The sequence below is a fragment of the Nereida ignava genome, from assembly GCF_001049735.1.
Lineage (GTDB): Bacteria > Pseudomonadota > Alphaproteobacteria > Rhodobacterales > Rhodobacteraceae > Nereida > Nereida ignava.
Genome location: NZ_CVPC01000002.1, coordinates 228,448 through 415,758, shown reverse-complemented (window position 1 = coordinate 415,758; position 187,311 = coordinate 228,448). Strand labels below are relative to the sequence as shown.

The following is a 187,311-nucleotide window of genomic DNA, read 5'->3' as shown; positions in this document are numbered from 1 at the left end:
AATGACAACATCGTTAATCATAAAACCTGAACAAAAGCGGCTCAACCGGTCTATCCATACGGGGGTCGGTCAGACCAATATCCGGATCAACCTCGCCCCCGAGACCGGAAATCGTGCTCAGTTCGCGCGTCAGATGCCCGAACAACGGCACCATGGGTGCAAGAGGCTTGATAGGAGCGCAGAACAGCGGCAAGGTGGGCGGGAGGACGTTCTACTTGGGGAATGTCAGTTGAAGCAGTCTTATCGGCTGATGGATATAAGGTTTATGTTGTTAACACCTTTGGTATTAACTCTTAATCTTTATCAAGATTAAGAACTGCTAATCTGTTATATTTGATAAGGCTAAGCTGACTGTTATGTAGCCTCAGTAGACCTTGGGGTATATATCGTTAGTCAGCAGCAAAGTGACAGTATTGGTTTCATCGAGTGTACCACTATTATAGCATCAAGTCACTGTTTTGTCAAGTTTTTATGCTGTATTGAGCCCTGGATTAAACGCTTGCGATCGACATGAAAGCCGAAGTTATTGTTAAAATAATTCTTGCTTACAACGACCTGATTTAACATCAACAAAGATCGCTATTTCCACCTCTCAAATGAAACTTCTTAGAAGCCCGTAGGATAAGGACACTAAGTCAAATGCATCTCAACCAATTACTGACCAGATTACTGACCAATATGCGCCTTATTGTAGTGAACTAAGGTATGCTATATCCAATGATTACAGGGTATTAACTGATTGTTGGTGGATGAGATAGGAGCCAAACTCACTGTCTGTCCGCCATGCATAAAAACCTAAAATCGATATTGCCCCTCTGAATTGTCTCTGCATAATGCCAGTATGCTTTGTCGGGAGGGGTAGTTATGAAGTTAATTCATTCTACAAGCACTTTGGTATTTTTCGCCAGCATCGCTGCTGCTCAGTCTGTTCCCAATTTGCCTCAGCCGCTTGATGACGCCTCGTTTTTCGCGGTTAACCAAGCCGAGGCCGAGTTGGGACAGTTGCTCTTTTATGATCCGATCCTATCGGGCAACAAAACAATCGCTTGCGCAACCTGCCATCATCCTGACTTTGGTACGTCCGACGGGCTTGCTTTGTCGTTCGGGGATGGCGGGGTTGGTCTTGGCCCGACGCGACGGTTCGACCCTTCTAACATCCCAGAGGAACGGATACCGCGAAATTCTCCAGCGTTGTTCAACCTTGGTGCGCGCGAGGTTATCCGGCTGTTCCATGATGGCCGCCTTGAGTTTGATCCGGCGCAGCCAAATGGCATCCGCACACCGATGGGCGGCGACATGGCCGACGGGTTCGCGTCCATTTTGTCAGCGCAGACGATGTTTCCGGTTCTAAGCCGCGATGAAATGGCAGGCTCGTTTCGCGAAAATGAGGTAGCACAGCTTGTCCGTCAGGGGCGCATTACAGGGCAGGGCGGCGCGTGGGATGTATTGGCCGAGCGGGTCCGTGACATTCCGGCCTATGTGCAAAAATTCGAAGCGGTATATCCGGACGTCACCGGTCCGGAAGACATTGGGTTTACAAAAATTTCGGATGCAGTTGCCGCGTTCATGGAGTTTGAGTGGCGTTCCGATACCGCGCCATTTGATGCAGTTTTGCGCGGGCAGGCAGACTTTGAAGGGTTAGCTGCGACAGGTGCTGATTTGTTCTATGGCAAGGCTAATTGCGCGCAGTGTCATTCAGGACCTTTGCTGACGGATCAGGGCTTTCACGCGATGGCGGTGCCTCAAATCGGACCTGGGAAATCGGCCACATTTGAAACGCACCACCGCGATGATGGACGCTTTCGGGTGACAGGCAAAGAGGCGGACCGCTATGCGTTTCGCACGCCCTCGTTGCGCAATGTTGCGTTGACAGCCCCTTACGGACACGCCGGTGCACACCGTGATTTGGCTGCGTTCGTCGCCGATCACGCGGATCCTGCTAGGGCTCTTGCTCAGTTTGATCGAACGCAGGTTGTCCTGCCAAGCTATGATGCGCCAGATTTCACGGTTCTTGATGATCCCGAGCAAGTTGCTGCAATTTCCGCCGCGGTGAAGGCCGCACCTGTGTCATTGAGCGACGCGGAGATCACGGCAATTGTGGCGTTCCTGAACACATTGACGGACCCGATCAGTGTGGCCGGCAGATTGGGTATTCCGGATGCGGTGCCCAGTGGTTTGGACGTGCCTCGTCAAGAGGCGCGGTAGCGTATTTAGGGCTGTGTCGGTTTTGAAATGATCACCCGCTGGTTTGCACTGAAAGAATGCGTTGACTGGCTCTGATCGGGCCACGTCACCGTGACGTCTATCTGCTGGGCCTCGGCCAGTCCAAAGTGACGCCCCACAAGTTGCCCGCCTGCATGTCCGCCGCCAATGGTGTGTTGCTGCAGCTGTTTTGAGGTTCCCGTATCAACAGAGATGAGCGCGCCGATGGCATCCACGTTACCACCGGACTGACGTAGGGTGATGTTCATCCAATTACCCGTGCCTGAAGTGACATTGCGGTAAAGTTCAAGGGGCGCGCGTCTGTTTGCAACGATCAAATCAAGTCGACCATCGTTGTCAAAATCAACCAGCGCCGCGCCGCGTGAGCGTTCGGTCGTTGCAACACCTACGATGTGGGCGCGCTCTTCAAATTTGCCGTCATTCAATTGCATGAGCAAGTTATTCGGGTCACGCGTGGCCATGCCCGGCATTTGATCCACGTTGCCTTTAGCAATGAATAGATCCGCTTGCCCGTCGTTATCCACATCTGCAAACTCCGCATGCCAACCGGTTGACGGCCGCCCGTCATCCCCAACATGGGGGCGCTGTGCATAGGTGCCAATGGCGTAGTCCGCCGCTTTATACGTACCATCTGGCTGCGCTATTTGAAGAAGCTGATCCCCCATGGACGTCAACATAACTTCGTCGCGCCCGTCACCGGTCAGGTCACGGCTTGCAATGCCCATTCCCCAAAGGGACACGTTTTGCCATCCGTCTTCGGGTCCCAGAAAGCGCTTCTCCGTGGTGTCCCACATCTGCTCAAATCCGCCGCGCACATAATAATGCCTGTCATTAGACAGTCGCAGTGTGTGGCGACCACGGGCATCTTGAGCGGCCAAAATAGAGAGTGGGCAATACCCGGGCGTTAGGGGTGAGGCCATATATGACCCATCGCGCGGTGTCAGAATTTGGTTGTCGTCACAGGCTTCAAATGGGCCATTGGGGTCTGATCTGTCCACATAATTTCCAACGGCCATTGTGGGCAATTCATCTTCCCACCACGCGGTGAAGGCAGTTGACCAGCTGTCATCGGTCGGCAGGTTGAATGCCGCGCTGGCGTCGACAAACCCGCACTGTCCGTCACCGTTTAGGATCATGTTGGGGCCGACGCGCAGCACAAACAGGTCCAAGTGTCCATCACCGTTGATGTCAATTGGGTAGGCGCCCGTGGTTCCAGTGATCTGTGGTATCGTTTGCGGGCTAAACCGCATCGCGCCGTCGTTGCGCAGTAGCAAGGCAGGCGTCTCACCACCGGCGGCAAAAATATCGGCGAAACCATCATTGTTGCAATCCAGAACGGCAATGCCGCCACCAACGAAGTGGTTCCAATCACCGCTGTAATTATGTGGCGGTAGGTTTTCAGATACGTCTTCGAAAAGGGGATCTGCGGCGCTGGACAGGGGTGTCAACAAAGCCGCTGTAATTAAAGCGCCGTAACTGGCGGTGGTGCGGGGCTGGCTGCTCACGCTGTGGCGCCGGTGTGACCGCTGATCATTGTCTCGGTCAGGAACGAAAGCGCCAACGCGGTGGCCCCGCGCGCCCAGACCCGATCATCCCACGCACGGATGTGAATTTGGCAGGGCTTGCTGCGCGTCGACAGCGTCATGTCTTGGGCGTCTTTGAAAATAGCCTCTGCGTAGGGGTATTCGTGCTGCATCCGGTCGCCGGCGACAATGATCAAGGGCGGATCAAACAGCTGGATAACATTGGCAAGACCAACTGACAGGTATCGTCCTGCGCGTTTGAAAATGGCCAAGGCCGCCCTGTCACCTGCTTTTGCTTTGTTGAGGAGTGTCTCAAGAATATCATCGTTTTTCAAAGCGGTGGCATCGGCAATATCAAGAGCTGTAATGGCCTCGCGAGTTAGCGCATATGCGCCCAGATACGCCTCAAGGCAGCCACGCTGGCCGCATCTGCACAAGGCGCCGTCCATTTGGACTTTGGTGTGACCCAACTCAAGCCCCATCCCGTTCGAGCCGCGGTAAAGCTGCCCGTCAGAGACAAGTCCCATGCCCACCCCGTTCTCGATTGTCACAACGGCAAAGTCGGTCTTGTCGCGGCCCTCACCAAACCATTGCTCCGCCAAGGCCAGCATATTGGTGTCATTATCGATAAAGAGCGGCACGCCGTAGCGGCGCTTGAATTCCGTGGGAAGATCTTGGTCCCCATCGGTCAAGAGGGATGACCATGTGACGGTTGCTTGGTCGTGATCAATGATGCCAGGAAGGCCGAGGCCCACTGCCTTTACCTCAGACATGGGTTTGTCGGCGTCGCTGAGGACAAGCGCGATTAGGGTGTCGATTTCTTGAAACAGGGTCGCGGTGCTGCGCCGCTTTACATCGCTTGGGACGTTAGCAGTTGCCACGATATTGCCCGTGAAGTCCGCAAGGATAGCAGAGTGCTTATTGAACGCCAACTTGATGCCGATGACATATGCTGCTTGTGGTACAATACGAAGTGCGACGCGGGGGCGACCTCGGCTCGTAGCGCGACGGGTGTCTTCGATTTCCTGCAAAACCCCCTCTGCGATCAAATCAGCAGTTAACGTGGTGACAGAGCCTGCACTGATGTCTAGTGCTTGGGTAATTTCGGCACGCGCAGCACTTCCATGTGATCGAACATATTCGAAAATTTGCTGCCGCAAGGGCATATCCCCGCCCTTAATTGGTGTTAACAACGGGCCGCATCCCGTTGGAATTATTTGATTTAAATTATAATTCATCAGTCAAACTTAATATCGCCAATTGTGCGCTTCTGACATGATTCCTAGTGCGTAAATCTTATTCTGGGAAGCAAATTTGTAAAAAATCTTCAAAAAGGGCGATTTTTTATTTTGCAAACTGAAATTAATAGTGGCACCTTAACCAGCGAGTCACAAAGCTTGAGTGCCCATGTGACGGTAAACGGTTCTGGGAGGAACAACATGAAGAAGATGATTATCGGGGCAGCGATTGCAGCTGCTGGTTTTGGAACAGCCGCATTTGCAGAAGGCCATAGCGTTACTGTTGGCGTTAGCTGGTCGAACTTCCAAGAGGAGCGCTGGAAGACTGACGAAGCGGCGATCAAAGCAGCTTTGGAAGCGGCAGGCGCAACATATGTATCCGCAGACGCACAGTCGTCATCTGCAAAGCAGCTGTCAGACGTTGAAAGCCTGCTGGCCCAAGGCGTTGATGCGCTGATCATTCTTGCACAAGACGCAGCCGCTATTGGCCCAGCAGTTGATGCAGCAGACGCAGAAGGCGTGCCAGTCGTGGCATATGACCGCCTGATTGAAGATCCACGTGCGTTCTACCTGACATTTGACAACGTTGAAGTTGGCCGGATGCAGGCGCGCGCTGTTTTGGCGGCACAGCCATCTGGCAACTACGTTATGATCAAAGGCTCACCCACTGACCCGAACGCGGATTTCTTGCGCGGCGGTCAGCAGGAAGTGCTGCAAGCGTCAATTGACAGCGGTGCGATCACAATCGTGGACGAAGCCTACACAGACGGTTGGTTGCCAGCGAATGCACAGCGCAACATGGAGCAAATCCTGACAGCGAACGACAACAATGTTGATGCGGTTGTTGCATCAAACGACGGCACAGCCGGCGGTGTTGTTGCGGCGTTGACTGCGCAAGGCATGGAAGGTTTGGCAGTATCTGGTCAAGACGGTGATCATGCTGCGTTGAACCGTGTCGCACTGGGTACACAGACTGTGTCTGTCTGGAAAGATGCGCGTGACCTTGGTTTCACAGCCGGTCAAGTTGCTGTTGCGATGGCATCAGGCGCACCAATGGCATCAGTTGTCGGATCAGGCTCATGGACGTCACCTGCGGGCACCGACATGATGTCACTTTTCCTCGCACCAGTGCCAGTAACAGCTGCTAATCTGACCACAGTCACCGACGCTGGCTGGATCAGTGTTGAGAGCCTTTGCCAAGGTGTTGTGAACGGTCCAGCACCCTGTAACTAAAGCAGTCTTGCTCTGGCTGGCGCCGCCGGCCAGAGCATCCCAACTTATAAATCCCCCTCTTTTCTCAAAATGATTGTGCGACCCCTCAACTGAGTGGAGCATCAATCGTTTTGTTGCCTGCTACCAGATGGAGACCCTCATGTCTGACGCCTCGAAACCCGCCACACCGCAACGCCGGTCGTTGCTGCAATCGCTGGAGGTCGACACCAGATTGCTCGGCATGATTGGCGCGTTCCTGCTTGTGTGCATTGTATTCAACTTATTGACGGATGGGCGGTTTTTGACGCCGCGCAACCTGTTCAACCTGACCATTCAAACGGTGTCTGTAGCCATTATGGCCACGGGCATGATTTTTGTAATTGTCACGCGTCATATTGATCTGTCTGTTGGCGCGCTCTTGGCGACCTGCACCGCGGTGATGGCGATGACCCAAACATCATGGCTGCCAAACATGCTTGGCCTTGAGTTGGGCCACCCGATGATCCCGTGGATTTCCATCGCAATCGGCCTTGTCACGGGCGCGGTCATTGGTGCGGGGCAGGGCTGGTTGATTGGGTATCAGGGAATTCCCGCGTTCATCGTCACCCTTGGTGGTTTGTTGATTTGGCGCAACGTCGGGTGGTATCTGACGGATGGGGCCACGATCGGCCCGCTTGATAAGACATATATTTTGTTCGGCGGCATTAACGGCACACTGGGCGCGACCCTAAGCTGGATCGTGGGCGGCGTTGCTTTGGTGGCGGCTCTCTATGCGCTGTTTTCGGCGCGACGCACCAAGATCAGCCACGGTTTTTCTGTAAAGCCTGTTTGGGCCGAAGCGCTTGTGATGGGTGTCGTTGGCACGGCGATCATGGGCTTTGTTGCCATCTTGAACGCCTACACAGTCCCGTCACGGGTGATCGCACGTAACCCCTCGCTTTACGGGTGTGAAACAGCCGAAGGCTGCGTAGCGTCTTACGGTATCCCGTATTCCGTGTTGTTGCTGATAGCGGTGGCAATCGTGATGACCGTGATCGCGCGGCGCACACGTCTTGGACGCTATATCTTTGCAACTGGTGGCAATCCTGATGCAGCGGAACTGTCCGGCATCAATACGCGCCTCTTGACTGTTAAGATCTTTGCCATGGTGGGCGTGCTCTGTGCTCTTGCTGGCGTCGTGGCCTCGGCGCGGTTGGGATATCACACGAACGATATCGGTGTGCTCGATGAGCTGCGGGTGATTGCTGCGGCCGTAATCGGCGGGACCGCTTTGGCGGGTGGCGTTGGCACAATCTACGGCGCCATCATCGGTGCGTTGATCATGCAATCACTACAATCCGGCATGGCCATGGTCGGTGTAGATGCACCCTACCAAAACATTGTAGTCGGGGCTGTCCTCGTCTTGGCTGTCTGGATCGACATCCAGTACCGTAAACGCACAGGAGCAAAATGATGAGCGCACCTCTGGTTCAAATGAAAAACGTCTCCATCGCGTTTGGCGGTGTGCGGGCTGTAGATAACGTCAGCATTGATTTGCACGCCGGTGAGGTTGTGGGCTTGTTGGGGCACAACGGGGCGGGGAAATCGACGCTCATCAAGATGTTGTCCGGTGCCTACAAAATGGACAGCGGCGAGATCTGGATTGAGGGCAACAAAGCCACCATCAACTCGCCCCGCGACAGCCGTGATTATAACATCGAGACAATTTACCAAACACTTGCTTTGGCAGACAATCTTGATGCGGCGAGCAACTTGTTTCTGGGCCGTGAGCTGACAACGCCGATGGGCTTTGTGGATGACAGCCGAATGGAGGCCGAGACCCGCAAGATTATGGCGCGTCTCAATCCGAACTTCAAAAAGCTCAAAGAGCCTGTTTCCGCATTGTCGGGCGGACAACGTCAGTCTGTTGCCATTGCGCGCGCTGTCTATTTTAACGCCAAAATCCTGATCATGGATGAGCCCACTGCCGCCCTTGGCGTGCACGAAACGGCCATGGTCGCCGAATTGATTGGTGAGTTGAAAAAGCAAGGGCTGGGCATCTTCTTGATCAGTCACGATACCCGCGAAATGATGGAGCTGTGTGATCGTGTTTCGGTGATGAAAAACGGTCAGATGGTGGGTACTGAGCGCGTAGAAGATGTGACAGAAGACGACATTCTGTCGATGATTATCTTGGGAAAAAACCCAAAGGAAGCGGCGTAATGTATATCGGTCTGGACCTGGGTACGTCGTCTCTGAAAGCAATTTTGGTTGATGATACTCAACAGGTTATGGCCGAGCATTCCGTCCCAATGACTGTGACGCGCCCCCATGATGGCTGGTCGGAACAAGACCCCGAACAATGGGAAGATGCGGTGCACACGGCCATGGGTGCTTTGGGGGCCAAGGCAGATTTATCTGCGGTGCGCGGGATAGGGCTTGCAGGGCATATGCACGGCGCGACACTGATCGACAGTGCGGACAACGTGCTGCGGCCCTGCATGCTCTGGAATGACACCCGAGCCGCCGATCAAGCCGCTGCTTTTGATGGGCAGCCGCAGTTTCGTGATGTGACGGGTAATATTGTCTTTGCTGGCTTCACAGCGCCCAAAGTTGAATGGGTACGTCAGAACGAGCCGCAGGTATTTGAGCGCATCGCAAAGGTTTTACTGCCCAAAGATTACCTGCGTTTGGTTTTGACCGGCGAGCACGTGGCCGAGATGTCCGACGCGGCGGGCACAAGTTGGTTGGATGTTGCTAAGCGGGATTGGTCCGATGATCTGCTTGCGGCCACAGGTTTGACGCGCGCGCAGATGCCGCGTCTGGTCGAGGGCGCAGAGGTTTCCGCAGTTGTGCGTCCATCACTGGCCCAAGCATGGGGCCTTTCCGCAAATGTGGTCGTGGCGGGGGGCGGTGGTGACAATGCCGCAAGTGCAATCGGGGCAGGAGTGGTCCGTAAAGGCGATGCGTTCTTGTCCCTAGGGACGTCTGGAGTGCTTTTTGCCGCCTCTGATGCCTATCAACCTGACGCTGCAAGTGCTGTTCACACGTTTTGCCACGCTGTTCCTGATACGTGGCACCAGATGGGTGTGATTTTGGCGGCCACGGATGCGTTGAACTGGCTGAGCCGCCTGACAGGGCAGTCTGCGGCAGAACTTACAAGCGATCTTGGGGCTGTTCAGGCCCCGTCACGAACCCTGTTTTTACCCTATTTGGGGGGCGAGCGGACGCCCCACAATAATGCTGATATGCGCGGCCAGTTTTTGCACCTTGATCACGCAACTGATGCCAAGGCCGCCGCGCGTGCGGTGCTCGAAGGGGTGGCATATGCGTTTGCGGATAACCTTGCGGCGCTGCGCTCAACGGGTACCCAGATCGATGCGGCTCTAGCCACGGGCGGTGGTGCGAAATCGCACTATTGGCTTGAGGTCATTGCAAGCACCTTGGGGATTTCGCTCAACGTGCCGGCGTCGGGTGATTTCGGGGCTGCTTTAGGCGCGGCCCGCCTTGGTATGATGGCCGCAACCGGTGCAGGTATTGAAATCGCGACCATGCCGAACACTGCCAAAACCATCGATCCAAATTCAACACATGCCGCTGCATTTGCAGACGGCCACGCGTGCTACCGCGCAGCTTACCGCGTTCTCAAGGAGCTTTAGTATGACTGATTTTTTCAAAGGCATTCCTGCCATCAAGTTTGAAGGCGCGCAAAGCGATAACGAATTTGCCTTCCGCCATTACAATCCTGACGAGGTGGTTTTGGGCAAGCCGATGAAAGATCATTTGCGCTTTGCTGCGGCCTATTGGCATTCGTTTGCGTGGCCCGGTGGTGACCCGTTTGGTGGGCAGACATTTCAGCGCCCTTGGTTTGGTGACACAATGGCGGATGCCAAGCTCAAGGCCGATGTAGCCTTTGAGATGTTCCAGATTTTGGGTGTGCCGTATTACTGTTTTCACGACGCGGATATGCGCCCCGAGGGGGCAAATTTCGCTGAAAGCGCGCGCAATCTTGACGAAATGACGGAATATTTGGCCGAAAAGCAGGCTGAAAGTGGTGTTAAGTTGCTTTGGGGGACTGCAAATCTGTTCTCTCACCGTCGGTTTATGTCGGGGGCGGCGACGAACCCTGATCCTGATGTTTTTGCTTACTCCGCTGCGACCATCAAAACCTGTATGGACGCGACCATCCGTTTGGGCGGTGAAAACTACGTCTTGTGGGGCGGGCGTGAGGGTTATGAGACCTTACTGAATACTGACATGGGACGCGAGCGTGCGCAGGCAGGTGCGATGTTGCAGATGGTCGTGGATTATAAACACAAGACCGGCTTCAAAGGCGCGATTTTGATCGAACCCAAGCCCCAAGAACCCACAAAGCACCAGTATGATTACGATGTGGCCACGGTTTATGGCTTTTTGAAGGACTTCGGTCTTGAGGGTGAAGTGCAAGTGAATGTTGAGCAAGGCCACGCGATTTTGGCGGGGCATTCGTTCGAGCATGAATTGGCTTTGGCGCGCGAGTTGGGAATTTTCGGCTCAATCGATATGAACCGTAACGATTATCAATCTGGTTGGGACACGGATCAATTCCCCAACAACGTTCCAGAGATGGCTTTGGCATATTACGAAGTGTTGCGGGCTGGTGGGTTCAAAACCGGGGGGACCAACTTTGACGCGAAACTGCGCCGCCAGTCGCTTGACCCTGAAGACCTAATTCTGGCCCACGTCGGGGGCATGGATGCATGCGCGGCTGGTTTGAAGGCTGCTGCGGCGATGTTGGAAGATGGCAAGTTAGAAGCTGCCCGTAACGAGCGGTATTCTGGCTGGGACACATCTGATTTGCTTGGTCTTGATTTGAGCACGATTGAGACACGTGTCCGCGAGTTGGACATTCAGCCTGAACCGCGCTCGGGCAAGCAAGAGCGTCTTGAAAACCTTGTGAACAAGTACCTTTAAGTCTGATCTGCCTGATTTTGGTTGGATAAACGCCTGGACTGGCAATTACTTGAGGATCTGCGCATAGTGACATGAACTCAATTCATGCGTTAACCTTAGGTGATTGCCGCTTATGTCACGTCGTCAATATAATTTGCCTGCGCTCACAAGCCTTTCGGTTTTTGAAACGGCGGCGCGGCATCTCAGCTTTAAGCACGCGGCCCATGAGCTTGGGGTGACACCGGGTGCGGTTAGTCATCAGATCAAATCACTTGAGGCCGACCTCGGCGCGCCGCTCTTTCGTCGCCAACACCGCGGGGTTGAATTGACCGAAGATGGTTTGGCGCTTTTTGAGGCGTTAGCAGCGTCATTTCTAAGGGTGTCTCGGTGCCTTGAAGACATCCGCCAGCGCGATATCACACGCTATGTCACAGTCGGCTCAACCACTGCTGTGGCGGGGCTGTGGCTGTCGCCCTCGATTATTCGATTTTGGCGTGATTTTCCCGATATTAATGTAAATCAAATCTCGAACGACCGCCCGTTTTCAGTGATGGATGAACTGGATTTTTTCATCAGATACGGCAAAGATAAAGACAGCGGGCTTGAGCACACGGCCCTTTACCGTGATCAATTGGTTCCTGTTGCCTCGCCTGAATTGGCGCAAAGCCTAGGTGGCGTGAGCCTGTCTGATATTGCTGCGATGCGGCTGATCCATTTGAAAAGCGCGGACAGAAGTTGGACGAACTGGGCGGATTGGTTTGCGGCTTTGGGTCATCACGGCAAAGTAGGTGCGGGGCCGCAGGTCACAAGCTATGCGGTTGCACTGCAGCTTGCGCGCAAGGGCGCGGGCGTGGCGCTTGGGTGGAGACGTCTTATTGATCCTGCGCTTAAATCCGGCCGCTTGGTTGTGCTTGGGGATGCGTCCTTGCCTGCACCCAAGAAGTTTTACTTGCTGGGGCGGGCGGATGCCCAACAGACAGCGGATGCGCTTGCATTAAAGACGTGGCTTTTGGATGAGATTAAATCATCCGAGAGTAATAAGTTTCAAGTGAATTAATCTCACCTAAGGGTGAGCATTTCAGATATTGAACGCCGCGTGGTGATTGCCCCAAATGAACCTCAAGTAGTGATCGCTTCGGGGGGATTTGCGATGAACGAACAGACCTCATTGTCTTCGGTGATGACAGACGTGAACAAGGCCAACGGCCTGCCAAATGCCCACTACATTGATCCGGCCGTTTTTGATGAAGAAAAACAAGCGGTGTTGTTTGCCAATTGGTCGGGCATCGGGTTTAGCAAAGACGTGCCAGAAGCAGGTGACGCAAAGCCAATCACGTTCATGGGCATGCCGCTTTTGATGGTCCGTGACCGTGACGGCTCGCTTGGGGTGTTTCAAAATACTTGTCGCCACCGTGGGATGATCTTGGTGGAAGAGGCGCAGAAAATTCGCGGCGCTATTCGCTGTCCCTATCACAGTTGGTGTTACGGCTTGAACGGTGCGCTGCGTGCCACTCCCCATGTTGGCGGACCTGCGCAAAGTACACATGAAGACGTGAATATGGACGAACTTGGGTTGTTCAAGGTGCGCTCATTCGTGTGGCGCGATGTTGTTTTCGTGAATATCGATGGAAATGCCGCGCCTTTTGAAGAGGTCCACCAAGATCTTATGGCGCGCTGGTCCGAATTTGACGGCCCACTTTACCACGGGGGAGAGGCCGCATCGTTTCAGTTGAATGTTAAAACCAACTGGAAGCTAGCCGTTGAGAATTACTGCGAGAGTTATCACCTGCCCTGGGTGCATCCGGGCCTGAACAGTTATTCGCGCCTTGAAGATCATTATAACATCGAAGAACGCGGCAAATATTCTGGCCAAGGGACTTTGGTCTACCGTCAATTGCGTGACGAGGCAGGGCAAACGCTTCCTGATTTTGCGGATCTTAGCTCCAAGTGGGACGAGGGCGCTGAATACATCGCTGTTTATCCGAATGTTTTGCTGGGGGCGCAGCGCGATCATAGTTTTGCCATCGTTTTGGAACCCGTTGATTGCGGCAACACGGTAGAGCATATCGAGCTTTACTACGCCGCTTCCGAGGCTGACACGCCTGAATGTAATGAGCTGCGCACCACCAATGCCAAAATGTGGAAAGAGGTGTTCGAGGAAGACATCTTTGTGGTTGAGGGCATGCAGCGGGGGCGTCACGGACAGATGTTTGATGGCGGGCGTTTCTCACCTGTGATGGACGGGCCGACGCATAATTTTCATCATTGGGTAGCATCACAAATTTCACAGGCGCGCGCGTAAAGATGGGGTATGTGGCTAAGGCTGAGGGGGCGGCCCCTCTGGCGTCCGCATCAGAAATCCTTGTGACCGATGCGTTGCTTTTGGATGCGGCTTTGCTTGAGGCGCACGCCCAAGGCAACACGGCGGAACTGGTGCGTTTATACACGCTTGCAGCTGAGAATGCCTTGGCTACCGGTGATGAACGCGCAGCGGACTTCTATCTGACTCATGCATTTATTTTTGCACTTGAGAAGGGCGGCCCGGAGGCGGGTGTGCTCAATATTCGGCTGGCCGAGCGGGGCCGTATGAAGCTTTTGGACTTCTAAATTCTACCCTAAAGGGCGGCCAATAGTGCTGCGGAAAGACTTCAGATGAGACAGCAAGCACAGGCAGTTGTGATTGGCGGCGGCGTAATTGGATGTTCGATCTTGTATCACCTGACCAAACTTGGCTGGTCTGATGTTGTTTTGCTGGAACGTGATGAGCTGACGTCAGGCTCAACATGGCATGCGGCGGCCAACATTCACGGCTTGCACGACAGCACCAACATCAGCCGCATTCAGCACTACACGATGAATTTGTACAAAGAGCTGGAAGAAGAGACTGGCCAAAGTTGCGGCATTTTTCAGCCCGGCTCGCTCTATCTGGCGCAAACAGAAGAGCGAGAGCACCAGTTAAAACTGCAAGCTGCCAAGGCCAAGCTCTACGGTATGAACTTTTACGAAGTCAGCATCGAAGAGGCGAAAAAGCTGAACCCGATGGTGAATTATGACGGCATCCGCTGTGTGATGTTTGAACCTGATGGCGGCAACGTGGACCCTTCTGGCGTGACCAACGCCTATGCGGTTGGCGCGCGCAAACGTGGCGCTGAAATTCACCGCTTCACGCCAGTAACCGCGACCGAAGCCCAAGAAGACGGCACATGGATCGTCAAAACGCCGAAAGGCGATATTGCAACGCCGTGGGTGATTAACGCGGCGGGCCTGTGGGGGCGTGAAGTGGCGGCTTTGGCGGGAATCGAGTTGCCATTGCAACCTACCGAGCATCAGTATTTCGTAACCGAGACGATGGCCGATGTTGAACAATCTGCTGCGCGCTTGCCGTCGGTCAGTGATCGTGACGGCGAATATTACTTACGCCAAGAGGGCAATGGCCTGCTGGTTGGGGCTTATGAGCGGGATATGAAGTTCTGGGCCGAAGAAGGCACACCACTTGATTTCGCCCATGATCTTTTCCCCGATGATCTTGAGCGTATTGAAGAAAACATGATGAACGCGATTGAGCGCGTGCCAGCGGTTGCTGATGCGGGCATCAAGCGGGTCATCAACGGGCCAATGATCTGGTCGCCAGATAGTAACGTGCTGATGGGGCCGGTTCCCGAAGTGCCGGGATATTTTTGCTGCAACGGCATTATCCCGGGATTTTCACAATCGGGTGGCATGGGGCTTATGGCCGCGCAGTGGGTGATTGAGGGCGAAACAGAGTACGACATGTTTGCATGGGACATGGCGCGCTTTGACACATGGGCCAGCAAAGCCTTCACTAAAGCGCGTGTCCAAGATCAATACGCGCACCGTTTCGCAATCCATTTCCCGAATGAGGAACGAAGCGCCGGACGGCCCGCGCGCACGCGACCGATCTACGATGTCCAAACGAAAATGGGCGCTGTGTTTGGCCTAAATGCGGGGTGGGAACATCCGCTTTGGTTCGCCGCTGAGCCTGGCGCCACGGACACCAACGGATTTACCCGCCAAAATTGGTGGGCGCCTGTGGGAGAGGAATGCAAGGCGCTTCGCGCCGCGGCGGGTATCATTGATATCTCTAACTTTGCCAAATACCGTTGCAAGGGACCGGATGCGGAAAGCTGGCTGAATGCGGTTTTCGCCAACAATATGCCTCGCTCAATTGGGCGATCTTGTTTGACGCCCCTGATCTCAAAACGCGGCGGCATTGCGGGTGATTTCACAGTGACCCGCGTGGCAGAAGACGAGTTTTGGATCGTCGGTTCTGGCATGGCAGAGCGGTATCACAAACGCTTTTTCGCTGATGTGCCGCTGCCTAAAGGTACCGTGTTTGAAAGTAAAACTGTTGAGATGTGCGGCTTCAACGTAGCAGGTCCTAAATCGCGCGAGTTGTTGCAGCGGCTGACCAACACGTCGCTGGCGACTGAGGATTTCCCGTTCATGCGTTCCGCGTGGTTGGATATTGCGGGTGTGCGTGCGTTGGCGCTGCGGGTGTCGTTTACAGGTGATTTGGGCTGGGAGCTGCACTGTGAGACGCAAGATCAGGCCAAGCTTTACGAGGCACTTCTGACCGCTGGCCAAGACCTTGGTGCGCGCCCCGTTGGCAGCCGTGCGTTGATGTCACTGCGGATTGAGAAGGGCTATGGTTCATGGTCACGTGAGTACAGCCCGGAATATTGGCCCCAGGAAGTTGGGCTGGAGCGGCTTTGCAAGTTGGATAAAGATTTCCTGAACAAATCAGCGGCTGTTGCTAACCTTGAAAAACCTGCACGCGAAAAACTGGTTATTTTGCATCTCGAGGACGCTGATGTAACTGCATCCAACGCCGATGCTACGGGCGGCGAGCCTATTTTCAAAGACGGTGTGGGGATTGGTCGGGTTACCTCCGGGGCTTATGGTTATACGGTTGGGATGTCGTTGGCGCTTGGGTTTGTCAAAGGGGCTACCGCAGGTGATGAGGTTGATGTCATGGTGCTTGGCAAGCCACACAAAGCGCGTATTCTTTCAGAGCCGCCTTTTGATGCTGGCGGGAAAATATTGCGCGGCTAAGACTGGCACAAGAAACGCCGAGCGACACACCAGAATGATGCGAGAGAGACATGCGGTATTCAGGATTTAAAGTCATCAAAGAGGCGCTGACCGGCCACAAAGGTTGGCGTCCCGCATGGCGCGATCCCGAGCCGCAGTCCCATTACGATATCGTCATCATCGGGGGCGGTGGTCACGGCCTTGCAACCGCACATTATCTGGCAAAAATCTTTGGTCAAAAGCGGATTGCCGTGCTTGAAAAAGGCTGGATTGGCGGCGGCAACGTAGGCCGCAACACCACCATTATCCGCTCGAACTATCTGCTTGATGGAAATGAGCCATTTTATGAGTTTTCACTGAAGCTTTGGGAAGGGCTGGAACAGGACCTGAATTACAACGCCATGGTATCCCAACGGGGCATCATGAATTTGATCCATTCCGATGCACAACGCGACGCCTACATCAGGCGTGGCAATGCTATGATCCTCAACGGGGCAGACGCGGAGTATATGGATGCAGATCAAATTCGCAAAGAGTATCCGTTTCTCAATTTTGACGATGCGCGTTTTCCGATCAAAGGCGGCTTGGCGCAGCGGCGCGGCGGCACAGTGCGTCACGATGCAGTGGCGTGGGGCTATGCGCGATCAGCAGATAGCCATGGCGTTGATATTTTGCAAAATTGTGAGGTAACGGGTTTCCGGATTGAGAATGGCAAATGCCTTGGTGTTGAGACGTCTCGCGGGTTTATCGGCGCGGGCCGCGTGGGCTGTGCCGTGGCAGGGTCATCAGGTCGGTTGATGTCCAAGGCCGGAATGCGTCTGCCTATCGAAAGCCATGTGTTGCAAGCATTTGTGTCCGAAGGTCTCAAACCCATTTTGCCGGGCGTGATTACGTTTGGGGCAGGGCACTTTTACGTCAGCCAATCGGATAAAGGCGGTTTGGTCTTTGGTGGCGACATCGATGGCTACAATTCATACGCACAGCGGGGCAATTTGCCCGTGGTCGAGGATGTCTGCGAAGGTGGTATGGCATTGATGCCCATGATCGGACGCGCGCGGCTTTTGCGGATGTGGGGGGGGATCATGGACATGTCCATGGACGGCTCGCCCATCATCGACCGCACTCATATTGACGGGCTCTATTTCAACGGTGGCTGGTGTTATGGGGGCTTTAAGGCAACGCCTGCCTCGGGCTATGCGTTTGCCCATTTGCTTGCACGCGACATCCCCCATCCAACGGCCACGGCATACCGGTTTGACCGCTTTGAGACAGGGCACATGATTGATGAAAAAGGGATGGGCAATCAGCCCAATTTGCACTGATGATCATTAACCATCCACTTCTTGGTCCGCGCGATAGTGCTGAATTTACCTACCTTGGTGACGCATCGTTGCTCAACAGGCCCGACCCTGACACGGCAACGCCCAAGGACTGGCATGATTATGCATATCTGCGCGACAACCCTGCTGGCCTTCACCGCGAATTGTGGTTTCACGAGGGCGGTGACAGGTCTTGGCTGGTGGTAACACGCAACACGGTAACCCATGAAATTACCAAAGTTGAATTGGCCCGTGATGTGGCACGCGGCTTGGCAAGCGACGTGGCCGGCATGGGCACCAAACGGAGCGGTGGATAATGGCGGATCACGGGACCAACCACGGCACGCACCACAGAACGCATGGGCAAATCAACCGTCTAAGCGGCGGGCAGATTGATCGCAATAAACCGCTTTCGTTCACATTCGACGGAAAAACATTTCAGGGCTATCACGGTGATACGCTGGCCTCTGCGCTTTTGGCCAATGGGGTGCGCCTTATGGGGCGGTCTTTCAAATATCACCGTCCGCGTGGGCCATTAACTGCGGGATCCGAGGAGCCTAATGCGATTGTTGCGCTCCGCAGCGGCGCCTACCAAGAGCCGAACACACGCGCCACCACAGCCGAGCTTTTTGATGGGCTCGAGGCCACGTCTCAGAACCGCTGGCCCTCACTCGCGTTTGATGCGATGGCGATTAACGATCGGTTTTCGAATTTTCTGACCGCAGGGTTTTATTACAAGACATTCATGTGGCCGGCGGCGTTTTGGGAAAAAATCTACGAGCCCATTATTCGCAAAGCCGCAGGTTTGGGGGCGCTGACAGGTTCTGCCGACCCCGATGTTTATGACAAAGGGTTTCGTCATTGCGATCTATTGGTTGTGGGCGCAGGTCCTTCGGGATTGATGGCTGCACGTACAGCGGCCGAGGCAGGTTTTGAGGTCATCATCGCTGATGAAGATTTCCGCTTCGGCGGTCGGCTGAACAGCGAGCATGAGTTTATTGGCGATCAGGCTGGCGCGGATTGGGCCGCGTCCCAAGTGGCGCATCTTGGCACGTTCTCCAATGTGCGGGTAATGTCACGTACGACTGTGATTGGCACATTTGATCACGGCATTTACGGTGCGGTTGAGCGGGTCACTGATCATTTACGCACAAGTGCCGAAGGTCAGCCACGCCAAATTTTGTGGCGCATTTATGCTAAGCATACTGTGTTGTGCGCGGGCGCTACAGAGCGGCCAATTGCCTTTAACAACAACGACCGCCCAGGTGTTATGCTGGCAGGTGCAATGCGCAGTTACGCCAACAGATGGGGCGTCAGTGCTGCGCGGGACGCAGTAATTTTCACTAGTAATGATGACGGACATCGCACTGCTGCTGATCTGCACCGGCAGGGTGTTGCGATTGCCGCGGTTGTGGATACGCGCGCTGATGCGCCGTCCGCGCATGAATATGCTGTCATCGCCGGTACCACAGTCACGGATACCCGCGGCAGGCTTGGTTTAAACGCGGTGCAAGTTACGGATGCCACTGGGCACTCACGCTGGCTGAAGGCGGGATCGCTTGGCGTGAGCGGCGGCTGGAACCCGAATGTCCATCTGACCAGTCACCAAGGGGCGCGGCCGGTGTGGAATGATGCGCTGAATGCGTTTGTTCCCAGCCCCAGTTTGCCACCACACATGAGCGTCGCTGGTGCTGCGGCAGGTATGCTTTCAACCCACGGGGCTTTGCACTCTGGTGTTGATGCGGCATGCAAAGCGTTGGAAATTGATCCACGCACCTTACCTGCATTGCCCAAGGCTGATGACCGCCCCGTAACGCAATCCGCGTTTTGGTGCGTGCAAGGCAGCGAACGCGCGTGGTTAGATCAGCAAAATGACGTTACCGTTAAGGACGTCAAACTTAGCCACCAAGAGGGGTTCCGCGCCGTTGAGCACCTGAAACGCTATACCACTCTTGGGATGGCAACGGACCAAGGCAAAACGTCAAATATGGGCGGCTTGGCCGTTATGGCCGAACTGACTGGCCAGCCCATTGCGGATGTTGGCACCACAATGTTTCGTCCGCCTTATACGCCAACGGCCATCGGGGTCCTTGCGGGTAGATCACGGGGTAAAGACTTTCATCCGGTGCGTCTGACGCCTTCGCATTACTGGGCCAAAGAGCGTGGTGCGGTGTTTGTTGAAGTTGGCAATTGGCTACGTGCCCAGTGGTTTCCAATTGAGGGCGAGACCCATTGGCGACAAAGCGTTGATCGCGAAGTGCTTGCCACGCGTAGCTCGGTTGGCGTGTGTGATTGCACGACGTTGGGCAAAATTGACGTGCAGGGCACCGATGCGGCTGTGTTTTTGAACAAGGTCTATTGCAATGGCTTTGCGAAACTTGCCGTTGGGCGGACGCGGTACGGCTTGATGCTGCGCGAGGACGGCATTGCGATGGATGACGGTACTGCCGCACGCCTGGCCGAGGACCACTTCGTTGTCACAACCACCACTGCAAATGCGGGCAAAGTCTATCAGCACATGGAATTTGTGCGCCAATGCCTGTGCCCTGATCTGGATGTGCAATTAATCTCGACAACAGAAAGCTGGGCGCAATATGCGATTGCGGGACCAAATGCGCGGGCCTTGTTGCAAAAAGTGGTGGATGCTGAATTTGACATCAGCAACGATGCGTTTCCCTTTATGGCGTGCGGTGCGATCACCGTGTGTGGCGGGCTGCGGGCGCGGCTATTTCGGATTTCGTTCTCGGGTGAGTTGGCGTTTGAGTTGGCCGTACCTGCGCGCTACGGCGATGCAATGATGCGCCGATTGATGGATGAGGGCGAAGAATTCAATGTTACCCCATATGGCACAGAGGCGCTTGGCGTGATGCGGATCGAAAAGGGTCATGCGGCAGGTAATGAGTTGAACGGCACAACAACGGCGCAAAATCTTGGCCTTGGGCGTATGGTCTCAAAGGCGAAAGACAGCATTGGCTCAAAACTGTCCGAGCGGGTGGGGTTGAACACTGAAGATGGTCTGCGTTTGGTGGGTCTAAGACCGCTTAATCCAAAGGATAAAATTACAGCTGGTGGGCATGTTATGAGCGCGGAGGGCCCTGTTAATGCGGCCCATGATCAGGGGTACGTGACGTCCGCTGCCTATTCGCCCACGCTTGGAAACATGATCGGATTGGCGTTTATCAAGTCTGGTAGTGAGCGCATTGGAGACCGCATGCGATTGGTTTCCCCGCTGACCAAAACCAGCGTCGAGGTTGAGGTGGTATCGCCGCATTTCGTCGATCCAGAGGGAGAGCGTCAACGTGCATGATTTAACACCCATCACAGCCTTTGGTTTGGCTGAGCCAACCGTGTTTGTCACACAGTCGTGCCAGCTTGCGGAGCGTCCGCGTATTGCACTTGCCAGCGTTGCGGCGCGACTTGGTGTTGATGAGGCATGTCGTGCGGTTATCACGGATCTCTTGAGAGCCGATGCGCCGGACCCGGCTGCTTGGTTGGCCTCTGATATTTACAGTGCGTTTTGGATGGGGCCTGACCAGTGGATGTTTAGCGCGGATTTCCCTGACGTTGAAGACATTGTAGCCCGACTGAAAACCAGTTTTGGAGAGACGGCATCAATCACGGAACAGACGGACGGCTGGGTCTCTTTTGACCTGACTGGCGAAGTTGAAGCGGTGCTTGAGTTGGTGTGTAGCGTGGATATGCGAACTCGTTCAGCTGGCTATGCGAGCCGCGTTTCCATCCATCATACGGGCTGTTTTTTACTAATTGAGGCAAGCGATCGCGTTCGCGTATATGCGCCGCGCGCCTCTGCGGGATCGGTCTTTCATGGGATCAGTCAGGCAATGACTTCTGCCGCGGCGCGGTAGAAACTATCGTTGGATACAATTGTCATCCTAAGATGATCAGAGCCTCCGAAAACACAGTTCTTCGAGAGCCTTCTCAAGATACTATTAACCTTAATGTTTATTGGGCGAAGCGGTTAGAAAATACCGTCCCGCTCGTGAGTGAAAGGTGAATAGTCCATGTGGGGACGCCAGACAAAAGATGCCAAAAAGCTAGCTTTCTCTGACAACGTTGTTGCGCTTGATTTCGTATCCGGCCTTGAGCGTGGACAGTTAAGCGGGAATGCCTGTCTCGTCGGCTTTGATGAAAACGACATTTTGGCCGTTCGTGACATGGTACGCCAAGCGGGCCTTTCTCCGGTTATGAGTTGCGCGACTGCAAGCTTGATGCGCGACCTGCAGATGATCAGCACAACGTCATCATTTGTGATCGTCAATCTGGATGGATTTTCGGACGTAGATGTTGGGGTCGACGCGCTGATCAAGTTTCGCCGCATGTGCCCTGATCCCAGTGTGCTTATTGTCTCACGGACTGTGCTGAATGATGAGCTGGGCAGTCACCGCCGCGCCATTGCAGATGCAACGCTTCGTGCGCCGCTTAGTGGTGAACGCTTGGCCGCAGGGCTGGCCGCTGCGCATTGTAATCACGCAGAGGCCTCCTGAGACTATTCAGCAGCTTCTCTGTCAGTGGGTTTGAAATGCCGGCGGGCGTAGGTGCAAAACGACCCTAGTAAGCTCTGACATTCGGTCAACAGGGCATCGTTAATCAATGTAGGCTCGTTTTCCGCGGCTAGCAGCGTTTTGTGTAGCGCTGTTGCGCCGATCATCGCAGCACTGCCGGCCATGCTGTGGATGGTGGCTATTGTTTGCTGTTCGGATGCTGTGCCTAAACTGGCTCGTAGGCCCGCCAGTTCTTCTTGGGTGGTTTGCTCGAATTGCGCCAAAATAGACAACGCTTGATCTGCGCCAAGTGTGGAGCGCAACTCGCTTAGGGCGTCCAAATCTGCCTCTTGTCGTGCAGGTTCGGTGGGCAAGGGAGTGTTCGGTCCTTGCTGTCCCGCAAAGACGGTCTTGTCCAAAAGTTGCGACAGATTGTTGAGCCTGATCGGTTTGATCAGATAGTCACTCATGCCCGCATCAAGTACCTGTTGCAGCGTATCCCCGCCGTTATGGGCGGTGATGCAAACTATGGGTCCTTGGGGGACTTGATTGCCTAGAATGACTTGGGCCGCCTCAATGCCGTTCATCCGCGGCATGCTGAGGTCCATCAAGATTAAATCAAATTGCGTGATCGCGCATTTGTCGACAGCTTCTTGCCCATCTTCGGCGAAATCATAGCTGCACTCAAGCCGCTCCAACATTCGCCCGATCAGCGTGTGATTAGTTGCGTTATCATCGACAACCAGCACATGTGGCTTGTTGCGGTTTTGGGGGGCACGATGCTCGCTTATTTCTGGCGTTATCGCTGAACCGGCAGAGGTGAAATAACCGCTTGGAACATGTTTGAATGTGCCGCTAAACGTGAACGCGCTTCCTTTTTGCGGTGCGCTTTTAACCGCGATTTGCCCGCCTAATTTTTCAGTGGCGCGTTTAACGATGCCAAGACCAAGCCCTGTGCCCTCGGAAGTGCGGGTGTAGCCCGCATCGCCCGTTGCAAAGTCATCAAAAATGCTGTCAATTTTTTCAGGCGCAATGCCAATCCCGTTATCTGTTACGGTGATCCGCAGGTCGATGTCATCGCCGTCTGTATGACCGTTAAGGTCGACGCAGATCCGACCGTTTGCGGTAAATTTATTCGCATTGGCCATCAGGTTCTCAAGCACGGATTCCAACAGGCTCTGATTGGCCAAAATATTCAGGTGGTTTGGCCAGTTTGATGTAAAGCTGATGGTGTTTCCTTGCTTCAACAGCAGAGGCTCCAGCAGGTCCACAAGCCGCTGCACAAGGTCTTGCGGGTTTAGCGCATCCGCGTGCGACACATCTTGCGCGCTTTTTTCTGAATCGCTGAGCCGGGCCAATTCAAGGGTGTTGTTGACCTGTTCAAGTGCTTTCATGCCTGAGCGCTTGCCCAAGCCAATCAAGTCACGCAAATCTTGCGTTGCTTCATCGTCAGCCAGAAGGTCAAAAGTTGCCAGCACGCCCTGCAGCGGGGTGCGCATTTCGTGGCTCATAACAGCAAGAAATTGTTCTTTCGCCAAAGCGTCGCGTTTGGCTGCATCCACAGCTTCGTGCAGTTTTTCTTCATTCTCAATGCGCTCAGAAATATCGCGCAGAATGCCGATAAACAAAGAGTTGTCATCGGCATCTTTGCTGGACGCGATTGTGGTTTCTGCTGGAAATTCACGGCCCCGTTTGTCGCGGACTTTGAAGATGTGCCGTCCGTTGTCTACGACTTCGCCTTGGCCACCGTTGGACAGAAATTGCAAGCGCTCGGAGTATTCTGCTTGGTACTGTTCGGGAATGAGCAACTCGTGAACAGGTTGCCCCAAAGCTTCGGCTTCGGTGTAGCCAAAAATACTCTCGGCGGCGGCATTGTACTGTTTGATGTAGCCTGATCCATCCGCAATAACGACAGCATCCTGGCTGGCTTCGACGATGCGATTTAGGTTGTAGGCAATGCGTTCGGTGATCACCGCTTTGCTCTTTAGGCGGCGCTGGAGCGCCCATGATACGGCCAGCATTCCGAGCAGCAGGGCCACGATCAAAATCAGTAAACTGGCGTAGTTTTGAAGCATGCCAAGGTGCTCGTTACGCTCGTCTGCGGCGTCATTCACCAGCACCTGAAGTGCTTGGATAGCGTATTGACGGACATCATTCTGAGACGCGTCTGCCATCGCAAGAAGCTGTTCAAGGTCTGCACGGCTTGGACTGCTCCAGCTGTCTATGATCCCAGCCATTGCCTCTTTGCTTTGGTAGAGCCGTGTGATGATATCGCTGAGTTCTCCGTTCCCACCAGAAAGTGCACCTTCGTAAATGAAACGACTGGCGTCCACGCGGCTATAATAGATGTCAAAAGCGCGTTTGATTGGCGTTGCATCTATACCTGAAAGGTCGGCGACGATGGTGTTGCGTGTGCGCACCGCAGCGTTGCTGCTTTGTGCAAGCTCGCGTGCAATTGCAAGGCGTAGGTTGTGATAGTCCACCTCGACCTGAACGATCGTCCAGGTAACATTGTCAGAGGTGGCGTATCGAAACTTCTCAGCAGATGCCTTTAGGCCGGTGTAGTAGTACCCGACGAGAGCCATGCCCAAGACTGTCAAGCATAATGAGATCGCTAAAGCAGAGCGAACGGCGCGGCCATCCGCCCGCACTGCTTCGATGTTACGTTGGAACATGGGTCTAAATCTGCGTAACAGTCAGTCGCTCCAGTTGCCAAACACTCACCGCATAGATCGGTTCAGTGCGATATTTCGGGTCTTCATCATAGGGAAACACCACCCAAAGAGGACCATTTTCCCGAATACTGAACGCTTCACCATCGATACGGTTTGCGATGATAGGGGCACGTTCCTCGATAAGTGCGCGATCGATATCGACAGAATAGTTGTTCGCCGCCGTCGCTGTGACTTGCGCGGCGTCGCTGCCAACGTGTTTGAGTACATCAAACAGGGCAGGGCCAGAGAACGTGCGCGGCTTGTCGGTCCAGATTGTTGATGTGGTAAACGAAATTTGCGGAAGGGCATCAAGCATTTGCGCGTCAAAGACGGCAGCATCGCCCGCATTTGTCAGCGCGATGTCCCCATCCACGCGCAGCAATGTTGCTTGGGTTGGCTGTGCAAGGCTGGTTTTTGCGCCAAGCTGCGTGGCGGCAAGTATAAACGGTGTAGATAGAAGCAGATTTCGGCGGCTTTGATTGAAACTAGATACCGACTTGTTAGAATTGCGGAGCATTACACGCTCTCCTCGTAATAGCTATTTAACACCGTGTCTGTCTGACACATCGTTTCAAAGAACCTAATACTATCTTAAGATACAAGTAATAATCCTTAGACAATCATAAATTGCCGAAAGGGTGAGCTTGGTGTTATTTCAATCTGCTAGGCATAGAATTAGATAGTAATCACTGCTTTGTGATACTTCAGTGTAGGGGCGCGTTACGGATGTTTGGTTCAGAGAATAGCTCGGTCATTTCGGTGTTGATCGCAGATGATCATCAGCTTGTGCGGGACATGATTGGGGCGTTCATAGAAGCGCAGCCTGATTTCGATATCACACCGGTCCCAAGTTATGATGATGCGCTGGCCGTCCTTGAAAGCGGAAAGTCGTTTGATGTGGTGCTGCTGGACGTCAATATGCCCGGCATGAAGGGCCTTGAGTGTATCGAAACGCTTGTCCAAAAATTTCCAAAAACATCGATTGTGATTTTCTCGGGCAGCGCCTCTGATGCATATGTAAAAGATGCGCTTGATGTGGGTGCCAAAGGCTACATCCCCAAGACTTTACCGTTCAAATCACTGTTGAACACAATCCGTTTGGTGGCCTCGGGTGAAGTCTTTGTACCATCGTCTTTTCTAAGTACAGCGGCGGAAACAGGTGATGAGGTCAACTTCGGCATGTCTGCGAATGAGTTGCGGGTCTTGCGGAAAGTATGCGCAGGGCTGTCCAATAAAGAGATCGCACGTGACATGGAAATGACCGAAGTGACGATCAAAATGCACATGCGCGGAATTTGTAGTAAAATGGGTGCAAAGAACCGCACCCAAGCGGCTGTGATCGCCCTGCGTGAGCAAATCGCCTAGACAGCATCACCCACGGCCGCCGCGTAAGTACGTTTGGTGCGGATAATTGTTCCGCAGCAAGTTTTAAGGTCTGGAAAATCTGATCCCACATCATATTTACTAACCCATATGATTTAGGAGCCTTCATGATTTTCCGCAGCCTTGTCGCGCCGCTTTCCATTGCCGTGACATTCTCACTGACCAACATCAGTTTCGCGCAGCAAAGCTCGGCGAGTGCTTTGTTTGACGTTATGAAGCTTGGCAAAATTATCTCTGTTATGCGTGAAGAAGGGCTGGCCTATGGTGCCTCACTTGGGGACGAGATGATGCCGGGGCGCAGTATTCCCGAATGGCCCAGCGAAGTTGCGCGGGTTTACGATCAAGATAAAATGATCGACGGGATGCGTGACACTTTTGTAGCCACATTAGGTGACCGCGATATGGGCCCGCTTGTGGTGTTTTTCGAATCTGACTTGGGTCAGGACATTGTGGAGCTGGAGTATTCAGCGCGTGTCGCGTTCCTTGATGAGGCGATAGAAGAGGGTGCCATTGCGCAGTATCAAGACAGAGAGGCCGAGGATGATCCGATGCTCGCGGCCGTGAAATCGTTTGTCGCAACAAATGATTATGTGGAGGCCAACGTAGCAGGCGCGCTCAATTCTAACTTTGCATTTTATACAGGCATGATTGATGGCGGTGCGTTATCTTCGCGTATGTCAGAGAGCGATATTTTGGCCGATGTCTGGGCCCAAGAGCCTGAAATCCGCGCCAATACAGAAGAGTGGCTCTATTCTTACTTGTTGATGGCGTATCAACCCCTCGGGGTTGAGGGGCTGAATGCCTATGAGCAGATCATGGCCACTGCTGAAGGTCGCGCAATGAATGCGGCCCTGTTTGAAAGCTTTGATCAAATGTATGTCGCCATAAGCCGTGAGTTGGGCCAAAGCGTTGCCGGCTATATATTGGCAGAAGAGCTTTAACTTTGATCGGCGGGGGCAAGCTGCGCAAAGGCTGTCTTTTCACGCTGCCCTTTAACTCTTGACGTGTAAACCTCACGAAGGCATACAAGACATTCCTGTCGCGGGAGGATTCCGCGAGCGGGTTATTTTAATGACAGTCCCGACATCGGGGCGCGCTGTTTAAGGGTCGCAAATTTTGCGGTGAACGCCCCAAGGGGGACCTGATGACGCGGTTAGACAAGGATGACGCACATGTTTGCGGTTATGAAAACCGGCGGCAAGCAATACAAAGTCACAAGCGGCGATGTGCTGCGTGTGGAAAAGCTGGCTGCTGATGCGGGTGAAACCGTTCAATTCAACGAAATTCTGATGATCGGTGCCAATGTTGGCGCACCTTTGGTCGATGGCGCTGCTGTGCAAGCAGAAGTGATTGACCAAATCAAAGGTGAAAAGACGATCAACTTTGTCAAACGTCGCCGTAAGCACAGCTCAAAACGCACCAAGGGCCACCGTCAGCAACTGACGCTCCTTCGTGTAACCGAGTTGCTGGAAAAAGGCGCGGACAAAACTGGTGTAAAAGCTGCGATCGGTGCGGGTTCCGTGTCTGGTGCGGCTGTTGCGGCAGCAGCACCTGCTGCGAAAAAAGCAGCGCCAAAGAAGGCAGCGGCTCCAAAAGCAGCCAAGGCAGAAGCAAAAGCTGACGCCGCGACTGGCAGCAAGCCAAGCAACCTGCTGACCGAAGCACGCGGTGGCAAAGCTGATGATCTGAAAAAGATCTCTGGTGTAGGTCCGAAATTGGAAGGTCTTCTCCACGAGAACGGCGTATTCCACTTTGACCAGATCCTCGGTTGGGGTGCAGAAGAGATTGCCTATATGGATGACAAACTGTCGTTCAAAGGCCGTATCGAACGTGACGACTGGGTTGCACAAGCAACACAGTTCGCAGCTGAACAGGAGTAATTCCAGATGGCACACAAAAAAGCAGGCGGCTCATCCCGCAACGGTCGCGACTCCGCTGGACGTCGCTTGGGCGTGAAAAAGTTTGGCGGCGAAGCTGTCATTCCAGGTAACATCATCATCCGTCAGCGCGGCACAAAAGTGTGGCCGGGCGAAGGTGTTGGCATGGGCAAAGATCACACAATCTTTGCGACTGTCGAAGGTAACATCCAGTTCCACAAGGGTCTGAAAAAGCGTACTTTCGTATCTGTCACTCCGCTCGCGGAAGCTGCTGAATAAACAGCCGACGTCCTAAGAAATTTAAAGGGATCGGCCATTAGGCCGGTCCCTTTTCTTTTGTCACATTACTTTTGCAATTCTTGCATATTCTCAGTGCTTTATCCGGGCTCATTAAGTGCTCTGCAACTTATCTCCGTGACACTAATTTAGCGCTGCTTGATGCGCGAACAAACGAAAGGTCATCGTCATGAATGTCGATACAAACGCATCCGTCATTTTATGTGATCGTTTCGTTTTGCGCCCCTTGCGGGCCTCTGATCGTGGCTTGATCAAGATGTACACAAGTGACGAGCGTTTGGCCCGCAACACTGAATCCATCCCTCATCCGCTGCCGCCCGGTGCTACCAAGGCGTTTATTGACCGCGGCTTGGCCGAAAATAGTGAGCATGACATTTGGGTCATGGACGGCTCTGATCATGGGCTGGCCGAAGTTTTGGGTGTGATCGCACTTAAGCGTCTGGACGACCGACAATCCGAGATTGGCTACTGGGTTGCTCCTGCGTTTTGGAACACTGGTTTTGCGTCCGAAGCCCTTGGTGCCATTGTGGAGGCAAACCCGCAGGGCGCTGAAACGCTTTTCGGCCAAGTCTTTCAAGATAATCCCGCCAGTGGCAAAGTACTGACCCATTGTGGCTTTCAGTATCTTGGGGATGCTGAGGTCTTTTGCGTGGCCCGCGATGCGGCAGTCCCGACGTGGACATACCTGCGCAAATGTGGCTAAAGACAGATTAACGAGGTGGCTCGCCCCTCACCAAGTTTCGCGGCGCAAAGCTGCACTAAGGACATGATATGAAATTCCTCGATTTGGCCAAAGTTTACATCCGTTCGGGCGCGGGCGGGGGGGGGGCTGTTAGCTTCCACCGTGAAAAATTTGTTGAATATGGTGGTCCGGATGGCGGCGATGGCGGGCGTGGCGGTGATGTCGTTGTGCAATGTGTCGATGGGTTGAACACCTTGATTGACTTCCGCTACCAGCAGCACTTTTTCGCCAAAAACGGCGTTCCGGGTATGGGTAAACAGCGCACTGGTGCAGACGGTGATGACATTGTTTTGCGCGTTCCAGTCGGCACCGAAGTACTGGATGAAGATCAGAAAACTGTCATTGCTGACATGACGGCTGTTGGTCAGCGGGTTATTTTGGCCAAGGGCGGTAATGGTGGTTTCGGCAACCTTCACTTCAAATCATCAACGAACCAAGCGCCGCGTCGCGCCAACCCCGGCCAAGAGGCCGTTGAACGGACCCTTTGGTTGCGCCTGAAACTGATCGCTGATGCGGGGCTTTTGGGGCTGCCGAATGCCGGTAAATCCACGTTCTTGGCTGCAACGTCTAATGCGCGGCCGAAAATTGCGGATTATCCTTTCACTACTCTGCACCCGAACCTTGGTGTAGTCGGCATTGATAATGCTGAATATGTCGTGGCGGATATTCCGGGCTTGATCGAAGGCGCATCCGCAGGGCGCGGCATTGGCGATCGTTTCCTTGGCCACGTTGAGCGATGTGCGGTGCTGTTGCACCTGATCGATGGCACGTCTGACACCGTAGTTGAAGATTACAAGACGATCATCGGTGAGTTGGAAGCTTACGGTGGTGAGCTGGCGGCGAAAGATCGCGTGACTGTTTTAAATAAAATTGATGCTCTCGATGACGAAGAGCGTGCTGACCTGAAAGCTGATCTTGAAAAGGCGGTCGGTGGTCGCGTGATGCTGATGTCAGGCGTGAGCCGTGAGGGTCTTGATGCCGTCCTTCGCAAAGTGCGCGCCGAGATTGAAGCGGACCGTGCCCGCGAACGCGCAGCTGGTGCTGAGGAAGAACCATGGCGTCCTTAACAGCGGCCAATCGCATTGTTCTGAAAATCGGATCGGCCTTGTTGGTTGACCGTGAAAGCGGGACTTTGTGCGCAGAGTGGTTGTTGGCTTTGGCGCAAGACGTCGCCTGGCTTAAAAATTTGGGTAAGGACGTTGTTTTGGTCTCATCGGGCTCGATTGCATTGGGCCGTGAGGTGTTGGGGTTGCCCGCTGGCGAGCTGGCGCTTGAACAGTCTCAGGCCGCGGCATCTGTGGGACAAATTCGACTTGCCCGCGCATATGAGGAGGCATTGGCCCCCCACGGTATCAAAACGGGGCAGGTGCTTGTCACGCTTGAAGACTCTGAGGATCGCCGCAGATATCTTAATTCGCGCGCAACGCTGTCACAATTGTTGAGCCTTGGTGTTGTGCCGATTGTTAACGAAAATGATACGATCGCAACTGACGAAATTCGGTACGGTGATAACGACCGCCTTGCCGCACAAGTGGCCGTAACTGTCGGGGCAGATCAGTTGATTTTGCTCTCGGATGTTGATGGGTTTTATTCCGCTAATCCGCAATCGGACACGTCGGCGCGCCGGTTTGACGTGATTGAAGAAATTACACCCGAAATTGAAGCAATGGCCGGAGATGCCCTGTCGGGGCTATCGAAAGGCGGAATGAAGACCAAACTTATGGCTGCAAAGATGGCAACGGATGCTGGCTGTGCGATGGCGATCACATTAGGAACGCCGCGCAACCCTTTGAAGATGCTTGAAGAAGGCGCAAACTCAACATGGTTTAGTGCAACCGAAAGCCCGCAAAGTGCGCGTACCCGTTGGATTGCGGCGATGATGCCCAAAGGTTCTGTCACGATTGATGCTGGTGCTGCGAAGGCGCTGCGGTCGGGCAACTCACTTTTACCTGCAGGGATCATGGCAGTTAGCGGGACATTTGGCCGTGGCGACCCAGTTGAGATACTTGATACGTCAGGCGCGCATGTGGGGCAGGGATTAACCCGCTATACCAGCACGGAGGCCATAGTTTTGAAGGGCCACAAGACGGCTGAAATTGCAGGGTTGCTCGGGTACGCAGGGCGCGCAGCATTAATCCACCGTGATGATATGGCGCTTTAAGCCAAAAGATTGGACAGACAGATGACCGATACACATAACATTCCCGCATTTATGCAAGACATCGGCCAACGGGCAAAAGCCGCAAGCATTGCCTTGGCGAATGCCAGTGCTGAGCGAAAACACGCGGCGCTGATCTCGGCCTCTGAAGCTTTGTGGAAGACCCGCGATGCGGTGATTGAAGCCAATGCGCTTGATCTTGAATACGGCCGTGCCAAAGGCCTTAGCCCCGCAATGATGGACCGCTTGATGCTGGACGAAGAGCGTATTCGCGGCATCGTAGATAGCCTGCGCGCAGTGGCGGAACAGGCCGATCCTGTCGGAGAAGTCATCGCACAGTGGGACCGGCCCACAGGTCTGAATATTTCACGCGTGCGCACGCCGCTTGGGGTCATCGGGGTGATCTACGAAAGCCGGCCAAATGTCACGGCTGATGCAGGTGCGCTGTGTTTGAAGGCGGGTAACGCCGTTATTTTGCGTGGTGGCTCCGAGAGTTTCCATTCCTCGCGCGCCATCCATGCAGCTCTTCAACAGGGACTTCGTGATGCCAATTTGCCCGAGGATGCAGTGCAATTGGTGCCCACCCGTGACCGTGTGGCAGTTTCAGAAATGCTCAGCATGACGCAGTATATCGATGTGATCGTGCCGCGTGGTGGAAAGGGTTTGGTGGGGCTTGTGCAGCGCGAAGCGCGGGTTCCCGTTTTTGCCCACCTTGAAGGCATTGTGCATATCTACATCGACAAAGCAGCAGACCCGCAAAAGACACTTGATGTGGTGCTTAATGCAAAGACGCGCCGCACGGGGATTTGTGGAGCTGCGGAGTGTTTGCTGATCCATGAAGAGATCAAAGATAGTCTGGGTGCTGATGTGATCCGCGCGCTTTTGCAAGCAGGTGTGACCGTTGATGCAGATATGAACCTGCAGGGCATTGAGGGAACACAGGCGGCCACGGCAGACCATTGGGGCCATGAATTCCTTGATATGGAAATTGCGGCCAAGACGGTTGCGGGACTGGAGGAGGCAATGGCGCACATTCGTCAGTATGGCTCTGATCATACGGATTGTATTCTGACTGAAGATGCCACAACTGCTGAACGTTTTTTGACTGAATTGGATAGCGCAATCCTGATGCACAACGCCTCGACGCAATTTGCAGATGGTGGTGAGTTTGGCATGGGGGCCGAAATTGGTATTGCCACGGGCAAAATGCACGCGCGCGGGCCGGTTGGCGCAGAGCAATTGACTAGTTTCAAATACATCGTACGCGGCGACGGGACGATCCGGTCTTAAGTCCTGCGCCTGCGCACTATGCTTTGCTAGAATGTCATTTTGATTTCGGCGTCGCTTACTTCAATATTTAGCGCGATCTGATGTTCTGCGCGCATTTGTGCAGTCAAAAAGAAATGCACATCCGACGGCCGGACTTTGGTAACTGCGGCCTCAACGCTTTCGGCAATCAGAAGCATTTCGGGTGTTTGTTCCGCACCCGTAAGGGCCATCAACTCAACACCATTGGCAATTGCGCCCAAAGGGCTGATAAGGTCGTGGCAAATACGCGAGCCAACAAGGGCGCTGAGGTCTAGCGGAGTGCTCTGAATTTCTTGGGTCATGTGGCGCCTGTCAAATAAGGACTGATGATGTCTGAGCTAAACACATTACTAGAGCCGGGGCAGTTGGTGAGAAACCCGAACCAGCCTGATTGGGGCATAGGTCAGGTGCAATCCAACGTTGCGGGTAAAGTTACAGTTAATTTCCGCGAGCAGGGAAAAGTCGTGATTGTTGGCTCGCAAATCGAATTAGAGTTGGTTTTCGACCTCTAGCTACGCGTTACCCGTTAATAATGTCTTAATATATGCGCGTTGCCAAGCGCAGGTCAGGCAAATAAGACGTAATGACGGTATTGGACTGCGGGTTTGCTGTGCCTGAAAGGAACCCTTTGATGGGGCATTCACCAAAATTTACGGTTAGGTTGGCGGCGTCTGCGGATGACATCCGTGCGGCACAAGCTTTGCGTTATGAGGTATTCGTCGCGGAACTTGGCGGCAACGGCCCCATGGTTGACCATGATGCGCGGCTTGAGAGAGACCAATACGACCCGTTCTTTGAGCATCTTATGCTCTTTGATGCAGAGGCCTGTGTGGGGGTCTACCGGCTACTATCAAGCGACGCGATGCCCAAAATTGGCCGCTATTATTCCGAGGATGAATTCGATCTTGGGCCTCTGAAAGCCAGCGGTCGCCGGTTGTTAGAGCTTGGCCGCTCGTGCGTGCATAAATCCTATCGTGGTGGTGCTGCATTGATGCATTTATGGCAAGGTCTGTCAGGCTATATAGCAAAGAATGACGTTGATATTCTGTTTGGTGTTGCCAGCTTTCACGGCACTGATGTGGACGCCCTTGCGCACCCGTTGAGCCATTTGCACCACCGGTTTTTGGCACCACCTGAGTTGCGTGTAACCGCGACGGGAGAGGCCGCAGTTGCGATGGATCAGTTGGCTGAGGAACAGACAGATGCGCGCCGTGCGCTTCTTGAAACGCCGCAGCTTATCAAAGCGTATCTGCGTATGGGCGGTATGGTCGGGCAGGGCGCTTGGGTTGATCATGCATTCAACACAGTCGATGTGTGTATGGTTTTGGACATGGCGCGTATCAATCAAAAACAAGCCGCACTTTATCAAAGGGCTCCACGATGACCACTTGGAACGAGGGGGAATACCCCATTGAAGCACCGCTTGGCGTGCAAGGCCTAATCCGTCTGGCTTGGCGCGGCACGGTACTGGCGCTTGTTACGTTTGGCTGTCTGGCCGTTTTGCTTTTGGTACGTCTTGTTGAAAAACCGTTGTTCGGTTTGCGGCGTCCTTGGACGCCATTCATCACGCAATTTGTTTGCCAAACGGCGTTTCGGATTATTGGCATGCGCAGGCGTGTCTTTGGCGCGGTGATGCCGCAGTTCGGTGCCATCGTGGCAAATCATGTAAGTTGGCTCGATATTTTTGCCCTTAACGCCAGCAAGCGCATCTACTTTGTCGCCAAATCTGAAGTCGCGAAATGGCCCGGTATTGGCTGGTTAGCGCGCGCGACTGGCACTGTTTTCATCAACCGTAATCCCCGTGAAGCGGCCCTGCAAAAACAGATATTCCAAGACAGATTGCATGCGGGCCATAAGCTATTGTTCTTTCCCGAAGGCACAAGCACCGACGGCAAGCGTGTTCTATCCTTCAAGCCAACGCTTTTTGCAGCCTTCTTTGAACAACCTCTGCGCGACGAAATGTGGGTGCAGCCGGTTACGCTGATTTATCACGCCCCTGATGGTGCTGAGCCACGGTTTTACGGATGGTGGGGAGACATGGACTTTGCCCCGCATTTGCTGCGCACATTGGCTGGTGTGCGTCAGGGCGGCGTAGATGTGGTTTATCATCCACCGTTGAAGGTGTCAGACTTCGCCAGCCGCAAAGAGCTTGCCCGTGCGGCTGAGGAAATTGTACGCGGTGGCCTAGATGCTGCCGAGATGTCTTAAATCATGGCCCCGTGAAGTTCTTTGAGCGCCTCTGTCGGGTTTTCGGCGTCCCAAACTTCCGCACCAACGGCAAAGAAATCCGAGATCGGTGCCAATGCGCGGATCGTAGCCGCATCAAGGCCACCTTCTGCGACGCAGGGGACTTCGATCATTTCTGACCACCACTGGAACAGATCCGGCTCAGCCAATGTCCCGTCGCCTAGTCCCGTGTCACGGCAGGGGCCGAAGCAAACGTAATCCGCGCCGCCTTCGGCCGCATTCAGCCCGTCATGGCGCGATGCCGCACAATTACTTCCCACAATTGCATCATCGCCAAGCTCTTTGCGGGCATGGCGGATGGTTCGTGCACCATCTGTCAGATGCACCCCGTCAAGGCCAAGCTTATCGACCATCAGCAGATGGTGCTCGATCACGATTGCGACGTCGCGGGCGTGACAGACCTCGCGGCACGCATCCGCGGCGCGTGCGATGGCGTCGTCGTCGCTGCTGGCAAGCGCAAGGCGGAAACAAGCCACGTCGACCTCATCGAGCATTTGACCCAAGAGCGCGGGAAACGTGCTTAGTTCGATCTGCGGTGGCGAGATCAGATAGAGTTGTGGCGCGATGGCGTCAGCGATGTCATCGGTGGATGGTGTATTGGTCATATCTGCCCCAAACCTAGAGTGCGCAATTTTGAGGACCTCTATCAAGGGGTTGCCCTTTCGCCAAGCGGTTCGTAACAGATTGTCATGAGTAAAAACCCCCAAAATACGCCCACACCGCTTGCACCGCCGACCTTTGTGTTGGTGCGCCCCCAGATGGGCGAGAACATCGGCGCGGCCGCCCGTGCGATGCTTAACTTTGGTGTCGACAGGATGCGCCTTGTTGCACCGCGTGATGGATGGCCTAATCCAGCGGCCAAGGCGATGGCATCGGGGGCAGGCCGCGTGCTTGACGGCGCGCAGGTTTACGACACTTTGGCGGATGCTTTGGGTGATTGTGACTACGTCTTTGCGACGACCGCCCGCCACAGAGGTTTGACCAAACCGATCTACAGCCCCGAAGCAGCAATGGAAGTGGCCGCAGAAAAGACCGCGCAGGGCCTTAAGGTTGGCGTGATGTTTGGCCCCGAAGCTGCAGGGCTTGAAAACGACGATATTGCGCGGGCCAATGCCACTATTACTGTGCCTGTGAACCCTGAATTTCCGAGTCTAAATCTTGCGCAATGTGTCTTGCTGACGGGGTATGAGTGGCGTCGCCAGACCACGCGTGTTGAACCGCTGGCCCATGAAATGGTCAAAACCGATTGGGCGCCGCATATTGAAGTTGAGCGGCTTGCGGATCACTTTGAGCAACGGTTGGACACAGCTGGGTTCTTTTTCCCGCAAGCCAAGGCGCAGAGCATGAAAACGAACCTGCGCAATATGTGGTCACGTATGGCGCTTACCCGCGCGGACGTACAAACCCTGCACGGAATGCTGCGACAGCTTGTCTGGTCAAAAGACACCTCGGACCGCTAGCTGTCACGCTCGATTGGGCCTATATTGCTGCCTAAATAATCGCATCAGAAGGATCGCCCGCTATGGCTAAATCTCGCGCCATCTTTGAAGAGGTCTCAAGCAAGGACAAGGGCAGCAATGCGCCTGTCACGGGTGGTATTGACGCGGCGCGGCGCGGTGCGCGCGGTTTTTTGAAAGGCTGGCTGATTGTTCTGTTTGCGCTGGTCGTCATGATGATTGCTGTTGGTGGTCTCACGCGGTTGACCGACAGTGGGCTAAGCATCACTGAATGGCGCCCTGTGACCGGAGCGATCCCACCGATGAATGCCGCCGATTGGGCGTCAGAATTTGAGAAATACCAAGAAATCCCCGAGTATCAGCTTCAGAACAAGGGCATGAGTATGTCCGAATTCAAAGTGATCTATTGGTGGGAATGGGGGCATCGTCAGTTGGGCCGTTTCGTGGGGCTGGTCTGGGCGATAGGCTTCTTCGGCTTGCTTGCAACGCGTCAAATGCCCGTGGGCTGGACCGGCAAAGCTGCTTTGCTCGGCGCGCTTGGGGGAAGCCAAGGGGCGATCGGCTGGTGGATGGTTTCGTCGGGGTTGGACAACGGAATGCTGGATGTGGCCAGCTACAGGTTGGCAACGCATCTGGGGTTGGCGTTTGTCATTCTTGGGGTGATCGCTTGGTATGTTTTGCAGCTTTCGCGCAGTGACGGTGCGCTGATCCAAGCGCGTCGCCTTGGTGAACCTGTACTTGCGAAATTGGCGGTTGTTTTGATTGCTCTGACGGGTCTGCAGATATTGATGGGCGCACTGGTCGCGGGCATCGATGCCGGGCGCAATTATATTGATTGGCCTTTGATGGCTGGTGGCTTTTTGCCCCCCGATTTGTTCACCCTTGAACCACTGTGGAGAAACTTTTTTGAAGACGATGGTTTGGTGCAGTTTATGCACCGTATGACCGGCTACATCCTGTTTGGTTTTGGTATCTTCATTTGGCTACGGGCGCGCCGGTCCCCGAACACGCAAACACGTTTTGCTTTTAACTTGGTGTTGGCGATGATGACTGTGCAAATGGTTTTGGGCATTGTGACCGTGATGAATTCATCGCCTTGGGAACTGGCGATTGTGCATCAGTTTGGTGCGGTAGTGTTGTGGGTATTGGTGCTGCGGGCACGCTTTTTGGCGATTTACCCGCTCGCACAATCTGTCAGAGGGTAGGTGGCGATGTCTTACGCTGAATTGATGGCATTTGTCCGCGAAACCCAAGCGCTTGGGCAAATCGCGGGGCGATTGGGCTGGGACCAGGAGACAGTGATGCCCAAAGGTGCGGGGGCACAGCGGGCGGAAGAGCACGGCGCAATGGCAAAGGTTTTGCATGCGCGTGGCACAGATCCGCGCATCGCAGAGTGGCTTGACGCCGCCACGCCAGAAACGCCGGAGCAGGCCGCGCAATTACGCCATATAAAAAGAAGTTATGCGCGGGCCACGAAAGTACCAGCAGATCTTGCTGCACAGATCGCCAAAGTGACATCGCTGTCCCAAGGTGTATGGGCCGAGGCGCGTGTGGCCGATGATTTTGCAGGCTTCGCGCCGACACTGTCGCAAGTTGTGGCGCTGAAGCGCGAAGAGGGCGCTGCGTTGGCAGATGGCGGAGATGTGTATGACGCCATGCTTGATGATTACGAGCCGGGCATGACGGCGGCAGAGTTGTCAGCGATGTTTGATGCGCTTCGTCCGGGTTTGGTTGCCCTGCGTGATAAGGTGATGGGGCGCGCGCAACCGCCTGGGCTCAGGGGGTCGTTTGATGAGGCGCGCCAGTTGGAGCTGTCTTCGAAATTGGCGCAGGTCTTTGGGTATGATCTATCCCGCGGACGTATCGACAAAGCGGTGCACCCCTTTTCATCTGGTAGCGGTCAGGATGTGCGTATCACCACCCGCACGGCGGCGGATGACCCTTTCAATTGTTTCTACTCGACCATCCACGAGGTTGGCCACGCGTGTTACGAGCAAAACATCGATGATGCATATTTGTTGACGCCCCTTGGTGCGGGTGTGTCGATGGGCGTGCATGAAAGCCAGAGCCGCATCTATGAAAACCAGTTAGGGCGCAGCCGTGCATTCACGGGCTGGCTTTTTGGCCAAATGCGCGATGCGTTCGGTGATTTTGGTGTGGCCGACGAGGACACGTTTTTCCGTGTTGTGAACCGGCTGAACACGGGGTTCATCCGCACTGAGGCCGATGAGGTGCAATACAATCTGCATGTGGCCCTTCGCTTCGATCTTGAGCGTCAGTTGATGTCTGGTGCGCTTGATGTTGCTGATCTGGAGGATGCGTGGAACAGCCGTTTTGAGGCTGATTTCGGCTATGCCCCTGACCGTGCAAGCAATGGGGTTTTGCAAGATGTGCACTGGCCTGTTGGTCTGTTTGGGTATTTCGCGACCTATTCGCTGGGTAATGTTTATGCCGGGTGCCTGCATGAAGCACTGCGCCGAGACGTCACGGGCCTGGATGACATGCTTGCTAACGGGGACACTTCTGCGGCCACCGGTTGGCTGCGACGCAATGTGCAGTGCCACGGTGGGCTTTACCGACCGAAAGAAGTCATTGCAAAGGCTTGCGGCACGTCAGAGGCAGAGATCACAGAAGCGCCTTTGTTAGCCTATCTGAACGAGAAATTCGCGTCTTAGCGGCGGGCTGCAGCCACCCAAATCAGCGCAAGTGCAAGGCTCACGATGCCGTTCCAAGTAGGCATTGATAGCCCAAGAAACACCCATGCGATGTCATCGCACATCACCACTTTGCCGGCGGCGTTGGGATCCAGCAGTGCATTGCCCGACAAGCCCGACAGACCGCCACCAGTGCAACTTGATGGGCCTTCCCACCACTTTTGCTCTACGCCTGAGTGATAAAATCCAATCGCGGAGGTGGTCGCAGCAGCAAGTGCACCGAGCCATGCAATAACGCGTGCGGGGAAAATCAACATCAAGCCGCCCAACACGATTGCGGCAGCATGTGGCCAGCGTTGCCACAGGCACATTTTGCAAGGTGCGAGCCCGCCAAAATGCTGAAAGCCATAGGCCGCAACCATAAGCGCGAGTGAACCACCCGCCGCGATCAAACTAAGACGCTTCATAGAAATTTCACCGCATAAACGCCGCCAATCAAAACCACGACAAAGAGTGTGAACATCAACGGTAGCCGCTTTTCGATGAAGGTTTTGATAGGGGCGCCAAATTTCCACAACAGTGCCGCGACGATGAAAAAGCGCAGTCCGCGTGCGATAATCGATGTGACGATGAATGTGCCCAACGGCATCGCAGTCCAGCCCGACATGATCGTGATGACTTTGTAGGGGAAAGGCGTGATCCCCGCGATGAGAACCGCCCAGAACCCGACGTCATTAAAGCGGCCATTGAAGGCTTCCATGCTATCGGCCTTGCCCAAGGCCTGCAAAATCGGTTGTCCGACGGTGTCAAAGGCCAGTGCCCCGATTGCATACCCTAAGAGGCCGCCCAAAACCGATGAGACAAGTGCAACACCTGCAATCACAAACGCCCGTGACGGGGCAGCAAGGATCATCGGGATCATCAAAATATCGGGGGGAATGGGAAAGATCGAACTTTCCACGAAAGACACAAGTGCGAGTACCCAAAGCGCGTGAGGGTGCTCGGCCATGGACAAAGTCCAATTGTACAACCGTTGGATCATATGGCTCGCCTCACCGCGTTACGAAGAACTTTAGCTAACGGTGATAGCGAGATTGGACGAGGGGTCAACCAGTGGGAAAGGCTACTTGTCTGGATATTTATAAACAAAAGAAGGCCCCCACCGCCGCGCATGAGATTAGCAACGGTGAGGGAAGGCATTTACATGGCCGCGTTGAGGTTTTGGTCGATCTTTTCCAAGAACCCTTCTGTGGTCAGCCAGCTTTGATCCGGACCAACCAGCAGCGCCAAATCTTTGGTCATGAAGCCGGATTCAACCGTGTCCACAATTACTTTTTCGAGCGTCTCAACAAACTTCATAAGTTCCGCGTTATTGTCGAGTTTCGCGCGGTGCTTCAGACCACCTGTCCACGCATAGATAGAAGCGATCGAGTTGGTCGATGTTGCTTCGCCCTTTTGGTGCTGACGGAAGTGGCGCGTGACGGTGCCGTGTGCGGCCTCTGCCTCAACGATTTTGCCGTCCGGCGTCATCAATTGACTGGTCATCAACCCGAGCGAGCCGAAACCCTGAGCGACTGTGTCCGACTGTACATCGCCGTCGTAGTTTTTGCAGGCCCACACGAATTTGCCTGACCATTTCATCGCGGAAGCGACCATGTCGTCGATCAAGCGGTGCTCGTACCAGATGCCAGCCTCTTTGAATTTTTCGGCAAACTCTGCGTCAAAGACTTCTTGGAACAAGTCCTTAAAGCGGCCGTCATAGGCTTTCAGGATTGTATTTTTAGTCGACAGATACACAGGCCATCCGAGGTTCAGCCCGTAGTTGAACGACGCCCGCGCAAAATCAATGATTGATGCATCAAGGTTATACATGCCCATGGCCACACCCGCAGAGGGGCTGTCGTAGACATCTTTTTCGATCACTGTGCCGTCTTCGCCCACGAATTTCATTGTCAGCTTGCCAGGGCCGGGCATCAGGAAGTCTGTAGCCTTGTACTGATCGCCAAACGCATGACGGCCAATCACGATGGGGTCCGTCCATCCTGGCACAAGGCGGGGCACGTTTGAGCAAATGATCGGCGCGCGGAACACAACGCCACCCAGAATATTGCGGATCGTCCCATTGGGTGAGCGCCACATCTTTTTGAGGCCAAACTCTTCGACACGTTGCTCATCTGGGGTGATCGTCGCGCATTTGACGCCGACGCCGTATTTCTTGATGGCTTCTGCTGCATCAATAGTGATTTGGTCATTGGTCTCGTCACGTACTTCCATTCCCAAATCGTAGTATTTCAGATCAAGATCGAGATACGGCAGGATCAGCTGCTTCTTGATGAAGTCCCAGATAATGCGTGTCATTTCATCGCCATCGAGTTCAACGACGGGGTTCTCTACCTTAATTTTGGTCATGATTGGGCCCTTTGCAATTTGGCTGGCTCGTGAATCAACGGGTGTTTCAGGCTTTGGTTAGCGCAAAAACTTTTCCAACGAAAGCATAGTATGCAATTGTATACTAATAAAGAGTGAAGCAACTACGCGCTAAGTATTATTGGCAAACCAGAGATCAATTTCAGGCTTTATTGCATTCCAAAGGGTGGGAAAGCCGCGTTTGATTTTTGCAGCTACACGGGCTTCAAGCTGTTCGCGCGTGACGTGATAGGTTGGCCAAGTTCCACCGTGTTGTGCAAGATTGGCCAAGACGGGCTGTGCGCGGTCAATGGACTTGGCGAAGATCGCGTTGGGGCTTTGGGCGGCTTCAAATTCTTGCCATAGCACAGTCAGCTCAGTGCCTTCCTTGTGAGGCAGAAGGCCAAAAATTCGCGTAGCGGCGGCTTGTTCCTGGCTTTCGATTTCAGCGGCGTCAAAGCTACCGTGAATGGGCGTGTCGCCAACGTCCACTTCAACAATATCATGGATAAGCAACATCTTGATGATTGTCGCGGCCTGCGTATCTGCCAAAAGATCTGTTGCGTGACCTGACAAGATCAGCCCGAACATGGCGAGATGCCAGCTGTGCTCGCCCGAGTTTTCCAGCCGTGGGTCACTCAAAATGGGTGTGGCGCGTAGGACTTGTTTCAGCGCGTCTGTCTGATGGATGAATGCGGTGATGTCGGCCAGTGGCCCTGTTATAGCTTGGTCGTGGTGCAACGCATCCAGTAACTCATACGCAGCTGGCCAAGTTTGCTTGAGGCGCGAGGCGCGGCCCGTCGCAAGGTTATCAACGCCGATTTGGATATGGTCATCACTGGCGCGTGCGCCCGTCATTACCATCAGTTCTGGGTGAAGGTGATCGCAACTTCGTGCAAAAACCGCTGTGTCAGATGTGCCAGTATCAAATTCGCGCCACAATGTATGAAGTGCGGCGCCTTGTGCGGCTGGCAAAAGTCCAAAAAGGCGGGTGGCAGCTGCTTCTTCTTTGGCGGCAATTGCGGCGTTGTCGTGACGCAAATGAATTGGGTGGTCGCCTGCGTCGATCTCAACAATGTCGTGGATCAACAGCATTGCGATCGCGCGGTCAACGTCGACCGGTTTGGGGAAATAGGGGGCGGCGACCAGTGCAAGAAGTGCTACGTGCCAACTGTGCTCGGCGGTATTTTCAGGGCGCGCATTGGTGGTCAAAAGGTTGTTGCGGTTGATCTGCTTCAGCCGGTCGATCTCGCGCAGGAACGTCAATTGCTGATCAAGATCATGGGGCGTGTCCGGCGCAGGAACTGGCCAGTGGGTGGCATCGGTCATGTGTGTGGGTTGGTATCCGTGGAAGCGCGGTGGACGCGCAAAGTTTCAACAAGAAACGCGCGGGCTTTTTCAGCGGCCATTTTCGTGCGCACGTTGGTCAGAAAGGCTTCCTCAAGAGTTTGCGAGGAGGCGCCCAACACAGATGCGACCTGAATGAAAAGCCGTTCGTCGCCAATTTCTTTTTGGACGGCGATACACTCGGCTGCCAACTCAGAAGCCATCTTTTGAAGGTCGTCCATGGGCGGTTCCTTAGGGCGGAAAGATCGTACTGGTAACGGTATAGGAGCAGACGCAGCCGTTGAAAGCTGCGCCTAATTTTTAGCGTGTGTTTTCGGTTAAACGACGTTGGACGTAGCTGGTCGTTGTATCGATCAGTGTGTCCATGTGGTCTTCTTCAAAGAAGTGACCAGCGCCCGGCACCTCATCATGGGTGATGGTGATGCCTTTTTGTTCGTGCAGCTTATTCACGAGGTTCACGGTGTCGGCGGGTGGTGCGACACGGTCGTTTGAACCGTTGATGATCAGGCCAGATGACGGGCAGGGCGCCAAGAACGAGAAGTCGTACATATTGGCGGGCGGTGAGACCGAGATGAACCCCGTGATTTCAGGGCGGCGCATCAACAGCTGCATACCGATCCACGCGCCAAACGAAAAGCCAGCGACCCAGCAGTGTTTGGAGTTGTTGTTCATCGACTGCAGGTAATCCAGTGCAGATGCCGCATCTGACAGCTCGCCGACCCCTTGGTCATATTCACCTTGGCTGCGTCCTACGCCGCGGAAGTTAAACCGCAGGACCGTGAAGCCCATGTTGTAAAACGCGTAGTGCAGGTTGTAGACGACCTTGTTGTTCATCGTGCCGCCGAATTGCGGGTGTGGATGAAGAACGATAGCAATAGGCGCGTCTTTTTCTTTCTGGGGGTGGTAACGACCTTCGAGGCGGCCTTCGGGGCCAGGGAAAATGACTTCGGGCATAGGGGTCCCTTAATGTGGCTGCGCCGCGGGGCTGCGTGCGCTTCGGACGATATCTGTTCGCGGTTCACTCAGTGCGGGGTGCGTATTGACGCCGCCGGTTGAGAACTTTAGAACGGTTCTAAGTTGTGTCTGATCTGGCGTAGGCCAAGCAGGTCTTATCGACCTATGCGCAAACGGTTAGATCGTCAATCAATTGGGAATATTTTGCCATGAAATTAAGCACTAAGGGGCGCTATGCGATGGTTGCTCTGGCGGATTTGGCACTTCAACCGGCGGATCAGCTGACGTCTCTTGGTGAAATTGCCAAGCGGCAGGATATCTCGATGCCATATCTGGAGCAGTTATTTGTGAAGTTGCGGCGCGCAGAACTGGTAAGTTCCGTGCGCGGGCCGGGTGGGGGCTACCGTTTGGGACGCGCGGCGTCTGAAATTCGGGTGGTGGATATTCTTGCGGCGGTAGATGAGACGGTAAACGCGCTACACACAGGTGCGGGGGCTTCTGGTGGGTTGTCTGGCAGTCGCGCGCAGAGCATGACCAATCGGTTGTGGGAAGGGCTGAGCGCGCATGTCTATGTGTTTTTGCACCAAACGCGGCTTAGTGACGTTGTGGGCAACGGGCTTGCGCCGTGTCCGGCGGTGCCAAACCTGTTTGAAGTTGTGGACGACTAAGCTGTGATGGGTCCGCGTACATATCTTGATTACAACGCCACGGCCCCTTTGCGGCCCGAGGCGCGCGCTGCGATGATTGCGGCGATGGATGCGGTTGGTAATCCATCGAGTGTTCATAGTGAGGGACGCGCAGCCAAAGCGATTGTAGAGCGCGCCCGCCAGCAGATCAGTGATGCACTTGGTGCAGCGGGCAGTGATATTGTCTTTACGTCGTCTGCCACAGAAAGCGCCGCACTTGCGCTTGCAGGGCGGGATTTGCACGCAGCACCGATTGAGCATGACGCGGTTGCGGCTTGGGTCACGCCGGATTTACCCCTGAAAGAGGGGCAGGTTCAGGTGTCTAACGCAGGGCAATCATGTGTTCAGATTGCCAATTCTGAAACTGGTGTGATCCAAAAATTGCCATCTGGTCTTGCGGTGAGCGATTTGACCCAAGGGTTCGGGAAGCTGCCGCTTGCCTTTGACTGGACGGGCATCCGAATGGGGTTGGTTTCCGGTCACAAACTTGGTGGTCCCAAAGGCGTCGGCGCAGTGGTGTTTCCGCAAGGAACTGATCTGCAGGCGCAAATTAAGGGCGGCGGCCAAGAAATGGGGCGGCGGTCTGGTACTGAAAATGTAATCGGGATCGCTGGTTTCGGGGCTGCGGCCGAGGCAGCAGCGCGTGATTTAGCTGACGGTGTTTGGGAACGGATCACAGAACTTAGAATTATTCTAGAAAACTCCCTTGCGTCCGGTGCTAACCAGACTATTTGTGTCGGGAAAGGTCTTGAACGGCTGCCGAATACGAGTTGCTTCATCACGTCCGGTTGGAAGGGCGAGACACAGGTCATGGCGATGGATCTCGCTGGGTTTGCGGTTTCTGCCGGTAGTGCGTGCAGCAGCGGCAAAGTCCGCGCCAGCGGTGTGTTGCAGGCGATGGGCTACTCAGAGACCGAGGCGAGCTCAGCGATCCGTGTGTCGCTTGGGCCGGAGACAACAGAAGGTCAGGTGCTGCGGTTTGCGCAGGCCTGGTTGAAAGCAGAACAGAAGTGGCGCGCACGCGCTGCATGAACGACGAAAGCCCCGTGGGGGCGCGCTGAAAAACAGAGTGCCAAACGGGGCCATAGGAAGGGAAATCGAGATGAGCTTGGATGTAGAAGTCAAAGACGGCGTCGATCAGGAAACTGTGGATGCAGTCAAAGAGCTGTCGGGGACGTATAAATACGGCTGGAACACGGATATCGAGATGGAATACGCGCCTAAGGGCGTGAACACCGATATCGTAAAGCTGATCTCTGAAAAGAACGAAGAGCCCGAGTGGATGACCGAATGGCGTCTGCAGGCCTTTGAGCGGTGGGAAAAGATGACCGAGCCAGAGTGGGCGATGGTGAGCTATCCCAAAATCGATTTTCAGGATCAGTACTATTACGCGCGTCCGAAAAGTATGGTGGAAAAGCCCAAGTCACTTGATGAGGTCGATCCCAAGCTGTTGGCGACATATGAAAAGCTGGGAATTCCGCTGAAGGAACAGGCGTTGCTCGCTGGTGTAGAAGCGCCGGAAGAAGAGCGTAAAGTGGCCGTGGATGCGGTGTTTGACAGTGTTTCTGTTGGCACAACATTTAAGGATGAGCTTGCCAAAGCTGGTGTGATATTCTGCTCCATCTCGGAGGCCATTCGTGAGCACCCCGAATTGGTGAAGAAGTACCTCGGTTCTGTCGTACCGGTCAGTGATAACTATTACGCGACGCTCAATTCTGCCGTTTTCTCGGATGGTTCGTTTGTTTACGTGCCGCCGGGTGTGCGTTGCCCGATGGAGCTGAGCACGTATTTCCGGATCAATGCTGAAAACACAGGACAGTTTGAGCGCACACTGATCATCGCCGACAAAGGCTCATACGTGTCTTACTTGGAAGGGTGCACGGCGCCACAACGTGACACAGCACAGTTACACGCTGCCGTTGTTGAGATCGTCATCGAAGAAGACGCGGAAGTAAAATACTCGACCGTTCAGAACTGGTACCCCGGTGACGAAGACGGCAAAGGCGGCATCTACAACTTTGTGACCAAGCGCGCCGATTGTCGTGGCGACCGTGCAAAAGTGATGTGGACGCAAGTGGAGACCGGCTCTGCGGTGACTTGGAAATACCCAAGCTGCATTTTGCGCGGCAACGATACGCAAGGTGAGTTCTACTCAATTGCGATTGCCAACAACATGCAGCAGGCCGACACTGGTACAAAGATGGTGCACTTGGGCAAGAACACCAAGTCACGGATCGTGTCGAAAGGGATCAGCGCGGGCAAAGCGCAGAATACCTATCGTGGTTTGGTTTCGATGCACCCCAAAGCGAAGAATTCGCGCAACTATACCCAGTGTGACAGCCTTCTGATCGGTGATAAATGTGGTGCTCACACGGTGCCGTACATCGAGGTGAAGAACAACTCGAGCCGTGTTGAGCATGAGGCGACCACATCAAAAGTCGATGATGAGCAGCTCTTTTACTGCCGCCAGCGCGGTATGGACGAGGAAGAGGCGGTTGCATTGGTCGTGAATGGTTTCTGTAAGGAAGTGCTTCAGGCGCTGCCCATGGAATTTGCGATGGAAGCACAGGCGCTTGTTGCCATTTCACTTGAAGGGTCGGTTGGATAACCTGCACTTTACTCTGAATTAATTTGGTGGATATCGATCTACTAAAAACATGAATACAAAGGCTTACGGTTCGTAGTTAAAGTAAAAAAATGAGTTTGCTTCAACTGAACCGGTCAGCCGCATACGAAGGACACTACCGATGCTAGAGATCAAGAACCTGCACGTAAAATTGGAAGACGAAGACAAGCAAATCCTAAAAGGCGTTGATCTGTCTTTGGAAGCGGGCAAAGTGCACGCGATTATGGGGCCAAACGGGTCTGGTAAATCGACGCTTTCGTATGTGCTGTCTGGCAAGGATGGCTATGAGGTTACGGAAGGCTCAGCGCATTTGCAGGGCGAAGATGTGCTCGACATGGAACCCGAAGAGCGTGCTGCGGCTGGTCTATTTTTGGCGTTTCAATATCCTGTGGAAATCCCCGGTGTTGGGAACATGACGTTTCTGCGCACAGCGGTGAACGCACAGCGCAAAGCGCGTGGTGAGGAAGAACTTTCTGCAGGTGATTTCTTGAAGGTTGTGCGCGAGAAAGCCAAAACGCTCAAAATTGACGCAGAGATGCTGAAGCGTCCTGTTAATGTGGGCTTTTCCGGTGGTGAGAAAAAGCGCAACGAGATTTTGCAGATGGCAATGCTTGAGCCAAAGATGTGCATCCTTGATGAGACTGACTCTGGCCTTGATGTTGATGCGATGAAACTTGTGTCGGAAGGCGTGAATGCGCTGCGTGACGCAGGGCGCACGTTCTTGGTGATTACGCACTACCAACGTTTGCTCGATCACATCAAACCCGACGTTGTGCATATCATGGCAAACGGTCGAATTGTGAAAACAGGTGGCCCAGAGCTGGCGCTTGAAGTTGAGCAAAATGGCTACGCCGACATCTTGGCTGAAGAGGTGGCCTGAGATGGGATTGCCTGACATCAAAACAAACCTGACTGATGCGCGCCTTGCCGCGCAGCCTGTGCCACAAAGCGGTGCATGGCTTGCCGCGGCGCGTGATGACGCCTTGGCGCGGCTCCGTGCAATGGGTCTGCCGACCAAGCGCGATGAGTATTGGAAATACACTGACCCAAGCACATTGACCGAAGCGGTAGCCCAAAGCGCAGACGTATTTGACGCAGCGGACGAAGCGCCGCTTTATGACGGTATCGACCGGCTGAAGTTAGTGTTCGTCGATGGTGTTTTTGATGTGGATGCCTCTGACGACATGGCGCCTGAGGGTGTTACGATTGAGCGGCTTGCTGATGCGGGTGCCGCGGATATCCACTGGGCGAAAGATCTCTATGGTGTTTTGGAAGCCAAAGGTCAGTCGCCAGTTGAGCGTCCGCTCGCGGCCCTGAACTCTGCCACGGCAACCGACGGCGTTTTGATCCATGTGACTGGCACGCCAAGCAAACCGATTAGCCTGATTTACCGTCATGCCGATGCAACCAGCGACGCGACCCTGCACCACGTGATTAAGGTTGATGCGGGTGCGGAAGTTACTGTGCTTGAAAACGGTCCTGCTGCAGCGCGTTTTAACAAATGCATGGAAGTCGATGTTGCTGACACTGGCGTGTTTCATCACATCCGTGCGCAAGGACGTGATCATGAGCGCCGTGCGGTGACACACATCTTTGGCCGCTTGGGCAAAGAGTCTGTCTTTAAATCCTTCACCATGACCGCCAACGGTGTGCTGACCCGCAACGAAGTTGTGCTTGAGCTGACGGGCGACGATGCACAGGCATCTGTTGCTGGCGCGTGCATGGGCGACGGTGCGTTTCACCACGATGATACGGTTTTCATCACCCACGACGCGGTCAACTGTGAAAGCCGTCAGGTGTTCAAGAAAGTGCTGCGGAACGGTGCGGTCGGCGTTTTCCAAGGTAAAATTCTGGTTCAGCCTGATGCGCAAAAAACAGATGGCTATCAGATTAGCCAATCTCTTTTGCTTGATGATGATAGCCAATTCCTTGCCAAGCCAGAGCTTGAAATTTACGCTGATGACGTTGCTTGCTCGCACGGATCGACATCAGGTGCCATCAACGAAGAAGCCTTGTTTTATCTGCGCTCACGCGGCGTAGAGAAGGGGACAGCTGAAGATCTTTTGGTGCTATCGTTTTTGGCAGAAGCCATCGAAGAGATTGAGAGTGACGACATCTCGGAAGACATCTTGGCCCGCCTCGAAGCGTGGCTGATGCGTCGCCGCGGTTAGGGTGTCTGTCAGCACTGATATTGTGGCGACGTACCGTGGGCCTGGAAAGGTCATGCGACGCTTGCTGACGGCTGGTCAACGTGAGGATCGGGCCCTCGCCATTTTGATGGCGGGGTGTTTGCTGATGTTCGTATCAAGCCTGCCGCGTCTTGCGCGCGAGCAGTTTGAGCAGGGCGGCGACCTTACGCAAATGTTGACCTATGAGTTTGTCAGCTGGATGCTGTTTTGGCCGCTGCTATTCTATATTTTCGCCGGTTTGATCCACGTGGTGACACGCCCATTTACGAAGTTGGGGACATTCTTCACCACACGGCTTGCGGTGTTCTGGAGCTTTTTTGCAGCAACCCCCCTCGCGCTTTTGAATGGCCTTACGGCAGGGTTCGTGGGCGAAGGGCAGGCGCTTGTGGCAGTTGGCGTCCTGTGGCTGGCTATGTTTTTGTGGTTTTTCATTGGCTCGCTGCGCGCAACCTTTCAGGTTCCATCATGAGCGGCTTTCCCGATATTGCCACGCTCTTTCGTGTGACATTGCGTGACCCGAAAGAGGGGGCGTTTGCAGCCCTTTCTTTGCCAATTCCGCGCGACGCTGCCATGCCCATCGTGTTGCTGGTATCGATCCTGTCTACGCTTTTGGCTTTGATCATTCAGTTTGTGGCCCCACAACAGCTGCCAAGCGGGATGGAGGAAATAGCACGCCCCGAACCTTGGTTACTTGCAGTGCGTCAGTTCGGTCAGTTGATGGTGCTGATTTGTGCGATCTACTTTGGCGGGCGTATTTTAGACGGGCGCGGCGGCTTTAAGGACGTTGCGGTCGTGCTGTCATGGCTGCAAATTTACTCAATACCTTTCCAACTGACGGTCGTTTTGTCGGCGGTATTTGCCCCGCAGTTAGGGGCTGTTCTGTTCATGGGGGTGGGTGCCTACCTGATCTATGTCATGGTGGGTTTTATCGATATCGTGCATGAGCTTGGCTCAATGTGGAAAGCCACAAAATTGCTGATCTTAGTACTTGTTGCGCTGGCCCTTGGCTTCAGCCTTCTATTAACCCTATTCGCCACTGGCGCGTAAGCCGCCGGCAAAAGGAGAGACCCCGAGATGTATAATGTAGCTGAAGTGCGCAAAGATTTCCCGATCCTGTTGCGTGAAGTGAATGGCAAACCGTTGGTTTATCTCGACAACGGGGCCTCTGCGCAAAAGCCGCAGGTGGTCATTGATGCTGTGACCAAAGGCTATGCGGAAGAATACGCCAACGTACACCGCGGGCTGCATTATCTGTCGAACCTTGCAACGGATAAATACGAAGCGGTGCGCGGCAAAGTAGCGAAGTTTCTTAACGCGCCATCAGAAGACGAGATTGTGTTCACCAGTGGCACGACTGAAGGCATTAACCTTGTTGCGTATGGCTGGGCGATGCCGCGTATGCAAGCCGGTGACGAAATTGTTCTGAGTGTGATGGAGCACCATGCCAATATTGTTCCGTGGCATTTCTTGCGCGAACGTCAGGGTGTTGTCCTAAAGTGGGTCGATGTTGACGCCAACGGCGCCCTTGATCCCCAAGCGGTGATCGATGCGATTGGCCCAAAAACAAAGCTGGTTGCAATATCTCATCTTTCCAATGTTTTAGGCACCAAAGTTGATGTGAAATCTATCACCGAGGCCGCGCACGCAAAAGGTGCTGCAGTGCTGGTAGATGGTAGTCAAGCGGCTGTGCACGGGCCCGTCGATGTGGCCGATATTGGCTGTGATTTTTACTGTGTCACTGGGCACAAGCTTTATGGTCCGTCAGGGTCTGGTGCGAATTATATCAAGATGGATCGCATGAAAGAGATGCGGCCTTTTATTGGCGGCGGCGACATGATCCGCGAGGTTCACCGCGACAGTGTGACATGGAACGCGCCCCCGATGAAATTTGAAGCGGGCACTCCTGGCATCGTTCAGACGATCGGCTTTGGTGTGGCGCTGGAATATATGATGGACCTCGGTATGGAAAATATCGCGGCCCATGAAGAAAAGCTGCGCGACTATACGTGGGCCAAGCTGAAGGGCCTGAATTGGTTGAATATTCAAGGGCAAACCTCTGATAAGGCTGCTATTTTCAGCTTCACAATTGATGGTGCTGCTCACGCGCACGATATTTCGACTGTGCTTGATAAAAAGGGCGTGGCCGTACGTGCGGGTCATCACTGTGCGCAACCATTGATGGAGCACATGGGCGTTCCGGCGACCTGTCGTGCATCTTTTGGTCTCTACAATACAGAGGCTGAGGTTGATGCGCTTGTTGATGCACTTGAGCTTTGCCACGAGTTATTTGCCTGAGACTGCGTAAAGCCGCAGTTTGATCAATATCGGCGTTGCGAGGAAAGCTGCGCACAGGTATAGAGTTTCAAAAGGTCCTTTAGCTCAGCTGGATAGAGCGCTGCCCTCCGAAGGCAGAGGCCAGAGGTTCGAATCCTCTAAGGACCGCCATTCTTACAAAAAACATTGATTTTATTGGATTATTCGGCGTTTTGTCCAACTTGATTAAGCGAGTTGGAAAAAAATCCGACGTAATGACCCAGATCAAGGCGCCGTTTTTGTGTTGTGAGCGTAGCGAGATGTTGCGAAATCTAGCATTTTTTCCTGAACGGGGTTTTCTATCGCTAATTTGGATTAGCTCATGGGAAGTTAACGATTTTAACGAGTAAAACGAGGAATGATTTCATTATTAAACTGACAATCCTTGCAGTAGTAGCAATTACCGGATTTGTGACCCCAGCGTTTTCCTATCCGAGTATCGGTTTTGGACTTAATTTTTCGTTCGGTGGTAATGGTGTTGTAACCAGCCTCGGCGTACGTGGATTTACTGATAACGAAGAAGACAAAGTGGCTGGTAGCCTAGGTCTGGACTACGTTTTTGGTGAGAACCGCGTGCGGCCAACGGTTGGTGTCGTTTACCTAGGTAGTAACAACTACATCGGCCTTGATGTGGGCTTTGGTAGTGGACAGGTCGAATTCGGTTTAGGTGCTGGTGTGGTTGATACTGCTGATGATGTTATGCCATCGCCGATAATTAGAGAAATTGATTTGCTATAACACTCCTTACGCGCTTGACCTGCAGCGATTGAAGCCGCTGCAGGCATGCCATTACTGCGCAAGTCTAGTTGATGTTTCTCTGACGGCTGATATTGCGCGCGCTGATGAAAATGGCCACGTGGCGTGAAGTATTGGCCTGCCCGCGGGCGCAATAACCAATTAATCATCTAACGCACCAAGCCCACGCGCGGCAAAAGCTTCAAGCCGCATAATCTCCGTCTCACTCAGCAATACGCCGTGTGTTTCGGCTGTTTCGCGTGCAGCGTAGCGTCGCTCTGACGGCAGCCTCGCGCCTTGGTCTGTCATTGCGTTGATCAGCACCTCGCCCTCTGCCACCGGATCGCGCCCACTGCTGTGGGCAAACCTAGCCGGATCAAAAGCAATGATAAGCGCACCGTGGCGGGGCAGCGGGCCGCCTTCAGCAAAATCAAGCGCCTCTTTACTCATGAATTCGCCCAACATCGCCCCTGCCATAAGTTCGATCATCGATGAGATCGCAGAGCCTTTGTGCGCGCCAAATGGCAGCATGGCGCCTGCCAGTCCTTCGGTGGCGTCAGTTGTAGGGCTGCCGTCAGGGGCAATTGCCCACCCTTCCGGAATAGGTTCTCCGGCGATACGGCGCATTTCCATGTCCCCTCTTGCAGCAACGCTTGTTGCGAAATCGAACACGTAAGGGTGGGTGCCTTTGCGGGGGTAGCCAAACGCAAATGGATTGGTTCCAAAGAGCGGCGTGGTCCCCCCAGCGGGTGCCACAAAGGCATAGCTTGGACACATCGAAATGACCGCAAGGCCAGCCCGTGCAAGGTCCTCTACTTCATACCAAAGCGCCGAAAAGTGCAGGGCGTCGCGGATTGCCAAACTGGCCATACCAAGTTCTTTAGCTCGTTCAATTAGTGTGGGGCGGCCCGTATCATAGGCAGGGCAGGAAAAGCCGCCCGCTGCATCCACTTCGATGATTGCTTTGCCTCCGTCTTTCAAAACAGGCACGGCCGTGGGGTTGGCCTTACCCGAAGCAACTGACCGCAAGCACCCCTCAATCCTGTAGATGCCATGAGACTTACAGTTGTCCCGCTCACCGGCCACAATTACGTCCGTCACGCTTTGGGCTGTTTCTGGCCGTACACCGCTTTTGGCGAAAGCCGCGTATACCTGCTCGCGCAGCGTGTCGATCGAAATGTATGTGTCTGTGGTCATAGTTGGGTCTCCGGTATCGGGTGCGGTGCGTCTAAGCGGGCCTATTGGAAATAAAGCTGCGGTTTGGCCTAAAGGGTGAAATGTCGATATTTGGTTGCCGACCTTCGATTAAATCCGCAACAATCCGGCCCGTGATGCCGCCAAGGGTCAAGCCAAGGTGTTGGTGCCCGAACGCGTGAATGATCCGCTCAGATGCAGCACTTTGGCCGATAACGGGCAGGGCGTCTGGCATTGTCGGGCGTAGCCCCATCCATTCACTTTCTGGGGCCGGAAGATCATGGAACATCTCGCCGACGCGGCGGCGTAGATAGGCAGTCCGGTTTGTGCTGGCAGTTCTGTGTTTACCTGTGATTTCGACAGTTCCTGCAATCCGCAGACCTTGGGCCATGGGACTGGCGTAAAAGCCGCCCTCGGCCCAACCGACAGGGCGGCTAACGCGATTGCCTTCAGTCCCGTAGATCAAGTGATAGCCGCGCTCAGTACCCAAAGGCAGGTGTTTGGTGTCAGTCCCTTCAATCTCGTTTGACAGCGCACCTGCGGCCACCACGAGCCTGCCCACTTCTAAGCCGCCATTCTCGAAATCCAACACAACACTTTTTGAGCCAGCGTTGGAGCGGATCAGTTTCTGGGCAACTGTGTGCCCACCGAGCGATGTGAAACGCGCGTGCATCCGGCGGATCAATTCTTGCGGGTCGTGAATGCGCCGCGCCGTTGGGTAGAAAACAGCACGCTTGATGGGCAACGCAAGGTTCGGCTCAAGGCTGCGGGCCTCTGCCTCGGATAGGTCCTCAAGGGTCACACCAAGTGCTTGCCGTTTTGTCAGGGACGCGCTGGCCTCATCCGCGGCTTTGTCCGTGGACCATATCGACAGCTGGCCAGAGTTGACGACAAGATCTTCAGCGCCTGCTTCCGCAATAAGCGGATTAAGCCCTGCGTCTGCATTGGCCAAAAGTTCAGCCAAATGCTGAGCGATTTCACTGGACCGCTTTTCAGTACAATTGGCGAGAAACGACAGCATCCATTTGGGGTTTCTCAGCGCATGGGCGTAAGAAATAGAAAGTGGGCTGTTTGGGCTGAACAAAAGCGCAGGCAGGTTTTTGAAAACCGAAGGGTCATTAACGGGCATGCAGGCGTAGGTCGCAAGGGTACAGGCGTTGCCAAAACTTGCCCCTGAACCGGGTGGATTGGGATCGATCAAAACAGTTTCGTGCCCGCGCAATTGGGACCAAAGTGCGGTGCTGACACCGACAATTCCCGCCCCCACAATTCCAACGTCATAGTCGCTCATCACGCGCGCTCCTGATGTGTCTGAACCAAGTCGTAGCAGCGGGGATTTCGTTGGGCAACTGATCTGAAGCGCTGGTCACGGGCTGCAGGCGGCCCCGAAAAAAGAGGGGTCTTTCGCCCCTCTTTTGATGATATTTAATCCGTGCCTGACCCCTTAGCTAGGGGACAACCCGCGCAAGCGTTCCGAGCGGCGGCGCAGCAATTCCACAGTGGTCAGCAACAAGATCGAGAACGTCACAAGGATCGTTGCTGCGGCCAAGATGGTTGGGCTGATTTGTTCACGAAGACCCGTAAACATTTGCCACGGCAGTGTTTGTTGTTGTGCGGAGCCTACGAAAAGCACCACGACGACCTCGTCGAACGACGTGATAAAGGCGAACAGCCCACCTGAAATGACACCGGGCAAGATAAGGGGCATCTGAACGCGGAAAAAGGTGGTCACGGGGTTTGCGCCCATGTTTGCGGCCGCGCGCGTCAGGGAGTTGTCAAAACCCACAAGCGTGGCAGTCACGGTGATGATGACGAACGGAACACCCAGAACCGAGTGTGCCAAGATGACTTTGACGTAACCTACAAACGATTGATTAAGGCCAAGGTTTGCTTCCAACCAGTTCCCGAGGGGCGCGTAGAAAAAGAACATGCCAGTCGCAGAAATGATCAACGGCACAATCATCGGCGAGATCATGATCGCCATAATCGCTTGACGGAAAGGCACATGTGACTGTGATAAACCGATTGCCGCCAGAGTGCCAAGTGTGACAGAGATCAACGTCGCAATGGGCGCGATGATGAGCGAGTTCTTAAGCGGCACCATCCATTCATCGGTCCCAAGGAAATCGCGGTAGTGTTTGAGCGAATAGCCAGCAGGATCAAACGACAGCATTTCAGGCGTAAACGTGAAAAAGTCCTGCGCATTGAAAGACAGCCAAATCACTGGCAGCAGCGGGGCGATCAGAAAGAAAAACACTAACCCGCAGATGAACAGAAACGTGTTGTACCAAAGCGTTTGCGCAGCGGTGTAGTAAACGGGCACGGCCCGGCGATAGGCACCAGTGTGCAGCCAGTAAAAAAACCAACTGATAACCGCCCCGAGTAACGCGCCCGCAACCGCACCGCCAAGTGCGCCAACGCTAAAGCCAGCGACGGCGACAAACGCGATGGTGGCTGTTCTGCCCATCGTGCGCGGGACAGCAAACTGTCCAAGCAGTGCCGCTAGGATGAACCCAAAGACCGCCCCGATAGCCAGTCCCACCAAGGGGGTGCCAAATGCATTACCGACAACAAACGCAATCGCAGCAGCTAGTGCGGCAGTGCAGGGTGCTGTGAATGTCATCAGTTTCGGGCGCGGTGCCTGTGCAAGAATAGCCATAAATCAGCCCCCCAGTTTCACGTTATCGATGCCTACGATCCGGTCGTAGAGCCAGTAGAGCACCATCACCAGCGCTAGCAAAATTGATCCAAGTGCCGCTGCCAGCCCCCAGTTGAGTGAGCTTGAAATGTGATAGGCAATACGGTTTGAGATCAGCACGCCATCTGTGCCACCCACAATTTCGGGCGTGATGTAATAGCCGATCGCCAAGATGAACACGAGGATTGAGCCCGCACCGATGCCTGGTACAGATTGTGGGAAATACACGCGACGGAATGCAGTAAAGTTCGTCGCGCCAAGGCTTTTGGCCGCGCGCAAATAACTGGGTGGGATGGTCTTCATCACTGAGTAAAGCGGCAAAATCATGAAGGGCATCAGGATGTGTGTCATGGCGATGACTGTGCCGGTGGCGTTGTTCATCAAGATTAAGCGGTTTGCGTCATCAACAAAGCCAAGCCAGACGAGGATTTCGTTGATCACACCTTGCTGTTGCAGCAGCACTTTCCAAGCGGATGTACGTACCAAAAGTGATGTCCAAAAGGGCAGCAGCACCAAGATCATCAACACGTTAGCGGTCCGCATCGGCAGGTTCGCCAACAGCCACGCGACGGGATAGCCAAGGATAATGCAGCTTGCTGTAATGACCAGAGACATCCAAAGTGTGCGTTTGAAAAGCGTGATATAGATCTGTTGGTTCTCGGGACGCATCTCAGCGGTTTCAACACCTTTTTTCATGTCGACCGCGTTCAAGAAATAACCAGAGGTGTAGTTAGGGCTGTAGATTTTGATCGCTTCCCAGACCTCTGGATCAAGCCAATCTTCGTCCATTTCCGCAAAGGCGTCTTTGAACATCGTGTTTGGCATTTGATCCAGATTAGCTGTCAGCAGCTGTAGGTCGGCCGCATGCGGGCCAGTGTAGGCATTGACCGCGCGGACAGTTGCATCGCTGCGCAAATCAAGGCCAAGCCCTGCGTAAACCGCTTCCCATGGATCGCGTTTTGAGATGTCCTTGCCGTCTTCGATGGCCTCATAAATCGCCCAGTCCGCGTAGGCGGCGGTGGTGAGGGGAAGCATCTGGGCAATTTCATCTGAAATAGTGATGCCAACATCGCCTGCAAAAGGCTCTTCGACGAGCGAGGCCCAAAGCGCACGGCGTTCTTCCAATACAGTGTTGGAGCCGGTTCCTGACATCATCGCAAACCATGTCTCGCCGTCTTTTAGGGCGGGTGCGATATCTTCGATTGGATCCTGCCAAAGCTCGCCCACATCATCAAGCTTGCGCCCCGATGTGCGGAAAAGCGACGACGTGCCAGTTTGTTCATAGTTAAGCCGAGTGCCAAGTTTCGTGTGCTCTTTGGCTTCTGCGGCTTTGAAAAGGTCGAAATAAAGGGCTTGGTATACGGCCTCATCGGGGGCGACGCCTGTGGCGCTGTCCCATTGTTGAAGCAGCTCTACGGCTTGGGGCATCGTGCTTGAGACGATCTGGTTTTCAACTGACCGGAACAACATCGTGGCAATCGGTACGATGAAGGTGATCACAACGAACAGCAAAAGCGGTGCAATCAGCGCAAGTGCGCGGAGTTTCTGACGTCGAAGTGCGCGCGCAAGGCTCGTCTTAAGTGGCGTTCCATCCGCCGCGAGCATTTGGCCGGAAGATGTCATATCGCTCATGTGGACCCCGTCGGTACAGTTGTTGGAATTTGGTGTCCGGCATATTTGTCGTGCCGGTTATCATTGGACGGGAAGGGGCCGCAAAGCCCCCTCCCAATGTGTTAAGCGTACTGCTTACTGTGCAAGCCACGCTTGGAATTTCGCGTCGATGTCGTCGCGGTAGTCGGCCCAGAACTCGTAGTTATACAAGAATGTGTTCTGTGCGTTTGCCGGGTCTGTTGGCATGTGCTGTGCCATGTCGATACCCAGTGTTGCGTGCTGACCAACAAGTGGTGCAGATGACAGACGTGCAGGGCCGTACGAGATGTACTTCGCTTGGTCTGCAAGACGCTGTGTGTCTGTTGCAAAGTAGATGAAGTCTTTGGCACGGGCCAAACGCTCATCTGACAGACCTTCTGGAATGATCCAGCCGTCAAGGTCAAACACCTGCGCGTCCCACATCATGCCAATCGGCTGGTCTTGTTCTTCGATCGCTGCGAACAGACGGCCGTTATATGTTGAGCCGATGAACACTTCGCCATCTGCCAACAGTTGCGGTGTGTCTGCACCTGCGGACCACCAGATCACGTTGTCTTTGATTGTGCCGAGCTTGGCCAACGCACGTTCTTGACCTTCTTCAGTTTCCAGAACGTCGTATACGTCTTCTTTTGCAACGCCGTCACACAGCAGGGCCCATTCAACGTTGTTGATCGGACGCTTCTCAAGTGAGCGCAAGCCTGGATATGTGTCGATGTCGAACACGTCACAAATGTCGTTTGGCGGCTCTACACCGGCTGGCACCATATCTGTGCGGTAGCCAAATGTTGTTGAGTAGACGATCTGCGGGATGAAACAATCGCCAACCATCAGGTCACCGAAATCATCTGCTGCAGATGTGCCGTCTGGTGCTGGCGCAAGATCTTCGTCTGCGTCAATTTCAAGTGCGAGGCCTTCGTCGCACAGACGCAACGCGTCAGATGCCACAACGTCCACCACATCCCATGTGATGTTACCTGCTTCGTTCATAGCGCGAAGTTTGGCCACCGCTTCAGCAGAACTTTCGTCCCACGTCACAGAGACGCCTTCGTTCATGGCGACATATGGATCAGCGTAAGCGTTGATTTGGCTTTGCTGATATGCGCCGCCCCAGCTTACAAGGGTCATGTCGTTGGCCATTTCGCCATCTGCGGATGCTGTGCCTGCCATTAGAGCTAGAACAGATACCGCTGAAACAATATTCTTAATTTGCATGGTAACTCCCAGTTTAGTCTCGCGATTTATCTTAAGCGGGTCACGAGTTAGCCCGAACGCCTGCACGGGGACGCAAAACGCACCCCGACAGGAATTTCCTTATGCGTCGAGTGCGCGGCAATCTTCCGGCAACCAACCAATCTCAATTTGTGTGCCTGGCGTCAGACGGGGCTGATCCGGTGCGTTCCGTGTTTTGACGACAAACTCTTCGTTGCCTGCAACGCGCAACCGCGTCCGGAAAATGTCGCCCATGTAAATAAACTCTAGGACTTCGGCCTTCAGGGTGTGCGCCCCTTCTTGAAGCCGGTCCATGCTCATCTCAACGCGCTCTGGTCGGATGGAAACGCGTGTCCGGTCGCCGACTGCTGATACGTTGACGGGCTTGGCCTCAATGATTTCGCCCCCATCAAGTTTTACTGTGCACAAATCGGGGCCCTTCAGTTCGGTCACGATGCCCTCAAGGGTGTTATTCTCGCCGATGAACTGCGCCACAAAGCTATTGTCAGGCTCTTCATAAAGGGTATCTGGGGCGGCCAACTGCTGAATGCGGCCATCTTCGAAAACCGCAACGCGGTCTGACATGGTCAGCGCTTCAGTTTGGTCGTGGGTAACGTAGACTGTTGTGATACCAAGCTCATGGGCAAGTCGCGTGATCTCGAACTGCATGTGTTCGCGCAACTGTTTATCAAGCGCGCCAAGGGGCTCATCCATCAAAACCAGCTCTGGCTCAAACACCAGCGCGCGGGCAAGGGCCACACGTTGTTGCTGCCCACCAGAGAGTTGCGCAGGACGGCGGCCGCCAAAGTCACCCATCTGAACCATATCCAATGCGCGCTTCACTTTTGCTTCACGCTCGGACTTGCCCAATTTGCGAACCTCAAGCGGGAAAGCGAGGTTTTCCGCAACCGTCATATGCGGGAACAGCGCATAGTTTTGAAACACCATGCCAATGCCGCGTTTATGCGGTGGAATATTGTTGATCGGCTTTCCGTCCAACAAAATTTCACCGTGCGTAGCAGTCTCAAATCCCGCGAGCATCATAAGACACGTGGTCTTGCCCGACCCCGATGGCCCCAGCATCGTCAGAAACTCGCCCTGAGGCATCGCGAGGTTCAAATCCTTTACCACGAGGTTTTCGCCGTCATACGACTTTTGAACGCGATCAAACTTCACGAACGACTGGTCATCACCCAAATCGGTCACACGCATCTCCTTGTTGTCTTTGCCGGATCGTTTTCGACCCTGTTGTTGCGGATGATGAAAACATCCATGGTTCTATGCCGCAACCCGATTTCCATTTAGGGGGCCTCAGCAGTAAAATTATGCGATTTTGCATAGGTTTTCAGATGCCACGATAGTGCTGAATTGCTTGAGAAAACGGGCTTTTGTAGCTGATCCCGTATCACAGGGATTGCACTTGCGGTTTTGAGGTTAGTGCAGCTGATGAAAACAGAATCCACGTCAGGGTCTTGTCCCAATCTGATAGCAGATTCGATAATTGAAGCAGGATCAATCCGTGCCACTCTGGACTCTACTGGCTCATTGAAGCTGCCAAAAACATATGTCGAAAGCCCGGCGGTAGCGAATGCGCGCCTAAGTGGCTCATTCACGCTTTCTGTATAGGGTGACAGCAACGCCATTCGTGACACGCTTTGTTCCGCGGCATATGCAATTGCTGCGCGAAGTGGGTTGGTGACATTTGCAACGTCGCAGACGCTTTGCACCATTTCCTCGATTGCGTCAGACCCGATGATTGCGCTGGCTGACGTACATCCATAGCCGATTGCCGCATAGGGCACGGTGCTTGGTAACAGCCGCGCGGAGGCTGTGATGTCGTCTTTCATCGCGCGTAGTGCTTCCGGCGTTACGGATTTTGCGCTGGCGATCCGGCTTACGTAAAGGGCGGCGTTGACCCCTTGAAAGCTGTCGCGGAACTCGTTTTCCAGCGTCTCATCCGCTTGCAAAACGATCACACCAAGCGCGGGCGGAAGTGCCGATACAGGCATAACTGAGTAGGGCATTTCCATCATATGCAAGCGATCTCCGGCGGGGCCTGCGGGCTGATGTAATAGGGCGCGCCTTCGGTGATGACGATATTCTCCTCATGCACTAAAATCTTGTCGCCCAGTGCAATTCCCGGCTCGAGCGTAAGGATCATACCTGCTTCAAGGACGGTATGATCTGTCGGTATAAGGGACGGCCATTCGGTCAAGGACATGCCCAAGCCATGCCCCAAACGGCCTGCATCCGTGATTTCACCACCGCGGCTGAGAACGCCGTTCATCGCATGAAACAAGTCTGCCGCCGTCGCCCCCGGTTTGGCAATTTCAAAGGCTGCGTTGCTTGCTTCGATGAGGGTTTGATGAGCCACCTTAACTGCCTTGCTGGGGTTGCCGATGGACCAATTACGATCGAAATCCGCAAAATAGCCGTCCCACACCAGCCCAGTATCCAACATCAGAACATCCCCCTGTGACAAGGCACGGGTGTGCGCAGGCGAGATCACATCACGGTAGCCATCTTGCTCTGCGGCACCAGCCAAATAGGGCACCCAATCAGCGCCTTCTTCAAGGCACAGGATTTGAAAATCACGGAAGATTTTATCGAGCGGCACGCCGGCACTTGCAATTTCTGGAACGCGTGAGAATGCCCGCCCCGCGATTTCACATGCGTGGGTCACTTTAGCGATTTCGGCGTCTGATTTAACCATCCGAAGCGCACGCAGAATGCCGTGATCTGTCGTAATTTCAACGGCTTCTGCCAAGGTCGCAATGTTGCGATACGGCATCCTCAGGTGCGTTTCATGCCCGTCTGGCACGCCGATCAAGCCATTTGGAGCAAGCTCTTTCAGGGTGTCGATCAAAAGACTGATGCCGTCATCGCTTAGGTCTGGGGAACTCCACGACCGAATATCATCGATCCAAGTCTGGCCCATTAAATCTGCACCAATGGATGGGATGACGGCTACCGGTTTTCCGTGCGCTGGCACGATCAAAAACCATGGACGGGTAGGGCTTTCCCAAAAGCGGGTTAAGTAACCCGTGAAATACCTGACGTCGGGTTCTGTTGTAAGCAACAGTGCCGCAAGTCCGTGGTTTGCTATCATGGCTTGGGCCTTTGCGGTGCGTGCCGCAAATTCAGAGGTCTCAAAGCCCCTCAATCAGCCACTTCCGATAATATGCACAGAATGCGAGCGTCTTTGGTGATGTTCAGGGCGGCTTGCACGTCACCGTTCATTGCAGCAGCCACCCCCGCACCACCGGACGCAGTGGTGGCTAAATCTTGAGTTGCAAGGCGCGACAATACTGGCGTTACTTCATCATCATCCAGTGTCAGAATTACATTAGCATCACGCGCTAACCCATTGAGAGCAATCAAAGAAGGTTCTTTACAATCAAGCCTTCCCATCACGCTGTCAGGGCCATCAGCAAAGACGCATTTCCGCGCCTCTATGCTCTTTTGCAAAGCGGGTGCTGATGTGGGCTCTACGACGATGATCTGCGGTGCTTCGCCCCAAGCTTGGCGCATATACGCAGCCGCTGCCCCCGCCAAACCGCCTACGCCTGCTTGCAAAAAGATATGAGTGGGGGGCTCTGGACATTGGGTGACGGCCTCCGCTGCCATTTGTACGTAGCCTTCCATCAAAGTGTGCGGCAAATCTGTATAGCCGTCCCATGAACTGTCGGACAAAAGTGTCCAGCCGTTGTCTTTTGAGGCCTGCATCGCAGCGGCCATTGAAGCTGCGTAATCGCTTCCCTCGCGCACAACGTCGGCCCCAAGGGCGCGCAGCTTTGCACCAAAGACCTCGGGGACCGTGGCTGAAATATAGACGACTGATTTTGCACCAAAGAGCCGCGCGCCTACGGCGACGCTCATCCCGTGATTGCCCGCGCTGGCAGTGACAAATGTGCGCCCAGTCAAAGTGCTGCTATCTGGGTTTTCCGTAATATCATTTGCCTGTCGCGCGATGACGTAAGCCGCCCCGAGCGCTTTAAACGATCCAAGACCCATACGGCTACGTTCATCTTTAATCCAAAATGCCGATACAGGTGCAAGGCCTTCGGCTGCAACCAGCGGTGTTTGCGCGGCACGGGGGCATTTGTTCAGAAGCTCCGCAACGCGTCCAGCATCCGTTGAAGGGTAGGGCGCATTCGGTGCGAGCTTTGGATGCGCGCGCAATGGATTTTCAAGCAGTTCCATTTGGTCCTGACTGCGGCGCGTGGCAAAAACCGATGCGTCGCGTTGCTCTTTTCATCACTAGCCTATCCCGTGATTTTGGGAGTAAGGGTTCAATTGCGGCACTTGATGCTTTTTTCGCGCTTTTTCGCCTGGGTCCCAGACCTCAATATGAAGAGGGTGGCACTTTGCAGTGTCCGATGAATGCTCGGATGAGCAATCGCCACCGGGACAGGCGGATAGCCCCACAAGCAAATCGATCTCGGCGTAAAATTCCAAGTAATCACCAGGCCGCACCGGGCTTGATTTCATGAAATACTGCCCTGTATCTCTGGTAAAACCAGTGCACATGAATACGTTCAGCACGTCATGGACATAGGCTTCTGCCTCACTGGCGGACAGCTTGGTATGCTCGGCTAAGGCGCGGGTAAGGTTGGAGTGACAGCAGTAATGATAGTCATCACCTGACAGCAACCGCCCCGTGTAGGGGTCGCAGCGCGTGCCGATCACATCATGAACCGAGCCGCCATACATATCGAAACCGTACCAATCGAGTGTGTCATCCACGATTGTTGCCATGGCGCGCATGTGCGGAAAGCTTGACCACATCTGATCGCCCGTCGACAGATGCGTGCCGTGCAGCGCGCGGGTTTTTCCTGAATAGAACTTCTCTGAAAGATCGTTGGCGTTCCAAAGGTTTAAATCGCCTACTTGCGGCCCGTCCACCGACACGATCCGAAAGAACGCGCCGGCAGGTACCTCGATACAGCCTGCGGTTCTTGGCGCGATCTTGATCTGGTTCGAGAGTTTTGCGCCTTTGCGGATATGCTTGAGCGCGCCAACGTCCGGTTGCGGCAAGGTTTCAGGCGGATAGCAAATGACGGGGCGGACCCGTTGCATTTGCTCTGCTGTTTCGGGCGCGCGGTGGTTTGGTTGCTCAAGCTTCATCGTTCAGGCGCCTGCCGGCAAAACGGCGTTCACAGCCTTTACTGTTTTGCCAACAACTTCGTCGACCTCCGCATTAGTTAGACAGAAAGGTGGCGCAAAACCCAAGATGTCGCCTTGGGGCATGGCCCGCGCAATCACGCCTTCACCAAGCAAAGCCGCAGATACTTGTGCGCCGATTTTGTTGGCTGCATCAAAGAATGTGCGTGGGTCGCGGTCTTTGACCAACTCCACCGCGCACAGCATTCCTTCGCCGCGAATTTCGCCAACATTAGGGTGATCTCCGAGGGCTTCATGCATGGTTTTGTTGAGATAAGCACCCACTTTGCCTGCGTTCTCAACCAAGTTGAGGTCATCGATCAGCTTCAGGTTTGCGACACCTGCAGCCGCACCAATTGGGTGGGCGGAGTACGTCCAGCCGTGCCCGATGGGGCCGTTTTCATCCGTGCCGCGTTCCAGCACCGACCACATTTTCTCAGACACGATAGAGCCAGAAAGCGGCGCGTAGGCAGACGTAAGCCCCTTGGCGATGGTGATCATGTCGGCCTCAATGCCGTAGTGATCGCTGCCAAACATGGTACCGAGGCGGCCGAAACCAGTGACCACCTCATCTGCGATCAACAAGATATCGTGTTTTTTCAACACGGCTTGAATAGCTGGCCAATATCCTCGCGGTGGCGGCACGATGCCGCCGGTGCCCAGAACAGGCTCGCCGATAAATGCTGCGATCGTATCAGCACCTTCGCGCGCAATCAGCGCTTCTAATTCTGCAACACAATGTGCAACGAACTGTGCTTCTGTCTGGGATGTATCTGCGCGGCGGTAGTAATAGGGCGCTTCGGTATGAATGACCTGATCGACGGGCAGGTCGAACTTTTTGTGAAAGAGCTCAAGCCCCGTCAACGACCCTGTCACGATGCCCGAGCCGTGGTACCCGCGCCAGCGCGAGATGATCTTCTTCTTTTTGGGACGTCCGAGGATGTTGTTGTAATACCAGATCAGCTTGATGTTCGTCTCATTGGCGTCCGAGCCACCCATGCCAAAATACACTTTGGACATGTTGGAGGGTGCGCGATCAAGGATCATTTTCGACAGTGTTACGGAAGCCTCGGTGCCGTGGCCCACGTATGAGTGGTAGTAGGCCAGCTCTTTTGCCTGCGCGGCAATGGCCTCTGCAATTTGTTGGCGACCGTATCCAACATTTACGCAATAAAGTCCCGCAAAGGCATCTAAAAGTCGTACCCCGTCACGGTCTTCAATGTGACACCCGCTTGCCGTGCGGATGATCCGTGTGGCGGTTTCTCCCCGCGCGTGTTGGGCAAGATGCGTTGAGGGGTGAAAGAAGTTTTCACGGTCCCATTGTGCGAGTTGGTCGTTGTGTAGCAAGGCTCACCTATTCGGTTTGCGGCGCGCGGCCGTGGGTCGAAAAACTGGAGCCTTGTGCGCGACAGGCGGCATAGTGCTCCGCTCGTCCCGACAGCAGCGCGCAATGCCTTTATTGCCGAGATGAGAAAAGCTTAGCGAGAGTCTAATTATATTTCTAGTGTTTTGTGTTCGGAGCTTCATGGCGCGGTAACTCATTGTAATCGTGTGCATTTGTATCTGACCCGCGTATTTTCGAGTATTTTTGCCGACGCGAAGTGACGTGGCTGTACTCTGGTGTGTCGTAATTTGAATTGACCAATTCCAAAGCTAGCCGGCAGTCTTTTAGCCAACAGGCCAGCCTAAAGTGGTGCCATTGGCGCTATTTTAGATTGGTCGGTTTCCTAAAATATTGATCCTACAAAAATAAGAAATGGATGGCCGATGCCGATTGAACATGCGCCGTTTTCTCAGACTGAATATGATCGACGCATCGCGCTGACCCGCACTGCGATGCAAAAAGCCGGGCTTGATGTTTTGTTTGTGACGGACCCGTCAAACCAAGCGTGGCTTACCGGATACGATGGTTGGTCGTTCTATGTTCATCAAGGTGTCATTCTGGGGCTTGAGGGAGAGCCCGTGTGGTGGGGCCGTATGATGGATAAGTTCGGCGGGCAGCGCACTTGCTGGATGGCCGATGACAATGTGATTGGCTACGGGGACCACTTCGTTCAATCAACTACCTATCACCCGATGCAGGACCTTGCAGAGCAGTTGCGTGCGCGTGGTTTTGAACGGGCGCGTATTGGTGTTGAGATGGAGAATTACTATTACTCCGCCAAAGCGCATCAGGTGCTGTCTTCCGAGTTGAAGGATGCAACAATTCACGATGCGACGGCAGTTGTGAATTGGCAGCGGCTTATCAAATCCGATGAGGAAATTGGGTTCATTCGCAAGGCCGCACGTATTTCGGAAAAGGTAATTGAAACCGCTCTTGAAAAAGCGGCGCCTGGCGTTCGCAAAAATGATCTGGTCGCGGACATTATGCACGCGGGCATCACCGGTGTTGGGGATGACTGGGGGGACTATCCGGCAATTGTCCCGCTGACGCCGTCGGGGTTGGATGCAACAGCGGCACATTTGACGTGGGACGGACGGCCCATGCAGGCAGGTGAGGCCACGTTTTTCGAACTTTCTGGCTGTTACCGCCGCTACCACGCGCCGCTCTGCCGTACTGTATTTTTAGGAAAGCCGTCTGATGACATGCGCCGTGCGGAGGCCGCGCAAATTGAGGGGATCGCTGCAGGGCTAGAGGCTGCTCGGGCGGGGAACCGGACGTGCGATATTGCCAATGCTTTCATGGATGTTTTGGCCAAGCATGGCATTTCACGGCAAGGGCGCATGGGCTATCCGATCGGCCTAAGCTACCCGCCTGATTGGGGAGAGCGCACCGCATCCATCCGTACCGAAGATGAAACGGTTCTACAGCCTGGCATGGTGTTCCATTTCATGCCCGCACTTTGGATGGACAGTTGGGGCCTTGAGACCACTGAGACGATTTTGATCACTGAAACTGGGGCGGCTGAAGCTCTTTGCAATATTGAGCGCAAGCTCGTCGTGAAAGACTAAAGTCATGGCCAGCCTGAAAGAAACCACGGAACTGTTGGGAAAGCTCATCTCGTTTCCCAGTGTGTCCAGCGACAGCAACCTTGATCTGATCAACTTCTTGGCGGAATATCTCGAACGGACGGGGGCACGGGTTATCACCCAGCCGTCGGCGGATGGGATCAAGGCCAATTTGTGGGCAACACTCGGGCCAGAGGGGCCGGGTGGTATCGTGTTGTCGGGGCATTCGGATGTTGTGCCTGTGACGGATCAAGATTGGACCAGCGATCCCTTCGAGATGGTTGAGAGGGACGGCAAACTATTCGGCCGTGGGACCTGTGATATGAAGGGGTTTATCGCAGCAGCCGCGGTCAAAGCGGCAGATTACGCTGCCAAACCCCTTAAAAGGCCAGTACATTTTTCGTTTACATATGACGAGGAAACCGCCTGTTTGGGCATTCAAGATCTTGCCAAATGGTTGACCGAGCAGGATTTGCGCCCTGCCTTGGCAATTGTCGGTGAGCCGACGATGATGCAGGTGATTGAAGGGCATAAAGGGTGCAACGAATACACCACCCATTTTCACGGGTGCGCAGGGCATGGATCAATGCCTGACCTTGGGGTGAATGCAGTTGAGTATGCGGTCCGCTATGTCTCGCGTTTGCTGGACATCGGCGAGCAACTGAAAACCCGTGCGCCGGCAGACAGCCGATTTGAACCCCCTTGGACTACGATCAACACAGGGGCGTTGGTAGGCGGCACAGCGCACAACGTGATCCCAGAGACAGCCTCGGTCGATTGGGAATTCCGCCCCGTACAAATGAGCGATTTCCACTTTGTCAAAGAAGAGATCGAAGATTACGCACAATCGGTTTTGTTGCCCGCAATGCGAGCGGTTGATCCAGATGCCAATATCCGCACAGAAATCATTGGGGAGGTAGCGGGCCTTGAGCCTGCAACCGTAAATGAAGCCCGCGATATTTTGTTGGAGTTAACAGGCAGCAACGGCGCGGGCGTCGTGCCGTTTGGGACAGAAGCGGGTATCTTTGGTTCCCTCGGGATGTCTGCGGTGGTTTGCGGTCCGGGTTCAATCGAGCAGGCCCACAAACCCGATGAATTTCTCGCACTTGATCAATTGCAAAAATGCCTGACGATGTTGGATGATTTGGAACGTAAAGTGCACGCATGAACCGACATTGTGAGCAGGGCAAGCACTAGTTGGCTGCGGGCTGAATGGCGCAGAGGATTTCTTACGTAATAGTCTTTGGCCGCTGTTACTGCCTAGAATTGCAGAGAAGCCAGATGTCAAATCTCGAGACCATATTAATCAGCGCACCATGCTGAAATACCCATCCTAATAACCATTTTCGTAAAAATGGCTCCGACGGTAGGGATCGAACCTACGACCAATTGATTAACAGTCAACTGCTCTACCGCTGAGCTACGTCGGAACACTCGAGAGGGCTATAGCAATGGTGTTTGGGCGCGTCCAGAGGCATTTTGGCAAAAATAACAAATTTAAGACGGAATTTTTTCGAGCAGTCTGAATTTGCTTTGAATAGAAAGAATTCCTTCGGGTGAAACGAATTTTTTAGTCATAAGATCAATGAGATGGGCCAGTACGTTTTGCTCGGCTGCGGGCCAAAGATTGGGGTTGATGTCACTGTATATCTGCTGTGTCAGCTCTTTTGGCGTCTTTGGGCCTGCTTCCAACGTTCTGATGATCTGTTTGGTGCGTTCCATGCGGTGACTGATGAGCCATTCAATCCGTTTTTGGGGATCTTCGATGGCTTCTCCGTGCGCAGGTAGCAGTTTACGCGCCGCGCGTGTTCTTGTTTGCTCACAAGAGGTAATGAACTGCGTCAGATCCCCATCGGGCGGCGCCACCAGCGATGTTGCCCATGCCATGATCAAATCACCGCAAAGCTCAACATCCCCCACAGCGAAGCTCATGTGATTGGCGAAATGACCGGGTGTATGATGTGCAGTGATGCGCCAGCCCGCATGTTCGATTACTTGGCCCTCATTTAAGCGGACATCCGGTGCGAATTGCTGATCCACCCCTTCGCCTCTTTTTAGGGCGTCTGTCTGGGCGAGGGCGCTCATGACATCACTCCGGCCTGTGGTGCTGTCTCCTAAGGCGTGTACTTTTGCACCCGTGATTGAGGCAACACGGGCGGCAAGAGGGCTGTGGTCAAGGTGGCTATGGGTCACAAAAATATGCGAGATACGCTGATCTTTTTCGAGAGCATCCATGATGGCCTGACAGTGGGCATCATCAATCGGGCCGGGGTCCACCAGCGCAAGGTCCGATGTGCCGACAAGAAAGCTATTGGTCCCTGCGCCAGTGAGCGGCGAGGGGTTGTTGCATGTGATCCGTTTGATGTTTTGAGCCACCTCAATGGGCTGGCCGTAGGGCAATGACATTTTCGGTGCTTTCCATCTGGGGGGCGCTAGGGGTAGATATAGGGCATGATTTTCCCGTGGCTCAAACGATATATGCCGCGCTCGCTTTATGGCCGGGCCGCGCTGATCCTAATCCTTCCGGTTGCTGTGCTGCAAATCGTGGTGGCCTTGGCGTTTGCTCAGCGTCATTTTGATGGTGTGACAGAACAGATGAGCCGCGTTCTGGCCATTGAGTTGCGGTATCTGACGTCGCAAATCAACAATGCGGCGGGTGCTGAGACTGCTGTGGTTGAAGCAGGTCGCATCGCGCGGGCTTTGGATATGGAGCTAACCGCTGATCCCGTTGATGGGGTCATCAAAGGGTGGAGCGATATCTCGGGCATCACGATCGCGCGGGTTTTGAATGGTGAGGTGCCAAAGCTTTCGGGGATTAACTTGGCACTTGAGCCCTCGCTTGTTGGCGTCACCCTGTCGACGGACCACGGGCTATTTACCGTAACGCTTGATCGCCGCCGTCTGTCACCTAAAAACCCACATCAGCTTTTTGTTTGGATGGTCGCCATCGGTGCAGTGATGTTGGTCATCTCCTATATGTTTTTGCGCAACCAATTGCGGCCGGTTAAGCGGTTGGCGGTTGCGGCGGCCGCGTTTGGGCGAGGGCAGGTGGTGTCTCTGACGCCCACGGGGGCCACGGAAATGCGCGCAGCGGGGACGGCCTTTTTGGATATGCGTGCACGGATTGAACGGCAAGCGCAGCAGCGGCGCCTTATGTTGTCGGGGATCAGTCATGACCTGCGCACGCCACTGACCCGCATGCGGCTTGGGCTGTCTCTGATGGACGAAGACACCAGCGAGCTAGAGGGTGATGTGGACGCCATGCAGCAGATGCTTGATGCGTTTTTGAATTTCGCGCGTGATGAAGGCACGGAAGAAACAGAAATTGCCGATCTGGGTCAGCTGATTACGGATGCAATTCAACAAAGTCAGCGTGCAGGATTTGACGTCAAAGCGGTAGACGCAATTTCTACGGTATCGATGCCTTTGCGCCCTATGGCAATCGGCCGGTTGCTGGATAATCTCATCTCGAATGGTGCAAAATATGGCACCCGTGTTGGGGTATCACTTGCGGTGAGCGAACGAAGCGTGTGCATCACCATTGAAGATGATGGTCCGGGTATTGAGCCTGAGTTTTATGACACCGCATTGCGTCCGTTCACGCGGCTTGAGGGGGGGCGTAACCAGAACAAAGTCGCGGGCGTCGGGCTTGGTTTGGCAATCGCCAATGATATCGTGCGCAGCCACGGCGGGTCTTTGCGCCTTGGTGTCAGCGATGCGCTTGGGGGGTTGCGTGTTGATGTGGTGTTGTCACGTCCCGCACCTGACTAATGAAGCGGCGTGTGTGGTAGGCCCGGCAGGACTTGAACCCGCGACCAAGCCGTTATGAGCGGCCTGCTCTAACCAGCTGAGCTACAGGCCCACGCAACATCGTGCTATCCTTGGCATTCAAAAGGGTCAAGGTGGCATGATTGGTTTTTGTGCTCCAGTTTGGTGCACTCTACAGTTCAGATTTCATGCGTTATCCACCGCGAAGGCGGCTTAAACCCCATCTCCCTTTGACCCCTTCGCGCGGACCTGCTACGTGGCGGCAACATCATTGTCCGGAGCGCGCATATGTCCAATGACACCCCCACATCCCCGCAATCATTGAGCTATGCTGACGCTGGCGTTGATATCGACGCAGGCAACGCTTTGGTCGAACGGATCAAGCCCGCCGCGAAGTCTACCAATCGTGCTGGTGTGATGGCTGGCTTGGGCGGTTTTGGTGGTCTGTTTGACCTTAAGGCGGCGGGTTATAGCGATCCAATCTTGGTTGCGGCGACAGACGGTGTTGGCACGAAACTGCGGATTGCCATTGATACAGGTAACGTTGACGGTGTTGGCATTGATCTGGTGGCGATGTGCGTGAACGATTTGATTTGCCAAGGCGCAGAGCCGCTTTTCTTTTTGGACTACTTCGCAACAGGCAAGCTTGAGCTTGATAGCGCTGCGCGCATCATCGAGGGGATTGCAGCCGGCTGTAAGGCCAGCGGATGTGCCTTGATCGGTGGTGAAACTGCCGAAATGCCTGGCATGTATGAGGGCGGTGATTTTGACCTTGCGGGTTTTGCTGTTGGCGCGATGGAGCGTGGTGTAAGCCTGCCCGCTGATATCCAACCGCGTGATATTTTGCTGGGTCTTGCCAGTGACGGTGTGCATTCAAATGGCTTCTCGCTTGTGCGCAAAATCGTCGAAGTGTCAGGCCTTGGTTGGGACGATGTATGTCCTTGGGACGCAAGCCAGACCCTTGGTGCTGCGCTTTTGACGCCGACGCGGCTCTATGTGCAAAGCACTTTGGCGGCCTTCAAAGCCGGTAAAATTCAAGGTCTTGCCCATATCACTGGCGGCGGACTTACCGAGAACTTGCCCCGCGTGCTGCCAGAAGGCTGTGCCGCGCAAGTTGATCTTGATGCGTGGGACTTGCCACCGGTTTTCAAATGGCTTGCCCAAGAAGGTCAGATGCACGCAGCTGAGCTGTTGAAAACATTTAATTCCGGCATTGGCATGGTGGCCGTTGTGCGCGAGGCCGATGTGGCAGACGCGGTACGTATTCTGGCCGAGCACGGCGAGATTGTAGTGCCCCTTGGTCAAGTTACCGAAGGCGATGGTCAGGTTCACTACTCCGGCGCCATCGCGTGAACACAGCTAAACGGGATGTAGACCGCCTGCGCGTGGCGATTTTGATCTCTGGCGGGGGCTCAAACATGATGACCCTGCTCGATGACATGGGGCGTGACGATCATCTTGCAACACCAGTGATCGTAATCGCCAACCGCCCCGATGCAGGCGGGCTGGCAAAGGCGCGCGCAAACGGTGTTGCAGCACAGTGTATCGATCACAAAGCTTTCGACAGCCGTTCAGAATTTGAAGATGCGCTGCATGGGGTACTGCTTGATGCGGCTCCTGATCTGATTTGTTTGGCGGGCTTTATGCGTATTCTAAGCGCTGAGTTTGTGGCAAAGTGGGAGGGGCGTATTCTTAACGTTCACCCATCGCTTTTGCCAAAATACAAAGGTCTTCATACCCATGCCCGCGCCATTGAGGCGGGTGATGATTTGCACGGATGTACAGTGCATCACGTAACTGCTGCCCTCGATGACGGGCCGATCATTGGCCAAGCGACCGTGCGGATTGCAGCAGATGACACACCAGAAAGCCTTGCGGCCAAAGTGTTGGTGCAAGAGCATCTGCTTTATCCCAAAGCGTTACGGATCGCGTGCGAAAGTATAATACAGAATTAAGACATGAAAATCGGCTTGGAGATGTGGCTGGAAATGGCTACACAAGATGAACTTCGGGACGTCCCCGACAACTAAAGAACGGCCGCACATGCGCACATTGACCACTACCAAAGCTTTATCCGAATTTTGTGCCAGCGCACGCGAGTGTGACTACGTTACAATCGACACCGAGTTTTTGCGCGAACGCACGTATTATTCAAAGCTTTGCCTGATCCAGATGGCCTACCGCGGTGAGAATGGTGCAGACGCTGTGCTGATTGATCCGCTGGTGGATGATTTGTCGCTTGAGCCGCTCTATGATCTGTTCCGGGACACCTCTGTCGTCAAAGTGTTTCACGCCGCCCGACAAGACCTCGAGATTTTCTTTGTGGATGCCAAAGTTTTCCCAGAGCCACTTTTTGATACACAAGTGGCGGCAATGGTGTGCGGTTTTGGTGAGCAGGTGGGCTACGAGACACTTGTCCGCAAAATCGCACGTCAAGCGCTTGATAAGTCGTCACGGTTTACGGATTGGTCACGCCGACCTCTAAGTGATGCACAGAAAACCTATGCGCTCGCTGATGTTACCCATTTGCGCGATATTTATGAGTTTCTTAAAGTTGAGATTGAAAAATCCAGCAGAACCAAGTGGGTAGAGGAAGAACTTGAAGTTCTTACATCGCCTGAAACATATATCATTGAGCCGCAAAACGCATGGGCGCGTATCAAAACGCGCACGCAATCAGGCCGCTTTATGGCGTTGGTTCAAACTCTTGCAGAGTTTCGTGAGGGATATGCGCAAAGCAAAAATGTGCCGCGTAACCGAATTATGAAAGATGACGCGCTGCTTGAGATGGCCTCTTTAAAACCGACCTCGCACAAAGAGCTGAATGGCGCACGTTTGCTGCAACGCGATGCCCGCCGCGGTGAAATTGCTGATGGTATTCTTGCCGCTGTTGCAAAAGGCATCGCAATGCCAGCGGATAAAGCGCCCAAGATTGCCAAGGCGAATTCGAACATCCAAGTGAACCCTGCGTTGGCGGATCTGCTTCGCGTGTTGTTGAAGGCAAAATGCGACACTGCTGGTGTTGCCCAAAAGCTTGTTGCCAACGCAGCTGAGCTTGATGCAATCGCGGCGGGTGAGCGTGATTTGCCATCATTGCGCGGATGGCGCGCCGAGGTGTTTGGCCAAGACGCCCTGCGCTTGAGCGAAGGCAAAGTGGCGCTTGCAACCCAAGGCGACAAAGTTGTCACGATTGAGCTTGACGCTGTTTAAGTGGCTAATTCCTTAGCGACGGGTGCGGCGGAGGTTGTCTTGGCCGCGTACCTCAATTGCAGTGATGCCTTGAAGTGCAATGTCAGACACAAATGTACCCACAGTGATTTCCCGTGATGGCGCGCTGCCAACGGGTGCCCCGGGGCGAGGCGGCACAACTTTAAACTCAAACGCAAGCAGGCCTCGCGTCTCGGTCTCAACCTCGATCAACTCAGCAGTGTGAAAACCTTGGGTCTGGGGCAGGCCTGTCGCGCGCACAATGGCGCCGCCGGGCGCGCGTTCAATCCGCATATCGGCCACTTGTGAAATAAGGGGGCGGATGTCTTTTGCTGTTTCCAACGCACCTTCGGGCGTCAGCCGTTCTTCTTGCCGCTCGTAGTTGAACCAATTCATTGGGTTCACGCGGCTTTCCCGAATGCTTCCACAAGCGGTTAAGCTGACAGCGGCAGTAACGAACACGGCAGATCTAATGATGCGGCGCATGAAAACCCTATACGTTGCGGCGCGAAAATGCGCCTGTATTTGCTATCTGATCAGTTCGGGTTTGAAAACCCTGCGAAAAGCTTGATTGCCCCTAGACGGGGGCGGGGCTGCGACTTACCTGATCCTCAAGAGAAGCAAAGGAACCGGTCATGGCAGCACAAGAATTTGAAGAATTGGCGGAAACGTTTGAATTTCTGGATGATTGGGAAGATCGGTATCGCCACGTCATTGATATGGGGAAAAGTCTGCCGCCTCTGGACCCTGCATTTCAGGTTGACGCGACAAGAGTCGACGGATGCGCAAGCCAGGTATGGTTGCGCCCCATGATCCAAGGCACTGGCCCAGATGCGGCGTTTGAGTTTGAGGGTGACAGCGATGCGATGATCGTCAAAGGCCTGATTGCGGTACTGCATACGCTTTATGCAGGGCGCACGGTTGCGGATGTGGGTAAGGTCGACGCACTGTCTGAGTTGGGGCGTCTTGGCTTGAACGATCACCTGTCTGCACAGCGGTCAAATGGTGTGCGCGCGATGGTCGAACGGATACGGCTGGTGTCTGCAGAGGCGGCTGCGGGCTAAGCCTGCGCCCATGAAGCGATTGCCCGCTGCATATCGCCGTAGCCCGTGAAGCGGCGCTCAAAATCAAGGCCAAGTCGGGCGGCGCAGTCTTTTGCTTTGGCGGTCAACTCTGCGTCATTAGTCTGCGCTTGATAGACCAGCGTTGTGTAGTGCCCAAAATACATATCCCGCAATTCAGGATGACGATCAAGGCCAAGGGGCTGGATGACGAAAGCGTCAAACTGGCGTACCAAAAAGTCTGTAAGGTAAAAACACGTCATCTCGCCGCGCGCTTCAAATACAGCTTTGCCCTCAAAAAAGCTGTAACAATGTGGGCCGGCGATCATCTCGACCCCAAGTGTGTCGCAGGTTTGCTGCAGTAAGCCCCCTGTGCCGCAGTCAGCGTAAACCACATAGATCTTTTCGTAGGTTGTCCGGTGCTGTTCAACAGCCTTGCGGACGGCGTCTGGAATACCGGCTGGCGAGTTGTGTAAAATTGCGGGCAGGCACTTCAGGTCCATGTGCGCCCAACCAGCAGTATTGAGAATATCCAAAATCTCACGAGCAAGGGCACCACAAGCCAGCAATAAAACGCGGGCCTCACCAGTTGGCTCAACGCCGTAATCGCGCAAAGTTGCGTCATCCATTATTACCACTCCCTGAAATAAAAAGCCCCGCCCGAATAATCCGAGCAGGGCTTTTTTTTCGAAATATCCAATTCCTAAAGGCTGGCTTAACTGGCTGCCATTTGGTTGTGTTTACGCGCCATGAATGTTTTCGCGGTCTCAACGGCAACGGCCGCATCACGACAATACGCGTCTGCTCCGATTGCGCGGCCAAATTCTTCGTTAAGCGGCGCACCGCCAACCAGAACTGTGTAATCGTCGCGAATGCCTTTTTCGACCATCGTATCGATAACAACCTTCATGTAAGGCATCGTAGTGGTCAGCAGGGCCGACATCCCAAGGATATCCGGTTGCTCGGTCTCAAGTGCCTCAAGGTAGCTTTCGACTGCGTTGTTGATGCCGATGTCAACCACTTCAAAGCCCGCACCTTCCATCATCATGGATACAAGGTTTTTGCCGATGTCGTGGATATCGCCTTTCACAGTGCCAATGACCATTTTACCCACCCGTGGCGCGCCTGTTTCAGCAAGAAGCGGTTTCAGAATGGCCATGCCGCCCTTCATCGCGTTCGCGGCCAGCAACACTTCGGGTACAAACAAAATGCCATCGCGGAAGTCGTGTCCGACAATTGTCATTCCGCCCACGAGGGCTTCGGTCAGGATGCGGTAGGGCGGCCAATCGCGTGACAACAAAATGTTAACGGCTTCCTCAATCTCTTCTTTGAGGCCGTCGTAAAGATCGTCGAACATTTGTGCGACAAGGTCTTCGTCATTCAAGTCTGACAGGATGATATCGTCTTCTTCGGACATCCGAGTGATCCTTTGTTGAGGCGCAAAACGAAAAAAGCGCAGCGGGGATTTTTCATTAGTATTCCAACAAGCTTTCAAAAACCGTTGGCACAATTACGACATGAGTTGCATCCGGTGCGACCGATTGTCATCTAGGGTCGATTTTGCGCTATGCGGCAGGGCGTCTGCGGCGCTTTGTGCTGCGTGCTTTGGGCGCGTTGCCGTCTGTGCCGTCCGAGGCTGATGAGAACCCGCCCAATGCCGCGGCGATTGCCTCATGGCTGGGCGCATCGGTGCGAGGGCGTTCTTCAAGGGCGGTCCGCATTGCTTTGAGATGCTCAGGCGTTGTGCCGCAACATCCGCCAATGATTTTGGCGCCGCTATCGCGCGCAAGACAGGCGTAATCGGCCATGAGTTCAGGTGTGCCATCATAATGTATATGCCCATCGTGATACTTTGGAATACCTGCGTTGCCTTTGGCGATAAGGGGATGCTGCGGATGTTCTGTCGCCAAACCTTGAACTGTGCGCAACAAATCCGACGCCCCCACGCCGCAGTTGGCCCCGAAGGCAACAGGCGGGTTTTCAAGTTTAAGTGTTTTGCGGACCATGTCTTTGGTTGTGATGCCCATCATTGTACGGCCTGCGGTATCAAAACTCATCGTGCCGCACCACGGCAGATCCGCCAAAGCAAAAGCTTTTGAGGCCGCGGCAAATTCTTCAAATGCGCTAATGGTTTCGACCCACGCGACGTCTGCGCCCCCGGCTTTTAGGCCTTCCGCTTGCTCGTGAAACATCTCCACAGCCAAGTCGAAGGTCAACGTGCCCATAGGGGCCATGATGTCGCCGGTAGGACCGACCGAACCAGCTACGATGACTTTGCGATCCGTTACTTTGTCAGCGACCTCACGACCAAGTTCTGCGCCGAGCTTATTGAGCTCAAACACCCGCGATTGGGCGTTGTGCAATTTGAGCCGGCTGGCATTGCCGCCGAAAGTATTGGTCAAAAATAGATCGCTGCCTGCGTCAACCGCACCGGCATAGAGCGCCCTGATACGGTCGGGGTGATCGACGTTCCATAGTTCTGGCGGATCACCAGCGCTGAGCCCCATGTTGAAAAGGTTCGTTCCCGTTGCGCCATCGGCAAGCAGCCAATCGCGATTTTGAAGAAGGGTTGTTAAGGGATTGCTCATTAGGATGCGCCTCGTGACTGGGTGTATCCTGCAAGTGCCACGTTACCCTATTTTAATGAAGTTCATAATTCTCATGTTGATTATGAGGAGCGGCTTTAGCTGGCAGACCGAATGGCGCGCAAAACTTCGGCCCCACCTATGGCCAGCGCACGTCTGGATGGCGCGCATAGATAAAGCGGTTTCCACGCAGGGCCAAAGCATGATTTGAATTGGCGCAGGCCTTGGTTCTTTAAAGGTCTCAGGACGCGGTGGAGCCATGTTTGCTCGGCCTTGGGAGGGGGCGCAGAGGCAAGTGAAACTGCATAAACACCGCTGTCATGTGCATCGCGTAGCGCTTGGGTGATCATCGCGTGGGCCGTACCGGTTGGTGCGTTTGGATGTGCTCGCAAAAGGTCGAGGGTCCAGTGGCGGCTTTTGCCATTCTGTGGGTCAATATCACCTGCGTGAAAGCTGATGAATCCGACGAGTTTATCGTTTTGATAGGCCAGAAACACGATTTGCTCCGCCATCCATTCGGTGCAAAAGGTCCCCATAGAAAAGCCGTATTCGCGCGCATTTTGAGCGACCCATGCTGCGTTAAGCGCCTCCATTTGCGCGGCAGGCAGGGTGGAATATGCATTGGTAATGACCACGTTTTCCTGGGTGGCGGACTTCAGTTTGCGGCGCAATTGACGGAAATTTGACCCAGCTGTGTTGAGCGGCATACGTGTGTCAACAACTGCATCATCGGACATGTGCAGGACTTGCCAGCCATTGTTGCGTGCCCGCTGCGCGGTCTGCGCGTTACACTTGTAAATTACTGCGTGGTGGCCCGTTTGCAGGGCCGCTTTGCGCAGCGCCTCAAAGTCGATGGGCCGTGCTGGACCTGAGAGGGGATCAAACAGAGCGACCAACGCGGATGTAAGACGGCGCACCAGCCATTTGGGGCGGTGGTTCGCTGCTGTATAGACGGCTTCGCTTTCAGGGTGGCGCATCAAAAGGCTTTCGCTGCGTGCTGCAGCATGGGCCGCGTGCAAGGCATCGTTGTTTGGACGCTCGGCGTAAAAGCTGTTGGCGGGCGCAAAGACCTTCATAATTCCGAATAGTACGGCGGCGATCATGGCTGGGGTTGCGTAATAAACCACGCGGAATGCGATAAGACTGATCATGACTTCTGGCGCATTGGTAGTCGCAAAAGCAGCCAAGATCGCAAGGTCAAACGGCCCCAAACCCGACGGGGTGTTTGACAAAAGTGCAGCGCCAAGTGCGGCCATGTAGATCGGGTAAAGGTGCCAAAGCCCTATCGTAACGCTGTCCGGCAAAAGCACCCACAAAGCGGCCGCGGCCGCGAGGGTGTCAACCGCTGCGCAGATCATCAACCATGCCCAGTCACGGTTTTGGGGCACGGCTAAATCAGACAGCTTATCGGTTAACCGTGCTGGAATAACGTCAAGCCGCCAAAGTGCCCAAGCACCGGCCATAGCGGCAATGGCGCCTAATCCGGCCACCAAAACATATGCGTTGTGCGCAAAAATAGCAGAGGCAAGCGCAGTAAGAATGCCCCACATCATAATGAAGCTAAGTGCGACGCATGCCGTTAGCATGCCCGTTGTGCGCACTGTCATTGGCCCTACAACTTGCCAACGTATAAACGCACCGATGAACGCGCTTGCGCCCAACGCTTGGCCAAGTGCAACAGCCATGAAGCCGCTTCGCCGCGCAAGTTGCCGGCTGATACCCGTGCGCAAAACTCGGTGCCAGACCGCATCATAGCCCGCCACCGCGGACAGGCTTAGGGCAGTGAAACCGTACGCAATGATCCAATTGAGCAGGCCTATTTCTAAAAAGGCACGCGTAAGTTCATCCCACGTGGGAAGGCCCGCAGATTGACTGATCCACCAAATGCAAAGCCCTGTAACCCCGAGCGGCGCAATTCGGCGGGCAATGTCTTGCAGCCGCCAGCGTCGCGGCGCTGGTTGGGTGTTGGGCAAGGTGGTGCTCACATATTTCTCCAAAGTATTTCGGCCACAGGCGCAACCGGTGCCGGCTACATCCGGCCGACCTTAGGGCGTCTTGTCTAAACAACATGATAAAGACTTCAATCGCCCAGAGGATAAAATGCCTCAAATTGTCCCGTTTGCCATTTGGCTATGTTTCGTGGTGCTTGCGAGGACGCAGCAGTTGGCGTATGAGGATCGCAAATATCGGGGTATGGGCGGTGATGTCCCAAAAGACCCGATCGGAACGGAGACCCCGCACGATGGCGCGTCGCAAACTGATCTACGAAGGCAAAGCCAAAATTCTGTATGAAGGCCCCGAGCCGGGCACATTTGTGCAGTACTTCAAAGACGACGCAACTGCGTTCAACGCCGAGAAGAAAGACGTGATTGAAGGGAAGGGTGTGTTGAATAACCGCCTGTCCGAATACTTTATGGTAGGCCTTGCCAGCATCGGTGTGCCAACGCACTTTTTGAAACGCCTGAACATGCGCGAACAGCTTATTCGCCAGTGCGAGATTATCCCGCTGGAAGTGATTGTGCGCAACCGTGCTGCGGGATCAATTTGCAAGCGTCTTGGTCTGGAAGAGGGGGCGACATTGCCGCGCCCGATCATTGAGTTTTGCTACAAAGACGACTCACTTGGTGACCCGCTTGTGGCTGAAGAGCACATCATCGCTTTTGGCTGGGCGAGCCAGCAAGACTTGGACGATATGGTCGCTTTGGCCTTGCGCGTGAACGACTTTATGTCCGGTCTGATGCACGGCGTCGGTATCACGCTTGTGGACTTCAAAATCGAGATTGGCCGCGTTTGGGATAATGAATTCCAACGTCTTGTGGTCGCCGATGAGATTAGTCCTGACAGCTGTCGTTTGTGGGATCAAAAGACGGGTCAAAAGCTCGATAAAGATGTTTTCCGTCGTGACCTTGGTAACTTGGCTGACGCCTATACCGAAGTGGCCCGTCGCCTTGGTGTGTTGCCGGCAAACGTAAGCCCCGCGTCAAAGCCAACATTGGTTAATTGATCTGCTATTCAAGCGGGGCCCTTGGTGGCCCTGTCAAACTCAAGAACCTGATTTACAAGAAAAGAGACCTCGAAAATGAAAGCACGTGTTCATGTTATGTTGAAAAACGGCGTTCTTGACCCACAGGGCGAGGCCGTAAAGCATGCGCTTGGAGCGATTGGTTTTGCGGGTGTCGACGGTGTGCGTCAGGGCAAAGTGATCGAGTTGGATCTGGCGGATGGTACAGACGAGGCAACAATCGGCCAGATGTGTGAAAAGCTATTGGCGAACACAGTTATCGAATCCTACACCATCGAGGTTCTGTAAGTCATGCGCGCTGCTGTCATTGTTTTCCCCGGGTCTAACTGTGACCGCGACATGAAAGTCGCGCTTGAGCAGGCGGGTGCCGATGTTCACATGGTTTGGCACAAAGACGCCGATTTGCCCGAAGGGGTTGATCTGGTTGCTGTGCCGGGTGGTTTCTCGTTCGGTGACTATTTGCGGTGCGGTGCCATCGCAGCGCAGTCGCCCATTTGCCAAGCAGTGGTGCGCCACGCCGAAGCCGGTGGTTACGTTTTGGGCGTATGCAACGGTTTTCAAGTGCTTACTGAAACGGGTCTGCTTCCAGGCGCGTTGATGCGTAATTCGGGCCTTAAGTTCGTATCGAAAACCATTGATTTAAAAGTAGAAACTGAAAATTCAGCATTCACGATCGGCTACCGTGCGGGTGGTGCATTGCGTATCCCAGTGGCTCATCATGACGGCAACTACGTGGCGGATGCATCGCTTGCGGCGCGTTTGGTTGATGAAGATCGCGTCGCGTTTCGCTACAGCGCGCCCCTGAACGGCAGTGTTGATAATATCGCGGGCGTTCTGTCTGAAAATCGCCGTGTTCTGGGCATGATGCCGCATCCTGAGCGGGCCATTGACGCATTGCATGGTGGCACAGACGGACAGGCGATGTTCCGCGCGTTGGTTGAGGCCACAGTCGCTGCATGACTTGGCAGGGCCCGTGGCTTTGGTAAGTTACGGTCATGGTAAGCACTCCGACCCCTGAAATCAGACCGCAGCGCGGTATTGCGGCTGCCCGTGTGGCGGCTGCGGCTGGCTCTGTTGGTTGGCGTGTGCGGCTGTTGCTGTTTGCGCTGTTTGTTTTTGCGGGCGTTACGATTTGGTTTACCAATGTTACGCTGACACAACGATTTACGGAAACCACGCGCAACCGTGCGGAACTTCGGCTGGCGCTTTACTCTGCGAATATTCTGTCAGAACTGCAGCGCAATTCGATCGTGCCCCAGCTTTTGGCGCGCGATCCCACGCTTATTTCGGCGCTTAATTCGGCGGATTACACGCAGACAACGCAGCGGCTGTTGTCGTTCGTTGATGAAATCGGTGCGGCGTCGCTCAGCCTTTTGGACCGTGAAGGCCGCACTGTTGCGACGACAGAACGGGTTAAACTTGGCTCAAACCACCGGTCCGAGCCGTATTTTGTGGATGCCCTGCGGTCAACCGAGACGGTCTTTACAGTTACGCCCCAAGACGGTGTTGGGTTTGAGTTTCGCTATACCCGCAGTGTGACTGTTGGCAGTGAGCGGCTTGGTGTGATCTCGGTTGAGGTTGATCTCAGTAAATTCGAACGTTCATGGGCTGGGATTTTTGACGCGGTGTTTTTGGCAGACAGTACGGGGCAGGTGATTTTATCGACCGAGCCGCGGTGGCGGGGCAAATCCGAGCAATCGGCGCTTGAGCTTGTGCCCGCAACTTCTGCGATCGAAAGGGCCATCGAAAGCACCAGCCAGTGGGGGCCTGCGTCGCGGGCATTGCTGAGCGGGCAGGGTGTGATGCGCCAAGAGGCGCGTATTCCCTTTCGAGGTTGGCGCTTGATCAGTTTTACCGGCTACACGTCTGTTCGTGAACAAGTAAACGGCGTCTTAGCCCTTGAGATTATGGGTTTCGCCATGCTTTTGGCGCTGGCGTTCTATTTGATGAACCGCCGCTCTGTGGCTCAGGCCCGTGGTTTTCAGCAAGAATCGGCTGAATTGCGCAGCCTGAACACACGACTTCAGCAAGAGATCGCAGAGCGCCAGCGCGTGCAGGCTGACCTAAAAAGCGCAGAGCAGACTTTGGCCCAGTCCTCAAAATTGGCGGCCTTGGGTGAGATGTCCGCCGCCGTCAGTCACGAGCTGAACCAGCCGCTCGCTGCGATGAAAACATACCTTGCAGGTGCCAAGCTATTGCTTGAACGTAAACGCGCCGAAGAGGCGATTGTCAGTTTTCGGCGTATCGATGATTTGATCGAGCGGATGGGCGCGATCACGCGACAGCTTAAATCCTATGCCCGTAAAGCAGGGGACAGTCTTGCGCCGGTTGATATGCGCGACGCGGTAACGTCCGCCTTGGCTATTATGGAGCCGCAACTTAAAGCACGCAAAATTCGTATCACGAAGACATTGCCCCAATCGCCCGCTATCGTGCTTGGGGATAGGCTGCGCCTTGAGCAAGTCATCATCAACCTGCTGCGCAACGCATTTGACGCAACAAATGCGTCTGACACCGCGGCCGTGGATATTCTGCTTACATCGGGCGAACAGGTGCTTTTGGCCGTGCGTGATAACGGTCAGGGAATTGAAAACCTCGATGATCTATTTGAGCCGTTTTACACCACAAAACAGCCGGGAGATGGTGTTGGTTTGGGACTTGCGATTAGTTCGGGGATTGTCACAGACCTTGGCGGGCGGCTGACCGCGCGGAATGCCGCCAATGGGGGGGCTGTTTTCGAGGTGGTCCTTCCCATTTATCGCGCAGAGGGCGAAAAAGGCGACGCCGCCGAGTAGGGCGTGCGTCAGACCCAATAAGGATGCCCCATGGCTAAGCCGATGAAGATCGCGATTGTTGATGATGAAAAGGACATGCGTCAGTCCATAAGCCAATGGTTGGCACTGTCGGGATATGAGACTGAAACATTCGCCAGCGCGGAAGACGCGTTGAAAGGCATTGCGCCTGATTACCCCGGTATTGTGGTCAGTGACATCCGGATGCCCGGCATGGACGGTATGCAATTCCTCAAGCGGTTGATGTGCACCGACAGTGCACTTCCTGTTATCATGATCACGGGCCACGGCGATGTGCCCATGGCCGTCGAGGCGATGCGGGTCGGGGCGTTTGATTTTCTTGAAAAGCCGTTCAATCCTGAAACGATGTCCGATTTAGCCAAGCGCGCTGCGCGGGCGCGGCGCTTAACGCTTGATAACCGTGCGCTGCGTCGCGAGCTGTCTGACGGCGGCGCGCTGATGAAAAAGTTGATCGGTGCATCGCCGGTGATGGCGCGTCTTAAGGAAGATATTTTGGATCTGGGGCAGGCCGACGGTCATGTGCTGATCGACGGTGAAACGGGGACGGGCAAAACGCTTGTCGCCCACGCCCTTCATGCGGTTGGTGCACGCGCGGCGAAGAAGTTTGTGTTGGTCAGTTGTGGTGGTGTTGATGAAGATGCGTTGATGAAACGCCTTTTTGATGCCTCAGAGGATGGCCGTATTTGCGCAGTTGAAGAAGCGCGCGGTGGCACGCTGGTGCTTGAGGATATTGAAGCACTTAGTGACGCGGCACAGGCCCGTTTGTTGAGTGTCATAAATGAGCAAGGCACACCTGCCGAGACACGGATCGTTGCCATTTGTAATCTGCAAGAGCAGGGGCGAACTGTTGAGGACGCGCTACGGCCAGATTTGTTTTACAGGCTTACCGCTTTACGTATTACTGTTCCGCCATTGCGTAAACGCGGCGAAGACATCCTGACGCTTTTCACGCGTTTGGCGGAACAATACGCTGATGAATACGGCTGTGACGCGCCCAAAGTTAGCGCGCAAGAAGCCGCACAATTGCTGCAAGCCCCATGGCCCGGAAACGTACGTCAGTTGATTAATGCGGCTGAACGCGCAGTGCTGCAAAACCGGCGTGAAAATAGTAGCATCACATCACTTCTGATGAGCGACGCCGAGGAAATGGCACCAGTCATGACCACCGAAGGAAAGCCGCTTAAGGAATACGTTGAGGCGTTTGAACGGATGTTGATCGATAACACCATGCGCCGCCACAAGGGCAGCATCGTGTCCGTAATGGATGAGTTGTGTCTGCCGCGCCGGACCTTGAATGAAAAAATGGCCAAATACGGACTGCAAAGATCTGAATATTTGGGCTGACACCTAAACTGCGGGGTGGTGCGTCGGTTTAGCATTGTAATTATGGCGCTTCATACCTACTATCTAGATACGCAGGCCAAAGCAGACAGCTCGGGTGCTGCGATATGAGTTTCGCTGTCTGACCTGTCCCTGAGAAATCTCGCGACCAACCTGACAGACCGATTGCGGGTCATTGACCCACTAGAACGCACGCGATTGCCGCCAAAAGCAGCGCCGCGTGAGATAATTGGCACCGCGTCCCCCACGATTTGAGGCGACGTTATGTGTCGGAGAAGAAACGCGATGACGCGCGCCAGAGACGGGCAAAAAGGCCGAGCACAGCAGTTGACAGACCATTACGGTTTGCCTGTTCGTGCATCTGCTCTCCCGCTTGATCGGCCGCGTTTCGCCATAGACAGACACCCAATCCCTTCCACTTCATCTCGCCTCAGGTCTCCGCCTGATAGGCGTGATCGGCGTTTGGGACGGTGCGAACGGATAAAATGCCTAAGAAAATGCTTATTGACGCCACCCACGCGGAAGAAACCCGCGTTGTTGTGGTTGATGGAAACAAAGTTGAGGAATTCGACTTTGAATCAGAAAACAAACGCCAGCTCGCTGGCAACATCTACCTTGCAAAAGTAACACGTGTTGAGCCGTCCTTGCAGGCGGCGTTCGTTGATTACGGTGGAAACCGTCACGGCTTCCTCGCGTTCAGCGAAATTCATCCCGATTACTATCAGATCCCTGTCGCTGACCGCGAAGCGCTGATTGCTGAAGAAAAAGCATACACAGACAGCCTGAAAGCACAGGAAGAGGAAGAAGAGAGCAAGCCTAAACGGGGCCGCAGGCGCGGTGGCCGTGGCCGCTCAAAAGCAGCTGAGGTTAAGTCAGATGATGCGGTAGTCACGGCTGAATTAGCTACTGAAGCCGATGAAGCAGTGTCATCTGATGCACCGTTGGAAACCGATGCAGCTGCTACAGAGGCCGTAACGCCAGAGGCCGAGCAGGTTGAAACGCCTGCGCAAGCCGAAGCTGACGCAGAAGGTACTACCGACGCAGAAAGCAACGCGGATGATGCGTCTGCTGCTGAAGATGATGCCAGCGAAGCTGTTGATGCTTCCGAGGAAGCTGAAGCGGCTGACGAAAGCGACAATACGGAAGTTGATGCAACGGCCAAAGATGATGGTATCGAATCTGTTGCAGAAGAAGACGACAGCGAAGATGTGCGCCCTGTGCGCAAACCTCGCCCGCGCCGCTATAAAATCCAAGAAGTCGTGAACGTCCGCCAAATTCTTTTGGTGCAGGTCGTAAAAGAAGAACGCGGCAACAAGGGTGCTGCGCTGACCACGTATTTGTCGCTTGCGGGTCGCTATTGCGTCTTGATGCCAAATACCGCTCGCGGCGGTGGGATCAGCCGCAAGATCACCAACGCGCCTGATCGCAAAAAGCTCAAAGAAATTGCTAATGAGATTCTGGTACCAGAAGGTGCCGGCCTGATCGTGCGTACGGCCGGTGCCAAGCGGACCAAATCCGAGATCAAGCGCGATTATGAATATTTGCAGCGCCTTTGGGAGCAAATTCGCTCGCTTACCCTGAAATCGATGGCGCCCGCCGCGATTTATGAGGAAGGCAATCTGATCAAGCGTTCGATCCGCGATCTTTATAACCGCGATATCGATGAAGTACTTGTTGAGGGCGAGGGCGGTTACCGCACGGCCAAAGACTTCATGAAAATGATCATGCCGAGCCACGCCAAAAACGTGAAGCGCTATGAAGACAGCCTTCCGCTGTTTGCACGCCATCAGGTTGAGACCTATCTGGCCGGCATGTTTAACCCGACAGTTCAGCTGCCATCGGGTGGGTATATCGTGATCGGTGTGACCGAGGCGCTTGTTGCGGTGGACGTAAACTCTGGCCGCGCGACCAAAGAAAGCAGCATTGAGCAAACCGCGCTCAAAACCAACCTTGAAGCCGCTGATGAAGTTGCCCGTCAACTTCGGTTGCGCGACCTTGCGGGCCTGATCGTTATTGATTTCATCGATATGGACGAGCGTCGCAACAACATCGCCGTTGAAAAACGGATGAAAGACAAACTGAAAACAGATCGTGCGCGCATTCAAGTGGGCCGCATTTCTGGCTTCGGTTTGATGGAAATGTCCCGTCAGCGTCTGCGCCCCGGAATGCTTGAAGCTACCACGCAGCCGTGTGCGTCATGCCATGGCACAGGCCTGATCCGTTCCGATGACAGCACGGGTCTGTCGATCTTGCGCCAACTCGAGGAAGAGGGCGTTCGCGGTCGTACCAAAGAAGTGCTGGTGAAATGTCCCGTTGGTATTGCCAACTTCTTGATGAATATGAAGCGCGAGCACATCGCGCAGATCGAAACGCGTTACGGCATGTCCGTGCGCATCGAAGGCGATCCAACTTTGGTAAGCCCCGATTTCAGCATTGAGAAATTCAAGACTGCGTCGCGTGTTGTGACGAAAATTGCACCGGCCGTTGTGTCTGTGGATGCCTCGATTATGGCTGATATCGATGACGCTGAAGACGAAGCCGAGATTTCTGATGATTCGTCTGAGGCGAGCACAGCGCCAGAGGCGGAAGTAGATGGTGAGGCGCAGCCCAAAAAACGCCGTCGTCGCCGTCGCCGCCGTCGGGGTGGGAATTCGGATGAGGCGCGTTCAGAAGAAAACGCAGCTGCACAAACGTCGGAGGACGGCGAAGGTGAAGCTGCAGAGTCCGCTGAGACAGCAACCTCTGATGCTGATGCGCCTTCTGATGAGGCCGAGCCGAAAGAAAAGCCGCGCCGGACCCGCAGCCGTGGTGGTCGTGGTCGAGGTCGTAAATCTGCTGAAAGTTCAGAAGAGCCTACTGAGACGCCAGAGAACACTGCGCCTACTGCGGAAGTGGAAACAGAGACTGGAGCTGAAACACCCGAAGCGGCTGTAGAGCCTGCCGCAGACACGCCTGCAGAAAAGCCCAAGCGTGTTAGTAAGCCACGTAAAACTGCGGCTCAAAAAGCGGCCGAAACGGCGGAGGCAGAGGCTGCCAAATCAGAGAGCACTGCTGAGGCTTCGGCTGATACAAAAGCAGACACGGCTGAAGAAGTGCCTGCTGAAAAGCCCAAGCGCGTTCGTAAGCCACGTAAAACTGCAGCTCAAAAAGCAGCAGAGGCAGAGGCCGCTAAAGCGGCAGAAGCCCCTATTGAGAAGGCAGAGCCGACACCGGCACCAACACCTACGCCAACAGCAGAACCTGCTGCCGAGCCGGTGGTAGAAGAAGTCGCACCAAAGCCCAAACGCCGCGGTTGGTGGAGCCTTGGGTCTAAATAGCCCTTAGGATCAAGACACTGATAAAAGTAAGCCGCGTAGCATAAGCTGCGCGGCTTTTTTGTCGGCTAAAGTTTCGGGGTCAGGCTAGTTCTTTTGAATGTAATATACGGTATTTTCATCGCTTTCGTCGGTACCTAAAAACGTGTGATCAGCCTCGGTACAAAAATGTGGCACATCAATTTGTGCCGCAGGGTCACTGGCAACCATGCGCAGAACCTGGCCGGTTTGCAGGCTTTTGAGCCGCTTGCGCGCTTTCAAAACAGGCAGCGGGCAAAGCAGGCCAACCGCATCAAGGGTATCATCGTGTTCCATGTCTGATGAGCTAGCCGCGATGTTACATTTTGTCCACATTTTGTAACGCCCTTGCTATTTGCCCACCCGCAAAAAACCCGTATCAGGGTGGCATGTTAGATTTTTCCGTCCTTGACGTAACGCTGCTGCCTGCCATGGGGATCGCCCTTGTTGCAGGCATTATCTCTTTCCTGAGCCCCTGCGTACTGCCGATCGTGCCACCTTATTTGGCCTATATGGGCGGTGTGAGCGTTAGTGATATGAACAGCGAGAAATCTGCGCGAGCCAAAGCGTTAGGGACCGCGCTGTTTTTCGTTTTGGGCCTGTCGACTGTGTTCTTGATCTTGGGCTTTACAACCTCGTTGATGGGGGCATTTTTCCTGCAAAACCAGCAATGGTTCGTGGTGGCTTCGGGCGTGGTTATCATGGTTTTCGGCGCGCATTTTGTTGGTGTATACCGTATCGGCTTCATGGACCGTGAGATACGCATGGATGCAGGTGATCAGGGTGGATCTGCGTTTGGTGCCTATGTTCTCGGGCTAGCGTTTGCCTTTGGCTGGACGCCGTGCATTGGGCCGCAATTGGGGGCGATTTTGTCGCTGGCCGCATCCGAGGCAAGTGCTGTTCGGGGCACCGCGCTGTTGGCAGTCTATGCCATCGGATTAGGCATCCCGTTCTTGCTTGTCGCGGCGTTTTTCCCTTCTTTGAGTGGCGTGATGGCATGGATGAAGCGACACATGCAGCAGATTGAGCGGGTGATGGGTCTTCTGCTCTGGACAGTTGGTTTGATGATGCTGACAGGGCAATTCACGGAATTCAGCTTTTGGCTGCTTGAGACTTTCCCTGCATTAGCAAATTTCGGTTAACCTTTTTGCCCTCATTTTGCCCAAAAATGCCTCTAACGCTTGGGTATGAAATCTATCCACTCACATTCGGAAGAAGCTACTTCGGCGCGTGTTAAGCGCCGCAAGGTGTTCTATATTCCTGGATATGATCCGATCCACCCGCGCAGATACCGCGAGCTTTACCGAACACAAAGCAAGGATCAGGGGCGGATCAGCGGCTATGATATTGAATTATCCGCCAAACACACAGGCGCGCGGTATGGCTGGCATGTGAACGCAGATATTGACGGCCATATAACGGAGAGCGATTTTGAAGTGCTCGTTTGGTCCGACATTGTGCGTGACAGCATGTCGAACACGATCGCGGCGACTTATGCGCAGTTGTTCAAGACTGCATGGATTTACATCTCAACAGGCGTTCTGTGGCGGCTGATGAAGCTCCGAAAAGGCCCCATGATTGCGGCGCTTTATCCAGTGGTGTTTTTGCTGGGGCAGGCGGGCTTGGCGTTTTGGCTCGGCACGGTGGTCTATCGGTTGCTGAGTTGGGCGATGCAAGCGGGCGCCGGTTTTAGCATTTGGCCAATATCATTGACGGTCGCTGTTGTCGCTTCATGGTGCGTGCTGTGCTGGTTCAAAACCAACGACAACAAGTTTTTCGCCTACTATTTGATGCATGATTATAGCCACTCTGCTGCGATCTGCGGCGCCTATTCAGCTGCATTAAAACAGCGAATTGCGGAATTTTCCGCTGCAATCTCTGACGCGCTGCGCAGCGATGTAGATGAGGTTTTGGTTGTTGGGCACTCCTCTGGTGCGCATCTGGCAGTGTCGGCGTTGGCCGACGTTCTGCGTGATGGCAATCTGCCCACAAAGCAACCGGCGCTGGCGTTTCTGTCACTTGGACAAGTTGTACCAATGGTCAGTTTTCTTCCCCGTGCAGATGAGTTGCGCCGTGATCTGCACTACCTTAGTGAGGCTGCGCCACTGACATGGGTGGATGTAACTGCACCGGGTGATGGCTGTGCGTTTGCGCTTTGTGATCCTGTTGCTGTGTCGGGCGTTGCGCGGTCCACACAACGGTGGCCTTTGGTAATTTCTGCAGCGTTTTCCCAAACACTAAGTGCTGCGCGGTGGAAGGCGCTCCGTTGGCGGTTTTTCCGTTCTCATTTTCAATACCTCTGCGCATTCGATCGCCCAGCTGACTATGACTATTTCCAAATTACTGGTGGCCCTGTGTCTCTCGCAGAGCGGTTCAAAGGACGTGCCCCGTCGAACTCACGGATCGTCAGGGCTGTGTCAAAGTTCACAAAGACCGCCCCATGAGTAGCAATGACATACGCCCCCCAAACCAGCATCGCGGCCTGAGCGTGTATCGCTCTGGCGGTATATGAAGTTGTTTCGGGCAGATATTTTGTCCGCACAACCTGCCAAACTTTACGGCGCTTGGATGGCGGAATTTCGGACGCTGTTTTTCCGCAGCTACCTTGTGAATGATCCTCAGGTGACTGAGCGTGTTCTGAAAACTGAGCCAGATAGTTTTCCCAAATCAAACCGGATCAGCGAAGGCCTGCGCCCTTTGTTGGGAGACAGCGTATTTTTGACGAACGGCGAGGCATGGAAGCGACAGCGTCGCATAATTGATCCCGCGTTCGAAGGCGGACGGCTACGCGAGGTATTTCCGTCGATTAAAGCAGCAAGCGCTGCAACTGTTGCGCGCCTCGCACCTTTGGCCGATGGAACCGCACACGATATTGAGCCGCTCACCAGCCATGCGGCGGCTGACGTAATTTTTCGCACCCTGTTTTCGCTGCCTATTGATACGCCAATCGCGCAATCGGTTTTTTCACAGTTCAGAGACTACCAACGCAGTCAGCCGCTTTTGAACTTAGCCGCCTTTGTTCGGCTTCCGAAATGGATGCCCCGTGTCTTTCGGCGCCAAACGTCTGAAACTGCTAAAACCATTCGTGCCTTGATTGCGGAGCTGACCGAAACGCGGCTGGAAGAGATATTGCAGGGACGCGCGCCCGATGATTTGGCTACAAAAATTATGACGACCCCTGATCCCGAAACAGGCGAGATTTTCAGCGCTGATGAAATGGTCGATCAGGTAGCGATCTTCTTTTTGGCGGGTCATGAAACGTCCGCTTCTGCTTTGGCGTGGACGCTGTATTTGCTGGCGATGTATCCTGAATGGCAGGACAAGATTGCCGAGGAAGTGCCAGACAGTGATCTGGAATTCTCCGATTTGTCGAAACTGCGTGTGACACGCGATGTGTTTCGCGAGGGGCTGCGGCTTTATCCGCCAGTTCCCATGATGGTGCGCGAGGCCGCAGAAAATATTGAATTTCGCCGCCGCGATGTGAAGCGTGGTGCGCAAATTGTGCTGAGCCCTTGGCATCTTCACCGCCATACTCGGTTGTGGGATGATCCAGATCAGTTTGATCCAACCCGTTTTCAAAATCCAGAGGCTAAGCAAGCTGTTAGACAGGCGTATATGCCGTTCAGCAGTGGCCCACGGGTTTGCACAGGGGCGGGTTTTGCAATGCTGGAAGGGGTCTTGATGTTGGCGGATCTGGTGCGTGCGTACCGGTTTGAGTTGGTCCAAGATCGGGTTCCGGTACCAGTGGCCCACCTGACCGTACGTGCCAAAGACGGCATTTGGTTACGGATTTTACCGCGTCAGGATCAAAGTGTTTCCGCGGATTGAAACTTCGGCAAAGCGCTGCAAATAGCTCATCCCCAGAAGGCTGCCTTCCATCGGTGCGCTATTGACTGTCGCGCGCACGCCAGTGTCGATAATCTCGCCAAGTTGCACAGTTTCAAGGCGCACAAATGCAATGCTGACTGTGCCATTAGCCGTGTTTGCCCGCCCGAAATAATCCAAAGTCGCAGTGTTAAACCCCACGCGGCGCGCGTCGTCTTGGGTCAAAACAATCTCGCTTGCGCCAGTATCTACCAAGAAAGGCACGCCGACACCGTTTACCTGTAGCGTTAGATGGAAATGCCCGTCTGCCCGCCGCGGCACCTCAATTTGACCTGCGGCGTTGGTGTTTTGGGCCTGAGTAACTGTGCCGCTGATATCCTCCCAAAGCCCGACACCAGCGATCGCACCAAGGATGATAAGGACCCAAATCGCGGCTTGTTGCAGTGTTTTACCCAGATTACGTCGTTGGCTCACCAAATAGCTGCCGCCGATCGCGACAATGAGCAAACCCATGTAGAGCAGTTGCGCGGTGTCGCCGCCATCCATCAGATCAACCCGATGCCAAAGTCGCGCAACCCGTCAAGGATGAATTGAACCGATAGGGCTGCAAGAAGCATCCCAAGAAGGCGTGTGACGATGTTGACGCCCGTTTTGCCCAATCCGCGCTCGATGACGCCTGCGAACAGAAACAGGCAAAACGCGCAGATGATAACGCTGATCATGACCAGGGTGACTGCGACAAATCCCATCCAGTCTTGATCGCCCGTCAACAGAATAATCGTCGCGATAGAGCCGGGGCCCGCGATGAGTGGAATGGCCATAGGAAAGACAGACGGGTCGTCTACGGGTTCTTCTTCAGCTTGATCTTCGCGCCGAGATTGGCGCCGTTCAAAAAGCATGTCGAGAGCAGTGATGAACAACAAAACACCTCCTGAAATGCGGAATGCGGGCATTCCAATGCCCACAAACCCCAACAATGCCTCTCCAAAAAGGCCGAATGCCAACAAAATACCGACGGCGATAAGACAACACCGCAGCGCAACTTGGCGGCGCTGCTGCGGGGACATTCCCGTGGTAAGGGCCACAAAAATGGGAGTAAGGCCAATCGGGTCGATGATCACGAAAAGTGTCGCGAATGCAGTGATGAGAAACGCTATGTCCATTCCGGTCTCCTGTCCGGGGCCTTAAACTCGTTTGCTCGCCGCCTCGAGCTTTTCTGATGCGGCGACCCAAAGCGCCTCGGCGCGGTCGAGCGCTGTGCGCACTTCGGCGTATTTTTTCTGCCACACTTCAGCTTCGCCTGCTTTGCCGTCTTCGTAAAGAGTTGGTTCCGCCAGTTTCTTGGCCAGCTTGTCGCCCATGACGTTTAGCTTTTCGAGGCGCTCTTCGCATTTGCGAACGTCTGTTTTCATGGCCGTGAGTTGGTCTTTAGTGACTTTTGGTTTGGCGGGTTTAGCAGTGGCTTTATCTTTGTTTTTCAGCGGTGCATCATTGGTCAAAAGCAGTTTTCGGTAGGCATCAAGGTCATCGTTGTACGGTGCTACGCCGCCGTCTTTAACCAGCCAAAGCCGGTCAGCAACCATTGAGAGCAGGTGCATATCGTGGCTGACCAGAATGACCGCGCCCGAGTAGGCCGTTAGGGCCTCAACAAGGGCCTCGCGGCTTTCAATATCAAGGTGGTTGGTCGGCTCATCAAGGATCAGCATATGCGGGGCATCTAGGGTGGCAAGCAGCAGCGACAGGCGTGCCTTTTGCCCCCCAGAGAGCTTTGCTACAAGCGTGTCAGCCTGATCTGCGCCAAGCCCAAAGCCAGCTAGACGGGCGCGCAAACGGGCCTGTCCTTCATCGGGACGCAGCCGTTTGATGTGGTCAAGCGGGGTCTCGTCAATAAAGAGTTCATCCACTTGGTGTTGTGCAAAATAACCAATGCGTAACTTGGATGACATGACCACACGGCCCGCCATCGCATCAAGGCGACCTGACAGCAGTTTCGACAACGTCGACTTACCCTGACCGTTTTTGCCCAAAAGTGCGATGCGGTCATCTTGATCAATGCGCAGGTTCAGCTTTCGAAGAACCGGCGTGCCATCATATCCGACGTCCGCACCTTCAACATTGACGATGGGTGGGGACATTTCCTCGGGCTCGGGGAAGGTGAAAACGCGCTTTGCCGCTTCTTCGGGCGGCGTGATTGTCTCCATTTTCTCAAGCATCTTCACACGTGATTGGGCCTGCTTGGCTTTTGATGCCTTTGCCTTGAAGCGGTCCACAAAGCTTTGCAGGTGCGCGCGGCGCAGATCTTGCTTTTTCGCGGCGGCAGTTTGAATGGCGCGCTGCTCGGCGCGGGCTTTGGCGAACTGATCATAACCACCAGCCCAGAGCGTTAGTTTGCGCCCTTCAAGGTGCAGGATGTGCCCGACAGCGCGGTTCAACAGGCCGCGATCGTGGCTGATGATGACAACGGTGTGAGGGTATTTGGCCAGATAGGTTTCCAGCCAAAGCGCGCCTTCAAGGTCCAAATAGTTTGTCGGCTCATCCAGCAACAAAATATCGGGCTGAGCAAAGAGCACACCCGCAAGAGCCACACGCATCCGCCAGCCGCCCGAGAACGCAGAGCAGGGCATCAATTGCTCGGCCGCATCAAAACCCAGACCCTTGAGAATGGATGAGGCGCGGCCTTCGGCAGACCATGCATCGATATCGGCCAAACGCATCTGAACATCGGCAATGCGAGCGGGGTCCGTTGCGGTTTCAGCCTCTGCCAACAAAGCGCTGCGCTCGGTGTCAGCGGCCAAAACCGTGTCGAGCAATGAGGTTTCAGAGGAGGGTACCTCTTGGGCTACGCCGCCAATTTTAGCGCGCTCTGGCACCGAAATTGACCCGCCTTCAAGGGCAAACTCGCCGCGAATGATGCGGAACAATGTGGTTTTGCCGGCGCCGTTTGGCCCAACCAAACCGACCTTGTGGCCTGTGGGAATTGTGGCGGATGCGCCTTCAAAAAGCGGTCGGCCTTCGATGGCGAATGAGATGTCTGAAATGCGTAACATGCACGGTCCATGCCCGTTTACGTGGCCCCCGTCAACGCAGGCTTTTCATGGGCGGGAAAGGGTGCTAAGTGCGCGCCAAATCATTACCGCAACTCAAAACCTGTAAGGGGTCTATCATGGCTATCCAACGTACATTCTCAATCATCAAACCTGACGCAACACGCCGCAACTTGACTGGCGCGATCAATGCAAAATTTGAAGCTGCTGGCCTGCGCATCGTTGCACAAAAGCGCATCCACCTGACAGCTGCACAAGCAGGCGAGTTCTACAAAGTGCACGCAGAGCGTCCTTTCTACGGTGAGCTGTGTGAATTCATGGCGTCTGCCCCAATCGTTGCTCAGGTTCTTGAAGGTGAAGACGCAATTGCGAAAAACCGCGAAGTTATGGGCGCTACAAACCCAAGCGATGCGGCTGCAGGCACAATCCGCGCTGAGTTTGCTGAATCAGTTGGCGAAAACTCTGTTCACGGTTCTGACGCTCCAGAAACTGCTGCAGAAGAAATCGCATATTTCTTCTCTGGTCTTGAACTGGTTGGCTAAGTCACTTGTGACTTGAATTTGAGAGGGCGTGGGGGGAAACCTTTGCGCCCTTTTTCTTGTTTGGCTGACGGGCCTATCTGATCAGGCCAGTCCCAACGGCATCTAGTTCGCGTTCGATGCCAGTGTCGTTTTGTGTGCGGTTTGCCTTTAGAGCGTCGAATTTGATCCGCAGCGCTTCTTTCTCTGCGCCTTTACAATCATTCCAAGGACGCCCTTGCAGTGCCATGACCAGAACGTAGTACCCGATGAAATGGGGTTTGTTGCCCGCTGCCAATAACATGGCGTAGGCCGCATCCGGGCCTAGGCTGCGTAGGGTTTGGGCATCAGCGATACCTGCCGCGATAAGCTGTTCTTCAAAGGCGGGGCCGATATTTTTGATCGTTCGCAAATCAGACATACCAAAATGTTAGCCTGATCTTGCGCTTTGAATAAGATGCCTTGGGCTGTTTTGTTCAAATGCCCACGAAATCTCTAAAGAAACTTGGAGTGGTAGGGTGTGCCGAATTAACGTCCCCAAGTTCTCACGATGCCGCAATCCATATGTACGAAGTTCGATTTGGTGTAGCGGCCAACGCCGCCGCCGCCACAAGCCTGCGCTGCGCGGGCCATTTGGCTTACAGAACGCCCACTGACCCTAAGATCAGCTGCTTGACCCTTCATATGCAGCGACTTTTTCGCCACGCCACCGGTTCGTGACCGAAGCATCGAATTTGTTTGGGGCGTCCGGTAGCCAGACAGCAGCAAATAGGGTTCGGGCGTATCCATCAAATTATGGGCCGCGGCCATCACATCAATCGTGCGCGTGTCCATTTTGATTGCTTTGTCCTGACGCCAGTCGCGCATGAACCAGTTAATCTCTTTTAGGCTGTCACGCAGGTATTCGCCCTCAACCCAATAGATCATTTCAATGCTCTCACCGGTCCGTCCAGAGTAAGCTTTGAGCTTGCGAATGTCGCCAGCGCCACGCAGAAAACCTGCGGCGTTTGAATACGTTGGGGCGGCTGTGATCGCGCTTGCGGCAAACGCCGTCAAAAGCCCACGCCGTGTGATGCAAGTGGAAGATACCGTGCTCATCGTGCCTCGTCGTCCTGCTTTATGCGTAGAGCCCTCAGGCAGGCTCGCCGCTATTACATCTCCCCAGATATGCGGGTGTTATTGCACAAGGGGAATCAGCAACCAAGGATAGATTTGTCAGACCCACGAATTACCGCGAATTTCGGCATATTTTTGCGTATCAGGGTCTTCGTCAATCGTTACGGTCGTGCAGCGCACAGATGCGGGCGCTGAAAACTGGCTGCTATGCCACAAATGGCTTCTAGAACGAATAGATGAGGAATTTGTGAATAGACAGGCAAAGCGGCATCGTGGATCATTCATCTTGCGGGTGTGTGCTGCGCGTATCTGCCAAGTAGTAAACACAGTTAAATGTGTGGGGGACAAAACACATGTTGCGTAAACAAGTTATTTCCGGACGCCAATTCAACAACCATCTGAACGCGCGCGCCGAGGGTCGTGTCAGCGCCAAAACTGTAGATCGTGGCCTGATTGTCTGGCGCAACGCGCTGGCGGTGCTGTGGTTGGGTCTTGTTGTTTTGATGTTGGCTATGGCGTCGCCGTCTTTGGCCCAAGATACTCAATTAAAACAAGCAATTGCGACGGCAGCTGCCAAAGATCGCGATATTGCTGCCTATTACAAAGCAACGGGTTATGAAGCCTTGTGGGTCGGGTCGGGCAACAAAGATCGCGCGCGGCGCCGTGCATTGGTTGCGGCGTTTGCGGGTGCAGCAGATCATGGATTGCCCTCAGCCAAATACGATGATGCTAAACTACGGAAATTGATTGGCGCAGCGGAAGGTGCCACAGCACGCGGAAAGCTGGAAGTTGAGTTGTCTCGTCAGTTTCTTTCCTACGCACGTGACATTCAGACCGGTATTTTGACGCCGTCACGGGTGGACGAGGAAATTGTACGCAAAGTCCCGTACCGCAACCGTTTGGCGACCCTTGATGCGTTTGCAAATTCAAACCCCGTTGGCTTTATGAAAAGCCTGCCGCCCAAGAACCCCGAATATACGCGCTTAATGAAAGCCAAGCTGGATATGGAACGTCAAATCGCAAAAGGCGGTTGGGGCCCGACGGTATCTGGTAAATCGCTTAAGCCAGGTCAAAGCGGTAAGGGCGTGGTTGAGTTGCGCGACCGTCTGGTGGCGATGGGCTACATGCGCCGCAGTGCGTCAGCAACATATGACGCGGATCTGCAAAAAGCGGTGCAGCAATTTCAGCTTGGCAACGGTCTGCCCGCGGACGGTGTTGCCGGAGCGGTGACGCTGAAGGAAATCAACGTGCCGATGGAACGCCGTTTACGTAACGTGATCGTTGCAATGGAGCGCGAGCGTTGGATGAACCGTCCACGCGGAAAACGTCATATCGATGTCAATTTAGCAGATTTTACCGCCAAAATTATGGATGGGAGCACTGTGACGTTCCAAACCCGCAGTGTGGTGGGCAAGAACGTCTCGGACCAGCGCAGCCCAGAGTTTTCAGACGTGATGGAATTTATGGTCATTAATCCAAGCTGGTACGTGCCGCGCTCGATCGCCACGAAGGAGTACCTGCCGCTTTTGAAGGAAAACCGCAACGCGGTGAGCCAACTTGAAATCACTGATAGTTCGGGTCGCAAGATTAACCGTGGCGCGGTCGATTTTAGTCAGTTTGATGAACAGACCTTCCCTTTCAACATGCGCCAGCCCCCGTCAAAGGGGAACGCCTTGGGCTTGGTTAAGTTTATGTTTCCCAACCGCTACAACATTTATCTTCACGACACGCCCGCCAAAAGCTTGTTCAGTCGCAATGTTCGTGCGTTCAGTCACGGGTGCATCCGTTTGAACGACCCGTTTGATTTTGCTTACGCGCTTTTGGCAAAGCAAGAGAGTAACCCAAAGGCGTTTTTCCAGTCACTGCTGGCGATGGGTGAGGAAGCGACCGTGAATCTAAAACAGCCTGTGCCCGTGCATATCATGTACCGTACAGCGATCACCTCACCTGATGGGCCAGTTCAGTTCCGACGCGACGTTTACGGTCGCGATGCACGGATTTGGCGTGCCTTGGCGCGGGAAGGGGTGGCCCTGCGGAGCGTCAGCGGCTAAGTCTTGCGCCGACACCCGCATGCGTAAAGGGGCGTGGACATGACAATCTATACATTGGCTGAAATCGCACAGGCTTTGGGCGCTGAGGCGCTTGGGGATGAGACACTTGTCCTGCGCGGACTGTCCGAGCCTCAGGATGCAGCGCATGATCAACTCGCATTGGCTTTTTCAGAATCTGCTGCGGCAGATTTAAGCGCTGCGGCTGAGGCTGCTTTGCTCTGGTCTGATGCGGATTGGAAGGCGCTTGGTCTGAAAGGTGCTGTCTGCGTGCCACGGCCACGGTTTAGCCTTGGGCCGCTTTCTAAGATGTTCGATGAAGGGCCCAAGATTGGTTCAGGCGTTCACCCTTCGGCTGTCATCGATCCGTCCGCCGTAATTGGCAAAGGCGCGTCTGTCGGCCCGTTTGTTGTGATAGGTGCTGATGTGGTTGTTGGCGATAATGCGCAAATTGGGGCACACACCACCATTGGATATGGTACAAAAATTGGCGCACAGGCGTTGATCCACGCAGGCGTGAACATAGGGCATAAGGTTACCATTGGGGATGACTTTACGTGCCAGTCTGGGACTGTGATCGGTTCTGACGGTTTTAGCTTTGTAACGCCAGATAAGGCCCCGACCGAGCAAATTCGTGAAACTTTGGGTGAACGCGGCGAGACAGCGGGCCAACATTGGACCCGCATACATTCTTTGGGCAGCGTGACGATTGGCGATCAAGTAGATATCGGCGCGAACACCTGTATTGATCGTGGCACAATCCGTGACACGAAAATTGGTAATCGGACGAAAATCGATAATTTTGTCCAACTGGCACATAACGCTGTCGTGGGTGAGGATTGCTTGCTTTGCGGTGCGTCCGGCGTGGCGGGAAGCAGTACGCTTGGCGACCGTGTTGTGTTGGCGGGGCAGTCTGGCGTGGTTGATAATGTCACTGTTGGCGATGATGTTATTCTTAGCGGAAGTGGCAAGATCAGGACCAACCAACCAGCGGGCAGGGTTCTGATGGGGGACCCCGCAATTCCTATGAAGTCGGGGATTGAACAGTACAAGGCGCTGCGCCGTCTGCCGCGTCTTGCCAAAGATGTTGCAGCCCTGAAAAAAGCACCTACTTCTGACAGCGACAACAGCTAAAATTCAGCGATCATACAGGACCCAAAGCCACATGAGCATTGCATCGCAAGTTATTGATATTATAGCAGAGCAAGCCATGCTTGATCCGGCTGAGATTACACTTGAAAGCAGCTTGGCTGAGTTGGGTGTGGACAGCATGGGCGTGGTCGAGTGTATCTTTGCGATCGAGGAAACCTTCGACATTTCCGTGCCCTTCAATGCCAATGAGCCGTCTCAAAGCGACTTTGATATCTCGACCGTTGGCTCCATCACAAAAGCGATCGAAAAGCTTGTGAACGAGGCGGCCTAATGGCCCGCGTCGTCATTACGGGGGCCGGCACAATCAATGCGCTTGGCCGTGATGTTGCTTCTACACAAGCCGCGATGGCGGAAGGTGTCTGTGGTATTTCTGCGCTGAATATGCGCGACGTTGATAGGCTTTCCGTCACCATTGGGGGGCAAATTCACAGCTATAACGAAGCGGATCACTTTAACCGCCAGCAGATCGCTCTTTATGACCGGTTCACGCAATTTACCCTGCTCGCTGCGCGCGAAGCGATTGCCCAATCGGGATTGATCTTTACTGGCGAACTAGCGGATCAGGCAGGTGTTATCCTAGGCACTTCTGGGGGTGGGTTGACCACCCAAGACGAAAATTATCGAACCGTCTATGAGGACGGCAAGAACCGCGTTCATCCCTTTATCGTCCCCAAACTGATGAATAATGCCGCAACGGCTCATGTCAGTATGGAACATAATTTGCGCGGCCCATCCTTTACGGTTGCCACAGCTTGCGCGTCATCAAATCACGCGATGGGGCAGGCATTTACCATGATCCGCGGCGGAAGCGCGAAGGCTATGATCACAGGTGGATCAGAAGCCATGCTCTGTTTTGGTGGCATCAAAGCCTGGGAAGGGTTGCGGGTCATGTCCAAAGATGGTTGCCGGCCATTTTGTGCAACCCGTAACGGGATGGTGCAGGGCGAGGGTGCTGGCGTGTTTGTGTTCGAAGAGTTTGAGCATGCCAAAGCCCGCGACGCGGAAATTCTTGCTGAGGTGATTGGGTTTTCGATGAGTTCTGACGCCTCTGATATCGTTATGCCGTCCAAAGCCGGAGCCGCGCGTGCCATCGCAGGGGCATTGCGCGATGCGCAAATTGACCGATCTGAAGTTGGCTATATCAACGCCCACGGCACGGGAACCGCGGCCAATGACAAGACAGAATGCGCTGCCGTTGCCGAAGTGTTTGGGCCCCATGCTGACCAATTGATGATGAGTTCAACTAAGTCCATGCATGGTCACTTAATCGGCGGGACCGGGGCAGTAGAGCTACTGGCCTGTCTGATGGCCCTTAGAGAAGGGGTTATTGCCCCGACGATCAATTATCAAGAGACAGATCCAGAGTGCGCCTTTGACGTGGTGCCGAATGTTGCGCGCGATGCGAAAGTTGATGTGGCGCTGTCGAATGCATTTGCATTTGGTGGTTTAAACGCGGTTATCGCGTTGCGACGTGCGCCATAAAGAGGTGCGCCATAGAAAAAGGCCGCTAAGCTTAATAAGCCGGGCGACCTTTTTTGTCTTTAATCAGACGGATTTATTGGGCCGATAGTTCCTGAAGACGCGCAAAACCTGCGGTGAAGCCGCTTAGTGATACATCCAGTTCAACTTTCTGATCTGGTGCAACCGCTGGTACAATTGTCAGCTTTGCCACGTTTCCGCGTTTGAAATTGGCCACATCAGCATCTGCAAATCCGAGGCGGGCCAAACATCCCACTTGGCTGCAAAACGCAAACGGGTATCTGCGGGCAGGTCCGCCATCAATCGCCATTGTAAGCCGCTCGGTCAGTAGTGTTTCAAGGGGGACAACAACATTGGCACCCGCCGCTGCAGCACTTCCTGCGGGCAGGGCGAGCATGTTAATTTCAGCGACCGAATTGCCTTCTTGATCTTTCAGCAACTGGTACAGCTGGCACGGATCCGGCTGCTCTGCCCCTTCGGGGCGCTTAACACAGCGAATTTCCCACGCGCCCGCTTCTTCGAGAACATAAGTTTGGCCCGGCTGTGGTCCGTTGGGTGCTTCTTCTTCGCCCAGTTGCAAAGGGATGCCTGCATCGCCATCGGTACTCACAGTTCCCGCAGGGGCGGTCTGATCTGTGTCTGATGTTGTGCTTTGCGCCCAAGCTGGCGCGGCACAAACTGCGAGAATTGCACAGAATTTGAAGAGTTTGATCATGGCTTTTCCCGTATTTTTTAAAACTGCCAGCGGCTTATCACGCCTAATTTGGTGTGTCATTGCGCAAAGCGGAATTTTGCCGGCTTTGGCCGCATTAATTTAATTATTTAGTATGGGATAATATAAGGCTAATTTTGCCTCAATAGTTATGCCAAGAAAAAAGGGGCTGCTAAAACCAGCAACCCCTGTTTTATTTTCCCTGTCAGACTAGCCGACTTATAAGTTGACGCTAGGAAAAGCCGACGCATTCGTCAACATTTAATACTGAAAAGGTTGGTGGGTTTTTTCAAAGCACAGCAATTGAGCATGATCAGGATGCAGTGCACAAAAAAGGACCGCGACTAATCATGCGCCGCGGCCAGTCCTTCAGGGAGGAATGCACCGCTGAAAACCGACTACGCTGCATAGGATTAGTGTGACATACAATCGTTAACGCTATATTTTTGAATTAAGGCAATTTTGTTTACGAGTTAGGTAGGGGTCACGAACATTGGCGCAAAAAACATTGATAGTTGGCGGCGGTGGGCCGGACTATGCACAGCAGCAACACCTAAAGCTTGAGTACGCAAACCGTCACGGGTTGATCGCAGGGGCCACGGGAACAGGCAAAACCGTGACCCTTCAAATTTTGGCAGAGGGTTTTAGTCGTGCAGGTGTCCCTGTCTTCATGTCCGATGTTAAAGGGGATTTGTCTGGCTTGGCCAAGGCCGGTGATGCCGGTCACAAGTTGCACGACGCTTTTCAAAAACGCGTGAATACAATCGGGCTTGATGACTTTTCCTATGAAGCTTTCCCTGTGTGTTTTTGGGACCTTTACGGCGAGCAAGGCCATCCTGTGCGAACGACCGTTGCTGAAATGGGTCCGCTATTGTTGTCGCGTATGCTTGAGCTGTCAGAGGCGCAGGAAGGCGTTCTTAACATCGCGTTTCGGGTCGCAGATGAACAAGGATTGGCCCTGTTGGACCTCAAAGATCTTCAAGCGCTTTTGGTTTGGGTGGGACAAAACGGCAAAGAACTCGGGCTGCGATATGGGCATGTGAGCAGCCAGTCCGTTGGCGCGATCCAACGGCGGTTGCTGGTGCTTGAAAACCAAGGTGCGGCACATCTTTTTGGTGAACCGGCACTCGCACTTAGCGATTTGATGGCCGTTGATGTCACCCCCAATGGTCCGCGTGGGCGTGTTAACATTTTAGCTTCTGATAAGCTAATGAACGCGCCAAAGCTTTATGCGACTTTTTTGTTGTGGCTCCTGTCTGAGCTGTTCGAGGAGCTGCCCGAGGTGGGTAATCCGGACAAACCGAAACTGGTCTTTTTCTTTGATGAGGCGCATTTGTTGTTTGACGATGCACCCAAGGTGTTGGTCGACAAAGTCGAGCAGGTTGCCCGTTTGATCCGGTCCAAAGGTGTTGGTGTGTACTTCATCACGCAAAACCCCGCCGATGTGCCAGAAGACATTCTGGGTCAGCTTGGTAACCGTGTGCAGCATGCTTTGCGCGCGTTTACGGCACGGGATAAAAAGGCCCTTAGATTGGCCGCCGAGACATACCGCGAAAATCCTGCGTTTGATATTGAACAAGCCATTACTGAAGTCGGTGTCGGTGAAGCGGTGACATCTTTCCTAGAGGACAAAGGTGTTCCGGGAGTGGCCGAACGGACGTTGATCCGACCGCCGTCCTCACAACTCGGTCCGATCTCGGTCAGCGAGCGGGCGACATGTATCGCGAATTCAGCGATTGCGGGGAAATACGAGACACTTATTGATCGGCAGTCGGCTTTTGAAACGCTTAGCAAGCGGGCAGAGCAGGCGGCGGATGCTGCCCTTGCTGCTGAGGAGAAAGAGGAAGAACTGCAAGTCGCAGAGCGCGAGTACCTGTCAAACAGGCGGTACAGTGGTACGAAAGTTGGCCGCTCAACAGCGCGTGCACCGCGGCGCAGCAGCACCTCGCTTGGTGCTGAGATCGGCAAGGTCGTTCTGAAAGAGATGAAAGGCACAACGGGGCGGCGTATTGTACGCGGTATTTTGGGTGGGTTATTTCGGGGGCGTTAAATCGCCCCTTAATTTGGTTTCTCTGCGTTCAGCCGACTTTGCGCACTTTCAACTCTGCCAAACGGTTTGCTTCACGGCTCGCGACTTCAAACCGGAAACCGTGGAATGAGAATACTTGTCCTTCGGCAGGGATCGTTTGCGCTTCGTGAATGACAAGGCCCGCAAGGGTGACGGCTTCGTCATCTGGCAACGACCAATCAAGTGCGCGGTTCGCATCGCGGATCGTCATGGCACCATCCAGGGTGTACGTTCCATCGGTGTCAGCGATAAACTCTGGCTCTTTTGCCTCGTCAAATTCGTCCGCGATTTCGCCAACGATTTCTTCCAGAATATCCTCAAGGGTGATCAAGCCCTGCAGGGCGCCGTACTCATCAACCACCAGCGCAAAGTGAGTGTGGCGACGCAAAAACTCACGCATTTGATCATCAAGCGTCGTGGTTTCAGGCACAAAATAGGGGGCCATCGCCACATCGCCCACTTGAAACCGCGACAGACCCGCAGGATCTGCATCTGGGCCACGCACCAATTTATCAATAGCGCGCAGCAAGTCCTTTGCGTGCACGACGCCAATAATGTTCTCAGGCTCATCGCGGTAAACGGGCAAGCGGGTGTGGCTTGAGGCAAGACATTGCGACAATACAGTTTCGGGATCATCGTCAGCGTTGATCATTTCAATGCCCGAGCGGTGAAGCATGATTTCCTCTACCGTCCGGTCACTCAGATCAAGTGCGCCCAAGATGCGGTCGCGGTCTTCTTTTTCCACAACACCTTCTGAGTGGCCAAGATTAAGCGCACCGGCAATCTCTTCGCGCACGGCCAAAATATGGTCATCAGGATCGGTCTGAACACCGAAAACGCTTAGTACGGCACGGACCAATACCCGTACGGTGGCCACAATTGGCGAGAATACTTTGACGACAACCGAAATGGGGCCTGAAACTGCGGCGGCGGCGGTTTCGGCATTTGTGATGGCGTATGTCTTGGGCAGCACCTCTGCAAAGATCAGAACAAGCAGCGTCATAATCAGGGTGGCAAGCGCAACACCGCTTTCGCCAAACACGCGGGTCAGCAAGGCTGTCGCCAGCGAGGTTGCTAGAATGTTGACGAGGTTGTTGCCCAGAAGGACCGAACCGATCAGCCGTTCGTTGTCTTCGGTGATGGCCAGTGCGCGCTCGGCCCCTTGGCTGCCTTTGTCAGCTTGCGCGCGGAGTTTGCCACGTGAGGCAGCTGTTAGTGCAGTTTCCGAGCCTGAAAAGAAGCCCGACAGTACAAGCAGAAGTACAATTCCGCCCGACGTAACCCAAAAGGCTGTGTCCACTGGTTTTAAGTCCTTAAATAACCCTGTGTTAGCTATGAAGGGTGTTTGCCGTGAAAATCAAGGGCTTGGCAGGCGTTTTGCCCTTAGTTGTTGCGATCGGGAGCGGTAGATAAGGGATGATGTTCAAGCACAAGCGCCTTGAGACGTTCATCCAAAACATGTGTGTAAATCTCGGTTGTGGCGACATCAGCATGCCCAAGAAGCACCTGAATGGACCGTAGATCAGCGCCGTTCTCAAGAAGGTGCGTGGCAAAAGCATGGCGCATCGTGTGCGGTGTTACTTTTGCGGGGTCAACTTCAGCTTTGAAAGATAAGTCTTTGATAAAAATGTAAAACCCATGGCGTGTTAGATGCCCGTCTTTTGAAGGCGATGGAAAAAGATATTTCGAGCTTGGAAGCCCTTTGGCTCTGCTTAGGGTATCTTTGGTGTCCCATGCAGTAAGCCACGCCCCAAGCGCGTCACGGGCGGGGGCAGACAGGGGAACCATCCGTTCTTTACCGCCTTTGCCACGAACCAACAGCATCCGCGGATCACCGCGTGCAGCACTTACGGGGAGGCTGACAAGTTCGGTCACACGCATTCCCGTGGCGTACAAAAGCTCCATCAGGCAGGCGTTTCGCAATCGGTCATTTTCAGTCCTGCCGATCGTACGCGCGGTTCGAAGCAGCCGTTCGACTTCATCCATGGATAACGTTTTGGGCAGTGCTTTACTGCGGCCGGGGCCTTTGATCTGAATGGCTGGGTTATCTGCTCGCAACCCTTCTTCAAACATAAACCGAAAGAGCTGTTTCATCGCCGATAATCGCCGCGCGCGGGTAGATTTTGCAAACCCTTGGGCATCGCAATGCACTAGATAATTCTCCACGTGCTGGCGTGTGGCAGAGGCAAAGTTTTCATCTTTGTGGTTCAAATAGCCACTCACATCCGTCAGATCACGGGCATAGGCCAGCTGTGTATTCGTGGCGGCGTCCAATTCAGCGGCTTGTGCCTCAAGAAACGCTTTGATCAGATAGGCGTCAGAATGAACGACAGTCATGTGCGTAGCCTATCGATCAAAAGCAGGTTCAAGGCCAATTGGCGAGCAGTGCTTTCCAGACCTGTTTGGCGCAGCAGCGCGATGACCTGTGCGATGTCACGCAAGTCGCCCGTCGCCGCCTGTTCTGCGGTGACAATCGCGCGGACAAGTGTCTCGCCCAATTTTCCTTGGCGGAGCAACTCTGCGTTCTGTGGGGGCAGGGTGTTTGTCGCAAATCCGTCCACAATGATCCGCTCAATCAAGCTGCCCGCAAGGGATGCAATTGGGGTCCCTACGGCGACCGACTGCGCGAAAGCTAGATCAGTGTTGGCGGTGTCCTTGGCAGACACGCTTTCATAAAGGGGTGATACCAACATCATTTCAGCGCGCGTAATTTGGGCCGGACCGGTCAGCGGCAAGTCCTTTAGAGGCTCACTGTAGAGGTCGGCCATCGCTGTTTGCACACCGACTTTTCGCGCCTCGATCCAAGCTGTAGGGAGTGCACGGCTGATGGCCGAAGGATTTCTAGCCGTTACGGAGATATCAAGGCGTTGCCATGCTTCTGCCAATTCCCAAACGCCCCCTGATGCGGATGGGATGTTGGCTGTCATCACATCCAGCAGTCGGTTTGATGATAAGCTACCCGTACGCGCAAGTCGGATGGCGGCGTCAATTTGCGTTTTCCAACCGTTGTCTGGCGTCAGCGCTGTAGTGGCATAAGCGAGGGGGAGCGTGGTGGTAGGCAGTGGTGTTCCAATCGCACGGCGCAAAGTGAATTCCAGTGGTGTAATTGCGCGTCGTGGTGCCAGATTAATACTTTCCTCAGCCAATTCTGGATCAAGAAATTGTGCTAAAAGGGCTGCTTTATCCGCTGGAATTTCTCCCAAGGCTTCGCCTGTTTTTAGCGTCAAAGCTGCGGCGTTCCAGTCCCCTGTGCGTGACAGGCAAAAGACACGAGTTGGCAGTGCTGCACGTAGGGCTACGTTGGCCATAAGTGCTGTGCATGCGGCGTCTTCCGTACCAGTCAGCAGTGACAGATCAAACCAACGTGCAAACAGTTGCGGGGTCATCGCACCTGCCTGATCGAGCAGTGCCAGACTTGTCTCTACGTCCCCCATTGCCAACAAGGCGTCCACGCGTGCGACCAAGATATCAGCCTCTGGGTCGCGTGTAATTGGTGTGTCTGCCTCCGCAACCAGCAATCGGCGTAAAAGCTGCTGCATCGCAGGAATTGTCGGTGCCCCGACCGCTCTAAGCAAGGGGGAAAGAGTTTCAGGATCGCTGGCTGTCCAAAGCGTGTGGGGCAGGCCAGTAGCACTTGGCGGGCTGAGACCAACAGCACGTGTTTTGGGCGCGCCAAGTGGCTCGACGGTGACTTCCGGTATCGTGATCTGTTCGGCCAAATTGCCGCCAGGGCGAAGGGTCAAACTACGTACAGTTGCATCAAGGTTGATCAATGGTAGCGTACCGGCTGGAGGAACCGTTTGTGGGCCGCGCAGTGTCTCGCTTAGCCAATCAATGGTTGATAATGGCTCTTCTTGTGCGGACGCCATGCAAGCCCATAGGCAGCACGCAAAACCCGCTAGACCCACGTGCTTGGCCTGCATCACTCGACACTCAAAGTGATGGGTTTTGTGACTGAAGTTTGCGGTGGGGCGAAGGCATCAGGCATCACCATCGGCCCAAGATACGCAAAGGCCACCAGCCCGATGATCGCCAAAACTGCGAGATATCCGATAAATTTAAAAAGTCGTCCTATCATAGCGTCGAACTTTCTTTTCTGCCTCGATTTCCCAGCTTAGCTACATGTTTCCACACTGTACTCAACCAGATGACGCGGTGCATTGCCGCGACTTTAGCCCATAATTGAGCGAATTATTGCAGTTGTATATGGTCTTTTTGCAAAACTCACGGCATTCACGTGGGGTGAGACGGAAAACGGCGGGCGGGCGCTTATCTGATAGGTAAGTGACAGGCGCGGCAAACGATGTTCGGGGTGACGTACACGATGGCGCAGAGCCTTTCAAAAACGGTTGTGATGGTTGGCATGATGGGGGCTGGTAAAACGGCAATTGGTCGTGCGTTGGCCCATGCTCTCGATGTGCCGTTTGTTGATAGTGATGCCGAGATTGAAGCCGCCGCCCAACGTACCATCGCAGAGATATTTGAACGGGACGGCGAAGACTTTTTTCGTCAGCGCGAGACCGAGGTAATAGACCGTTTGCTGTCTGGCCCACCGTGTATTTTGAGTACTGGAGGGGGCGCTTTTCTGGCGCCTACCAATCGTGATCTAATCGCTAGCAAAGGCGTTTCTGTGTGGCTTGACGTGCCGCTTGATGTGCTTTGGGAGCGGGTTCGTCATAAAGATACTCGGCCGCTTTTACGGACTGAAAACCCACGCGCTACCTTGAACGCGCTATTCGATGCGCGGGTGGCTCACTACCGCCGCGCAGACATTCAGGTGGAATATGGGCAGGGAAGCATCGCTGAGACGACCACGGCTGTGCAGCGCGCCTTATTTGCGTTTTTGAAGGACTAATTTCGATGACAAAAACCTCCCCCATACATGGCGCAACTAAGGCCACGGTTCACGTTCCGCTTGATAGCAGAGCCTATGACGTGCGGATTGGAACTGGTCTAATCGCATCAGCCGGAGCGCAAATTTTACCTTTGCTGCGGCGGCCAAAAGTGGCTGTGGTCACCGATGAAAACGTGGCTTCGTTGCACTTGGATGCACTGCGCGCGGGTCTTGCCGCAGATAGTGTCGAAATGACATCATTAGAACTACCCGCCGGTGAGAGTACAAAAAGTTGGCCGCATTTGAGTAAAACAGTTGAGTGGCTGTTGGACCAAAAAGTAGAACGTGGTGACGTTGTTGTTGCTTTTGGCGGTGGCGTGATTGGTGATTTGGTAGGCTTTGCCGCTGCGATTTTACGGCGCGGTGTGCGGTTTGTGCAGATCCCAACGTCACTTTTGGCGCAGGTCGACAGCTCCGTTGGTGGTAAAACAGGCATTAACGCCCCCCACGGTAAAAATCTGATCGGTGCATTTCACCAGCCGAGTTTGGTGTTGGCGGATGTGGGCGTACTTGGGACATTGCAAAGCCGTGATTTTTTGGCAGGCTACGGTGAAGTTGTGAAATACGGGCTTCTGGGAAGTGCCGCGTTTTTTGAATGGCTTGAAGAGAATGCACCTGCAATGGCTGCAGGAGATGTTGATTTGCGCATTGAGGCCGTGCGCCGCTCTGTTCAGATGAAAGCTGACATTGTGGTGCGGGATGAGACAGAGCAGGGGGATCGTGCTCTGCTAAACCTTGGGCACACGTTTTGCCATGCACTTGAAACCGCCACAGACTATGCGTCTGATCGCCTTTTGCACGGTGAAGGGGTCGCGATTGGCTGCGCCTTGGCTTTTGAGGCTTCAATGCGGTTGGGGCTGTGCGCTCAAGAAGCGCCAAGCCGTGTGCGCGCTCATTTGCGGGCAATGGGTATGAAAGTTGATTTGCGTGATATCGATGGGGAGCTTCCGTCAACTGACGCCCTCATCGATCTGATGTCACAAGACAAGAAGGTCATCGATGGGCAGCTGCGTTTCATTATGGCGCGGGGCATTGGTGAGGCGTTTGTTACCACTGACGTGCCTGTGGATGTGGTGCGCAGTGTTCTGGAAGATGCCCGATAGATAGGTGGCCCAACAAAGAAGGCGCTCGATTTACTGAGCGCCTTACATCAATTTCAACCTATAACCATTTGATTAAAATGGAATTTCATCATCTAAATCATTTGAAGGGCTAGGCGCGCCGCCACCCATTCCACCGCCGTATGATGGACCGCTATCGTATCCGCCGCCGCTCCGATCGTCGGCCATGTAACCGCCGCCACCGCCGCCGCCCATGCTGCCACCACCGTTGTTGTCACCGCGTCCGTCAAGCATTGTCAGCGTGCTGGTGTAGGGACGAAGAACTACTTCTGTGGAATACTTGTCTTGGCCGCTTTGGTCTTGCCACTTGCGTGTTTCAAGCTGGCCCTCAAGGTACACTTTGGAACCCTTGCGCAGATATTGCTCGGCTACTTTGGCCAGCGGCTCGCTGAAAATAGCTACAGAGTGCCATTCGGTGCGTTCTTTGCGCTCACCTGTGTTGCGGTCTTTCCATGTTTCAGAAGTCGCAATCCGCAAGTTGCAGACCTTGCCGCCGTTCTGAAATGTGCGCACTTCGGGGTCGCGCCCCAAGTTGCCAATCAGAATGACCTTGTTCACTGATCCTGCCATGTCGATGTCCTTATTGATTCCTGCATTTCGCGTCACTTTAGGCTTTATCGCGGGCTTCAGAAACACCCAATTGGGTGCCCCTGTGGTTACCCTTTGCGCTGTGGGTGGTCATCATATCTAAATTAACTATATTTAATGTTAATTAACCTGACGCGGACGGCCACGGCATCATCATGAGTTTTTTGAAGGCATCTTTGTTAAGTACCTTGTTTGTTGCCGCATCTGCGTTGGCAAGTCAGGCGTCTGATACAGGTTTTTCGTCTAAATCACGTGCTTCACTTTTCGCTTCGCAGACAGATGTTCTGGATGGGCGGTCATCGAAACAATACGCTAACTCGGTCAGGCTACAGCCTAAATCAGCGAGTATTCCAACTCGGACGGCGCGTGATTTGCGTTATTATGGAACTTATGATGGCCCGTATTTGAAGCTTGCCAAGGCAGCTGCGCGCAAACATCGGGTCCCAGAGGGGCTATTTTTGCGGCTTATTCAGCAGGAATCTGCTTGGAATAGCAAGGCACGGTCGAGCAAAGGTGCAATTGGTCTGGCTCAACTCATGCCTGCAACGGCGCGCGAGTTGCGGGTTGATCCGAAGGACCCAAAACAGAACCTCGAGGGTGGCGCGCGCTACCTTGCAGAGCAGTACCGCACGTTTCGGTCGTGGCGTCTGGCGCTGGCGGCTTACAACGCAGGGCCAGGTGCCGTGCGCAAACATGGCGGCGTGCCTCCCTTTCGGGAAACACAAAACTACGTTCGTAAAATCTACGGAAGTTAACCACGTTGGCGTGCGGACTTCAGCAATGCCCTGCCAAATTTCACGGTTAACGCTGGGCCTGTCGCGGCAGAGCGTGGCGGTTTGGGTGCAGCGCGTGTTTGGGCGCGAAATCCTGTTGGGTTTTGGCCCGTTTGCTGTTGAAAAACGCGTGTGAAGTAAGCAGCGTTTTCAAAGCCCACGCGTGCTGCGGCCTCTTGTATGCTGATGCCTGTGTCAGCAAGCAAACGCTGCGCTTCGTATAGTTTCGTTAGCTGCAAAAGACGCGATGCGGGGACGCCGAATTCTGAATTGCAAACGCGAGATAGGTGTGTGGCGGTCACGCCGAGGGCCTTGGCATAATCACTGACCGTGTCCGGTGTACAAAATTTGTTGGCCAGCTGTGTAGTGAAACCTGCCAACAGTGCTGCGGCGGCGGTTGGCTTTGTTTGATCGTGTGGCATTTTGTTGCGCACCAACCAAACGCCAAGTAGCGCTGCATGGGCTGCTAATGCAGCTTCATTGGCGGCGTCTAAAGTTTGATCCAAGTTGTGCTTTGTCGGCCGCTCAACTTCATTCACAAGATTATCCCACAAGCCGTTTAGCACTGATTGTAGTTTTACGTCCGAGACGCGGACATATGCACTTTGAGTTGGCAAATTTGCCTCAGTGGTACTTGGCAGGGCCATGACTGAGCCGAATGTGCCAGCGCCAAGATCGAGTGCCATGAGGGTGTTTGCAGGCACGAATGCCATCGCCGCGCCGGAAATCGCGCGTTTACGCCCGTCGATCATGAATGACCCTGTGCCTCTCGTGATCCAAATGAATTGTGGCCAAGGTACCGAGTGGGGAAGTGACAACCGCCATTGTCCGCCTTTCATAATTTGGGCAAACGCCCGTGGCCCTACGTGAAATGTAGGTGTCACGGCGGGGTCAGGGACCGTCTGTGTGAGGGGTGTTCGTGACATCAATAACCGAAAACTAAAAACTAACGAGACGGCTAGGATGTTCGAAAACTATATTTCTAGCAAGGCTTTCGACCCCAGAAAGATCAATAGGTGTTCGATTTATGACTGCGTCGCCTTAACCAGTAGGGTCGAGCGGGATCCATTTCCCCATACGTGCGCGAAACCAAGTCCGCTGACGTTTCGCGTATTGCCGTGAAGCGGTAACTGCCAACGTGCGCGCGTCCTCTAAACTTAACTCACCCTGTAAATGGCGGATTAACTCCGGTGCACCGATGGCTCTGGCGGACTGATCCGCGGGGTTCCAAGTGGCGAGATTTCGCTGTGCCTCGTCCAATGCGCCTTGCGCAAGCATGATGTCAAAGCGCCGTTCAATCCGTTCGTTGACCCAGTCCTTTGGGGCATCGATCAACATTGGATGACAGTTGGCCAGCGTGACAATCGGCGGTGGTGTGTTGTCTTGCCAGTCGCTCAGCGGGCGGCCGGTGCTTTGGGCAACTTCCCACGCTCGCGTCACGCGCATCGGGTTCGCAGGATCAATGCGGCTTCTGGTTTCATCGTCGAGTTCAGCCAAAAGCACGTTAATCCCATCAGCCTCAAGACGTTCATTTGCAAGCGCGCGAACTGCGGGTGGTGTGGGGGGGATTTCGGCCAAACCTTCGGTCAGCGCGCGAAAGTTTAGACCGGTACCACCCACAATGATCAGACGTTCATTCCCCATCAACGCCTTCACATCACGAAGCCATTGACCCACCGAGTATGCGCCGTTCCCCGCTACATGACCGTATAGTGCGTGCGGTGTTTGCGCCTCATCCTCTACGCTGGGACGGGCGGTTAACACACGCCAGTTTTCGAACACTTGCAGCGCATCTGCGTTCACGATGAGCCCGCCTTTTTGTGCTGCAATTTCCATGGCTACAGCGGACTTTCCCGACGCGGTTGCCCCTGCGATCAAAACAGGCAGTTCCGTTGAAAGTGTCTTGATCGTGTCAAACATGAAAATGCGCGCCTTTTGGTCATTGAACCGGCGAGCGGTTTACTCCATTTTGGCGCAAAGACAAAGTGCAAGCGATCGCGGGAGACAGCACATGGCCGATGGAACCACGTTTAAGCGGGTTATGCTTAAAATCTCAGGCGAGGCGCTGATGGGCGACCAGGGATTTGGGCTGCATCCGCCGACGGTGGAGCGTATCGCCCGCGAGGTGCAGACCGTTCACGAGATGGGCGTCGAGATTTGCATGGTGATTGGTGGGGGCAACATTTTCCGTGGTCTTCAAGGCTCTGCCCAAGGCATGGAGCGGACAACGGCTGACTATATGGGGATGCTCGCGACCGTAATGAATGCACTGGCGATGCAATCTGCTCTTGAGGGGCATGGCATCCATACCCGGGTCATTTCGGCCATTACAATGAACGAAGTTGCGGAGCCTTATATTCGCCGCCGCGCCGTTCGCCACCTAGAGAAAAAGCGCGTTTGCATCTTTGCTGCTGGCACGGGCAACCCCTATTTCACAACTGATACGGCGGCGACTTTGCGCGCAAACGAGATGTCGTGTGAGGCAATCTTTAAGGGCACCAAAGTTGATGGCGTCTATGACAAAGATCCCGCAAAACACGATGATGCAGTGCGCTACGACAATGTCACCTATGATGATGTTCTCGCCAAGCGCCTGAACGTGATGGACGCCAGTGCGATTGCTTTGGCGCGCGATAACAGCCTGCCCATTATTGTCTTCAGCCTAGATGAACCCGGTGGTTTCCGCGGCATTCTGGCGGGTGAGGGGACTTATACGCGGGTCCATCAATAACGCCTTATTGGGATTAATTGCGTGCTGGATCGTGGCGCGCGGCAGGCGTGTTAATCACAACACTGGATTGCAATGCCCTTCCAAGGTATAGCTTAGAAAACAAACCGTTAATAAACGAGCAAACATATGTCCGACGATTTTCTTCTTGATACTGATGACCTTGAGCGCCGCATGGACGGTGCAATCGCAAATTTGCGGGTTGAATTTGCATCTTTGCGTACGGGCCGTGCCTCCGGTTCAATGCTTGAGCCGGTGATGGTGGACGCCTACGGGTCCATGACGCCGATTAACCAAGTAGGGACGGTCAATGTGCCCGAGCCGCGCATGGTTACGATTAACGTTTGGGACAAAGGCCTTGTGGGTAAAGTCGAAAAAGCGATCCGTGAAAGTGGCCTTGGCATCAACCCACAGCTGAACGGCACGATCATCATGCTGCCGATCCCCGAACTGAACGAAGAGCGCCGCCGCGAGCTTACCAAAGTTGCGGGCTCCTACGCCGAGAACGCCCGTGTCAGTGTGCGCAACATTCGACGTGACGGTATGGACCAGATCAAAAAGGCCAAGAACGACGGCATGTCCGAAGATGATCAAAAAATTTGGGAATCCGAAGTGCAGGAAATGACGGATAAATTCATCAAGGCGGTCGATGAAGCGCTTGAAGTAAAACAAGCAGAGATCATGCAAGTTTAGCATTATCAAAGGCTTGCGCTATCTAGCGAATGTTTAAGGAGATTTCAGGGATGTCTGAAAACGCACAACAAGGACCCAATCACGTCGCCGTCATTATGGATGGTAACGGTAGATGGGCGACCATGCGTGGCCGTCCGCGGCTTTTTGGTCATCATGCAGGCGCAAAACGGGTCAAGGAAATTGTGCGGGCATGCCCCGACGTTGACGTAAAATACCTTACGATATTTGCTTTCTCCACAGAGAATTGGAAACGTACGCAGACCGAAGTTTCGGGGCTGATGAAGCTGTTCCGACGCTATATTTTGCGCGAAGCGAATGATTTGTTGGCGGAAGGTGTCCGTGTTCGCTTTATTGGTGACCGGGCACGTCTTGACACAAAACTTGTGAAAATGATGGATCAGCTTGAGTTGCTCACAAGCGCTAACAGCAAAGTGCACCTGACGATTGCGTTGAACTATGGGGGGCGCGATGAGGTCGCACGCGCGACGAAGCGGCTGGCTGCAGATGTACAGGCAGGTGCTTTGCTGCCCGGTGATGTGGATGAAGAAACGCTGCCTCGCTACCTTGATACACATTTCTTGCCGGATCCCGATCTTGTGATCCGCACCAGCGGTGAAGCCCGTATTTCCAATTTCCTTTTGTGGCAGTCCGCCTACGCGGAATACGAATTTATCGATACCTTGTGGCCGGATTTTACCAAAGATATTTTTGCGGATGTGGTGGCCTCGTATGGTGGCCGGTCACGCCGATTTGGTGGCGTTTCGGAACCAACTCAGGCATCAACGCCCCTGACCAAAGCCCTAACCGAGACCTAGACTTCAATGATGCCGACCAAAACTGATGCCGCCAAATGGGATGATTTAAAGACCCGTACACTTTCTGGCATTGGAATGGCCGTCGTTGGTGTGGCGGGAATTGTTGCAGGAGGCGTCTGGTATCAGATGCTAACGGTGTTTGTGACGGCCGTAATGGTTTGGGAAGTTGCAATGATGATCCAACCTGACCGGCCAACGCCTGGCATGTTGGCGGCGGCTTTAACGGCATCCGTTTTGTCGGGTTTGCTTGCCAGTGACTACCATGTGTTTTTGCCGCTTTTGTTGATCCCACCAGTCTTTTTGGTGTTGTCGCTCAAAAGCGAACGGCTCGCTGGTTTCTGTTTTGCATTGGGAATTTTGCTTGCAGGATGGGGCCTTGTGCATTTCCGCGAAACTTATGGCACCGTGTGGATCCTTTGGTTGGTCAGTATTGTGATCGTCACAGACATCGGCGGATATTTTGCCGGCCGCACGTTTGGTGGGCCTAAATTTTGGCCAAGCGTCAGTCCGAAAAAGACGTGGTCAGGAACCGTTGCGGGCTGGGTGCTGTCGGCGCTGGTGGGCTATGTTTTTGCGGTTAATACAGATGCTGGCGCGGCTCTTCCCATAATTTCTGTAGCGCTTAGTTTTGCGGGTCAGATGGGTGATATCGCCGAAAGTGCGCTTAAACGGCGGATGGGTGTCAAAGACAGCTCCACGCTTATTCCGGGCCATGGGGGCCTGTTTGACCGGTTCGATGCGCTGTTGGGTGCCTCCCTTGTGATGCTGTTGGTCGCGATGGTGCTTGATGTGCCGGGAGTGGCATTTTGAAACGCGTGAGCATCTTCGGTGCCACCGGAAGCATTGGCCAAAATACGATTGATTTGATCCGCCGCGCCCCTGATGAATATCAGGTTGTTGCGCTGTCAGGTGGCGCAAACATCAAACAATTGGCTCAAGATGCGATTGAGCTTGGGGCAGAGGTAGCCGTTACATGCTATGACGCGCGCCTTGATGAATTGCGTAATGCGCTTGCCGGAAGCGGCGTTGATGCGCAGGCAGGCTCAAGCGCGATCAAAGAGGCGGCAGCGCGCCCAGCCGATTGGATTATGTCGGCAATTGTTGGCGTCGCTGGTCTTGTTCCAAGCCTTGAGGCTGTAAAACAAGGCGCCACGCTGGCGTTGGCAAATAAAGAATCCCTTGTCGCTGCGGGCCCACTACTGATGCGCTTGGCTCGCGAAAATAATGCGACCATTCTGCCTGTTGATAGCGAACACTCAGCTGTTTTTCAGGCGCTGATCGGTGAAGATATGTCTGCTGTTGAGCGCGTCATAATTACCGCCAGCGGCGGCGCTTTTCGCGATTGGCCGATTGATAAGATCAGGACAGCGACCGTTGCAGATGCGTCTAGTCATCCAAATTGGGACATGGGGCAGCGGATCACGATTGATAGCGCATCTATGTTTAATAAGTCTTTAGAACTTATTGAAGCTAAAGAGTTTTTTGGTGTTTTTCCGTCGCAAATTGAGACACTTGTCCACCCTGAAAGCATGATCCATGCGCTCGTTGGTTTTAATGATGGGGCTCTGATGGCTCACGTTGGCCCGCCTGATATGCGTCATGCGATCGGGTTTGCGCTTCACTGGCCTGAGCGGCGCAAGCTGCCTGTTGAGCGCCTCGATCTGGCTAAGATTGGATCATTCACATTCCGCGCCCCAGACGAAGCACTGTATCCCGCTCTAAGGCTCGCCCGCGAGGTGATGGAGCTTGGTGGGCTGTCAGGTGCTGTGTTCAACGGCGCGAAAGAGCGCGCGCTTGATCATTTTATCGCGGGTCGCATCGGCTTTTTGGATATGGCGCAGGTCGTTGAGCAGGTGCTGAGCCAAATGGACGCAGACAATCGCCTCAGAAATGCCGATATCACCCTTGATACGGTGCAGGCCGCAGACCACATGGCTAGGCAGATTGCGGACATCAAAAGCAAAGCAGTAGCCGCGTAATTTATCTAACGCACCAGCAAAAAGCGTGCAGATCGGGCGAATAACATCATGGATTTAGCAAGTCTTATCAGTGAGTTTGGTGGCATCGCCTACACGCTTTTGGCCTTTGTTGTGGCGCTTTCTGTGATTGTCGCAATCCACGAGTACGGCCATTACATTGTGGGCCGTTGGTCGGGCATCCATGCAGAAGTCTTTAGCCTTGGTTTTGGGCCGGTGCTCTATTCATGGGTCGATCGGCGCGGCACTAAATGGCAGATCGCGGCACTACCGTTCGGCGGGTACGTCAAGTTTCTGGGTGACGCAAACGCTGCTTCTGTTGGAAGCGCTGAGGGTGAGGCAGCCCCTGCACGCAATACAATGGCGAGCGCGCCTTTGTGGGCACGCTCTGCCACCGTCACCGCAGGGCCGTTTTTCAACTTTGCGCTGTCGATCCTAATCTTTGCTGGTGTAATCTTATGGGACGGCAAAGCTGCGGATCCGTTGACCATCGCTGAACTGCCGTCGTTGCCGCCCCAGATGCAGCAGGGGCTTCAGGACGGCGATGCGTTGATTGAAATCAACGGCTCTGATGTGACGACAACAGAAAAGTTTGCGGCTACATTCCGCTCGCTCCCGAAGCAGCCAATCCTCGACTATGTGGTTGAGCGGGACGGCGTCCAACTTGAGGTTTCAGGGCCATATCCATCGGTTCCAATTGTGACCAGTCTTGCGCCAAAATCAGCGGCGCTGTCGGTGAACATGAAGATTGATGACGTTATCACGGCCATAAACGGGTCTCCTGTCTTCGCATCGGATCAAGTGATGGCGGCCGTTGTGGCGTCCGAAGGGGCGCCATTGCTGTTGGACGTCTGGCGTGATGGTCAGACCATGCAGTTTACGCTGGTCCCGCGGCCGCGCGACACGCCACTAGAGGACGGAACGTTCGAGCGCCGTTGGATGATTGGAATCGGGATGGGCTGGTTCTTTGAGCCAAAAACAGAACCCGTAGACATAGCAGAAGCCGTGACTGATGGCGTACGGCTAACATGGGGTGTCATCACCGGAAGTTTGAACGGACTTAAACAAGTTATCACCGGCGCGATCAGTACGTGCAATCTGAACGGCCCCGTAGGTATTGCCCAAACATCCGGCGCGATGGCCAGCCAAGGGGGGCAGAGCTTCATTTGGTTTATTGCATTTTTGTCTACGGCCGTCGGAATGTTGAACCTGTTTCCGATCCCGGTTCTGGATGGTGGGCATTTGGTATTTCACGCGTATGAGGCCATCACGGGCCGCCAGCCGTCAGCGCGCGCACTTGAGATATTCATGGCCGCAGGGCTGACGTTATTGTTGGGTCTGATGGTATTTGCCTTGGGGCATGATATATTTTGCACCTGATGCCTGCCGTTTGATGCGCACGTTGCGGCTTTGCACGGGCTGATATTTGACATAGGCGAAGGTGGTTCTTTGCGCACCTCGCCTAATTTCGGCCTCATTTAGCTCCTAGATACATCACGATCCCGCGTGTGTGCGGTCATGATTTCAGGAGGCATCTATGCAAACAATTCATCAATCATATCGCAGCATGCGCCTTGTTTTGGACCTGAATTGGGACCGTGCGCTCTACCTCGCAACAATTGCTGCTGCACTTTGGGCAGGCAGTGTGATTGGCAGCGTTTTACAGTAACAATCACGGCCCACCTGATAACCTTTCGCGGGCTGTCAGATCGTTTTGACATCACGCAGTAGAAAGGATATTTCTGGCACCAGATTTTAGGTTTGCTGGGGATAGCTAATGGGTTTGCTTTTGGGTGTATGTCGTGCCGGAACAGGTACGATGAAACGAGCGGGCCTAGCGGCAGTGACTGCCGGCTTTATGTCTGGCGCTGTCTACGCGCAGTCTTTTACATTTGATAACGTCGAAATTGAAGGGAACGCCCGCGTTGAGGCGGCTACCATCCTATCGTTTGCTGGCATTAGCCGCGGCGAGACGATCAGTGCAGGCCAGCTAAACGATGCATTTCAACGTGTGCTAAGTTCGGGCCTGTTTGAGGACGTAGTTCTGACGCCACGCGGCAGCACGCTTGTGATTGAAGTCGCGGAATTCCCCACAATTAACCAGATCAATGTTGAAGGTAACCGCCGCCTGAAAGATGAGGTTGTCCAAAGCTTAATCGCCTCGCAACCGCGCCGCGTTTACAGCCCGAGTGTGGCCGAACAGGATGCGGAGCTGATCGCGCAAGCCTACGCGGAGCAAGGGCGTTTGGCAGCAACTGTAAAGCCAAGCATTATCCGCCGTTCTGACAACCGCGTCGATCTTGTGTTCGAAGTAACTGAAGGCCGCGTTGTAGAAGTTGAGCGCTTGTCGTTTACGGGCAACCGCGCTTATTCCGACCGCCGCTTGCGCCGTGTTTTGCAGACCAAACAAGCCGGTATCTTCCGCCAAGTGGTTAGCCGCGACACGTTTATCGAAGACCGCGTGAATTTTGACCGCCAAGTTCTAAGCGACTTTTACGCCTCTCGCGGTTATGTGGATTTCAATATCCAAGGGGTCTCATCCGAGCTGACCCGCGAACGCGACGCGTTTTTGATCACATTTGATGTCGAAGAAGGCCAGCAGTTCCGCCTTGGAGAGGTCAACGTTGTAAGCCTTTTGGATGATGTGGATGCCGCTGCATTCGAAGATGCGCTGAAAGTCGGGCGCTCACCAGTCTATTCCCCGAACTTGATCGACATCAACATTGCCCGCCTTGAGCGCCGTGCGCTTGAGTTGGGCTTGAACTTTGTACGCGCCGATCCGCGGGTGACGCGCAACGATCGCGACCTGACACTTGATGTGACGTTTGAGCTGACCCGTGGTGATCGCATTTTCGTTGAGCGCATTGATATTGAAGGCAACTCGACAACGCTTGATCGGGTTATTCGCCGTCAATTCAAAGTGGTCGAAGGCGATCCATTCAATCCCCGTGAAATCCGCAATTCAGCCGAGCGTATCCGCGCTTTGGGTTATTTCGGCAATGCGGGCGTGCAGGCGCGCGAAGGTTCCAGCCCCAATCAAGTTGTGATTGACGTGGATGTGGAAGAACAACCCACCGGCAGTCTGTCGTTCGGGGCGAGTTTTGGCACCGCAAACGGTTTTGGTCTGACAGCTGAGTTGCGTGAGCGTAACTTCTTGGGTCGTGGGCAGTCTGTTTCGCTTGGTTTCAACACAACCGATGGCAGCGAATCCCTCAGCTTTAGTTTCAACGAGCCAGCGTTTTTGGACCGTGAGTTGGGCTTTGGTCTGTCAGGCAGCTATGGCACCACGGACAGTGATTTCGCCGCCTATAACACCGAAAGCGCACGTCTGTCCCCATCCATCAACTTCCCTGTGAGCGAAAACGGCCGGTTGAGCCTGCGGTATTCACTGGGGTTCGAGGAGGTGCTTGATGTAGCTGTAGGTTCACAGTTGCTTAGTGATGATGAAGGTGCAGGGCGGCAAACTGTTAGCTCTGTAGGTTATACATACAGCTTTGACACGCGTACCACGGGGTTAAACCCTGATGCGGGACTCATTTTTAGGTTTTCCCAAGACTTAGCTGGTGTAGGGGGAGATAAAGAATATCTTCGTAGTAGTTTCTTTGCTGGAGCAACTACAAAGGTCCTGAGTGATGAAGTTACGCTTCGTGCGGTACTGGAAGGTGGTGCATTAAACTCGCTGAACGACACCAATAGCTCGGTAACTGATCGTTTCGCATCAAGCGGCCGTCTGCGAGGTTTTGAACCCAATGGTTTTGGCCCTCGCGAGGGGGATTTCGCAGTTGGCGGCAACTATTATGCTGTGATGCGACTTGAGGCAGATTTTCCAATCGGATTGCCGGAAGAGTATGGTATTTCGGGTGGGGTTTACCTTGATGCGGGCTCTGTTTGGGGTTTGGATGATGACCTGAGCGGTGCGATTGACGACAGCTTCTCACTTCGTTCTGCTATCGGCGTTTCAATTTTCTGGAATACCGCGATTGGCCCGCTTCGGTTTAACTTCTCAAAACCGCTCAAGTTTGAAAAGAACTTCGACAAAACGGAAACCTTTGATCTTTCCGTTTCGACAAGCTTTTGATGCTTAGGGGCGTTTTTGCCTTCTGCGCTGTGCTTTGCATGGCCGTGGGTGCGGCGCAGGCACAAACAACGCGCGGACCCGGCTTTGACACAGGTGTGGTGGTAAGCGCGGTCCTTGTGATCGATAGTGACCGCTTCTTTACAAACAGCGAATACGGCAAGCGCGTCGCAACCGATCTTGAGGCAGAGCGGTTACGCCTTGTGCAAACCAAGCGCGAGTTAGAGGCAGAGCTTGAAGCCGAAGAACAGCGTTTGCTTGAATTGCGTGATGTCACGCCAGCAGATGAATTTTCGGCTATGGTCGATGTGTTTGATATCCGTGTCCAGCGCGCGCGACAGTCCCAAGATGAAACAGGGCGCGTGCTGTCACAACGATATGAACGGGCACGGGCCGAATTCATCAGCGATGCCCTTCCAATCCTGGCCAACATTTTGGCCGAGCGTCGCGCAGTAGCGGTGCTCGAGCGTGGCAGCGTCTTTTTGTCGGCGGATGCGATCGACATCACGGATGAGGCCATTCGTTTGGCTGATGCGGCCCTCGGGGACGGAACAAAATCCGACTAAGGTAGACGCTGTCAGTGTGACTGCGACCGCAGCCCATGAAACTTGCCGCCACCGCTGCGCTTTGCTAGGCAGGGGAACAAGATATAACGCAGGTGACTTTCATGAGCGACGCAGCCCAGACAGATCTAAAATCAGCAGATATTGGCTTGATCCAGCGGATCATACCGCACCGCTATCCGTTTCTACTTGTTGATAAAGTTATTGATATTGACGGGTATCAATCTGCTGTTGGCATCAAAAATGTCACCATGAATGAGCCGCATTTTCAGGGGCATTTTCCATCTAAACCTATCATGCCCGGCGTGACCATCATTGAGGCGCTCGCTCAGACCTCTGCTGTGATGGTCGGCGTTGCGATGGACATGGTCGATAAGGATTTGCTGGTTTACTTTATGGGGATCGACAACGCGAAGTTCCGGCGCATGGTTGTGCCGGGCGATGTGGTGCGTTTGGCCGTGGAAACCACTCGCGGCAAACCAGGCGGAAAAGTATGGAAATTCCGCGGCGTTGCAACAGTGGACGGTGAGATGGCCGCTGAATGTGATTTCACAGCAATGATGGATTTGCCCAAAGCATGAGTGGAAATATTCACCCCTCAGCGGTCATCGAAGACGGTGCTGTCATTGGCGACGGTGTTGAGATTGGCCCGTTTTGTCATGTTGGGTCGCACGTTAAACTCGCAGATGGCGTCACTCTCAAATCACACGTGGTTGTGGCGGGGGATACCCAGATCGGCCCTGAGACGATTATTTTTCCGTTCTCAAGCATTGGTGAAATCCCGCAAGACCTTAAGTTTGCGGGCGAACAAACCAAGCTGATCATAGGAGCGCGGAACCGCATTCGCGAGCACGTTACGATGAACACCGGCACGTCTGGCGGTGGTGGCGTGACGCGCGTTGGGGATGACGGGTTGTTTATGGCGGGCTGTCATGTTGCCCATGATGCAGTGATTGGCGACCGTGTAGTTATTGTGAACCAGACCGCAATCGCGGGCCATTGTTTGATCGAGGACGATGTTATTATTGGTGGGCTCTGCGGCATCCATCAGTTTGTGCGCATCGGTACGGGCGCTATCATTGGGGCGCTTTCAATGGTGACAAATGATGTGATCCCACATGGATTGGTTCAAGGCCCACGGGGCGAGTTGGATGGTCTCAACCTTGTTGGGTTGAAGCGCAAAGGCGTCGCACGTGCGGATATCACCGCACTGAGGGTGGCTTTTCAAACGCTGAAGCAAGGCGAGGGCAGTTTTGCCGAACGCGCCGCGCGTTTGGTTCAAGACAGTGACAGTGATTATGTGGCGGATTTGGTGCGCTTTGTTACGGGCACCACGGATCGCCATTTCCTGACCCCAAAATGATTGCTCTGATTGCAGGGCAGGGCCAATTGCCTGTTGCGGTGCATCGCGCGCTCAAAACTGCGGGCCGTGCCCACGTCATTGCCGCAATGGGCGATGTTGATCCCAGTTTGCCAGATGTGCAGCCGTTTCGAGTGGAACAATTAGGCACGTTTTTCGCCGCACTTACGGACCTTGGGGTGAGCCAGGTGTGTTTCGCAGGTGCTGTCGCACGCCCACAGATTGACCCATCGAAAATAGATGCGGCCACTTTACCATTGGTGCCAAAAATTGCGGCAGCAATGGCAGGGGGTGATGATAGTACTTTGCGCGTGGCGATTTCGCTTTTTGAGGACGCCGGATTTGAAGTCACCGCTGCCCCGCAACTTGTTGACGGCCTGCTACCGCCCCATGGGGATTTGACGGCTGTAAAGCCATCCGAGGGTGATATTAAGGATATTGCACGTGCTCGTGATGTGCATGGTGCTCTGGCCGGTGCAGACGTTGGGCAAGCAGTGATCGCAGCCCATGGTCAGGTTTTGGCGGTTGAGGCGCTTTTGGGCACCGATTGGATGATGCAATCTTTGCTGCAAGCAGCACCCGCGCAAGATGTGGCAGATGTGTTTTCGGACCCTTTGGGTTTTGCAACGGATGTTTTGGCCGGACCAATCCAAGATGTCCCTCGCTGGAACCCTCGTTTGCCAGAAGGCGGTGTGCTTTATAAGGCACCGAAGGCGGGGCAGGACCTACGAATTGACCTGCCTACAATTGGGCCGGAAACCATTCGTGGTGCCATCGCGCTTGGTCTGAACGGCATCGCGATCGGCCCCAATACTCAGGTTCTGGAGCTTGATAAAACCATCGCCGCCGCATCCGACGGTGGGTTGTTTTTACACGTGCTGGCATAGGCGGCAGCGTGGAGATGTCTGATCCTTTGAAAGTGTTCATCATCGCAGGTGAGCCATCGGGCGACGCACTGGGTGGTGATGTTATGGCGGGGCTGAAAGAGCTTTGTCCCAACATCACATTTCAGGGCATCGGCGGTCCAAATATGCAGGCCCAAGGTCTGGAAAGCCTGTTCGATATGTCAGAGCTGTCCGTGATGGGTTTGGCCGAGATACTGCCGAAATACCGCCACCTGAAACGGCGTATTTCACAAACTGCCCAAGCGGTTATTGCCGCGACACCTGATGTAATCCTGACAATTGATAGCCCTGATTTTTGCCTCAGGGTCGCAAAACTGGTCAAAACGCAGCGCGATATTCGCGTCGTTCATTACGTAGCACCCAGTGTGTGGGCGTGGCGCCCGAAACGCGCACAGAAAATGGCCCGCCACGTAGATCAGGTCCTGGCCCTGTTACCGTTTGAGCCGCCCTTTATGGAGGCAGCAGGGATGCAATGCAGTTTTGTAGGCCATCCCGTGGCCAATACTGCTCAGGCGAGCAGGCAAGACTGCGCGGCATTTCGTATGCGCCATCAAATTGCTGACGACGCCCCTTTGGTTCTGGTTCTTCCGGGGTCTCGCGGTGGGGAAGTGCGCCGTCTGTCAGATGTGTTTGGGGAAGCGCTTGCGCGTTTTCAGCAAACCCACAGCAATGCTCGGTTTGTGTTGCCAGTAGCGCCTTCAGTGAGGGGCCTTGTGACTGAGCTAACGGCGAATTGGTCTGTCAAACCGATCCTGATCGACAGCGCAGATCACCCCGAGAAGCTGTCCGCCTTTGGTGCGGCCGATATTGCGCTGGCTGCATCAGGGACTGTTTCGTTAGAACTTGCCGCCGCACAAACGCCGATGGTCATTGCCTATAAAATGAACTGGCTTACAGCGGCCATCATGCGCCGGTTGATGCGGGTGGACACAGTCACGCTGGTTAATCTGGTGTCTGAAACGCGGGTTGTGCCCGAATTTTTGATGGAAAACTGCACTGCAGAGGCCGTGTCGCAGGGCTTATCTACACTTTTTGCGAAACCAGCGACACAATCGGCTGCCTTAGACATCACGATGGATCGACTGGGACGTGGGCAGGAACGGGCAGGGCTGCGCGCCGCACGGGCCATTTTGAGTGGTATCACCAAGCCGGTAGGCTAGGCTGTTCAATAACGGTTGAGGTCTCAGGCTCCGCGCCAAATCCAACCGCCGCCCAAAATACGCGTGCTGCCTTCTTCATAAAATACGCAGGCCTGCCCGGGTGAGACACCTTCTTCCGCGCTCAGCAGTTCAACTTCCGCGAATCCCCCCGGCTTTGCGCGCAAAATTGCGGGACGTGGCGGGCGGGTTGATCGCACTTTCACCAAAATTTCACGCTCAGCGACTGCCTCAAACACAGTATCGCCAAGCCAGTTGATCTCTTTGATTGGAATGTTGCGCGTTGCCAGCATGTCCTTTAGACCGACCACGACTTCTTTTGTATCCACATCCAGTTTCACCACATAAAGCGGCTCTGATAGCCCCCCAATTCCAAGGCCGCGTCGCTGACCAATGGTGTAGTGGATGACCCCTTCATGGGTGCCCAGAATACGTCCGTCCGCATGAACAATATTGCCCGGCTCCGCAGCACCGGGGCGCAGTTTTTCAATCACCTTGGCGTAGTCGCCATCAGGCACAAAACAAATGTCTTGGCTGTCAGGTTTATCCGCCACCGGCAGGCCGTATTTTTGTGCAAGCGCGCGTGTCGCTTCTTTGCTTGGCAAATGACCAAGGGGGAAGCGCAGATAGGACAACTGCTCTGGCGTGGTTGAGAACAAAAAGTATGACTGATCACGGTTGCTGTCTTCGGCTGAATGCAGCTCGGGACCGTTCGCGCCCATCTTGCGCTGAATGTAGTGGCCGGTTGCCATGCAATCCGCCTCAAGGTCTTTTGCGGTTTCCAGCAGGTCTTTGAATTTCACCCGCTCGTTGCATCGAATACAGGGTACGGGCGTTGCACCACCAAGGTAACTTTCAGCGAACTCGTCCATCACAGCGTCTTTGAAAATATTTTCATAATCAAGGACATAGTGGGGGAAGTTCATCTCTTCGGCAACGCGACGTGCATCGTGGATATCGCGCCCTGCACAGCAGGCGCCCTTTTTGGCAAGAGCGGCCCCGTGGTCATAAAGTTGTAGCGTGACACCCACCACATCATAGCCTTCTTCAGCCAGTTGTGCGGCCACAACAGAGCTGTCGACACCGCCGGACATGGCCACAACGACGCGTGTCTCAGATGGCGGTTTTGCAAAGCCAAGTGAGTTAAGACCAGCGGTGTGATCGAGTGCCATAAGCGGTTCTCCGGGTGATGAGGTTAATCGCAAGTAACAGGTTTGTGCACAGATATAATAAAATTGCGCGTACTAACAAGGTGACGTTTCACCGCTCCTTAAGACACTTGGCTCAAACCGAACAGGACTTTGATATAAGACGAGGACGAAAAATGTTTTTGAAAAAGGTTGATGGCCCCCGATCAGTGACCCTGCCGGATGGTTCAATCATGACCCATGCTGATCTGCCACCCGCATCAACGCGGCGTTGGGTTGCATCGCGTAAGGCAGCTGTGGTGCGCGGGGTTGTCTATGGCTTGTTAAGCCAAAGTGATGCGTTGTCGCGCTATAGTTTGTCCGAAGAAGAATTCGAAAGTTGGTGCGACGCGGTCAGCAGTCACGGGCTTAAGGCTTTACGTGCAACACACCTGCAAAGTTACCGTTAGCTTTATGCAACCTAAGGTGGTATGAAGTGTTATGGCTCACGCTAACCTTGTGTTAACTAATTGCCTGCACAGTGAGGTCGAAACACTTTACGCAAACGATCCACCGGAGATAAAATTATGCGAGTTCTGCTAGTCGAGGACGATCCTACGACCGCCAAAAGTATCGAAATGATGCTTACTCATGCCAATCTGAACGTCTACACGACGGATTTGGGCGAAGAAGGGATCGATCTGGCAAAGCTATATGACTACGACTTGATCGTTCTCGATCTTGGTCTGCCTGACATGAACGGCCACGAAGTGCTGCGCCAATTGCGCGTTAGCAAAATTGAGACGCCGATCCTCATCCTGTCTGGTTCCGCCGAGGTGGACGACAAAATCAAGGGCTTTGGCTTTGGTGCAGATGACTACATGGTCAAACCATTCCTGCGCGAAGAGCTTGTTGCGCGTATTCACGCGATCATTCGGCGTTCCAAAGGTCATTCACAGGCAGTCATCGGTACGGGCCAGATTGAAGTGAACTTGGATGCAAAAACTGTGTCTGCTGGTGGTCGTGCGATCCATTTGACAGGTAAAGAATACCAGATGCTTGAGCTGTTGAGCCTGCGCAAAGGTACAACATTGACCAAGGAAATGTTCCTGAACCACCTTTATGGCGGAATGGATGAACCTGAACTCAAGATTATTGATGTTTTCATCTGTAAGCTGCGCAAGAAATTGGCTCAGGCAACAGACGGTGACAATTATATCGAAACTGTTTGGGGGCGCGGATATGTTTTGCGCGATCCGCAAACAGGTCTGGGTGACTTGGAGAAAATCGCCGTAAACGGCTGACCGTATCCGGTCACTGCGTAAAGAGTTTAGTTTTTCGGTAAGAGAGGTTCGCAATCGCGGCCTCTCTTTTCGTTTCCTTAGGCTGGATGAAAATCGGCACCAAGACTAGACGCCGCCACCCTGCCATTCTACGTATAGCATCCAATCCACAGTGATGAGCGCGCCCCATGTCCCAGCCACTTTCCGATTTTGACACGCCCGTTGAAAACTTGGACCCTAAAAAGGCCGCACAAGAAGCCGAAACGCTTTCTCAGGCGTTGTCACAGGCAAATCAGCAGTATTATCAAGAAGATGCGCCCCAGCTGACAGATGCTGAGTTTGATCGCCTTAAGGCGCGCCTAAAAGAAATTGAGACAGCTTTTCCAGAGTTGCTGAAAAACAGCAGCCCCACGCAGCAAGTTGGTTCAGCCCCCGCAGATGGGTTTGGCAAAATCACCCATGCGGTTGCAATGCTGTCTTTGTCAAATGCGTTCAACGACGATGATGTTGCAGGATTTGACCAAAGCGTTCGCAAATATCTCGGGCTGGAAGGCGAAGCCCCGCTTGCTTTCACGTCCGAGCCAAAGATCGACGGGCTTTCGCTCTCTCTGCGCTACGAAGATGGCACGCTTGTTCATGCAGCGACGCGCGGTGACGGGACGACTGGTGAAAATGTAACCGCCAACGCCCGTACTATTGCAGACATTCCGCAACAGCTGACCGGTGCGCCAGCAATCTTGGAGGTGCGCGGCGAAGTCTATATGAGTCACGAAGACTTCGCGGCCTTGAACGAAAGACAGTCTGCCCGCGGCGGAAAAGTATTTGCAAACCCGCGCAACGCAGCGGCAGGGTCGCTGCGCCAGTTGGACCCAAATATCACTAAAAATCGCCCGTTAAGGTTTTTCGCATATGCATGGGGCGAGGTGTCTGCCCCGCTTGCGGACACTCAATTTGCAGCAATCGAAGCGCTGTCTGAACTGGGGTTTCAGACCAACCCGCTGACAAAGCGGCATGAAACTGTTGAGGGAATGATTGCGAATTACAACGCAATTGCCGAGGCGCGCGCACAACTGGGCTATGACATTGATGGTGTCGTTTACAAAGTTGATGATCTGGCTTTGCAGGCGCGGTTGGGGTTTCGCTCAACCACGCCGCGGTGGGCAATTGCTCATAAGTTCCCTGCAGAGCTGGCGTTTACGACCCTTGAGGCGATCGATATCCAAGTGGGGCGGACAGGCGCGTTGTCTCCCGTGGCGCGGCTGACGCCAGTAACGGTTGGCGGTGTTGTCGTATCCAACGCGACCCTGCACAACGAAGATTATATCGTCGGCAAAGACAGCAAAGGCGCTGAAATCCGTGGGGGCCGTGATATTCGCGTTGGTGATTTCGTTGAGGTTTACCGCGCGGGTGACGTAATCCCTAAAATTCGTGATGTTGATGTGAGCAAGCGTGCTGACACTGCAGTCTCTTTTGAGTTTCCAACATACTGCCCTGAATGTGGCTCGCCTGCCGTGCGCGAAGAAGGCGACGCAGTCCGCCGTTGTACCGGTGGCATCGTATGCCCGGCCCAAGCTGTTGAAAAGCTTAAGCACTTTGTCAGCCGCGCTGCTTTTGACATTGATGGGCTTGGATCAAAACAAGTTGAGCAATTCTACAAAGACGGTTGGGTCCGTGAGCCGGCGGAAATTTTCACGTTGCGTGCGCGGTTTGGCAGCGGTTTGCAGCAATTGAAAAACCGTGAAGGGTGGGGTGAGAAATCTGCCAACGGGTTGTTTGACGCCATCGATCTGCGCCGCTCTGTGCCACTTAACCGTGTGATTTTTGGCCTTGGCATTCGCCACGTTGGCGAGGCTGGTGCCAAGCTCCTTGCCCAAACATATCTCAGTTGGGATGCGTTCGAGAACGCGATGCGTGAGGCGTCGGACCCACAAAGCACGGCTTGGGCGGACCTTTTGAGCATCGATGGCGTGGGCGAGGTGATGGCCCAGTCGGTTGTTTCTACTTTTGCTAACTCTGTTGAGCGTGCCGCAATTGATCGTCTTGTGGCAGAGCTTAACATTGAAGACATGGCCCAGATTGCCGCTTCAGATAGCCCTGTTGCTGGCAAAATCGTTGTGTTTACGGGCACCCTTACGCGGATGAGCCGCGCAGAGGCCAAAGCGCAGGCCGAAGACCTTGGTGCCAAAGTATCGGGTTCTGTGTCTGCAAAAACGGATTTACTGGTTGCAGGCGCGGCAGCAGGCTCAAAGGCTGCTAAGGCGGAAAAACTGGGCGTTGAGGTTATTGATGAAGACGCTTGGCTTACTCTAATCGGTCGAGGCTAGGGGATTGGCGGGCCGTCCAGAAATCCTTTTTCCTTTGTTTGCGGGGCTCGAAACTTTGCAAGGGATCGGGCCGAAGACGTCCAAACTATTTGAGAACCTACACGTCACCACGCCGAAAGATCTGCTTTTTACGCTGCCTCATGCAATTGTTGACCGGCGCCTGCGGCCAAGTATTGACGGTGCGCTCACGGGGGATTTGGTTACTGTTGCGGTTGAGGTTGAACAACACAGACCGGCTGCACGCAAAGGCGGCGCGACACGCGTTTTTGTGAATGACGGTCATATAACATTCGCTTTGGTCTTCTTTCATGCCCATATTCGCTATATTGAGGCACAGCTACCCGTTGGTGCACGTCGGATTATTTCAGGAAAAATTGAGTATTTTGATGGGCTTGCACAGATTGTGCATCCAGACCACATGCTCGCAGAGGCGGATGTGCACGATATCCCGCCGTTCGAACCGGTCTACCCGCTAACTGCGGGGATTACCCAAAAAGTCATGTTGAAAGCCAGTGGATCAGCGTTGGCGCGTGCCCCAAAAGTGGCTGAGTGGATTGATCCAAACCTAAAGCAGCGCGAAAACTGGCCTGATTGGGATGCCGCTCTTTTGGCGGCTCATCGGCCTGCAGCGCCGTTAGTTGATGGCATGTCTGATCCTGCGCGCTTGCGCTTGGCTTATGACGAAGTGTTTGCCCATCAACTGACTCTCGCGCTAGCCCGCTCGACCGCGCGCGCGGCCAAAGGCCGAAGCAGCGTGGGAACGGGGCACCTACAAAGCCGCGTGTTGAACAGTCTGCCCTATGCGCCGACTGGGGCCCAAAGCCGTGCAATCGCTGAGATTGCGCAAGATTTGGCCGCGCGGCACCGCATGAACCGCCTTCTGCAAGGGGATGTCGGTGCTGGAAAAACCCTTGTGGCGATGCAGGCTTTGCTGATGGCTGTCGAAGCAGGCGGACAGGGTGTGATGATGGCGCCGACAGAAATTCTGGCGCGGCAACATCTTGAGGGGCTGCAACCTCTGGCCCAGAGTGCCGGTGTGAACTTGGAACTGCTTACCGGCCGTGACAAAGGTAAAGAGCGTGCGCGCAAACTGGCAGCACTGGCCAGCGGTGAGATCAAGATCTTGGTCGGCACCCATGCTGTGTTTCAAAAAGACGTTGAGTTTTGTGATCTGCGTCTGGCGGTTGTGGATGAACAGCATCGGTTCGGTGTGCGCCAGCGTATGGAGCTTGGCGCCAAGGGGCAGGCGGTTGATATGCTGGTGATGACAGCCACGCCAATCCCGCGCACTTTGTCGCTGGCCCACTACGGTGATCTGGATATTTCCGTGCTTGATGAAAAACCCCCGGGTCGCCAGCCTATCAAAACCGCCTTGGTGCAAACATCACGGATGGAGGAAGTGGTTAGCCATCTGCGCGGTGCAGTCGCCAAAGGCCAGCAAGCATATTGGGTCTGCCCGTTGGTCGAAGAGAGCGAGCTGAGCGATATGACCGCCGCCGAAGAACGGTTCAAACGCCTGCGTGCCGAGCTGGGTGAGGGGGCTGTCGGTCTGGTTCACGGTCAAATGCCGCCTGCTGAAAAAGACGCGGCAATGGCGGATTTTATTTCAGGTAAAACGCAGGTTTTGGTGGCGACGACTGTTATCGAAGTAGGCGTCAACGTGCCTAACGCGACGATCATGGTGATTGAGCGCGCCGAGAATTTTGGGCTTGCGCAGTTGCACCAATTACGCGGGCGTGTCGGTCGTGGCGCGGGGGCGTCTACGTGTCTGCTTTTGTATCAGGCACCCCTTGGTGAAACGGGGCGCCGCCGTTTGGAGATATTGCGCGAAACAGAAGATGGGTTCGTCATTGCTGAGGAAGACCTTGCAATGCGCGGTGCGGGGGACATGATTGGCTCTGCACAGTCAGGCTTGCCACGGTTTCGGGTCGCGGATCCGGACCGGCACAGCAATCTTATGGAGATCGCACAAAAAGATGCGCGTAAACTGTTGTCGGACGATCCTGCGTTAACCTCTGAGCGTGGAAAAGCTGCCCGTGTTCTTTTGTGGCTCATGGAACAAGACAAAGCAATTCGTTTGATATCAGTAGGTTAGGTTCATATAGAACATTTTGTTCACATTTGTTCTTAAAAAGTTCTTTACTTTGGTTAACTCAAATGAGAACAAAGGTGCAACAAATGCATAGTTGCAAAGGAGCTACCCATGATTGCTGATGTGAAAAACATTATTCGCCGCTCACAAACGACGTTGGTTCAAGACATGTTCACAGTATCTGCCATTGTAGCAATGACTGTAGCGGCACTCACTTTGCCGGCGTTTATGTAAAGACACTGCCTACGATCTATCTTGGTGCGGGTATGATATCTGTCCCCCAAACAGGTGATATCGCGTTACTGCCTGACGTATTTATCGGATTGCCTCTTCGATAAACCAATCTGCACCATATGTGCCTGATCGTTACTTACCGCTATCTTCTCCCACGAAGGTAGCGGTTTTTTTATGTGCCCTGAGTATCTGAACCACCACTAATTGCATCACATGCAGCATCAAGAGCGAGCATGATTGAGGCGTGTCGGTTTTTGTAATCTTTGGCCGCGCGCAGAACTTCAAGACCGTCAAAAGGGGCCTGCGGAACTGGGCCATCCTCTGCCAGCAAATTTGCCAAAGCGTCACGCGTCGCAACAACTTGCGCCGTGTTACGTCCAACAATGTTTTTCGCCACAACAGACGCGGCCGCTTGGCCCAAGGCACAGGCTTTCACGTCATGTGCATAATCACGTATGACACCGTCTTCTATCAGCAGATCAACCGTAACGCTTGAACCACACAGCGGGGCCCGGCGTTTGGCGCTGTGGCTTGGGGTATCGAGGCGGCCAACACGCGACAACTGTGTTGTAAGCTGCAAAATCTGCGCCGAGTAGAGCTTCATCAGATCTGCTTCGTTGGACATGTGCGCGAGGCCTTTTGTTTCATTCAACCGACAGATAGGACGGTGGAAGACAGTTGGAAAGGTACTGTGATGAAGTTTGATCCGAATTCCCTAAAGTTCAACGATGCGGGCCTGTTGCCGGTGATTGCACAGGATGTGGACAGTCATGAGGTTTTGATGCTGGCGTGGATGAACGCTGAGGCCGTCAGCCGCACGCTGAAGACGGGGCAGGTGACGTATTGGTCTCGCTCGCGGGCAGAGTTTTGGGTGAAGGGCGCCACATCGGGGCACACACAAGAATTGGTTCAGATGCAGATTGATTGTGACCGCGATTGTATCTTGGTGAGTGTTCGTCAAACCGGTCCGGCCTGCCACACAGGCGCGCGGACCTGCTTTTTTACAGACGTAACCAGTGGCACTGAGGTGACGAGCTAAAGCCCAATTAGCCTGCGGATGTCTGCGCTGCTTAAGCCCTGCGCACGGTAGTTGGAAAGCGCGCGGGCGTCATCGCGTTTTGCCAGTCGTTTGCCTGCGTCATCGCGGATCAAACGGTGGTGATGATACTGCGGTGTTGGAAGGTTAAGCAAACGTTGCAAAACCACATGGATGGCTGTGGCGCTTTCAAGATCCTCGCCGCGGACGACATCCGTGATGCCTTGCGCTGCGTCATCGACCACCACGGAAAGATGATAGGAAGTTCCCATATCCCGCCGCGCCAAGACGACATCGCCGACTGTGTTAACAAGCTGGGGCGCGGTGATTTGAACGGGTGCGCCGTTGTTTGTGTAGGTGATTGGTGTCTTATCAACTTCAAGCGCCGCAACAGCCGCAGTCATATCAAGACGCAGCACCGCGTCGGATGGCATGTCATCCGCGACGCGGCTGTGATGGGTTGTTGGCACGTAGCACAGGCGCGGATAGATCACGCCATCAGGCCCCAACAATGGCGCGCCTTCTTGGGGGGCATTAACCGCCGCGGCAATATCTGCGCGGCGGCAGTTACATGGGTATAAATATCCAGAGCACCACAATTCATTCAACGCAGAGCGGTAGCGCGTAAGGTGATCCGATTGTCTAACGGGAGCGGCGTCCCACTGAAGCCCCAACCAGGAAAGATCATCGTAAATTTGCTGTTCCCACGTCTCCCGTGCCCGTGACCGGTCAATGTCTTCGATCCGCAGCAAAAAAGCGCCACCCTGCCCGCGGGCTAGGTCATGGGCAACAATCGCGGAGTACGCGTGACCAAGATGAAGCGGCCCTGTGGGGGACGGTGCAAAACGCGTGATCATCACTCGGCTGCGAGTTTTTCCTGACCCAACCAGCCAAGCCATTCTGCTTTGGCGCGATCCGTATAGGCTTTGTAGCGATCCTTGCGGCCTTTGCGGCCCCCTTTGAGCCCATCAACTGGGGGAAAAAGCCCGAAGTTGACATTCATAGGCTGGAAGGTTTTTGCATCCGCACCGCCTGTAATGTGGCTGACCAATGCGCCCATTGCGGTGACTTGCGGCACCGCAGGTAGGTCGTCACCGTTGATTTCTGCAGCAGCCATACGGCCAGCAAGCAAGCCCATCGCCGCTGATTCAACGTATCCTTCAACACCAGTGATCTGACCTGCAAAGCGCAGATTAGGGTGGGTTTTCAACTTCATATCATGGGTGAGCAACGTGGGAGAGTTAAGAAATGTATTGCGGTGAATGCCACCAAGACGCGCAAACTCTGCATTCTCAAGGCCGGGGATCATGCGGAGCACTTCTTTTTGCGCCCCGTAGGTCATCTTGGTTTGAAAGCCGACGATGTTATAGAGCGTGCCCAAGGCATTGTCGCGACGCAATTGCACAACCGCATAAGGTTTGTCATCAGGCGCGTGCGGGTTTGTCAGGCCAACGGGTTTCATCGGACCAAAACGCAACGTCTCGCGACCGCGTTCGGCCATCACTTCAACGGGTAGGCATCCATCGAAATATTTGGCGGTCTCACCGTCTTTAAACTGGGTTTTATCCGCTGCCATCAACGCATCGATAAAGGCCTCATACTGGGCTTTATCCATCGGGCAGTTGAGGTACGCGGTACGCTCTTCTTCGGTTTCACCCTTGTCATAGCGCGACTGCATCCACGCTTGGGACATGTCGATCGTGTCAAAATAGATGATTGGGGCGATTGCGTCGAAAAAGGCCAAGGCCTCGGCGCCCGTTGCTTTGGCAATGGATGCTGACAGCGCGTCTGATGTCAGCGGACCTGTCGCCACAATCCAATGGCCGTCATCGGGAAGCTCTGTGATTTCATCATAGCTGACCGAGATGTTTGGGTGCGCCTTCAAGGCGGCTGTGACGGATTCTGCGAAGGGCTCGCGATCAACAGCCAGTGCGCCACCGGCGGGGATGCGGTGCTTTTCAGCGATATTCATGATCAAGCCGTTGGCTTGGCGCATCTCCCAATGCAGCAGACCGACGGCGTTCTGCTCATTATCGTCCGAACGGAATGAATTTGAGCATACCATCTCACCAAGGTTGCCCGTTTGGTGTGCAAAGGTGCCAACTTTGGGGCGCATTTCGTGGATCACCACAGAGATACCCTGATTTGCAGCCTGCCATGCGGCTTCCGATCCGGCCATTCCGCCGCCGATGATATTGAGTGTTTTTGTCATATGCAGCAGGTAATCCAGCCTGCCGCGCAAATCAATGAAAACGATGTCGCAACTTGCATCATCTTCGAACTGGATTGCGCACAGAAGTCTAAACGCAATGACCCCCGACGTTGGAAGCGTCGGGGGTCATTAAGTGATCGGGTTGGAGGACCCGCATTAACTTGCCTTATTGTTACCAAACAAAGCCTCAATTGCGCCACAATTATTTTGCGAACAATCGAAATTAATGCGGAAACAGTCCTTTTCTATGCGTCAGTCGGAGTATCGGGGGCAGCGTCGCCACCGTCTTCTACATCAGCATCTTCCGCTGTCTGATCCGCAATCCAAGCCACGCTGACGACTTTTTCACCTTTAGATGTGTCAAATACTTTCACACCACCAGCGCTACGCGATCTGAAGCTAATGCCTTCAACAGGGACCCGAATGGACTGACCTTTACTGGTCACCAACATGATCTGATCTTCCAACTCAATCGGGAAGGAGGCAACGATCTGACCACCGCGCATGGCTTTATCCATTGCCTGCACACCCATGCCACCGCGTCCACGCAGTGGATAGTCATGGCTGGATGACATTTTGCCCGCACCGTTTTCCGTGATGGTCAGGATCAGGTTTTCGGAGGCTGACATTTCGACGTAACGCTCTTGGGGTAGGTTAATATCAGCAACCGCTTCCTCATCTGCTGCATCAACTTCATCCGTTAAGCCCGCAACAAGTCTACGCATTTTCAAATATGCAGCACGTTCTTCTGATGAAGCCTCGAAGTGGCGGATGATCGACATTGAGACAACTGTATCATCGCCCGCAAGCTTAACACCGCGCACACCGACCGAAGCCCGTGAGTTGAAGATACGGACGTCCGTTGCCTTAAATCGGATCGCACGACCTGAGTTGGTCACCAACATGACATCATCGTCGTTCGACGCGATGCGTGCGTTGATAAGCGTGGTGTTCTCGTGCTCACCCTCAAACTTCATCGCGATTTTGCCGTTGCGCATGACGTTCGTGAAATCGGAAAGCTTGTTGCGGCGCACTGTGCCTGCGGATGTTGCGAAGACAACCTGCAGATCGTCCCACTCTTTTTCGTCACGGTCCACTGGCATGATGGCAGCGATCGACACACCCTGCGGGATGGGCAGGATATTGACGATTGCTTTGCCCTTTGAGGTGCGTGAGCCTTGGGGCAGGCGCCACGTCTTGAGCTTGTAAACCATGCCGTCTGTCGTGAAGAACAGCAGTTGCGTGTGGGTATTGGCCACAAAGAGCGATGTGACCACGTCTTCGTCTTTGGTCGCCATGCCAGACAAGCCCTTGCCACCGCGACGTTGGGCGCGGAAGTCAGCAAGCGGCGTCCGCTTGATGTAGCCACCTTGGGTAATTGTGACGACCATGTCTTCGCGTTCAATCAGGTCCTCGTCTTCCATGTCGCCGGACCAGTCGACGATTTCTGTACGGCGCGGCACCGCATAAGCGTCACGAACTTCGGTCAGCTCATCTGTGATGATGCCCATGATACGCTCGCGAGAGCGCAAGATATCAAGGTATTCCGTAATTTTGACCGCAAGCGCTTCCAGCTCATCCGTTACTTCGGACACGCCAAGCTGTGTCAGGCGTTGCAAGCGCAATTCAAGGATAGCGCGCGCCTGAGTTTCAGACAGATTATATGTACCGTCTTCATTGGCCTTATGGGTCGGATCATCGATCAACTTGATGTAGGCCAAGATATCTTGGGCGGGCCAGCGGCGCGTCATCAGTTTTTCACGAGCCTCAGCAGCATCCGCAGAGGAACGGATCGTTGCAACGATCTCATCCACATTTGATACGGCCACAGCCAAACCACACAATACGTGACTACGTTCGCGGGCTTTGCGCAAATCAAAGGCGGTGCGGCGCGCCACGACTTCTTCGCGGAAAGCAATAAACGATGTCAGGAACTTACGGAGTGTAAGTTGTTCGGGCTTGCCGCCGTTCAGGGCCAACATGTTCGCACCAAAACTTGTTTGCATAGGCGTAAAGCGGAACAACTGGTTAAGAACGACTTCAGCTGTCGCATCGCGTTTCAACTCAATCACGACGCGCACACCGTTACGGTCAGATTCGTCTTGAACGTGGCTGATGCCTTCGATCTTTTTCTCGCGAACTTGTTCCGCGATTTTGTCGATCATAGAGGCTTTGTTCACTTGATAGGGGATTTCGTCGATCACAATCGCCCAACGATCCTTACGGATTTCCTCAACGCGGGTTTTGGAGCGGATCACAACGCTGCCACGTCCCTCAAGATAGGCTTTGCGCGCGCCAGAGCGGCCCAACATAATTCCGCCCGTTGGAAAATCAGGACCTGGAATATAGTCAATCAGCTGCTCTGAAGTTAAATCAGGCTGTTCAATAAGCGCCAAAGTGGCATCGATTACCTCGCCCAAGTTATGGGGTGGGATGTTCGTGGCCATACCAACAGCAATACCGCCAGCACCGTTGACCAGCATGTTTGGAAAGCGTGCGGGAAGAACAGTCGGCTCAGTATCTTTGCCGTCGTAGTTGTCTTGAAAATCAACGGTCTCTTTTTCGATATCTGCAAGAAGCGCACCCGCCGGTTTATCCATGCGCACTTCGGTATAGCGCATGGCAGCCGCGTTATCGCCGTCCATGGAGCCGAAATTGCCCTGACCATCCAGCAGCGGAAGCGACATTGAGAAATCTTGGGCCATCCGCACCAGTGCGTCGTAAATCGCGCTGTCGCCGTGGGGGTGATATTTACCCATCACATCGCCAACAGGGCGGGCAGACTTACGATAAGACTTTTCGGCAGTATTACCTGTTTCATGCATTGCATAAAGAATGCGGCGGTGCACAGGTTTCAGGCCATCACGCAGGTCAGGGATCGCACGGCTAACGATGACCGACATCGCGTAATCAAGATAGGCCGTTTTCATCTCATCGACGATGTCGACTTGCGGTCCGTCGTAAACATACTCCTGAACGGTGTTTTCTTCTTCGTTTTCAGGTGTTTCTGGCGTGTCGCTCATGTGATACCTTAACTTTCCATGCGCACTATGGCTCGCGCGCTATATATTGTTGTCAAAACAATAGCACTTCCTGGATATGGGGTGCAATGGGGCGTTCAGGTCGAATTTCAAGCGGCACTTAGCTGTTGGCGATATCCCAGTTTGGTTTACGCTTTTCGTTGAAGGCCGTAATGCCTTCAGCGGTGTCCTCATTAGCCATATTTTGGACCATCACGTCACGGGTGAAAGTATATGCATCTGCCACGGGCATTTCGAGTTGATCGTAAAACGCGCCCTTACCAAGACGCACAGCAGCCCCCAGTTTAGCAGCAACCGTTTCGGCCAAGTCACGTGTCACGGGCGCCAGTTTGCTGGGTTCGGCGATACGGTTGATCAATCCAAGGTCAAGCGCGCGATTGGTGTCAATGAAGTCGCCGGTTACGAGCATTTCAAAGGCCTGCTTGCGGGGCAGATTGCGCGACAGCGCCACCATGGGCGTTGAGCAAAACAGCCCGATGTTCACACCATTAACTGCAAACCGTGTTCCTTCAGCCGCGACAGCCATATCGCAGGCGGCAACAAGCTGACATCCTGCGGCAGCGGCGACACCGTGAACTTGCGCAATGACGGGTTGGGGCAGGGTGCGAATGGCGGTCATCATCTGCGCACATGCATCGAAAAGTGCTGTCAGTTCACGGGCACCAGCATCCGGACCTTCGCGCATCGCTTGCATTTCTTTGAGGTTGTGACCCGCACAAAAGGCTTTGCCGGCCCCGCTGAGAACAACGCATCTGATGCTTTGATCTGCGGCAATATCCACAAACAGTGCGGTCAGTGCCTCAATCATCTGACTTGAAAGAGCGTTAAGCGTTTGCGGTGTTGCCAACTCAATGTATGCGACGCCGTTCGCATCACAACGGGTATAAAGAGACGTTTGCGTATCGGTCATCTTGTTCCTCACAATCTTGTGGCTACAGTAGGGCCGAAACTGTTGAGAGTTGCAATGACTGACCCACTTCTTACTACCGCAGAGCTGACCGCATTTTTGGCGCGGGATTTTGAACAAGTGAAGGACGACTTCACTGTTGATGAAATCACGGCGCAAGGGATCAAGCTGCGTCTCAACGTGGCCGAGAGGCACCTGCGCCCCGGCGGCACAGTATCTGGGCCCGCGATGTTTGGGCTGGCGGATGTGGGGGCGTATCTGGCGATTTTATCGCGCATCGGTCTTGAGGCGCTGACGGTGACCACGAACTGCAGTATCGATTTCATGCGCAAACCCATCGCTGGTAAGGATGTGATTTGTGACGTGAGACTGTTGAAGCTGGGACGGCAACTGGCGGTTTGTGATGCACTTGTGTTCAGCGATGGAGATGATCGGCCGGTTGCCCGTGCGTCATTGACCTATTCGATCCCGCCAAAGTAGTAATTTTTGGGGTATTTTGATACCTATTTTTTAAGCCCCTGATTATGAACGGTTTTTCGATGTTTTGTGTTGTTGACTGCTATTTGTGCGCCTATATAAGGGCGCAATCGAATACCCGCGGAGCCTTTCCGCTGACATTCCAAGGATAGAAACATGAAAACCTTCACTGCGACACCCGCAGACATCGACAAGAAGTGGATCATCATCGACGCTGAAGGCGTGGTGCTGGGCCGTCTTGCGTCGATTGTTGCGATGCGTCTTCGCGGCAAGCACAAGCCGTCGTTCACGCCCCACATGGACATGGGTGACAACGTCATCATCATCAACGCTGACAAAGTTCAGTTGACTGGTAAGAAACGCGAAGAGCGTTACTACTGGCACACTGGCTACCCAGGTGGAATCAAATACCGTACCAAAGAGCAAATCTTGGAAGGTGATCACCCTGAGCGCGTTGTAACACTTGCGATCAAACGCATGTTGCCAGGCAACCGCCTGTCACGCCAGCAAATGACGAACCTGCGTGTGTACGCAGGCGCCGAGCACCCCCATGAGGCGCAAAGCCCCGAAGTGCTGGACGTCAAATCCATGAACTCAAAGAACACGAGGGTCTGATAGATGGCTGAAGAAATCAAAAGCCTCGATGAGCTGAACGCAGTTGCCGAAGGCACTGTTGCAGTAGCAGAAGTTGAGATGACCCCACGCGAGCCCGTCCGTGACGACCTTGGCCGTTCTTATGCGACTGGTAAACGTAAAGACGCGGTTGCACGCGTTTGGATCAAGCCAGGCTCCGGCAAAGTTGTTGTGAACGGTAAAGAGATGAAGGTCTATTTTGCACGCCCCGTGCTGCAAATGATCCTGCGTCAGCCTTTCACAGTTTCTGGTACAGAAGACCAGTTCGACGTGATGGCGACTGTCAAAGGTGGCGGTCTTTCTGGTCAAGCTGGTGCGGTTAAGCACGGCATTTCCAAAGCATTGCAACTGTACGATCCCAGCCTGCGTGGCGCGTTGAAAGCCGCTGGCTTCCTCACACGCGACAGCCGTGTTGTTGAGCGTAAGAAATACGGTAAAGCAAAAGCGCGTAAGAGCTTCCAGTTCTCTAAGCGCTAAGTTTTACGTTCATTATTCGAAAAAGCCCTGCCAAATGGTGGGGCTTTTTTTGTGTCTGCCGTCATCTAAGCACCTGCAAATGCTCTGGCAGTATTCATGTAACTTTAAGTCGGTAGTGTTTTTGTGGATTAAATCGTCACAGTGGTGAGTCCCAGGTGAAGCATTTTATTCGGACAGGTATTCAACGGCTAGCGGCTCGGAATGAGGTATTTGTCGGGGGCCTTGCCGCGCGCGCTGATGTGTCTGCGGCGATTTTACTTTTGCGGCCTGTCTCAATTCAGACCCCTTTGATCCGGATCGGCGGACAGGGTGACGGCGGGTACCTGTTACCAGACGATTTGGATGGAATTGATGCGTGTTTCTCACCAGGTGTTGATGATGTTGCGACGTTTGAAACACAGTTAGCGCGCGATTATCACATCCCGTGTTTTCTGGCCGATGCGAGTGTCGACCGATCACCAAGTGAGCACCCGCTGATTACCTTTGAGAAAAAATTCATTGGGAGTGATCCTTCTGAAAACTTCATAGGTCTTGAGGATTGGGTCGCGCAGCGGCAGGCAGGGACAGGTGATTTGGTGCTGCAGATAGATGTTGAAGGCGCAGAATTCGATATATTTGCGCACCTTTCAGACGCTACGTTGATGCGCTTCCGAACCATCGTTATCGAACTGCATCACTTGCACAATTTATTCTCACGGGGTGCTTTGCCGTTAATTGCCAGCTTTTTCCGTAAATTAACCAAGTTTCACCATGTGGTGCATTTGCATCCTAATAATTGTGCACCTGCGGTAACTCGCAATGGCATTTCGGTTCCGCCGCTTCTTGAGGTTACGCTTCACCGCAAAGATCGCTGCATTCTAACGCATCGACAGCTCAGCTTTCCGCATTCTCTTGATCGACCCAACGTTAATGAGATGCTAGATATCGAATTACCGTCCTGCTGGCGATAAACCCGTTTGCACAGGAAGCAATTCCCTTGCAAATATAGCCTGTGGCAGATGATGTTTCTCATAATTCCCGTCGGGGGCTTTTACTTGTTAGCCCGCCGTTTTTAACCACTTTGGTGCTGCTTGCGGGGCCACTCGGGGCAATCATTTTGTTCAGCTTTTGGACGCAAGATTACCTGACGCTGAATACTGATTTCACGATCAAAAATTACGTTGAGGCCGCCCAAGATCCGATTTACGGATTGCTACTGGGCCGCTCGCTTTTGGTTGCGGGGGCGGTGACACTGCTTACCGTCATCACAGCTTTTCCGGTGGCTTACTTCATCAGCTTTCATGTAAAGCCGTCGCGCAAATCGCTGTGGCTCTTTTTGATTACGATCCCGTTTTGGACAAGCTACCTGATCCGCGTTTTCCTGTGGAAAGTTGTTCTGGGGTTCAACGGCGTCATTAACTCAGGTTTGATTGAAGTTGGTATCATTGATGCACCAATCACATTCATTTTGTACAATCTAAATGCCGTAATCATCACGCTGGCGCACGCGTTTGCACCCTTTGCGATTTTGCCTATTTTCGTGGCTTTGGAAAAGATTGACCGCGCGCTTCTGGAGGCCTCACGCGACTTGGGGGAAACCCGCGTGGCGACTTTTTTCCGCGTCACGCTCCCACTTGCAATGCCGGGCTTAGTCGCTGCAACACTCATCGTGTTTATACCCGTCATCGGCGACTATATTACACCTCGCCTTGTTGGGGGACCCGGCGGGTTGATGATTGCAAACATGATCCAGACACAGTTTTTGAAACTCAACAACGCCCCAATGGGCGCGGCGCTCGCTGTTATTTCTATGGTGGCGGTGACCGTAATTGCGACACTATTTGTCTGGCTAAACCGGCGTTTCCTAAAGGTGCGGTCATGAGGGCATATACTTGGGCTTATCTGATTTTTCTCTACGCACCGATCGTGTTGCTTCCACTTTTCGCGTTCAATGACAGTACAACAATCGCCTTTCCTTTGCAGGGGTTCACCACCAAGTGGTTTGTGCAACTACCGACCATCCCCGCCCTGACAAGCAGTGTTTGGACCTCCGTTAAAATCGCCTCCATAACAGCAGTTTTATCAACAATTCTTGGTGTTTGCGCAGCACGTGCTGCCGTGCGCTATCGCTTTATTGGAAAGCGGCCCATTATGGGCCTGATCATGTTGCCGCTCGTCTTGCCCGAGATTATTGTCGCTGTTTCACTCTTGGTGGTGTTCTTGCAGTTGGGGCTAAGCATAGGGTCATGGTCAGTGATCGCAGGTCACACGTTGATCTGCATGCCATTTGCGATTTCTATTCTAAACTCCAGTTTTCAAAACATTGATCCCGCCCTTGAAGAGGCATCACTTGATTTAGGCGAGACCCGCGTCAGCACGTTTTACCGTGTGACACTGCCGTTGATCTGGCCCGGACTGATTGCGTCACTGCTTATCTCGTTCACGATCAGTTTGGACGAGTTTATCATCGCCTTTTTCCTAAGCAGTACAGAGCCAACATTACCTGTTTATTTATGGTCCCAGTTGCGCTTTCCAACCAAGCTGCCGGTCGTTATGGCCTTGGGAACGCTGCTTGTATGTCTCTCAATCCTGCTGCTTGCACTGGCTGAAACACTTCGTCGTCGTGGGTTGCGAAAGGCGGGACAAAGCACCGAAGGGGGCTTTTTATGACCATGATTTCGTTATCCGGCGTTAACAAGCATTATGATAGTTACCACGCGCTTAGGAACATAGATTTAGACATTGAAGCAGGGGAGTTCTTCTCTCTGCTTGGTCCATCTGGCTGTGGAAAAACAACGCTGCTGCGCACGATTGCGGGGTTTGAAGATATTGAAAGCGGGACGCTTAAGATTGCCGGTGCCGATATGGCAGAGGTGCCGCCAAACCGCCGACCGACCAATATGGTGTTTCAAAGTTACGCAATTTTCCCGCATTTGAACGTCGCGCAAAACGTGGCGTTTGGTCTACGCAAGTCTGACTTAAGTAAGTCAGAACAAACCCGTGTCGTTGGTGAAGCCCTTGAAATGGTAGGGCTAGACGGGTTTGGCGCCCGCGCGGCTAACGCTTTGTCTGGCGGGCAACGTCAACGTGTGGCCTTGGCCCGTGCGCTTGTTCTTAAGCCTAAGGTTCTTCTTTTGGATGAGCCGCTTTCCGCGCTGGACAAAAAGCTGCGCGAGCAGATGCAGCTTGAATTGCGTCGTCTTCAGCGACAAGTCGGCATTACATTCATTTTGGTGACCCACGACCAGGAAGAAGCGCTGATTATGAGCGATCGGATCGCTGTTATGTTTGAGGGTCAGATTGCGCAATTGGCTGACCCGCAAACCCTGTACCGTGCGCCGGCCTCGCGTAAAGTTGGTGAGTTCATTGGCACTATGAACGTGATGCCGGTTGCGCAAAATGCGGGTAATTTAACGATTGCAGGGCTTGGACAGGTGTCCGACCCTGCGCGAGACACTGTCTCTCACGCTGGTATCCGGCCCGAGACCATGTCCATTCTGTTTCCTGGCGAGCCTGATCGCGACCGTGTTGCAGCCGCTAAAATTGTTGATCGGGCTTACTATGGTGATATGACCTACTATGAAGTCGGGCTTGATGGCTTGGACAATACCCTCACGATTTCGATGAAAAATCTGATGGGGCGCGAGATTCTAGAGATTGGGACACCTGTCCGCATCAGTTGGCGCGAAGACGCATTGGTGTTTTTTGATCAGTAAGGTTTATGCAAGATTTGTCAGTGATGAAGACGCGCCAATAATCCCTTGGTCAATTGGGCCAATGGCATCATCATCTCGCCCCTCGTAAGTCACACGCGTTAGGATGGTTTGGATTGCTGCGATCCGCGCACGTCGTTTGTCATCGCTACGAACAACTGTCCACGGACACGTGTCCGTATGCGTCCGAGACAGTGTCTCACCAATTGCCTTCGAATAGCTGTCCCATTTACCAAGACCCTCAACATCAATCCAAGAGAGCTTCCATTGTTTCAAAGGATCAGCTTCGCGGCGCAAAAAACGGCGTAGTTGTTCGGCTCGCCCGACGTTCAGCCAAATTTTGATCAGCTGTATCCCATCGCTCACCATCATATCTTCGAAGTGTGGCGTTTGGTCGAACCAAAGCTGTCGCTGCGTAGGGGTGCAAAATTCAAAGACGTGCTCTACAACGCCGCGATTATACCAACTACGATCAAAAAACGTCATGCCACCGGCAGTTGGCATATGTTTCACATAGCGCTGAAAATACCACTCGCCGGCCTCCTTTTCAGTTGGCTTTGCAAGGGCTACGACACGCGCCTGACGGGGATTCAGGTTTTCGCGCAGCCGTTTAATCGTGCCGCCTTTGCCAGCAGCATCACGGCCCTCAAATACAACCGCAACCCGCGCGCCGCTTTTCTTGACCCACGACTGCATTTTGACCAGTTCAATTTGTAGCTTAGCCATATGCGCCTCATAGGCTTTCCGCTTTATGCGCTCATCATATGGGTAGCTCGCATCAAGAATTGCCCCCTTGGCGTTGTTCTTGATGCCTTGACGTATATCCTTCGGCGCATGTTCGCTGAAGAACTGATGCACCGCATCTTTGGAAAAACTCGACATATCAACACCTTCACCGCCAACTCTGATCCACACTATGACAAAGCAAAGCTTATCGCGCTAGGGGGTCTGTCGCAGGCGATCAATTGCAGAAATTACATCTGCCGGATTGGTGTGATGAGGCATGTGTCCGACGGCATTCAGGATTGTGAGACGGCTATTCGGTAATTGAGTATCAAGCACACGCGCATGAATACTGGCCGGTACGATTGTATCCGCATCGCCATGCAAGATTTCAGTTGGCAGTGTGATGCCAGGATACTGCTTGGACATTTCCACCAAATGCGGGCGTAGCCCAAGGACTTGCCGTGCGTTTGCGCGCATAGAAGCACGCCGCGTAACCAGAGCACCTCCAATATAATCGTTGTACCCCTCAGGCGGCTCGGCCGGCTCAAATATCGAATTGATTGAGGCATTGATCCGCGGCTCACTTGCAAAAGCTGCAATCAAAGGCGTTGTGATCAAGCCCCCGATAAGGCTGCCATTTACGCGGTATAATAGATCAAGCGGTCCGGGCCACGGTTCAGTCGCGCCGCTGAGAATAACCATGCCGCTTGGATGATCCGGAAACTCCAACGCCCAAGCCATCGCCACGGCACCACCAAAACTGTAGCCAAGGACAATTGGATTTTTTACACCCAGTTGAACCGCTGCGGCTTTCAGCATTCGTGCTTGCTGTTGAGGCGTCTCCGCGTCCGTGCTCCGCGCGCCGGAAAGGGTAGGGTCCGCCCGATCTGTGTAGCCCAAGCCCGGGCGATCCATCACGATAACGCGGTAGCGATCCTTGAGTTGGTCAACGAAATCGAACGTCCAATCTCGAATGTTGCCAGATGCCCCATGGATCAGGATCAAATCAGGCCCCGTTCCCGTAACCAGCGCATGGACTTGGCGGCCATCCACGTTAACGAATTGGCCAATGGGTGGAAAATTAGCCTCAGCTGCCCGTTCGTTTTTGCGCGCCATGATCCCCACAAAGGCAGAGGTCAGAACGACGCAAATCCCAATGGCAAGCAGGCTAAGTCCCAATGTTTTCAATCTCGTAGGGCGTCGTTTGGTAGATTTCATTTATCCAGTTCCCATAGAGAAGATGTGCATGACTGCGCCAGCGGTTTTGCGGTGCCGCAGCAGGATCATCTTCGGGATAATAGTTAACGGGTACATTGATCGCGGTTCCCTCAGAAACATCGCGATCATATTCTTGTTTCAGGGTGCTGGTATCATATTCAAAATGGTTAAAAATATAGAGCGCGCGGCGTGCATTATCCTCAACAAGGCACGGTCCTACCGCATCACTGCCCAACAGCGTTTTGAGGCCCGCTTGATTAATTTCGCCTGCGTCCATTTCGGTCCAGCGGCTCACGGGGATCACGCAATCGTCTGAAAATCCACGCAAATATGGTGATGCCGCATCAAGGTTTTTGTGACGGAAACACCCAAATGCCTTGGCATCAAGAAGGTGCTTCGTGACGCCATGGAAATAGTTAATCATCGCCATTCCGCCCCAGCATACACCAAATGTGGAATGCACGTTGGTCTGGGTCCACTCAAAAACCTCGCGCAACTCATCCCAGTAAGTCACCTGATCAAATTGCAGGTGCTCAATTGGCGCACCAGTAATGATGAGGCCATCAAACTTCTCGCCTTTGATGTCTTGGAAGGGACGATAAAACGTCTCCATATGCTCGGCGGCGGTGTTTTTGGTCTGGTGCTCGGACATGCGAACAAGTGTCAGCTCAATCTGTAGTGGTGTTGCACCAATCAACCGCGCGAATTGTGTCTCGGTCTGAATTTTCTTGGGCATTAGGTTGAGCAAAGCAATTTTCAGCGGGCGGATATCTTGGCGCGCGGCGACGGTCTCGTCCAGAACGCTCACGCCCTCGTGGGTCAAAATATCGTAGGCGGGAAGATCCGCAGGCAGTTTTATAGGCATTTTCGGGTGTCCTTACCTAAGGCAGCGCAGCGGCGATCAGCTCGCAGAACTCGTCCGCAGAACGGACTTTCATGACGTCATTTGCATCAAGCGTAACGCCCCATTTCGCCATTGCTTCATAACGGGGTTGCCGGTGTTTCATCGCGCGCGCATACATCCAGCGGATAAAGTCATCTGGATTAACTTCACTCTCTACTATATTGTTTTCAATTAAATAAACTTCCCAACAGTCAATGGTAAATTCTGTGTCATAGCACATTGGCTTGGGTGACCTGTCAAAGCGTTCTACCAATGATTGGCTATGGGCATCGCTGCCTTTGATCCAGACGAGAAGTGCGTTTTTGGCCAAAGCGTTCAAGATCAGATCGTTAGGATTTTCCGCATCGACCCACTCACAAATAGAGCCGCCAGTGTCGCAGACGAAATTATCGTAGCCGTAGATATCCTCGGCCCGCTCCATAAATTCACTCGTGTCGAGCAGGGCTTGGGTTTCGGCGGCCTGGAACTGTTTTTGACGCTTCATGTAGGCGTCAAAGCTTAGGCCACCCTGCGCCTCATTTCCGGGTTTTCCGGTATATGCCGCAACGGCAGTCAGGTCGTGATCGTGAATATTTGGCGCAATATGGATGGCATCAGCCAGAAGCATTTCCCGCAAGAACGGGACTTTCATCGCTTCGCGCTTACAATTGTCGGCAATCGGTTCGGCCATGTAACGGGTGCCGATCCGGTAATCGATAGAGTAGTGAAACCATGTGCCGGTCTGCTGAAGCATCTCGGAGACATAGGTTTTGCCCAAGCCAGACATCGCAAACAAAACGATCCGCTTGTGCGGAGCATCGCGCCATTCTTGTGCTGAATTATAGAGCATGGGCTGCGCCCCTTCGAAAAATCTGCTTGGAGACTTGAGATAGCCCTACAAAGGCACCGGTGCAAGGCAGCGCGTTGGGAGGTAGATAAAGAAAACCCCGCCACTTCGGATGAAGGGCGGGGCATGTGGAGTGTGAGTTAGCTGCGTTCAGAAAGTATAGCCGATCTTAAGACCAAGCCCAACAGCTGAGTTATCGGCGAAGGTGGCATTAACGAGTTTGGTAACCGCGTCACCGAAGTCAACGTAGCGAATACCTCCAGAAATCTTCACGCCATTCTCAAGCGTGTAAGCGTCTCCAATAGCATAACTAACGTTACCATCCGTTGGCCCAAGATCACTAACTTTTTCGTCCTTAGCTGCCTCGTAGCCAATTGTTAACGATCCAGATAATTGATCACTGAAGCGGCGTCCTATCCCGATACTGTATGTGCTGACATCACTATCATATTTTACAAGTGTACCCGCATTTGGATCGTCATCATTTAACGAAAAGCCATTCCAATTTACGTGCCGAACAGATGCTAAAAGAAGCGTGTCCGCCGCAATGCCTGTCTGGAAATCAACGTTGAAAGATTCCGGAAACGTAGTCGTGAGGCTACCTGCGCTGCCTGGCAAAGCAAGATCAATTTCGCCTGAGTAAGTTACTGCTAGCCGCAGGGCAATATCCTTGCGCTCATAGGCGCCCCCAACAACAAACCCTGTACCACTACCTGAGGAATAGGTTGATGAATAAGCAGGTAGAGACGTCTGAGGCCGATTATATTTCCCCTTAACGCTTACATAACGCAGGCCACCATGAACACTAAAGTGTTCATCCAATATTTGTCGTCCAAGGAGTGTAAGGCCTGTACTGGTAACGCTTGCTGCAGACCCGCTCAAAGCATAGCCGGCATCCGCATAATTCACATCTGCGCCGAAAGGCTGATCAAAAATGATCGCTATAGAAGTACTCTCTTTCAGTTGTCTTTTGTATGCAGCGCCTACTTGGGTGTATGATTGTGCTACATTACCAGTCGGCGTAGATGCACCGGCAGAACCAGGCCCCGTTCCTGAGACCGATGGGCTGACAGAGCCAAAGCTGAGTTCAACGTGGTTACCCGCTTCAAACAACGCGTTGATGCTCTGTCCGGAACGATCCAATCCACCCGCAGCTGCAAGTGAGGTCGTGGCGAGAAGTACTGCGCCTGCTGTTGTTAGCAGGCAAGCGGTTTTCCGCGCAATTGTTACGCGGCGTTAATCAGGGGGTCCAGTATATTGACGCGGGTTGCGTGAATATTTTTCTAAGTGCGTGAATTCCGCGTCTCAGCCCAAATATTTGTGTAATTCGCCCCAAAGATGATCGCAGCGCCAACAAACACCCAAAGGTCCAAATGCTCGCCGAATAAGATCATCGCCAAGACTGCGATAAGAGGCAGGCGCAGGAAATCAATCGGCACCACCAGCATTGCAGGTGCTAGTGACAGCGCCTGAACCAAACATGCATGCGCCAGCAACCCTGCGAAACCGATGATGATTATGAACGGTGTCATGGCAAGGGAAGGGGCTGCGATATCACCGTCGATCCCTGCGCAGATTATGCCGAACACTGCTTGTAGGCCGACCAACCACGTCAGGATTGTCAGCGTCGACTGATCTGCCGTCAGTTTTCGCGTGAATAGTATAGAGCCTGCGAAGAAAATCGCCGAACTCGCCGCAGTCAAAGTGCCAACCGAGATGCTGCCCATCGTGGGCCGAGTGACGATCAGAACACCAGAAAAACCAATGAGCGCGACGAGGATGCGTACCCGCGTCAGACGTTCACTTAAAAGTAGAGGCGACAGGATGAGCACCCACAGCGGCGTCGTGAATTCTAGCGCAAAAAGCTGGGCGAGGGGGATCAGCGTTAGGGCATAAAACCAAAGGTTCTGTCCTGTAAAATGACAAATGTTGCGGATAAGATGGAGGCTGAACCGATCTGTTTGAATGCGACGCACCCCGCCAGACGCAAAAATGATCGTCGCCATGACAACAACGCCGACGAGGCTGCGATACGTCATGATCTCAAACGTATCCAAATCCACAGAGACAACCCGGCCAGCCAAAGCCATGGCCGAAAAGCTGACGACGGCGCCAAGCATCCAAACGCAGGCTTTCAGTTGCGATGTCATCTGAACCACTGCCGATCAGACATCATGCCCACCGGAACATCCCAATTATACCAGCGCTCGCGTAGAAAAATTGCAGTAGCAACATGGCTCTGTGATTACACAAAAAGGCCCACAAGCCTATCGAGAATGACGAGATGAGCAGCAAACAAAAGCCCCAAAATTCATAGCCAGAATTTGAAGCCACCAATAATGAGTATGCAATGGCAGTTCCTACACCAAACCATTCGAGTGCTTTTTCTTTTGTCATTTGGTTGTCCTATGAAAGTCTTAAACATGCATAACGCCGACGCCCTGCAAAAGGTAGCTTTGTTCACAGAGCTCAAAGTTAAGCGTTCAAATACCCTGCGGCGAGCGAAATGAATGCGCCGACATGAACAACCATTATGGCGCGGTCTTTCCACATCACTCCGACTGCGAACCACAAGAAAATGCCGGCGAAGAAAAAGAAGATGTTATAAGGCACCATATTGAGGCCCGTTAAGCCGTAGCCGATCAACTGGATGATGGTTGCAATCCACTTGACCGTGTCCACGTAGCGGCCTTGGGTTTTCTCCGCAGGTGGCAGTTCGATCAGCGGCTTAACTGACGGCGCGTCTGGGGTCATTCCCACTCAATTGTCCCCGGAGGCTTGGATGTAATATCGTAGGTCACACGGTTGATGCCTTTGATTTCGTTGATAATGCGCGTGGCTGTTTCACCAAGAAATTCATGGCTAAACGGGTAGTAATCGGCGGTCATGCCGTCGACGGACGTGACTGCCCGCAAGGCGCACGCGAAGTCATATGTCCGCCCGTCGCCCATGACGCCCACGGTTCGAACGGGCAGGATCGCGACAAACGCTTGCCATATCTCATCATAAAGGCCGTGCTTGCGGATCTGGTCGATGTAGACCGCATCGGCTTCACGCAAGATTTTAAGCTTTTCGCGGGTGATTTCGCCGGGACAACGGATGGCAAGGCCTGGCCCCGGGAAGGGGTGGCGGCCGATAAAGCTTTTGGGCAAACCAAGTTCGGCGCCAAGTGCGCGGACTTCGTCTTTGAACAACTCGCGAAGTGGTTCGACCAGCTTGAGGCCCATCTTTTCGGGCAGGCCGCCAACATTGTGGTGCGATTTGATCGTCACACTTGGGCCGCCACTAAATGACACGCTTTCAATCACATCCGGATAGAGCGTTCCTTGGGCCAGAAATTCTGCGCCCTCAATGCTGTCTGCGTGTTTCTGAAACACATCGATGAACAGCTTTCCAATAATTTTTCTTTTTGTTTCAGGGTCACTTACACCGTCAAGTTCACCTAAAAACAGCTCCTGCTCATCGGCGTGGATGAGCTTCATGTTGTAGTTGTCGCGGAACATGGTCACGACTTCTTCGGCCTCACCTTTGCGCAAGAGCCCGTGATCAACGAAGACACATGTCAGCTGATCCCCGATAGCCTCATGCAGCAAAACGGCGGCGACTGAGCTGTCCACACCGCCGGACAAACCGCAAATCACGTTTCTATCGCCAACTTGTTCGCGGATCGCCGCAATGGCTTGTTCGCGGTACGCGCCCATTGTCCAGTCGCCGGTGAAGCCCGCCATCTCAACGAAGTTTTTGTAGAGAGCCGCTCCGTTGGGGGTGTGGTGAACCTCGGGGTGAAATTGAACCGCATAGAAATGACGCGACAAATCTGCCGTAATTGCAAAAGGCGCATTGGGAGACGTGCCATAAACATCAAAGCCCGGGGCAATGGCGGACACGTGATCCCCGTGGCTCATCCAGACTTGTTCTTTGCCCTCGGCAAACCAGCCCTCAAGCAACTTGAGACGGGTGTCCGCGGGGGTCACAAATGCGCGGCCAAACTCGGCAGTTCCGTGACCTGTGTCCACTCTGCCGCCCAACATGTGCATCATGACTTGTTGACCGTAGCAAATGCCAAGGATCGGCACGCCCATGTTAAACACAGACGCCGGCGGGCGCGGCGAGCCTTCGCGGGTCACACTGTCTGGTCCCCCTGACAAAATGACCGCTTTAGGCGCGAAATCCGCCAAAAAACTATCGGTCACGTTCTGATAGGGGTGAATTTCGCAATACACACTGAGCTCGCGCAGGCGGCGGGCGATCAGTTGTGTTACTTGGCTGCCAAAGTCAATGATGAGAAGGCGTTCGTGGGGCGTGTTCTGTGTCATGGACGTTGATTATGCGCGAGTTGTGTCTGTGGCAAGAGAACATGTCGTTTTTACGCCAGAAGGGGCGGATATGGTGGCGGCGAACATCTGTCCGCGCACTAGGTTACCGCTCAAACGAACACAAAAGGGGCTCAGAATGTCTGATACAGCAACAACTACACGCCGTGCACGTGGTGGCGGAGGCGCTGCGCGACGTGCGGCGCGGACGGCTGTCTCATTTGATACGGCCAAGTATATTGAGCGCAACATCCCCAATTTTGAACTTTTGAGTGACGAAGCGCTTAGCATCATCGAAGAAAACGCGGAAACCTTGCTTGAAGAAGTAGGGGTGGCTTTTGTTGATTCTCCCGAAAGCCTTGAGCGTTGGAAGGCCGCTGGTGCATCTGTTGACGGCGAGCGCGTGCGGATACCGCGTGGATTGGCCCGTAAGCTGTGCAGCACTGCGCCCTCGAAGTTCACCCAACACGCCCGCAACCCCGAGCGTAACGTTGAGATTGGCGGCAATACCTTAGTGACAGCACCTGTCTATGGTCCTCCGTTCGTACGCGACAAAGATGGCGGCCGCCGCTACGCAACGATGGATGACTTCGTTAAATTCGTGAAACTTGGCTATATGTCGAAATGGCTTCATCACTCTGGCGGTACGGTTTGTGAGCCAACGGACGTGCCTGTGAACAAGCGCCACCTCGATATGCTGCTTACGCATATGCTGTATTCGGATAAGCCGTTCATGGGCTCCGTGACCGAACCAAGCCGTGCACAAGACAGTGTTGAGATGTGTGAAATTCTGTTTGGCAAAGAGTTTGTCCAAGAGAACACAGTGATGACGTCGCTCATCAACATTAACAGCCCCATGACATTCGATCCGATCATGATGGGGGCGCTTGAGGTCTACGCCAAGAATAACCAAGCCTGCATCATTTCACCGTTCATCGTGGGCGGCGCGATGGCACCAGTGTCTGTCATGGGCACATTGACGCAGGTTTTGGCCGAAGTGATGGCCGGTATTGCCTACAGCCAGATCATCCGCCCAGGTGCGCCAGTTATTTTCGGCACATTTGTGACATCGATCGACATGAACTCGGGTGCGCCGACATTTGGCACCCCTGAAGCGAGCCAGATTTTGTACGGCGCAGGCCAACTTGCCCGCCGCATGGGGCTGCCATTCCGGTCAGGTGGTGGGCTTTGTGCATCAAAACTTCCCGATGCGCAGGCGGCTTATGAGACAGCAAACACGCTGAACGCAGCGCTGATGGGCGGTGTTAACTTTATGCTCCACTCATGCGGTTGGCTCGAAGGTGGCCTTGTTGCGTCATTCGAGAAATTCGTGATGGATGCAGATCAGCTCGGGACGTTGCACAAAATGGCCGCAGGTGTGGCCCATGATGAAAACGCCCAAGCAATGGGTGCGATCCGTGAAGTAGGCCCTGGCGGTCACTATCTTGGGTGCGACCACACGCAAGAGAATTTCAAATCGGCGTTCTGGAAGTCTGATGTGTTTGACTATCGTCCGTTCGAAACATGGGATGAGGACGGCGCAAAAGACACCCAATATCTTGCATCGCAGCGGGTTACCAAGATGTTGAGTGACTACCAACAGCCGCAGATCAACCCCGAAATCAAGACTGCCTTGGAGGCCTATGTGGCCGAGAAAAAGGCATCCATGCCTGATGCGTTTATGTAGGCTTTTGTGTTAACCACTTTGAGGCGGTCTTCGCAGGCTGTTTCTTTATTTTGAACAATGGCCGCCTCAATCAAGAGCGCGGCCATTATCATGACATGGCGCGATGGTTGGTAATTTGCGTTGTGCGCTTTGCGCTGTTCGTTGAGTTGTTCTTCTGCTGCCATGAGGCGGGCCAATGCTTTTTCGCCAGTCACAGCAGGCTCGTTTTTCAAAAGCTCAGAGAGTAGTTTTTCACGATTACAAAGGTTTTTGGCGTTTCTTGCTGCTGCCAAAAGCAATTTGGGACGTTTGATGCGGCTGAGTGTACGTAGGGCTTGGGTCATAATGGTCTCCATAATCGTAACAGTCATTCAATTTACGAAACTATCATCACACAACCTATGCGGGTGTTGCGTGGAGAATTTATGAGCGCGCGGACCTCTTACCAATTGTTATCAATTTGGAAACAATAATCGAATTGTGGCGATTTTGTTAACGCCTCGGTAATGTTTGCACGTTTAAGTTGCATTGCCCTGTGGGTAAATCAGTGGATAGTTTTTGTATAAGGGGAAACCAAATGTCTAGTGTTACCGTTTCCAAGGTTTCAGGCGCGTTGTTGCAGTCGCTGCCCGATTGGGTGCCGCAATCTGCCCGCAACTACATTCTACACACGGAAAAAGGGTGTTCGATCAGAGAACTTGCCCGTGATTTGGGCTGCCACGCGTCTACTGTAAGCCGTCAGGTCAAGCGGCTTGAGCGCCGCCGCGAAGACATCTTGGTGGACGAGGCGCTGCGGACATTGGGAGCAACGGGGCAGGGCGTGGCGCCAATGGGGCCTTCGGGCAACAAATCTGCCGGCATTGCAGTGCGCGTTGCGGAGGCTGACATCTGTACCGACGAAGCGACAGTGAACCGCGAGGCGCGCCGTATTTTGCGTCGTTTGGTTGAGGCCGGTGCCGTTTTGGCTGTGGCTCGTGACATGGAAAAAGCCGTTGTGGTGCGCACTGGAGCGGACGGGCAAACCACCAGAACGGCGACTGTGGATCGGCCTGTTGCAAATGCAATGGCGCTGAAAGACTGGATTTCGTGCATCACACCTTCACGTATTTCGCGTTACTCCATTACGTGTGCAGGCCGTGCGGCGTTGAAGACGCTGATTGAGGTCGGTGATGATGCAAAGCTAAGTGCGCGGACCGTAACGCAGGTTCATACGTCTGAGACAACTGACCCTCGTGCGGTGCGCTATTCTCTTCGCGAAAGCCCGCTTGTGGTTTTGTCGCGGCGCAAAAGCAAAGACGGTGAGGCGTTTTTATCTGATGAACATGTGTCCGCAGGCGAGCGTTTGCGTGAAGATTTTGAGCTGGCACAGATCGATGTGGGCGCAAATTTTGACTGGCAAGCAGCATTAAAGGCACCAGAAGAACCTACGGCCACAAGTGATGCCCAGAAGCGTGTGTTCGCCGCACTCCATGATCTTGGGCCCGGTCTTGAGGATGTTGTGCTGCGCACCTGTTGCTACCTTGAGGGCCTAGAAGCGGCCGAGCGTCGCATGGGATGGGCCGCGCGTTCTGGCAAAGTGGTGCTGCGCATCGCCTTAGAGCGGCTCAAGCGCCATTATGCAGATGTTTACGGCGCACACGGGCGTTTTGTGGGCTAGGCTGCCATTCGGTAAACACATAGCAGACAACACCGCACACCCCCCTAGGCATCGGCAAATTGAAGGGCTATATCTCAAATATCTTGATAATTGAGGTAGCTTCATGGCCACGCCCCGCGATCTGAAAATTCCTGCACAGCGCCACCCTGAAAAGCAGCGCCGTGCAGACGCTCCGCAGCCGAAAAAACCAGATTGGATTCGGGTTAAGGCGCCTGTCGGTGAGGGCTACAAGAAAACCCATGAAATTATGCGTGAGCACAAGCTGGTAACCGTTTGTGAAGAAGCTGGTTGTCCTAACGCCGGTGAATGCTGGAACCAAGGTCACGCCACGATGATGATCATGGGGCAGGTATGTACGCGCGCTTGTACGTTCTGCAACATCGCAACGGGTAAGCCGCCAGAAGCGCTTGATGTGTTTGAACCGGGCCGTGTTGCGGATGCGGTGAAAAAGCTTGGCCTAAACCACGTCGTCATCACCTCCGTTGACCGTGATGATATCGAAGATGGCGGGGCAGAACACTTTGCACAGACAATCCGTGCGATCCGGCGTCAATCACCCAAAACGACGATCGAAATCCTAACGCCAGATTTTATTCGCTGTGATGACAGTGCTTTAGAAGTTGTTGTTAACGCAAAACCTGACGTGTTTAATCATAACCTAGAGACTGTTCCCGGGCTTTATCCCGAGGTTCGCCCTGGTGCGCGCTATTTCCATTCCCTGCGCCTTTTGCAGCGTGTAAAAGAGCTTGATCCTACGATCTTTACCAAGTCGGGCATCATGGTTGGTTTGGGTGAAGACAAGCAAGCGGTAGTCCAAGTGATGGAAGATATGCGCGCCGCTGACATCGATTTCTTGACGATCGGTCAGTACCTCCAGCCAACACCGAAACACCACGCTGTTGATCGTTTCGTCACACCGGATGAATTCGCATCGTATGAAAAAGCTGCGTATAACAAGGGCTTTTTGATGGTTTCATCAACGCCGCTGACACGATCAAGCTATCATGCGGGTGACGATTTCGCGCGTCTGAAAGCAGCACGTGACAAGCGTTTGGCCGGAGCCTGATCCGGCCATTGTCTATCAATCAGTAAATCGTACTTTACCAATATGGTTAAGGTTGCGATTGCGCTGTGCGTAATCAATGCCGTACCCAACAACAAACTCGTCTGGGATGGCAAAACCAACCCAGTCCGCTGAAATATCAACCTCGCGGCGGCTTTCTTTGTCCAACAGAACGATGCATTTCATCTTCGCTGGCTTGCGCGCCTGCAGTAGGCCAATGACGTGCTTCATCGTGTAGCCCGTGTCAATCAAATCTTCGACGACCAGCACATGACGCGCTTCAATTGCGCCGCGTAAGTCTTTGAGAATACGTACCTCGCGGCTGCTCTCCATACCGTCGCCGTAGCTACTTGCCTCTAAGAAATCGACTTCTACATCAAGGTTCAGTTCACGCACAAGATCAGCAATGAACACAAAACTGCCGCGCAACAGCCCGACAACCACTAGCTTATCAGCAGCAGCGAATTCTGCCTCAATCTCACGGGCAAGTTCCTCAATGCGGGCAGCAATTGCCTTGGCGGTGATCATTGGATCTATGACATACGGACGCGACATATTGGGTAATCCCCTTGATTTTCGCGCGCGAGCATACGACATCTGGCAGGACTGTCATCAACGAAATTGAATCATGCCGACACATACCGACACAAAAACACTGCCATACACTGCGCAGCAAATGTACGATCTGGTCGCGGACGTGGCGTCCTATCCTCAGTTTTTGCCGTGGTGTGCTGCCGCGCGCATCAGAAGTAGGACGGACCAAGGGGTATCTGAAGTCATGCTTGCGGATCTGGTCATCAGTTTCAAAGTGTTCCGAGAACGTTTTGGCAGCAAAGTGGTTCTGTATCCGGACGATCAGAAAATTGAAACGACGTACATTGATGGCCCATTTAAGTATATGGAATCAACGTGGAGTTTCAAAGACGTAGAAGGTGGTGTTGAAGTAACCTTCTTTGTGGATTTTGAATTTAAGAACGCCATCCTTCAAGGTATTATTGGCGTTGTGTTTAACGAGGCGATGCAGCGGATCGTGCGCGCGTTCGAGCGCCGCGCTGATGCACTTTACGGCGGCTAGAACGCAAACGGCCACCCCGAAAGATGGCCGCTGTTCTGTCTAGTAAGATAGACCCTAAGTTACGACGTTGTATCGTAGGCGCGCTCACCGTGTACTGCTAAATCAAGGCCGGTTTGCTCTGTTTCTTCATCGACACGCAGTGGGGTGATTGCCTTCACGATGTAGACCAAAGCGATTGTGACGACGGTTGTGAAAACGCCCACGATTGCCAGTGATCCAAGTTGTGCAACCCACGTGCCCTGACCAACCAACGCAATTACGATTGTGCCGAAAATGCCGCCCACACCGTGTACCGCGAACACATCGAGCGTGTCGTCAATCTTGAGCGTGTTGCGGACCAAAACAACGGCCTCTTGGCACAAGATGCCAGCAACGCCGCCGATGCACAGTGCTGTCACCGGATCAACAAAGCCAGAGGCGGGCGTGATCGAAGCCAGCCCGGCGATTGTCCCAGTCACGATTCCGACGAGAGAGGCCTTGCCGAACTTGATCTTTTCCCACAGCGCCCATGACAATGAGGCGGCTGCCGCTGATATATGCGTGACGGTCAGGGCCATCGCGGCGCCACCATCTGCGGCTAGCTGAGATCCACCGTTGAAGCCGAACCAGCCAACCCAAAGCATTGCTGCGCCGATCATGACGTAGCCCGGGTTGTGCGGAGGCTTGCTTTGCTCTTTGCGCGCGCCAAGCATCACCGCAATGATAAGCGCCGCGAGGCCAGCTGTCTCATGGACCACGATGCCACCAGCGAAGTCGCGGGCACCTGTCTCACCGAAGATGCCGTCGTCCGCCAACATGCCGCCACCCCAAATCCAGTGAACCACAGGTGCGTAACAAAGTAGCATCCACAGGCCAGAGAAGAGCAGAACAAAGCCAAAGCCGACACGCTCAACATATGCGCCGACAATCAACGCTGGGGTGATAACTGCAAAGGTCATTTGGAAGGCAAAGAACAGAACCTCGGGGATTGTGCCGGCCAACGTGTCTGCGTCGATGCCGGCAAGGAACATCTTGTCCAAACCACCCCAATAGCCGCTCGTGCCGCTGCCAAAAGCGATGGAATATCCGAAGGCTAGCCACAATATACTCATTAAACATGCGATTGCGTAGCAGTGCATAAACACGCTCAAAACGTTGCGAGAACGGACCAGGCCGCCGTAAAATAGTGCCAAACCTGGCAATGTCATAAACAGAACCAGCGCCGTCGCGACGATGATCCAAGCTGTATCTGCCCCTACCATGATGCCCTCCTAAGGTGATGCTGAGGTGCAGTAAGCATGGGGGTTGCGCCCGATAAAGAGGCAGTGTGTGTATTGCTGTGCTTAAATTATCAGCAGGCTGAGTGTGCGTGATTACTGTGCGGTAACGCAGCCTGTTTGCTTAATTAATGGGCGAAACGCAAAACTACTGGCTTTCAAAAAACCGTATCAACATCCCAAGAGCATGGTCCCGTGCAGCGCACCGGACATGTGTCCGCCCCAATGCGCCAAACTCAATCGTTTCTGTGAGACACGTGTCCGTCGGTTCGTCAAAAAGGGCAAAGCAAACGCGCCCCTCGGGTTTGAAGTCAGAGCCACCTGGCCCCGCAATCCCAGTGATTGAGACACTTGTCCGCGCATCAGATCGCGCCACTGCACCCCGCGCCATTTGCTCGGCTACTTCCGTGCTGACGGCACCGTGCTGGGCGAGTGTCTCCGAGGCGACGCCAAGCATCATTTCTTTTGCGCTGTTGGCGTAAGTTGTGAACCCGCAAACGACCACATCCGAGCTGCCAGCAATTTCCGTAAGCGCTGCACTTACCATGCCACCGGTGCAGCTTTCGGCGGTTGCGATCGTACGGTTGACGCGCCTTGCCGCCTCAAGGGTTTTGTTGGCCAATTCAGAGTGCATGGGCGAGCCCCGCCAAAACAATTACCCCAATCGCTGCAAAAATACCGGCGATAACATCATCAAGCATCACGCCCCAGTGGTCATGTCGGCGGTCTGCCATGCCGACCAACCAAGGTTTCCAAATGTCAAAAAGGCGAAAGAGCGTAAAAGCAGCGATCCATCCGGGCCAAAGTGCCAGCAGATCAGCGCCGGCAGCCTGTGCGCCGATTATAACGGGCAAAAGTGCTATCCATTGGCCAATGACCTCGTCGATCACAATAATAGACGGGTCGTGATCTTCACTTCCTGCAGTCATGATTTTCGTGGCCCAAACGCCTTTCGCAAAACCTACAACCAAAGCGATACCAAAAAGAACTGGTCCACCAAGCGTGGCGAGCGCCCACCCAAGCGGAAGGGCGGCAAGCGATCCCCATGTGCCTGGGGCAGGGCGCATGTGGCCGACATAGCCCACGGTACCAATCAAATGAGCGAGCTGTTTCATGGTTTGATCAAAGTGGCAGTTGCCAGCGCGGCGATGCCTTCACCACGCCCTGTAAATCCGAGTTTTTCGGACGTGGTCGCCTTTACGCTGACCCGCGTAATGTCGAGCCCCATGATCTCGGCCATTTTCTCACGCATTTGCATCGCAACTGGCCCGATCTTTGGAAATTCACAGACCAACGTGCAGTCAACGTTTGAGATGGTATACCCGCGCTCCGTCGCGCGACTAGCGGCGTGACGCAAAAAGATGTCTGAGGCGGCACCTTTCCATTGCGCCTCACTTGGCGGGAAATGCTGTCCGATATCCCCGTCCGCAAGGGCGCCGTAAATAGCATCCGTCACGGCATGCATGCCGACGTCCGCATCAGAATGACCTTGCAGGGCGCGATCAAAAGGCACTTTCACGCCGCATAGTATTACATGATTACCGTCACCAAAACGGTGTACGTCATAGCCATTGCCAACGCGAATATCCATGGCAGCATGTCCTTTCAAAATACGTGCGGCGCGGGCAAAATCTTCGGGCGTCGTCACTTTGATATTGTCTTCTGAACCGGGAACAATCTGAACCGGTATATTTGCCGCGCGGGCAATTTCCACATCGTCAGCCGCATCACCTTTATGGGCAAGATGGGCCTCTAAGAGGGGGGCAAGGTGAAACCCTTGAGGTGTTTGCGCGCGCATTAATTTGCTGCGATCTTGTGTGCCGGACAACTGGCCGCGGTCATGTGTCCAAAGTGCGTCGGTGACCTGAAGGCCCGGTGCAGCACCTTTGGCGTCATTAAGGGCCGTAATTACCCCATCAATCACAGTATCTGAGACACACGGGCGCGCCACATCGTGGATTAGAACCTGATCAACGCCTTGTTTTTGTGCTTCTTTTAGTCCGCATAGAACAGATGCATTTCGGGTTTCACCGCCAAGAATACGAGTGATCCCATCAAATGAGATACCCTCGATGTCACGCATAATATCATCTTGATGAAGCACCAGAATGATAGTGGACACGTGTCCGCAGGCGCGAAAGCGGTCAAGTGTCCATGCTGCAATCGGACGACCTGCAACATACTGCCATTGCTTCGGAATATCACCACCGGCACGGGTTCCACGGCCAGCTGCGACAATGATCGCAGCGGTCTTTGGTTTGGTGTCGTGGGCAGATGTCATGGGAACAGGATGTATCAATCTTTACGGGTGATACAACTGAAATGGCGTGCATTGGAATTGCATAAGTGATTAAAATATAGGCAGTGGATATTTTTTGTCTAATTTATGTGCAGTTTAGCATTGTAAGCGCTCTGGGGATCGCTAGGCATAGATGAATGAACACCTCTGCGAACCGATCAACACCACTCAATCTTCCAAACCCGCCGGTTATGCTTGCCCCGCTCGCAGGCATTACAGATTTGCCGTTCCGAAAGCTGGTAAGCAAATTTGGGGCCGGTCGCGTTGTCAGCGAAATGGTTGCGTCACAAGAGCTGCTGAGCAGTCGCCCTGGCACGCGCGAAAAAGCAGAGCTTGGTGCCGAGGTTGAAAATACAGCAGTTCAGCTTGCGGGCCGTGATCCTGAATGGATGGCTGAGGCTGCGCGTCAGGTTGCCGACATGGGCGCAAAAATTATCGACATCAACATGGGGTGCCCCGCAAAAAAGGTCACCAGCGGGTATTCAGGCAGTGCCTTGATGCGCGATTTGGACCATGCGCTTAAATTAATTGATGCAGTGGTTGAGGCCGTGAATTTGCCGGTGACGCTAAAAACGCGCCTTGGTTGGGATGAAAATCTGCTTAACGCGCCCGAACTGGCGGTGCGCGCTGAACAAGCGGGCGTGCAACAGATCGTTATTCACGGTCGCACCCGTTGCCAGTTTTACAAAGGTGCCGCGGATTGGTCGGCGATCGGCCGGGTTAAGAATGCGGTGAACATTCCCGTCATCGCGAACGGCGATATTACGGATGCACAAACAGCGCGCAATGCGCTTGACCAATCAGGGGCCGACGGGGTCATGATCGGCCGCGGTGCGCAGGGCCGTCCGTGGGTTTTGGCTGAAGTTGCTCATGGGATTTACGGCGATCAATCTGCCATTGGTGCGCCGGATGTTCCAAGTGGTGCTGATCTGTGTGATCTGGTCTCAGGCCATTTTGAAGACATGCTGGCGTTCTACGGATGCCCTCTTGGGGGGCGCGTGGCACGTAAACATTTAGGCTGGTACATGGATTTTGCGCAAACGCCAGCAGCACTTCGCCGAGAAGTTCTGACCGCAGATCCAAGTGTCGTATTGAGCCTTCTGCCGCTCGCCCTGCAACAGCATCAGGAGGCCGCGTAACAATGGACCGCGCACTTTGGATATCACTTCCGTCGCCTGTCGTTCTGATCGGGGCTGATGATTGTGTGATCGATATGAACCCGGCGGGCGAAAGTTTTCTGAATGTATCGTGCAAGTCGCTGATCGGGAAGTCGCTCTGGGATACGGTTCTACGCGCGGCACCGATGGAAGGCGCGATGCAAAAGGCGCGTAGCAGCCATTCAACTCTTTATATCAACGACGTCATTGTGGGGGACGCGGGAAAAGGCGGTATGGCGTATAATATTCAGGTGGCGCCACTCCAAGGAACGGAGGGCGGCATGATTATGCTGATGTCGCCGCGTGAATTAACCACGCGCATCGATACATCGCGGACATCCCATTCTGCAGCGCGGTCTGCGATTGGCATGTCCGAAATGCTCGCCCATGAGATTAAGAACCCCCTCGCTGGCATAACTGGTGCGGCGCAACTTTTGTCCATGAACCTGTCAAACGGGGACAGGGAAATGACGGACCTCATTGTTGAGGAAACCCGCCGGATTGTGAAGTTGCTTGATCAAGTTGAGATGTTCGGGAACCTTCAACCGCCTGAACAGAAAGTGGTTAATATACACGACGTTCTGAACCGTGCTCGGCGGTCGGCGCTGGTCGGATTTGGCGCGCATATGACAATCGCTGAGCACTATGACCCATCGCTGCCATCGACCCTTGGTGACGCGGATCAATTGCTGCAGGTCATTCAGAACTTGCTCAAAAATGCCTCGGAGGCGGCGGACCGCCGTGGGGGGCATATCGATATTCGAACTTATTACGAGCACTCCTTGAGAGTGCGGCGCGCCGACGGTGAACATGCCCCGCTGCCGCTTCAAATTGAGATTATTGATGACGGGCCTGGCCTTCCGCCCGAGTTGGAAAATGACATTTTTGAACCCTTTGTATCGGGTAAAGAAAACGGGACGGGACTTGGGCTGGCGTTGGTTGCGAAGATCGTGGCTGATCACCATGGCTGGCTGCGGGTTGAGAGTGAACCCGGCAAAACGATGTTCCGGATTAGCCTTCCGCGTGCGCCCAAACATATGAAAGACCATACTGAATGACTGACAGCCAACTTATTGTTTTGAGGACTTATTAATATGGATGGCACTGTTCTTGTTGCTGATGATGATCGCACAATTCGAACTGTTTTAACCCAGGCACTGACCCGCGCAGGATGTAAAGTGCATGCGACCGCCAGCATGGTGACGTTGCTTCGGTGGGTCGAAGAAGGGAAAGGCGATTTGGTCGTTTCGGACGTGGTTATGCCCGACGGCAACGGCCTTGATGCGCTACCCCATATCACCAAAGCGCGGCCCAATTTGCCGGTGATCATCATCTCGGCGCAAAACACAATCATGACCGCAATTCAGGCCACTGAGAAAGACGCCTACGACTATCTCCCCAAGCCATTTGACTTGCCCGATCTGATGAAGCGCTGTGCGAAGGCGCTTGAGGCGAAGCGGAAAAGCCCTGCAATTTCGCAGCCGCCCGTGAAGGACGAGGACGAATTGCCTTTGGTGGGGCGTACTGTCGCAATGCAGGCGCTTTATAGGTTAATTGCGCGGGTGATGAACACTGATCTGTCGGTGCTAATTTTGGGTGAAAGTGGGACGGGTAAATCGCTTGTAGCACGCGCAATCCATGATTTTTCTGACCGCCGGAGCCTTCCTTTTGTTGTTGTCGGTGAGCGCGATTTAGAAGGTGTTGACGGTCCGGCGAATGTGTTGTCGCGGGTACGCGGTGGTACGCTTGTCTTTGACGAAATTGCTGATCTCAGCCTTGAGGCGCAAGCGCGGGTGGTGCGCATGTTGGATAGTATGCCGGAACCTGCGCCGCGGGTTATGGCCGCTAATCAGTCAGGTTTGGCAGAGCGTACAGAGCAGGGTTTGTTCCGCGAAGATCTATTCTACCGGCTGTCTGGCGTGACGCTTTCTGTGCCGCCGTTACGTGAACGCGTGGAAGATATTGAACTTCTCGCGGCGCATTTTTTGAGCCGTTCTGACCGGAGTGGTGGGCCAGCAAAGTTTTTCTCTGACGAGGCGATGGACCTGCTCCGCAACTATAGCTGGCCCGGAAACGTGCGCCAATTCGAACATGCGATCAAGCGCTTGGTCGTCACTGTCGCAGAAGAGCAAATTACCGAAGCACAAGTCGAAACCATGCTTCGCAACCAACCAGCCGTTAGCACAACGCTGCGCGCAGGTGAGGGTGAAAAACTGTCAGCATCGGTCTTTAAACATCTAAGACGATACTTTGATCTGCACGGTGGAGAGCTGCCGCCCGATGGGCTTTACGGTCGAATTTTGCGCGAAATTGAGATGCCGCTGATCGAGATCGCGCTTGATGCGACCGGCGGGAATCAAGCTAAATGTGCCGATCTTCTTGGCATCAACCGCAATACCTTGCGAAAAAAGATCACTGACCTCGATATTGAGGTGACACGCCGACGCAAATTGATGTAAATACATCACATAAGCGTGGCCAAATGGCCGCATTGCGTCTGCCAAAGGCGCGTAAGGCTAGGGTGAGGCGAGATGAGGCTACGTGCGGACCGCAGGTTTTGGGATCGGCTGAGCCGATTTTACCGGCGCCGTAGTACCCGCAGCGCGTTTACCGTTTTTATCGTAGCACTCGGTCCAATACTCGCGATTGCAACGTTTACTGTTCTTGGCCCATTGCAAGATCAAGCAGTTGGGAACAGTCTTCGGCTCGTGCTGTTGGCAGACCTCGTCTATGCGCTTGTTGTGGCGACGATGGTTGCCAGTCGTGTCGCGCAAATGATTGCAGCACGGCGTGCGAAATCTGCGGGATCGCGGCTGCATTTAAGGTTAACGGGTGTTTTCGCCCTTGTTGCGCTTCTTCCAACTATTCTTGTCGCGATTTTTGCGGGGCTGACAGTGAACGTGGGGCTTGAGGGCTGGTTCTCTGATCGGGTGCGCGGTGTAGTTGGGGCCTCATTAACGGCAGCGCAGGCCTATGAAACCGAACAGCGCGAAGACCTAATTCGGGATGCGCAGATCCTCGCGCGCTTCTTGAATGTGTCGCAGCGGGACGGGGTGTTGAGTGATGCAGAGCTGCGCCTTGTGTTGGGTCAAGTGCAGCCGACAATCCAAAATCCGTTGGCCGAGGCGTTTATTATCGATGGGAACGCTGAAATCCGCGCGCGCGGTGCGGGCAGTTATTTGTTCAACTATGAAGAGCCTGCTGAACGGTATTTCGATGAAGCGCGTGATAACGGCGTTGCAGTGATCGAGGATTGGGGCCGTGACGAGTTTCGTGCGCTTGTCCCTCTTGCAAATTCACTGGACCGGTTTGTTTATATTAGCCGTGAAGTTGACGGCGCTATTTTGCAGTTGCTTGATGACACCCAACAAAGTGCCAAATTGTACCGACAATTAGAACAGGACCGTGGGCGCCTTTTGTTTGAATTTGGTCTTCTTTATCTCGGGTTTGCTGTCATCTTGATCCTTGCCGCTATTTGGTTGGGTCTTTGGTTTGCAGAGCGTCTTGCACGGCCCGTTGGTAGGTTGGCTGGTGCTGCGCGTCGGGTAGGCATGGGGGACCTTGATGTTGTTGTGCGCGAAGAGCGCGGCGATGATGAGATTTCTATGCTGAGCCGGTATTTCAACCAGATGACGCGGCAGCTTAAGCAACAACGCGACACGCTCCTCGACAGTACCCGCCAGATTGAGCGGCGCCGTCGTTTGTTTGATAGTGTGCTATCGTCTGTTACTTCTGGCGTGGTTGGGCTTGATGCTGGTGGTCATGTATCATTTGTAAATAAATCGGCAGAACGACTGCTTAGACTTGATCCTGATCTGGAGGCACGGGTTATTTCAGAGGCTGTGCCAGAGTTTGAACAGCTTTTCGACGATGTAAGATCAAACAATAACAAATTAGTACAGGCGGAAGTTAAGGTAACACGAAGTGGTGTGATGGAAAACCTTCTTGTGCGAATTGCCCCCCGTATCGGAAGCGATGGCACCGAAGGATATGTGATTTCATTCGACGATGTGACCGATCTGGTCAGCGCACAACGGATGGCTGCTTGGGGGGATGTTGCACGCAGGATTGCGCACGAGATCAAGAACCCGCTGACCCCTATTCAGCTAAGTGCCGAGCGGATTAAACGTAAGTTTGGCCGCGAAGTTGAAGACGCGGAAGCGTTGGAGCAAATGACCGGTGTGATTGTAAGGCAGACAGGCGACTTGAGGCGGATCGTCGATGAGTTCTCGAAATTTGCCCGTATGCCCGAACCGCAGCGTCGCGAAGAGGATTTGTCACAGATTCTACGCGATGCAGTGACGCTACAATCTGCAAGTGGCCTGAAGATCACGGCGGATATCCCACAAGTTCCGATTTGGGCCGATATCGATGCGACAATGGTAGGTCAGGCGCTTACGAATTTAATTAAAAATGCCTCAGAGGCTATTGAAAGTTATGAGGAAAGATATGGTGTGCGGCCTCGAAACCCAGAAGTATCGGTCAGCCTAACAACCGTTGACCATGCGGTACAAATTATGATCTCGGATAATGGTATTGGGTTGCCAGTTGATCGCAGCAAGCTGTTTGAGCCCTATGTGACGACCCGAGACAAAGGTACTGGTTTGGGGCTACCTATCGTTAAAAAGATCATCGAAGAACATGGCGGCGCACTGTCATTGGAAGACGCAGAGCCGATGGGTGGCAATACACATACCGGAGCCTCTGCGATTGTGACGCTGCCCATTTCACCTATGAAAAACCAGATAAAATGATGCACAAAAGACAGCACGGAGCGAGGTTGGCATGAGCCATATTTTGATCACAGATGACGAGCGAGATATCCGCGAATTGGTGGGGGATATTCTGAAAGACGAGGGATTTGAGGTGAAGCTTGCAGGCACCTCAACCGAGTGCATTGCCTCTATCAAAGACGAAGTGCCCGCACTGATGATCCTTGATATTTGGCTTAAAGACAGTGACATGGACGGAATTGATATTCTGAAAACTGTCAAGCGAGAGCACCCCGAAGTACCAGTTGTCATCATATCGGGACATGGAAACATTGAGATTGCAGTCGCAGCCATTAAACAAGGCGCTTATGATTTCATTGAAAAACCGTTTAATATTGATCAATTAATGGTCGTGATTACGCGCGCCATGGAAACGTCGCGGCTTCGTCGCGAGAACGTGGCTTTGAAACGGACGGGTGGTCAATCGGCGCCAATGATCGGTCATTCTGCGGCGTTCAAGACCCTTAGAAGTCAGTTGGATAAAGTGACTAATTCTAACGGGCGCGTGATGCTGACTGGTCCTGCCGGCGCGGGTAAAGACGTCGCGGCACGCTATATTCATGCACAGTCGCCGCGGTCAGATGCTCCTTTTGTGACAGTTAATTCTGCGGGAGTTGATCCCGAGCATATGGAAGAAATCTTGTTCGGCCGTGAGACCAGCAAAGGTCCCGAGCCCGGACTTTTAGAGCAAGCAAGTGGCGGCGTCATTTATTTTGACGAAGTCGTTGATATGCCTCTTGGCACGCAATCCAAAATCTTGCGCGTTTTGGTTGATCAACAATTCGTTCGGGTTGGCGGTGCGGAGAAAGTGAAAGTCGATCTTCGTGTAATTTCCAGTTCCAACCGCGATTTGGAGAAAGCAATTGCCGATGGTGCGTTCCGCGAAGAATTATATCACCGTCTGAATGTCGTACCCGTAACGGTGCCTGGCCTTGATGAACGCCGTGAAGACATCCCTGTGTTGGCGGCACATTTCATCGAACATCTGCATCAGAGCCAAGGGTTGCCGCTGCGCGAATTAACTCAAGAGGCAGAAACGCGCCTTCAAACCATGAATTGGCGTGGCAATGTCCGTCAGTTGAAGAACGTGATTGAGCGGGTTTTGATTTTGGGCGACGACACTGGTCCCATCGATGTGGCAGATTTACCAAACGATGATGCGGGCGCGGGGAGTGATGACGCGGTTGTTGTGCTAAGTGCGTTGGCTGCTTTGCCGCTCCGCGAAGCGCGTGAACTCTTTGAGCGCGAGTATTTGCTGGCGCAAATTAACCGTTTTGGGGGCAATATCAGCCGTACAGCTACGTTTGTGGGCATGGAGAGGTCCGCTTTGCACCGCAAGCTGAAGACGCTGGGTGTGGTGACAAGCTCGAAAGGGGGCGCGCGCGTTGCCGAAGTGTTTGATGATACTGCCGACGCGCAGAACAATTGACGTAACGCGCGGCTCGTGTCACCCACACAGAACCACGATGAGTGTTAGGGAAGCCCCATGAAGGTCATTATTTGCGGCGCAGGACAAGTTGGCTGGCAGATTGCGCGCCATTTGGCATCTGAAAACAACGATGTGACAGTTGTAGACAACAATGCCGAACTTGTTCGTCGCGCGACAGAAACTCTTGATGTTCAAGGCGTTGCTGGCTTTGCAAGCTATCCTGATGTTCTTGAGCGTGCGGGTGCGCGCGACGCTGATATGGTGATTGCTGCGACCCATTCGGATGAGGTCAACATGGTGACCTGTCAGGTAGCGCATTCAGTGTTTGAGGTGCCACGCAAAATCGCGCGCCTGCGGGCGCAGTCTTACCTTGATGCGATTTACTCTGATCTCTACCGCCGTGATCACCTGCCAATTGACGTGGTAATCAGCCCTGAGCGCGAAGTTGCCCAAGCCGCTCTGCTGCGCCTTTCAAGCCCAACTGCTTTTGACACAGAGTTTTTCCTCGACAACAAAGCACAGCTTTTGGGACTGACCATTGGTGACGATTGTCCTGTTATCAATACGCCGCTACGTCAGTTGACAGACTTGTTTTCAACGCTCCGCGCCCTTGTTGTGGGCATTCGCCGCGAGGGTGTGTTGTTCAAACCCGAGGCCGGTGATCAGATTTTCCCAGGTGACGAGTGCTATATTTTTGCGGACGTCGCGGACGTGTCGCGGACCCTTGAGATTTTTGGCAAAAAGGCCCGCAAACAAGAGCGGGTTGTTCTGATTGGTGGTGGTAATGTTGGGTTGGCGGTTGCCAAAGCCCTTGAAGAGCAACGCCACCGTGTTCGTGCAAAAGTAATTGAGAAAAACCGTGCATGTGCCGAACGGGCGGCCGATGCGCTGGAAAAAACCATTGTGCTGCACGGTGATGGTTTGGATCGCAATCTACTGCGTGAAGCTAACATCGATAGCGCAGATGCGGTTTTGGCCGTGACCGACGATGACAAGACCAACATTTTGGCAGCCGTGCGCGCCAAAAATAACGGCTGTCCCATGGCGATTTGTTTGATCAATGATCCCACGTTGGTCCCGCTTTTGGCCCCTTTGAAGATTGACGCCTATATCAACCCGCGCGCCACCACAGTCAGTTCTATCTTGCGCCACGTGCGGCAAGGTCGCGTGCGTCACGTTTACTCGGTTGGTGATGCTGAGGCGGAAGTGATCGAGGCGCAGGTACTTTCAACCAGCCAACTTGCTGGCCGCAAGATTAGCGAGATTGATCTGCCAGAAGGTGTGATGGTTGCGGGGCTGTTAAAAGGCGGAAAGCTGATCAAACCAGTAGGTGCGACCCGTATCGATGAGGGCGATGTAGTTGCCCTGTTTGCCATGTCAGCTGATGTGGCCGAGGTGGAGCGGCTCTTGCAGGTTTCCATCGACTTTTTCTGATGCGCGCACAGATAGAACAATATCCGCTGTTTGTCGTTTTGCTGGCGATCAGTGGGATGGCGATGATCATTCCGGCCGTGGCAGGTTATCTTAGCCGCGATTTATTTGAAGCACGGGTGTTTCTGTACACGGGCATCCTTCAGATGTTTTTCGTTGCGATGATCGCAATTGCATCACGCCGTGAAGGGCGGGGCGTTTCAGCCCGTGCGCAGCTTTTAACTCTTGTGGCGGCGTTCACAATACTACCCGCAGTGCTGGCATTTCCGTTCTATGAAGCCTTGCGCACGACCACCTTTACCAACGCCTATTTCGAAATGGTGTCGCATTTCACAACAACTGGCGCGACTGTTTTTGATGTGCCTGAACGTCTATCGGTGCCGCTTCATCTGTGGCGGGCGTTGGTTGCATGGTCTGGCGGCTTGTTCGTTTGGATCACGGCCGTTGCTTTGCTGGAACCGCTCAATCTGGGCGGCTTTGAGGTGTCATCTACACCGCGTGCGGGCCAACGCTCGGCTACGTATTCGCAGTTTAGTAAAACAACTGCGCCATCTAAACGGCTTGTGCGTCACTCAATTTATCTGACCCCAATTTATACGGGCCTGACCGCGCTTATGTGGTTGTTACAAGTAATCGCGGGTGAGGACGCCTTTACCGCGCTGATCCACGCCATGGGCCTTATTTCAACCAGCGGGGTTTCTGCCGTCGGCGGGTTAACAGGCGGTTCGGGCAGCATAATCGCAGAAGCCGTTTTGTTGCTATTTATGGTTTTCGCTTTCACACGGCTCACGTTTTCAAACGACTTTAGCGCCCAACAAGCGGGCACGCTGCGGCGCGACCCTGAAATGCGCATCGCCCTTTCGGTCATCGTCATTGTGCCAAGCTTGCTTTTCTTGCGTCACTGGTTTGGGGCCTTTGAAGTAAACGACGAAGAAAACTGGCTGGCGGCGCTTCATGCAATTTGGGGGTCCGTTTTCACTGTGGCGTCGTTCCTAAGTACGACTGGCTATGAGAGCGTCCATTGGTCATCAGCGCAAAACTGGTCAGGCCTCACCGCGCCGGGCATGATTTTGCTGGGGCTTGCGTTGATGGGCGGCGGCGTTGCAACGACTGCGGGCGGTGTAAAACTGATGCGTGTTTATGCGCTTTATCAACACGGGCTGCGCGAAATGGGACGTTTGGTTCACCCAAGTTCCGTTGGCGGGGCAGGAGGTATGGGGCGGCATATTCGCCGCGAAGGGGCGTTTATCGCATGGATTTTCTTCATGACGTTTGTGCTGTCGTTTGCATTGGTCATGACGCTTTTGTCCCTCACGGGGCTGCCGTTTGAGATTTCCATGGTGCTGTCCGTTGCAGCGCTTTCAACCACGGGGCCACTTTCGGAATTGGCCTTGTCGGAACCAATTGCTTTGGCGGCCCTAACGGATGGGGCCAAGTACATCTTATGTGCGGCGATGGTTCTGGGACGTTTGGAGACTTTGGCCCTCATCGCTCTTTTTAATCCTGAATTTTGGCGAAAATAGAGATACATCCGGATTTTGGAGTGTGTGCGGCAAATACGTCATATTTAGGGGGTGGAAGTTTTGCCTTTGAACCTACATAAATGCGGTAACCCCAGCACGGGGAGAGATCGATAAACGATCCGGCAAAAAGGACCACAACTGATGGCTGACAAGCAGAACTTGCAAGACGCATTCCTGAACCACGTACGTAAAACGAAGGTTCCATTGACCATTTTCTTGATTAACGGCGTTAAATTGCAGGGCGTTATCACGTGGTTTGATAATTTTTGCGTGCTTTTGCGCCGCGATGGTCAGTCACAATTGGTGTACAAGCAAGCCATTTCAACGGTCATGCCTTCCACACCAATCAGCCTTTATGACGGTGAAGAGCCGTAAGGCCAGCCGCACGTGAGCACTGAACATTTCGAGACCGAAACGCCCAACACTCGGGCGTGGGTGATCCATCCTGACATAAAAAGCGACCGCGATCGGCGCGAGGCGAATGATGCTTTGGCGGAAGCAATTGCTTTGGGCGAAGCTTTGCCGAACCTTGATGTGGAAGGAGGGACAGTTGTCTCGCTTCCAAAAGTTCATGCGGGCATGCTTTTTGGTAAAGGTAAGATCGAAGAGCTGCGCGTCATGTTCAATGACAACGACATCGAGCTGGTCTTGGTCGACGGTCCCGTTACGCCCGTTCAACAACGTAACCTTGAAAAAGCATGGGGCGTGAAACTGCTTGATCGCACGGGTCTTATCCTTGAGATTTTCAGCGATCGTGCGCGCACTCGTGAAGGTGTTTTGCAAGTTGAGATGGCGCATTTGGCCTATCAACGCACCCGCCTGGTGCGGGCTTGGACCCACCTTGAGCGCCAAAGGGGTGGTCTGGGCTTTGTTGGTGGTCCCGGCGAGACACAGATCGAAGCGGACCGCCGTGCCATCGATGATCAAATGGGCCGCTTGCGTAAACAGCTTGAAAAAGTGGTCAAAACCCGCGCGCTTCACCGTGCGGCACGTGCAAAAGTACCGTTCCCTGTTGTCGCTTTGGTCGGCTACACAAACGCGGGGAAATCGACGCTTTTCAATAGGGTAACCGGTGCGGATGTATTCGCCAAAGACATGCTTTTTGCAACGCTTGACCCCACGATGCGCCGGCTGGAAATCGAAGACGGTCCAGAGATTATTTTGTCCGACACCGTGGGCTTTATCTCTGATTTGCCAACGCAGCTTGTTGCTGCTTTCCGCGCGACCCTTGAGGAAGTGTTGGACGCCGACCTGATTTTGCATGTGCGTGACATCAGCCATCCTGAAACAGAAAATCAGGCACGCGATGTCATGACCATTCTGGCTGATCTAGGGGTTGCCGAGACTGCGCCGATGATTGAGGTCTGGAACAAAATTGATTTGCTAGATGACAGCGCGCGCGATGGGGCAATTGAGACTGCATCGCGTTCTGACACGTTGCACGTTGTATCGGCGCTCACGGGACAGGGCTTGGATGATCTTCTAGCGGCTGTTTCACAAACCCTGACACCGGACCTTCATATGGAGACCCTAAATGTTCCATACGCCAACGGCAAAGGCCGCGCGTGGCTGTTTGAAGAGGGTGTGATAGAGGAAGAAAGCGCCGATGAAACCGGCTATATCTTCAAGGTAAAATGGACTGCGCGGCAGGCTAAGAAGTTCCGCGATTTATAAGCATATCAGACTCTTATGTTGCTTACTTGATGTGGCGCATTAACGCGGTAAAAGGCGGGTAACACCTGTCGCACCAGCCCGTGCAAGATCAAGATTGAGCGACATTGGGATATATTCGCCCCGCCGCCACAGTACACCAAGGTCGTCATAGTGGCGCGACAGCGGATGCCCTGATTGGCCCGTCGAAATAATGAAAACGGAACTATCAGGGTCAGCAAAGTCATACACACCACGGTAGCCTGCGCCGTGTACGTTATGAAACGGATCGGCAGGATCCCCGGATGTACGCCCTCGCATCAACGTATTATCCCCGCCAGAAGTGCTTTGCCGAATGTTGACCACGTGCCGCAAAATGGGTGTTTCACCCAGCACAGGGTGGTCGTGGGTTGCTTGATGGACGTCGCCCCAGCGTAGGGATTCAAGGGCGGTGCCGTATCTTTCATTGATCCAGATGATCGCATCATCAAGTGCAAGCCTCGCCATGTCTTCGCAGGTTTCAAGCGGCGCAGATTGCACCACATCACACCAAGCGGCAGCCCCATCAATATCTCTGTACACCCGTTCAAGGAAAATAGGCTCAACGTGGGTGAACTCAGTATGAAGCGGGCCAAGTTCGTCGCGGATCAGCCGTGTCTGAAGCGCTTTGACCCATGCAGAATAGATCAGTGGCTCTGGTAAGTGTTCGTTCATCTCGCCGTTCCAATCCGCCAAAAGCGTTAGCGCGCGCTGTCGCTGACGCTCGGGCGTGCCAGCGGGGGCAGGCGGACCAGTGAACCACAGATTTGCCCCAATCAGCGGCAGAATGGTGCGGGCCGTGACGCTGATTGTATCAAGCTGTGCCTCGATGAAGCTGTCGCGGGTATGCACTTGGCGTGATTGCATCAGGCGGGCCCAACGGGTGATCCGCTGGGTATCGCCGTAGGTGAAACTGACGTGGTTAGGGAACGCGGCATCGGTCACTTTGTTGTTGGTATTGCCGATTATACCACCCTCAGGCGTCAAAATGCGTGGACTGGCTTCGGGGGGCAGGATCCCTTGCCATCTGTTTTGTGCGACCCATCCCGGGCTTGGCAAGCGCCCTTTGGTTTGGTGGCGTGCATCCCGTGCGGGCAGGGCGCCGATTGTAACCATGCCAACGCCGTTGCTATCTGCCAGCATCAGGTTTTGCGACGGCGCGATAAATGTCTGTGCGGCGTCTGCGGCGCCCTGCACCGATTTGGCCATCATAAGCGCCATACCAGCACTCATTGATGTGTCTTTGGGCGACAGAGCGGTCCAGTTAAGCGCGGCAACATACCCGTCGCGCATCAGGGTGCCGAGATTGTAATGCTCCGGCGGCAGGACCGGCCCGTTTTCGGTCCAGCGCAGCGTAAGTGTCTCGGACGGCGCGTCCTTGACGTTGATGATGCTATCGCGGGTCCTGAACTGCGCAAAGCCATTTGGCGTGCGGTATTGTGTGGGATCATCAGGATTAAGCTGTTCAAAAACAAGGTCTTGGTCGTCAGCGTAAGACGCCGTGAGCCCCCATCCCAAAGCAGCACTCCGCCCCATTAATACCAGGGGAATACCCGGAATTGTGCCCCCAATTATGCCGCCTGAAGCAAGTTCAAGCCGCGCCAGATACCAAATTGAGGGGGATGAAAACGCCAAATGCGGGTCACTGGCCAAAAGGCTACCACCAGTGGCAGAACGTGACGGTGCAGCAGCCCACGCATTGGATGCACCTGCAAGATCGCGGGGCCTAAATGGGGAAAGCGGGTGCTGCGGTTTTGGGGTGCTTGCCGCATAAACGCGCGTGCTACCTTGGGGCATCACCTCCGCAAATGAAGGCAGATCGGCAAGGCCCTTACCGGGTGTGTCGGGCAGCAGGTCCAACATCCGTTCGTTCGACAATACCAATGAGGTGCGCGCGCGAAGGACTTCCTGTTCAAGATGGGTAGTGCCTTGCAGCGCCATTAACTTAATCAGGGCGATACTGTCTGCGGGCTGCCAAGGGGCGATTTGATTGGAAAACAAGAACAGCTCGGGTGCGCCGCGTCCAAGAGCATCCGCGTTAATCTGCGATAACCGTGCGTTGATACCGGCCGAATAAGCCTCAAGAGCCGCCAAAGTCTCACGCGTTTGGACCGAGACTGATTGCGTCGCAAGTGTGTAAAGGTCCAACCTGCGTAGGACGCGGTCAATCGGCAGTGTCTCGGGCCCAAACACTTCAGACAAACGTCCCTGAACGGTCCGCCGCATGGTGATGAGTTGCCACAGCCTGTCTTGCGCGTGGGCATACCCAAGACCGAAGAAAACATCTTTGTCGTTGCTGCCAACAATATGCGGCACATTTGCGTTGTCGCGGACGATTTCGACGGGGGCTGTAATGCCGCTCAGCGCAACATCCGCATCATAATCGGGCAGAGAGCGGGAGGCGAACATATAAAGCACGCCCACCGCCATGATGCAGCAGACACAAACTCCGACAAAAAGCCGAAAAACCCATTTTGTAATGCTCAGCATCGGCTGGCTCTTTCACGTGTTAGTACAGGCGCGCGTTAACCCAGCCAACCGCATATCTTGCGGATGTTTACGGAATAATGCGCGAGTATTTTGAGCCTTCAAGTGTAGCGCCCACCAGCAGACCTGCCTGACCGAAAACTACAGCAATCACCGGTGACAGGGATGTGATTGTGCCTGCGCGGATGCTGTCACCGCGGTCTTTGAACGCATATTCAAGATCAGCGCCAGCAGCCCAGCCTTTGGAACGGCGGAAATCCATTAGCGACTCGTCTGTCATGAAGAACAGAACATGGGCGTATTGTTGTGCGCCCAATTGCAGGCCCACATTTCCTTGCGCAGTTGAGTAATAATCAACAGTAGATCCGCCCACTTGCAACGCACCACGTCCGTATGCGCCGCCGATCCCAATCAGACCAGCTTCCGTAACCAATGGCATGACCAACATACCGCTGGCTTTTTGCGCCAGATCGTTGGTTGCAGGGTATTTACTGTACATAAAGTTCAATGTTTGATCGACGCGCGCATCAATTTTGCCCGCGCCTTTAGAGCCGATCCCGTTGCCGCAACCAGCCAAGATCGGCAAACTGGCAAGCGCGCCCATGGTAAATGCACGGCGCGATGGCTTTGCAACCGCTTCCGCAGGGTCTTGGTCAAATAGAGAACCTGTAGTGTTTTGTGTCATGGTCTTGCCTCTGCTCAGGTGCCAATTTTTGGCCTTTGTATCTGGCCAATTTGCCGCTTTTTGCGACATTTTCGATCTAAATAATATAACGGGGCGCGCCTGATGTCACTCAGGAACTGCATAAACTTTGATCTGCGCAGCCTCTCGCCTAGGCTTTTTGCAGCAATCTGGCGACGGTGGGTGCGAAATACGTCAAAATGCCATCGCAGCCCGCGCGTTTGAAGGCCAGCAAGCTTTCGATCATCACGCGCTCGCCGTCGATCCAGCCGTTTTGCGCGGCTCCCATGATCATCGCGTATTCACCGGAAACCTGATAGGCGTAGGTGGGCACACCGAACTCCGCTTTGACGCGCTGGCAAATATCAAGATACGGCATGCCCGGCTTCACCATGACCATATCCGCACCCTCGCTCAGATCGCGGTGAATATGGCGCAAGGCCTCATCACTATTTGCGGGATTCATTTGATATGTTTTTTTGTCGCCCTTTAACGCACCAGATGCACCAACCGCATCGCGGAACGGGCCGTAAAATGCACTGGCGTATTTGGCTGAGTAGGACATGATCGTCACGTTTTGATGTCCTGCTTCTTCAAGCCCGCGACGCATCGCCCCGATCCGTCCATCCATCATATCCGATGGCCCCAAAATATCCGCACCAGCCTCGGCTTGGGCCAAAGCCATTTTGATCAGTGCTTCAACAGTTTCGTCGTTCACGATAACGCCATCACGGACAATCCCGTCGTGACCGTTGATGTTATAGGGATCAAGAGCCACGTCCGTCATCACAGCAATCTCGGGCACGGCCTCTTTGATCGCGCGGGTGGCACGGTTCGACAGATTATCCTTGCCCCACGCCTCTGCGCAGTCCTGCGTCTTAAGCTCCGGCTCGATGTAGGGGAAAATGCACATGGCCGGAATGCCAAGATCACGGGCTTCACGCGCTGCATCCACCAAACGGTCAATGGTTAACCGCGAAACACCAGGCATAGAGGCAATTGGCTGCTCTGCATCAGTACCTTCCATGACAAACACGGGCCAAATCAGATCATCAACGGTCAGTGTGTTTTCACCGGCCAAGCGCCGCAACGCGTCGGATGTACGCAAACGGCGTAGGCGTGTTGCAGGGAAGGCGGCGGTAACAGGTGTCATGTCAGGGGGCTTTCGGTCTTTGAATTCTGTGCCACTTTGCCTCAATCCAGCGCACCCAACAAGGGGCGTTGACGGTTGGCATCGAGGCGCGGCCTCGCTATAGCGAACGGACGCAGAGGCGTGTGATGATTTAGCCGGAGTTGGCCCTTGGATTGGTATGAAGCGGTATTTGAACTGATTGACCTCAGATCATTTTCAAACCTGTGGTACTGGATCGCGCTCGCGGTGTTTTGGTCATCGGCGAGCCACTATGTTCTGGGCGTGCCGTTTGATCTGGTTTTACGCGCGAAACGCAAAGGGGGGCAGGCCGAGGCTGACTTGCGCGATATGGTGCGTGTGGCGATCAACCGCCTGCTGATCATCGGTGAAGTGTCAGGGCTTTTGATCTTTGGGTTTGGCTGCTTTGTGATCACTGGACTGTTTTTATTGGGCTTTATGTACGGTGTTGAGTTTGCGCAGGCGTTATTCTTGATCCTGTTCCCGATGGGACTGTTGGGGCTGATGTCTATCCGCGCCGCCAGCAGTATCGAGTCCAATGTCGAAACCATGGACCAGCTTCATGCCCGCCTTCTGAAACACAGGTTTTGGACCCAAGTCCTTGGGATCATTTCTATTTTCATCACCGCGATTTGGGGCATGTATCAAAATATGGTCGTGGGTAGCCTTTGAAATGGTGCGATCCGTGCTCAAACTTCTGTCTGTGCCTTGACGCGGCCCGTCAGCGCGGTAGGTCATCCGCATGACCCAACCCCTGATCATTTCCGGCGCCCCCGAGGGCTATGACGCCCAACTGCTTCTGCGCGAGTACGAAAAAAGTGGCAGCGTTATTCACGTGGCGCGCGATGACAAACGCCTTGAGGCAATGCGCGAGGCTTTGGCGTTTTTTGCACCTGACGTCCCCGTTATCAGCTTTCCTGCGTGGGATTGTCTGCCCTACGACCGCACATCGCCCAATGCGGATGTATCTGCGGCGCGGATGGCGGTTCTGGCGGGGCTTGTGGCGGGTGGGCCGAAACAGTTTATCTTGCTGACCACTCTTAATGCCGCGACCCAACGTATCCCTGCGCGCAGCGTGCTTGAAGGGGCAAGTTTTATCGCAACTGTCGGGCACCAAGTGAATGAAGAGGCGTTGCGGGCGTTTTTGGTACGCATGGGCTTCACCCAAAGCCCCACTGTTGTAGAGCCTGGTGATTATGCGGTCCGCGGCGGCATCATTGATGTCTATCCGCCGGGGCAATCGGGGCCAGTGCGGCTTGACCTCTTTGGAGATGTGTTGGACGGCGCCCGCAGGTTTGATCCGGCAACACAGCGCACCATAGAAAAGCTGTCGGTTGTTGAATTGGCGCCAGTGTCCGAGGTTATCTTGGACGAGCCAGCGATCACGCGCTTTCGCCAGACCTACCGCATTGAATTTGGCGCGGCAGACACAGACGATCCGCTTTATGAGGCCGTAAGCGCAGGGCGCAAACACGCCGGCATCGAACATTGGTTGGCATTTTTCCACGATCATCTTGAGACCCTGTTTGATTATGTGCCCAACGCGGCAATTGCGCTTGATGATCAAAGTGTGGCCATGCGCGATGCCAGATGGGCCAGCATCGTTGACCAATACGAAAACCGCCAAGAGGCGCTGAAGCAGAAGAAACGCCTGGGCACTGTTTACAAGCCGGCGCACCCTGCGGGTCTTTATCTTGATGATGACTCATGGACCGCGGCTACATCTGAGCGGCGCGTGCTTCAGCTGGTTGCTTTGCCGCAATCTACAGGTGCGGGTGTTATTGATGCGGGTGGGAGGATTGGACGGAATTTCTCACCTGAACGTCAGCAAGAAAGTATTAGCCTATTCAGCAGCTTGTCAGCACATATTAAGGCATCAATTCAAGAGCGCCCTGTAATTATCGCCTCATATTCTGAAGGCGCGCGGGAACGGTTGCACGGGCTTCTTGCGGATGAAGGGCTGGTTGATCTCGCGCTGATTTCAAACGCTGGTGATATCGTCAAAGGTCGCGTTCACCTTGCGGTCTGGGGACTTGATCACGGGTTTGAAAGCCCTGAAATGGTCGTCATTTCAGAGCAAGATGTCTTGGGAGACAGGCTGATCCGCCGCGCCAAGAAAAAGCGCCGCGCGGATAATTTCCTGTCTGAAACCCAAAGCCTTAGCCCCGGTGATTTGGTCGTGCACGTCGATCACGGTGTTGGTCGCTTCATGGGCCTTGAAGTTGTCACAGCCGCAGGGGCGGCGCATGAGTGTCTGTCCCTTGAATATGCGGAAGCGGCAAAACTGTATTTGCCCGTTGAAAACATTGAGCTGTTGTCCAAGTTTGGCAACGATCAGGGCCTGCTTGATAAGTTGGGTGGTGGTGCGTGGCAGGCCAAGAAAGCCAAGCTTAAAGAACGTATCCGCCAGATCGCTGATCGGTTGATCCGTGTCGCGGCAGAGCGCGCCTTGCGCACAGCGCCGATGATGGAGCCACCCTCAGGTATGTGGGATGCGTTTTCGGCGCGCTTTCCTTACCAAGAAACTGACGATCAGCTGAGCGCCATTGGCGACGTGCTTGACGATCTGGCCAGCGGCCAACCCATGGACCGCCTCATTTGCGGCGATGTAGGCTTTGGCAAAACCGAAGTCGCCATGCGCGCGGCGTTTATTGCGGCAATGTCGGGCGTACAGGTCGCTATCATCGCGCCCACAACGCTATTGGCGCGCCAACACTACAAATCATTCGCCGAACGCTTCCGCGGTTTTCCGTTAGAGGTGAGACAGCTGTCTCGTTTCGTGTCTGCAAAAGAGGCCAGTGAGACACGTGACGGTATCAATCGGGGTACCGTTGACATTGGCATTGGCACTCACGCGTTGCTGGCAAAATCTGTGCGTTTTGAACGTCTTGGGCTGCTTATTATTGACGAAGAACAGCATTTCGGTGTTCAGCACAAAGAGCGTTTGAAACAGATGCGGACAGATGTCCATGTTCTTACGCTAACCGCCACGCCCATCCCGCGAACGCTGCAATTGTCGCTTTCTGGCGTGCGCGACTTGTCGATTATTGGCACGCCACCGATGGACCGTCTTTCAATCAGAACCTACGTCAGCGAATTTGATCCCTTAACGATCCGCGAGGCGCTTCTGCGTGAGCATTATCGCGGTGGGCAGTCGTTCTATGTGGTTCCGCGCATCTCTGATCTACCCGAGATTGAGGAGTTCTTGCGCGAAGAAGTTCCCGAAGTCAGCTTTATCGTGGCAAACGGTCAGATGGCTGCGGGGCAACTCGATGATACAATGAACGCGTTTTATGACGGCAAATACGACGTGCTACTTGCGACAACGATTGTGGAGTCGGGCATCGATATTCCGACGGCAAACACAATGATTGTGCACCGCTCTGACATGTTTGGTCTGTCGCAGCTGTACCAAATTCGTGGGCGCGTGGGCCGTTCTAAAACCCGCGCCTATGCATATTTGACCACAAAACCCCGCGCGAAGCTGACACCTACCGCCGAAAAACGTCTGCGCGTACTTGGCAGCCTTGATACTCTTGGGGCCGGTTTCACCTTGGCATCCCAAGACCTTGATATTCGCGGCGCAGGGAATTTGATTGGCGAAGAACAATCGGGCCAGATGCGTGAGGTAGGCTACGAGCTTTACCAATCCATGCTTGAAGAAGCGATTGCCAACATCAAGTCTGGCAAGGCTGAAGGTTTGATTGATGACGGGCAATGGGCGCCGCAGATTAACCTTGGTGTACCAGTGTTGATACCCGAAGACTTCGTTCCTGATCTTGATGTGAGACTTGGATTATATCGCCGTCTCAGTGGGTTGCAGAGTAAAGTTGAACTGGAAGGGTTTGCTGCTGAGTTGATCGACCGGTTCGGTAAGCTGCCCCGTGAAGTGAACACATTGATGCTTGTCGTCCGGATTAAAGCGATGTGCAAAAAGGCCGGGATTGCCAAGTTGGATGCGGGCCCCAAAGGCGCGACGATCAGCTTTCACAACAACAAATACGCATCCCCCGAGGGCCTTGTTGCCTTTATGGATGAGCAGAACGGCGATGCACGTGTCCGCGACAATAAGATCGTGGTTGCGCGACAGTGGTCGAGTGAAGCAGACAAAATCAAAGGATCGTTCGCTCTGGCTAAGGCCCTTGCCGAGAAAGCAATTGCCCACAAAAAGAAGCAAAAAGCGAAAGCTTAGGGACGAATGCGGCGCGCAGTCACATAGGCCAACGTGATGCAGACCGTGATGCCAATCGCGACTGGTAGGGGCGTGCCGTCAAACGCAAGGCCAATGGGGGCCGCGATCAGAACTGAACCGACGGTGGCGGAACCTTGCAATAGCGATGCCGCAAACCCCGCGATGTGCCCAAGGGGTTCCATGGCCAATGTATTCAGGTTTCCTAGTGTAAGGCCCACGATAAAGAACACAGATGTGGTCCAGATCACATAGATCCCAAAGCTGTTTGCAGGGCTCAACAGCCAAACCGAAATCATCACAGCCGATATGGCGATCTGTCCCAGCAGGGCCGTTGATATGACCCGCTGCATGCCCAGCTTTATGACGATTTTTGAGTTAAGGAACGATGCGCTTGCGGCTAACACGGCGATCAAGGCGAACCAGTACGGGAACTGAGACACCTGTCCGTAAACATCAGCAAAAACCTGTTGCGTTGAACTTAGGGCGGCAAAAAGACACGCATAAATAAGGGTTTGCGTCATGATCGACCGTCTCACATCACTGAGAGACACCATCTCACGAAAGGCCGCGGCCAATGAGGTAAAGGCGAGGGGTCGCTTTTGGACAAGTGTCTCGGGTTGCCGGATTAAAAACCACAGGCTGGTCAGAATGCTGAAAACGGCGAAGGCCGCAAACAGGCCGCGCCATCCGGTAAAGCCAACGATCACCGCGCCAATCGAAGGTGCAATCGCCGGCACAAGAGCAAAAACCATCATGATAAGTGACATCAGTCGCGCCATTTCACGGCCCGATGTTTGGTCGCGGACAATGGCCATCGCAACAACCCGTGCAGCAGATGCGCCAAGCCCCATGGTGACGCGGGTGATCAGCAAAAGGGTAATCTCGGTGGTGAAGATCGCAACCATACAGGACGCGATATAAAGCACCGCACCACAGATCAACGTCGGACGACGGCCAAACCGATCTGCCAAAGGCCCCACGAAAAACGTGCCAATCCCCATGCCTAACACAAACGCGGTGATTGTCAACTGGGCGTTATTGGGATTACTCGGCGTCAGGCTTTGCGCGATATCTGGCAGCGCTGGCAAAAGCGCGTCGATGGAGAACGCAATCGTTGCCGTCAACATCCCCATCAACGCGATAAATTCGCGAGGACCAAGTGCCTGGGTTGGCCCGCGGCGGGTGTGCGCTTGGCTCATTCGGGTGATGCCAACTGTTCTTTGATGTCGTTGATCACTTGGACCCACAAGTCGGGACCTTGCGCCCCGGGAACAGCGTGCTGATTTGCAACAACAAAAGTGGGCACGGAATTAACACCCATTTTGCGGCTGTGTGCATCCCGATCGCGAATGTCTTTTGCATCTTCATCGGTGGCCAGCAGTTTGCGCACAAGGGCTGCATCCATTTCAACACTGTCGGCAATATCAGCGAGCGTTTCGTGATCCGCGATGTCCCGCCCGTCTTCAAAATAGGCTTTGAAAAGTGCGTGCACCATTGCCGTCTGCTTACCTTCAATGCCTGCCCAATGAATGACACGGTGCGCATCAAGCGTGTTGGGCGTGCGTGTGATGCCTTCGAAGTTGATCGTAAGGCCCGCTTTTTCAGCGGCCTCTACAACGGGGGCGTAGGCGCGGACCGCACCCTCTTTGCCGCCAAACTTCGTTTCCAGATACTCACGACGGTCCATGCCAGCCGCGGGCATATCAGGATTAAGCTGAAACGGATGCCACTCAATCGTGAAGGGATGATCGGGCACCTCTGCCAGCGCTTTGAAAAGATGCGTTTTGCCAATGTAACACCAAGGGCAAATTGGGTCGGATACAATATCAAGCTTAACCACGGGCATCTCCTTTACGAGGCATTGGCGATGAGTTGCGTGGTGTTTGGCAGGGAAGCGGGGCGAATGTAAAGCGCGCAAACCAATTGAACAGGGGCCTGTGCAACTTTGCAAAGCATATTGTTGCCAGCGGTTGTTAGCGTGGGCTATAGGCTTTTCATGACTGATGTACCTGCAAAATCCCTGATCCAAATCGCCCGCGAAAGTGGGGAGGATGCCGCGCCAGAACCTGTTGATCTTGGATCTCGGGTCCGTGAGTTGCGCAAAGCGCGCGGCTGGACCCTTGAACAAGCAGCAAATCAAGCAGGATTGGCGCGCTCGACCCTGTCAAAAATTGAGAACGGGCAGATGTCGCCTACATATGAGGCTCTTAAGAAGCTGGCGATTGGGCTGGAAATTTCTGTCCCGCAGCTGTTCACACCACCGGTGAACGGTCAGGTAAATGGCCGCATGGCAATCACCAAAGAGGGCGAGGGCGCCCGCACAATTACCACGACCTACGAGCATGAGTTGCTTTCGGCCTCTCTCACCAAAAAACAAATGCTGCCGTACCGCGCGCGGGTTCGTGCCCGGACCCTTGATGAGTTTGACGGATGGGTGCGCCATGATGGTGAGGAGTTTTTGTACGTTCTTACTGGCACCATTCGCCTTTTTACTGAGTTTTACGAGCCCGTTGAGATGCGCCGCGGAGACAGCGCGTATTATGACGCCGCAATGGGCCACAACGTGATCTCGACCAGTGAGGACGATGCAACAATCCTTTGGGTGACATCGCTGGCCTAAGACCGCGTCATCCCGCGTGTTGTAAATTCTCAGTTGGCCGCACGGCGATTAGTAGATCAAGCTGCTCTGATGCTTCGGTGATCGACAACTCATTAACGCGCGCAAGATACAAAACCAACTTGTCACGATCATGGGTCAGAAAGCGCATGCTGTTTATATCTGTGGCCGGAAAGTAGCGGTTGATCGCGGGAATATCGTCTGGCGTCAAAATCATCGGGAACCTCTGCAACTGTTTACCTATTCAGGCTAGGTCCGCAGGGGTTAAGAATTGGTGGATGTCGGCGTGTTATTTTGAGAACAGTTTTGCCAGCAACGGTATGGAGATCACGACTGTCACCAGTTGGACAAGTATGAACGCAGGCACGCCCGATGGTGCAATCCCCGCGAATGTATCGGAGAGGCCACGTGCAATTGTGACGGCGGGGTTGGCAAAGCTTGTTGATGAGGTGAACCAATATGCGCCGGTTATGTAGAGTGCGACGAGTGTGGGAACGGCTTCTGGTTTGCTGCGTAAGCCCCCAAAGATCACAAACAACAAACCGAACGTCGCGACCCCTTCTGATACCCATTGCGAGACACCTGTCAGCGCGGTGCCTGCGAGTTGGAAAACCGGAAGTTCAAACATTAAATGTGTCAGCCAAACCCCTACAATTGCACCAACTATTTGCATTAGAGCAAAGCCCAAAGCCACGGTGCGTGATATTTCTTTGCGCACATAAAAGGCGAGCGTAACGGCAGGGTTAAAATGTGCGCCAGAGATTGGTCCAAGCACAGTAATGATGACATAGAGGATGCAGCCCGTCGCGATTGCATTTGCCAAAAGAGCCAGCGCGACTGAGCCGTTAGACAGTGTCTCCGCCATGATACCGGAGCCCACAACACCGATCAGCAAAAAAGCCGTACCAAGCGCTTCGGCACAGAGTTTGCGCCATAGATCTGACTCCGTGAGGGTATGCATCTAAATTATGTCCCTACGTTTTGTGAACTTGAGCCTACGTCCTAAAATACGACTTTACCGACCGTTTTAACGGGTATTGTCACGGCTTTGGTGGCCAATCGTGCAGGAGTGCAGGCAGTGACCGCGCAAATCGCGAGTAGTGTGATGAAAAGGCGCATATTTGCTGCTTTCGATGTCTAGACGCCCCGCGTTTACCAATGGGGGCGCAGGGCGTCTAGTTACTTTAGCTCTTTCAGTCGGCTTCAAACCACCAAACATCGGGCTGCCAACCAATCCAGTCGCCATAGATGGGTAGGTTTTCAGGGTATTTAAGCTCCTTAGCGTGGGCAATGCGGCTGATGTTGAACTGGTAGATCGGTATGACGTAGCGGCCTGTGGTCAGGACGCGGTCCAATGCGCGAACTGCTGCCAAAAACTCCTCGCGGCTTCCGGAATTCAGCATCTTGTCAATCATCGCCTCTGCGGCGGGACTATTCATGCCCATCCAATTGCGGCTGCCAGGTTCAGTGATGCCATCAGCACCCCAGTACGCGTATTGCTCGTTACCTGGCGACAGGGATAAGCCACGACGATAATACGTCATGTCAAAATCATAATTGGTCGTACGGTCTTTGTACTGCGCCCCATCAACGGTTGTAACGGTCGGCGTGATGCCAACACGCTCGAGCGCTTTTGTATAAAGCTCGATGATCGCGATATTCTCGGATGATCCTGATTTGAGCAGAATTTCAAAAGTGAAAGGCGTTCCGTTCGCATCAACGAGGACACCTGTATCATCAACAGAATATCCAGCGCTTTCAAATTGCTGCAAGGCTTTCCTAATGTTGCGTCGGTTGGCTTCTGAGCCGTCACTGACGGGTAGGGTGTATCCTTCAAGGGCGCCGGGTAAAAGCTCGTCCGCGAAGGGGGTCAAAAACTCTTTAATCAAGCCATCTGCGGGGCCTTCCTTCATACCCAAGATAGAATTTGAATAGTAGCTGGTGATGCGCGGCTGCTTGCCATCCGTCA

At 53.9% G+C, this 187,311-nt stretch carries 177 protein-coding genes and 3 tRNA genes (1 of these 180 only partly in view); 106 read left to right on the top strand and 74 right to left on the bottom strand.

Annotated features, from left to right (window positions below):
* Positions 1 to 13: 13 nt before the first annotated feature.
* The gene (locus NIG5292_RS14920; RefSeq protein ID WP_158441640.1) at positions 14 to 154 is read right to left on the bottom strand and encodes a hypothetical protein; all 141 of its coding nucleotides are present in this window, start codon (positions 152 to 154) and stop codon (positions 14 to 16) included.
* A 710-nt stretch (positions 155 to 864) separates the two neighbouring features.
* Between NIG5292_RS14920 and NIG5292_RS02195 the strand changes: the two genes are divergently transcribed.
* Entirely contained in the window at positions 865 to 2,205 is a 1,341-nt protein-coding gene (locus NIG5292_RS02195; RefSeq protein WP_048597699.1) for a cytochrome-c peroxidase, read from the top strand.
* Positions 2,206 to 2,210: 5 nt separating this feature from the next.
* On the opposite strand, the gene NIG5292_RS02190 is transcribed toward NIG5292_RS02195, so the two are convergent.
* Positions 2,211 to 3,728: an FG-GAP repeat domain-containing protein gene (locus NIG5292_RS02190; RefSeq protein ID WP_370726153.1), complete on the bottom strand. Its 1,518-nt coding sequence runs from the start codon at positions 3,726 to 3,728 to the stop codon at positions 2,211 to 2,213.
* Positions 3,725 to 4,912 carry an ROK family transcriptional regulator gene (locus tag NIG5292_RS02185; RefSeq protein ID WP_233488147.1) on the bottom strand — a complete coding sequence of 396 codons (1,188 nt, stop codon included), beginning with the start codon at positions 4,910 to 4,912 and terminating at the stop codon, positions 3,725 to 3,727. Before NIG5292_RS02185 ends, NIG5292_RS02190 begins: the two co-directional genes overlap by 4 nt.
* Before the next feature lie 273 nt (positions 4,913 to 5,185).
* Between NIG5292_RS02185 and xylF the strand changes: the two genes are divergently transcribed.
* The 14 genes from xylF (at position 5,186) to NIG5292_RS02115 (ending at position 21,983) form a co-directional block, all read left to right on the top strand.
* Positions 5,186 to 6,217 carry a D-xylose ABC transporter substrate-binding protein gene (gene xylF, locus NIG5292_RS02180; RefSeq protein WP_048597697.1) on the top strand — a complete coding sequence of 344 codons (1,032 nt, stop codon included), beginning with the start codon at positions 5,186 to 5,188 and terminating at the stop codon, positions 6,215 to 6,217.
* A 139-nt stretch (positions 6,218 to 6,356) separates the two neighbouring features.
* Positions 6,357 to 7,649 carry a sugar ABC transporter permease gene (locus tag NIG5292_RS02175; RefSeq protein WP_048597696.1) on the top strand — a complete coding sequence of 431 codons (1,293 nt, stop codon included), beginning with the start codon at positions 6,357 to 6,359 and terminating at the stop codon, positions 7,647 to 7,649.
* Positions 7,649 to 8,398: an ATP-binding cassette domain-containing protein gene (locus NIG5292_RS02170; protein ID WP_048597695.1), complete on the top strand. Its 750-nt coding sequence runs from the start codon at positions 7,649 to 7,651 to the stop codon at positions 8,396 to 8,398. The genes NIG5292_RS02175 and NIG5292_RS02170 overlap by 1 nt, the downstream gene beginning before the upstream one ends.
* A complete protein-coding gene (gene xylB / locus NIG5292_RS02165; RefSeq protein WP_048597694.1) occupies positions 8,398 to 9,834 on the top strand; it encodes a xylulokinase in 1,437 nt (478 codons plus the stop codon). The genes NIG5292_RS02170 and xylB overlap by 1 nt, the downstream gene beginning before the upstream one ends.
* 1 nt (position 9,835) lies before the next feature.
* On the top strand, positions 9,836 to 11,128 hold the full coding sequence (gene xylA / locus NIG5292_RS02160) for a xylose isomerase (RefSeq protein WP_048597693.1): 1,293 nt from the start codon (positions 9,836 to 9,838) through the stop codon (positions 11,126 to 11,128).
* Between the two features lie 112 nt (positions 11,129 to 11,240).
* Positions 11,241 to 12,164, top strand: a complete 924-nt coding sequence (locus tag NIG5292_RS02155) for a LysR substrate-binding domain-containing protein (RefSeq protein WP_048597692.1) — start codon at positions 11,241 to 11,243, stop codon at positions 12,162 to 12,164.
* A 93-nt stretch (positions 12,165 to 12,257) separates the two neighbouring features.
* Positions 12,258 to 13,409: an aromatic ring-hydroxylating oxygenase subunit alpha gene (locus tag NIG5292_RS02150; protein WP_048597737.1), complete on the top strand. Its 1,152-nt coding sequence runs from the start codon at positions 12,258 to 12,260 to the stop codon at positions 13,407 to 13,409.
* An 11-nt stretch (positions 13,410 to 13,420) separates the two neighbouring features.
* Positions 13,421 to 13,714, top strand: coding sequence for a hypothetical protein (locus NIG5292_RS02145; protein ID WP_306372338.1), 294 nt, complete (start codon positions 13,421 to 13,423; stop codon positions 13,712 to 13,714).
* Between the two features lie 45 nt (positions 13,715 to 13,759).
* The gene (locus tag NIG5292_RS02140; RefSeq protein ID WP_048597691.1) at positions 13,760 to 16,180 is read left to right on the top strand and encodes a GcvT family protein; all 2,421 of its coding nucleotides are present in this window, start codon (positions 13,760 to 13,762) and stop codon (positions 16,178 to 16,180) included.
* A 50-nt stretch (positions 16,181 to 16,230) separates the two neighbouring features.
* Positions 16,231 to 17,481 (top strand): sarcosine oxidase subunit beta family protein, encoded by a 1,251-nt coding sequence (locus NIG5292_RS02135; RefSeq protein WP_048597690.1) that lies wholly within the window; start codon positions 16,231 to 16,233, stop codon positions 17,479 to 17,481.
* A complete protein-coding gene (locus tag NIG5292_RS02130) occupies positions 17,481 to 17,795 on the top strand; it encodes a sarcosine oxidase subunit delta (protein ID WP_048597689.1) in 315 nt (104 codons plus the stop codon). The genes NIG5292_RS02135 and NIG5292_RS02130 overlap by 1 nt, the downstream gene beginning before the upstream one ends.
* Positions 17,795 to 20,785, top strand: coding sequence for a sarcosine oxidase subunit alpha family protein (locus tag NIG5292_RS02125; protein ID WP_048597688.1), 2,991 nt, complete (start codon positions 17,795 to 17,797; stop codon positions 20,783 to 20,785). Before NIG5292_RS02130 ends, NIG5292_RS02125 begins: the two co-directional genes overlap by 1 nt.
* Complete coding sequence (locus tag NIG5292_RS02120; protein WP_048597687.1) at positions 20,778 to 21,344, top strand: sarcosine oxidase subunit gamma; 567 nt, start codon at positions 20,778 to 20,780, stop codon at positions 21,342 to 21,344. Before NIG5292_RS02125 ends, NIG5292_RS02120 begins: the two co-directional genes overlap by 8 nt.
* Positions 21,345 to 21,500: 156 nt before the next feature.
* A complete protein-coding gene (locus NIG5292_RS02115; protein ID WP_048597686.1) occupies positions 21,501 to 21,983 on the top strand; it encodes a hypothetical protein in 483 nt (160 codons plus the stop codon).
* Positions 21,984 to 21,985: 2 nt separating this feature from the next.
* Here the strand turns inward: NIG5292_RS02115 and NIG5292_RS02110 are convergent, their stop codons facing one another.
* Together NIG5292_RS02110 and NIG5292_RS02105 are read right to left on the bottom strand one after the other, a co-directional pair.
* Positions 21,986 to 24,655: a PAS domain-containing hybrid sensor histidine kinase/response regulator gene (locus NIG5292_RS02110; protein ID WP_048597685.1), complete on the bottom strand. Its 2,670-nt coding sequence runs from the start codon at positions 24,653 to 24,655 to the stop codon at positions 21,986 to 21,988.
* 4 nt (positions 24,656 to 24,659) lie between these two features.
* Positions 24,660 to 25,211, bottom strand: coding sequence for a putative pterin-binding protein (locus NIG5292_RS02105; protein ID WP_053084819.1), 552 nt, complete (start codon positions 25,209 to 25,211; stop codon positions 24,660 to 24,662).
* A 209-nt stretch (positions 25,212 to 25,420) separates the two neighbouring features.
* Between NIG5292_RS02105 and NIG5292_RS02100 the strand changes: the two genes are divergently transcribed.
* From NIG5292_RS02100 to NIG5292_RS02065, 8 genes are all read left to right on the top strand, one after another.
* Entirely contained in the window at positions 25,421 to 26,059 is a 639-nt protein-coding gene (locus NIG5292_RS02100) for a response regulator (RefSeq protein ID WP_048597684.1), read from the top strand.
* A gap of 125 nt (positions 26,060 to 26,184) precedes the next feature.
* The gene (locus NIG5292_RS02095; protein WP_048597683.1) at positions 26,185 to 27,018 is read left to right on the top strand and encodes a DUF2059 domain-containing protein; all 834 of its coding nucleotides are present in this window, start codon (positions 26,185 to 26,187) and stop codon (positions 27,016 to 27,018) included.
* 231 nt (positions 27,019 to 27,249) lie between these two features.
* Positions 27,250 to 27,957 (top strand): 50S ribosomal protein L21, encoded by a 708-nt coding sequence (locus NIG5292_RS02090; protein WP_048597682.1) that lies wholly within the window; start codon positions 27,250 to 27,252, stop codon positions 27,955 to 27,957.
* A 6-nt stretch (positions 27,958 to 27,963) separates the two neighbouring features.
* Complete coding sequence (gene rpmA / locus NIG5292_RS02085; protein WP_048597681.1) at positions 27,964 to 28,233, top strand: 50S ribosomal protein L27; 270 nt, start codon at positions 27,964 to 27,966, stop codon at positions 28,231 to 28,233.
* 187 nt (positions 28,234 to 28,420) lie between these two features.
* Positions 28,421 to 28,954 carry a GNAT family N-acetyltransferase gene (locus NIG5292_RS02080; RefSeq protein WP_048597680.1) on the top strand — a complete coding sequence of 178 codons (534 nt, stop codon included), beginning with the start codon at positions 28,421 to 28,423 and terminating at the stop codon, positions 28,952 to 28,954.
* Positions 28,955 to 29,022: 68 nt separating this feature from the next.
* Complete coding sequence (gene obgE, locus NIG5292_RS02075) at positions 29,023 to 30,060, top strand: GTPase ObgE (RefSeq protein WP_048597679.1); 1,038 nt, start codon at positions 29,023 to 29,025, stop codon at positions 30,058 to 30,060.
* Positions 30,048 to 31,154 carry a glutamate 5-kinase gene (proB, locus tag NIG5292_RS02070; RefSeq protein WP_048597678.1) on the top strand — a complete coding sequence of 369 codons (1,107 nt, stop codon included), beginning with the start codon at positions 30,048 to 30,050 and terminating at the stop codon, positions 31,152 to 31,154. The genes obgE and proB overlap by 13 nt, the downstream gene beginning before the upstream one ends.
* Positions 31,155 to 31,175: 21 nt before the next feature.
* The gene (locus NIG5292_RS02065) at positions 31,176 to 32,441 is read left to right on the top strand and encodes a glutamate-5-semialdehyde dehydrogenase (RefSeq protein ID WP_048597677.1); all 1,266 of its coding nucleotides are present in this window, start codon (positions 31,176 to 31,178) and stop codon (positions 32,439 to 32,441) included.
* A 26-nt stretch (positions 32,442 to 32,467) separates the two neighbouring features.
* Here NIG5292_RS02065 and NIG5292_RS15015 read toward each other — a convergent pair whose 3' ends face one another.
* Entirely contained in the window at positions 32,468 to 32,761 is a 294-nt protein-coding gene (locus NIG5292_RS15015; protein ID WP_053084818.1) for a hypothetical protein, read from the bottom strand.
* 27 nt (positions 32,762 to 32,788) lie between these two features.
* Between NIG5292_RS15015 and NIG5292_RS02055 the strand changes: the two genes are divergently transcribed.
* The 3 genes from NIG5292_RS02055 (at position 32,789) to olsA (ending at position 34,667) form a co-directional block, all read left to right on the top strand.
* On the top strand, positions 32,789 to 32,971 hold the full coding sequence (locus NIG5292_RS02055; RefSeq protein ID WP_048597676.1) for a DUF3553 domain-containing protein: 183 nt from the start codon (positions 32,789 to 32,791) through the stop codon (positions 32,969 to 32,971).
* Between the two features lie 119 nt (positions 32,972 to 33,090).
* Positions 33,091 to 33,843 carry an L-ornithine N(alpha)-acyltransferase gene (olsB, locus tag NIG5292_RS02050; protein ID WP_048597675.1) on the top strand — a complete coding sequence of 251 codons (753 nt, stop codon included), beginning with the start codon at positions 33,091 to 33,093 and terminating at the stop codon, positions 33,841 to 33,843.
* Entirely contained in the window at positions 33,840 to 34,667 is an 828-nt protein-coding gene (gene olsA, locus NIG5292_RS02045; RefSeq protein ID WP_048597674.1) for a lyso-ornithine lipid O-acyltransferase, read from the top strand. The genes olsB and olsA overlap by 4 nt, the downstream gene beginning before the upstream one ends.
* Here the strand turns inward: olsA and NIG5292_RS02040 are convergent.
* On the bottom strand, positions 34,664 to 35,311 hold the full coding sequence (locus tag NIG5292_RS02040; protein ID WP_233488146.1) for a thiamine phosphate synthase: 648 nt from the start codon (positions 35,309 to 35,311) through the stop codon (positions 34,664 to 34,666). The two genes, olsA and NIG5292_RS02040, sit on opposite strands and share 4 nt — an antisense overlap.
* An 84-nt stretch (positions 35,312 to 35,395) precedes the next feature.
* On the opposite strand from NIG5292_RS02040, the gene NIG5292_RS02035 reads away from it, so the two are divergent.
* From NIG5292_RS02035 to NIG5292_RS02025, 3 genes are all read left to right on the top strand, one after another.
* Positions 35,396 to 36,166: an RNA methyltransferase gene (locus NIG5292_RS02035; RefSeq protein WP_048597673.1), complete on the top strand. Its 771-nt coding sequence runs from the start codon at positions 35,396 to 35,398 to the stop codon at positions 36,164 to 36,166.
* A 62-nt stretch (positions 36,167 to 36,228) separates the two neighbouring features.
* Positions 36,229 to 37,368, top strand: a complete 1,140-nt coding sequence (ctaA, locus tag NIG5292_RS02030) for a heme A synthase (RefSeq protein ID WP_048597672.1) — start codon at positions 36,229 to 36,231, stop codon at positions 37,366 to 37,368.
* Positions 37,369 to 37,374: 6 nt separating this feature from the next.
* Positions 37,375 to 38,838 carry a carboxypeptidase M32 gene (locus NIG5292_RS02025; protein WP_177193423.1) on the top strand — a complete coding sequence of 488 codons (1,464 nt, stop codon included), beginning with the start codon at positions 37,375 to 37,377 and terminating at the stop codon, positions 38,836 to 38,838.
* Here the strand turns inward: NIG5292_RS02025 and NIG5292_RS02020 are convergent.
* The 6 genes from NIG5292_RS02020 to NIG5292_RS01995 all read right to left on the bottom strand — a co-directional run bounded on the left by NIG5292_RS02020 (position 38,835) and on the right by NIG5292_RS01995 (position 43,524).
* Complete coding sequence (locus NIG5292_RS02020) at positions 38,835 to 39,284, bottom strand: disulfide bond formation protein B (RefSeq protein ID WP_306372337.1); 450 nt, start codon at positions 39,282 to 39,284, stop codon at positions 38,835 to 38,837. The genes NIG5292_RS02025 and NIG5292_RS02020 overlap by 4 nt on opposite strands.
* Positions 39,281 to 39,859 (bottom strand): YqaA family protein, encoded by a 579-nt coding sequence (locus tag NIG5292_RS02015; protein WP_048597670.1) that lies wholly within the window; start codon positions 39,857 to 39,859, stop codon positions 39,281 to 39,283. The genes NIG5292_RS02020 and NIG5292_RS02015 overlap by 4 nt, the downstream gene beginning before the upstream one ends.
* 158 nt (positions 39,860 to 40,017) lie before the next feature.
* Positions 40,018 to 41,226 (bottom strand): NADP-dependent isocitrate dehydrogenase, encoded by a 1,209-nt coding sequence (locus tag NIG5292_RS02010; RefSeq protein WP_048597669.1) that lies wholly within the window; start codon positions 41,224 to 41,226, stop codon positions 40,018 to 40,020.
* 129 nt (positions 41,227 to 41,355) lie between these two features.
* Positions 41,356 to 42,552: an HD domain-containing protein gene (locus tag NIG5292_RS02005; RefSeq protein WP_048597668.1), complete on the bottom strand. Its 1,197-nt coding sequence runs from the start codon at positions 42,550 to 42,552 to the stop codon at positions 41,356 to 41,358.
* Entirely contained in the window at positions 42,549 to 42,791 is a 243-nt protein-coding gene (locus tag NIG5292_RS02000) for a hypothetical protein (RefSeq protein ID WP_048597667.1), read from the bottom strand. Before NIG5292_RS02000 ends, NIG5292_RS02005 begins: the two co-directional genes overlap by 4 nt.
* Positions 42,792 to 42,870: 79 nt before the next feature.
* Positions 42,871 to 43,524 carry an alpha/beta hydrolase gene (locus NIG5292_RS01995; protein WP_048597666.1) on the bottom strand — a complete coding sequence of 218 codons (654 nt, stop codon included), beginning with the start codon at positions 43,522 to 43,524 and terminating at the stop codon, positions 42,871 to 42,873.
* Positions 43,525 to 43,733: 209 nt separating this feature from the next.
* Here NIG5292_RS01995 and iscR point away from each other — a divergent pair, with 209 nt between their 5' ends.
* The 10 genes from iscR to NIG5292_RS01945 all read left to right on the top strand — a co-directional run bounded on the left by iscR (position 43,734) and on the right by NIG5292_RS01945 (position 52,076).
* Entirely contained in the window at positions 43,734 to 44,192 is a 459-nt protein-coding gene (gene iscR, locus NIG5292_RS01990; RefSeq protein WP_048597665.1) for a Fe-S cluster assembly transcriptional regulator IscR, read from the top strand.
* Positions 44,193 to 44,198: 6 nt separating this feature from the next.
* Positions 44,199 to 45,242 carry a cysteine desulfurase family protein gene (locus NIG5292_RS01985; RefSeq protein WP_048597664.1) on the top strand — a complete coding sequence of 348 codons (1,044 nt, stop codon included), beginning with the start codon at positions 44,199 to 44,201 and terminating at the stop codon, positions 45,240 to 45,242.
* A gap of 70 nt (positions 45,243 to 45,312) precedes the next feature.
* A complete protein-coding gene (gene sufB, locus NIG5292_RS01980; protein ID WP_048597663.1) occupies positions 45,313 to 46,818 on the top strand; it encodes a Fe-S cluster assembly protein SufB in 1,506 nt (501 codons plus the stop codon).
* Between the two features lie 139 nt (positions 46,819 to 46,957).
* A complete protein-coding gene (gene sufC / locus NIG5292_RS01975; protein WP_048597662.1) occupies positions 46,958 to 47,716 on the top strand; it encodes a Fe-S cluster assembly ATPase SufC in 759 nt (252 codons plus the stop codon).
* A gap of 1 nt (position 47,717) precedes the next feature.
* Complete coding sequence (locus tag NIG5292_RS01970; protein ID WP_048597661.1) at positions 47,718 to 49,007, top strand: SufB/SufD family protein; 1,290 nt, start codon at positions 47,718 to 47,720, stop codon at positions 49,005 to 49,007.
* Between the two features lie 52 nt (positions 49,008 to 49,059).
* Positions 49,060 to 49,494 carry a hypothetical protein gene (locus NIG5292_RS01965; protein ID WP_233488144.1) on the top strand — a complete coding sequence of 145 codons (435 nt, stop codon included), beginning with the start codon at positions 49,060 to 49,062 and terminating at the stop codon, positions 49,492 to 49,494.
* On the top strand, positions 49,491 to 50,072 hold the full coding sequence (locus tag NIG5292_RS01960) for a YIP1 family protein (RefSeq protein WP_048597659.1): 582 nt from the start codon (positions 49,491 to 49,493) through the stop codon (positions 50,070 to 50,072). Before NIG5292_RS01965 ends, NIG5292_RS01960 begins: the two co-directional genes overlap by 4 nt.
* Positions 50,073 to 50,099: 27 nt before the next feature.
* Positions 50,100 to 51,320, top strand: coding sequence for a cysteine desulfurase (locus NIG5292_RS01955; RefSeq protein WP_048597658.1), 1,221 nt, complete (start codon positions 50,100 to 50,102; stop codon positions 51,318 to 51,320).
* A gap of 73 nt (positions 51,321 to 51,393) precedes the next feature.
* Positions 51,394 to 51,470: transfer RNA gene (locus NIG5292_RS01950), tRNA-Arg, on the top strand.
* A gap of 279 nt (positions 51,471 to 51,749) precedes the next feature.
* On the top strand, positions 51,750 to 52,076 hold the full coding sequence (locus NIG5292_RS01945; RefSeq protein ID WP_048597657.1) for a hypothetical protein: 327 nt from the start codon (positions 51,750 to 51,752) through the stop codon (positions 52,074 to 52,076).
* 159 nt (positions 52,077 to 52,235) lie between these two features.
* Here NIG5292_RS01945 and NIG5292_RS01940 read toward each other — a convergent pair whose 3' ends face one another.
* From NIG5292_RS01940 to NIG5292_RS01890, 11 genes are all read right to left on the bottom strand, one after another.
* A complete protein-coding gene (locus NIG5292_RS01940; protein ID WP_048597656.1) occupies positions 52,236 to 53,270 on the bottom strand; it encodes an Ldh family oxidoreductase in 1,035 nt (344 codons plus the stop codon).
* Positions 53,271 to 53,301: 31 nt separating this feature from the next.
* Positions 53,302 to 54,558 (bottom strand): NAD(P)/FAD-dependent oxidoreductase, encoded by a 1,257-nt coding sequence (locus NIG5292_RS01935; RefSeq protein ID WP_048597655.1) that lies wholly within the window; start codon positions 54,556 to 54,558, stop codon positions 53,302 to 53,304.
* A gap of 153 nt (positions 54,559 to 54,711) precedes the next feature.
* A complete protein-coding gene (locus NIG5292_RS01930) occupies positions 54,712 to 55,926 on the bottom strand; it encodes an ABC transporter permease (RefSeq protein ID WP_048597654.1) in 1,215 nt (404 codons plus the stop codon).
* Positions 55,927 to 55,929: 3 nt separating this feature from the next.
* A complete protein-coding gene (locus NIG5292_RS01925) occupies positions 55,930 to 57,597 on the bottom strand; it encodes an ABC transporter permease (RefSeq protein WP_048597653.1) in 1,668 nt (555 codons plus the stop codon).
* Between the two features lie 114 nt (positions 57,598 to 57,711).
* Positions 57,712 to 58,827 carry an extracellular solute-binding protein gene (locus NIG5292_RS01920; protein WP_048597652.1) on the bottom strand — a complete coding sequence of 372 codons (1,116 nt, stop codon included), beginning with the start codon at positions 58,825 to 58,827 and terminating at the stop codon, positions 57,712 to 57,714.
* 99 nt (positions 58,828 to 58,926) lie between these two features.
* On the bottom strand, positions 58,927 to 60,036 hold the full coding sequence (locus tag NIG5292_RS01915; protein ID WP_048597651.1) for an ABC transporter ATP-binding protein: 1,110 nt from the start codon (positions 60,034 to 60,036) through the stop codon (positions 58,927 to 58,929).
* 89 nt (positions 60,037 to 60,125) lie between these two features.
* A complete protein-coding gene (locus NIG5292_RS01910) occupies positions 60,126 to 60,857 on the bottom strand; it encodes a maleate cis-trans isomerase family protein (protein WP_048597650.1) in 732 nt (243 codons plus the stop codon).
* Positions 60,854 to 61,987, bottom strand: coding sequence for a M24 family metallopeptidase (locus tag NIG5292_RS01905; RefSeq protein WP_048597649.1), 1,134 nt, complete (start codon positions 61,985 to 61,987; stop codon positions 60,854 to 60,856). Before NIG5292_RS01905 ends, NIG5292_RS01910 begins: the two co-directional genes overlap by 4 nt.
* Complete coding sequence (locus NIG5292_RS01900) at positions 61,984 to 63,027, bottom strand: pyridoxal-phosphate dependent enzyme (RefSeq protein ID WP_048597648.1); 1,044 nt, start codon at positions 63,025 to 63,027, stop codon at positions 61,984 to 61,986. Before NIG5292_RS01900 ends, NIG5292_RS01905 begins: the two co-directional genes overlap by 4 nt.
* Before the next feature lie 57 nt (positions 63,028 to 63,084).
* The gene (locus NIG5292_RS01895; RefSeq protein ID WP_048597647.1) at positions 63,085 to 63,951 is read right to left on the bottom strand and encodes an urea carboxylase-associated family protein; all 867 of its coding nucleotides are present in this window, start codon (positions 63,949 to 63,951) and stop codon (positions 63,085 to 63,087) included.
* 3 nt (positions 63,952 to 63,954) lie between these two features.
* Positions 63,955 to 65,334 carry an aspartate aminotransferase family protein gene (locus NIG5292_RS01890; RefSeq protein WP_048597646.1) on the bottom strand — a complete coding sequence of 460 codons (1,380 nt, stop codon included), beginning with the start codon at positions 65,332 to 65,334 and terminating at the stop codon, positions 63,955 to 63,957.
* Positions 65,335 to 65,754: 420 nt separating this feature from the next.
* Between NIG5292_RS01890 and NIG5292_RS01885 the strand changes: the two genes are divergently transcribed.
* Positions 65,755 to 66,939: a M24 family metallopeptidase gene (locus NIG5292_RS01885; RefSeq protein WP_048597645.1), complete on the top strand. Its 1,185-nt coding sequence runs from the start codon at positions 65,755 to 65,757 to the stop codon at positions 66,937 to 66,939.
* A 4-nt stretch (positions 66,940 to 66,943) separates the two neighbouring features.
* Positions 66,944 to 68,104, top strand: coding sequence for an acetylornithine deacetylase (argE, locus tag NIG5292_RS01880; protein ID WP_048597644.1), 1,161 nt, complete (start codon positions 66,944 to 66,946; stop codon positions 68,102 to 68,104).
* A gap of 187 nt (positions 68,105 to 68,291) precedes the next feature.
* Here the strand turns inward: argE and NIG5292_RS01875 are convergent.
* Together NIG5292_RS01875 and NIG5292_RS01870 are read right to left on the bottom strand one after the other, a co-directional pair.
* Positions 68,292 to 68,366: transfer RNA gene (locus NIG5292_RS01875), tRNA-Asn, on the bottom strand.
* A 67-nt stretch (positions 68,367 to 68,433) separates the two neighbouring features.
* Positions 68,434 to 69,342, bottom strand: coding sequence for an MBL fold metallo-hydrolase (locus NIG5292_RS01870; RefSeq protein WP_048597643.1), 909 nt, complete (start codon positions 69,340 to 69,342; stop codon positions 68,434 to 68,436).
* A gap of 45 nt (positions 69,343 to 69,387) precedes the next feature.
* Here NIG5292_RS01870 and NIG5292_RS01865 point away from each other — a divergent pair, with 45 nt between their 5' ends.
* Entirely contained in the window at positions 69,388 to 70,707 is a 1,320-nt protein-coding gene (locus NIG5292_RS01865; RefSeq protein ID WP_074842089.1) for an ATP-binding protein, read from the top strand.
* Positions 70,708 to 70,721: 14 nt separating this feature from the next.
* Here the strand turns inward: NIG5292_RS01865 and NIG5292_RS01860 are convergent.
* Positions 70,722 to 70,798 (bottom strand) — tRNA-Ile (locus NIG5292_RS01860).
* A gap of 194 nt (positions 70,799 to 70,992) precedes the next feature.
* Here NIG5292_RS01860 and purM point away from each other — a divergent pair.
* The 3 genes from purM (at position 70,993) to rnd (ending at position 73,914) form a co-directional block, all read left to right on the top strand.
* Positions 70,993 to 72,057 (top strand): phosphoribosylformylglycinamidine cyclo-ligase, encoded by a 1,065-nt coding sequence (gene purM, locus NIG5292_RS01855; RefSeq protein ID WP_048597642.1) that lies wholly within the window; start codon positions 70,993 to 70,995, stop codon positions 72,055 to 72,057.
* A 65-nt stretch (positions 72,058 to 72,122) separates the two neighbouring features.
* Positions 72,123 to 72,659: a phosphoribosylglycinamide formyltransferase gene (purN, locus tag NIG5292_RS01850; protein ID WP_048597730.1), complete on the top strand. Its 537-nt coding sequence runs from the start codon at positions 72,123 to 72,125 to the stop codon at positions 72,657 to 72,659.
* 88 nt (positions 72,660 to 72,747) lie between these two features.
* On the top strand, positions 72,748 to 73,914 hold the full coding sequence (rnd, locus tag NIG5292_RS01845; RefSeq protein WP_048597641.1) for a ribonuclease D: 1,167 nt from the start codon (positions 72,748 to 72,750) through the stop codon (positions 73,912 to 73,914).
* Positions 73,915 to 73,926: 12 nt separating this feature from the next.
* Here rnd and NIG5292_RS01840 read toward each other — a convergent pair whose 3' ends face one another.
* A complete protein-coding gene (locus NIG5292_RS01840; protein ID WP_048597640.1) occupies positions 73,927 to 74,397 on the bottom strand; it encodes a lipoprotein in 471 nt (156 codons plus the stop codon).
* Positions 74,398 to 74,546: 149 nt separating this feature from the next.
* On the opposite strand from NIG5292_RS01840, the gene NIG5292_RS01835 reads away from it, so the two are divergent.
* Complete coding sequence (locus tag NIG5292_RS01835; RefSeq protein ID WP_048597639.1) at positions 74,547 to 74,975, top strand: SufE family protein; 429 nt, start codon at positions 74,547 to 74,549, stop codon at positions 74,973 to 74,975.
* Here NIG5292_RS01835 and NIG5292_RS01830 read toward each other — a convergent pair.
* The 4 genes from NIG5292_RS01830 to NIG5292_RS01815 form a co-directional block, all read right to left on the bottom strand.
* A complete protein-coding gene (locus NIG5292_RS01830; RefSeq protein ID WP_048597638.1) occupies positions 74,972 to 75,601 on the bottom strand; it encodes a DUF1638 domain-containing protein in 630 nt (209 codons plus the stop codon). The two genes, NIG5292_RS01835 and NIG5292_RS01830, sit on opposite strands and share 4 nt — an antisense overlap.
* Positions 75,602 to 75,687: 86 nt before the next feature.
* Entirely contained in the window at positions 75,688 to 76,389 is a 702-nt protein-coding gene (locus NIG5292_RS01825) for a cobalamin B12-binding domain-containing protein (protein WP_048597637.1), read from the bottom strand.
* A 148-nt stretch (positions 76,390 to 76,537) separates the two neighbouring features.
* Positions 76,538 to 77,560: a betaine--homocysteine S-methyltransferase gene (gene bmt / locus NIG5292_RS01820; RefSeq protein WP_048597636.1), complete on the bottom strand. Its 1,023-nt coding sequence runs from the start codon at positions 77,558 to 77,560 to the stop codon at positions 76,538 to 76,540.
* Between the two features lie 95 nt (positions 77,561 to 77,655).
* Entirely contained in the window at positions 77,656 to 79,542 is a 1,887-nt protein-coding gene (locus tag NIG5292_RS01815) for a phosphatidylglycerol lysyltransferase domain-containing protein (RefSeq protein ID WP_048597635.1), read from the bottom strand.
* A gap of 257 nt (positions 79,543 to 79,799) precedes the next feature.
* Between NIG5292_RS01815 and purC the strand changes: the two genes are divergently transcribed.
* The 6 genes from purC (at position 79,800) to NIG5292_RS01785 (ending at position 88,050) form a co-directional block, all read left to right on the top strand.
* On the top strand, positions 79,800 to 80,561 hold the full coding sequence (gene purC, locus NIG5292_RS01810; protein WP_048597634.1) for a phosphoribosylaminoimidazolesuccinocarboxamide synthase: 762 nt from the start codon (positions 79,800 to 79,802) through the stop codon (positions 80,559 to 80,561).
* A gap of 75 nt (positions 80,562 to 80,636) precedes the next feature.
* Positions 80,637 to 80,867: a phosphoribosylformylglycinamidine synthase subunit PurS gene (purS, locus tag NIG5292_RS01805; RefSeq protein WP_048597633.1), complete on the top strand. Its 231-nt coding sequence runs from the start codon at positions 80,637 to 80,639 to the stop codon at positions 80,865 to 80,867.
* Positions 80,868 to 80,870: 3 nt separating this feature from the next.
* Complete coding sequence (gene purQ / locus NIG5292_RS01800; RefSeq protein ID WP_048597632.1) at positions 80,871 to 81,539, top strand: phosphoribosylformylglycinamidine synthase subunit PurQ; 669 nt, start codon at positions 80,871 to 80,873, stop codon at positions 81,537 to 81,539.
* A 35-nt stretch (positions 81,540 to 81,574) separates the two neighbouring features.
* Positions 81,575 to 83,374 (top strand): sensor histidine kinase, encoded by a 1,800-nt coding sequence (locus NIG5292_RS01795; RefSeq protein ID WP_048597631.1) that lies wholly within the window; start codon positions 81,575 to 81,577, stop codon positions 83,372 to 83,374.
* Positions 83,375 to 83,404: 30 nt separating this feature from the next.
* Positions 83,405 to 84,736: a sigma-54-dependent transcriptional regulator gene (locus tag NIG5292_RS01790; RefSeq protein WP_048597630.1), complete on the top strand. Its 1,332-nt coding sequence runs from the start codon at positions 83,405 to 83,407 to the stop codon at positions 84,734 to 84,736.
* 482 nt (positions 84,737 to 85,218) lie between these two features.
* Complete coding sequence (locus NIG5292_RS01785; protein ID WP_048597629.1) at positions 85,219 to 88,050, top strand: Rne/Rng family ribonuclease; 2,832 nt, start codon at positions 85,219 to 85,221, stop codon at positions 88,048 to 88,050.
* An 84-nt stretch (positions 88,051 to 88,134) separates the two neighbouring features.
* On the opposite strand, the gene NIG5292_RS01780 is transcribed toward NIG5292_RS01785, so the two are convergent.
* A complete protein-coding gene (locus NIG5292_RS01780) occupies positions 88,135 to 88,401 on the bottom strand; it encodes a sulfurtransferase TusA family protein (RefSeq protein WP_233488139.1) in 267 nt (88 codons plus the stop codon).
* Between the two features lie 53 nt (positions 88,402 to 88,454).
* On the opposite strand from NIG5292_RS01780, the gene NIG5292_RS01775 reads away from it, so the two are divergent.
* From NIG5292_RS01775 to NIG5292_RS01765, 3 genes are all read left to right on the top strand, one after another.
* Positions 88,455 to 89,207 carry a cytochrome c biogenesis CcdA family protein gene (locus tag NIG5292_RS01775; RefSeq protein WP_048597628.1) on the top strand — a complete coding sequence of 251 codons (753 nt, stop codon included), beginning with the start codon at positions 88,455 to 88,457 and terminating at the stop codon, positions 89,205 to 89,207.
* Between the two features lie 45 nt (positions 89,208 to 89,252).
* Complete coding sequence (locus NIG5292_RS01770; RefSeq protein ID WP_048597627.1) at positions 89,253 to 90,509, top strand: hypothetical protein; 1,257 nt, start codon at positions 89,253 to 89,255, stop codon at positions 90,507 to 90,509.
* 64 nt (positions 90,510 to 90,573) lie between these two features.
* Entirely contained in the window at positions 90,574 to 91,893 is a 1,320-nt protein-coding gene (locus NIG5292_RS01765; RefSeq protein WP_048597626.1) for a cytochrome P450, read from the top strand.
* Here the strand turns inward: NIG5292_RS01765 and NIG5292_RS01760 are convergent.
* Genes NIG5292_RS01760 through NIG5292_RS01750 form a run of 3 tightly spaced genes read right to left on the bottom strand, consistent with a single transcriptional unit; the run spans position 91,858 to position 94,937 of the window.
* On the bottom strand, positions 91,858 to 92,436 hold the full coding sequence (locus tag NIG5292_RS01760) for a retropepsin-like aspartic protease family protein (RefSeq protein ID WP_048597625.1): 579 nt from the start codon (positions 92,434 to 92,436) through the stop codon (positions 91,858 to 91,860). The two genes, NIG5292_RS01765 and NIG5292_RS01760, sit on opposite strands and share 36 nt — an antisense overlap.
* Positions 92,436 to 93,053, bottom strand: coding sequence for a MarC family protein (locus tag NIG5292_RS01755; RefSeq protein WP_048597624.1), 618 nt, complete (start codon positions 93,051 to 93,053; stop codon positions 92,436 to 92,438). Before NIG5292_RS01755 ends, NIG5292_RS01760 begins: the two co-directional genes overlap by 1 nt.
* Positions 93,054 to 93,074: 21 nt before the next feature.
* Positions 93,075 to 94,937, bottom strand: coding sequence for an ABC-F family ATP-binding cassette domain-containing protein (locus NIG5292_RS01750; RefSeq protein ID WP_048597623.1), 1,863 nt, complete (start codon positions 94,935 to 94,937; stop codon positions 93,075 to 93,077).
* A gap of 116 nt (positions 94,938 to 95,053) precedes the next feature.
* Here NIG5292_RS01750 and ndk point away from each other — a divergent pair, with 116 nt between their 5' ends.
* A complete protein-coding gene (gene ndk, locus NIG5292_RS01745) occupies positions 95,054 to 95,476 on the top strand; it encodes a nucleoside-diphosphate kinase (RefSeq protein WP_048597622.1) in 423 nt (140 codons plus the stop codon).
* Between the two features lie 73 nt (positions 95,477 to 95,549).
* Here ndk and NIG5292_RS01740 read toward each other — a convergent pair whose 3' ends face one another.
* Positions 95,550 to 95,873 (bottom strand): TfoX/Sxy family protein, encoded by a 324-nt coding sequence (locus NIG5292_RS01740; protein ID WP_048597621.1) that lies wholly within the window; start codon positions 95,871 to 95,873, stop codon positions 95,550 to 95,552.
* Between the two features lie 107 nt (positions 95,874 to 95,980).
* On the bottom strand, positions 95,981 to 96,550 hold the full coding sequence (mepK, locus tag NIG5292_RS01735; protein ID WP_048597620.1) for a peptidoglycan L,D-endopeptidase MepK: 570 nt from the start codon (positions 96,548 to 96,550) through the stop codon (positions 95,981 to 95,983).
* Positions 96,551 to 97,071: 521 nt separating this feature from the next.
* On the opposite strand from mepK, the gene NIG5292_RS01730 reads away from it, so the two are divergent.
* Genes NIG5292_RS01730 through NIG5292_RS01715 form a run of 4 tightly spaced genes read left to right on the top strand, consistent with a single transcriptional unit; the run spans position 97,072 to position 101,250 of the window.
* Positions 97,072 to 98,619 (top strand): L,D-transpeptidase family protein, encoded by a 1,548-nt coding sequence (locus NIG5292_RS01730; protein WP_048597728.1) that lies wholly within the window; start codon positions 97,072 to 97,074, stop codon positions 98,617 to 98,619.
* Positions 98,620 to 98,658: 39 nt separating this feature from the next.
* Positions 98,659 to 99,750: a UDP-3-O-(3-hydroxymyristoyl)glucosamine N-acyltransferase gene (gene lpxD, locus NIG5292_RS01725; RefSeq protein WP_048597619.1), complete on the top strand. Its 1,092-nt coding sequence runs from the start codon at positions 98,659 to 98,661 to the stop codon at positions 99,748 to 99,750.
* A 31-nt stretch (positions 99,751 to 99,781) separates the two neighbouring features.
* Positions 99,782 to 100,039, top strand: a complete 258-nt coding sequence (locus NIG5292_RS01720; protein ID WP_048597618.1) for an acyl carrier protein — start codon at positions 99,782 to 99,784, stop codon at positions 100,037 to 100,039.
* The gene (locus NIG5292_RS01715; RefSeq protein ID WP_048597617.1) at positions 100,039 to 101,250 is read left to right on the top strand and encodes a beta-ketoacyl-[acyl-carrier-protein] synthase family protein; all 1,212 of its coding nucleotides are present in this window, start codon (positions 100,039 to 100,041) and stop codon (positions 101,248 to 101,250) included. The genes NIG5292_RS01720 and NIG5292_RS01715 overlap by 1 nt, the downstream gene beginning before the upstream one ends.
* Before the next feature lie 73 nt (positions 101,251 to 101,323).
* Here the strand turns inward: NIG5292_RS01715 and NIG5292_RS01710 are convergent, their stop codons facing one another.
* A complete protein-coding gene (locus NIG5292_RS01710; RefSeq protein ID WP_048597727.1) occupies positions 101,324 to 101,962 on the bottom strand; it encodes an invasion associated locus B family protein in 639 nt (212 codons plus the stop codon).
* Between the two features lie 490 nt (positions 101,963 to 102,452).
* Between NIG5292_RS01710 and NIG5292_RS01705 the strand changes: the two genes are divergently transcribed.
* Positions 102,453 to 104,009, top strand: a complete 1,557-nt coding sequence (locus NIG5292_RS01705; RefSeq protein ID WP_048597616.1) for a helicase HerA-like domain-containing protein — start codon at positions 102,453 to 102,455, stop codon at positions 104,007 to 104,009.
* A gap of 28 nt (positions 104,010 to 104,037) precedes the next feature.
* On the opposite strand, the gene NIG5292_RS01700 is transcribed toward NIG5292_RS01705, so the two are convergent.
* From NIG5292_RS01700 to NIG5292_RS14915, 4 genes are all read right to left on the bottom strand, one after another.
* The gene (locus NIG5292_RS01700) at positions 104,038 to 105,327 is read right to left on the bottom strand and encodes an HlyC/CorC family transporter (protein WP_048597615.1); all 1,290 of its coding nucleotides are present in this window, start codon (positions 105,325 to 105,327) and stop codon (positions 104,038 to 104,040) included.
* Between the two features lie 83 nt (positions 105,328 to 105,410).
* Positions 105,411 to 106,364 carry a site-specific tyrosine recombinase XerD gene (locus NIG5292_RS01695; RefSeq protein ID WP_048597614.1) on the bottom strand — a complete coding sequence of 318 codons (954 nt, stop codon included), beginning with the start codon at positions 106,362 to 106,364 and terminating at the stop codon, positions 105,411 to 105,413.
* Positions 106,361 to 107,896 (bottom strand): hypothetical protein, encoded by a 1,536-nt coding sequence (locus tag NIG5292_RS01690; RefSeq protein ID WP_083420740.1) that lies wholly within the window; start codon positions 107,894 to 107,896, stop codon positions 106,361 to 106,363. The genes NIG5292_RS01695 and NIG5292_RS01690 overlap by 4 nt, the downstream gene beginning before the upstream one ends.
* 53 nt (positions 107,897 to 107,949) lie before the next feature.
* On the bottom strand, positions 107,950 to 108,105 hold the full coding sequence (locus NIG5292_RS14915) for a hypothetical protein (protein ID WP_158441639.1): 156 nt from the start codon (positions 108,103 to 108,105) through the stop codon (positions 107,950 to 107,952).
* A 246-nt stretch (positions 108,106 to 108,351) separates the two neighbouring features.
* On the opposite strand from NIG5292_RS14915, the gene NIG5292_RS01685 reads away from it, so the two are divergent.
* Both NIG5292_RS01685 and aroB read left to right on the top strand, forming a co-directional pair.
* Positions 108,352 to 108,882, top strand: coding sequence for a shikimate kinase (locus NIG5292_RS01685; protein WP_048597726.1), 531 nt, complete (start codon positions 108,352 to 108,354; stop codon positions 108,880 to 108,882).
* A 5-nt stretch (positions 108,883 to 108,887) separates the two neighbouring features.
* A complete protein-coding gene (gene aroB / locus NIG5292_RS01680; RefSeq protein ID WP_048597612.1) occupies positions 108,888 to 110,024 on the top strand; it encodes a 3-dehydroquinate synthase in 1,137 nt (378 codons plus the stop codon).
* A 72-nt stretch (positions 110,025 to 110,096) separates the two neighbouring features.
* Here the strand turns inward: aroB and ssb are convergent, their stop codons facing one another.
* Entirely contained in the window at positions 110,097 to 110,612 is a 516-nt protein-coding gene (gene ssb, locus NIG5292_RS01675) for a single-stranded DNA-binding protein (RefSeq protein ID WP_048597611.1), read from the bottom strand.
* A gap of 173 nt (positions 110,613 to 110,785) precedes the next feature.
* Here ssb and NIG5292_RS01670 point away from each other — a divergent pair, with 173 nt between their 5' ends.
* A complete protein-coding gene (locus tag NIG5292_RS01670) occupies positions 110,786 to 111,385 on the top strand; it encodes a lytic transglycosylase domain-containing protein (RefSeq protein ID WP_053084817.1) in 600 nt (199 codons plus the stop codon).
* Here NIG5292_RS01670 and NIG5292_RS01665 read toward each other — a convergent pair.
* Positions 111,382 to 112,155 carry a helix-turn-helix domain-containing protein gene (locus tag NIG5292_RS01665; RefSeq protein WP_048597610.1) on the bottom strand — a complete coding sequence of 258 codons (774 nt, stop codon included), beginning with the start codon at positions 112,153 to 112,155 and terminating at the stop codon, positions 111,382 to 111,384. The genes NIG5292_RS01670 and NIG5292_RS01665 overlap by 4 nt on opposite strands.
* 289 nt (positions 112,156 to 112,444) lie before the next feature.
* Complete coding sequence (miaA, locus tag NIG5292_RS01660; RefSeq protein WP_048597609.1) at positions 112,445 to 113,323, bottom strand: tRNA (adenosine(37)-N6)-dimethylallyltransferase MiaA; 879 nt, start codon at positions 113,321 to 113,323, stop codon at positions 112,445 to 112,447.
* Between the two features lie 91 nt (positions 113,324 to 113,414).
* Here miaA and pyrH point away from each other — a divergent pair, with 91 nt between their 5' ends.
* The 13 genes from pyrH (at position 113,415) to lpxB (ending at position 125,678) form a co-directional block, all read left to right on the top strand.
* Complete coding sequence (gene pyrH / locus NIG5292_RS01655) at positions 113,415 to 114,134, top strand: UMP kinase (protein WP_048597724.1); 720 nt, start codon at positions 113,415 to 113,417, stop codon at positions 114,132 to 114,134.
* Positions 114,135 to 114,260: 126 nt separating this feature from the next.
* Positions 114,261 to 114,824, top strand: a complete 564-nt coding sequence (gene frr, locus NIG5292_RS01650; RefSeq protein ID WP_048597608.1) for a ribosome recycling factor — start codon at positions 114,261 to 114,263, stop codon at positions 114,822 to 114,824.
* Positions 114,825 to 114,874: 50 nt separating this feature from the next.
* Positions 114,875 to 115,639, top strand: coding sequence for a polyprenyl diphosphate synthase (gene uppS / locus NIG5292_RS01645; protein ID WP_082136583.1), 765 nt, complete (start codon positions 114,875 to 114,877; stop codon positions 115,637 to 115,639).
* A gap of 9 nt (positions 115,640 to 115,648) precedes the next feature.
* On the top strand, positions 115,649 to 116,449 hold the full coding sequence (locus NIG5292_RS01640; protein WP_143081956.1) for a phosphatidate cytidylyltransferase: 801 nt from the start codon (positions 115,649 to 115,651) through the stop codon (positions 116,447 to 116,449).
* Positions 116,446 to 117,618, top strand: coding sequence for a 1-deoxy-D-xylulose-5-phosphate reductoisomerase (gene dxr, locus NIG5292_RS01635; RefSeq protein ID WP_048597605.1), 1,173 nt, complete (start codon positions 116,446 to 116,448; stop codon positions 117,616 to 117,618). Before NIG5292_RS01640 ends, dxr begins: the two co-directional genes overlap by 4 nt.
* Before the next feature lie 48 nt (positions 117,619 to 117,666).
* Entirely contained in the window at positions 117,667 to 118,995 is a 1,329-nt protein-coding gene (gene rseP / locus NIG5292_RS01630) for an RIP metalloprotease RseP (protein ID WP_048597604.1), read from the top strand.
* Positions 118,996 to 119,152: 157 nt separating this feature from the next.
* Positions 119,153 to 119,284: a hypothetical protein gene (locus NIG5292_RS15255; protein WP_267884453.1), complete on the top strand. Its 132-nt coding sequence runs from the start codon at positions 119,153 to 119,155 to the stop codon at positions 119,282 to 119,284.
* Positions 119,285 to 119,392: 108 nt separating this feature from the next.
* Complete coding sequence (gene bamA / locus NIG5292_RS01625) at positions 119,393 to 121,693, top strand: outer membrane protein assembly factor BamA (protein ID WP_048597603.1); 2,301 nt, start codon at positions 119,393 to 119,395, stop codon at positions 121,691 to 121,693.
* 38 nt (positions 121,694 to 121,731) lie between these two features.
* A complete protein-coding gene (locus tag NIG5292_RS01620) occupies positions 121,732 to 122,256 on the top strand; it encodes an OmpH/Skp family outer membrane protein (RefSeq protein ID WP_158441638.1) in 525 nt (174 codons plus the stop codon).
* Positions 122,257 to 122,357: 101 nt separating this feature from the next.
* On the top strand, positions 122,358 to 122,834 hold the full coding sequence (gene fabZ / locus NIG5292_RS01615) for a 3-hydroxyacyl-ACP dehydratase FabZ (RefSeq protein ID WP_048597601.1): 477 nt from the start codon (positions 122,358 to 122,360) through the stop codon (positions 122,832 to 122,834).
* Complete coding sequence (lpxA, locus tag NIG5292_RS01610; RefSeq protein ID WP_048597600.1) at positions 122,831 to 123,616, top strand: acyl-ACP--UDP-N-acetylglucosamine O-acyltransferase; 786 nt, start codon at positions 122,831 to 122,833, stop codon at positions 123,614 to 123,616. Before fabZ ends, lpxA begins: the two co-directional genes overlap by 4 nt.
* Positions 123,613 to 124,500 carry an LpxI family protein gene (locus NIG5292_RS01605; protein ID WP_048597599.1) on the top strand — a complete coding sequence of 296 codons (888 nt, stop codon included), beginning with the start codon at positions 123,613 to 123,615 and terminating at the stop codon, positions 124,498 to 124,500. Before lpxA ends, NIG5292_RS01605 begins: the two co-directional genes overlap by 4 nt.
* 14 nt (positions 124,501 to 124,514) lie before the next feature.
* Positions 124,515 to 125,678 carry a lipid-A-disaccharide synthase gene (gene lpxB, locus NIG5292_RS01600; RefSeq protein ID WP_048597598.1) on the top strand — a complete coding sequence of 388 codons (1,164 nt, stop codon included), beginning with the start codon at positions 124,515 to 124,517 and terminating at the stop codon, positions 125,676 to 125,678.
* Positions 125,679 to 125,701: 23 nt separating this feature from the next.
* Here lpxB and mnmA read toward each other — a convergent pair whose 3' ends face one another.
* Entirely contained in the window at positions 125,702 to 126,847 is a 1,146-nt protein-coding gene (gene mnmA, locus NIG5292_RS01595; RefSeq protein ID WP_048597597.1) for a tRNA 2-thiouridine(34) synthase MnmA, read from the bottom strand.
* A gap of 152 nt (positions 126,848 to 126,999) precedes the next feature.
* On the opposite strand from mnmA, the gene sciP reads away from it, so the two are divergent.
* From sciP to NIG5292_RS15250, 5 genes are all read left to right on the top strand, one after another.
* Complete coding sequence (sciP, locus tag NIG5292_RS01590) at positions 127,000 to 127,272, top strand: CtrA inhibitor SciP (protein WP_048597596.1); 273 nt, start codon at positions 127,000 to 127,002, stop codon at positions 127,270 to 127,272.
* Between the two features lie 117 nt (positions 127,273 to 127,389).
* The gene (ctrA, locus tag NIG5292_RS01585; RefSeq protein WP_048597595.1) at positions 127,390 to 128,106 is read left to right on the top strand and encodes a response regulator transcription factor CtrA; all 717 of its coding nucleotides are present in this window, start codon (positions 127,390 to 127,392) and stop codon (positions 128,104 to 128,106) included.
* A gap of 167 nt (positions 128,107 to 128,273) precedes the next feature.
* Positions 128,274 to 130,409 carry an NAD-dependent DNA ligase LigA gene (ligA, locus tag NIG5292_RS01580; RefSeq protein WP_048597594.1) on the top strand — a complete coding sequence of 712 codons (2,136 nt, stop codon included), beginning with the start codon at positions 128,274 to 128,276 and terminating at the stop codon, positions 130,407 to 130,409.
* A 4-nt stretch (positions 130,410 to 130,413) separates the two neighbouring features.
* Positions 130,414 to 132,504: an ATP-dependent DNA helicase RecG gene (gene recG, locus NIG5292_RS01575; RefSeq protein WP_048597593.1), complete on the top strand. Its 2,091-nt coding sequence runs from the start codon at positions 130,414 to 130,416 to the stop codon at positions 132,502 to 132,504.
* Between the two features lie 108 nt (positions 132,505 to 132,612).
* Complete coding sequence (locus tag NIG5292_RS15250; RefSeq protein ID WP_267884451.1) at positions 132,613 to 132,735, top strand: hypothetical protein; 123 nt, start codon at positions 132,613 to 132,615, stop codon at positions 132,733 to 132,735.
* 172 nt (positions 132,736 to 132,907) lie between these two features.
* On the opposite strand, the gene NIG5292_RS01570 is transcribed toward NIG5292_RS15250, so the two are convergent.
* A complete protein-coding gene (locus NIG5292_RS01570) occupies positions 132,908 to 133,360 on the bottom strand; it encodes an iron-sulfur cluster assembly scaffold protein (protein WP_048597592.1) in 453 nt (150 codons plus the stop codon).
* 69 nt (positions 133,361 to 133,429) lie between these two features.
* Between NIG5292_RS01570 and hisI the strand changes: the two genes are divergently transcribed.
* Positions 133,430 to 133,774, top strand: coding sequence for a phosphoribosyl-AMP cyclohydrolase (gene hisI / locus NIG5292_RS01565; RefSeq protein ID WP_048597591.1), 345 nt, complete (start codon positions 133,430 to 133,432; stop codon positions 133,772 to 133,774).
* On the opposite strand, the gene gluQRS is transcribed toward hisI, so the two are convergent.
* The 4 genes from gluQRS to NIG5292_RS01545 form a co-directional block, all read right to left on the bottom strand.
* Positions 133,771 to 134,628, bottom strand: a complete 858-nt coding sequence (gluQRS, locus tag NIG5292_RS01560) for a tRNA glutamyl-Q(34) synthetase GluQRS (RefSeq protein WP_048597590.1) — start codon at positions 134,626 to 134,628, stop codon at positions 133,771 to 133,773. The two genes, hisI and gluQRS, sit on opposite strands and share 4 nt — an antisense overlap.
* Positions 134,628 to 135,983 carry a methylenetetrahydrofolate--tRNA-(uracil(54)-C(5))-methyltransferase (FADH(2)-oxidizing) TrmFO gene (gene trmFO / locus NIG5292_RS01555; RefSeq protein WP_048597589.1) on the bottom strand — a complete coding sequence of 452 codons (1,356 nt, stop codon included), beginning with the start codon at positions 135,981 to 135,983 and terminating at the stop codon, positions 134,628 to 134,630. The genes gluQRS and trmFO overlap by 1 nt, the downstream gene beginning before the upstream one ends.
* A 245-nt stretch (positions 135,984 to 136,228) precedes the next feature.
* On the bottom strand, positions 136,229 to 139,006 hold the full coding sequence (gyrA, locus tag NIG5292_RS01550) for a DNA gyrase subunit A (RefSeq protein ID WP_048597588.1): 2,778 nt from the start codon (positions 139,004 to 139,006) through the stop codon (positions 136,229 to 136,231).
* A 118-nt stretch (positions 139,007 to 139,124) separates the two neighbouring features.
* A complete protein-coding gene (locus NIG5292_RS01545; protein WP_048597587.1) occupies positions 139,125 to 139,934 on the bottom strand; it encodes an enoyl-CoA hydratase in 810 nt (269 codons plus the stop codon).
* Between the two features lie 54 nt (positions 139,935 to 139,988).
* Between NIG5292_RS01545 and NIG5292_RS01540 the strand changes: the two genes are divergently transcribed.
* From NIG5292_RS01540 to NIG5292_RS01510, 7 genes are all read left to right on the top strand, one after another.
* Entirely contained in the window at positions 139,989 to 140,411 is a 423-nt protein-coding gene (locus NIG5292_RS01540; protein ID WP_048597586.1) for a PaaI family thioesterase, read from the top strand.
* A 153-nt stretch (positions 140,412 to 140,564) separates the two neighbouring features.
* Positions 140,565 to 141,023 carry a 50S ribosomal protein L13 gene (gene rplM / locus NIG5292_RS01535; RefSeq protein ID WP_048597585.1) on the top strand — a complete coding sequence of 153 codons (459 nt, stop codon included), beginning with the start codon at positions 140,565 to 140,567 and terminating at the stop codon, positions 141,021 to 141,023.
* Between the two features lie 3 nt (positions 141,024 to 141,026).
* Positions 141,027 to 141,518: a 30S ribosomal protein S9 gene (rpsI, locus tag NIG5292_RS01530; protein ID WP_048597584.1), complete on the top strand. Its 492-nt coding sequence runs from the start codon at positions 141,027 to 141,029 to the stop codon at positions 141,516 to 141,518.
* A 155-nt stretch (positions 141,519 to 141,673) separates the two neighbouring features.
* Positions 141,674 to 142,468, top strand: a complete 795-nt coding sequence (locus NIG5292_RS01525; protein ID WP_143081955.1) for an FkbM family methyltransferase — start codon at positions 141,674 to 141,676, stop codon at positions 142,466 to 142,468.
* 41 nt (positions 142,469 to 142,509) lie between these two features.
* On the top strand, positions 142,510 to 143,379 hold the full coding sequence (locus NIG5292_RS01520) for an ABC transporter permease (RefSeq protein WP_048597582.1): 870 nt from the start codon (positions 142,510 to 142,512) through the stop codon (positions 143,377 to 143,379).
* Positions 143,376 to 144,167 (top strand): ABC transporter permease, encoded by a 792-nt coding sequence (locus NIG5292_RS01515; RefSeq protein ID WP_048597581.1) that lies wholly within the window; start codon positions 143,376 to 143,378, stop codon positions 144,165 to 144,167. Before NIG5292_RS01520 ends, NIG5292_RS01515 begins: the two co-directional genes overlap by 4 nt.
* Positions 144,168 to 144,169: 2 nt before the next feature.
* On the top strand, positions 144,170 to 145,213 hold the full coding sequence (locus NIG5292_RS01510; RefSeq protein WP_082136590.1) for an ABC transporter ATP-binding protein: 1,044 nt from the start codon (positions 144,170 to 144,172) through the stop codon (positions 145,211 to 145,213).
* A 3-nt stretch (positions 145,214 to 145,216) separates the two neighbouring features.
* On the opposite strand, the gene ppk2 is transcribed toward NIG5292_RS01510, so the two are convergent.
* The 8 genes from ppk2 to guaA all read right to left on the bottom strand — a co-directional run bounded on the left by ppk2 (position 145,217) and on the right by guaA (position 153,200).
* Complete coding sequence (gene ppk2, locus NIG5292_RS01505) at positions 145,217 to 146,092, bottom strand: polyphosphate kinase 2 (RefSeq protein ID WP_048597579.1); 876 nt, start codon at positions 146,090 to 146,092, stop codon at positions 145,217 to 145,219.
* A gap of 57 nt (positions 146,093 to 146,149) precedes the next feature.
* Entirely contained in the window at positions 146,150 to 147,154 is a 1,005-nt protein-coding gene (locus tag NIG5292_RS01500) for an alpha/beta fold hydrolase (protein ID WP_048597578.1), read from the bottom strand.
* Entirely contained in the window at positions 147,105 to 148,019 is a 915-nt protein-coding gene (gene metA, locus NIG5292_RS01495; protein WP_048597577.1) for a homoserine O-acetyltransferase MetA, read from the bottom strand. The genes NIG5292_RS01500 and metA overlap by 50 nt, the downstream gene beginning before the upstream one ends.
* A 16-nt stretch (positions 148,020 to 148,035) precedes the next feature.
* The gene (locus tag NIG5292_RS01490; protein WP_048597576.1) at positions 148,036 to 148,887 is read right to left on the bottom strand and encodes a hypothetical protein; all 852 of its coding nucleotides are present in this window, start codon (positions 148,885 to 148,887) and stop codon (positions 148,036 to 148,038) included.
* A 147-nt stretch (positions 148,888 to 149,034) separates the two neighbouring features.
* Positions 149,035 to 150,027 (bottom strand): transporter, encoded by a 993-nt coding sequence (locus tag NIG5292_RS01485; RefSeq protein WP_233488138.1) that lies wholly within the window; start codon positions 150,025 to 150,027, stop codon positions 149,035 to 149,037.
* Between the two features lie 140 nt (positions 150,028 to 150,167).
* Positions 150,168 to 151,034: a DMT family transporter gene (locus NIG5292_RS01480; RefSeq protein ID WP_048597574.1), complete on the bottom strand. Its 867-nt coding sequence runs from the start codon at positions 151,032 to 151,034 to the stop codon at positions 150,168 to 150,170.
* Between the two features lie 325 nt (positions 151,035 to 151,359).
* Entirely contained in the window at positions 151,360 to 151,638 is a 279-nt protein-coding gene (locus NIG5292_RS01470) for a DUF6552 family protein (protein ID WP_233488136.1), read from the bottom strand.
* The gene (gene guaA / locus NIG5292_RS01465) at positions 151,635 to 153,200 is read right to left on the bottom strand and encodes a glutamine-hydrolyzing GMP synthase (protein WP_048597572.1); all 1,566 of its coding nucleotides are present in this window, start codon (positions 153,198 to 153,200) and stop codon (positions 151,635 to 151,637) included. Before guaA ends, NIG5292_RS01470 begins: the two co-directional genes overlap by 4 nt.
* Before the next feature lie 136 nt (positions 153,201 to 153,336).
* Here guaA and NIG5292_RS01460 point away from each other — a divergent pair, with 136 nt between their 5' ends.
* Positions 153,337 to 154,884 (top strand): trimethylamine methyltransferase family protein, encoded by a 1,548-nt coding sequence (locus NIG5292_RS01460; RefSeq protein WP_048597571.1) that lies wholly within the window; start codon positions 153,337 to 153,339, stop codon positions 154,882 to 154,884.
* On the opposite strand, the gene NIG5292_RS01455 is transcribed toward NIG5292_RS01460, so the two are convergent.
* Complete coding sequence (locus NIG5292_RS01455; RefSeq protein WP_048597570.1) at positions 154,839 to 155,207, bottom strand: DUF6477 family protein; 369 nt, start codon at positions 155,205 to 155,207, stop codon at positions 154,839 to 154,841. The genes NIG5292_RS01460 and NIG5292_RS01455 overlap by 46 nt on opposite strands.
* Positions 155,208 to 155,440: 233 nt before the next feature.
* On the opposite strand from NIG5292_RS01455, the gene NIG5292_RS01450 reads away from it, so the two are divergent.
* Complete coding sequence (locus NIG5292_RS01450) at positions 155,441 to 156,520, top strand: DUF6456 domain-containing protein (RefSeq protein WP_048597569.1); 1,080 nt, start codon at positions 155,441 to 155,443, stop codon at positions 156,518 to 156,520.
* A 103-nt stretch (positions 156,521 to 156,623) separates the two neighbouring features.
* Positions 156,624 to 157,586 (top strand): lipoyl synthase, encoded by a 963-nt coding sequence (lipA, locus tag NIG5292_RS01445; RefSeq protein WP_048597568.1) that lies wholly within the window; start codon positions 156,624 to 156,626, stop codon positions 157,584 to 157,586.
* 15 nt (positions 157,587 to 157,601) lie between these two features.
* Here the strand turns inward: lipA and hpt are convergent, their stop codons facing one another.
* Positions 157,602 to 158,138: a hypoxanthine phosphoribosyltransferase gene (gene hpt / locus NIG5292_RS01440; protein ID WP_048597567.1), complete on the bottom strand. Its 537-nt coding sequence runs from the start codon at positions 158,136 to 158,138 to the stop codon at positions 157,602 to 157,604.
* Between the two features lie 73 nt (positions 158,139 to 158,211).
* Between hpt and NIG5292_RS01435 the strand changes: the two genes are divergently transcribed.
* The gene (locus NIG5292_RS01435) at positions 158,212 to 158,658 is read left to right on the top strand and encodes a type II toxin-antitoxin system RatA family toxin (protein ID WP_048597566.1); all 447 of its coding nucleotides are present in this window, start codon (positions 158,212 to 158,214) and stop codon (positions 158,656 to 158,658) included.
* Positions 158,659 to 158,717: 59 nt separating this feature from the next.
* On the opposite strand, the gene NIG5292_RS01430 is transcribed toward NIG5292_RS01435, so the two are convergent.
* The 4 genes from NIG5292_RS01430 to NIG5292_RS01415 all read right to left on the bottom strand — a co-directional run bounded on the left by NIG5292_RS01430 (position 158,718) and on the right by NIG5292_RS01415 (position 162,195).
* Positions 158,718 to 159,899 (bottom strand): ammonium transporter, encoded by a 1,182-nt coding sequence (locus tag NIG5292_RS01430; RefSeq protein ID WP_048597565.1) that lies wholly within the window; start codon positions 159,897 to 159,899, stop codon positions 158,718 to 158,720.
* Between the two features lie 163 nt (positions 159,900 to 160,062).
* A complete protein-coding gene (locus tag NIG5292_RS01425; protein ID WP_048597564.1) occupies positions 160,063 to 160,548 on the bottom strand; it encodes a CinA family protein in 486 nt (161 codons plus the stop codon).
* Entirely contained in the window at positions 160,538 to 161,029 is a 492-nt protein-coding gene (locus NIG5292_RS01420; protein WP_048597563.1) for a phosphatidylglycerophosphatase A family protein, read from the bottom strand. Before NIG5292_RS01420 ends, NIG5292_RS01425 begins: the two co-directional genes overlap by 11 nt.
* Positions 161,026 to 162,195, bottom strand: coding sequence for a bifunctional 2-C-methyl-D-erythritol 4-phosphate cytidylyltransferase/2-C-methyl-D-erythritol 2,4-cyclodiphosphate synthase (locus tag NIG5292_RS01415; RefSeq protein ID WP_048597562.1), 1,170 nt, complete (start codon positions 162,193 to 162,195; stop codon positions 161,026 to 161,028). The genes NIG5292_RS01420 and NIG5292_RS01415 overlap by 4 nt, the downstream gene beginning before the upstream one ends.
* Before the next feature lie 155 nt (positions 162,196 to 162,350).
* Between NIG5292_RS01415 and dusB the strand changes: the two genes are divergently transcribed.
* From dusB to hflX, 9 genes are all read left to right on the top strand, one after another.
* Positions 162,351 to 163,352, top strand: coding sequence for a tRNA dihydrouridine synthase DusB (gene dusB / locus NIG5292_RS01410; RefSeq protein ID WP_048597561.1), 1,002 nt, complete (start codon positions 162,351 to 162,353; stop codon positions 163,350 to 163,352).
* A 2-nt stretch (positions 163,353 to 163,354) separates the two neighbouring features.
* A complete protein-coding gene (locus tag NIG5292_RS01405; RefSeq protein WP_048597560.1) occupies positions 163,355 to 164,428 on the top strand; it encodes a two-component system sensor histidine kinase NtrB in 1,074 nt (357 codons plus the stop codon).
* 36 nt (positions 164,429 to 164,464) lie between these two features.
* On the top strand, positions 164,465 to 165,829 hold the full coding sequence (locus NIG5292_RS01400) for a sigma-54-dependent Fis family transcriptional regulator (protein ID WP_048597559.1): 1,365 nt from the start codon (positions 164,465 to 164,467) through the stop codon (positions 165,827 to 165,829).
* Between the two features lie 72 nt (positions 165,830 to 165,901).
* Positions 165,902 to 168,124 (top strand): sensor histidine kinase NtrY-like, encoded by a 2,223-nt coding sequence (locus NIG5292_RS01395; protein WP_048597558.1) that lies wholly within the window; start codon positions 165,902 to 165,904, stop codon positions 168,122 to 168,124.
* A 31-nt stretch (positions 168,125 to 168,155) separates the two neighbouring features.
* Positions 168,156 to 169,571, top strand: a complete 1,416-nt coding sequence (gene ntrX / locus NIG5292_RS01390; RefSeq protein WP_048597557.1) for a nitrogen assimilation response regulator NtrX — start codon at positions 168,156 to 168,158, stop codon at positions 169,569 to 169,571.
* A 57-nt stretch (positions 169,572 to 169,628) separates the two neighbouring features.
* Positions 169,629 to 171,005 (top strand): Trk system potassium transporter TrkA, encoded by a 1,377-nt coding sequence (gene trkA, locus NIG5292_RS01385; protein WP_048597556.1) that lies wholly within the window; start codon positions 169,629 to 169,631, stop codon positions 171,003 to 171,005.
* On the top strand, positions 171,005 to 172,525 hold the full coding sequence (locus NIG5292_RS01380; RefSeq protein WP_048597555.1) for a TrkH family potassium uptake protein: 1,521 nt from the start codon (positions 171,005 to 171,007) through the stop codon (positions 172,523 to 172,525). Before trkA ends, NIG5292_RS01380 begins: the two co-directional genes overlap by 1 nt.
* 138 nt (positions 172,526 to 172,663) lie before the next feature.
* Positions 172,664 to 172,900, top strand: a complete 237-nt coding sequence (hfq, locus tag NIG5292_RS01375) for an RNA chaperone Hfq (RefSeq protein WP_048597554.1) — start codon at positions 172,664 to 172,666, stop codon at positions 172,898 to 172,900.
* Positions 172,901 to 172,912: 12 nt separating this feature from the next.
* Positions 172,913 to 174,199, top strand: a complete 1,287-nt coding sequence (hflX, locus tag NIG5292_RS01370) for a GTPase HflX (protein ID WP_048597552.1) — start codon at positions 172,913 to 172,915, stop codon at positions 174,197 to 174,199.
* Between the two features lie 39 nt (positions 174,200 to 174,238).
* Here hflX and NIG5292_RS01365 read toward each other — a convergent pair whose 3' ends face one another.
* The 3 genes from NIG5292_RS01365 to hemB form a co-directional block, all read right to left on the bottom strand.
* A complete protein-coding gene (locus tag NIG5292_RS01365) occupies positions 174,239 to 176,704 on the bottom strand; it encodes a penicillin acylase family protein (RefSeq protein WP_048597550.1) in 2,466 nt (821 codons plus the stop codon).
* A gap of 67 nt (positions 176,705 to 176,771) precedes the next feature.
* Positions 176,772 to 177,305 carry a lipid-binding SYLF domain-containing protein gene (locus NIG5292_RS01360; RefSeq protein ID WP_048597722.1) on the bottom strand — a complete coding sequence of 178 codons (534 nt, stop codon included), beginning with the start codon at positions 177,303 to 177,305 and terminating at the stop codon, positions 176,772 to 176,774.
* Between the two features lie 229 nt (positions 177,306 to 177,534).
* Positions 177,535 to 178,536 carry a porphobilinogen synthase gene (gene hemB / locus NIG5292_RS01355; RefSeq protein ID WP_048597547.1) on the bottom strand — a complete coding sequence of 334 codons (1,002 nt, stop codon included), beginning with the start codon at positions 178,534 to 178,536 and terminating at the stop codon, positions 177,535 to 177,537.
* Between the two features lie 147 nt (positions 178,537 to 178,683).
* Here hemB and NIG5292_RS01350 point away from each other — a divergent pair, with 147 nt between their 5' ends.
* Both NIG5292_RS01350 and mfd read left to right on the top strand, forming a co-directional pair.
* Positions 178,684 to 179,205, top strand: coding sequence for a hypothetical protein (locus NIG5292_RS01350; RefSeq protein ID WP_048597546.1), 522 nt, complete (start codon positions 178,684 to 178,686; stop codon positions 179,203 to 179,205).
* A 70-nt stretch (positions 179,206 to 179,275) separates the two neighbouring features.
* Complete coding sequence (gene mfd / locus NIG5292_RS01345; RefSeq protein WP_048597544.1) at positions 179,276 to 182,725, top strand: transcription-repair coupling factor; 3,450 nt, start codon at positions 179,276 to 179,278, stop codon at positions 182,723 to 182,725.
* Here mfd and NIG5292_RS01340 read toward each other — a convergent pair.
* Together NIG5292_RS01340 and NIG5292_RS01335 are read right to left on the bottom strand one after the other, a co-directional pair.
* Entirely contained in the window at positions 182,722 to 183,924 is a 1,203-nt protein-coding gene (locus NIG5292_RS01340) for a multidrug effflux MFS transporter (protein WP_048597542.1), read from the bottom strand. The two genes, mfd and NIG5292_RS01340, sit on opposite strands and share 4 nt — an antisense overlap.
* A complete protein-coding gene (locus NIG5292_RS01335) occupies positions 183,921 to 184,571 on the bottom strand; it encodes a DsbA family oxidoreductase (RefSeq protein ID WP_048597540.1) in 651 nt (216 codons plus the stop codon). The genes NIG5292_RS01340 and NIG5292_RS01335 overlap by 4 nt, the downstream gene beginning before the upstream one ends.
* Before the next feature lie 150 nt (positions 184,572 to 184,721).
* Here NIG5292_RS01335 and NIG5292_RS01330 point away from each other — a divergent pair, with 150 nt between their 5' ends.
* On the top strand, positions 184,722 to 185,345 hold the full coding sequence (locus NIG5292_RS01330; RefSeq protein ID WP_048597721.1) for a helix-turn-helix domain-containing protein: 624 nt from the start codon (positions 184,722 to 184,724) through the stop codon (positions 185,343 to 185,345).
* A gap of 7 nt (positions 185,346 to 185,352) precedes the next feature.
* On the opposite strand, the gene NIG5292_RS01325 is transcribed toward NIG5292_RS01330, so the two are convergent.
* From NIG5292_RS01325 to NIG5292_RS01315, 3 genes are all read right to left on the bottom strand, one after another.
* Positions 185,353 to 185,559 carry a hypothetical protein gene (locus NIG5292_RS01325; RefSeq protein ID WP_048597538.1) on the bottom strand — a complete coding sequence of 69 codons (207 nt, stop codon included), beginning with the start codon at positions 185,557 to 185,559 and terminating at the stop codon, positions 185,353 to 185,355.
* Positions 185,560 to 185,631: 72 nt separating this feature from the next.
* The gene (locus tag NIG5292_RS01320) at positions 185,632 to 186,303 is read right to left on the bottom strand and encodes an aquaporin (RefSeq protein ID WP_048597536.1); all 672 of its coding nucleotides are present in this window, start codon (positions 186,301 to 186,303) and stop codon (positions 185,632 to 185,634) included.
* A gap of 232 nt (positions 186,304 to 186,535) precedes the next feature.
* Positions 186,536 to 187,311, bottom strand: the 3' end of a protein-coding gene (locus NIG5292_RS01315) for an extracellular solute-binding protein (RefSeq protein WP_048597535.1). Its footprint extends 1,045 nt past the window's final position; the window shows 776 of its 1,821 coding nt (coding positions 1,046-1,821); its start codon lies off the right edge, out of view; the stop codon is at positions 186,536 to 186,538.

Excerpts from the sequence above, each read along its gene's own strand:
- NIG5292_RS14920 (WP_158441640.1), bottom strand. The coding sequence starts at position 154 with ATGGTGCCGTTGTTCGGGCATCTGACGCGCGAACTGAGCACGATTTCC.
- NIG5292_RS02195 (WP_048597699.1), top strand. The coding sequence starts at position 865 with ATGAAGTTAATTCATTCTACAAGCACTTTGGTATTTTTCGCCAGCATC.
- NIG5292_RS02185 (WP_233488147.1), bottom strand. The coding sequence starts at position 4,912 with ATGCCCTTGCGGCAGCAAATTTTCGAATATGTTCGATCACATGGAAGT.
- xylF (WP_048597697.1), top strand. The coding sequence starts at position 5,186 with ATGAAGAAGATGATTATCGGGGCAGCGATTGCAGCTGCTGGTTTTGGA.
- NIG5292_RS02175 (WP_048597696.1), top strand. The coding sequence starts at position 6,357 with ATGTCTGACGCCTCGAAACCCGCCACACCGCAACGCCGGTCGTTGCTG.
- NIG5292_RS02170 (WP_048597695.1), top strand. The coding sequence starts at position 7,649 with ATGAGCGCACCTCTGGTTCAAATGAAAAACGTCTCCATCGCGTTTGGC.
- xylB (WP_048597694.1), top strand. The coding sequence starts at position 8,398 with ATGTATATCGGTCTGGACCTGGGTACGTCGTCTCTGAAAGCAATTTTG.
- xylA (WP_048597693.1), top strand. The coding sequence starts at position 9,836 with ATGACTGATTTTTTCAAAGGCATTCCTGCCATCAAGTTTGAAGGCGCG.
- NIG5292_RS02155 (WP_048597692.1), top strand. The coding sequence starts at position 11,241 with ATGTCACGTCGTCAATATAATTTGCCTGCGCTCACAAGCCTTTCGGTT.
- NIG5292_RS02150 (WP_048597737.1), top strand. The coding sequence starts at position 12,258 with ATGAACGAACAGACCTCATTGTCTTCGGTGATGACAGACGTGAACAAG.
- NIG5292_RS02140 (WP_048597691.1), top strand. The coding sequence starts at position 13,760 with ATGAGACAGCAAGCACAGGCAGTTGTGATTGGCGGCGGCGTAATTGGA.
- NIG5292_RS02135 (WP_048597690.1), top strand. The coding sequence starts at position 16,231 with ATGCGGTATTCAGGATTTAAAGTCATCAAAGAGGCGCTGACCGGCCAC.
- NIG5292_RS02130 (WP_048597689.1), top strand. The coding sequence starts at position 17,481 with ATGATCATTAACCATCCACTTCTTGGTCCGCGCGATAGTGCTGAATTT.
- NIG5292_RS02125 (WP_048597688.1), top strand. The coding sequence starts at position 17,795 with ATGGCGGATCACGGGACCAACCACGGCACGCACCACAGAACGCATGGG.
- NIG5292_RS02115 (WP_048597686.1), top strand. The coding sequence starts at position 21,501 with ATGTGGGGACGCCAGACAAAAGATGCCAAAAAGCTAGCTTTCTCTGAC.
- NIG5292_RS02110 (WP_048597685.1), bottom strand. The coding sequence starts at position 24,655 with ATGTTCCAACGTAACATCGAAGCAGTGCGGGCGGATGGCCGCGCCGTT.
- NIG5292_RS02105 (WP_053084819.1), bottom strand. The coding sequence starts at position 25,211 with ATGCTCCGCAATTCTAACAAGTCGGTATCTAGTTTCAATCAAAGCCGC.
- NIG5292_RS02100 (WP_048597684.1), top strand. The coding sequence starts at position 25,421 with ATGTTTGGTTCAGAGAATAGCTCGGTCATTTCGGTGTTGATCGCAGAT.
- NIG5292_RS02095 (WP_048597683.1), top strand. The coding sequence starts at position 26,185 with ATGATTTTCCGCAGCCTTGTCGCGCCGCTTTCCATTGCCGTGACATTC.
- NIG5292_RS02090 (WP_048597682.1), top strand. The coding sequence starts at position 27,250 with ATGTTTGCGGTTATGAAAACCGGCGGCAAGCAATACAAAGTCACAAGC.
- rpmA (WP_048597681.1), top strand. The coding sequence starts at position 27,964 with ATGGCACACAAAAAAGCAGGCGGCTCATCCCGCAACGGTCGCGACTCC.
- NIG5292_RS02080 (WP_048597680.1), top strand. The coding sequence starts at position 28,421 with ATGAATGTCGATACAAACGCATCCGTCATTTTATGTGATCGTTTCGTT.
- obgE (WP_048597679.1), top strand. The coding sequence starts at position 29,023 with ATGAAATTCCTCGATTTGGCCAAAGTTTACATCCGTTCGGGCGCGGGC.
- proB (WP_048597678.1), top strand. The coding sequence starts at position 30,048 with ATGGCGTCCTTAACAGCGGCCAATCGCATTGTTCTGAAAATCGGATCG.
- NIG5292_RS02065 (WP_048597677.1), top strand. The coding sequence starts at position 31,176 with ATGACCGATACACATAACATTCCCGCATTTATGCAAGACATCGGCCAA.
- NIG5292_RS15015 (WP_053084818.1), bottom strand. The coding sequence starts at position 32,761 with ATGACCCAAGAAATTCAGAGCACTCCGCTAGACCTCAGCGCCCTTGTT.
- NIG5292_RS02055 (WP_048597676.1), top strand. The coding sequence starts at position 32,789 with ATGTCTGAGCTAAACACATTACTAGAGCCGGGGCAGTTGGTGAGAAAC.
- olsB (WP_048597675.1), top strand. The coding sequence starts at position 33,091 with ATGGGGCATTCACCAAAATTTACGGTTAGGTTGGCGGCGTCTGCGGAT.
- olsA (WP_048597674.1), top strand. The coding sequence starts at position 33,840 with ATGACCACTTGGAACGAGGGGGAATACCCCATTGAAGCACCGCTTGGC.
- NIG5292_RS02040 (WP_233488146.1), bottom strand. The coding sequence starts at position 35,311 with ATGACCAATACACCATCCACCGATGACATCGCTGACGCCATCGCGCCA.
- NIG5292_RS02035 (WP_048597673.1), top strand. The coding sequence starts at position 35,396 with ATGAGTAAAAACCCCCAAAATACGCCCACACCGCTTGCACCGCCGACC.
- ctaA (WP_048597672.1), top strand. The coding sequence starts at position 36,229 with ATGGCTAAATCTCGCGCCATCTTTGAAGAGGTCTCAAGCAAGGACAAG.
- NIG5292_RS02025 (WP_177193423.1), top strand. The coding sequence starts at position 37,375 with ATGTCTTACGCTGAATTGATGGCATTTGTCCGCGAAACCCAAGCGCTT.
- NIG5292_RS02020 (WP_306372337.1), bottom strand. The coding sequence starts at position 39,284 with ATGAAGCGTCTTAGTTTGATCGCGGCGGGTGGTTCACTCGCGCTTATG.
- NIG5292_RS02015 (WP_048597670.1), bottom strand. The coding sequence starts at position 39,859 with ATGATCCAACGGTTGTACAATTGGACTTTGTCCATGGCCGAGCACCCT.
- NIG5292_RS02010 (WP_048597669.1), bottom strand. The coding sequence starts at position 41,226 with ATGACCAAAATTAAGGTAGAGAACCCCGTCGTTGAACTCGATGGCGAT.
- NIG5292_RS02005 (WP_048597668.1), bottom strand. The coding sequence starts at position 42,552 with ATGACCGATGCCACCCACTGGCCAGTTCCTGCGCCGGACACGCCCCAT.
- NIG5292_RS02000 (WP_048597667.1), bottom strand. The coding sequence starts at position 42,791 with ATGGACGACCTTCAAAAGATGGCTTCTGAGTTGGCAGCCGAGTGTATC.
- NIG5292_RS01995 (WP_048597666.1), bottom strand. The coding sequence starts at position 43,524 with ATGCCCGAAGTCATTTTCCCTGGCCCCGAAGGCCGCCTCGAAGGTCGT.
- iscR (WP_048597665.1), top strand. The coding sequence starts at position 43,734 with ATGAAATTAAGCACTAAGGGGCGCTATGCGATGGTTGCTCTGGCGGAT.
- NIG5292_RS01985 (WP_048597664.1), top strand. The coding sequence starts at position 44,199 with ATGGGTCCGCGTACATATCTTGATTACAACGCCACGGCCCCTTTGCGG.
- sufB (WP_048597663.1), top strand. The coding sequence starts at position 45,313 with ATGAGCTTGGATGTAGAAGTCAAAGACGGCGTCGATCAGGAAACTGTG.
- sufC (WP_048597662.1), top strand. The coding sequence starts at position 46,958 with ATGCTAGAGATCAAGAACCTGCACGTAAAATTGGAAGACGAAGACAAG.
- NIG5292_RS01970 (WP_048597661.1), top strand. The coding sequence starts at position 47,718 with ATGGGATTGCCTGACATCAAAACAAACCTGACTGATGCGCGCCTTGCC.
- NIG5292_RS01965 (WP_233488144.1), top strand. The coding sequence starts at position 49,060 with ATGCGACGCTTGCTGACGGCTGGTCAACGTGAGGATCGGGCCCTCGCC.
- NIG5292_RS01960 (WP_048597659.1), top strand. The coding sequence starts at position 49,491 with ATGAGCGGCTTTCCCGATATTGCCACGCTCTTTCGTGTGACATTGCGT.
- NIG5292_RS01955 (WP_048597658.1), top strand. The coding sequence starts at position 50,100 with ATGTATAATGTAGCTGAAGTGCGCAAAGATTTCCCGATCCTGTTGCGT.
- NIG5292_RS01940 (WP_048597656.1), bottom strand. The coding sequence starts at position 53,270 with ATGACCACAGACACATACATTTCGATCGACACGCTGCGCGAGCAGGTA.
- NIG5292_RS01935 (WP_048597655.1), bottom strand. The coding sequence starts at position 54,558 with ATGAGCGACTATGACGTTGGAATTGTGGGGGCGGGAATTGTCGGTGTC.
- NIG5292_RS01930 (WP_048597654.1), bottom strand. The coding sequence starts at position 55,926 with ATGGCTATTCTTGCACAGGCACCGCGCCCGAAACTGATGACATTCACA.
- NIG5292_RS01925 (WP_048597653.1), bottom strand. The coding sequence starts at position 57,597 with ATGAGCGATATGACATCTTCCGGCCAAATGCTCGCGGCGGATGGAACG.
- NIG5292_RS01920 (WP_048597652.1), bottom strand. The coding sequence starts at position 58,827 with ATGCAAATTAAGAATATTGTTTCAGCGGTATCTGTTCTAGCTCTAATG.
- NIG5292_RS01915 (WP_048597651.1), bottom strand. The coding sequence starts at position 60,036 with ATGCGTGTGACCGATTTGGGTGATGACCAGTCGTTCGTGAAGTTTGAT.
- NIG5292_RS01910 (WP_048597650.1), bottom strand. The coding sequence starts at position 60,857 with ATGATGGAAATGCCCTACTCAGTTATGCCTGTATCGGCACTTCCGCCC.
- NIG5292_RS01900 (WP_048597648.1), bottom strand. The coding sequence starts at position 63,027 with ATGGAACTGCTTGAAAATCCATTGCGCGCGCATCCAAAGCTCGCACCG.
- NIG5292_RS01895 (WP_048597647.1), bottom strand. The coding sequence starts at position 63,951 with ATGAAGCTTGAGCAACCAAACCACCGCGCGCCCGAAACAGCAGAGCAA.
- NIG5292_RS01885 (WP_048597645.1), top strand. The coding sequence starts at position 65,755 with ATGCCGATTGAACATGCGCCGTTTTCTCAGACTGAATATGATCGACGC.
- argE (WP_048597644.1), top strand. The coding sequence starts at position 66,944 with ATGGCCAGCCTGAAAGAAACCACGGAACTGTTGGGAAAGCTCATCTCG.
- NIG5292_RS01870 (WP_048597643.1), bottom strand. The coding sequence starts at position 69,342 with ATGTCATTGCCCTACGGCCAGCCCATTGAGGTGGCTCAAAACATCAAA.
- NIG5292_RS01865 (WP_074842089.1), top strand. The coding sequence starts at position 69,388 with ATGATTTTCCCGTGGCTCAAACGATATATGCCGCGCTCGCTTTATGGC.
- purM (WP_048597642.1), top strand. The coding sequence starts at position 70,993 with ATGTCCAATGACACCCCCACATCCCCGCAATCATTGAGCTATGCTGAC.
- purN (WP_048597730.1), top strand. The coding sequence starts at position 72,123 with ATGATGACCCTGCTCGATGACATGGGGCGTGACGATCATCTTGCAACA.
- rnd (WP_048597641.1), top strand. The coding sequence starts at position 72,748 with ATGCGCACATTGACCACTACCAAAGCTTTATCCGAATTTTGTGCCAGC.
- NIG5292_RS01840 (WP_048597640.1), bottom strand. The coding sequence starts at position 74,397 with ATGCGCCGCATCATTAGATCTGCCGTGTTCGTTACTGCCGCTGTCAGC.
- NIG5292_RS01835 (WP_048597639.1), top strand. The coding sequence starts at position 74,547 with ATGGCAGCACAAGAATTTGAAGAATTGGCGGAAACGTTTGAATTTCTG.
- NIG5292_RS01830 (WP_048597638.1), bottom strand. The coding sequence starts at position 75,601 with ATGGATGACGCAACTTTGCGCGATTACGGCGTTGAGCCAACTGGTGAG.
- NIG5292_RS01825 (WP_048597637.1), bottom strand. The coding sequence starts at position 76,389 with ATGTCCGAAGAAGACGATATCATCCTGTCAGACTTGAATGACGAAGAC.
- bmt (WP_048597636.1), bottom strand. The coding sequence starts at position 77,560 with ATGAGCAATCCCTTAACAACCCTTCTTCAAAATCGCGATTGGCTGCTT.
- purC (WP_048597634.1), top strand. The coding sequence starts at position 79,800 with ATGGCGCGTCGCAAACTGATCTACGAAGGCAAAGCCAAAATTCTGTAT.
- purS (WP_048597633.1), top strand. The coding sequence starts at position 80,637 with ATGAAAGCACGTGTTCATGTTATGTTGAAAAACGGCGTTCTTGACCCA.
- purQ (WP_048597632.1), top strand. The coding sequence starts at position 80,871 with ATGCGCGCTGCTGTCATTGTTTTCCCCGGGTCTAACTGTGACCGCGAC.
- NIG5292_RS01795 (WP_048597631.1), top strand. The coding sequence starts at position 81,575 with ATGGTAAGCACTCCGACCCCTGAAATCAGACCGCAGCGCGGTATTGCG.
- NIG5292_RS01790 (WP_048597630.1), top strand. The coding sequence starts at position 83,405 with ATGGCTAAGCCGATGAAGATCGCGATTGTTGATGATGAAAAGGACATG.
- NIG5292_RS01785 (WP_048597629.1), top strand. The coding sequence starts at position 85,219 with ATGCCTAAGAAAATGCTTATTGACGCCACCCACGCGGAAGAAACCCGC.
- NIG5292_RS01780 (WP_233488139.1), bottom strand. The coding sequence starts at position 88,401 with ATGTGGACAAAATGTAACATCGCGGCTAGCTCATCAGACATGGAACAC.
- NIG5292_RS01775 (WP_048597628.1), top strand. The coding sequence starts at position 88,455 with ATGTTAGATTTTTCCGTCCTTGACGTAACGCTGCTGCCTGCCATGGGG.
- NIG5292_RS01770 (WP_048597627.1), top strand. The coding sequence starts at position 89,253 with ATGAAATCTATCCACTCACATTCGGAAGAAGCTACTTCGGCGCGTGTT.
- NIG5292_RS01765 (WP_048597626.1), top strand. The coding sequence starts at position 90,574 with ATGAAGTTGTTTCGGGCAGATATTTTGTCCGCACAACCTGCCAAACTT.
- NIG5292_RS01760 (WP_048597625.1), bottom strand. The coding sequence starts at position 92,436 with ATGGATGGCGGCGACACCGCGCAACTGCTCTACATGGGTTTGCTCATT.
- NIG5292_RS01755 (WP_048597624.1), bottom strand. The coding sequence starts at position 93,053 with ATGGACATAGCGTTTCTCATCACTGCATTCGCGACACTTTTCGTGATC.
- NIG5292_RS01750 (WP_048597623.1), bottom strand. The coding sequence starts at position 94,937 with ATGTTACGCATTTCAGACATCTCATTCGCCATCGAAGGCCGACCGCTT.
- ndk (WP_048597622.1), top strand. The coding sequence starts at position 95,054 with ATGGCTATCCAACGTACATTCTCAATCATCAAACCTGACGCAACACGC.
- NIG5292_RS01740 (WP_048597621.1), bottom strand. The coding sequence starts at position 95,873 with ATGTCTGATTTGCGAACGATCAAAAATATCGGCCCCGCCTTTGAAGAA.
- mepK (WP_048597620.1), bottom strand. The coding sequence starts at position 96,550 with ATGAGCACGGTATCTTCCACTTGCATCACACGGCGTGGGCTTTTGACG.
- NIG5292_RS01730 (WP_048597728.1), top strand. The coding sequence starts at position 97,072 with ATGTTGGCTATGGCGTCGCCGTCTTTGGCCCAAGATACTCAATTAAAA.
- lpxD (WP_048597619.1), top strand. The coding sequence starts at position 98,659 with ATGACAATCTATACATTGGCTGAAATCGCACAGGCTTTGGGCGCTGAG.
- NIG5292_RS01720 (WP_048597618.1), top strand. The coding sequence starts at position 99,782 with ATGAGCATTGCATCGCAAGTTATTGATATTATAGCAGAGCAAGCCATG.
- NIG5292_RS01715 (WP_048597617.1), top strand. The coding sequence starts at position 100,039 with ATGGCCCGCGTCGTCATTACGGGGGCCGGCACAATCAATGCGCTTGGC.
- NIG5292_RS01710 (WP_048597727.1), bottom strand. The coding sequence starts at position 101,962 with ATGATCAAACTCTTCAAATTCTGTGCAATTCTCGCAGTTTGTGCCGCG.
- NIG5292_RS01695 (WP_048597614.1), bottom strand. The coding sequence starts at position 106,364 with ATGACTGTCGTTCATTCTGACGCCTATCTGATCAAAGCGTTTCTTGAG.
- NIG5292_RS01690 (WP_083420740.1), bottom strand. The coding sequence starts at position 107,896 with ATGGCGTCCGCACAAGAAGAGCCATTATCAACCATTGATTGGCTAAGC.
- NIG5292_RS14915 (WP_158441639.1), bottom strand. The coding sequence starts at position 108,105 with ATGATAGGACGACTTTTTAAATTTATCGGATATCTCGCAGTTTTGGCG.
- NIG5292_RS01685 (WP_048597726.1), top strand. The coding sequence starts at position 108,352 with ATGGCGCAGAGCCTTTCAAAAACGGTTGTGATGGTTGGCATGATGGGG.
- aroB (WP_048597612.1), top strand. The coding sequence starts at position 108,888 with ATGACAAAAACCTCCCCCATACATGGCGCAACTAAGGCCACGGTTCAC.
- ssb (WP_048597611.1), bottom strand. The coding sequence starts at position 110,612 with ATGGCAGGATCAGTGAACAAGGTCATTCTGATTGGCAACTTGGGGCGC.
- NIG5292_RS01670 (WP_053084817.1), top strand. The coding sequence starts at position 110,786 with ATGAGTTTTTTGAAGGCATCTTTGTTAAGTACCTTGTTTGTTGCCGCA.
- NIG5292_RS01665 (WP_048597610.1), bottom strand. The coding sequence starts at position 112,155 with ATGATCGACGGGCGTAAACGCGCGATTTCCGGCGCGGCGATGGCATTC.
- miaA (WP_048597609.1), bottom strand. The coding sequence starts at position 113,323 with ATGTTTGACACGATCAAGACACTTTCAACGGAACTGCCTGTTTTGATC.
- pyrH (WP_048597724.1), top strand. The coding sequence starts at position 113,415 with ATGGCCGATGGAACCACGTTTAAGCGGGTTATGCTTAAAATCTCAGGC.
- frr (WP_048597608.1), top strand. The coding sequence starts at position 114,261 with ATGTCCGACGATTTTCTTCTTGATACTGATGACCTTGAGCGCCGCATG.
- uppS (WP_082136583.1), top strand. The coding sequence starts at position 114,875 with ATGTCTGAAAACGCACAACAAGGACCCAATCACGTCGCCGTCATTATG.
- NIG5292_RS01640 (WP_143081956.1), top strand. The coding sequence starts at position 115,649 with ATGCCGACCAAAACTGATGCCGCCAAATGGGATGATTTAAAGACCCGT.
- rseP (WP_048597604.1), top strand. The coding sequence starts at position 117,667 with ATGGATTTAGCAAGTCTTATCAGTGAGTTTGGTGGCATCGCCTACACG.
- NIG5292_RS15255 (WP_267884453.1), top strand. The coding sequence starts at position 119,153 with ATGCAAACAATTCATCAATCATATCGCAGCATGCGCCTTGTTTTGGAC.
- bamA (WP_048597603.1), top strand. The coding sequence starts at position 119,393 with ATGGGTTTGCTTTTGGGTGTATGTCGTGCCGGAACAGGTACGATGAAA.
- NIG5292_RS01620 (WP_158441638.1), top strand. The coding sequence starts at position 121,732 with ATGGCCGTGGGTGCGGCGCAGGCACAAACAACGCGCGGACCCGGCTTT.
- fabZ (WP_048597601.1), top strand. The coding sequence starts at position 122,358 with ATGAGCGACGCAGCCCAGACAGATCTAAAATCAGCAGATATTGGCTTG.
- lpxA (WP_048597600.1), top strand. The coding sequence starts at position 122,831 with ATGAGTGGAAATATTCACCCCTCAGCGGTCATCGAAGACGGTGCTGTC.
- NIG5292_RS01605 (WP_048597599.1), top strand. The coding sequence starts at position 123,613 with ATGATTGCTCTGATTGCAGGGCAGGGCCAATTGCCTGTTGCGGTGCAT.
- lpxB (WP_048597598.1), top strand. The coding sequence starts at position 124,515 with ATGTCTGATCCTTTGAAAGTGTTCATCATCGCAGGTGAGCCATCGGGC.
- mnmA (WP_048597597.1), bottom strand. The coding sequence starts at position 126,847 with ATGGCACTCGATCACACCGCTGGTCTTAACTCACTTGGCTTTGCAAAA.
- sciP (WP_048597596.1), top strand. The coding sequence starts at position 127,000 with ATGTTTTTGAAAAAGGTTGATGGCCCCCGATCAGTGACCCTGCCGGAT.
- ctrA (WP_048597595.1), top strand. The coding sequence starts at position 127,390 with ATGCGAGTTCTGCTAGTCGAGGACGATCCTACGACCGCCAAAAGTATC.
- ligA (WP_048597594.1), top strand. The coding sequence starts at position 128,274 with ATGTCCCAGCCACTTTCCGATTTTGACACGCCCGTTGAAAACTTGGAC.
- NIG5292_RS15250 (WP_267884451.1), top strand. The coding sequence starts at position 132,613 with ATGATTGCTGATGTGAAAAACATTATTCGCCGCTCACAAACGACGTTG.
- NIG5292_RS01570 (WP_048597592.1), bottom strand. The coding sequence starts at position 133,360 with ATGTCCAACGAAGCAGATCTGATGAAGCTCTACTCGGCGCAGATTTTG.
- hisI (WP_048597591.1), top strand. The coding sequence starts at position 133,430 with ATGAAGTTTGATCCGAATTCCCTAAAGTTCAACGATGCGGGCCTGTTG.
- gluQRS (WP_048597590.1), bottom strand. The coding sequence starts at position 134,628 with ATGATCACGCGTTTTGCACCGTCCCCCACAGGGCCGCTTCATCTTGGT.
- trmFO (WP_048597589.1), bottom strand. The coding sequence starts at position 135,983 with ATGACAAAAACACTCAATATCATCGGCGGCGGAATGGCCGGATCGGAA.
- gyrA (WP_048597588.1), bottom strand. The coding sequence starts at position 139,006 with ATGAGCGACACGCCAGAAACACCTGAAAACGAAGAAGAAAACACCGTT.
- NIG5292_RS01545 (WP_048597587.1), bottom strand. The coding sequence starts at position 139,934 with ATGACCGATACGCAAACGTCTCTTTATACCCGTTGTGATGCGAACGGC.
- NIG5292_RS01540 (WP_048597586.1), top strand. The coding sequence starts at position 139,989 with ATGACTGACCCACTTCTTACTACCGCAGAGCTGACCGCATTTTTGGCG.
- rplM (WP_048597585.1), top strand. The coding sequence starts at position 140,565 with ATGAAAACCTTCACTGCGACACCCGCAGACATCGACAAGAAGTGGATC.
- rpsI (WP_048597584.1), top strand. The coding sequence starts at position 141,027 with ATGGCTGAAGAAATCAAAAGCCTCGATGAGCTGAACGCAGTTGCCGAA.
- NIG5292_RS01515 (WP_048597581.1), top strand. The coding sequence starts at position 143,376 with ATGAGGGCATATACTTGGGCTTATCTGATTTTTCTCTACGCACCGATC.
- NIG5292_RS01510 (WP_082136590.1), top strand. The coding sequence starts at position 144,170 with ATGATTTCGTTATCCGGCGTTAACAAGCATTATGATAGTTACCACGCG.
- ppk2 (WP_048597579.1), bottom strand. The coding sequence starts at position 146,092 with ATGTCGAGTTTTTCCAAAGATGCGGTGCATCAGTTCTTCAGCGAACAT.
- NIG5292_RS01500 (WP_048597578.1), bottom strand. The coding sequence starts at position 147,154 with ATGAAATCTACCAAACGACGCCCTACGAGATTGAAAACATTGGGACTT.
- metA (WP_048597577.1), bottom strand. The coding sequence starts at position 148,019 with ATGCCTATAAAACTGCCTGCGGATCTTCCCGCCTACGATATTTTGACC.
- NIG5292_RS01490 (WP_048597576.1), bottom strand. The coding sequence starts at position 148,887 with ATGCTCTATAATTCAGCACAAGAATGGCGCGATGCTCCGCACAAGCGG.
- NIG5292_RS01480 (WP_048597574.1), bottom strand. The coding sequence starts at position 151,034 with ATGACATCGCAACTGAAAGCCTGCGTTTGGATGCTTGGCGCCGTCGTC.
- NIG5292_RS01470 (WP_233488136.1), bottom strand. The coding sequence starts at position 151,638 with ATGACCCCAGACGCGCCGTCAGTTAAGCCGCTGATCGAACTGCCACCT.
- guaA (WP_048597572.1), bottom strand. The coding sequence starts at position 153,200 with ATGACACAGAACACGCCCCACGAACGCCTTCTCATCATTGACTTTGGC.
- NIG5292_RS01460 (WP_048597571.1), top strand. The coding sequence starts at position 153,337 with ATGTCTGATACAGCAACAACTACACGCCGTGCACGTGGTGGCGGAGGC.
- NIG5292_RS01455 (WP_048597570.1), bottom strand. The coding sequence starts at position 155,207 with ATGACCCAAGCCCTACGTACACTCAGCCGCATCAAACGTCCCAAATTG.
- NIG5292_RS01450 (WP_048597569.1), top strand. The coding sequence starts at position 155,441 with ATGTCTAGTGTTACCGTTTCCAAGGTTTCAGGCGCGTTGTTGCAGTCG.
- lipA (WP_048597568.1), top strand. The coding sequence starts at position 156,624 with ATGGCCACGCCCCGCGATCTGAAAATTCCTGCACAGCGCCACCCTGAA.
- hpt (WP_048597567.1), bottom strand. The coding sequence starts at position 158,138 with ATGTCGCGTCCGTATGTCATAGATCCAATGATCACCGCCAAGGCAATT.
- NIG5292_RS01435 (WP_048597566.1), top strand. The coding sequence starts at position 158,212 with ATGCCGACACATACCGACACAAAAACACTGCCATACACTGCGCAGCAA.
- NIG5292_RS01430 (WP_048597565.1), bottom strand. The coding sequence starts at position 159,899 with ATGGTAGGGGCAGATACAGCTTGGATCATCGTCGCGACGGCGCTGGTT.
- NIG5292_RS01425 (WP_048597564.1), bottom strand. The coding sequence starts at position 160,548 with ATGCACTCTGAATTGGCCAACAAAACCCTTGAGGCGGCAAGGCGCGTC.
- NIG5292_RS01420 (WP_048597563.1), bottom strand. The coding sequence starts at position 161,029 with ATGAAACAGCTCGCTCATTTGATTGGTACCGTGGGCTATGTCGGCCAC.
- NIG5292_RS01415 (WP_048597562.1), bottom strand. The coding sequence starts at position 162,195 with ATGACATCTGCCCACGACACCAAACCAAAGACCGCTGCGATCATTGTC.
- dusB (WP_048597561.1), top strand. The coding sequence starts at position 162,351 with ATGAACACCTCTGCGAACCGATCAACACCACTCAATCTTCCAAACCCG.
- NIG5292_RS01405 (WP_048597560.1), top strand. The coding sequence starts at position 163,355 with ATGGACCGCGCACTTTGGATATCACTTCCGTCGCCTGTCGTTCTGATC.
- NIG5292_RS01400 (WP_048597559.1), top strand. The coding sequence starts at position 164,465 with ATGGATGGCACTGTTCTTGTTGCTGATGATGATCGCACAATTCGAACT.
- NIG5292_RS01395 (WP_048597558.1), top strand. The coding sequence starts at position 165,902 with ATGAGGCTACGTGCGGACCGCAGGTTTTGGGATCGGCTGAGCCGATTT.
- ntrX (WP_048597557.1), top strand. The coding sequence starts at position 168,156 with ATGAGCCATATTTTGATCACAGATGACGAGCGAGATATCCGCGAATTG.
- trkA (WP_048597556.1), top strand. The coding sequence starts at position 169,629 with ATGAAGGTCATTATTTGCGGCGCAGGACAAGTTGGCTGGCAGATTGCG.
- NIG5292_RS01380 (WP_048597555.1), top strand. The coding sequence starts at position 171,005 with ATGCGCGCACAGATAGAACAATATCCGCTGTTTGTCGTTTTGCTGGCG.
- NIG5292_RS01365 (WP_048597550.1), bottom strand. The coding sequence starts at position 176,704 with ATGCTGAGCATTACAAAATGGGTTTTTCGGCTTTTTGTCGGAGTTTGT.
- NIG5292_RS01360 (WP_048597722.1), bottom strand. The coding sequence starts at position 177,305 with ATGGGCGCGCTTGCCAGTTTGCCGATCTTGGCTGGTTGCGGCAACGGG.
- hemB (WP_048597547.1), bottom strand. The coding sequence starts at position 178,536 with ATGACACCTGTTACCGCCGCCTTCCCTGCAACACGCCTACGCCGTTTG.
- mfd (WP_048597544.1), top strand. The coding sequence starts at position 179,276 with ATGACCCAACCCCTGATCATTTCCGGCGCCCCCGAGGGCTATGACGCC.
- NIG5292_RS01340 (WP_048597542.1), bottom strand. The coding sequence starts at position 183,924 with ATGAGCCAAGCGCACACCCGCCGCGGGCCAACCCAGGCACTTGGTCCT.
- NIG5292_RS01335 (WP_048597540.1), bottom strand. The coding sequence starts at position 184,571 with ATGCCCGTGGTTAAGCTTGATATTGTATCCGACCCAATTTGCCCTTGG.
- NIG5292_RS01330 (WP_048597721.1), top strand. The coding sequence starts at position 184,722 with ATGACTGATGTACCTGCAAAATCCCTGATCCAAATCGCCCGCGAAAGT.
- NIG5292_RS01325 (WP_048597538.1), bottom strand. The coding sequence starts at position 185,559 with ATGATTTTGACGCCAGACGATATTCCCGCGATCAACCGCTACTTTCCG.
- NIG5292_RS01320 (WP_048597536.1), bottom strand. The coding sequence starts at position 186,303 with ATGCATACCCTCACGGAGTCAGATCTATGGCGCAAACTCTGTGCCGAA.